Here is a 224,892-nt window from a genome sequence, read left to right as displayed (position 1 = left end):
ATCGCGGCGGGCGTCAAGGGCATCCTGATCACCGCGTCCGACACCAAGGCCATCACCGAATCGCTGGGCCAGGCCCGCGAGGCGGGGATCCTGGTCATCGCGCTGGACACGCCGCTGGACCCGATCGATGCAGCCGACGCGACATTTGCCACCGACAACCGCGAGGCGGGCCGCCTGATCGGCGCCTGGGCCGCGGGCCAGATGGGCGATGCTGCGGCGGATGCCAAGATCGCCATGCTGGACCTGTCGGCCAGCGCGCCGTCGGTCGACGTGCTGCGCGATCAGGGCTTCATGGCGGGCTTTGGCATCGACGTGAAGGACGAGAACGTCATCGGTGACGAGGACGATGCCCGCATTGTCGGCCACGAGGTCACCTCGGGCAACGAGGAAGGCGGTCAGCAGGCCATGGAGGCGTTGATGCAGCGCGATCCGGCGATCAACCTGGTCTACACGATCAACGAACCGGCCGCGGCCGGCGCCTATGAGGCGCTGAAGTCCTTCGGCATGGAAGAGAACGCCCTGATCGTGTCGATCGACGGCGGCTGCCCCGGTGTCCAGAACGTCGAGGCGGGCGTGATCGGCGCCACCGCCCAGCAGTATCCGCTGCTGATGGCGTCGATGGGCATCGAGGCCATCGCGGCCTTTGCCGCCGACGGCACCAAGCCGGAAACCAGCGAAGGGTTGGATTTCACCAACACCGGCGTGAACCTGGTCACGGACAAGCCGGTCGAGGGCGTGCCGTCGATCAGCGTGGCCGAAGGCCTGGAGCAGTGCTGGGGCTGATGCCCCCCGCCGCATGACGTTGCGACGGCGGGTTGGCCGCCGTCGCCTTCCGTGACACGCCACGAGGTCCCCGATGTCCGACACCCCCGATCCCGTGGTCGAGCGCGTTGCCGGTGAGAAGGTCGCGCAGTTCGACCATCGTCACCGCAGCACGCTGGACCGGGTGCAGCATTTCCTGCACCAGTATCCCACCATGGTTCCGGTCATCGTGCTGGTCCTGTCGCTGATCGCCTTCGGGCTGATCTCTCCCAACTTCTTCTCGGCGTTCAACCTGTCGCTGATCCTGCAGCAGGTGGCCGTCGTCGGCACGCTGGCGGCGGCGCAGTCGCTGGTCATCCTGACCGCGGGCATCGACCTGTCAGTCGGCGCGGTCATGGTGCTGATCTCGGTCGTGATGGGGCAGCTGGCGGTCAACTTCGGCATCCCGGTCCCGATCGCCATCCTGGTCGGCCTGGCCTGCGGGGCGGGAACCGGCGCGCTGAACGGTTTTCTGGTCACGCGGCTGAAGCTGCCGCCCTTCATCACCACGCTTGGGACCTGGAACGTGTTCCTGGCGCTGAACTACTACCTGTCGGGTCGAGAGACGATCCGCAGCCAGACCCTGGACATGGACGCGCCGCTGTTGAAGTTCTTCGGCACCCGGTTCAACCTGGGCGGCGCCGTGCTGACCTATGGCGTGGTGCTGATGCTGGTCGTGTTCGCGGTGCTGTTCTATGCGCTGTACTATACCGCCTGGGGGCGGCGGGTCTATGCGGTCGGCGACGACCCGGAATCGGCCGCGCTGGCCGGCATTCAGACCAAGCGCGTGCTGCTGTCGGTCTATGTCGTGGCGGGCCTGATCTGCGGCCTGGCGGCATGGTCGTCCATCGGTCGCGTGGGGTCGATCAGCCCGACGTCGTTCTTCGAGGCGAACCTGGAATCGATCACGGCCGTGGTCATCGGGGGCATCTCGCTGTTCGGGGGGCGCGGGTCGATCGTGGGGCCGCTGATCGGGGCGCTGATCGTGGGCGTGTTCAACTCGGGCCTGCGGCTGGCGGGTGTGGACGTGCTGTGGCAGCTGTTTGCGACCGGCTGGCTGATCATCTTCGCCGTCGCCATCGACCAATGGATCAGAAAGGTGTCGTCATGACCGAGCCGCTGCTTACCGCCCGCAACCTGGTCAAGCGCTATGGCCGCGTGACTGCCATGGATCATGCCGACTTCGATTTGTATCCCGGCGAGATCCTGGCCGTGATCGGCGACAACGGCGCCGGCAAGTCCAGCCTGATCAAGGCCATCTCGGGCGCGGTCAAGCCCGACGAGGGCGAGATCCGGCTGAACGGTCAGGTGGTCAGCTTTGACAGCCCGCTGGATGCCCGCAAGATGGGGATCGAGACGGTCTATCAGACGCTGGCCCTGTCGCCCGCGCTGTCGATCTCGGACAACATGTTCATGGGGCGCGAGATCCGCAAGAAGGGCATCATGGGCCAGTGGTTCGGGATGCTGGACAAACAGGCGATGGACGATTTCGCCCGCGCCAAGCTGTCCGAACTGGGCCTGATGACGATCCAGAACATCGCCCAGCCCGTCGAGACCCTGTCCGGCGGTCAGCGCCAGGGCGTCGCCGTGGCGCGGGCGGCGGCCTTCGGCAGCCGGGTGATCATCCTGGACGAGCCGACCGCCGCCCTGGGCGTCAAGGAAAGCCGCCGGGTGCTGGACCTGATCCAGGACGTGCGGTCGCGGGGCATCCCGATCGTGCTGATCAGCCACAACATGCCGCACGTGTTCGAGGTGGCGGACCGCGTCCACATCCATCGCCTGGGCAAGCGGCTGTGCGTGATCGACCCCAAGCAACATTCGATGTCGGATGCCGTGGCCTACATGACCGGCGCGCGCGCACCCGAAGGGATTGCCGCCTGAGCCTTGCGTCCCGCGGCGGCCGGGGGGCCAGCCCCCCGGACCCCCCGCGGGCGGTTCCATGACGAACGGGCGGGACCGCAAGGCCCCCGCCCGTCTTCAGTCGTTCAGCCGCCGCATCAGCGCCCAGGCCAGGCCCGAGCAGATCAGCGTCGCCGTGATCGCCGGGATCGCCGTGCCGTTGTAGAGCAGTCCCACCGGTGCTGCGATCAGCACCGCCGCCAGCGTCGAGATCGCCGCGACGATGGATGCAGCCATGCCGGCGATATGGCCCATGCGCTGCAGCGCCAGCGCGTTCAGGTTGCCGAAGGTCACCCCGGCCATGAAGAACACGCTGACCGCCCAGAAGAAGAAAACCGGGAATTCCAATCCCTGCGGCAGCACGCCGGACAGGATCAGCGTCAGCGCCAGTCCCGACACGATGGTCTGCATCACATAGGCCCATTTCGCGATCCGCCGCATGCCGAAGCGCATCACGAAGGTCGCGTTCAGCACTGTTCCCGACCCCGACAGCAGCGCCATGGCGGCGAACCAAAGGTGGAAGTTCTCTCCCTTGCCGTAGGTTTCGCCGAAGAGCTGCTGGGCCGAGGACAGCAGGCCGAACATCTGCCCGAAGCCGAGCGTCAGGATCAGCGTCGCCAGCATCACCTGGCGGTCGGACAGGACCTCGCGCGCGGCGGCATAGAGGGTGCCGATGCGCAGGGGACGGCGGGCGGCGGGGGGCAACGTCTCTGCCTGGCGGATGTTCAGCCACAATGCGCCGATCAAAGCGAAGGCGATAAAGGCCAGGAACACCCCGTGCCAGTCCGAGATCGCGATGATCCCCGCACCAAGCGTCGGCGCCACAGCCGGGATCATGATGAAGATCATCATGACGAAGCTGCTGATCCGGGCCATCTCGCGCCCTTCATAGAGGTCGCGGACCAGGGCCAGGCCCACGATGCGCGGACCCGCGGCGCCCAGGCCCTGCACGAAGCGCGCGACCAGCAGCAGCTCCAGCGAATCGGCATAGATCGCGGCGATGGTCGCGGCGATGTAGATGCCAAAGCCGATGGTGATCGTGCGCTTGCGGCCAAGCGCGTCGGATAGCGGGCCCGCGAACAGCGTGCCAAGTCCCATCCCGGCCACGAAGGTGGTCAGGATCAGCTGGGCGCGGTTCACGTTGTCGGGCGTCAGGTCCGCCGCGATGTCAGGCAATGCAGGCAGCATCGCGTCGATGGAAAAGGCGATGGTGGCGAAAAGGAATGCCAGCATCGCGATGAATTCGGGCAGGGGCAGGCGCTGCTGTTGCGCAAGCCCGGGGTGGGAAACGTCTGTCATGGGGTCACCGGTTGGGTCAGACCCTCAGATAGGCCCATCTTGCAGAGTCTGCAAGTTGACGCTAACGGGATGCTGCCATGATCTCGTCGATGACGCTCTGCCACAATTCAGCGGGCTGGGCGCCGCTGACCGCATGGGCATCCGCGACGATGAAGGTCGGGACCGACGAGATCCCGCGCTGTCGGGCGTGCGATTCGCGACGGGCGACCTCGTCGCGGTCGGCGTCGCTGGCCAGCAGGCGCGCGGTCAGGGCAGGGTCCATGCCGGCCGCCCCGGCGATCGCCGACAGGACGGACGCATCGCCGATGTCCTGGGCATCCTGCCAATGCGCCCGCAGCAGGCCGGCCATCACCCGGCCTTGTGCACCTTCCAGCCCGGCCCAGTGCATCAGGCGATGCGCATCGGTCGTGTCGGGTTCGCGCGGCGAGGGGTTCAGCGTCAGGCCGAGGGCCGCGGCGCGTTCCGCCAGCGCGCGCGCGGCGGCATCGACCTGATCGCCCAGCTTGGCCCGCAGATAGGCCACGCGGTCCATCCCTTCGGGCGGCATGGCGGGGTTCAGGCGGAACGGGTGCCAGGTGATCGCGAAGGGATGATCGGGGCGGCTTTCCAGGGCGCGATCCAGTTCGACCTTGCCGATCAGGCACCAGGGGCAGACGGGATCGGCGAAGATGTCCAGGCGGGTCATGGTCGGTCCTTGCGATGCGCCTCGCGCAGGGCGCGGCGGTTGATCTTGCCGGTGGGCGTGCGCGGCAGCGCGTCCAACGGGATCCACGCGCGGGGCTGCTTGTAGCGGGCAAGGCCGGCCTCGGCCAGAGCCTGCATCTGGTCAGGCGTCGCGGCACCGGTCCAGAAGGCCGCGACGATGCTGACCCCCGGCGCGGTGGGCAGTTCCGCCACCGCCACGTCACCCGCATGGGGATGGCTGGCCAGGTGATCCTCGATCTCGGGCGGGGCGACGCGAAAGCCGCCGGCATTCATGATGTCGTCGGCCCGCCCCAGCAGCGTGATCGCGCCGCGATCATCGGCCTGCGCCATGTCGCCGGTCACGAACCAGTCGCCGCGAAAGCAGGCGCGCGTCGCGTCGGGATCGTCCAGATAGCCCAGGAACAGGCCCGGATCGTCGCGCCGGACCGCCAGCGCGCCCGGCTGTCCCGGCGGCAGGGGGCCATCGTCGCCCAGGATCGCGACATGACGGCCGGGCTGCGGAAAGCCCGCCGTGCCGTGGGGCGCGGGCCGGGACGGGCTGCCCGAAAGGAAGGTCGAGATTTCGGAGGCGCCCATCGCCTCGTGCAGGTCGGTGCCGGTGCGGGCGGTCCAGGCGGTGCGCAGGCCGGGGTCCAACCGCTCTCCGGCGGCCAGGGCGTGGCGGAGGGTGGCAATCGGCGGCCAGTCCGCGCGCAGCATCCGGCGAAAGACACCGGGCGCCCCGGCCAGGATCGTCGCGCCGTGACGCGCGGCCAGCAGGGGGATGCGTTCGATCGGGCTGCCGTCGGCGGGGATCAATGCCGTCGCCCCCAGGGTTCACGGGTCCAGCAGCCCGGTGCCAAGGGTGAATGTCCAGTTGAACGCCCCGGCATGCAGCAGGCGATCGTCGGCGCGCAGCCCGTACCAGCCCGCCATCATCGCCTGCCGCGCCAGGATCGCGCGATGCGCGTGTATGACGGCCCGGGGCTGGCCAGAACTGCCCGAGGTGAAGACGATATAGGCCAAGCGATCCGCGGACCCTTGGGCGAAATCGGCCGGGGGAAGCGTGGCAATGCCGTCAAGGTCGCCCTCGGTCAGGACGGGGGCGGGATGGTCGGGCAGGGGCACGCCCGCGCCGGCCACGATCATCGCGGGTGCGATGCGGGCAGCGATGCGCGTGATCTCGGCCCCGGTCAGCTGGGCCGAGGTCGGCACCGGGATCACCCCCGCAGCGATGGCCCCCAGATAGGCGATGGGAAAGGCCGGGCGGTTCGCCAGCCGCATCAGCAGCCGGTCGCCCGGGCGCAGGCCCGCGCGTGTCAGGCCCGTGGCCGTGCCCAGCACTGCGCGGCGCAGATCGCCGTGGGTCCAGACCTGCGCGTCGTCAGGGCCCATGACGACCAAGGCCTGGTGGTCCGGGACAGCCTGCCCTGCCCGCAGCACATGTTCGGCCAGGTTCATTCCTGCGTCCTGCCTGTCGCCCAATAAAAAACGGCCCGCGCGAACGGGCCGTCCGGATCACGCGCGATGGCGGATCAGAGCAGTTTCAGATCGCTGGCCGAGGCGCGGCCATCACGGCCGGACTGCAGCTCGAATGCGATCTTCTGGTTGTCCTGAAGGCCCGTCAGCCCGGCACGCTCCACGGCCGAGATGTGCACGAACACGTCCTTGCCGCCGTCATCGGGCGCGATGAAGCCGAAGCCCTTGGTCGAGTTGAACCATTTTACCGTTCCGGTCGCCATAACCGTATTCTCCTTCAAGTCATCCCGACGCAGGATTGCGCCAGGCCGTGCAGCCCGCTTTCGGTCTTCCGGCTGCCCAAGAGGGAGGCGGTAGAAAGTCTTCGCTCACGCGACTGAGAGGATGCCCGAATCGTTGCAAAACGCAAGAGTCAAACGCGGCCCCGTGGTGCCGCGTTTGACGCAGGCGGGGTTCAGCGCAGGTCCGGGGGCGTGGCCTCGGCCGCCAGATCGGCCACGACCTGGTCCAAGGTCACGGTGCGACTGCCCTGCGCGTCCAGGCGGCGCAGCGAGACGGTGCGGTCCTCGACCTCCTTCATGCCGATGGCCAGGATCGCCGGAACGCGGCCGACCGAATGTTCGCGGACCTTGTAGTTGATCTTTTCGTTACGGATGTCGGCCTCGGCGCGGATGCCCTGCGCACGCAGCGCGGCCACGACCTCGTGCACATAGGCGTCCGCATCCGACACGATCGAGGCCACGACCACCTGACGCGGCGCCAGCCAGAAGGGCAGCTTGCCCGCGCTGTTCTCGATCAGGATGCCGATGAAGCGCTCGAAGCTGCCCAGCACCGCGCGGTGCAGCATGATGGGCCGGTGCTTGTGCCCGTCGGCACCGACATATTCAGCATCCAGACGTTCCGGCAGGTTGGGGTCCACCTGCAGCGTGCCGCATTGCCAGTCGCGACCGATGGCATCGGTCAGCACGAATTCCAGCTTCGGCCCGTAGAACGCGCCCTCGCCGGGGAACACGGTATAGTCATGGCCCGCGGCCTTGCAGGCGTTGCCCAGGGCGGCCTCGGCCCGGTCCCAGCTTTCCTCGGTGCCGATGCGCTTTTCGGGGCGCGTCGACAGCTTGATCCGCCAGCCCTCGAAGCCCAGATCGGCATAGATCCCGGCCAGGAAGTCGATGAACTTCTTGGTCTCGGCTTCGATCTGGTCCTCGGTGCAGAAGATGTGGGCGTCGTCCTGGGTGAAGCCGCGCACGCGCATAATGCCGTGCAGCGCGCCCGAGGGTTCATAGCGGTTGCAGGACCCGAACTCGGCCATGCGCAGCGGCAGGTCGCGATAGGATTTCAGGCCGTGGTTGAAGATCTGAACGTGGCACGGGCAGTTCATCGGCTTCAGGGCGTTGATCGTCTTGGTCTTGGCATGCTCCTCGTCAACCTCGACGATGAACATGTTTTCCTGATAGTTCTCCCAGTGCCCTGATTCTTCCCACAATTTCCGGCTGACGACCTGGGGCGTGTTGACCTCGACATAGCCGTCGGCGCGCTGCTTGCGGCGCATGTAGTCCTGCAGCGTGGTATAGATGTTCCAGCCGTTCGGGTGCCAGAACACCTGGCCCGGCGCCTCCTCCTGCATGTGATACAGGTCCATCTCGCGGCCCAGCTTGCGGTGGTCGCGCTTGGCGGCCTCCTCCAGCATCGTCATGTGCGCCTTAAGGTCGTCGCGGTTGCGGAAGGCCACGCCATAGATGCGCTGCAGCATGGGTCGCGTCGCGTCGCCCAACCAGTAGGCCCCGGCGATATGGGTCAGCTTGAAGGCATCGGCAGGCAGCTGGCCGGTATTCTGCAGGTGCGGACCGCGGCACAGGTCCTGCCAGTCGCCGTGCCAGTACATGCGCAGGTCCTGGCCCTCGGGGATGCGGTCGATCAGCTCCAGCTTGAAGGGCTCGTTCGCCGCCTTGTAATGGGCAATCGCGCGGTCGCGGTCCCAGATCTCGGTGCGGACGGGTTCGCGGGCGTTGATGATCTCCTTCATCTTGGCCTCGATCGCGCCCAGGTCGTCGGGAGTGAAGGGTTCGGCCCGGTCGAAATCATAGAACCAGCCGTGGTCGCGGACCGGGCCGATGGTGACCTTGACGTCGGGCCAGATCGCCTGGACCGCACGGGCCATCACATGGGCGAAATCGTGGCGGATCAGCTCCAGCGCCTGCGCCTCGTCCTTCATCGAATGAATGGCGATCTGGCCGCTGGCGGTGATCGGCCAAGCCAGGTCGATGTGGCTGCCGTCCAGGCTGGCGGAAATGGCGCGCTTGGCAAGGCTGGGCGCGATGCTCTCGGCGACCTCGGCGGCGGTCACGCCGGCGGGATAGTCGCGCGCATTGCCATCGGGAAAGGTGAGGGTGATCTGGGACATGTTGTCCTCCTCGTCGGTTTGGCGCCCACGGAACGCCCGGTTGCGGGTTATGGTCGGGCAGGCATGGACGTGCCCGCGCGATTAGTCAAGATTACGGCAACACACGGGAAGCCAGCATGAGCCACCACAGCGATTTCGAGGAGCAACTGTTCGAGCGTCTGGTCGAGGACGCCGACAGTGACGGCGGCCTGTCCGACGCCCAGAGCCGGGTCGAGCCGCGCAACTTCCTGCGCCACATCCTTTCCTTGGCGGCGTCGAAACTGGCCGACGGGCTGGTCGACGCGAAACTGGTTCTGTCCTGGCTGCTGACCCATTTGGGTGCGGGGGCGGGCGTGATCGGCCTGCTGGTGCCCGTCCGAGAGGCTGGGTCGCTGCTGCCGCAACTGTTCACCGCAGGGGCCATCGGCGCTTTGCCGCGACGCAAATGGGCCTGGGCCGTGGGCAGCGTCGTGCAGGGTCTGGCGGCGCTGGCCATCGCGGGCATCGCCCTGACGATGGAGGGGCCGGCCGCGGGCGGGGCCATCATCGCAGCCCTGGCGGTGCTGGCCTTGGCGCGGTCGGTCTGTTCGGCCAGCTACAAGGATGTCTTGGGCAAGACGGTGGGCAAGTCGCGGCGCGGCGCGGCTACGGGTTTCGCCAGCAGCGTGGGCGCCGCGGGGGTCATCGTCTTTGCGGGCCTGCTGCTGTGGCAGCCGCTGGACCGGGCGGTGCTGGTCATCGGCGCGGTGGCGCTGGCGGGCGTCGCCTGGATCCTGGGCGGCGCGATCTTTGCGACCTTGGACGAGGAGGCGCAGCCGCGTGAGGAGGTGCTGAGCCTGTCGCAGTCCATCGGCCAGCTGCGTCTGGTCCGCGAGGATGGACAGCTGGCTCGGTTCATCGTCGCGCGGTCGCTGCTGGTGGGGTCGGCCTTGGCACCGCCCTATCTGCTGGTGCTGGCCGCGGCGGGGCAAGGAGACCGTCAGCTGGGCCTTCTGGTGCTGGCATCGGCGCTGGCATCCCTGCTGTCGTCCTGGGTCTGGGGGCGGATGTCGGACCGGTCGGCCCGCCGGGTGCTGATCTGGTCGGGCGTCGCGGGGGCAATCGCCCTGGGTGCGGCCCTGGTTCTGGCGGCGATGGGGCTGGCACAGGTGACGGGCGCGATCGCGGTGGTTCTGTTCGGCCTGATGATCGCCTATCACGGCGTGCGGCAGGGGCGGACGACTTATCTGGTCGACATGGCGCCCGATGATCAGCGCGCCGCCTATACCGCGGTGTCGAACCTGGTGGTCGGTGTCGTCCTGCTGGTGGCCGGCGCCGCCTCTGCGGGGCTGGCGGTGCTGGGCGCACAATGGGCGGTGGCCGCCTTTGCTGCGGCGTCGGCCCTTGGGGCCTGGGTCGCATGGGGATTGGACGAGGTGAGCGAATGACGGATTATCTGACGACGGATACGGGACGGCGCATCGCCTACGATCGCCTGGAAGGGCAGGGCCCCGGCATCGTGTTCCTGGGCGGGTTCCGGTCCGACATGCAGGGGTCGAAGGCGGTCCATCTGCGGGACTGGGCGGCGGCGCAGGGGCGTGCCTTTTTGCGGTTCGACTATTCCGGGCACGGCGCCAGCGACGGCGCGTTCGAGGAGGGCTGCATCGGGGATTGGGCCGCCGATGCCCGTGCAGCGATCGAGGCGCTGACACAGGGCCCGCAGGTTCTGGTCGGATCGTCGATGGGCGGGTGGATCAGCCTGCTGATGGCACGAACGATCCCGGACCGCGTTGCCGGGCTTGTCACGATTGCCGCGGCCCCGGATTTCACCGAACGCGGGTTCTGGGCCGGGTTTTCACCCGGCCAACGCGAGGCGCTGACGCGCGACGGCCGCATTGCCCTGCCAAGCGAGTACGGAGAGCCGCTGGTCCTGACGCGCCGGTTGATCGAGGATGGCCGCGACCAATTGGTGCTGAACCAGCTGCTTTCGCTGCCTTTTCCGGCGCGGATGCTGCAGGGGACAGCGGATGCGGATGTGCCGGTGTCCTGGGCGATGGACCTGCTGGATCACGCGTCGGGCGAGGATCTGCGGCTGACCCTGGTCAAGGGGGCCGATCACCGGTTCTCCTCGCCCGACTGTCTGGACCTGATCGTCGCGACGATCGAGGAGGTCGTTCAGAACGTCAGGGAATAGTGGTCGCCCATGTCGGGCTTGTCGCCGGTGATCTTGGATTTGGCGATCTGGTACAGGAAGGCCATGCTGCCGCCGGTGGCCCAGACTTCCGCCTCGGTCAGGTCCAGACGCAGCAGCTGGACGTCGGGGTCCTGCTTGCCATCCTCGAACCAGCTGGAGGCGACCGCATTCCAAAGCTCGTCCAGCTTGGCGCGGTTGTCGGACAGGGACAGGGTGCCGTGGATGCGGGCGTAAAGGCCTTGGCCGCCATCGCTGACCACATGCATCGCATCCTGCGGACCCGATGCCACGCTGCGGGCCAGGTCGGTGTCCTTGGCGGTGATGAACCACAGCACGCCGACCTTGCGGTCGGTATAATGCGACATCGGAACAAGCCGCGAATCCTGGGTCACACCCAGCATGCCGCTGTTGATGTCGTCCAGACGGCTCCAGAACTGGTGATTGTGGTCGGTCATCCTGCGATCCTTTCGTGCCGCATCAGGCGGCGATCGCGGGATAAACAACGATCCGCGGGACCGGGTTCCCCCGTCCCGCGGGACTGGCGTCAGACCGCGACGTTGTCCGAATGGACCGGATCGTTGACGCCGCAATCGGCGGCCGCGCCGCCGGCCCGACGCTTGCGCCGTGGCTTGACGCTGTCCGGAAGGGCTGCGTTTTCGTCAATGAAGTCAAGAACCAGCGGGCGGATGTTCAGGCGCCACGACTTGCCTGCAAAGATGCCGTAATGGCCGGCGCCCGGTTCAAGATGCTGAACCTTCCTGGCATCGGGCACGCCGGTGCACAGTTCCAGCGCCGCGACGCATTGGCCCGGCGCCGAGATGTCGTCATTCGCCCCCTCGACCGTCATCACGGCGACGTCGGTGATCTTGCCGATATCGACGGGACGGCCGTCGACGGTGAAACGGTTCTGCGCGATCTCGAGGTTCTTGAAGATGCGTTCGACGGTCGACAGGTAGAATTCAGCCGTCATGTCCATGACCGCCAGGTATTCGTCATAGAACTTGTTGTGCTTGTCGCCTTCACTGGCGGTGCCGCGCGCCTCGGCATAGATCTGTTCGATGAAGGCGCGGGTATGGGTCTGCATGTTCATGGTGATGAACGACGACAGCTGCGCCAGCCCAGGATAGACCATGCGCCCGGCACCGCGATACTTGAAGCCCACGGACTGGATCGCCAGATGCTCCAACTCACCCATGGTGATGCGGTTGCCGAAATCGGTGACCTCGGTCGCGGCCGCATCGGGGTCGACGGGGCCGCCGATCAGGGTCAGGGTGCGCGGCTGCGCGGCCGGCTCCTCCTCCGCCAGGATGGCTGTCGCGACCAGGGCCAGGGGCGCCGGCTGACACACCGCAATGACATTCACGTCGGGGCCCAGGTGACGAATGAAGTCGACCAGGTAGCGGGTATAATCCTCGACGTCGAACTTGCCCTCGCTGACCGGAATGTCGCGGGCATTGTGCCAATCGGTCACGTAGAGTTCGCAATCGTTCAGAAGCGACAGCACGGTCGAGCGCATCAGGGTCGCGTAGTGACCCGACATCGGCGCGACCAGCAAGACCTTGCGGGGCAGGGGGTCGCGACGGGCGACGCGGAAATGGATCAGGTCGCCGAAGGCCCGGCGCAAGACCGGCTCGACATAGACGACGTGGTCCTGCCCGTCCTCTCCGGCGATAGGGGGGATCTCCCAGTCGGGCTTGATCACCATGCGTGCGAAGCTGCGTTCGGTGACACGGCCCCAGGCCCCCAGCATCCGGAACGCGGGATGCGGGACCAGCGCGAAGGCGGGATAGGCCCCGATCGCGCGGGCGGTCGCGCCCATCCATTCGTTCGTGTTCCGAATCGTCTCCATCGCGTCATAGGACACGATGCCGCGAAGACCTTTGACCGACATGTAACCCCACAATTGCTGCGCCGCGGCACATGATCTGCGCGCGACGGGGCGGCGGGAACGGGGTCAGAAGCCGGGTTTACGCCTTGCCTGCCCTGCGCATATCATGACCGTATAAGTAGGGGGGATTACGGATCATGGCAAGACAGCCGGACAAGACGGGTAAAAATGTTGCCAAATCACGTGGGAAACCGGCAACAACCGCAAAGGCGCGCGCGAAGCCCAAGCCCCAGGCCAAGACCCCGGAGGTCGAGGTGAAAACGCCCCAGGCCAAGGTGGAGGCCGCCGAATCCAAGATCGAGACGCCGCGGGTCGAGGTCACGTCGCCCGAGGCCGAAGCTAAGGTTGCGGCGCCCAAGCCCGCCCCCGCCGCCCACAAGCTGGCCGAGAATATCGAGCGGATCGAGACCCTGGGTCACCGCCTGATGGCCGCGCTGGCCGATCGCAACCTGCCCAATCCCGGCGTCGAGGGGCCGGGTGCCGAGCTGTACCTGACCGCCGCGAACGCGTTCCTGAAGACGCTGGCGGAACATCCTGCCAAGATGATCGAGACGCAGGTCACCTTCTGGGGACAGACCCTGTCGAACTATGCCCGCGCGCAGAAGGCGCTGGCCACTGGGCAGCTGACCGCCCCCGAGGATGACAGCCCCGCCGATCGCCGCTTCGCCAACCCGCTGTGGCAGACCCATCCCTATTTCAACCTGATCAAGAAGCAGTACCTGACCAATGCGCGCGCGCTGAAGGATGCGACGGCGACGCTGGACCTGCCCGACGACGTGACCCGCAAGCGTGTCCACTGGATGACCGCGCAGATCATCGACATGATGGCGCCCACCAACTTTCTTGCGACCAATCCCGACGCGCTGGAGAAGGCCGTCGAGACCGAGGGCGAAAGCCTGGTCAAGGGGCTAGAGAACCTGGTTCGCGATGTCGAGCAGCATGGCGGAGAGATGATCGTGTCCCTGGCCGATCGCCGCGCCTTCACGGTCGGAGAGAACATCGGCACCGCGCCCGGCACCGTCGTCTATCGCGCGCCGCTGTTCGAGCTGATCCAGTACGCGCCCACGACGCCCAAGGCGCATGCGCTGCCCTTGGTGATCTTTCCGCCCTGGATCAACAAGTTCTACATTCTGGACCTGAAGCCCCAGAACAGTCTGATCCGCTGGCTGGTGGATCAGGGTCAGACGCTGTTCGTCGTCAGTTGGAAGAACCCCGATGCCAGCCTGTCCGACACCGGCATGGAGGAGTACGTCCAGGCCTATCTGGACGCGATGGACCAGGTGCAGGCCCTGACGGGACAGGCGCGGCTGAACGCGGTCGGCTATTGCATCGCGGGCACCACGCTGTCGCTGACGCTGGCGCTGCTGAAGCAGAAGGGCGATCGCCGCGTGAACTCGGCCACGCTGCTGACCACGCTGACGGACTTTTCCGACCAGGGCGAATTCACCAGCTTCCTGCAGGACGATTTCGTCGGCGGCATCGAGGCCGAGGTCCAGCGCCACGGCCTGCTGCGGGCGCAGCTGATGTCGCGCACCATGAGCTTCCTGCGCGCCAACGACCTGGTCTGGGGCCCTGCCATCCGCAGCTACATGATGGGAGAGACGCCGCCGGCCTTCGATCTGCTGTTCTGGAACGGCGACAGCACCAACCTTCCTGGACGCATGGCGACACAGTACCTGCGCGGCCTGTGCCAGAAGAACGCCTTTGCCGAGGAGGGGTTCGAACTGCTGGGCCACCGCCTGCACCTGTCCGACGTCACGGTGCCCCTGTGTTCGGTCGCCTGCGAGGGTGACCACATCGCACCCTGGAAGGATTGCTGGCGCGGGGTGGCGCAGATGGGATCAAAGGACAAGACCTTCATCCTGTCGCAATCGGGGCATGTGGCGGGCATCGTGAACCCGCCCACGCGGCAGAAATACGGCCACTACCTCAGCGATCACGGCTTTGGCGGCACGCATCAGGACTGGAAGGACGCGGCCGCGTTCCAGCAGTCCAGCTGGTGGCCGACCTGGGGTGCATGGCTGGCCGAGCGGGCTGGTCCGATGGTGCCCGCCCGCGACCCCGGAGCGGGTCTTGATCCCGCCCCTGGCCGCTATGTCCACGAGCGCGCAGGCTGAAGCGGGGCTGGCGCACAGGACTTTCCAAGGGCTTGCGCCGGCCCGCCGGATTTTCGCCGCGCCGCAGAAAAAATACTTGAAATGCTGCGGTGCAGCATTCATATTGGTGGCATGGAATGGATCGCAGCGACCCGTTCCCTCTGTCTCTCGGTCGCTGCATCACAGGAGTGAACGACATGGCAAAGACCCCCGATATGACCAAGACGATGCAGGACATGATGGCGAACTTTCCCATCGATACCAGCTCGATGCAGGACGCGATGAAGTCGCAGTCGATGATGGGCGAGAAGCTGGCCCGCGTCGCGCTGAGCGCCGCCGAGCGTTCGACCGAGATCTCGGCCCGCTGGGCCAAGGACTCGATCTCGCGCATGGGCGAGCTGGCTGCCGTCAAGCAGGACCCGTCCGAATACGCCAAGGCCATGAGCGATTTCGCCTCGGCCGCAGCCGAAATGGCCGCCGAGCACATGGCTGCCTATGCCGAAGTCGCCAAGAAGGTCCAGATGGACACCGTCGACCTGATGCTGACCGCCGGCAAGGACATGGCGTCGGATGCGCAGAAGGTGGCTGAAAAGGCCGCCCGTGACACCCAGACCGCCGTCAAGAAGGCCGCCACGGCGACCGCCGACAAGTGATCGCCTGATCACCGGAAACGACCGGGCAGGGGCGACTTCGGTCGCCCCTGTTCGCATTTGCGCGCCGGGGCTTTTTCCTTTGCGTTTTGCGGGTGCAGAATTCATCATGGCGGCCAGGATGAATTCAAGGAACCCAGGATGGCCGCATCGACTGCGCCGCTGCTGATCAAGCGTTATGCCAGCCGCCGCCTCTATAACACGCAGACCAGCGACTATGTCACGCTGGAGGATATCGCGGGCTTCATCCGCGATGGCCGCGAGGTCAAGATCATCGACCTGAAGTCGGGCGACGATCTGACCCGCCAGTACCTGCTGCAGATCATCGCCGAACATGAAAGCCGGGGCGAGAGCGTCCTGCCGCTGGACGTTCTGACCGACCTGGTGCGCAGCTATACGACCAACGCGCAATCGGTCGTCCCGCAGTTCCTTGCCGCCAGCTTCGAAATGCTGCGCGAGGGACAGTCCAAGCTGATGGAGAACATGGCGGCGATGCCCAATCCCATGGCCACGATGCCGGGATTCGACGCGCTGCAGCGCCAGCAGCAGATGTTTCTCAAGGCGATGATGGGCGGCTGGCGCGGTGGCGCCTCGGGCCCCGAACGCGAGGATGGCACGCCTACGCCCCCCGCCGGCCCCGCAACCCCCGAAGACGAGCGCGACATGGCCGAGATCCGTCGCCAGCTTGCCGAACTGCAAAAGCGCGTTTCCAAGCTGTGATCCCCTTGCACCGCGCCGTGCGTCGGGCTAGACCCGCGTCACGGAGCGGTGGCCGAGTGGTCGAAGGCGCACGCCTGGAAAGTGTGTAGGCGGGAGACCGTCTCGAGGGTTCGAATCCCTCTCGCTCCGCCACTTGCACATTGCAAACCCGAAAATAGGTCCCTCGCGGGGCCTTTTTCTTTATGTGCCAAAGGGGTTTGTAGGAGCCATCCGTCCTTCGGAGACGGCCCAACCGCGCGAGATCGGTCTCCGAACGCCCACCGTCTCTTTCCACCCGCCCCTCGCTCTCGGCGAGACGGGTAATAAATCACCATATATTTCAGTAATCTGATGAGGTCGCGCTGCGCCCTTGTTTCACTGGTCCCGGCTTGTCTCAAAGCAGATGGCGACGCGACACGGGCGGCGTTGTAGTTGGTATGTCTTGGGAGTTTTGCGCGAAGTCTCTGATGACAAACGCAGTTTCGGCCCCTAGCCTGGCGCAATGTCGAACGAGCCTTGGACAGATCAAGAGAACGACCTGATCGTTGCGGATTACTTCGCGATGCTGGCCAACGACGTCTCTGGCCGCCCCTACAACAAGGCCGAGCACCGGCGCGGGCTTCTACCGTTGTTGAATGATCGGTCCGAGGGATCGGTCGAGTTCAAGCACCAGAACATCAGCGCCGTGATGAAGGGGCTGGGTGAGGACTGGATCCCGGGCTACAAGCCCGCCTTCAATTTCCAGATGACGCTGGTGGATGCCGTGACGCGTTGGCTGGCGCTGAACCCGGCTTGGCTCGGCCGCCATTCGGGTGCAGGAGCGCCGACTGGCCTCGCGGAGGCGCGGCCGATCTGGATCGGGCCGCCGCCCACGTTGTCGAACCAGCCGCCGCCACAGGAACTGGAGCAGATGCTGCACATCGCCCGCAAATTCGATGTCGCGGCGAGAGACGAACGAAACCGCGCCCTCGGCCGGGCCGGTGAGGAGCGCGTCCTGGCGCATGAACGTGCAGCCCTGAAATCAGCGGGCCGCGATGATCTTGCGCGCAAGGTCCGGTGGGTGTCAGAGGAGGATGGCGATGGTGCCGGCTACGATATCGCCAGCTTCGCGCCGGATGGCCGTCCGCGCCTGATCGAGGTGAAGACGACGAATGGCTGGGAACGCACCCCTTTCCACATCAGCCGCAACGAGCTGGACGTAGCCGAGGAGCGGCGTTCGGAATGGTCCCTGTTCCGGCTCTGGAACTTCGCGCGCGAGCCGAAAGCGTTTGAGCTGCACCCGCCGCTGGACGCGCATGTCTCGCTGACCGCGACGTCCTTTCAGGCGAGTTTTTGTTGAGTTGCGACCAAGATCAGAAGCTAATTAGTGCAATCCGAGCGTGAACTTTACCTTAACATCACTAAGCCAGCGTTCCTGGTAGTGTGCCTTGAGATTGGCGGCGCCGATATTCAGCCTTGAAAGCGCTTGCTCCAAGGAGACCAGTTTGTCTTTTTGACCTGCCTGACACCCGAACTTCATGCTGGCGCGATCAGGGCCGCAAAGAAACCAAACATCATTTCGCTGTAGAGCGTGTATCCAGAGATCAAGCTCTCCGGCATCAAGGGCAGGCATTTCACCATCGAAATTGGCAGCATGCATTGCTCTTTCCAGTTCTGTCACAGGGTAATCCTCCCCGTTTTAACGGGGTTTGGTCGTAGAACTCACGCAGCCATTTTCAGTTTCTGTGCGGGTGTTATGCCGCCGATGCCCATGTTGGGTCGCTCGTTGTTGTAAGTCCAGAGCCAGTCGGTTGCGATACTCTGTGCCTCCGCGATGGTTTCAAAAATGTAGAGGTCGAGCYATTCATGGCGGACGGTGCGGTTGTAGCGCTCGACGTAAGCGTTCTGCTGCGGTTTGCCGGGCTGGATGTGGGTCAGGACAATGCCCTGCTTTGCGGCCCAGATTGCCAAGGTTGCGCYGATGTATTCCGGGCCGTTGTCGACCCTGATGGCCATGGGCTTGCCGCGCCACTCGATGATCTGGTTCAGCGCCCGAACCACGCGCTCGGCCGGAAGCGAAAAGTCGACCTCAATGCCCAGACCCTCGCGGTTGAAGTCGTCGAGCACGTTCAGCAGCCGGAATTGGCGACCATCGGCCAGACGGTCGGCCATGAAGTCCATGGACCACACGAGGTTCGGCGCGTCTGGAACCGAGAGCACGTCCGGCTTGTGCCGCTTGATGCGCCGCCTTGGCTTGATCCGCAGGTTCAGTTCCAGTTCGCAGTAGATCCGGCGAACGCGCTTGTGGTTCCAGGCATGGCCACGGACATTGCGCAGATACAGGAAGCATAGGCCGAAGCCCCAGGTTCTGTGCGCCTTGGTCAGGCCCTCAAGAAGATCCGCGATGGTCTCGTTCTCGGCACAGCGCTTCGGGCTGTAACGAAAGCACGTCTCGCTGACCCCAAATGTGCGGCAGGCCAGCGCAATGCTGACCCCCTTCGTTGCCACCGCCCTCGCGGCCAACTCGCGGCGTTGAGCTGGCCGCGTCACTTTTTTCCCAAAGCTTCCTTGAGCAGGTCGGCCTGCATGCTCAGGTCCGCGAACATGCGCTTCAGCCGCCGGTTTTCATCCTCCAGCGCCTTCATCTGGCTCATCATGGACGCATCCATACCGCCATACTTCGCCCGCCATTTGTAAAAGCTCGCGCTGCTGATCCCATGCTCTCGGCACAGCTCCGGCACCGCAACACCGCCTTCGGCCTGGCGCAGCACAGCCATGATCTGCGGCTCGGTAAATCGGGTCTTTCTCATTCGAATCTCCTCAGCTCACGCTACGAGAAAATTCTACGAATAAACCCCCTTAACGATGGGGAGGATTACCATTTTTGTGCCCTTGGGATGAAGACAAGACGGCAGACGCCGCGCCGAAATCGGCGGCGCGGGTGACAGCCGGGTAAAGCTCTCTCCGCCCTTATCTCTGGCGTCTGGCCGTGATCTGCTGTTCGGGCCGGCAGCGCGTCCTGACCTAGCATCCGCACAACAAGACAGCATGTGCATGCAACCGTGCCATCAGTCCGCGTCCCTGCCTGGTCCCTGGAAACCCGGGGGCGGCACGGCGTCTTCGGCATCGGGGTCGCGGCCCTGTACGCGGTCCAGCATTCGCATGATCGGTGTGACCGACAGGCCGTGCATGATGATGGACATCAGCACGACCAGTCCGACGATCGCCCAAAGACGCGCCGCGTGCTGCAGATCATCGATGTGGTTCAGGCCATAGGCCAGGTAGTAGAACGACCCGATGCCCCGGATGCCGAAGAAGGCGATCGTCGTTTTTTCATGCCAAGGAGCGCTGATGCCCGTCATGCCTATCAGGGCGGTGATCGGGCGGATCACCAGCAGGATCACCAGGGCCGCCGCAATATCCATGGGGACCAGGGGCGACAGCAGCCCATTGACGATCGCGCCTCCGAACAGGAGCAGAAGCACCATCATCGAGATCCGTTCGATCTGTTCGATCAGGTCATGCATGGATTTATGGAAGTCGTGATCCCTGTGGGCCTGTCTGAAGGTCAGGGCGGTGACGAAGACCGACAGGAAGCCATAGGCGTGGAACACCTCGGTCAGGCCATAGGACACGAATATCGCCGACAGCGCGATCAGGCCGTCACCGGTCCTTACCAGACGGCTTTCCGCGGGGATGTGGAACGTGATCCATCCAAACAGCCGCCCGACCAGATAGCCGCCCAGGATGCCGACGCCGATCTCCCAAACGACATTGTAGGTCAGCCAGTCCAGGGCCCAAGGTTCGTGCGTCACGGACGCGGACGCCAAGGCTATGGCCAGATGGACGAAGGGGAAAGCGGCGCCGTCGTTCACGCCAACCTCGGATGTCAGGGCGAACCGGACCTCGTCCTCCTCGCCGGTCTTCGGGGGGCCGACCTGCACATCCGAGGCCAGGACCGGATCCGTCGGTGCCAGAACCGCCCCGAGAAGCAGCGCCATGGCCCATGGCAGGGCCAGCCATGTCCCCGCAAGGACAGCAATCAGCGCGATCCCCAAGGGTAGGGTCAGAAAGATCAGTCGCCAGGTGATCAGCCATGAACGCAGGGCCAGCACGCGATCGATCTTGAGGCCCGCGCCCATCAGCGCGATGATGACCACGAATTCGGCAAACCGTTCGGTGATTTCAGGGTGCTCCAGGGGCGATGGAGCGAACCGCAATCCGGGAATGGCACCCAGACCCATGCCAAGGCCGATACAGACGATCGGGAGGGACAGTGGAACACGGCGGAGAGCCAGGGGAAGCCAGGCGACGAGTGCAATCAGCAACCCCAGTCCCATCATCAGAAGGATGTACGGATCGGGTGGCCGGGTCAGGGTTTCGAACATGTCATGCCTTTCGAAACCGCGTCGAAGGCAGGGTTCGATTGAGGGAGGTGAAGGGGAAAGGAAAGTCCGTTGGTCGGACGACGTATGGTGGTAAGACACCGCGATGTGTCCGGGCAGCCTACCGTGATGCTGCCGAAAGGTTCCTGAGTTACATATGCGGCTGAAGAGTTTGACGGATGACGGAACGGCTCCGACCTGGACGTCGACGACCCCGGACCCTGTGGGATCGCCCATCGACTGGGCAAGCGGCTGATGAGAAGTGGATGACGATGGATAGGGTTTTTTGTTAGGACGTCCGAGACAAGCCGCGCGCCTTCATGCGGTGCGTCGATCAGTTTCACTTTTGAACGCGAAGGATCTCCCATGGCCAGACTGTCCGGAAAGACGGCGCTCGTGACAGGCGCGGCGCGCGGCATCGGTGCGGCCATCGCAACGGCCTTTGCCAACGAGGGCGCACATGTCGTTGTCACCGACATCGATAGGATCGGCGGCCATGCCGTGGCAGACGCGATTGGTGGGACATTCGGCCGGCTCGACGTCACCTCCGAAGCGGACTGGAGTACGATTGCCGAGCAGTTCCCGACGATGGATATCGTCGTCAACAACGCCGGGGTCACCGGGTTCGAGGGATCCGTCCCACCGGCGCATGATCCGGAAAATGCACGGCTTGCCGATTGGCGCGCCGTTCATGCCGTCAACCTGGACGGTACCTTCCTGGGCTGCCGCTACGCCATCCGCGCCATGAGGCCGAAAGGCGTGGGATCGATCATCAACATCTCCTCGCGCTCGGGGCTTGTCGGTATCCCGATGGCGGCGGCCTACGCGTCCTCCAAGGCCGCCGTTCGCAATCACACGAAAAGCGTGGCGCTGTACTGCGCGGGGCAGGGCCTGAACATCCGGTGCAACTCGATCCATCCCGCGGCGGTGATGACGCCGATGTGGGAGCTGATGCTGGGCAATGGCCCCGACCGCAGCAAGCGGGAGGCGGCAATGGTGGCCGACACGCCCCTGCGCCGCTTTGGCAGGCCCGAGGAGGTGGCTGCGCTGGCGGTCATGCTGGCATCGGACGAGGCGGCCTACATGACCGGGGCTGAACTGACGATCGATGGGGGTATCCTGGCAGGTTCGGCCGCCGCGCCCGGACGTTAGGCCACAAGGGGGCGCGAGCGCTGTAGGTTCACCGGCACTACCGACTGCAGGCAGTGGCGACCATACCCACGGTCACTCCCGAATGGCCGGCAAAGTATCGGTGATGTCCCTACTTTTGGGATGTCAGGCTAAGCCAGACGCAGTGGTTGGGCCGAAGCGGCGCAGGGAAGGTATTGCGCTTTTACGGCCTCATGAAGATCATCGCTCAGGAGAGAGATTAAGGCCCGGCACATGACCCGATCGCACATGCCAAGCCGGCCACCACGGCTTGCAACCTTGCCTCTGGCGGCCTTCGCTCCCCCGGATGCCTGGATCATCGACGACGCGGATATGAGCAGTGCGGACCGTCTGCAACTGTATGTCGGAGCCGAAGAAATCGGTGACGCCCACACAGACTTCGTCAGGGACCCGGCTTCGGCCATTGTGCTGCCCTTCAGCCAACGCTCAGACGTGCTGTTTTTCCTGATGAATGCGGTCGTCCTCGCGGTCTGCACGAAGTGCGGCGCACTGGCAGGCGGCGTCAGCAATTACCATCCCATAGTGTTTCCCGCGCATCGGGGACTTGGCATCGGCCGCGACTTTCACCTCGTGACGGATGAGAATGGCATGATCCTGTTCCAGCCTGAATACTTCTCAAGGGCAGGATACGCCGCCCGTTTGGCAGCCCATAAAGCGGCCGTCGTTCAGGCGATCAGAGAGGGTCGCGTTGTCCATCCGGAAAACCGCATGCGCTATCGCACTGCCTGGTAGCGGGCCGCTTCCCAAGGCATTGCCCTGTATCTTGTAAAACTGACCCTGCTACGAAAATAACGTTAGACAGAGCGCCCCGTTAACCTTAAGCAGAAAATAATAATAAGAACTACCTCAGTAGTTGAGCGCACTTCGGCGGCAGAGATCGAGGGCACGAGCAGTACGACAAAGACGCATTGTCGATGACATGCGTGGGCTCCCGGGTAAGCTCCGGGAGCTGCTTCTTTTCTACAAAGAGATTTGACGCGTTGAGCCGTCGGCTGACCGGCGCCCCCGTCATGCTGCATACCGTTATGATTCCTCAACAGGTCAAGGTGACCCTGTATTCAGGCCCATCATGGTGTAAGGCCGGTATCGTCGTGGTTTTTGCCCGGCAAATGTTCATAACGCGAAGAGTTCATGCGCCTTCAGTCGAAACTCGCCTTAGGGCTGTCATGTCTGGTCGCAACTGCGATTGCGGTCCTGACGCTGACGCCGGTACCAGCGCCGCCTTTGGGGTCAGTCGCGGAATCCGACAAGATCTACCATATGGTCGCGTTCGGGGTGCTTGCCTTTCCGATGGCCTATCTTCGGCCGCGTTGGCTGATGCTGGCTCTACCCGCCTATCTGGCGTTTGGCGGCTTGATTGAGATCCTTCAGCCATTCGTCGGGCGTGACCGCAGTCTTGGGGACTGGCTTGCGGACCTGATCGGTCTCGGGATTGGTGTCGTCATCGGCTTGGCTGCCGGGCGGTTTGTACCCTTTGCACGGCCGCGCATGCGCCGGTAACCCCGACGGGGGCTTGGCGGAAAAGCCACAGTGTCACGCTACGCCGACGCGCCAACAGATCAAGGCATTTGGGAACAATGGTGGTGCTGTCGTGCTTGCAACCATATGAACGATGATCTGCACAAGGCGCGCTTTGAACGGCTGGAACAGCTTTCCGGCAAACTGGATTGTGTGTTTCGAATCCCAGGCACACGGTTTCGGGTCGGATACGACGCGATCGCAGGTTTGGTGCCGGGGCTCGGTGACGCTGCGGCAATGCTGCCGGCGGCATGGATCGTCTTGGAAAGTTATCGCATGGGGCTGCCTAGGCACAAGCTTGTGAGGCAGGGGATCAACGTTGCCGTGGACACGACATTTGGCAGCATCCCTCTTGTCGGAAGCGTCTTTGATGCTTGGTTCAAGTCCAACCTGCGCAATGTCGACATTCTGCGCTCGCATCTCAATCGCGATAGGCTTGCTGGGGTTGGGGCACCTTATGGCGACGAAAGATCATCCTAGAATCTCTCATGGGGGATCTATCGCGAGCCTGCTTGGTCAAGTCACGGAGTAGAAGTCCGTCGCAATCAATGCGACCGGTTCCCGGGAACGCTTTTCCGAGGTCATGTTCACCGCAGCTGTTTTGTTTTGGCTCTGATACTGAATCAATCTGGAGCCTCATTGGGACGCACGTCGGGAATGGCCGGTCGTTTTTCTTTTCCGTTTTCATTCAGAAGCCATTGCCAGCCGCTTGATCCCCAACTGATACCTACTAATGCGCCAGCACCGTGACCTTGATCAGCATCCAGACCGCCATGGCGATCATCATCAGGTTCTCGGTCAGGGAGACAAACCCCAGGGGGACGTTGCTGTCGCCGCCGACGCAGGCGCATTTGATGTCTCGCTTGTCGACATAGACGGCCTTCCAGACCGACACGGCGCCGATCGTGCCGATGAACAGGGCGACCGGAATGGACAGCCACATCAGCGCACCCGCGACCATCAGGACGCCCGCCAGTCCCTCGGCGAAGGGATAGACGTAGCCGTAGCGGACCCACCGCTGCGCCAGGAGGTCATAGTTCAGGAACATCGTGGCAAAGCTGTCGACGTCCTTCAGCTTCTGCAGGGCCAGCAGACACATGGCGAAGGCCACGAACCACTCGGCCGCGGCGATGGTGATCAGCTGACCGAACGCGGCCCAGCTGGTCGCAAGGGCCATCGCGGCGGCCATCGCGAACAGCGCGATCACGGGGCGGTAGGTGGTCGCAGACTTGTCGCGGACGGTCTTGCCGAAATGCCGCCTCAGGTCGTCATAGCCGCCGATCCGCCGACCGTCGATGAAGGTTTGCGGCGTGGTCCGGACATCGTGTTGTTCCTTGAACGCGTCGACCTCGGCACGGGTGGTCAGGTGGTGGTCCTCGACGCGAAAGCCCTGGCGCCGCAGCAGGTCCAGCGATTTGAGGCCATAGGGGCACATGTGCTTGGCCATCACCATGCGGTGAAGGGTGGCGGTCTTGGGGGTCGTCAGGGTCATGGTCAACCTCGATGGTTTGCAAAGACGCGGGTTTCGGACCCGGTCCAAAGGATGACGTCATAGGGATCGCGCCGCCCGCCCACCTCCATGCCGGGCGATCCGGCGGGCATGCCGGGCACCGCCAGGCCTGCGGCCGGCGGACGCTGCGCGAGCAGGGCGCTGATGTCGGTGGCGGGCACATGCCCCTCGATCACATAACCGTCGATCAGGGCCGTATGGCAGGAGCGCAGCGGCGCAGGCACGGCATGGCGATCCTTGACGCCCTGCATGTCATCGGTCGTGACCACCTCCACGGCAAAACCGTGATCCTGCAGATGCGCAACCCACGCGCCGCAGCATCCGCAATCGGGCGCGCGAAAGACCCGCGTCCGGACCGGCGCCTGACCGGACCATGCCATCGCCGGGCCGGCCAGAATGCCCGCCGCCAGCGCCGTCATGAACATGCGTCGATCCGTCACCCGCCGATCCTTTCCTTGAATCCCCGTTCGGGCCGCCTGCGGGACAACGGTTCGTCATCCGTGTCCAAGGTCTCCAGCCGCTGCAGGATCGGACAGTTCGGACGCTCGTTTCCGGCGCAGGCATTCGCCAGTTCCTCCAGCGTGTCGGCCATGTCCTGCAGGTGCGCGATCTTGTGCCGCAGGTCCCGGACCCGCGCCTGCGCCAGCGCCTTGACGTCGGCGCTGCGCCGGTCCTTGTCGCGCCACAGGTCCAGCAGTTCGGTGATCTCGGCAACCGAGAAGCCCAGGTCGCGCGCGCGGGCGATAAAACGCAGCATATGGACGTCGCGCGGTTCGTATTCGCGATAGCCCGAGGCCGTCCGGCGGGCTGTCGGGATCAGGCCGATCCGTTCATAGTATCGGATCATCTTGGCCGATACGCCCGAGCGGTTGGCGGCGTCTCCGATGTTCATGGCAGGGCTCCGTCATTGCGATGACAGGGATATGGGGCTTCCCATCATGGGAAGGTCAAGGGCGTGATGATGCCGTCCGCGCGGCATTGACCTTGCAACGATGGGAAGGATTATCTGAGATCGGGAAGAAGGAGAGCACTGCCATGAAAACGTTCGTCCCCATCCTGCTGACCGCCCTTGCCGTCGCCGCGCCGGGTCTTGCCCAGCAGACGATGGACCATTCCGCCCATGGCGACATGGCGCAGATGGATCATTCCGCGCATGGCGACATGGCGATGTCCGGGGCACGACCCGACGACACGCCGGCAACGACGGCCTATCGCACAGCGATGGCCGAGATGCACGCGAACATGGACGTCGAATATACCAATGACGCGGACGTGGACTTCATGCGGGGGATGATCCCCCACCACCAGGGCGCCATCGACATGGCGCGCATCGTCCTTGAACACGGCCAGGACCCCCAGGTGCGCGCCTTGGCCGAGGAGGTCATCGCGGCGCAGGAGGCCGAGATCGAGATGATGGAGGCCTGGCTGGCTGAACACGACAGCTGAACGATGACAGACAGCGCCAAGCAGGTGGTGCATGGCGCTGCGTCAGGCGGGCATGGCGCCCGCCACGGGGCGCAGCAATCGCGCCGCGGGCCGGTCGAAGCTCTGGCGACCGGCCTTGAAGCCCATCAGTGGTGCCGCGATGGTGGCCAGTCCATCCTCGGCCGTCGCGGCATCCAGCACTATCAGGTTTGCGCGATCACCGACCGACAGTCCGTAATCGGCAAGCCGCAGAATGCGGGCCGGGCCCTCGGTGATCATCCGTAGGCAGGCCGCGAAATCGCCGGCGCCAAGGTGCATCACGTTGGCATAGAGATTGGCCATCCGCATCAGCGAGCAGTCGCCATAAGGCGTGAACGGGTTCATCACGTTGTTCGTCGCCACCGCGACCGTCACCCCTTCCAGCAGGTGCAGGGGCGCCACGCCGCGGGGCGCACGGTGACCCTGGTCCATGCCGTTCAGGTACAGGTCGGTGGCGGGCAGGGCGGTCACGGCGACCCGGGCCTGGGCCAGCATCGCGGCGTGATCGCGCAGGGCACCGTCGGTCATCACCGCCAGCTTGGTCACGTGGCCCAGATTCACGCGGCCCTGCCAACCATGGCGAATCGTCCGGTCGCAGATCGCCTTGATCTGGGACCCGTCAGGGTCCAGGTCGAAATCCAGATGAAAATCCAGATCGACGTCGTGCCGCACGGCCATCGCGAACAGGATGTCGATCTGCGCCAGTGGGTCGCTGTCGGTATAGGGGCAGCCGCCCAGAAGGTCGGCCCCCTGCGCCAGCGCCTGTTCCAAAAGCGCCTCGGTGCCGGGATCGTTGGTCAGGCCCTCTTGGGCAAAGGCGCAGACCTGCAGGTCCAGCGCAAAGGCATAATCGTCCTTCAGGGCCAGCACTGCCGCCAGGCTGCGCAATCCGGCGCGGGGGTCGACCTCGACATGGGTGCGCATGTGCATGGTGCCCTGCCGGATCGCGGCCTCGATCACCTGCGCGCCGCGGCTGCGAACATCGTCGACGGTAAAGTCGCGCTTCAGCGCGCTGACCGCGGCCACGGCGGCCTGCACGCTGTCCGCCTGACCGCAGCGGCACAGCAAGCCGGCCTTGTCCAGGTGGATATGCGCCTCGACCAGCCCCGGCAGGACGGCGCGGTGTTCGATGTCGCGGACCTCGCGCGACGGGCCAAGGTCACGGCCCAGGGCGGCGATGCGACCGCCGGCGATGCCGATATCTGTGGCACCCTGCGGCAGGCGGGCATTCTTCAGGATCAGATCCAGCATCGTTCTTGTGTCCCCGGCGACCTTCTGTATTCTTCTAGTGTATGCACTTTACCCCGCCACAGACAAGCAGAGAGCGCGATGAACCAGAACACCGAAAAAGACCTGCAGGCGGTCAAGGACTATCTTGCGGCGTCGATGGCGCCCGATCCGGTGCTGGCCGCGACCTTCGTCGCGCCGGGCTTTACCTGCCGGTTCACGGGCGGGCGCGTCTTCGACACGCCGTCGGGGCCGACCGGTTTCAACGCGGCCCGCTATGCCTGGGTCAAGAAGCGGATCGAGCGGTACGACGTCGTGCCGGCGGGCGAGCAGACGATCGTCTATAGCTTGGGCTATCTGCATGGCGCCTGGCCGGATGGCACGCCTTTCGACGGGAACCGCTATATCGACCGGTTCACGGTGCAGGATGGGCTGATCCTGGACACGGACGTCTGGAACGACAGCGCCGAATGGATCCTTGATCCCACCATCGCCAAGGGCTGATCAGCCCTTGACATAGGGCTGCAGGATGTTGACCAGATCGCGGCTGCGGCTGCGATCGCCCGACAGCAGGGCGCGGGCGGCCACGGCCTCCAGATGCTCGGCCATCAGGTCGGCGGCCTTGTCGGCGGGCCCCTTGGCGATCAGGTCGATCAGGGCCAGATGCTCGCTGATGGCGCAGTCCGACGAATGCGGGCGGGCCAGCGCAGACAGCGACAGGCCCGCGCGATAACAGATCTCAGTGACATAGCGGATTAGGATAGGCTTGCCGGTCATTTCGGCCAGGCGGATGTGGAACTCGGTTGCCAGCCGGATCGACGCGCCGTCGGGCCCGTGGCGCGCATCATGCTCCTGGCGGACGATCTCCTTCAGGGCGGCGACCTGGTCGGGCGACAGGTGACCGGCCAGATGCTGCACGACCTGACGTTCCAGGGCCACGCGGATGTCGAAGATGTCGCGCGCATCGGCCGGCGTGGGCGCGGTCACGGTCGCGATGCGGTTGCGGCGCAGATCGACCAGCCCTTCGGCGGCCAGCTGCCCCAGCGCATGGCGCGCGATGGTGCGGCTCACGCCGAAGCTTTCGCCAAGGGCATCCTCGGGCAGGCGGTCGCCGGGCATCAGCGCCCCTTCGATGATGGCCCGACGGATGCCCTGGCAGATTGCGGCCATGCGGTCGCCGCCGACGGAACGCGCCCCCGCCGTCATGCGACCGCCTGCTGATCGGGCATGTGGCCCGGAACTGAGGAAAGTTTCGGCATCGGCCATCCGGTCAGCATTTTCCAGCGCCCCGCGGTTTGCGTGGCTGGGCACCGGCGGGCTAAGGATTCGGTATAAAGTGTATGCACTTTTGTCATGCACCTTTGACAGGGGAACCTCATGAACCCGGATCTTGCACAGATCGCGCCGGAACGAAAGCGACCAGCGGTTCAGCTGTCGCGGGCATCGGTCGCCTTCGGACAGGGCGCAGAGCGCGTCCAGGCGCTGCAACCGACAGACCTGCACCTGGACGAGGGCGAATTCCTGGCGCTTGTCGGGCCGTCCGGCTGCGGCAAGTCGACGATCCTCAAGCTGGTCGGCGGCCTGACCCGCCCGTCCGGCGGAGAGATCATCGTGGGCGGACGCGAGGTCGCGGCCCGCGCCCTGCGCGTCGGAATGGCGTTCCAGAATCCGACCCTGCTGCCATGGCTGACGATCGAACAGAACGTCATGCTGCCGCTGAAGATCGTGCGCCCGTTCAGACAGGATTACGCCCGCAAGAAGCGGGGCGAGTACCGCGACAGGGTCCACGCGCTGCTGGCCGATGTGGGCCTGGAAAAGTTCGCCGGTCATTACCCCTGGCAGCTCTCGGGCGGCATGCTGCAGCGGGCCAACCTGTGCCGCGCGCTGATCCACGAACCCAGCCTGCTGCTGCTGGACGAGCCGTTCGGCGCGCTGGACCAGTTCACCCGAGAGGAGCTGTGGGGCACGATGCAGGATCTGTGGATCAAGCGTCGCCCCACCGTGATCCTGGTCACGCATGACCTTAAGGAAGCCGGCTTTCTGGGCACGCGGATCTGCGTGATGAGCGCGCGCCCCGGCCGCATCATCGACGACAGCCCCGTCACCTTTCCCCGCCCGCGCACGGTCGAGATGACCTTTCAGCCCGATTTCGTGGCCCTGAACCAGCGCCTGCGCGAACGCATCATCGATGCCCGCGGCGAATCCGCCCGAAAGGTCGCGTCATGAACTATGCCATCCGCCGCCGCATGTGGTCCGCCGCGCTGATCGTCGCCTTCTTCCTGGGGTGGGAGGTTCTGTGCCTGGCCCTGAACGTGTCCGACCTGGTCGTGCCGCGCCCGTCGCAGGTGATGGCAACGTTGGTCGCGCGCTTTCCGGTCCTGTGGCCGCACATCATCCAGACGCTGTGGACGACCATGATCGGCTTTGGCCTTGGCGTGGCGGTGGGCGTCGTAATCGGCGCGCTGATCGGCACGTCGCGGGTGGCCTATGACACGGCCTATCCGCTACTGATCGGGTTCTCGTCCATCCCGAAGGTCGCGGTCGTCCCGATCTTCGTGCTGTGGTTCGGGGCGGGGCCGGTGCCTGCGGTCCTGACCGCGCTGGCCATGTGCTTCTTTCCCATCGTGGTCAACATCGCCACCGGCCTTGCCACGACCGAGCCCGAGATGGAGGACGTGCTGAAATCCCTGGGCGCCGGCAAGATGGACCTGCTGCTGAACGTGGGCCTGCCGCGCACCATGCCGTTCTTCTTCGCCTCGCTGAAGATCGCGGCGACCTATGCCTTCGTCGGCACCGTGCTGGCCGAGACCGTCGCCTCGAACAAGGGCATCGGCAACGTGATGATGAGCGCATCGTCGAACTTCGACGTGCCGCTGGTCTTTGCCGGCCTGTTCATCCTGGCCTTCCTGGGGGTCGCCCTCTACGTCCTGTTCTCGGTCATCGAGGGCCGCGTCGTGGGCTGGGCGAACCGCCGCACCGACCTGTCCCCCTCCTGATCCGAAAGGTATCCCGATGCTGAAATCGCTGCTTGCCGCCGCATCCCTGATCGCGATGGCTGCCCCCGCGCTGGCCCAGACCGACATCCGCTTCACCCTGGGCTGGAAGACGCAGGGGTCGGATGCGCCCATCCTGCTGGCCCAGCAGAAGGGCTATTTCGAGGAGGAGGGCCTGAACGTCACCATCGACCAGGGCGAGGGGTCCGCCGCCACCGTCACCCGGATCATGTCGGGCACCTATGACGCGGGCTTCGGCGACATCAACGCCATCATCCAGAACGCCGCCGAACGCCCCGACCAGACCCCGGTCATGGTCTATCAGCTGTGGAACGATCCGCCCTTCACGGTCGTGACCCGCAAGGAAAGCGGCATCACGACCCCTGCCGATCTGGCGGGCAAGACCCTGGGCGGCGCGCCCGGGACGCCCACGACCAAGCTGCTTCCGGTCTTTGCGCGCATGAACGACGTCGACCTGGACAGCATCACCCTCGAAAGCCTGGCGCCGAACCTGACCGAACCCATGCTGATCCGCGGCGACATCGACGGGGCGATGGTGTTCAACATCACCGCCTGGTTCAACCTGATCAACAACCGCCAGGACCCTGCGGCCGATTTCAACTGGCTGAACTTCGGCGATCACGGCCTGGACCTCTATGCCAACGGGGTCATGGTCTCTCAGGCGATGATCGCCGACAACCCCGAGGCCGTGACCGGCCTGGTCCGAGCGATCAACCGCGCCGCGGTCGAGATCGCCCAGGACCACGAGGCGGGCGTCGATGCCGTCCTGGCCTTCGACAACCTGGCCAATCGCGACCTCGAGATGGCGCGGATGATGTTCTCGTACGAGAACCTGATCGCCTCGGACGAGGTAACGCGGATCGGTCTGGGCGATCTGGATGACGACCGCCTGTCGCGCGCCATCGACATCGTCGCCGAGGGCTATCAGCTTCAGACCACGCCCGAAGCCGGACAGGTCTTCGATCGCAGCTTCCTGCCGCCGCTGGACGACCGCCAGCTGGTCCTGGCCGACTGATGGCGGCCGCCGCGATGCAGCCGATGGCCACCAGCCCGCACCCGCTGGCGACACGGGCCGGGGCGGACGTCCTGCAGCGCGGCGGCACCGCGGCCGAGGCCGCCGTGGCGATGGGCGCGGTCCTGGCCGTGGTCATGCCGCATTTCTGCGGCTTGGGCGGCGACGCGGTCTGGCTTATGGCCGACCGCGACGGTTGGGCGACGTCGCTGATGGGCATCGGCCAAGCGCCGGGCGTCCTGCCGGACCTGCCCGACGCCTTGCCCCTGCGGGGGCCGGGATCGATGCTGACGACCGCCTGCGCCGTCGACAGCTGGGACCATGCCTTGCGCCTGTCTGCGTCCCGATGGGGCGGGGCGATGACGCCAGGGGCGCTGCTGGCGCCTGCGCTGACCCTTGCGCGCGACGGGTTTCGGCCCAGCGACAGCCAACGGTTCTGGCTGGATTTCCGCGCCGCGGACTGGCCGGCCTGGCCGGGCTTTGCTGCCCAGTTCGCCGCTGCCGGAAACGACCTGCTACGCCAGCCGCAATTGGCCGAGATCCTGTCCCTAATGGTCCGGGACGGGTTGCGCAGCTTCTATCAGGGACCGGCGGCGCAGCGGATCGCCCAGGGCCTGGCCCAGGCAGGCGCGCCGCTGACCGCCGCCGACCTTGCCGCGACGCACAGCCGGGCGGCGCAACCGCTGTCCCAGCCCTATCGCGACCTGATGCTGCTGGCGCCGCCGCCGCCCACGCAGGGGGTGACCACGCTGGCCATCATGGGCATCCTCGACCGGCTGCGGATCCCCCGCGACCCCGCAATGCGAACCCATCTGCTGGTCGAGGCGGTCAAGCAGGCCTTCCTGGACCGCGGGCGTATCGCCGACCCGGACCACGCGGGCGACGACATATCGGCGCTGCTGTCCCCGGATCGGCTGGACGCCAAGGCGGGCGCGATCCGCGCGGATCGTGCACTGGCCTGGCCGCACGGGGTCCGGCATGGAGATACGGTGTTCTTCGCCGCGACGGACGGGCAGGGGCGCTGCGCATCGGTCCTGCAGAGCACCTATTTCGACTGGGGCAGCGGCTGCGTCATCGGCGATACCGGGATCATCTGGCACAATCGTGGCGCAAGCTTTGCCACCGATCCGACCCACCCGAATGTCATCGCCCCCGGAAAGCGGCCCTTCTATACGCTGAACCCCGGCATCGCGCTGAAGGATGGCCGGCCGCATCTTCTCTATGGCACGCAGGGCGCGGATGGCCAGCCGCAGACACTGGCCGTCGTGCTGAGCGGCCTGATCGATCTGGGGCTGTCGCCCGAGGCAGCCTTGGCGCAGCCGCGCTTTCTTCTGGGGCGAACCTTTTCGGACAGCCGCGACAGCCTCAAGGTCGAGGCCTCCCTGGGCGACGCGGCGATCGCCTCTCTGGCCGCATTGGGGCATGAGACGGCCGAACTGCCGGCCCTGTCCCCGATCTTCGGCTGCGCAGGCGCGATCCGCATCGACGCGACGGGCTGTTCTGGCGCGCATGATCCCCGGGGCGAGGGGCTGGCCCTCTGACGCCGCCATCGGCCGCGTCGTGGGGGATCAGCCGCCGCCGATGTGGGGTGCCCGGTATCGGTAGAACGCCGTGCCGGTGCCGGCCTTGGGCCGTGCACCATGTCCGCGTGACGGATGACCCTCGCCAAGATGACGATGCTGTGCCAGCCTTGCCCGAATGAGACCTGCCTTCGCCCTTCTTGTCAGACGCACCCTGCGCCGATGGCGCCGCGACTTGTATCCCGTCCTGCGCATTGCGGCCGACAGGGCCCTGCGACAGGTGCAGTTCTGGGTGCTGGCGCTGCTGATCGGCATCGCGGCGGGATTTGCGGCGCTTGGGTTCAGGCTGGGTATCTCGGGGGTTCAGAGGGCCCTCTACGGCGCCGACGACCTGACCCTGGCCAGCGTCGCGCGCGACCTGCCTTGGGCCTGGGTGCTGGTGGTGCCGGTCCTGGGCGGACTTGTCGTCGGGCTGATCCTGGATCGCTTTACCCCAGACGGGCGCGTGCGCGCGGTGGCCGACGTGATCGAGGGCGCGGCGCTGGACGGGGGCCGGGTCGAGGTCCGCGAGGGTCTGGCATCGGCCGCGGCCTCGCTGATCACGCTGGGCACCGGCGGCAGTTCCGGGCGCGAGGGGCCTGTCGTGCATCTGGCCGGCGTCGTCTCGACCGCGGTCGCGCGGCGCATCAAGGCCAGCCCTATGACCGGCAGGGAGCTGTTGGGATGCGCCGTCGCGGGTGCGGTCGCCGCCAGCTTTAACGCGCCCATCGCCGGGGCGCTTTTCGCGCATGAGGTCGTGCTGCGGCATTTCGCGACGCGCGCCTTTGCCCCGATCGCGATCGCCGCGGTGGCGGGCACGGTCATCAACCGGCTGCAGTTCGGCGGCCTGACCGAATTCATGCTGCCGGTCGAGCCTGACCTGGCCTTCCATATCGAATTGCCCGCCTTCATGGTGCTGGGCCTTGTCTGCGCGCTGGTCGCGGCGGCGATGATGGGCGGGATCTTTCGCGCCGACAGTCTGGCGACGCGGGCGATGGCGCGGATCGGCTGGCCGCGCTGGTCCCGGCCCGCGCTGGCGGGGCTTGCCCTTGGTGTGATCGCCATTCCCTTTCCGCACATCATCGGCGTGGGCTATGAAACCACCGCCGCGGCGCTGTCCGGCCAGATCGGCCTGGGGCAGGCGGTCATGTTCGCGGTCGTCAAGGCGTTGGCGGTCGCGATCACGCTGGGCGGGCGCATGGGGGGCGGGGTGTTCTCGCCCGCGCTGGTCATGGGGTCGCTGACCGGCCTGGCCTTCGGGATCATCGCCACGACCCTTGCGCCCGGCTATTCCGGCAGCGTCAACGTCTATGCCTTTGCCGGCATGGCCGCGGTCGGCGCGGCCGTCCTGGGCGCCCCCATCTCGACCGCGCTGATCGTGTTCGAGATGACCGGAGACTGGCAGACGGGCATCGCGGTGATGACCTCGGTCTCGCTCAGTTCCGCCCTGGCATCGACCCTGGTCAGGCGGTCGTTCTTCCTGACCCAACTGGAGCGGCGGGGCATCCACCTGTCCGAAGGGCCGCAGGCCTGGCTGCCCCACCAGCTGCGCGTCACGCCGGTCATCCGCGCGCTGGACGCCCCGGATGCCCCGGCCGAGGATCTGGTCCGTGCCATGGCAGAACGCGGTCCGACCGTGGCCCCGACCACCACCCTGGCCGAGGCCCTGCCGCTGTTCGAACGAAGCGGCGCGGTGTTTCTGGCCGTGACGGCCTGCGACGGCCCGGACGACCCCCTGCGCCTGATCGGCAGCGTCCATCACGTCGACGTCCTGCGCGCCCTGAACCAGGCCCTGGAACAGACCGCCGCCGAAGAGCACGGCTGACACGGCGGCGGCCCCATGCCCACGGTGCCCGTCACCGTGGCCGGCGGGTCATTGACGCCGGTCCGGGACGGGCCCAGAAATGGACGCGAACCAGCGGAGGGCGGGGCGATCTGCAACCTTTACAACCACACGACGCCGCAGGAGGCGCTGGTCCGGTTGATCGACGGGCTGACGGACCGGTCGGGAAACCTGGCGCCGGGCAGCGTCTATCCCGACCAGATGGCACCGATCGTCCGGAACGGCGCAGACGGGCCGGAACTGGTCAAGGCGCGGTGGGGCATGCCGTCGCCGCGCTTTGCGCTGAAGACGGAGCGCGACCCGGGCGTCACGAATGTCCGCAACCTGGAGTCCCCCCATTGGCGGCGCTGGCTTGGCCGCGAGCATCGCTGTCTGGTGCCGCTGACCAGCTTTTCCGAACCGCGCGGCAAGGGCAAGGGCGTGCAGTGGTTCGCACCCGCCGACCCAGGCGCGACCCTGTTCTTTGCCGGGATCGAGACGCGCGGCTGGCGATCGGTCCGCAAGGTCAAGGACGGAGAGACGGTCGACGACCTCTATGCCTTTCTGACCTGCCCCCCGAACGCCGAGGTCGCGCCGATCCATCCCAAGGCGATGCCGGTGATCCTGACGCGCCCCCAGGAATGGCACGCCTGGCTGGACGGCATACCGGCGACTGAGCTGCAGCGGCCGCTGCCCGACGGGGCACTGACGCTGGTCGAGGCGCCGGTGTGATGCCCAGGGGCCATCCCGGGTCAGGCGTCGCGCGGGTCCGTCCGTGGCGCAACGGACCGCCAGCCTTGGAAAGCAGCGATGGGACATGCATGTGGACCTGACCCGCTGGTCACCGCCCCCGGCCCCCGCGCGGGCGCCGATCATCGGACGATACGTGCGGCTGGAACCGCTGCAGGCCGGTCATGCAGGGACGCTGTACGCGGCCGCATCCGCGGACGGGGCCGATGACCGTTTTCGCTGGCTTTTCGAGCATCCGCCCCAGGATCGTGGCGCCTTTGCGGATTGGGTCGACCATGCATCGACATCGCCAGACCCGATGTTCTTTGCGGTGGTCGATGCCGCCACGGGCCGCGCCGAGGGTCGTCAGGCGTTGATGCGGATCGACCGCACCCATGGCGTGATCGAGATCGGCAGCATCATGTGGGGCCCCGCCCTGCAGCGCAGCCGCATGGCGACCGAGGCGCTGTTCCTGTTCGCGGACCACGTCTTTGCGTTGGGCTATCGGCGGTTCGAATGGAAATGCAACGACCTGAACGCGCTCTCGAAACGGGCCGCCCTGCGTTTCGGTTTTCGGCCCGAGGGGGTCTTTCGGCAGCACATGGTCGTCAAGGGGACCAACCGCGACACGGCCTGGTTCGCGATGACCGATCAAGACTGGCAGGAACTGCGACCCGGCTATCTGGCGTGGCTGGCGCCCGACAATTTCGACGCCGATGGTGGGCAGCGGCGCACGCTTGGGGCCTGTCTGCGCGGCGGCGCATGACGGATGCATCCCGCGCCGCCGGGCGCGGGGTGCAAGAATCACCGGTCGGCGATCAGATCTTGTCGCGCCCCGTAGCCACGATGCAGATCAACGAGATCACGGCGGCGCCCAGCAGATAGTATCCGACCTGCGCCATGCCATAGTTCATCTGCAGCCAGGTTGCTGCATAAGGTGCCAGCGACGCGCCGAAGATGCCGGCAAAGTTGAACGTCAGCGACGACCCGGTATAGCGGACCTGGGCCGGGAAGGGCGCGGCCAGCGCCGCCCCGATGACCCCATAGGTCAGGCCCATCAGCATCAGGCTGATCGTGACGAACAGATAGACGCTGGCCTCGTTCTGGGCGCTGCCCTGCATCAGCGACCCGAAGGACAGGGCAAAGGCCCCGATCAGGATGGTCACGATGATCAGGAAGCCATAGCGCCCGGTGCGATCCGCGATCTTGCCGGCAAAGGGAATTGTCAGGCCGAAGACGACCGATCCATAGATCTGGATCAGCAATGCGTCCTTGAACGGGATCCCCAGGACCTTGACGTTGTAGGACAGCAGCCACGCCGTCGCCAGATAGAACAGCACGAAGGTCGCCAGCGCCGCGAAGGTGCCCAGGAACACGCTCAGCTTGTGATGGCGGAACAGTTCGGCCAGGGGGACGGACACGCGCTTGTCCTTCTTCACAGCCTCGGCGAATTCGGGGGTCTCGGTGATGGACAGGCGGATCCACAGGCCGATCCCGACCAGCAGGATCGACGACAGGAACGGCAGCCGCCAGCCCCAGGCCAGCAGCTCGTCTTGGGTGATGAAGTGCAGCAGCACCCAGAAGAACCCCGACGACAGCAGAAGACCGACGGGCGCGCCCAGCTGCGGGAACATCCCGTACCAGCTGCGCTTGCCCTCGGGTGCGTTTTCGGTCGCCAGCAGGACGGCCCCGCCCCATTCGCCGCCCAGGCCGAAGCCCTGTCCGAACCGGCACAGCGCCAGCAGCAGCGGCGCCCAGACGCCAATCTGGTCATAGGTCGGCAACAGGCCGATGGTGACGGTCGACACCCCCATCGTCAGAAGCGCGGCGACCAGCGTGGCCTTGCGGCCGATGCGGTCGCCGTAATGGCCAAAGACGATGGCCCCCAACGGCCGCGCAAAGAACGCGATCGAGAAGGTCGCAAAGGACGCCAGCAGCGCCGTGGTCGGGTCCGATCCCGGAAAGAACAGCGACGGAAAGATCAGCACCGCGGCCGTCGCATAGATGTAGAAGTCGAAGAATTCGATCGTCGTGCCGATGAGGCTGGCCGTCAGGACCTGGGCGGGCGAATTGGCGGGGGCCGCGCCGGCGGGCGGGGCGGGTGGTCGGGTGGATGTCATGGCGGGTCCATAGGGCGCATGATTTCAGAGGATCTCGGCCCGTGCGCTGCGACCGGCGCTGATGATGCAGCCCTGATGCGTCGGCCTGTACGGAGGAGGATCGTCGGATGGCCGTTCCGTCGTGAACGACCGGTGCCGACTTAACCGGACGACCGGCGGTGTCAAGTTTGCACATGTCGGGCGGCCCGCCCTTGCATGACGCCGCCCGACGCGCTCAGGTGGGGCGGGGCGTCCCCCCGCAGGCGATGTCGATCACGGAAGGCCAGGCCATGTCGAATTTCTCCAGAACGCAGCGCATCCGCAAGGAGGTCGTCTGGACCGATGGCGGCGTCGTCGCCGCGCAGCATCGCAAGGCGGCCGAGGTCGGCGCTGCGGTCCTGGCCGCCGGGGGCGACGCGATGGACGCGGCGGTCGCGACATCCTTTGCGGTGGGCGTGGTCGAGCCGTGGATGTCGGGTCCGATGGGTGGCGGCATGATGACCCTGTGGCGCGCGGGTGAACAGCGGGCCGAGACGATCGAGTTCGGGATGCGCGCACCTGCGGGCCTTGACGCAGCCGACTATCCGCTGGAGCCGGGGCGGCAGGCGGCGGACCTGTTTCCCTGGACGCGCGTCAGGGACGACCGCAACATCTATGGCGCGACCTCTGTCGCGGTGCCGGGAACGGTCGCCGGGATGGCGCTGGCCCATCGGCGGTACGGGACACGCGACTGGGGCGATCTGCTGGCCCCCGCCGTGGCCTTGGCAGAGGAGGGGATGCTGCTCGACTGGTATTCGTCGCTGTTGATCGCGTCCGCGGCGCGCCAGCTGGCGCAGGACCCCGATGCGGCGGCGCTGTTCATGGCGGACGGGCAATGGCCCGACATCGCCGGTTGGACCACGGCCTCGGCCGCGCGCCTGGATCAGCGCGTCCATGCGGCCACCCTGCGACGGCTGGCCGATCACGGTGCCCAGGATTTATATCACGGCGACATCGGCCAGATGCTGGTCGACGATGTGCGCGCCAAGGGCGGCTGCCTGTCGATGGAGGATCTGCGCAGCTATCAGGCAGAGGCCCGTGCGCCCCGGACGGTCCGCTATCGCGATGCCGTCATCCACGCGCCGTCGGGCCTGTCCGCGGGGGCCGAACTGGTCAAGGCCCTGCAGCAGATGCAGGTGGCCCTCGATCCCGGTGATGCGCCGTCGGCGGCCAGCTATGCCGCGCTGGCGTCAGGCCTGGGCGATGCCTATCGCGACCGGCTGACCCATGCGGGCGACACAGGCGAAAGCCCGCGCGCCCCGGCCTGCACCACCAGCTTCAGCGTCGTGGACCGGCACGGCAACATGGTGAACGTCACCCAGACCCTGCTGTCGATGTTCGGCAGCCATGTCGTGTCCGGGCAAACCGGGATGCTGCTGAACAACGGCATCATGTGGTTCGACCCCGAGCAAGGCCGACCGAATTCGCTGGCGCCGGGCAAGCGGTGCCTGATGAACGTCTGTCCCATCGTGGGGCAGGTGGGCGACCGGATGTTCGCCATCGGCGCGTCGGGCGGGCGCAAGATCCTGCCTGCGGTGGCCAACCTGGTCAGCTTCATGGTGGATTTCGGGATGGACCTGGAACAGGCGTTCCACACGCCGCGGATCGACGCCTCTGCCGCGACAGGCACGGTCATGGACGAGGATCTGCCGAAGGACGTGGCGCAGGCGCTGGCCGCCCTAGGCCCTGTGACGACGGCCAAGCGAACGGTCCATCCCTATGCCTTCGCCGTGCCCGCGGGCGTGATGCGCCAGGCGGGCCGGAACTGCGGCGCGACCGAAATCATGAGCCCGTGGGGCGACGCTGTCTGCGAAGCGGACATGTGATCGCCTAGCGTCATCCGCAGCATCTGCGGGTGACGTAACAACCCTGCGGCGCGGGATCTGGGTGCATCTGTGGATGAATGGTGCTGTGAGAGAGGATTGAACTCTCGACCTCACCCTTACCAAGGGTGTGCTCTACCACTGAGCTACCACAGCAACGTGAGGGGGCGTTTAGACAAAGGTTTCGACCCCTGCAAGGGGGTCCGAACGATTTTTCGGGATTTTGGCGATTGATCGCGCGCGGCGTGTGCGTTTGCTGGACGTGCGGCCCGCGCGGCGCTAACAGGACTGCCATGACCGACCGACGCAATGACAAGCCAAGCCCCGACAGCCGCGAGGAACGCCTGCGACAGGCGCTGCGCGCGAATCTGGCACGGCGCAAGGAACAGGCGCGGGCGCGGGCGGATCGGGACGACAACAAGACTGCCCCGGATGCGGGCGGCGAGACAGGCAAGGACAGCTGATGGACCAGATCATCGTCACGGGGAACGGCCCCCTTCACGGGGAAATCCCCATCGCGGGTGCCAAGAACGCCTGCCTGACGCTGATGCCCGCGACGCTGTTGACCGATCAGCCGCTGACGCTGACCAATGCGCCGCGCCTGTCCGACATCCGCACCATGACCGCGCTGCTGGGCTCGCTTGGGGCTGAGGTCGCCAGCCTGCAGGAGGGCCAGGTTCTGGCCCTGTCCAGCCATGCGATGACCAGCCACCGGGCGGAATACGACATCGTGCGCAAGATGCGTGCCTCGATCCTGGTTCTGGGGCCGATGCTGGCGCGGGACGGCGTGGCCGAGGTGTCGCTGCCCGGCGGCTGCGCGATCGGCGCGCGGCCCGTGGACCTGCACCTGCGCGCGCTGGAGGCGATGGGGGCAACGCTGGACCTGTGCGAGGGCTATGTCCACGCCAAGGCACCGGCGGGGGGCCTGAAGGGCGCGGTCTTCGAGTTCCCGGTCGTGTCGGTGGGCGCGACGGAAAACGCGCTGATGGCCGCCACGCTGGCGCGCGGCACGACCGTCTTGAAGAACGCCGCGCGCGAGCCCGAGATCGTCGATCTGGCCCGCTGCCTGCGCGCAATGGGCGCACAGATCGAGGGCGAGGGGACCGGGACCATCACCATCCAGGGTGTGCAGGCCCTGCATGGCGCGACGCATCCTGTGGTGACCGACCGGATCGAACTGGGCACCTATATGCTGGCGCCCGCCATGTGCGGCGGCGAGGTGGAGCTGCTGGGCGGCCGGATCGAACTGCTGGCGGCCTTCTGCGAGAAGCTGGACGAGGCCGGGATCAGCGTCGAGGAGACCGAGCGCGGGCTCAAGGTCGCGCGCAGGAACGGCCGCGTGCGCGCCGTCGATGTTCGGACCGAGCCCTTCCCCGGGTTCCCCACCGACCTGCAGGCGCAGTTCATGGCCCTGATGTGCCTGGCCGAGGGCACGTCGGTGCTGGAGGAGACGATCTTCGAGAACCGCTTCATGCACGCGCCCGAACTGGCCCGCATGGGCGCGCAGATCGAGGTTCACGGCGGCCATGCGACCGTCACCGGGGTCGAGAAGCTGCGCGGCGCGCCGGTGATGGCCACCGACCTGCGCGCTTCGGTCAGCCTGATCCTGGCGGGGATGGCCGCGCAGGGGCAGACGACCGTCAGCCGCGTCTATCACCTGGATCGGGGTTACGAACATGTCGTGCGCAAGCTGCGCGGCGTGGGTGCCCATATCGAACGCGTCAAGGAGGAGTGATCCATGGCAGAGGATGCCCGTTTCGCCGATGCCGACCCCCGGCCGCTGGCCCTGAGGGCCGAGGACGAGGCCGACCTGCGCATCCTGTCCTCGCTGGTCCAGGATGCGGTGCTGACAGGCGCCGACATCAGCCATGATGCCAAGGCGCGGCGGCTGTCGCTGCTGATCACACGCTTTCGGTGGGAGGATGCCGCGGACGCCCGGTTGCAGAACCGCGAATTCGAACGCGTGCGTTCGGTGCTGGTCATCAGCGACGTGATGCGCGTCGTCAGCGACGGCGTCGGGCACGACGGGGACACTGTCCTGTCGCTGCTGGCGATCCGCTGGCAGGCCGGAGAGGACGGGACAGGTCGCCTGTCGCTGGATTTCGCGGGGGACGGGACCATCCTGGCCGATGTGGAATGCATCAATCTGGACCTGCGCGACGTGACGCGCCCGCATCGGGCGGTGTCGGGCAAGGCACCGCGGCATCCGGACTAGGGCCGCTTCCGGGTCTTTGGGCAAGAACGAAGCCCGCGGCATCCTGTCCGCCCCCTGACGCTTGAGCCGGGCGGGGGCGCAGGATAGGGGCGCGCGGGAACACGAAGGGAATGATGATGCCGGTCTTTCTGAACAGCGCCGATGCCGATTTCGAACAGGGCTTCCGCGCGATGCTGGGTGCCAAGCGCGAGGATTCGTCGGACGTGAACGACGCGGTCACCGCCATCATCCGCGATGTCCGCGACCGCGGCGACGCGGCCCTGTGCGATCTGACGACCCGGTTCGACCGGCTGGACCTGACGCCCGCCACGCTGCGCTTCTCTCCCGAGGAGATCGCGGAGCAGGTGGCCTGCGTGACGCCCGAGGACCGCGCGGCCCTGGCCCTGGCGGCCGAGCGCATCCGCGCCTATCACGCCCGCCAGATGCCCGAGGATGCCAGTTGGACCGACCCCGAGGGCGCGACCCTGGGCTGGCGGTGGAGTGCCGTGTCGGCGGCGGGCCTGTATGTGCCGGGCGGGCAGGCGGCCTATCCCTCCAGCGTGCTGATGAACGCGATCCCGGCGCGTGTCGCGGGGGTGGAACGGCTGGTCATCTGCGTGCCGACGCCGGACGGGGTGATCAACCCGCTGGTCCTGCTGGCCGCGCAGCTATCGGGGGTCGACGAAATCTATCGCATCGGGGGCGCGCAGGCGGTGGCGGCGATGGCTTACGGCACGGACACCATCGCGCCGGTCGACAAGATCACCGGTCCCGGCAACGCCTATGTCGCGGCGGCCAAGCGGCAGGTGTTCGGCCGCGTGGGCATCGACATGATCGCGGGCCCGTCCGAGGTTTTGGTCATCGCGGACGCGGACCAGAACCCCGAATGGTTGGCCTGGGACCTGCTGGCGCAGGCCGAGCATGACGCGGATGCGCAGTCGATCCTGATCACCACCGACCCCGCCATGGCCCGCGCGGTCGCGGCCGAGGTCGAGCGGATCATACCGACGCTGGATCGCGCGGCCATCGCGGGGGCCAGCTGGCGTGATTACGGCACGCTGATCGTGGTGGACGACCTGGATCAGGCCGCAGCCCTGTCGAACCGCATCGCGCCCGAGCATCTGGAGCTCTGCGTGGCCGACCCCGAGGGGCTGGCGGCCAAATGCATCCATGCCGGCGCGATCTTTCTAGGCGCCCACACGCCCGAAGCGGTGGGCGACTATGTCAGCGGGCCGAATCACGTCCTTCCCACGGCGCGCTCGGCCCGGTTCAGTTCGGGCCTGTCGGTGATGGATTTCCTGAAACGCACCACCATGGCGCGGCTGACGCCGGGGGCATTGGCCGCGATCGGACCGGCCGCCGTGCGTCTGGCCGCATCGGAGGGCTTGCAGGCGCATGGCGCTTCGGTTCAGGCTCGGCTGGGGACCCTGAACGAAAGACCGCATGAATGACGCGCATCATCCGGATCGAGATCGACGACAGCGCCATCGCCCCGGCCACGCCGGAAATGGAGCAGGAGCGGCGCGTCGCCATCTTCGATCTGATCGAGGACAACAGCTTTGCTGTTCCCGGCCGCGACGGGGGCGCCGCGCCAGACGGGCCCTTCGTGCTGGAGCTGTGCATCCGCGAAGGGCGGCTGGTCTTCGACGTCACCGCCGAGGACGCGACCAAGGTGGCCGAGTTCCACCTGTCCCTTGGGCCGTTCCGGCAGGTGGTCAAGGACTACTTCCAGATCTGCCAAAGCTATTTCGACGCGGTCAAGCGCCTGCCCCCCGCCCAGATCGAGGCGATCGACATGGCCCGGCGCGGCATCCACAACGAAGGCGCGCGCACCCTGCAGGAGCGGCTGGAGGGCAAGGCCAGCCTGGACATCGACACCGCGCGCCGCCTGTTCACCCTGATCTGTGCGCTGATCCCGCAGGGCTGATCCATGACGCAGGACAAGATCCCCTCATCGGTTCTGTTCTGCTGCGACCACAATTCCATCCGCTCGCCCATGGCCGAGGGGATGATGAAGAAGTTCTATGGCCGCGCGGCCTATGTCCAGTCTGCGGGCGTGAAGAACGACATGGAGGTCGACGGCTTCGCCATCGCCGTCTGCGACGAGATCGGCGTGCCGCTGGCCAACCACCGCAGCCGTAGCTTCGAGGAGATGCAGGACTGGGGCGACGACCTTGGCCAGTTCGACCTGATCGTGGCCCTGTCGCCGGCCAGCCAGCGGATGGCGCTGGAGATGACGCGTCATGCGCATCTGGACGTGGAATACTGGCCGATCATGGACCCGACCGGCCTTGCCGAAGGGCGCGAGGCGCGGCTGGCGGCCTATCGCCAGACCCGCGACCAGATCGAGACGCGGATGCGCGCCCGCTTCGGCCCGCCGCACGACCTGGCCTAGCAGCGGACGTCCCGGTCCTGGCGCCAATGAGCGGGCACGTCCCAGATGGGGCGGGACATCTCGGCGATCACGTCGTCGCGGGTCAGCCCGATGTCGCGCAGCTGGTCGTCGGACAGGCGCGACAGGTCGATCCGGGTGCGGCGTACATCGAACATGGTCAATACGCGTTCCACCCACCAGGGGCGGGGCAGGATGCCATGGCCGGTCATCACGCGCAGCAGGGCGTTCTTCTGGGTCATCGTTCAGCCTCCTTGATTTAATGCATCATCAGAGATGATGGATACTGTCCTGATCATCTTTCCAGTTGATGAATATCGTCCGAAGGCGTATTTGTGAAACGAATGGTTTTGATGTGATCCATCAGGGAAAATGGATGATGCGCAATCTGGATATCGCGACGCTTCGGTCCTTGCAGGCGGTCGCCGAATACGGTGCCGTGACCCGGGCGGCCGAGGCGCTGAACATGACGCAAAGCGCCCTGTCGATGCAGATGAAGCGCCTGGAGGAGGTGTTCGGCCGACCCATGCTGGCCAAGGTCGGCCGCGGGGTCATCCTGTCGGATTTCGCGCAGGACCTGTTGGGCGAAAGCCGCAAGCTGGTGGCGCTGAACGATGCGATCCTGTCGCGCTATACCGGGCTGCAGCCCGAACAGAAGCTGCGCGTGGGTCTCAGCAGCGACTGGCTGTTCGCCAAGGTCGCCCAGACCGTGCGCGCCTTTCGCAAGGATTACCCGCGGGTCGAACTGGTCATGCGCGACGCCCGGACCAAGGACCTGCGGGCGCAGATGCGGCGGGGCGAGCATGACGTCATCCTGACCACCGAATTCGAGGCACCGGCGGGCGCGATCCATCTGGCTAAGGTCGATCTGGCATGGGTGGGCGCCGTGGGCGGCAGCGCATGGCAGGACCGGCCGCTGGCGCTGGCGACATCGTCGCATTGCGCCTATTATCCCGCGGCCATCGCCGCGCTGGATGCGGCAGGGATCGGCTGGACCCACCCTGCCGGAGAGGGCGGGGACGAGAACTGGCACATCCTGGCCGCCGCCGATCTGGGCGTCACCGTGCGCCCCCGCGGCATTCCGCAGGCGGGGCTAGAGGATGTGGAACATGGCGGCGGGCTGCCGCCGCTGCCGCCGACCTGGTTGAACGTCTACGTGGCGGACGGCCCGGCGCGGCGGACGGCCTCGGATTTCGCGGGCTATCTGCGCCGCGTCGTCTGCGAGGTCGCCGCCGCCGCCTGACGGATCAGACCACCACGCCCGCGCCTTCGGTCGCAGGCCCGGCATTGGCGCGGAAGGCCGCGAACAGCTCGCGTCCCAGGCCCTCGTGGCTGCCCTTGGGGTCGAAGACGGCGGCATCGCGGCTGTCGAAGTCGGCCTCCAGGCATTCCAGCGTGCCGTTCGCCGCATCCAGCCGCACCCGGTCGCCGTCGCGCAGCCGCGCCAGCGGGCCACCCATCGCCGCTTCGGGCGAGACGTGGATCGCGGCAGGCACCTTGCCCGATGCGCCCGACATGCGCCCGTCGGTGACCAGCGCGACCTTGAGGCCGCGGTCCTGCAGGACCGCCAGTGTCGGGGTCAGCGAATGCAGTTCCGGCATGCCGTTGGCGCGCGGCCCCTGAAAGCGGACGACGACGATCGTGTCCTCGGTGAACTCCCCGGCGCGGAAGGCGGTCTTGACCGATTCCTGGTCCTGGAACACGCGGGCGCGGGCCTCGATCAGGTGGCGTTCGGGGGCGACGGCGCTGATCTTGATGACGCCGCGGCCCAGGTTGCCCTGCAGCTGCTTCAGCCCGCCCGTGGCCGCGAACGGATCGCTGGCGGGGCGCAGGATGCGGTCGTTCAGTGTGGTGCGCGCGCCGTCCTCCCACCGGATGGTGTCGCCGTCCAGCTTGGGTTCGCGGACATAGCTGTCCAGCCCCGACCCGGTGATCGTCTTGACGTCCGGATGCAGCAGGCCCGCCTCCAGCAGCTGCCCGATCATGTAGCCCAGGCCCCCCGCCGCGTGGAAATGGTTCACGTCGGCCAGCCCGTTGGGATAGACCCGCGCCATCAGCGGCACATTCTCCGACAGGTCGTGGAAATCGGCGATGTCGATGATGACGCCCGCAGCCCGCGCCATGGCGGGCAGGTGCAGGACCAGGTTGGTGGACCCGCCCGTGGCCATCAGGCCGACGATGCCGTTCACGAAGGCGCGTTCGTCCAGCACCTGACCGGCTGGGGTGTATTCGTTGCCCAGATTGGTGATCTGCGCCGCGCGCTGGACCGCGGCCACGGTCAGCGCCTCGCGCAGCGGCGTGTTCGGGTTCACGAAGCTTGAGCCAGGCAGGTGCAGGCCCATGAACTCCATCAGCATCTGGTTGGTGTTCGCGGTGCCGTAGAAGGTGCAGGTGCCAGCCGAATGATAGCTGGCCATCTCGGCCTTCATCAGCTCGTCGCGGCCGACCTCTCCGGTGGCGAATTGCTGGCGGACCTTGGATTTCTCGTCATTGGGCAGGCCCGAGGGCATCGGACCCGCGGGGACGAAGACCGCCGGGATATGCCCGAAGGTCGCGGCCGAGATGATCAGCCCCGGCACGATCTTGTCGCAGACGCCCAGATACAGGGCCGAATCAAAGCAGTCATGCGATAGGGCCACCCCGGCGGCCAGGGCGATCACGTCGCGCGAGAACAGCGACAGCTCCATCCCCGGGCGGCCTTGCGTCACGCCGTCGCACATGGCCGGGACGCCGCCCGCGACCTGCACCGTGGCCCCCGCCGCGCGGCCCGCGGCGCGGATCACGTCGGGATAGCGTTCAAAGGGCTGATGCGCCGACAGCATGTCGTTATAGGCCGTCACGATCCCAATATTGGGCTTTCGCGTCGTCGCCATGTCGACCTTGTCGTCCATCGCGGCATAGGCATGGGCCTGGTTGCCGCAGGACAGGTGCGCACGGGCCGGGCCGTCCTGCGCCGCACGGGCGATCTTGGCCAGATAGGCGCTGCGGCTGTCATGGGACCGCTCGCGGATGCGGTCGGTGACGCGGTCGATCATGGCGTGAAGGGTCATGGGTGCCTCCTCTGGCTTTGCGGCACTATACGCCGTTAGCGTTAACGGTTCAACCATCGGCGGTGGCCAGCCTTGTGCGCGGGGGTGGGAAATGTCAGATCGACCGCAAAAGGAGTTTTGCCATGAGCGAACTGCACAGCGACGACCAGACCGCCGGCCATCCCAACGATCGCGCCGTGATCCGGTTGCGCCCGAAATCCAAGCCGCAGGCGATCCGCCATGGCTTCCCCTGGGTCTTTGCCGACGAGGCGGTGCTGGACCGCCGCACCAAGGCGCTGCCCCCCGGCGGCCTGGCCGTGCTGGAGGATGCCGAGCGTCAGCCGCTGGCTCTGGTGACCGTGAACCCGGTCAGCAAGATCATCGCCCGCGTGATGGACACCGACCCGGGCGCGGTGATCGACGGCGCCTGGCTGCGCGCGCGCCTGACCCGCGCCCTGCAGATGCGCGAGCGGATCTATGACGAGCCCTTCTATCGTCTGGTCCATGCCGAGGCCGACGGTCTGCCGGGCCTGGTCATCGACCGTTTCGGCGACGCGGCCGTAATCCAGCCCAACGCGGCCTGGGCCGACGGAATGGCGGAAGACATCGCCGATGCGCTGATCGAGGTCGCGCGCGTCTCCACGGTCGTCCTGAACGGGCAGGGCCGGTCGCGCAGCCTGGAGGGTCTGGCCGAGCGGCTGGAGGTCATCCGTGGCGCGGCCCCATCCGGCCCGGTCCAGGTGCGCATGAACGGCGCGACCTATCTGGCCGACCTTCTGGGCGGGCAGAAGACGGGCCTGTTCTTCGACCAGCGCCCGAACCACGCCTTTGCGCAGCGGCTGGTGGATGGCGGCTCGGTCCTGGACGTGTTCAGCCATGTGGGCGGTTTCGGCCTGGCGGCGCTGGCGGCGGGGGCCGACAGCGCGCTCTGCATCGACGGCAGCGCGCCTGCGCTGGAGCTGGCACGGGGCGGTGCGGCCGCCATGGGTGCCGCGGACCGGCTGGAGACGCAGCAGTCGGATGCCTTCGACGCGCTGGAGGCCCTGGCCGAACAGGGGCGGACCTTCGACGTGGTGGTCTGCGACCCGCCGGCCTTCGCACCGTCGAAGCCCGCGCTGGAAAAGGGCCTGCGCGCGTATGAGCGGATCGCCAAGATGGCCGCGCCGCTGGTCGCGCCGGGTGGCTATCTGGTCCTGTGCAGCTGTTCGCACGCGGCCGACCTGACCGCGTTCCGCAATGTCAGCGCGCGCGGCATCGGGCGCGGCGGGCGGCGCGGGGTGCTGATCCATACCGGTCAGGCCGGCCCCGACCATCCGACCCTGCCGCAGCTGGCCGAGACGGGCTATCTCAAGGCGCTGTTCTTCCGGCTGGACTGATGCGCGCCGTCCTGGACGCCAATGTGCTGTTCCCCACCATCCTGCGCGAGATCCTGACCGATCTGGCGCAGGCGGGGCTTTACCACGCGCTGTGGTCGGACCGCATCCTGGAGGAATGGCACCGCGCCGCCGCCCGCATCGGTCCCGATGCTGAAAGCGTCGCGGGGGCCCAGATCGCGCTGCTGCGCTTGCGCTTTCCACAGGCAGTGCAGCCCGATGACGGGCAGGCGGCGATCGACCTGGACTTTCCCGACCCCGCCGACCGCCATGTGGTCGAGGCCGCCCTGGCCGGGGACGCATCGCTGATCGTCACCGCGAACCTGCGCGATTTTCCACAGCGGATGATGGCCGGGCTGGGGCTGCGCGCCATCCATCCCGATGCGTTCCTGTTGGATCTACTGGCGCGCGACCGGCCCGCGGTCCTGTCCGCGCTGCAGGCCGCCCGCGACCGTGCGGAGGCCGCGGGCGGTGCCATGAGCACGGCCGAGATGCTGAAGCGCTGTCGGCTTCCGCGGCTGGCGCGCGCAGTGAAAGGTTGAACGGCATTGCTGTTATCGCTAACAAGGGGTAAGGCGAACGCCACCCAACAGGAGGACAGCATGGTCTCTCGTGTCATTCCGGTCGATGACTTCGACCTCGTGATCTTTGGCGCCACGGGCGATCTGGCCCATCGCAAGATCCTGCCCGGTCTCTACCGCCGCTTCAAGGCGGGACAGTTCCCGGCCACCAGCCAGATCATCGGTGCCGCGCGCACCGACCAGGACGACGACGCCTTCCGCGCCGAGGCGTCCAAGGCCATCTGCGAATTCGCGGGCGCCAAGGCGGACGACCCGCAGCTGGCCGAGTTTCTGGGCCTGCTGGGCTATGTCTCCATCGACGCCAAGGGCGAGGGCGGCTGGCAGGCGCTGAAGGACCGGATGCGCAAGGGCGCGGTCCATGCGTTCTATTTCTCGGTCGCGCCGGCGCTGTTCGGCGACATCGCCGAGCGTCTGGCGGGCCACGGCATCGCCGATGACGACAGCCGCATCGTGGTGGAAAAGCCGTTCGGCCGCGACCTGGCCAGCGCCAAGGCGCTGAACGCCACGCTGGCGCAGCATTTCAACGAACAGCAGATCTATCGGATCGACCATTACCTGGGCAAGGAGACCGTCCAGAACCTGATGGCGGTGCGCTTTGCCAACGTGCTGTTCGAACCGTTGTGGAACGCGCAATACGTGGACCACGTCCAGATCACCGTGGCCGAGACCGTGGGCGTGGCCGGACGCGGCAGCTATTACGACAAGTCCGGCGCGATCCGGGACATGGTCCAGAACCACATGATGCAGCTTCTGTGCCTGATCGCGATGGAGCCGCCCTATCACTTCGACCCCGACGCCGTGCGCGACGAAAAGCTGAAGGTGATCCGCGCGCTGGAGCCGCTGGAGCCCGCCGACATCGTCCGCGGTCAGTATCAGGGTGAGGGCAGCGACTATCTGACCGACGCCGAGGACCCCGATTCGCGCACCGAAAGCTATGTCGCGATGAAGGTGCGGATCTCGAACTGGCGCTGGCAGGGCACGCCCTTTTATCTGCGCACCGGCAAGAAACTGCGCGCGCGGACCAGCGAGATCGCGATCACCTTCAAGGAACCGCCGCATTCGATCTTTGACGACAGCGGCCATCCCAAGGCCAACGAGCTGGTCATCCGCCTGCAGCCGAACGAGGGCATGAACCTCAAGGTGATGATCAAGGAGCCGGGGCCGGGCGGCATGCGCCTGGTGCAGGTGCCGCTGGACATGTCCTTTGCCGATGCCCTGGGGCCGGAGGGCGCGGACATGCCCGACGCCTATGAACGCCTGATCATGGACGTGATCCGCGGCAACCAGACGCTGTTCATGCGCGGTGACGAGGTCGAGGCGGCCTGGGCCTGGACCGACCCGATCATCAAGTCCTGGGAGGAGGGCAAGCGCCGGCCCGAACCCTATGACAGCGGATCCTCGGGGCCCGAGGAGGCGTTGCGCCTGATGCACCGCGACAACCGTCGCTGGAGGGAGATCAGGGCATGAGCATGGATTTCAAGGAATACCCCGACCGCGAGATGCTGGCCCTGTCGGTCGCGGACCGCATCGCCTCGCAGCTGGCGCAGCATCTGCGTGGCAACGACCGCGCCACGCTGTGCGTGCCGGGCGGCACCTCTCCGGCGCCCGTGTTCGAGACGCTGTCGGGCACCGATCTGGACTGGTCCCGCGTCACCGTCGTCCTGGGCGACGAACGGTGGGTGGACGGGGATCACAAGCGGTCGAACTCTCGCCTACTGCGGCGCCACCTGCTCAAGGACAAGGCGGCCGCGGCCGAGTATATCGACCTCTATACCGGCGACGCCTCGCCCGACCTGGCGACCGATGGCCTGGCCGAGCGGCTGGCGCCGACGCTGCCGCTGACGGTGGTGCTGCTGGGCATGGGTAACGACATGCACACCGCCAGCCTGTTCCCCGGCGCCGATCACCTGGAGGCCGCGATGGCCGCAGGCGCGCCTCCCGTCATGGCCATCCGCGCCGATGGCGCCGAGGAGCCGCGCATCACCCTGACGCGACCGGTCCTGGCCGACGCGCTGAACATCCACGTCCTGATCATGGGCCCCGAAAAGCGCGAAGCGCTGGAGCGCGCGCAGAAGGCGGACCCGATGCAGGCGCCGATCCGCGCCTTTCTTGACCAGGCCACCGTCCACTGGGCCGAATGAGGAACTGACATGACCGCACTTTGGAACCGCCTCAAGGATCATCGCAAGGCCCAGGGGTCGGGCCGGATCGAGGCGCTGTTCGACGCCGACCGCGCCACCGATTACCGGGTGCAGGCGGACGGACTGACCTTCGACTATTCCAAGACGATGATCGACGCGGGCGCGCGTGATCTGCTGCTGGAACTGGCGGCCCCCGTGGCGGCCCGCCGCGACGCGATGTTCGCGGGCGAGAAGATCAACGAGACCGAAGGCCGCGCCGTCCTGCACACCGCGCTGCGGAACCTGCAGGGCAGCGTCACCGTCGACGGCCAGGACGTCATGCCCGCGGTGCGCGACACCCATGCCCGGATGTCGGACTTCGCGCGCCAAGTCCGCGACGGCGGCTTTGCGGGGCAGGGCGGGCGCATCACCGATGTGGTGAACATCGGCATCGGCGGGTCCGACCTCGGCCCGGCCATGGCGGTGCTGGCGCTGGCGCCCTATCACGACGGGCCGCGCACGCATTTCGTCAGCAACGTGGACGGTGCCGACATCGCCCACACGCTGAAGGGGCTGGATCCGGCCACGACGCTGGTGATCGTCGCCTCCAAGACCTTCACCACCATCGAGACGATGACCAACGCCCAGACCGCCCGCGACTGGATGGCCGCCTCGGTCACCGATCCGGGCGCGCAATTCGTGGCCTTGTCCACTGCCGCCGCCAAGGCCGCCGATTTCGGCATCGCCGAAGACCGTGTCTTCGGCTTCGAGGATTGGGTCGGCGGGCGCTATTCCGTCTGGGGCCCGATCGGACTGTCCCTGATGCTGGCCGTGGGGCCGCAGGCGTTCGACCAGTTCCTGGCCGGCGGCGCGGCGATGGACGCGCATTTCCGCACGGCCGAACCGGCGCAGAACCTGCCGGTGATGCTGGCCCTGACGGGCATCTGGCATCACCAGATCTGCGGCTATCCGACCCGCGCGGTGCTGCCTTATGACAACCGCCTGATGCGCCTGCCCGCCTATCTGCAACAGCTGGAGATGGAATCGAACGGCAAGCGCGTGGCCATGGACGGCAGCGATCTGGAGGTCGTGTCGGGCCCCGTCGTCTGGGGCGAACCCGGCACGAACGGCCAGCACGCCTTCTATCAGCTGATCCACCAAGGCACGATGCCCGTCCCCTGCGAGTTCATCCTGGCGGCGCGCGGGCACGAGCCCGATCTGGCTCATCACCACATCCTGCTGGCGGCGAACTGCCTGGCGCAGTCCGAGGCGCTGATGCGCGGACGGTCGCTGGACGAGGCGCGCGCCCTGATGCAGGCCAAGGGTCTTGAGGGTGCCGAACTGGACCGTCAGGCCCGCCATCGCGTGTTCCCCGGCAACCGGCCTTCGACCACGCTGCTGATGGAGCAGCTGACCCCGTTCGCCTTGGGCCAGATCGTCGCGCTGTATGAACAGCGTGTCTTCGTCGAGGGCGTGATCCTGGGCATCAACAGCTTTGACCAGTGGGGGGTCGAGCTGGGCAAGGAACTGGCCCTCAAGGTCGAACCGCTGCTGAAGGGAGAGGCCGCGCCCGGCCACGACCCCTCGACCGAGGCGCTGGCGGGGCTGATCCGGCAGATGCGCGGCTGACGCGCCCCCGAACCGTGGGACATCAAAGCCGCCCCGATCCGTCGGGGCGGCTTTTCCTTGGCGCCGCAAGCGGGTAGGGTCCGCCCGGCACAGCGAAAGGTCGGATCATGGCGTTCTTTACCAAACTGCGAGAGCGGCTGACGCGGTCCTCCTCCAAGATCGGGGCGGGGCTGGACGATATCGTCGGAGAGACCGCGACGGCTCCCGTCGCCCCCGCCGCGGCGCCCGAACCGTCGGGACTGGTCGGGCGTCTGTTCGGCCGTGCCGAGGCGCAGGTCGAGGAGCCCCGCCGCGCCCTGGACGACGAGATGCTGGAGGAGCTGGAGGACATGCTGGTCCAGGCCGACCTGGGCGTCGAGACGGCCCTGCGCGTCACCGCCAACATCGCCGAGGGGCGCATGGGCCGGCGCATCTCCTCGACCGAGCTCAAACAGCTTCTGGCGACCGAGATCGGGCGCATCATGACCCCGGTCGCGCGCCCCCTGCCGATCTATCCGAAAAAGCCTCAGGTGGTGCTGGTCGTGGGCGTCAACGGCGCGGGTAAGACGACCACCATCGGCAAGCTGGCCAGCCAGTTCCGCGCCGCGGGCAAGTCGGTGGTGATCGCCGCAGGTGACACGTTCCGCGCCGCGGCGGTCGAACAGCTGCAGGTCTGGGGCCAGCGGGCCGGCGTGCCGGTGATGGTCGCGCCGCAGGGCAGCGACCCGGCCAGCCTGGCATGGGACGCGATGGTCCGGGCCGAGGCCGATGGCGCCGATCTGCTGATGATCGACACTGCCGGCCGCCTGCAGAACCGCCAGGACCTGATGGAGGAGCTGGCCAAGATCGTCCGCGTGATCCGCAAGAAGGACCCCGGCGCGCCGCACAACACCCTGCTGGTGCTGGACGCCACCACCGGCCAGAACGCCCTGAGCCAGGTCGAGACCTTCCGCAAGCTGGCCAATATCTCGGGACTGGTGATGACCAAGCTGGACGGCACGGCGCGCGGCGGTGTGCTGGTGGCCTTGGCCGACCGCTTCGGCCTACCGATCCACGCGATCGGCGTGGGCGAACAGATCGACGACCTGGACGCTTTTGACGCGGACGAATTCGCCCGCGCCCTGGTCGGTCTCTAGGCGTCCAGCAGCGCCTTGCGGTTGCGGTCGTGCCGCTGCACCAGGCGCCGGGCATGGCGACCCGACAGCAACGGCCGCGCGGGCGTCAGCGCGCGTCCCGCCGTCAGCTGCCTGATCCGCCGGGCGTTCTGCGACCCAAGGGCGCGCAGGGCGACGGGACCGGGCAGCAGGCTTTCTGCCCATGCGCCCTCGGCCACCAGCACCTGATGATCGGCCAGCAGCACGTGCCAATAGGTGACGTCGCAACGCTCGCCCTGCACCGTGATGCCCGGCAGGCCCACCAGATGACGTGCCGCGACCAGAACCTCCGCCTCGCCGGTCATGCGCTCGGCGATGGGAGAGCGGATCATCAGCCGATGCTGGGGCGACACGACCAGATCGCGCCCGGGCTGGCCGGGGCCCAGGGCATGGGCCGCGATCAGGATCGGCCGCTGGTCGGGACGCTGGTCCAGATCGCGGGCCTGCATCCGGCGATGACCGATCCACAGGACCGGCTGATAGCCGTGGTCCATCGTCCGCAAAAGCGTGCCGGGACGCAGGTCCTGGACCCTGCACGGCCCGGATGCAGTCTGGATCAGCGTGTCCTGCGCAAAACAGGCCGAAGCCGTGGGGGCAGGCCAGGGCTGGGCGTCGTCACCTGGCCCGAAGCTGCGAACGCCTGCATAGGTATAGCGCGCCCCGGGGTCGAAGACCGGCTCGATCCCGTTGTCATCGGGAATGGGGAAGATCAGAAGCGATTGGCGGCCCCCGAATTCGGTGCCGGCGCCATAATGCTCGTAGCTGCGCGGATACATGACCACATAGCTGTCTTCCGCGTCAGAGGTGATGATCGAGGCGACGAAATTCGACATCTGCGTTCCCGCAGGGGTGATCTTTGCATTGTCCCCGTGACCAAAGACCGCGTCATGGACCAGAAGCTGGTCCGTCTCATCGTATGTATAGGTGCCGCTGCGGAACGCGTCGTCGTCATCGCTGATGACGATCGTGCTGAGGATCGGGTCATTCATCACGATCGGCGCGCCGTTCGACCACGGGGCATCGGCCAGCAAGCCGATGCCGCCTGCCGGGATGACATTGCTGATCGTCAGGACCGTGATCGTATGTTCCATGGAAAACCCTTGTGCTGCCGGTCGAACGGACCCGGCAGTCACATGTCACCGGGCAGTACCGGACCCTAGGGCGACAATGGTTAACGCTTGGTTAACCGATTCAGGAAAAGTTAACGATTCCCGCAGGTCAGGCCGGGATCGACGCCGAGGTGCCGCGTTCGCGATAGGGCGTGCTGCCATATTGCGCACGATAGCATTTCGAGAAATGCGACGGGCTGGAAAACCCGGACGCCAAGGCGATCTCGATGATCGACATCTCGGTCTGCATCAGCAGGTTGCGGGCGCGGGAAAGCCGGGTTTCCATGTAGTACCGCTTGGGGCTGCGGTTCAGATAGCGGCGGAACAGGCGTTCCAGCTGCCGGGTGGACATGCCCGCGTCCAGCGCCAGCTGGGCGGGGCTGACCGGGTCCTCCAGGTTCGCCTCCATCCGGGCGATGACGGCGGCGAGGCGCGGATGGCGCACGCCGATGCGGGTGGGGATCGACAGGCGCTGGCTGTCCTGGTCGGTTCGGATCGCGGTATGCAGCATCTGGTCGGCCACGTCTGCGGCCAGCGCGTCCCCCTGCGCCAGCGCGATCAGGTGCAGCATCAGGTCTATCGAACTGGTTCCGCCCGCCGCGGTCAGCCGGTTGCCGTCATGGACGAAGACCGACCGGAACAGGTCGACCTCGGGGAAGGCTTCGGCCAGGCCGTCGTGGTTCTCCCAGTGGATGGTGGCCTTGCGGCCGTCCAGCAACCCGGCCTCGGCCAGGATCCATGTGCCGGTGCAGACCGCCCCCATCGCCGCCCCGCCGCGCGCCTGCCGGCGCAGCCAGGCCAGCACCGGGCGCGTCGCCTCGCGCGCGATGTCGGTGCCGCCGCAGACGATCACGACCTCGTCCCGGCCGGGCGGGGGGGCGTCAAGGTCCAGCCCGCCGTCCAGCATCACGCGCGTCCCGTTCGAGCACGTTGCCACGTCGCCCCGCGGCCCGACCAGGCGCCAGTCGAACAGCGTCTGCCCCGACGCGCGGTTGGCCAGACGCAGGGGCTCGATCGCGGCCGTGAAGGGCAGCATGGTGAATCGATCCAGCAACAGGAAGGTGAAGCGTCGCGGTTTTTCGGATGGCATGGGGGCTATCTTTGCGTGCGGTTGCGCCCCGCACCCAAACAGCCTTTTGACGCCACGGCAAGGGGGCTTTCCGGAGGGCCGCGGCAGACCCTTTTCCTGCCGACTGTTAGCGTTTATACCGACGCGACATTTTCAAGGAGCGCAGGACATGACGCAGCAGACCCGCAAGACCGCCACCCAGGATTGGGACAAGGCCGGCTGGCGCGCCTATCCGCGCGTCCAGATGCCCGACTATACCGATCCCGCCGCGCTGGCGGGGGTGGAATCGCAGCTGCGCCGCTATCCTCCGCTGGTCTTTGCTGGAGAGGCGCGCCGCCTGCGCGCCCAGCTGGCGGACGCCGCCGCGGGCCGGGCCTTCCTGCTGCAGGGCGGGGACTGCGCCGAAAGCTTCAGCGAATTCAGCGCCGACAACCTGCGCGACACCTTCAAGGTGCTGCTGCAGATGGCCGTGGTGCTGACCTGGGGCGCGCAGATGCCCGTGATCAAGGTCGGGCGCATGGCGGGCCAGTTCGCCAAGCCGCGCAGCGCGCCGACCGAGGTGATGGACGGGGTGGAGCTGCCCAGCTATCGCGGCGACATCATCAACGGGTTCGACTTCACCCCCGAGGCCCGCATTCCCGATCCGACGCGGATGCTGGCGGCCTATACCCAGGCGGCGGCGTCGCTGAACCTGCTGCGCGCCTTCTCGACCGGCGGCTTCGCGGACATGCACCGCGTGCAGAGCTGGATCGCCGACTTCGTGGGCGGCCCCGAGGCCGCGCGGTACCGCGACATCGCCGGTCGCATCGGCGATGCGATGGCCTTCATGCAGGCGGCGGGCGTCAATTCCGACACCGCGCACCAGCTGTCCAAGGTCGATTTCTATACCAGCCACGAAGCGTTGCTGCTGGAGTACGAAGAGGCCCTGGCCCGCATCGACAGCACCACCGGCCTGCCGGTGGCGGGGTCGGGCCACATGATCTGGATCGGCGACCGGACGCGTCAGCCTGACGGCGCGCATGTCGAGTTCTGCCGCGGCGTGCAGAACCCGATCGGCCTGAAATGCGGCCCGACGACCACGGCGGACGACCTCAAGGTGCTGATGGCCAAGCTGAACCCCGCCAACGAGGCAGGGCGCCTGACGCTGATCGCACGCTTTGGTGCGGGCAAGGTGGGCGATCACCTGCCGCGCCTGATCCGCGCGGTGCAGGACGAGGGTGCGAACGTCGTCTGGTCCTGCGATCCGATGCACGGCAACGTCATCAAGTCGTCGACCGGCTATAAGACGCGTGCCTTCGATTCGATCCTGCGCGAGGTCCGCGAATTCTTCGGCGTCCACAAGGCCGAGGGCACGATCCCCGGCGGCGTGCATTTCGAGATGACCGGCAAGGACGTGACCGAATGCACCGGCGGCGTGCGCGCCGTCACGGACGAGGATCTGTCGGACCGCTATCACACTGCCTGCGATCCGCGCCTGAACGCCAGCCAGTCGCTGGAGCTGGCCTTCCTGGTCGCCGAGGAACTGCGCGCCCGGCGCGAGGACGCCGCGCCCATGCGGACCGCTGCTGCCATCTGATCACGACAGGGCCCCGCCGATGCGGGGCCTTTTCATTTCCAGCGGCGGTGGACCCAGAACCACTGGTCCATGTGGCGCCGCACCAGCATCTCCAGATCGTCGTTCAGCGCCTGCATCATCGCGCGGGAATCGCCATGCGCGATGGGCGCGCCGACATGGACCTTGAAGGACAGCCCGTCCGGCTGGCGGATGCCGCAGATCGGTACCAGCAGCGCGTCATAGCGGCGGGCCAGGTCCGCCGGCGTCAGCACCGTCCGCGTGGGCAGGTCGAAGAACCGCAGCTCCGCCCCCTCGCGGTCGAACTGATCGAAACCCAGGGCCAGCCAGCCGCCACCCTTGAGAAACCGCAGCATCGCCGCCAATCCGGCCCGGCCGCGCGGGAACAGCGGCTCGGCGATGGCGGTGATGGCGGGGACGTAATGGCGGTTGAACGCCTCGTTGTTCATGGGCCGGTACAGCGCGCCGACCGGCCAGCCGCGCGCGGCCAGCGCGGCCCGCATCGCGTCGTAATTGCCGAAATGCGCGCAGGCCAGGATCACCGGGCGATGGCTGTCCAGAGCCTCCTCCAGCGCGGCAAGGCCGGGGCCCTGCAGCGGATCGGCCGTGCGGATGCGGTCCGTGAATTCATCGGCGGAATAGATCTCTGCCACCGACCGGCCGGCATTGTCGGGAACGGCGCGCACCAGCGCCTCGACCTCTGCCGGGGACAGGTCGGGGCGCGCCAGCGCCAGGTTGTCGCGGATGCGCCTGCGCCAGCCGGCGATGGGCGCGATCATATGCGAAAACACCCAGCCCATCGCCGGGATGCGGCGCGAATAGGGCAGCAGGCGTGCCAGCCCCATGATTGCCACGAACGCCCCGTTGGCCAGCCGGTCGGTTATCGTGGATCGGTCATCGCGCATCACGCCCCCTTGGCGGCCCGCGCCTCGCGCGACCAGACATACAGCCCCGCGGCCACGATAATGACCGCGCCGGTGACGGTCCAGACATCCGGAAGCTGCCCGAAGAAGACGAACCCCCACAGCCCGGCCCATATCAGCCCCGTATAGCCGAAGGGCGCCAGCGTCCCCGCCTCGGCCGCGCTGAACGCCTTGACCAGCAGGTACTGGCTGACCGTGCCGAATACCGCCAGCGCGGCGAATGCCCACAGATCGCCCGCGGCGATCGGCTGCCAGAACATCGGCACCACGATGCTGGAGGCGATGGTGCCGACGACGGCCGACCACAGCACCGAGGTCGCCACCGAATCGGTCCGCACGATGCGCGTCAGCAACGCCCCCGCGGCATAGGTGAAGGCCCCGGCCAGTGGCAGCAGCGCCGCAGGCTGGAACACGCCCAGTCCGGGGCGGATGATCAGCAGCGCACCGACCAGTGCCACCGCGATCCCCGCCAGCCGTCGCGGGCCGACCTTCTCACCCAGGAACAAGGCCCCCCCAAGCGTGATCAGGACCGGGTTCAGGTCCATGATCGCCGTCGCCTCGGCCAAGCCGATGTATTGCAGCGAGGTGAAGAACAGCCCGACCGACCCAAGCTGCATCATCGCCCGCGCGAACTGCATGCCCGGCTGGCGCGTGCGCAGCAAAGGCAGCATGGCCCCGCGAAAGATCAGCGCAAAGATCAGCAAGTTTCCGATGAACCGCGCCCAGATGACCTGCGCCGGATGATAGGTCTGCGTCAGGTGCTTGGCCGTCGCATCCATCAGCGTAAAGCCCAGGATCGCTGCCAGCAGCAGCGCGATGCCCCGTGCCTGGTCCGATCCGGGCCGCCGCAATCCATCCCGCTCCCGACCCATCAGCGCGAATGCGCGCGCCAGGACGCGCATCAGAAGGCGCGGTCATGGGCGTCTGGGCAACGAAAACGCAGTTTCTCCTTTGCCCAAATACCCATCGCGACGGTCGGTCCGGGTATCACAGCAGCGCTTTCGCGCGCTCTGCGACAGCCTCGGCGGTGATGCCGAACTCCTTGTACAACTCGGGTGCAGGACCCGAGGCGCCGAACCCCTCCATGCCGACGAAGGCAGAGCGGTCCTCCTGGCCGCGCTCTCCCAGCAGCAGCCAGTCCCAAGGCTGGCGCACCGCGGCCTCGATCGCGATGCGCACGGTGTTCGCAGGCAGCACCTCGGCGCGATAGTCGCGCGGCTGGTCGCGGAACAGCTCCATCGAGGGGACGGACACGACGCGGGTCGCGATGCCCTGACCCTCCAGCGCATCGCGCGCGGCGACCGCGATCTCGACCTCCGATCCGGTGGCCATCAGTACGACCTTGGGCGTGGCCGAGGCCTCGCGCAGGACATAGGCGCCCTTGACGGTCAGGTTCTCTCCGGTCTCCTGGCGCAGCAGCGGCAGGTTCTGACGCGACAGGGCCAGGACCGACGGCGTGGCGTCCTGCGACAGGGCGATCTCCCAGGCTTCGGCGGTCTCGGTCTGATCGCAGGGGCGGAAGGTCAGCGTGTTGGGCGTGGCGCGGCAGATCGCCAGGTGTTCGACCGGCTGGTGGGTCGGGCCGTCTTCGCCCAGGCCGATGCTGTCATGGGTCATCACATAGACGACCGGCAGGCCCATCAGGGCCGACAGGCGCATCGCCCCGCGCGCATAGTCGGTGAAGGTCAGGAACGTCCCGCCATAGGGGCGGAACCCACCATGCAGCCAGATGCCGTTCATCGCCGCCGCCATGCCGTGTTCGCGGATGCCGTAATGCAGATAGCGGCCCATGCGGTTTTCGGCGCTGAAGACGCCCTGGCCGCCGGTCTTGGTGTTGTTCGATCCGGTCAGGTCGGCCGATCCGCCGAAATTCTCGGGCATTTCGGCATTCAGCACCTCCAGAACGTTCTCGGAGGCCTTGCGGGTGGCGACCTTCGGCTTGGCCTCCAGCGTCTGGACCTTGAAGGCGTCGATGATCGCGTTGAGGCGCGGATGGACCTCGTTGCCGATGCGGCGGGCAAAGTCGTTGCGCGCCTCGTCGGACAGCGCGTCCACGCGGTCGTTCCACGCCGCGCGCTGCGCCGCACCGCGCTGGCCGATGGCCCGCCAGTCCGCGACGATCTGGTTGGGCAGGTGGAAGGGCTCATGGCTCCAGCCATAGGCCGCGCGGGTGGCCGCGATCTCGTCCGCGCCAAGCGGGGAGCCGTGGGCCTTGCTGCTGTCGGCCTTGTTCGGCGCGCCAAAGCCGATGATCGTCTTGCAGTCGACCAGCGTCGGGCGGCCGTCATCCTGCGCGGCTTGGCTCAGCGCGCGGTCGATGTCGGCGGCGTCATGGCCGTCGCAGGACAGGACGCGCCAGCCTGCGGCGGCAAAGCGGGCATGCTGGTCGGTCGCGTCCGACAGGCTGACGCGGCCGTCGATGGTGATGTCGTTGTTGTCCCACAGCACGATCAGGCGGCCCAGCTTCTGGTGGCCGGCCAGGGCGATGGCCTCGTGGCTGATGCCCTCCATCAGGCAGCCGTCGCCGGCGATGACCCAGGTGCGGTGGTCGCACAGATCCGTGCCGAACTCGGCGCGCATCGCCTCCTCGGCGATGGCAAAGCCCACGGCCGTGGCGATGCCCTGGCCCAGGGGGCCGGTGGTCGTCTCGACCCCCTCGACATGGCTGTATTCCGGATGGCCCGCGGTGATCGCGCCCAGCTGGCGAAAGTTGCGCACCTGGTCCAGCGTCATCTGCTCATAGCCGGTCAGGTGCAGCAGGCTGTAGATCAGCATGGACCCGTGGCCCGCCGACAGGATGAACCGGTCGCGGTCGAACCAGTGCGGCGCGCTGGCGTCGAACTTCAGGTGGTTGCGGAACAGGACGGTGGCCACGTCCGCCATGCCCATCGGCATGCCGGGATGGCCGGAATTGGCGGCCTCGACCGCGTCCATGGACAGCACGCGGATGGCGCTGGCCAGGTTCCAATGGGCGGGGTCTGCGGTGCGGCGGGCGGCGATGTCCATGGGATGTTCCTTGCGGCACGTGGGGTTGGCGCGTTGTTATGGGTTGGCACAGGCGGTTGCAAGCCGCCCCCGGTCAGCCGTCGGTGGCCGTGGGCAGGGGGCGGATGCGCAGCCGGGTGATGCGGTTCTCGCGCCGCGTGACGACCTCGAAGCGATAGCCCGCGAAACTGAACACCTGTCCCTGTTCGGGGATCGACTGCGCCATGTGGATCACCAGGCCCGCGATTGTGTTGGCCTCGTCGTCGGGCAGGGTCCAGTCCAGCTGGCGGTTCAGGTCGCGGATGGTCATGCCGCCCTCGACCAGATAATCGCCCTGGGCGTTGGGCTTGAGGGTCTGGTCCTCCTCGGTGTCGTGCTCGTCGGCGATCTCTCCGACGATCTCCTCGATGATGTCCTCCAGCGTGATCAGGCCGCGCAGCGATCCGTATTCGTCCACGACCAGCGCGAAATGGGTGCGCCGTTTCAGGAACTCGCGCATCTGCTCGTCCAGGACGCTGGTCTCGGGGACGAAATAGGGGGGCATCATCACCGCGGCCAGATCGAACCGCCGCGCGGCGCTGGCATCGCCCGCATCGCCCACGGCCCGGTTCACCGCGCGCAGCAGGTCCTTGGCGTGGATCACGCCCACGATGTTCTCGCGCTCCTCGCGATAGACGGGCAGGCGGGTGTGCGGGCTGGCCAAAACCAGTTCCAGGATCTTCTCGGGCGGCAGGTCGCCGTCGATCATCTGGATCTCCGAGCGGTGGCGCATGATCTCCTCGACCGTGCGGTTGCCCAGGTCCAGCGCACCCAGCAGGCGGTCGCGGTCCTCCTTGTTCACCGCGCCCTGGGCGTGGCCCAGGGACAGCGCCCCCTCGATCTCCTCCTCCAGCGAAAACATGTGCTTGCCGGGATCGGTCTTCAGGCCGGCCACCGACAGCATGCCCCCCACGATCAGGCGCACGACGCTGACGATCGGGGACAGGATTACGGTCAGGATGCCGATGGGACGTGCCACCAGGCTTGCCACCTTTTCTGGGGCAGAGATGGCATAGGTCTTTGGCATCACCTCGGAGAAGATCAGCACCAGCACGGTCATCACCAGCGTGGCGATCGCCACGCCGCCCGCGCCCAGCAGGCGCGTGAACAGCGCGGTCGCAAGGCTGGCGGCCAGGATGTTGACGACGTTGTTGCCCAACAGGATCGCCCCGATCAGCTTCTCGCTGTCGGCGGTGACGCGGACGGCGGCTTCGGCGCCGCTGTCGCCCCGGTCGGCGCGGGCCCGCAGCTTGGCCTTGCTGGATGCGGTCAGCGCGGTCTCGGACCCCGAAAAGAAGGCCGACAGCATCAGGCAGATCAGGATCGCCGCGATGGTGACGACGGCCGCAAAGTCGAGCGCAGAGGTAAGTTGGTCCATGAGGTCCCGGTCAGTTGGTGTTGGCGGCATCGTCAGGCGACACGCCGCGCGCCAGAGGGTGGTGGTTCAGAACCAGATCGCGCATGCGATGGTTCAGCACATGAGTATAGATTTCCGTCGTGCCCAGATCGGCATGACCCAGCAGCATCTGGATGCTGCGCAGGTCGGCGCCGCCTTCCAGCAGGTGGGTGGCAAAGGCGTGGCGGATCACGTGCGGCGTCACGCGCGCGGGATCGATGCCCGCCGCCACCGCCATCTGGCCCAGCAGGCGCGAAAAGCTCTGCCGCGGCAGGTGGCCCGCCGCGCCCGGTGCGGGGAACAGCCAGCGCGCGCCGCGACCCGCCAGCAGGCGGTACAGCGGGCTGCCCTGGGGGGCGTTGTCGCGGATCTCCAGCCAGTCGCGCAGGGCGGTCCGCGCGGCCTGGCCCAGGGGGACCATCCGGTCCTTGCCGCCCTTGCCGCGGATCACCAGGACCGCCGGATCGCCCCGGCACCCGGCCACCGGCAGGCTGACCAGTTCGGTGACGCGCATGCCGGTCGCGTACAGCAGCTCGATCAGGCACATGTTGCGCGTGCGGTCGATCCGGCCCCGGCCGATGCCAGGGGCGGCGTCCAGCAGCGCCTGGATCTCGGCCCGGTCCAGCGTGCGCGGGATGCGTTTGGCACGGCCGGGGCCCGCGATGCGGATGGCGGGGTCGTCCTCGCGCCAGCCCTCCTCCAGCGCAAAGCGGGTGAACTGGCGGATGGCCGACAGGCGGCGGGCGCGGGTGGCCCGCGACAGGCCCTGCGCGTCGCAATGGGACAGGTAATCCTCGACCTGCTCGCGCGTCAGCCCGGCCAGCGACAGCGCCCGCGCGCCCAGCCAGTCCGACAGGTCGCGCAGGTCGCGGCCATAGGCCAGCAGCGTGTTCCGCGCGGCCCCGGCCTCGGCGGCCTGGGCGTCCAGAAAGGCGCCGATGGCGTTGTGGTCGGCGCTCATTGCGGGGCCTGCATCTGCGGCAGAAGGGTGATCTGCGCCTCGGCACGGTCGGCATCGGGGTCCAGACCCAGGGCGCGCAGCATGGCTATGCCACGCCCGGCGCGGGCCAGATCGCCCTCCAGCGCCGCGTCGATATCGGCCATCGCGGTCAGCAGCGCCTCTCCGCGACGGGTGTCGGGGGGCGTGGCGGGGGGTGCGGCCATCTCGGGCGCGGGATCGGGGATCACGCTGTCGGGCAGGCCCATCCAGGCGCGCATCAGGTCGGCCACCTCGGCGGCGCGGGGATCGGTGATGCCGGTGGGCAGGTCGGCCGCGACCATCGCCGCCAGCAGGTCGGCCATCCCGGCCGCGCGGAATTCGTCGAAGGCGCGGGGCAGCGCCTGCGCCAGATCGCCGCCCGCCAGCGCCGCCTCCAGCGTGCGCATGACGCCGGCGCGTTCCCAGACCCCGCCCGATGCCGCGGGCCGCTGTTCGCCATAGATCTGGCGCAGGGTCGCGGCGGGCAGGGCGCCGGTGCGCGCCAGACGCTCGGCCGCCTCCAGCCGGGCCTTGAAGCCGCTGTTCAGGCGCAGGTCGGATTGCGCGAAGGCCACCGGCAGGGGCTGCGTCGGCAGGGGCTGTCCCACGGCCTCGTGGATGCGGAACTCCAGCGGAGTCATGCGGTCGGCGGGGGCCAGCAGCTCTGCCGTGTCGACAAAGGCGTCGTCCAGAAAATGCGTCAGCAGGATCGCCTGGCGTTCGTCGATCAGGCCTAGCGCCTCGGCGCCGTGCAGGCCAATCGCCGCCGCAGCCCAATCCCCGGTCTGCGCCAGGCAAAAGATGCGTGCCGCAAAGCTGGGCGCGATGCCGGGGGTGCCGTTCATGATCGCGCAGGCGCGGCCTTCGTCGCCCTCCAGCAAGGCGATGTCGAACATGCGGCGAAAGATCTCGGGCTGGCCGGGGCCGGCGGCGACCAGCAGCGACTGCGCCTCGTCCAGCGCGCCCATGTCCAGCAGGCGGTCGGCGCGCGACAGGAACAGCTGTCCCCGCATCCCTTCTGGCGCGGCCGGGGGGGCCAACTGCGCGGTCAGCACGCGCTTCAGCAACGCCTGCATGGATTGCAGGCGGGCGGGCGTGGCCAGCACCATCTGCGACAGCTGTGCGGGGTCGCTGCCCGCCCACAGGTCGGCAGGCAGCCCGGCGCGGCGGGGGCTTTGCGTGCCGGTGTGGTCTGGGTTTCCCTGGTCCAGGCGGGTGACCTGCACCGGACCCACGGCGCCGCTGGTGGCCACCGGCTGCGGTCTGGCGCTTGGGCGGGGCGGCGGGGCGTCGCCGGGCCGCCAGGCCGAGCTTTCGCGCACCGGGCCGCGGACGCTTCCCGACAGCCAGTCGCTGGCCGACAGGGGCTGCTGCTGCGCCAGGGCAAGGCTGGGCAGCAGCGCCAGGACCAGTGCGCAGAGGGTGGTTCTGTCAGTCACCGGCAGCCTCGGCCGGCTGGTCGGCCGCGGGGGTGTCCAGCTGCAGAGGGGTGCGGACCTCTTGGCGGGTCGGGGCCATGTCGCCGAAATAGGCATAGCCCGCGAGACCGATCAGGCCCGCCAGAATCAGCACCACCAGCAGTTTCAACATCCGCATTGCATTCGCCTTTGCTCGACCGTGTTTTCTGTGTTCTTGCACCGGTCTTGGGCCGGCTCGGGGCGAATATATATGGCAATTTCCGAAAGATCACGTCATTCAGTCACCCGATTGACGGGGGGCCGGATGACACAGGTGCTGACGCGCCATATCGTGCTGATCGGAATGATGGGCGCGGGCAAGACCGCCATCGGGTCGGAACTGGCCCGCAGGCTGCGCGTGCCGTTCACCGATTCCGACGCCGAGATCGAGGCCGCGGCGGCCATGTCCATCAGCGAGATCTTCGCCCGCGATGGCGAGGCGTTCTTTCGCGCGCGCGAGGCGCAGGTGCTGTCGCGCCTGCTTGCGGGGGCGCCGGGCGTCGTCTCGACCGGGGGCGGCGCGTGGATGCGCCCCGAGAACCGGCAGATCATCGGGGAACGGGGCCTGTCCGTGTGGCTGAACTGTTCGCCCGAGACGCTGTGGGCGCGCGTGCGCCAGCGCCCGACACGCCCCCTGCTGCAGACCGCCGACCCAAAGGGCACGCTGCAGCGCCTGCTGGCGGAACGCAGCCCCGTCTATGCGCTGGCAGACCTGGAATTCGTGTCCCGCGCCGGCGACACGATCGAGGCGACCGCGACCCGCCTGATCGCCGAACTGACCGCCGCCCATCCCACCCTGACCCAGGAGAAGCCATGACCGATCCCGTCACCGTTCCCGTGCCCCTTGGAGCGCGCGCCTATGACGTGCGCATCGGGCAGGGCCTGCTGGGTCGCGCGGGTGCCGAGATCGCCCCGCTGCTTTCGCGGCCGCGCGTGGCGATCGTCACCGACGCGACGGTGGCAGGCCTGCATCTGGCACCGCTTCAGGCCGCGCTGCGCGACGCGGGGATCGCCAGCGAGGCGCTGGTCCTGCCGGCCGGGGAGGGGACGAAAAGCTGGCCGCATCTGACGGCCTGCGTCGACTGGCTGCTGGACCAGCAGGTCGAGCGGCGCGACGTCGTCCTGGCGCTTGGCGGCGGGGTGATCGGTGACCTGGTGGGTTTTGCGGCGGCGATCCTGCGGCGCGGGGTGCGGTTCGTGCAGCTGCCCACGACGCTGTTGGCGCAGGTCGACAGCAGCGTGGGCGGCAAGACCGGGATCAACAGCGCGCATGGCAAGAACCTGGTCGGCGCGTTCCACCAGCCCTCGCTGGTCCTGGCCGATATCGACGTGCTGGACACGCTGCGGCCGCGCGATTTCCTGTCGGGCTATGGCGAGGTCGCCAAGTACGGTCTGCTGGGGGATGCGGCTTTCTTTGCCTGGCTGGAGGAGAACGGGCCCGACCTGGCGCGGAATGCGGGCCTGCGCCAGCAGGCGGTCGCGCATTCGGTGGCGATGAAGGCGGGCATCGTCACCCGTGACGAGACCGAGCAGGGCGAACGCGCGCTGCTCAATCTGGGCCACACCTTCGGTCATGCGCTGGAGGCGGCGACGGGCTATTCCGACCGGTTGCTGCATGGTGAGGGGGTGGCGATCGGCTGTGCGCTGGCCTTCGATCTGTCGGCGCGGATGGGGTTGTGTTCACAGGAGGCGCCGAGCCGCGTCCTGGCGCATCTGCGCCAGATGGGCATGCCCGCACGGCTGTCCGAGATCCCCGGCGCCCTGCCAGACGACGGGGGCCTGATCGCGCTGATGGGGCAGGACAAGAAGGTCGTGGACGGCCAGCTGCGTTTCGTGCTGGCCCGCGGGATCGGCGAGGCCTTCGTCAGCGACGCGGTCGAAGGTAACATGCTGGCACGCGTCCTGCACGACGCGCGCTAGGCGTCCGTCCCGGCCCGCGAAGCCGCGACAGCCCCCATCGAGGGGGCCGCCACGGCTGGCTGTCGCCGAAGCCGCCTCAGGCGGCGCGACGGGTGGTCAGCATGTCGTGCACCATCTGATCGGCCACGGCCGAGGGCAGCTGGTCCGTGTCGCGCGCGCGGGTCAGCATCTGATCGACGCGGCCGGCGATGGCGGTCAGGCGGTCCAGGCGCCAGGCGTCGGGCTTGCCGTGGATCTCGCTTGCGACGCTGATGATGCCGCCGGCGTTCACGACATAGTCGGGCAGATAGGTGATGCCGCGTGCGGCCAGGATGTCCGCCACGCCGTCATCGGCCAGTTGGTTGTTCGCGGCGCCGCAGACCAGCGTCGCGGTCAGCGCCGTGGCGGTGTCCCGCGTCAGCACGCCGCCCAAGGCGCAGGGAGCCAGGATGTCCATCTGCTGATCGAAGACCGCGTCGGGCGCACACACAGTCGCGCCAAGGCGTGTCGCGGCGTCGTCCAGCGCCGCCTGATGGATGTCGGTCACCATCAGCCGTGCCCCTGCGGAGGCAAGCTTTTCGGCCAGCGACAGGCCGACATGGCCCAGCCCCTGCACCAGCACCCGCCGCCCGGTCAGATCGTCCGTGCCGAACGCATGGCGCGCGCCCACGCGCAGGCAGCGGAACACGCCTTCGGCGGTCCAGGGCGAGGGGTCGCCCGAGGCGCCCGACAGGCCCACGGCAAAGCGCGTCGCCTCGGCCGCATGGGCCATGTCCGCCGGAGAGATGCCGACATCTTCGGCCGTCCAGTAGGTGCCGCCAAGCGCGTCGACGGCCTCGCCGAAGGCACGCATCATCGCCGGGGTCTTGTCGGTGCGCGCGTCGCCGATGATGACCGCCTTGCCGCCGCCCAGGCCCAGGTCGGCCATCGCGTTCTTGTATGTCATGCCGCGGGCCAGGCGGGTCACGTCATGGATCGCGGCATCGTCGTCGGCATAGGCCCACATGCGGCACCCGCCCGCGGCAGGGCCGAGCGTGGTCGAATGCAGGCAGATCAGCGCGCGCAGCCCGGCCTGCGGGTCCTGTGCCAGAACCAGACGTTCGAACCCCTGGGGTGCGGTCAGATCGGTAAGTGTCAGTGCCATCTGCAAGCCTTCCTGTGGCAGGCGCGCGGGCCGTCCCGCGCAGGGATCAGCCCAGAAACCGCCAGCGCGGACGCATTGCAAGCGCAGGATCATTCGCAAAGCCCGGACCGCCCGCCGCGCAACTTGCGGCAAGGGCGGGGTGCGCGCCGGCAAGATCGCGTCGCGCGCCGGCAACGAAAAAGGGCGACCCCATGGCCACCCCTTTCCGGTGATTCGCCCTGATCGGATCAGAACGGGATCTCGTCGTCGTAATCGGCGCGTCCGCCGCCCTGGCCGCCGCCGCCGCCGCGCGACGACGACGATCCGCCGCCCTGGTTATAGTCGTCATAGCCGCCGCTGTCGCGACCACCGCCGCCCATGCCGCCACCACCCATGCCGCCGCCACCGCCGCTTGCGCCGTCCAGCATGGTCAGCGTGCCGCCGATGCCGCGCAGGACGATCTCGGTCGAGTAGCGGTCCTGGCCGGACTGGTCCTGCCACTTGCGGGTTTCCAGCTGGCCCTCGACATAGACCTTGCTGCCCTTCTTGAGATAGCGTTCGACGACGCCCACCAGGCCCTCGTTGAAGATGGCGACGGTGTGCCACTCGGTGCGCTCCTTGCGCTCTCCGGTGGTGCGGTCCTTCCAGTTCTCGGAGGTGGCGATGCGCAGGTTCGCGACCTTGCCGCCGTTCTGAAAGCTGCGGATTTCCGGGTCGCGGCCAAGATTGCCGACCAGAATGACCTTGTTGACGCTGCCTGCCATGATCAGGATCCTTGGATTATGTGCCTTTGCGTCGGGTCTAGCCCAGCCCGCCGGGTGAAGCCAAGCAGGAAGTCGCGTAGCGCCAAGGCCCGACTGGCAGCATGACCGATTTCGTGTATAGTCCGGGACAAAAGCGGCGACAGGCCGGTGCGACAAGGACGAGGGCGGAGATCATGCGGCTAGGCCATACCCTGAAGGCAACCTTCTGTGCAGCGGTGATCGGAAGCCTGGCACTGCCTGCCGACGCGCAGGGCCTGCGCCTGTCGGGCGCCTCCTCCAAGTCCCGCGCCGAACAGTTCGCGCGCCAGACCCGGCTGATGGATTCGCGCCTGTCGACCCAGTACCAGTCCTCTGCCCGGCTGCAGCCGAATGCGGGCCGCCAGGAGGTGCTGCTGGAAACGGCGCCGAACATTCCCCGCTATACGGGCCGGCGCAGCGAATATCTGCCCCATGCGCGCCAGGCAGCGCAGCGTCACGGCATTCCCGAAGACCTGTTCCTGCGGCTGGTCCAGCAGGAATCGGGCTGGAACCCGAACGCGCGCAGCCACAAGGGTGCGATGGGACTGGCGCAGCTGATGCCGGGAACGGCCGCCAAGCTGGGCGTGAACCCCAACGATCCGGTGCAGAACCTGAACGGCGGGGCGCGCTATCTGCGGATGATGTACAACCAGTTCGGCAACTGGACGCTGGCGCTGGCCGCCTATAACGCGGGGCCCGGCGCGGTGCAGAAGCACGGCGGCATCCCGCCCTATCGCGAGACGCGGAACTATGTCCGCATCATCGCGGGCGGCTGATCCTCAGCCGCTGAGGCCGGTCCGCTTCAGCAGGCCCTTGCGCTTGGCCTCGTAGTAGTAGCCGCGCGAATACCACATGACGGCACGGTCGGGATCGCCCTCGGCCACCATCCAGGCGCCGCGCAGGTACTTCACGCCATAGCGCAGGTTCGTGTCGGCATCCAGCAGACCACGATCCGGCCCGCGATAGCCCATCGTGCGCGCCGTCTGCGGCGCGATCTGCATCAGTCCGTGATACGGGCCGTTCCGCATGTCGGGACGGTGGCTGGATTCGCGCAGGATCACCCGTTGGACCAGCGAACTGGGCACGTCGTAATGGCGTGCCCAGAAGTTGATGCGCTGGCGCAGATAAGGCGTCTCGTTCGGGTAGAGGCCCGAACCGCCGATCCGCCCGTTGCTGCCTGACCGGACCCCGCCGCCGCCGCACGCGGCCAGCGCCAGGATCGAGATCAGCAGCCCGCGCCGACCCAGATGGGCCGCAGGCCGCGGGGGCAGGGCCCCCGCCACCATACGCGCGTCAGGCATGAATGGCGCCGCCGCCACAGGCCAGCGCCGCCTCGCGCACGGCTTCCGACACGGTCGGATGCGCGTGGCAGGTCAGTGCCAGATCCTCGGCCGAGGCGCCGAATTCCATCGCCACGCAGACCTCGTGGATCAGGTCGCCCGCAGACGGGCCGATGATGTGGCAGCCCAGGATGCGGTCGGTCTCGGCGTCGGCGATCAGCTTGACGAAACCCTCGCCCAGGAACTGCGCCTTGGCGCGGGCATTGCCCATGAAGGGGAACTTGCCGATCTTGACCTTGCGCCCGCCTTCCTTGGCCTGCTCCTCGGTCAGGCCGACATTGGCGACCTCGGGGGTGGTGTAGATCACGCCGGGGATGACGCCATAGTTCACATGGCCATGCTTGCCCGCGATGACCTCGGCCACCGCCATGCCCTCGTCCTCGGCCTTGTGGGCCAGCATCGGGCCGGGCACCGCGTCGCCGATGGCATAGACGCCCTTGATGCTGGTCGCCCAGTGGTCGTCGACCTTGACGAAGCCGCGATCGGTCATGGTCACGCCAAGCGCGTCGAGGCCCAGGCCCTCCACATGCGGACGGCGGCCCGTGGCGACCAGGACCACGTCGGCGGTCAGGCTGTGGGTGCTGTCATCCTTCTTCAGCGCATAGGTGACAGTGGCCTGGCCGTCCTTGGCCTCGGCCGACTGCACGGCGGCGCCCATGACGAAGGACAGTCCCTGCTTGGACAGCATCTTCTGGAACTGCTTCTGCACCTCGCCGTCCATGCCGGGAGTGATGACGTCCAGGTATTCGACCACCGTCACCTCGGCGCCGAGGCGGGCATAGACCGAACCCAGTTCCAGGCCGATGACGCCTGCGCCGATCACGACCATGGATTTCGGGATCTTGGGCAGGGCCAGCGCGCCGGTGGAATCGACGATCACGCCCGCGTCGTTGTCGACCGTCACGCCCTTCAGCGCGGCGGGGGACGATCCGGTGGCGATGACGATGTTTTTCGTCTCGTGGACTGTGTCGCCGACCTTGACCTTGCCGGCTTCGGGGATCGAGGCCCAGCCCTTGATCCAGTCGATCTTGTTCTTCTTGAACAGGAATTCGATGCCCTTGGTGTTCCCCTGGACTGTGTCGGCCTTGTAGGACTGCATCTTGGTCCAGTCGACGTCGACATGGGCGTTCATCAGGCCCATCTTGGCAAAGTTCTCATGCGCCTCGTGCAGCATGTGGCTGGCATGCAGCAGGGCCTTTGAGGGGATGCAGCCGACGTTCAGGCAGGTTCCGCCAAGAGCCTCGCGGCCCTCGACCACGCCGACCTTCAGGCCCAGCTGCGCCGCACGGATGGCGCAGACATAGCCGCCGGGACCGGCGCCGATCACGATGAGATCATACATGGCAGTTCCTTTTGTCAGACCGCGGCCGGGGGCTTCGCGCCCCCGGGCCCCGCGGGGTATTTTTACAAAGAAGAAATCAGGGCAAAGAGGATCATCAGCACCGTCGCCGCAAAGCCGACGACCCAAATGATCGAGCGGCCCGGCACCCAGCCCCGCACATAGGCGGGGATATAGAGGATGCGCGCGGCCACATAGGTCCAGGCGCAGATCGCGGTCAGCGTGCCGGATGCGTCGCCAAGCGTGACCACGACCACCGCCAGGCTGAACATGATCAGGCCTTCGAAATGGTTGTTGAAGGCACGTTGCAGGCGGCCGGCCGTCCCGGTCAGCTCGACCTTGCCGCCGTCGCGCGGACTCATGGCGGCGCGGCGGCCGACCTGGCGCTGCGCCATCACGGAATAGGTCGCGAACTGCGCGGTCTGGATCAGGCCTGCGACGGCCAGGGCTGCGACCTCGGGGGGCATCAGACGGTTTCCACGAAATGTGCGTCGGTGGCGGTGACGCCGGCCTGGGCCGCGAAGACCGCCGCCGCGCCTTTCAGGTAATCGCGGGCGGCCTTCGGGTTTCCGACCTGGAACAGCGCCCAGGAATGACCGTCATCCTCGCGCCACAGTTGCAGCAGCGTCAGGCCGTTGCGGCCCCGATCCTCGGCATCGGCGTCGAAGGCCGTGCGGAACGTGGCAGGGTCGGCATGGGTGTAGCGGACGATCAGTTGCATGGGTCAGGCTCCGGTTCGTGACGCCCCAGCTTTGGTCCTGCGCCGGTGGCAGCGCAAGCCCGTGGTGCGAGAGGGCCCCAAAGGGCCCCCGGCGGGATCAGAGATCCATCAGCAGGCGGCGCGGATCCTCCAGCGCTTCCTTGACGCGGACGAGGAAGGTCACGGCGCCCTTGCCGTCGACGATCCGGTGGTCATAGGACAGTGCCAGGTACATCATCGGACGGATGACGATCTGACCGCCGACGACCACGGGGCGCTCCTGGATCTTGTGCATGCCCAGGATGCCCGACTGCGGGGGGTTCAGGATCGGCGACGACATCAACGAGCCGTAGACGCCGCCGTTCGAGATGGTGAAGGTGCCGCCCTGCATCTCGGCCATGGACAGCTTGCCGTCGCGGCCCTTCAGGCCCAGCTCGCCGATCTCCTTCTCGATGGCGGCAAAGCCCTTCTGGTCGGCGTCGCGCACGACCGGCACGACCAGACCCGAAGGCGTGCCCACCGCGACACCCATGTTGACGTAGTTCTTGTAGACCACGTCGGTGCCGTCGATCTCGGCATTGACCTCGGGGACTTCCTTGAGCGCGTGGCAGCAAGCCTTCACGAAGAAGGACATGAAGCCCAGCTTGACCTTGTGCTTCTTCTCGAAGGCGTCCTTGTACTCGTTGCGCAGGCCCATGATCGCGGACATGTCGACCTCGTTGTAGGTCGTCAGCATCGCGGCGGTGTTCTGTGCGTCCTTCAGGCGGCGGGCGATGGTCTGGCGCAGGCGGGTCATCTTGACCCGCTCCTCACGCGCAGCATCCTCGGCCGGGCGGGGGGCGGCGGGGGCCTTCGCGGCGGGGGCGGGGGTCGCCTTGGCCTTGGCCACGTCCTCCTTCATCACGCGGCCGTCACGGCCCGAACCCTGGACCTGGTCGCGGCTGACGCCCTTCTCGGCCATGGCTTTCTTGGCCGAGGGTGCATCCTCGACGTCGCGCGGCTTGGTCTCCTCGGGGCCGGCATTCGGCAGGACGGTCTCCTGCGCATCCGACGCCTTGGGCGCCGCGGTGCCGGCGGCACCCTCGGTGATGATCGCCAGGCGCGCCTTGGCGTCGACGGTCGCGCCTTCCTCGGCCAGGATCTCGGCCAGGACACCCGCGGCAGGGGCCGGGACCTCGACCGAGACCTTGTCGGTCTCCAGCTCGCACAGCATCTCGTCGGCCTCGACGCGGTCGCCCGGCTTCTTGAACCAGGTGGCGACGGTCGCCTCGGTCACGCTTTCGCCCAGGGACGGGACCATCACGTCCACGGAATTGCCGCTCATTGTCTTCTGTTCCTCGGTCTTTTCGGCCGGTGCTTCGGCCTTGGCAGGTTTCGGGGCGGGGGCGGCGGCTTCGCCACCCTCGCTGATCTGGGCCAGCAGCGCGTCGGGCCCGACCGTCTCGCCCTCGGCGGCGACGATCTCGGCCAGGGTGCCGGCGGCGGGGCTGGGCACCTCGACGGTGACCTTGTCGGTCTCCAGCTCGCACAGCATCTCGTCGACCTCGACGCGGTCTCCGGGCTTCTTGAACCAGGTGGCGATGGTGGCCTCGGTGACGGATTCGCCCAGGGCGGGCACGCGGACTTCGGTGGTCATCGGATCATCCTTCAAGGTTCAGGGCGTTGGCGACCAGCGCCTCTTGTTCGGCCTTGTGGCGCGATGCCAGGCCCGTGGCGACCGAGGCCGCGGCGTTCCGGCCCGCATAGCGCGCGCGGGTGTGCTTGGCGCCAAGCCGCTCCAGCACCCATTCCAGATAGGGCTCGACGAAGCTCCAGCCGCCCTGGTTCTTGGGCTCCTCCTGGCACCACACGACCTCGGCCTGCTTGAAGCGACCCAGTTCCTTGACCATCGACTGTGCCGGGAACGGATAGAACTGCTCCAGGCGCAGCAGATAGGTGTCGGTGATGCCGGCCTCGTCGCGCGCCTTCAGCAGGTCGTAATAGACCTTGCCCGAACACACCACGACGCGCTTGATCTGGTCGTCGGCCACCAGCTTGGTGTCCGAACGGCCGCGCTGCGCGTCGTCCCACAGCACGCGGTGGAAGGTCGAACCCGACTGGAACTCCTCGGCGCGGCTGATGGCCAGCGGGTGGCGCAGCAGCGATTTCGGCGTCATCAGCACCAGCGGCTTGCGGAAGCCGCGGTGGATCTGCCGGCGCAGGATGTGGAAGTAGTTCGCGGGCGTGGTGCAGTTCGCGACGATCCAGTTGTCCTCGGCGCATTGCTGCAGGAACCGTTCCAGACGGGCCGAGCTGTGCTCGGGGCCCTGGCCCTCGAAGCCGTGCGGCAGCAGCATCACCAGGCCGGACATGCGCAGCCATTTCTTCTCGCCTGAGGAAATGAACTGATCGAACATGATCTGCGCGCCGTTGGCGAAATCGCCGAATTGCGCCTCCCACAGGGTCAGCGTGTTGGGTTCGGCCAGCGAATAGCCGTATTCGAAACCCAGCACCGCGTATTCCGACAGCATGCTGTCGATGACCTCATAGCGGGCCTGACCCTCGGCGATGTTGTTCAGCGGATAGTAACGGTCCTCGGACTTCTGGTCGATGAAGGCCGAATGCCGCTGGCTGAACGTGCCGCGGGTGCTGTCCTGACCGGACAGGCGCACGCCATGCCCCTCGGTCACCAGCGAACCGAAGGCCAGCGCCTCGGCCGTGGCCCAGTCAAAGCCTTCGCCCGTCTCGAACATCTGCTTCTTGGCTTCCAGCAGGCGGCCCACGGTCTTGTGCAGGGTCAGCCCATCCGGCGCGTTGGTCAGCGCACGGCCGACCTGGGTCATCACCTCGGGGGTGATGCCGGTCTCGCCGGCGATATAGTCCGTGCCCTCGCGGTTCAGGCCCGACCACTTGCCGTCCAGCCAGTCGGCCTTGTTCGGCTTGTAGTTCTTGCCGATCTCGAACTCTTCGTTCAGGTGCGCCTGGAAGGCGGCCTTCATGTCCTCGATCTCGCCCTCGGGGATCAGCCCGTCGGCGACCAGGCGTTCGGTGTACAGCTGCAGCGTGGTCTTTTGCGCCTTGATCTTGGTGTACATCGCCGGGTTCGTGAACATCGGCTCGTCGCCTTCGTTGTGACCGAAGCGGCGATAGCAGATGATGTCCAGAACCACGTCCTTGCGGAACTTCTGGCGGAACTCGATGGCCACGCGGGCGGCATGGACCACGGCCTCGGGGTCGTCGCCGTTCACGTGGAAGATCGGCGCCTCGACCATCAGTGCGATGTCGGTCGGATAGGGCGAGGTGCGGCTGAACGCCGGCGCGGTGGTAAAGCCGATCTGGTTGTTCACGACGATGTGGATGCAGCCGCCCGTGCGGTGACCGCGGATGCCCGACAGCTGCAGGCATTCGGCCACGACGCCCTGGCCCGCAAAGGCCGCGTCGCCGTGCAGCAGGATCGGCAGGACCGAGCTGCGGTCCGTCAGGTCGCCCAGCTGGTCGCCCTTGGCGCGCGCCTTGCCCAGCACGACCGGGTTCACGGCCTCCAGGTGGCTGGGGTTGGCGGTCAGCGACAGGTGGACATTGTTGCCGTCGAATTCACGGTCGGCGCTGGCGCCCAGGTGGTATTTCACGTCGCCCGAACCGTCCACATCCTCGGGCTTGAAGCTGCCGCCCTGGAACTCGTGGAAGATCGCGCGATAGGGCTTAGACAGCACGTTGGCCAGGACCGACAGGCGGCCGCGGTGCGGCATGCCGAACACGATCTCCTTCACGCCAAGCGCACCGCCGCGCTTGATGATCTGCTCCATCGCGGGGATCAGCGCCTCGCCGCCGTCCAGGCCAAAGCGCTTGGTGCCCATGTACTTGACGTGCAGGAACTTCTCAAAGCCCTCGGCTTCGACCAGCTTGTTCAGGATGGCGCGGCGGCCTTCGCGGGTGAAGGCGATCTCCTTGCCGTAACCCTCGATCCGCTCCTTCAGCCAGGCGGCTTCCTCGGGGTTCGAAATGTGCATGTACTGCAGCGCGAACGTGCCGCAATAGGTGCGGGTCATCAGGTCGGTGATCTGGCGGATCGACGCGATCTCCAGGCCCAGGACGTTGTCGATGAAGATCGGACGGTCCATGTCGCCGGGACCGAAGCCATAGGTCGAGGGCTTCAGCTCGCCATGATCGGGCACTTCGCGCAGGCCCAGGGGGTCCAGCTGCGCGTGCAGGTGTCCGCGGATGCGGAAGGCGCGGATCAGCATCAGCGCGCGGATGCTGTCCAGCACGGCCTGACGCATCTGGTCGGTCGACAGCTTCAGGCCCTTTTCCTCGGCCTTGGCGGCGATCTTCTTGATCGCGGCGTCGGCGTCGCCCTTGGACGCGGAGGGCCATTCGCCGGTCAGGGCGCTGGTGGTGTCATCCTGTGGGACCGGCGGCCAGTCGGCGCGCTTCCAGCTTGCACCCTCGGATTCGCGGACGGCCACGTCCTGATCGTCGCCAAGCGAGCGGAAGAAGCTGTCCCAGGCTTCGTCCACCGCGCCTGCGTCCTTGGCCCACTGGCCGTACAACTGCTCCACATAGGCCGCGTTATGGCCCTGCAGGAACGAGGAATCGTGGAAATCGGTGTTCTTTGGCTGGTCGGTCATGGCTGGTCCCCGTTCAGGGCAAATATGGGTTGAATCAGGCGCAGTAGATGTCGAAGATGCGGGCGCCGGGATCGGCGGTCGGGTCAAGCCGGGGCTGCTGCTGGATCCGCAGCGGGGCCCGACGTTCAAGGCCGCACAGCGCGACGGCGGTGCGGCTTTCGGCATTCGGCGGGGCATAGGCGGGGCGATAGATCACCCGCCACCCGAAATCCCGCCGTGATACGGTGCGCACCGATTCTGGCGGCAGGCCGCTGGCCTGGTGCAGGTTGGTGCGCGCCGGGATGCCGCCGGGCAGGATGTCGTTGGTCATCCTGTCCCCGCAGCCCGCAAGGCCCAGCAGCGCCACAAGCGACAGCCACCGGCCCGCGCGGGGTGCGGATGCTGTCATGTCGTGATGGCCTGCCTGCTGGTCCACGGTCTTTCCCTTTGCGTCAATCCGCCCCCCAACAGGTGGGTACCGGGGGGCGGACTGTCAAATCATCAACCCTTGATCGCCTTCAGCACGGCCTCGCCCAGGCCCGCGGGGCTGTCGGCGACGATGATGCCGGCCTTCTTCATGGCCTCGATCTTGGATTCCGCGTCGCCCTTGCCGCCCGACACGATCGCGCCGGCATGGCCCATGCGACGGCCCGGAGGCGCGGTGCGGCCCGCGATGAAGCCCGCGGTGGGCTTCCACTTGCCCTTGCGCTTCTGCTCGGCCAGGAACTCGGCGGCCTCTTCCTCGGCCGATCCGCCGATCTCGCCGATCATGATGATCGACTCGGTCTCGGGATCGTCCAGGAACATCTGCAGCACGTCGATATGCTCCATGCCCTTGATCGGGTCGCCGCCGATGCCGACCGCCGAGGACTGGCCCAGGCCCACGTCCGAGGTCTGCTTGACCGCCTCATAGGTCAGCGTGCCCGAACGCGACACGACGCCCACCGACCCGCGGCGGAAGATGCTGCCCGGCATGATGCCGATCTTGCATTCGTCGGGGGTCATGATGCCGGGGCAATTCGGCCCGATCAGGCGCGATTGCGATCCGGCCAGCGCGCGCTTGACGCGCATCATGTCCAGCACCGGGATGCCTTCGGTGATGCAGACGATCAGCGGGATCTGCGCGTCGATGGCTTCCAGGATCGAATCCGCCGCGAACGGGGGCGGGACATAGATCACGGACGCATTGGCGCCGGTCTTGGCCACGGCCTCGTGGACCGAGTTGAAGACGGGCATGCCCAGGTGATCCGTGCCGCCCTTGCCCGGCGTCACGCCACCGACCATCTGCGTGCCATAGGCGATCGCCTGTTCGGTGTGGAAGGTGCCCTGGGATCCGGTGATCCCCTGGCAGATGACTTTGGTATTCTTGTCGACGAGAACGGCCATCATGGCCTCCTTGCGTAAGCGGCGCCAGACGCACCGCGATGTTCCAGAGGAGGACGCGCGTGACCCGCGCGCCCGGATGGATCAGCCCTTGACCGCTTTCACGATCTTCTCGGCGCCGTCCTTGAGGTCGTCGGCGGCGATCACGTTCAGGCCGCTGTTGGCAATGATCTCCTTGCCCAGCTCGACGTTGGTGCCTTCCAGGCGGACGACCAGCGGGACCTGTAGACCGACTTCCTTCACGGCGGCGATGATGCCCTCCGCGATGATGTCGCAGCGCATGATGCCGCCGAAGATGTTGACCAGGATGCCCTTGACGTTCGGGTCGCTGGTGATGATCTTGAACGCCTCGGTGACCTTCTCGGTCGTGGCGCCTCCGCCGACGTCCAGGAAGTTGGCGGGCTCGGCGCCGAACAGCTTGATGATGTCCATCGTGGCCATCGCCAGGCCTGCGCCGTTCACCATGCAGCCGATCTCGCCGTCCAGCGCGATGTAGTTCAGGTCGAACTTGGAGGCGGCCAGCTCCTTGCTGTCCTCCTCGGTCTCGTCACGCAGCGCCATGATGTCGGGCTGGCGATAGAGCGCGTTGTTGTCAAAGCCCATCTTGGCGTCCAGGCACTTGATCTGGCCTTCGGGCGTGACGATCAGCGGGTTGATCTCCAGCATCTCCATGTCCTTCTCGATGAACATGCGATACAGGTTCTTGACCAGGGCCACGCACTGCTTGACCTGCGCGCCTTCCAGACCCAGGGCAAAGGCCACGCGGCGGCCGTGGAAGTCCGACAGGCCCGACGCCGGATCGACGCTGAAGCTGACGATCTTCTCGGGCGTGTGCTCGGCCACTTCCTCGATGTCCATGCCGCCCTCGGTCGAAGCGACGAAGCTGACGCGCGAGGTCTGGCGGTCCACCAGCAGGGCCAGATACAGCTCGCGCGCGATGTCGCTGCCGTCCTCGATATAGATGCGGTTGACCTGCTTGCCGGCCGGTCCGGTCTGGTGCGTGACCAGGGTGCGGCCCAGCATCTGGCGGGTCAGCTCCTCGGCTTCCTCGACCGACTTGGCCAGGCGGACGCCGCCCTTCTCACCGGCCGCAGCCTCGGTGAAATGGCCCTTGCCACGGCCACCGGCGTGGATCTGCGCCTTGACGACCCACAGCGGACCGTCCATCTCGCTGGCGCAGGTCTTGGCCTCGTCGGCCTTCATCACGATGCGGCCTTCGCTGACGGGCGCGCCGTATTGACGCAGCAGCGCCTTGGCCTGGTATTCGTGGATGTTCATCTCGACCCCCTCATTCGGTTCGACAGATTTGGGGCCTTGTGCCACGCATGAAGGGCACACAGAAACGAATTCCCCGTAAAATGCCGAAAACCGGCGGGAAGCCGCCGAATGTGATCACAGCCAGATTTGCCGTGATCACAAACATCCGCGCCGATAGCGCAAGCAGGTTGATTCGCGCGCCGCGGTCAGTTCAACAGCAGCATGTAAAGCCCCGCCCGGCCCTGAAAGCCGTTTAGGAACCGGTCCCAGTTGTCGCGCCCGACGGTCAGGCCGGGGCGGGCATAGGGCAGGGCGGCGTTGCCCTGGACCCAGTCCGCCACATCGACCGGGCGCGGATCGTCCAGCCACATCGCCAGGTCGACCCCATGTCCGGGGGCAAAGCGCCAGAAGGGGATCAGCATCCGTCCGGCCAGTGCCTGGTCGACCTCGTCCAGGATCGCCAGCCACATCGACCCCGTCTCCGGCGGCAGGGCAAAGCCAAGCGCCGCCTGCTGGGCATCGTTGGGAATCCATTCGCGGTCGTTGTCGGTCTCTTGCGCGACCTCGGTCCAGAAGACGCGGTTGGCGGCGACCATCGCCCGCAGATGATCCCCCGCGGCGCGGGTCAGCGCAGGGTCGGGCTGGCGGCGCAGCGTCTGGATCACCACCGCCACCCGGTCCACGATCGGACCGAAGGCGCGGGCCTGCATGTCGAAATTGGGCGCGCGGGCCATCTGGCCGGGCGGTTCGGCAAACTGTTCGGCCAGCGCCGCATCCAGCGCGATCCGCTGCGCCAGCGCGGGTTCGGGATCGAAGGCCAGGATCAGCGTCGCCACGCCGTCGATCAGGTGCGTATAGGCACGCAGCCAATGGATGTCGGCGGCGTCGAACCGCACCACAGCCGGGCCTTCGGGCAAGGGCAGGCTCGACAGCGCCGCCAGATCCTCGGTCGGACCGCGCGTGCCGTCGCCGTCGACGTCCAGCCACAGGTCGCGCAGGTCAAGGGTCAGCGTCGCGGGGCCGTCGGGCAGGGCGTCGCGGGTGTCCTGCATGGCCTGCGACAGGTCGCGCATCATCGCGGTGACGAAATCGGCCATCATCGGCTGCGGATCGGGGTTCGGCGGCAGCGTCGCCCCCAGCAACGGCAGGGGCACCAGCGGGTCCGTCGCGCCGATCCGGTGGCGGGCCTGGAACGCGGCCTCGACCCCGCCCAGGAACCGTGTCGCGGCGATGGCCAGGTCGCGATCGGCCGAGGGCGCCTGCGCTTGCAGCTGCGTCCGTGCCCCCGCCAGGCCCCGGTCCGCGATCAGGGCCGACGTCTCCTGCGCCAGGGCGGGCGCGGCAAGCAGCGACAGGACGGCAAGAAGACAGCGCATGGCATACCTGAAACGGGAAACGGCGCGCCGATCATGGCGCGCCGTTCCGGGATTTCGCAAGCGAAGATCAGGCCAGCGAGGAATCGATGCCCTTGCAGGCTTCGACCAAGCCCTTCACGGCCTCGATCGACTTGTCCATCATCGCCTGCTCGTCGCGGTCCAGCTTGATGTCGATGATCTTTTCCACGCCGCCGGCGCCGATCACGGTCGGCACGCCGACATACATGCCCTTCAGGCCATAGGCACCGTCCACATGCGCCGCGCAGGGCAGGACGCGCTTCTGATCCTTCAGATAGGCCTCGGCCATCTCGATGGCGCTGGTCGCGGGGGCATAGAACGCGCTGCCGGTCTTCAGCAGGCCCACGATCTCGGCGCCGCCGTCGCGGGTACGCTGAACGATGCCGTCCAGTTTCTCCTGCGTGGTCCAGCCCATCTTGACCAGGTCGGGCAGCGGGATGCCGGCCACGGTGGAATAGCGGGTCAGCGGCACCATCGTGTCGCCATGGCCGCCCAGCACGAAGGCCGTCACGTCACGCATCGACACGTTGAACTCCAGCGACAGGAAGTGACGGAAGCGCGCCGAATCCAGCACGCCGGCCATGCCGCAGACCTTGTTGTGGGGCAGGCCGCTGAACTCGCGCAGCGCCCAGACCATCGCGTCAAGCGGGTTGGTGATGCAGATCACGAAGGCGTCGGGGGCGTGCTTGGCGATGCCCTCGCCCACGGATTTCATGACCTTGAGGTTGATGCCCAAGAGGTCGTCGCGGCTCATGCCCGGCTTGCGCGGAACGCCCGCGGTCACGATGCAGACGTCGGCGCCGGCGATGTCGGCGTAATCGTTGGCGCCCTTCATGCGGGCGTCGAATCCCTCGGACGGGCCCGATTGCGCGATGTCCAGCGCCTTGCCCTGCGGCGTGCCTTCCGAGATGTCGAACAGGACGACGTCGCCCAGTTCCTTCATCGCGGCCAGATGCGCCAGCGTGCCGCCGATCTGCCCCGCACCGATCAGTGCGATTTTGGGTCGGGCCATGGATAACCTCCGATTGGGTGGTGAAAAGTTGCGGCAGGGGTAAGCGGTCGCGCAAGGAATCGCAAGACGGTCCCACGGCCGGGTGGCATGGTTGTGCTAACACTTGTCTTCATCCCCGCCACGGGCCACAGATTGCACGTCGTGCAGGGAGAGGCCCATGCTGGAATTGTCGGGCGCGGGCTGGGCGCTGGCCGTGATCGCGGCGATCGCGGTGGGCCTGTCCAAGGGCGGGCTGGCCATGGTCGGCATCATCAGCGTGCCCCTGATGTCGCTGGTCATGTCGCCGGTGCAGGCGGCGGGGCTGCTGCTGCCGATCTACGTGGTGTCCGACGTGGGCGGGCTGATCGCGTTCCGCCGCAACCTGGACCGTCGCGTGCTGCTGCTGGCGCTGCCCGGGGCGATGGCGGGAATCGCGGTGGGCTGGGCGACGGCCAGCGTCGTGCCTGTGCGGGGCGTCACGCTGATCGTGGGGGTCATCGGACTGGGATTCGCGCTGAACGCGCTGATCCGACCGGCACTGGACGCCGTGCCCCGGCCCGCGCGGGGCAGGGCGGCCACCATCTGGGGCGGGCTTGCGGGTTACACCAGCTTCGTCAGCCATGCGGGCGCGCCGCTGTGGCAGGTCTATGCCCAGCCCCTGCGTCTGTCGCCGCTGATCTATGCGGGCACGACGACCTGGTTCTTTGCCATCGGCAACTGGGTCAAGCTGATCCCCTATGCCGCCTTGGGCCAACTGTCGCCGGCGAACCTGGCCACGGCGGCAGTGCTGATGCCGGTGTCGCTGGCGGCGGTCTGGGTGGGGCTGCGGCTGGTGCGGATCATTCCGCCCGCGCTGTTCTATCGGCTGATCACCTGGGGTCTACTGGCGGTGTCGCTGCGGCTGATCTGGCAGGGGCTGGCGGGCTGATCGCCGCAGTGCGGCATTTATCGCTTGCCATATATGGCGCAAAGCGGCACCAAGGCGCAACATTGTTGCTCGGAGGTTTCTCATGGCTCGTCCCTACCGCTCGGTTCTGTACATCCCCGCCGCCAATGCCCGTGCGATGGAAAAGGCCCGTGGCCTTGCCGCCGACGCGATCATCTTTGACCTTGAGGATGCCGTGGCCCCCGATGCCAAGGCCGCCGCGCGCGACGCGCTGGCCCAGGCCCTGACCCAGGACTACGGCCCCCGTGCGCGGATCGTGCGCATCAATGCGCTGTCCACGGCATGGGGCGCGGACGATGCCAGCGCCTGCGCCGGGCTGGACATCGATGCGGTGCTGATCCCCAAGGTGGACGGCCCGGACGATCTGGACCGCGTGGCCGCGCTGATCCCCGACACGCCGCTCTGGGCGATGATGGAGACGCCCCTGGGCATGCTGAACGCCGCCGCCATCGCGACGCATCCGCGGCTGGCGGGGATGGTGATGGGCACGAACGACCTGGCCAAGGATCTGGGCAGCCGCTTTCGCGCCGACCGCCTGCCGATGATGGCCGGGCTGGGACTTTGTCTGCTGGCGGCCAAGGCGCATGGGGTGGTGATCGTCGACGGCGTCTTCAACGCCTTCAAGGACGACGACGGCCTGCGCGCGGAATGCGAACAGGGCCGCGACATGGGGTTCGACGGCAAGACCCTGATCCACCCCGCCCAGCTGGACATCGCCAACGCCGCCTTCGCGCCCACCGAGGAGGAGGTCGCCCTGGCCCGCCGCCAGATCGAGGCCTTTGATGCAGCCACCGCGCAGGGGCGGGGTGTCGCCGTCGTCGATGGCCGCATCGTCGAGAACCTGCACGTCGCCACCGCGCGCCAGACGCTGGACCGTGCGCAGGCGATTGCGGCCATGGCGCAATAAGGGCAGTCTGCGCGCCACAAGCTCCAGCAAGAGGAAAGCCAGATGCTGATCCTGATCCTAGGCGTGGCCCTGTGGTGGGCGGCGCATCTCTACAAGCGGGTGGCCCCCGCCAGCCGCGCCTCGATGGGCGAGCGGGGCAAGGGCATGGTCACGGGCCTGTTGGTCCTGTCGATCATCCTGATGGTCATCGGCTATCGCGGGGCCGAGGGCGCGTTCTTCTGGGGGCCGAACCCGGCACTGGTGGGAATCAACAACTTGCTGGTCCTGGTGGCCCTCTATCTGTTCGCGGCCAGCGGCATGAAGACCCGCGTGACCGCGATGACCCGCCACCCGATGCTGTGGGGCTTTGCCCTGTGGGCGGGCGCGCATCTGCTGGTGAACGGCGACACGCCGTCCTTCATCCTGTTCGGCGGCCTCTTGGCCTGGTCCTTCGTCGAGATGGTGGCGATCAACCGCGCCAGCCCCTGGGTCCGCCCGACCGGACCCTTCCCCGCCCGCAAGGAGGCGATGGCCGCCGTCGGCGCCGTCATCGTCATGATCGTGATCGGCCTGATCCACGGCTGGATCGGCCCCTGGCCCTTCGGAGGAGCCTGACATGCCCCTGATCTATCGCTGCATCACCGACGACGACACGTCCAAGTTCTGCCACCGCGTCAGCGAGGCCCTGTCCAAGGGCTGGTCGCTCCATGGCAGCCCGTCCATGGCCCATGACCCGATCAAGGGCGTGATGCGCATGGGGCAGGCCGTCACCAAGGAGATCGAGGCCGAATACCACCCCGACATGAAGCTGGGACAGCAATGACCAAGACCAATCCCGGCCGGTTCTTCGAGGATTACACCGTCGGCCAGACCATCCGCCACGCCGTGCCCCGCACCGTGGCGGAAGGCGAACGGGCGCTGTACCACGCGCTGTATCCGGCGCGGCATGCGCTGTATTCGTCGGACGAATTCGCGATCACCTGCGGGCTGGACGGCAGCCCGCTGGACGATCTGCTGGCCTTTCACACGGTCTTCGGCAAGACGGTGCCCGATGTCAGCCTGAACGCGGTGGCCAATCTGGGATACGCACAGGGGCGCTGGCTGCGGCCGGTCTGGCCGGGCGACACGCTGCGCGCCGAAAGCCAGGTCATCGGCCTGCGGCAGAACTCCAACGGTCAGTCGGGCGTGGTCTGGGTGCGGACCCAGGGGCTGAACCAGGTCGAGGAGGTCGTGCTGGACTATGTCCGGTGGGTCATGGTCCGCAAGCGCGACCCCCAGTCCCCCGCGCCCGAGGCGGTGGTTCCCGACCTGGCCGACAGCGTCGACGCGGCCGACCTGATCGTGCCGGAAGGGTTGAGCTTTGCCGACTACGACTTTGATCTGGCAGGGGAACCGCACCGGTGGGGCGATTATGCTGTGGGCGAGGTCATCGACCATGTCGACGCTGTCACCATCGAGGAGGCCGAGCACATGCTGGCCACCCGCCTGTGGCAGAACACGGCCAAGGTGCATTTCGACGCCACGCATCGTCCCGACGGGCGGCGGCTGATCTATGGCGGCCATGTCATCAGCCTGGCGCGCGCGCTGTCCTTCAACGGGTTGGCCAACGCGCAGATGATCGTGGCGCTGAATGCCGGCGCGCATGCCAATCCATGCTTTGCCGGCGATACGGTGCGCGCCTGGTCCCAGGTGCTGGACCGTGCGCCGACGGATGCGCCGGGCGTCGGCGCGATCCGCCTGCGGCTGGTCGCGACGCGGAACGGCGCGCCGGCTGGCATCCTGCGCGACGATCAGGGCAAGTACCTGCCGGACGTGCTGCTGGATCTGGACTATTGGGCGCTGATGCCGGTGTGACGGCGCGTCGAGTCGCAACGTTTCGATGTCCGCCGCTAACGGCGGGACACCTGTGATCACAGCCGCCGTGCCTGTGATCACAAAGCCCCATTTCCGCGTCATTTGCGCGCGCGGGGTGGTATCTGCGGATGACAGATGGCATCTGTAGCGTCAAGAACGGCACCAATCGCCAGCCCGCGCGGCCAGCCCGGTCCCTTCCGGGCCCCTGCGACGGGACAAGCTGAACCGACAAAGGAGGGCCGCCGATGGCCGACGTGAACCGGGGCAACCGGCCCCTTTCCCCCCATCTTCAGGTCTATCGCCTGCCGATCCCCGCGGTCACCTCGATCCTGACGCGCATCACCGGGCACGCGCTGTCAGCGGGCATCCTGCTGCTGGTCTGGTGGCTGGTCGCCGCGGTCAGCAGCCCCGGCGCCTTCGCCACGGCCGATTGGGTCCTGCGGTCCTGGCTGGGCTTCCTGATCATGACCGGCTCGACCTGGGCGCTGTGGTTCCACGCGCTGTCGGGTGTGCGTCACCTGTTCTACGACAATGGCCTGGGCCTCGAGATCGACGAGGCCAAGCGCGGCTCCTGGGCCATCATCATCGGTTCGGTCGCGCTGACCGTGCTGAGCCTGATCATCTTCTTCATCGGCTGAGGGCATCATGCGTTACATCACCCCCCGCAAGGCCGCCCAGGGTCTGGGCTCTGCCCGCGCCGGCACCGCGCATCACTGGAACATCACGATGAGCAGCTATGCATTGATCGTGCTGACGCCCTTGTTCCTGATCGCAGTGGGCGGCGCCATCGGCCTGCCCCAGGATCAGGTCGTGGCCCATTTCGGCCGACCCTTTCCCGGCATCATCACCGCGTTGTTCGTCATCGTAGGCATGATCCATTTCATCAAGGGCTCTCAGGGCGGGGCGATCGCGGACTATGTCCACGGCACCGCCCAGCAACTGACGATGGTCGCCATCGCGATCTTTGGCTGGGGCGTGATCGCCGCCGCCATCTTTGCGCTGGCCAAGATGGCCTTCACCCTTCCCGCGATCTGAGGACGACATGGCAGCTTACGAAACAATCGTTCATGACTATGACGTGGTCGTCGTCGGGGCCGGCGGCGCGGGTCTGCGCGCGACGCTCGGCATGGCCGAACAGGGGCTGCGCACGGCTTGCGTGACCAAGGTCTTTCCGACGCGCTCGCACACCGTCGCGGCCCAGGGCGGCATCGCCGCGTCGCTGTCCAACATGGGCCCCGACAGCTGGCAATGGCACATGTACGACACCGTCAAGGGGTCGGACTGGCTGGGCGACACCGACGCCATGGAATACCTGGCGCGCGAGGCCCCCAAGGCCGTCTACGAGCTGGAGCATTACGGCGTCCCGTTCAGCCGGACCGAGGACGGCCGCATCTATCAGCGTCCCTTCGGCGGTCACACCACCGAATACGGCGAAGGCCCCCCGGTCCAGCGCACCTGCGCCGCGGCCGACCGCACCGGCCACGCCATCCTGCATACCCTGTACGGCCAGTCGCTGAAGAACAACGCGGAGTTCTTCATCGAATATTTCGCGCTGGATCTGATCATCACCGATGGCCGCTGCACCGGCGTCGTCTGCTGGAAGCTGGACGACGGCACGATGCACGTCTTCAACGCCAAGATGGTGGTGCTGGCGACCGGCGGCTATGGCCGCGCCTATTTCAGTGCGACCAGCGCCCATACCTGCACCGGCGACGGTGGCGGCATGGTCGCCCGCGCGGGCCTGCCGCTGCAGGACATGGAATTCGTGCAGTTCCACCCGACCGGCATCTATGGCTCGGGCTGCCTGATCACGGAAGGCGCGCGGGGCGAGGGCGGTTACCTGACGAACTCGGAAGGTGAGCGGTTCATGGAGCGCTATGCGCCCACCTACAAGGACCTGGCCAGCCGCGACGTCGTCAGCCGCTGCATGACGATGGAGATCCGTGAGGGTCGCGGCGTCGGTCCCGACAAGGACCACATCTTCCTGAACCTGATGCACCTGCCGCCGGAGACGCTGGACCTGCGCCTGCCCGGCATCAGTGAAAGCGCCAAGATCTTTGCCGGTGTCGACCTGACCCGCGCGCCGATCCCGGTCCTGCCGACGGTTCACTACAACATGGGTGGAATTCCCACGAACTATTGGGGCGAAGTCCTTGCGCCGACGGAAGAAAATCCCGACGCGATCTTCCCCGGCCTGATGGCCGTGGGCGAGGCTGGCTGTGCGTCGGTGCATGGTGCGAACCGTCTTGGGTCGAACAGCCTGATCGACCTGGTGGTGTTCGGCCGCGCCGCCGCGATCCGCGCCGGCGAGGTCGTGGACCGTGCCGGTGCCGTTCCCGCGACCAACAAGGTTGAGGTCGACCGCGCGCTGGACCGTTTCGACGGGCTGCGCCATGCCAACGGCACGATGGCCACCGCGGAGCTGCGCGACCAGATGCAGCGCACGATGCAGCTGGATGCCGCCGTCTTCCGCACCGACAAGACCCTGGCCGAGGGCGTGGTCAAGATGGAGGGCATTGCGGGCAAGATGGATGACATCAAGGTCACCGATCGCGGATTGATCTGGAACACGGACCTGATGGAAACGTTGGAGCTGACCAACCTGATGCCCAACGCCCTGACAACGATCGTCGCGGCCGAGGCCCGCAAGGAGAGCCGCGGCGCCCATGCGCACGAGGATTACCCTGAGCGGGATGACGCCAACTGGCGCAAGCATTCGCTTGCCTGGGTCGATGGGAACAAGGTTAAACTGGCCTACCGCCCCGTCCACCTGGAGCCGTTGACCACGGCCGAGGAAGGCGGGATCGACCTGCAAAAGATCGCTCCGAAGAAAAGGGTTTACTGATGCGCTTCAATCTCATCGCCGCTTTCGGCATTGCCGCCGCCACCTTGGCGGGCTGCGTCGCCCCGGTCCCCATGACCGGCCCCGCCGTGCCGACCGCCCCCGGCGTCGCGCCCGCGCCGACCGTGCTGGACGCGGCGTCGCGCCAGATCGCCCGCAACGTCGTCGACAGCGAGATGCAGCGCCGCCTGCCTGGCGTCAACGTCACGCCCTATACCGACTGCGTGGTCAACAACGCCTCGACCGCCGAGCTGATCGACATCGCGCAAATGTCGCGTTCGGGCGTGACCGGCACTGCCGACAGCGTGGCCGCGATCGTGTCGCGTCCGGCGACGACGCAGTGCATCGCCGCCGCGGCGCGCACGGCGTGATCTGATGATCGCGCGGGCAATCTTCGTGGGTCTGCTGCCTGTGGTGGTGGCCTGCGGTCCGGTCCCGGTGGACCAGGCCGAACGAAGCTGCCTGCGCGACGCCGAAATGGCCGAACGCCCGCGCGGCAGCATCGCGATGGGCGTCGGCTCGGGGTCGGGGGGCACACGCGGTTTTGGCAGCGTCGAGCTGGAGATCAGCAGCGACTATATCCGCGGCCGCGATCCGTCCGACGTCTTCAACCGCTGCGTCCAGCGCCGGTCGGGCCAGATGCCCGAGCGTGCGCTGGTCGACCAGCCCGGCTGGCGGGGGACGCGGTGAGCCGTCCGCTGTTCCTGCATGTCGGCGTCCAGAAGACCGGCACCACCAGCCTGCAGCGGTTCCTGCGCCGTTCGGCCCCGGCGCTGGCGGACGCGGTCGTGATCCGCACGCCCGAAGAAGGGACGCCGATGCGTCCGCTTGGACGTGCGGCCATCGCATGCAGTCTTGCACCTGACGATGATCACCGCGCCACGCTGGTCGCGGCGTTTGAGACGGTTCTGGACGGTCTGCCGGACGACGACCGCCCGGTGATCCTGTCCCATGAGAATCTGGCCGGTGCGATGCCCGGCAACGGCGGAGAGACCCGTCTGTTCCCGGCACTGCCCGCGATGCTGGCGACGCTGGTGCAGGTCGCGGCCGATCGCGGCTTTGCTCCGCATGTCGTGATCTATACCCGTCGGATGACGGCGTGGCTTCCATCGGTCTGGGCGCAGGCCGTGCGCACCGACGGCTATGCCTTGACGCTGCCCGAATTCCGCGCGCAGACGTCCGAACTGCCCGGATGGGGCGACCTGCTGCGGCGGTTGGACGGCGCGCTGTCGCCGGTTCCCGTCACCCGGCTGCGTCTGGAGGACGAGGCGGACGCCGATCGTCCCGGCCTTCAGCTGCTGTCGCTGGTGGGCGTCCCTGACGCGCGTTTGGACGCATTGCCGCCGCTGGAATCCCGCGCGATGGAGCGTCTGACGCCCGGCGCCACCGAGTTCCTGCGCCGCCTGAACGGGCTGGCGCTGAACCCTCATGCCCGCGACCGGGTGGCCGATCTGGTGGCCCGGTCGCAACCCCTGTTTGCGGCCCATGTGCCGTCCGAAGGCACTCTCTGAAAGGAGCTACCCATGGTCCAGTTCACCCTGCCCAAGAACAGTCAGATCCGCGTCGGCAAGACCTGGCCCAAGCCCGAGGGCGCAACCAACGTCAAGAAGTTCAAGATCTATCGGTGGGACCCCGAGACCGGCGAGAACCCGCGTCTGGACACGTATTTCGTCGATCTGGACAAGTGCGGGCCGATGATGCTGGACGCCCTGATCAAGATCAAGGCAGAGATCGACCCGACCCTGTCCTTCCGTCGGTCCTGTCGCGAGGGGATCTGCGGGTCCTGCGCGATGGTGATCGACGGCGGCAACAAGCTGGCCTGCATCTTCGGCATCGACGAGGTCAAGGGCGACGTGGCGATCTATCCGTTGCCGCACATGCCGGTGGTCAAGGACCTGGTGCCGGACCTGACGCATTTCTATGCGCAGCACGCGTCGGTGAACCCCTATCTGCAGACCAAGACGCCGACCCCCGGCAAGGAGTGGAAGCAGTCGATCGAGGACCGCAAGAAGCTGGACGGTCTGTACGAATGCATCCTGTGCGCCTCTTGTTCGACGGCCTGCCCGTCCTACTGGTGGAACGGCGATCGGTACCTGGGGCCGGCCGCGCTGCTGCACGCCTATCGCTGGATCATCGACAGCCGCGACGAGGCCACGGGCGAGCGTCTGGACGAGCTGGAGGATCCCTTCAAGCTGTACCGCTGCCACACGATCATGAACTGCACCAACACCTGCCCCAAGGGGTTGAACCCCGCCAAGGCCATCGCGTCGATCAAGCACATGATGGTGGAACGCGCGGTCTGATCTGCGTCCCGCGACGGAGGGCGGGGGGCCAGCCCCCCGCACCCCCCGGTGTCGAGCGGTGCCGGTGTCTTAGCTGAGACCCAGGNCCCCCCCCGCCGAGGGGACGTACCGTCCCCTCGCGCTCCCCTGCGGCAGGGCGGACATGCAAAGACGGCCCGGAGAGCAATCTCCGGGCCGTTTTCGTTTGGTGGGGCTTTAGCCTTCGATGTGGGTGAAGTCGGCGATCTGGCGACCGGCTTCGCGGATGCGGCTGAGCAGGTTCAGGCGGTTGCGCCGGACGATCTGGCTGTCGGTGTTGACCTGCACGGCCTCGAAGAACGCGTCGATCGGCGTGCGCAGGGCTGCGATTGCGGTCATGGCTGCGGGGAAGTCCTGCCTGGCCGTCGCGTGGCGGATCGCCGGTTCGGCGGTGTCCAACGCAGTGAAGAGGGCGCGTTCCTGGTCCGTCTCGGCGAACTTGACGTCGGCGCCGAAGCTGTATTCGACGCCGTCCTTCTCCTCGGCCTGCGCCAGGATATTGCCCGCGCGCTTGAGGCCCTGGGTCAGGTTCCTGCCGTCGTCGGTTGCCAGCATGGCATTCAGCGCGGTGGCGCGTGCAGTCACGCGGACGAGGTCGTCATTGCCCTCCTGCGCCAGCACGGCTTCGATGATGTCGTGACGGATGCCTTGGTCGCGCAGGTATACCTTCAGTCGATCATGGAGGAAGGAGAGAAGATCTTTGGCAGTTTCACGATAGGGAAGCACCTTCACCTGATCTTGGAACGGCTGAATCTCATTGCTGCCGGTGAAGTAGAAGTCGCCTGCGTCTACAACGGCATCAACGTCATGCTCTGCCGCTTTGCTGGCCAGAACCATGTCTCCCGTTCGAATTGCCGCAGGAAAGATGAAATGCTGCTCCGCTGCAATAGACTGCCCGTCCGGTGCCGTGGTTTTTGCGAGCCCTTTTGTCCCTACCGCACTGTTAAGCAGAGCCGACTTGACCGAACGTTTCACGGCCTGTTCAGCGATTTGCATTAGCGGCGCCGCTATCGACCCTGCCTGCAAAAGGCGGATCACCCCCAAGGCAGCCCGCCGAAGTGCAAACGGATCCTTCGATCCCGTCGGCTTTTCGTCGATCGCCCAGAACCCCGTCAGCGTGTCGATCTTGTCGGCCAGCGCCACGGCGACCGAGACGGGCGCGGTCGGAACCGCGTCGGAGGGACCGAGGGGCGAATAGTGGTCGCGGGCAGCGTCGGCGACGGCCTCGGGTTCGCCGGCCTCCAGCGCGTAGTAGCGGCCCATCGTGCCCTGCAGTTCGGGGAACTCTCCGACCATGGCCGAGCGCAGGTCCAGCTTGGCCAGGCGCGCGGCGCGTTCGGCCTGATCGGGATCGGCGCCGACCAAGGGCGCGATCTCGCGGGCCAGGGCCGCGATGCGTTCGATCCGGTCGGCCTGCGAGCCCAGCTTGTTGTGGAAGGTGACCGACGCCAGGCCCGCGGCCCAGGTTGCCATGCCCGATGTCGCCTCGCGCAGGTCGTTTTCCCAGAAGAACGCCGCGTCCGACAGGCGGGCGGCCAGGACGCGCTGGTTGCCGGCCAGGATCGTCGCGCCGTCGTCGGGCGTCTGGATGTTGGCGACGGTCACGAACCCTTCGATCCGGCCCGTTGACGGATTGCGGGCGGAGAAGAACTTCTGGTGCTCCTTCATCGAGGTCTGCAGGACCTCGGGGGGCAGGGCCAGGAAGCGGTCCTCGATCACGCCCATCAGGGGCACGGGCCATTCGACCAGGCCCGCGACCTCGGCCAGCAGGGCGTCGTCGGGGACGATCTGCCAGCCGCGGGCAAAGGCCAGGTTGTCGGCCTGCGACCGGATCTCGGCGGCGCGTTCCTGGGTGTCCAGCATCACGCGGGCGCGGCGCAGATTGGCGGCATAGTCGTCAAAGCCGCTGACCGTGAACGCGTCTGGCGCCATGAAGCGGTGGCCGCGGGTGGTGTTGCCCGCCGCGATGCCGTCGACGGTCAGTGGCACGACGGTCGCGCCGGCCTCGTCCGACAGGATGCACAGGATCGAATGCAGCGGGCGCACCCACCGCAGGCTGCCCGACCCCCACCGCATGGATTTGGGCCAAGGGAAATTGCGGATCGTCGTCTCCAGCACTTCGGCCACGATATCGGCGGCGGGACGGCCGGGCTTGGTGACGGTGGCGTACCAGACCTGGCCCTTCTTGTCGTCGCGGGCCTGCAGCTGATCGCGGGTCAGGCCGGTGGAGCGCAAAAAGCCCTCCAGCGCGGCATCGGGGGCGTCGGTGCGGGGGCCCTTGCGGTCCTCATGCGTGGTGGGGCTGGCGGCGGTCAGGCCCTCGACCGCCAGGGCCAGGCGGCGCGGCGTGCTGAAGGCACCGGCGCTGGCATAGGTCAGGCCGGCCTGAACCAGGCCGTCGGTCACCAGGCGCTTGAGGTCCTCGCGCGCGCGGGCCTGCATGCGGGCGGGAATTTCCTCCGAGAAAAGCTCGATCAGCAGGTCGGGCATCAGTCCATCACTCCGCGTTCCGGGGTCTTGTCGTTGTATTGGTGCCAGCCGTAGACGCGGCCGTCGGGATAGACGGCCAGCACGCGGTCCACGTCGGGGCGGATCTCGCTGACCGACAGCACGGCGCGGGCGGCGCCGCTTTCCAGGTCGCCGCCGATCCGCGCCGCGTCGAAGCAGGCGAACCAGCCGGGCGCGTTCAGGGGCGTGGCGCCGTCAAAGGGCAGGGCATCGGCGGGAACCGTGTCCACGGTGGCACAGGCGCGCCAGCGCAGTGGGCTGCTGTCGGCGTCGATCCCCTCGAACCCGGTCAGGGTCAGGGGCCGTTCGCCGGCGGGGGTCGTCACCGCGATGGCGGCATCGGGGCCGTTCGGGTCGATCGGGTCATAGTACAGGTATTCCTGCGCATACCACATGCCCGCGCCCGCGGCGATGGTGCTGCCCAGCAGGGCCAGCGCCGCGACCTTGCCCCAGTTCACGCGGGCGACCCCGCCGCATCGGTGGTCAGGAACAGGTCCGCGCAGCCCTTGGCCAGCGCCCGAACCCGGCCGATATAGGCCTGGCGTTCCGTGACCGAGATCACACCGCGCGCATCCAGCAGGTTGAACAGGTGGCTGGCCTTGATCGCCTGGTCATAGGCGGGATGCGCCATCGGGATGGTGCGGCCCGCGCCGTCGGTGCGGTCGGCGGCCAAGATGCGGGCGCATTCGGCCTCGGCGTCCTTGAAATGCTGGAACAGCATGTCGGTGTCGGCCTGGTCGAAGTTCCAGCGCGAATATTCCTGTTCGGTCTGGCGGAAGATGTCGCCATAGGTCAGCGCGATCGGGCTGTCCGGGTCGTTGAAGGGCATGTCCATCACGTGTTCCGCGCCCAGCACGTACATGGCCAGGCGTTCCAGGCCATAGGTCAGCTCTCCGGAGACGGGGCGGCAGTCATGGCCGCCGACCTGCTGGAAGTAGGTGAACTGGCTGACCTCCATGCCGTCGCACCAGACCTCCCAGCCCAGGCCCCATGCGCCAAGCGTAGGCGATTCCCAGTCGTCCTCGACGAAGCGGACGTCATGGACCATCGGGTCAAGGCCGATGGCGCGCAGGCTGCCCAGATACAATTCCTGCAGGTCGGGGGGCGACGGTTTGATGATGACCTGGAACTGATAGTAATGCTGCAGGCGGTTGGGGTTCTCTCCGTACCGGCCATCGGTGGGGCGGCGCGACGGCTGGACATAGGCCGCGGCCCAGGCCCGCGATCCAAGAGAGCGCAGCGTGGTCCCGGGGTGGAACGTCCCGGCGCCCACCTCCATATCATAGGGCTGCAGGACGGCGCAGCCCTGGCCTGCCCAATAGGTCTGCAGCGCCAAGATGATCTCCTGGAAACTGCGGGGTCGGTTGGGGCTGGTCATCGGGCCATCCTTTTGCGTAGATCGGGCAAGGCGTCTTCTAGGCGCGCGATGCAACAGGGTCAATGAAGGCCCGACGGCGGGGGGACACCCGCGACAGGATGGACAGGATGACGACGCCTTTGCGCTTGGTGATGGGACTGGTCCTGGCGGGGGCGCTGCCCGGTGCGGTGCTGGCCCAGGGCGCGGTGATCCGGCTGGAGGCCAAGCGCGATCCCCAGGCGGCGGCGCAGGCGGCGCAGGGATGGGCCGACCGGTTCGACGGGGTCGTGACGCTGGCCCTGCCGGGTGGCTGGACGGGGATCGCCATCGGACCGCTGCCCGAGGATCGCGCCGGGCCCCTGTTGGAGCGGCTGAAGCAGGCCGGCAAGGTGCCCCAGGACGCGTTCGTCAGCACGCCCGCGCCGGGGACCGCGCTGATGCCGGTGGGCGATACCGCGGCGGCGGCCCCGGCTGTGGTGGCCCCACCGCCGGCCGACGCCTATCTGCGGCTGGAATCGGTTCAGGCCGAACCCGAGGCCCGCGCCGCGCTGACGCGGATCCGGGCCGATTTCCCCGAGGCCGGGCTGTGGCGTCTGCCCGACGGGTGGTTCGCGGTGGCGCTTGGCCCCGTCGCCGACGACGCGGCCGCGGCCTGGCTGCCGGTGCTAGCCAAGGCCGACATGATCCCGGACGACGCCATGCTGGCCCGCGCCGCCGATCTGGGCGAGGCGCTGGACGCCGGCCAGGCCCCGGACCTGCCCGCGCCTGGCGCGACCGAACCCCTGCCGCCGCTGGACCAGGTCCAGCGCGCCTTGCGGTGGGCGGGGCATTACGACGGCCAGATCGACGGCAAGGACGGTCCCCGCACCCGCGCCGCGATCCAGGCCGAGATCACCCAGACCCGCGCCTCGACCGATCCGGGCACGGCGCTGCGGCTGCTGGCGGAACGCCGTGCGGCCTGGACCGACGCGCAGGGGCTGGCACCGCTGGTCGACGCGGCGACTGGGCTGACGGTCACCGCCCCCCTGCGCGCGCTGACCTTCGACCGGGCCGAACGGGCGCTGTCGATCTATGGTCCGAAGGACGGATCGGGGGCGGCGCTGATCCTGTTCAGCCAGCCGGGTGGCCAGCAGGAGCTGCTGGATCTGGCCGGTCTGGTCACGGCGCTTGGCTGGGTGCCCCGGCCCGACCGCGTGGTCAAGCCGGGCCACGCGACCCTGCATGGCGCGAATGACGCCCATATCGGTGCCGCCGAAGGCTGGGTCCGCGATGGCCGGGCCGAAGGCTTCGTGCTGATCTGGCCGGCGTCGGACGCGGAAACCCAGACCCGCCTGCAGGCGGAACTGAGCGACAGCCTGACGCGCCACGGGCCCGGCGCGAATGCCGGCGCCGCGCCCACCGCACTGCCCTAGTCGCGCCAGAACCGCGGCAGCAGCAGGACCAGGACCGACACCAGCTCCAGCCGGCCCAGGAACATTCCCACGGTCATCAGCCACTTGGCCGAGGTCGGAAATTCCGCGATCGAGCCGTTGCGCGTCACCTCGGGGCCCCAGACCGGGCCGATATTCGCGATGGCGGTCCAGGCGGCGGTCAGCGCGGTGCGCGGGTGCAGGCCGGTCAGCGACAGCCCCACGATCAGCAGGCCGAAGGTCAGGAAGAACAGCGTAAAGAACGCCATGACCGAATCGACCACGTCCTGTTCCAGCGGCTGGCCGTCATAGCGCAGCGGATAGACGCGGTGGGGCGAATGCATCCGGCGGATCTGGGCTCGTACGGCCTCGAACAGGACCAGATAGCGGAAGACCTTGACCGAACAGCCGGTCGATCCGGTGCAGCCGCCGATCAGCCCGCAGATCACCAGGATCATCAGCGGCAGATGGCCCCACTGCGTCACGTCGGTGGAGGCGAAGCCGGTCCCCGAGAAGGTCGAGATGACGTTGAACACGGTCTCCCGCAGCATCTCCTCGGGGTGGCCGGTCTGGCCCAGCCACAGGACGCGGTACAGCAGGATGATCACGCAGGCATAGCCGATCCAGCGCAGATAGGCGCGCACCTGGATGTCGCGCCACAGCGGTTTCGCCTGGCCGCGCATCAGCTGCACCATGCGGATGAACGGGATCGAGGCCAGCACCATGAAGACCGACGACGCCCATTCCGCAGGCCCCAGGAACGCCCCGAAGCTGGCGTCGTAATTCGAGAAGCCCCCGGTCGAGATCGTGCTGAAGGCCTGCACGACGGCGTCGAACCCGGTCAGGCCCAGGATCAGATAGGTGATGATGCAGGCCCCGGTCAGGATCAGGTACAGCTGCGTCATCTCGGTCGCGATCTGGCCGGCGCGGGGCAGGACCTTGCCAAGCGTGTCAAAGCCTTCCGACCGGAAGAACTGCATGCCGCCGACCTTCATCACCGGCAGGAAGACCATCGCCACGACGACGATCCCCAGGCCCCCTGCCCAGTGCAGGATCGCGCGCCACAGGTGGATGCCGCGCGCCAGCGAATCCAGCTGCGGCAGGACCGTGGTGCCGGTGGTCGTGAAGCCTGACATCGATTCGAACATCGCGTCAGTGAAGGTCGCATTCGGCGCGCCCAGCATGAAGGGCAGGGCACCGAACAGGGGCAGGACCAGCCAGATCCCCGACGTCAGCAGGAACGCCTGATGCAGCGACAGGTGGTCATAGCGCCCGGCCGTCGCCACCGCGACGAAGACGCCCGCCGCCATGGTGATCACCGCCGATTGCAGGAACACCATCCAGTGCGGGTCGCCATGCCACCAGTCGACCATCATCGGCGCCAGCATCATGCCACCGATCGCGGTCAGGATCTTGCCGATCGGATGGGCAACGGGACGGATGTCGATCATCGCTTCTGGTTGCCGCGCCCCCGCGCGCCCGTCAAGTGGCCGCGGCGGTCGCGGCCCCTTGAATGGTCGCCGATGGCAGGTTACGTTTTGTTCAACTTGTCATCGGAGGGCGTGTGTTATGACGCCCAAGCGTCCTGCGGGTGCGGACGCGTTCCCGAGAAATACGGTCGAGCCGTCGGGCACCCGACAACCTGATGAAGGGGCGCTGTATGCTGCCCTGGATTTGGGAACGAATTCTTGCCGGATGCTGATTGCCCGACCGACGGGCAGTCAGTTCCAGGTCGTCGACAGCTTCTCCAAGCCGGTTCAGCTTGGTCAGGGGCTGGAAGCTTCGGGACGCCTGTCCCGCAGCTCGATGGCGCGTACCGTGCACGCGCTGCAGGTGTGCAAGCGCAAGCTTGATCAGCACAAGGTGCGCAACATGCGCCTTGTGGCGACCGAGGCGTGCCGGCGCGCGCGCAACAGCCGCGATTTCCTGCGCACGATCCGGCGCGAGACCGGCCTGCCCATCGAGATCATCGGCGCCGAGGAAGAAGCACGGCTGGCCGTCATCAGCTGCGCGCCGCTGGTCAGCCACAAGACCGAGACGCTGATGGTCGTCGACATCGGCGGCGGATCGACCGAGCTGGTCTGGATCGACCTGGAGGATGTGGAGCCCAAGGAGCGGCCGCGCGCGATCATGCGCCTGTCGGACGGCTTCGGGAACCCGCAGCCGGGCGGCGCCCGCGTGGTCGACTGGATCAGCGTGCCGTTGGGCGTCGCGACGTTGCGCGACCAGTTCGCTGATGTCGAGGACGACCAGGGCCGCTTCGCGCTGATGTCGTGGTTCTTCGAGGAGGCGCTGGCGAATTTCACCCCCTATGCGGACGGATCGCCCGACGAGGGATTCCAGATCATCGGCACATCAGGGACGGTCACCACGGTGGCGGCCAGTTTCCTGGGCCTGCGCCGCTATGACCGGACCAAGGTGGACGGGCTGGAGATGACCAGCGACCAGATCGACCGGGTGATCCATTCCTATCTGCAGCTGGGCCCCGAGGGGCGGCGCACGGACCCGCGCATCGGGCGCGAACGGCATGCGCTGATCATGTCGGGCGCCGCGATCCTGCAGACGCTGATGCGGGTCTGGCCCACGAACAAGCTGTCGGTCGCGGATCGCGGCCTGCGCGAGGGGTTGCTTTATGCCCAGATGGTGCGCGATGGGGTGCTGGCGCCGGAAGGTTTGAACGGAGTGGCATGAGATGACGAAGACACCGACCAGCCGGGACGGCAAGACCAGCGGCCGCGGTGCGCGCGATCTACGCGTGCGGGTGAAATCGGCCAAGGGGCGCAAGCTGTCCTCCACCCTGTGGCTGGAGCGGCAGCTGAACGACCCCTATGTGGCCCGCGCCAAGCGCGAGGGCTACCGCGGGCGCGCGGCCTACAAGATCCTGGAGCTGGACGACAAGTACCGCTTTCTGGTGCCCGGCGCGCGGGTGCTTGACCTGGGCTGCGCGCCCGGCGGCTGGTGCCAGGTGGCGGTGGCCCGTGTGAACGCCCTGGGCACGAAATCGGGCAAGAAGGTCGGGCGCGTGCTGGGTCTGGACCTGCAGGAGGTCGATCCGATCGCGGGGGCCGAGATCCACGTGCTGGACTTTCTGGAGGACGGGGCCGACGACAAGGTCAAGGCCTGGCTGGGCGGACCTGCGGACGTGGTGATGTCCGACATGGCGGCGGCGTCGTCGGGGCACAAGAACACCGACCACAACCGGATCGTGGCGCTGGTCGAGGCGGCGGCGCAGCTGGCCTTCGACGTGCTGGAGCCGGGCGGCACTTTCGTCGCCAAGGTCCTGGCGGGCGGTGCCGAGACCGACATGCAGACCATGCTGAAGAAGAACTTCACCAAGGTCGCGAACGTGAAACCCCCCGCCAGCCGCAGCGATTCGTCCGAGAAATTCGTGGTGGCCACCGGGTTCAGGGGCCGCGAGACCCCCGCCGAGGACTGAGCACCCCTTGCGTCCCGCGACGCCGGGGGACTGGCCGTCCCCCGGACCCCCTGCTGGGCGCCCGGCCTAGTCCTAGGGCGGGGCGTTTCGCATCTGGCTGCGGTACGCCTCGGGCGTGCGGCCGGTTGCGGCGGCAAAGGCGCGGGTGAAATGGGCGTGGCTGGCATAGCCAAGGTCCTGGGCCAGGCGCGGAACGGGTCGGTCGGTATGGCGCAGCAGTTCGGCCGCGCGGTCCACCCGCAATTCATGCAGCAGGTTGATGGCGCGATGGCCCCGCGCCTCGATGCAGGCGTGGTCCAGATGGGTCAGCGTGGTGCCCAAGTCCTGCGCCAGATCGGCCAGGGTCCGGCACGACCCCATCTCGACCGCGGCCAGGGCCAGGAAGCGGTCGACCAGCGGGCGATCCGTGTGGACCGCGCCGGGATCGGTCCGGTGATCCCGCTGCGGGTCCAGACGCGACAGGTGCAGCGACAGCATGTTCAGATAGCAGCCTAGGGTGCGGTGATCGGGGCTGCGGGCGGCCTCGGCCATCAGTTCGGCCAAGGTGGCCGACAGCAGCGCGGAACCGCTGCCTGCGCATCCCGCGACCACCGAACGGGGCAGGGGCGGATCGACCTGCGCGGTCAGTTCGGGCGCGATCAGCAGCACCTGACCCTCTGCCCCGTCCAGCGGGCGGGCGGCGAAGGCGGTTCCGGCGGGGACGAAGCGGACGTCGCCTGCGGCCAGAATGCCGCCGCTGCGCGGAAAGTCGATGCGCATGCGGCCGTCGGATACCCAGATGAGCACATGGTCGGGGCGCGTGCGCGGCTGGACGGGCACAGCACGCCCGCCCCAGGTGAAGGCGCCTGCAGGCAGCAGGCGAAGGCTGGCCTGCCGCGGCCCGAACCGGTGCGAGGCGGGCGCCACGCGGACGGACAGCGCCTGCGGAACGGCCACGCGGTCCGCGGCCCTTGCCCGCTGCATGGGCATGGGGGCGGTGCCTTCGGTCTGCAGGTGGGGACCATTGACGTCGATCTGGCCGCCTTGCCCGCGGATGCCCCGACCAAGCGGCGCCAGCCGGGTCGGCGTGAACGGAAATCCCTTGGTCCAGTCAGAGCGATCCCATACCGACATGACACCCTCCCACATCACGGATCCTATCGGCGGATTATCGCCGATCTGTGGGAAAACTCAATGAACGCCGTATGGGTTTCCGGGAATTAAACCGTGATCAGCCCGGCGTTGCCCGCCTGCCACATCTGCCAGTCGCCCATCCGGCCGCGGAACCAGACCCGCTGCGCCTTGGCATATTGCCGTGAGGCGATGATGGCGCGTTCGGTGGCCTCCGCCAGGGTCGCATGACCCTGCAGGTGGGCGACCAAGTCGGGCGCGCCGATGGCCTTGGCCCATTGCACGGCCGGGTCCCACAGGGGCAGCATCGCGCGCACCTCCTCCAGAGCGCCCTGGTCCAGCATCGCGTGAAAGCGCGCGGCGATCCGGTCCGCCAGCCAGTCGCGGTCACTGGTGATCAGCACGCGCTGACAGTCGTCGGGCGCCAGCAGGGGTGGGGGCGTGTCGTCCTGCCAATCGGCGATGCCGCGGCCGGTGGCGGTCAGAACCTCCCACGCGCGCTGGACGCGGACCGGGTTCGCAAGATCGATCTGCGCGCGGGTGCGGGGGTCCAGTTCGGCCACCATCGCGGCCAGACCGCCGCTTGCGATGCGCGCATCGGCCGTGGCGCGGATTTCGGGGGGCGTCGGCGGGATCTGCGCCAGCCCGCGGGTCAGCGCGGTCAGGTACAGCCCCGTGCCGCCCACCACGATCAGCCGCCCCCGCAGCGCCGCGACCTGGCGCAGCCAGTCGCCGACCGACCAGGCGGTGCCCGGCGCGACATGGCCGTAAAGGGCGTGCGGCGCCTGTGCCAGGTCGGCGGCGGACGGGCGGGCGGTCAGCACCTGCCAGCAGGACCAGACCTGCAGGGCATCCGCATTGACCACCGTGCCACCCTGTGCCCGCGCGACCGCCAGTGCCAGCGCAGATTTGCCGCTGGCGGTGGGTCCGGCGATCAGCAGGTGGCGGGCGGCGTCGATCTGTGTCAGGTCAGGGTCACGCATGGCCGATCCGGGCAGTTGATCCGGCAGCCCTTTTGCGACATTTAACGGCGCGATGAAAGCAGCCGGCGACAGGAGCCCCCGATGACCACCGAAGTCCCCAAGCAATATGGCCGCGTGATGCTGAAAATCTCGGGCGAGGCGCTGATGGGCGATCAGGGATACGGCCTGCATCCCCCCACCGTCGCCCGCATCGCAAGCGAGGTCGAGGCCGTCCAGGCGATGGGCGTCGAGGTCTGCATGGTCATCGGCGGCGGCAACATCTTCCGCGGTCTGCAGGGCAGCGCCCAAGGGATGGAGCGGACCACCGCCGACTATATGGGCATGCTGGCCACGGTCATGAACGCGCTGGCCATGCAGTCGTCGCTGGAAAGCCGCGGCCTGCATTGCCGCGTCATCAGCGCGATCCGCATGGACGAGGTCTGCGAACCCTACATCCGTCGCCGCGCCATCCGCCACCTGGAAAAGAAGCGGATCGTGATCTTTGCCGCCGGCACCGGCAACCCGTATTTCACCACCGACACCGCAGCCACCCTGCGCGCGTCGGAGATGAACTGCGAGGCGATCTTCAAGGGCACCAAGGTCGACGGCGTCTATGACAAGGACCCGGTCAAGCATGCCGACGCCAAGCGTTATGGCAATGTCAGCTATGACGAGGTGCTGCAGAAGCATCTGGGCGTGATGGACGCATCGGCCATCGCGCTGGCCCGCGACAACAAGCTGCCGATCATCGTCTTCTCGCTGGACGCGCCGGGCGGGTTCCGGTCGATCCTGGAAGGCCGCGGCACCTATACGCGGGTCCACAACTGACATGACCACCAGCCTGCGGGGCCGCGTCGACGGCTTCATCCACGGACCCCGGGCCCAAGGCGTGATCACGGCCGTGATCCTGTTCAACGCGCTGATCCTGGGGCTGGAGACCTGGCCGCGGGTGATGGCGGCGGCCGGCCCGCTGCTGATCGCGCTGGACCGGGTGTGCCTGGCGATCTTCGTGATCGAGATCGGGCTGAAGCTCTATGCCCGCGGGCTGCGGTTCTTCCGTGACGGCTGGAACGTGTTCGACTTTATCGTCGTGGGAATCGCCGTGCTGCCGGCGACCGAGGGTCTGTCGGTCCTGCGCGCCATGCGCATCCTGCGGCTGCTGCGCATCGTGTCGGTCACGCCCCGCCTGCGCCGCGTGGTCGAGGGATTCCTGTCCGCGCTGCCCGGCATGGCGTCGGTCTTCCTGCTGATGGGTATCATTTTCTACATTTTCTCGGTCATGGCGACCAAGCTGTTCGGGCCGACCTTTCCGGACTGGTTCGGGGACATGGGCAATTCGGCCTACTCGCTGTTCCAGATCATGACGCTGGAAAGCTGGTCGATGGGCATCGTGCGCCCGGTGATGGAGGTTCACCCGAATGCCTGGCTGTTTTTCCTGCCTTTTATCCTGGTCACCACCTTTGCGGTGATGAACCTGGTGGTGGGTCTGATCGTGAATTCGATGCAGGAGGCCCACCAGGAGGAAGGCACCGCCGCGACCGAGGCCTATCGCGACGAGGTCCTGGCCCGGCTGGCCCAGATCGAGGCGCGGCTGTCCGCGGGCGAACCCCCGCGGAACGATCCCTGACGGGGCCGAAAAGCGGGCAAAGGCTTTGCCAAGCTGCGGCATTCCCGTTACAAGCGAAAAAAATTCAAAGCAGAGGCAGTCCGACAATGGCTGAGGACATCGAGATCGATATTGACGACCTGGAGCGCCGCATGAAGGGCGCGATGGAAAGCCTGCGGGGCGAATTCGCCAGCCTGCGGACCGGCCGGGCCTCGGCCTCGATGATCGAGCCGGTGCAGGTCGAGGCCTATGGCCAGATGACCCCGATCAACCAGCTGGGCACCGTCAACGTGCCCGAACCGCGCATGGTCACGATCAACATCTGGGACAAGGGCATGGTCAACAAGGTCGAGAAGGCCTTGCGTGAAAGCGGTCTGGGGATCAATCCGCAGACCAACGGCACGATCATCATGCTGCCGATCCCGGAACTGAACGAGGAGCGTCGCCGCGAGCTGACCAAGGTCGCCGCGCAATACGCCGAGAGCGCCCGCGTCTCGATCCGTAACGTCCGCCGCGACGGCATGGACCAGGTCAAGAAGGGCAAGGCCAACGGCATGCCCGAAGACGACCAGAAGCTGTACGAGACGGAAATCCAGTCCCTGACCGACCGCATGATCGCATCGGTCGACGAGGCGCTGACGGCCAAGCAGGCCGAAATCATGCAGGTCTGATCCGACGATGGCGTGGGGCTTGTCGAGAGCTGCCGAAACTGGGGGGACGACCCGTCCCCGCCATGTCGCGGTCATCATGGATGGCAATGGCCGGTGGGCCACCGAACGCGGCTGGCCGCGTCTGGTCGGTCACCGTCGCGGGGCCGAGCGGGTCAAGCAGATCGTCCGCGCCTGCCCCGACCTGGGGGTGGACTGGCTGACCATCTATGCCTTCTCGACCGAGAACTGGAAGCGCTCGACCGAAGAGGTCCTGGGCCTGATGAAGATCTTTCGCCGCTATATCCAGCGCGAGGCCGAGGACATGTCGGCCGAGGGCGTGCGGATGCGCTTCATCGGTGAACGCGGCCGTCTGGACCGCAAGCTGCAGGACCTGATGGCCTCGATCGAGGCGCGGACGGCGGGCAACACGCGGCTGAACCTGACGGTCGCCATCAACTATGGCGGCCGGGACGAGCTGGTCCGCGCCACCGGGCGTCTGGCCGAACGCATCGCCCGCGGCGACGTGATCAACCCGACCGAGGCCGACCTGGCCGATTGCATGGACACCGCCGGGCATCCCGATCCCGACCTGGTGATCCGCACCTCCGGTGAGACGCGGACCTCGAACTTCCTGCCCTGGCAGGCGGCCTATTCGGAATACGAATTCACGCCGACCCTGTGGCCCGACTTCACCCCCGATCACCTGGCGACGATCCTGGACCGCTTCGGCCTGCGCGACCGGCGCTTTGGGGGCGCATGACCTCAGCACGGCATTCCGCCGGGTCCGTGCCCGGCGCTGGCGGTCCCGGCAAGTCGGGCGGCAAATGGGGCGACCTGTCGCGTCGCGTGGCCTCGACCCTGGTCCTTCTGGGCATCGGCGTGATGCTGGCGGTGGCGCAGGGACCGTGGCTGCGCCTGGGCATGGCGGTCATCTCCGCGATCACCTTCTGGGAGCTGGCGGCCATGACCGGCTGGCGCAACCCGGCGCGGCACGTGACGCTGTTCGGACGGTCGCGCCCCATCGCGCTGGCCGCGATTGCGGGCGTGTCGCAGGCCTTTGCGCTGACCGGCATGCCCTGGGCGTGGGTGGCGCTGGCCGTCCCGATCCTGCTGGGCCTGCCGGGCGCGGCACGGCGCGACCGCGCGACCTATACCCTCTTCGGCATCGCGATCCTGATCGTAGCCTTCGGCCTTGTTGGGTTTCGTGAGAATTACGGCCTGAACTTTGTCCTGTGGCTGATGGGGGTCATCATCATCTCGGACACGGCGGGGTATTTCTTCGGCCGCATCTTGGGCGGGCCAAAGTTCTGGCCCGCGCTCAGCCCCAAGAAGACCTGGTCGGGCACCATCGCGGGCTGGATCGGGACCTGCCTGTTCGGCGCGATCCTGTGGATGGCGGGGCAGGGCGACGCGACGCTGATCTGGGTGTCGCCCATCGTCTGCCTTGCCGGGCAGATGGGCGATCTGGCCGAAAGCTGGCTGAAACGGCGCGCGGGGGTCAAGGACAGCTCGAATCTGATACCGGGGCATGGCGGGTTCATGGATCGTTTTGACGCAGTGACCGGGGCGGTCCTGGCGACCATGCTGATCGGGTTTCTGACGAAACTGCCCGTGGTGAACTGACCGATGCGACGCATTTCCATCTTCGGCGCGACCGGGTCGGTCGGCGCGAACGGCGTCGATCTGATCCGCCGCGATCCGCAATCCTATCAGGTCGTGGCCCTGACCGGCGGGCGCAACATCGCGCGGCTGGCGCAGATGGCGCGCGATCTGCGCGCCCAGATCGCGGTCACCGCGCATCCCGAACTGCTGGAGGACCTGCGGACCGCTCTTGCCGGCACCTACGTTCAGGCCGCCGCCGGCGAGGCCGCGCTGATCGAGGCTGCGCACCGGCCCGCCGACTGGATCCTGTCTTCCATCGTCGGCGCCGCGGGCCTGGCGCCGGGTCTGGCGGCGCTGTCGCAGGGCGGTGTGCTGGCCTTGGCCAACAAGGAATCGCTGGTCTGCGCGGGCGCGCTGCTGCGGGATACCGGCGCGCGGTCGGGCGCCACGATCCTGCCCGTCGACAGTGAACATTCCGCTTTGTTTCAGGCGCTTGGGGCCGATAAGCTGGAATCCGTCAAGGATGTGACCATCACCGCATCGGGTGGCGCGTTCCGCGATTGGCCGCTGGAGCGGCTGGCGGCCGCGACAGTGGCCGAGGCATCGACCCATCCGAACTGGGCAATGGGTCAGCGGATCACCATCGACAGTGCCTCGATGTTCAACAAGGCGATGGAGGTGATCGAGGCCAAGGAGTTCTTCGGCCTGACCACCGATCGCATCAAGGTTCTGGTCCATCCGGAATCGATCATTCACGCAATGGTCACCCATCATGACGGCGGCACCATAGCCCATCTGGGCTCCCCCGACATGCGCCACGCGATCGGCTATGCGCTGCACTGGCCAGAACGGCGGCCGCTGCCCGTGGCCGCGCTGGATCTGGCCGCGCTTGGCAGCCTGACCTTCCGCGCCCCCGACGAGACGCGCTGGCCCGCCCTGCGCCTGGCGCGCGAGGTGATGGCCGCGGGCGGGGCCGCTGGCGCGGTCTTCAACGCCGCCAAGGAACAGGCCCTGGACGATTTCATCGCCGGTCGCATCCGCTTTACCGACATGGCCCCCCGGGTCGAGGCCACGCTGGAGGCGCTGTCCGCCCAGCCCGGCTTTGCCCGCGACCCCGAAGACCTGCCCGCCGTCCTGCATTGGGACGGCCTGGCCCGACGAAAGGCCGCCCAGTGATCGACGCCTTTGCCCAGACCGCCGGCACGCTGCTGGCCTTCGTCACCGCCCTGGCGGTCATCGTGACCGTCCACGAATACGGCCATTACATCGTCGGCCGCTGGTCGGGCATCCGGGCCGAGGTGTTCAGCGTGGGCTTTGGCCCGCGCCTTTTCTCTCGCCGTGATCGTCGCGGGACGCTGTGGCAGGTCGCGGCGCTGCCGCTTGGCGGCTATGTGCGGTTCCTGGGCGACGACAACGCGGCCAGTGCCGGTCCGGGGCGCGCCGTCGATCCCGCCCTGCGCCGCCAGACCTTGCAGGGCGCGCCGCTGTGGGCGCGGTTCGCGACGCTGCTGGCCGGGCCGGTGTTCAATTTCGTGCTGTCGATCCTGGTGTTTGCGGGCTTCGCGATCGTTCAGGGCCTGCCCGTGGACGAGGTGCGCGTGGGCGCCGTCAGCGAGGCGCCGCCCGCCATCGTCAACGACCTGCAGCCCGGCGACCGCATCCTGGCCCTTGGCGGCCAGCCGGTCGCCACCTGGCGCGACATCGGCGCGCTGACCGAAACGCTGCCGGTGGCCGGGCAACAGGACTGGCAGGTCGAACGTGACGGCCGGACACTGACCGTGACCGGCCCCGACCCGATGCCGGCGCGCATCGGCGGCGTGGCGCCGCGCAGTGCCGCGGCCGATGCCGGCATGCGCGCGGGCGACGTGGTGCTTGCCATCGACGGCCAGCCGGTCACCCGCTTTACCCAGATGCGCGAGGCGGTCGAGGCTGCCGAGGGCCGGCCCCTGGCCCTGCACCTGTGGCGCCCCGGCACCGGAGAGCTGGACGTGACCCTGTCGCCCAAGCTGTCGGACCTGCCCGCCGATGGCGGCGGGTTCGAGCAGCGCTGGCTGATCGGGGTGACGGGCGGCGAAAGCTTCTTCTCGCCCCAGACGCGCAGTGCCGGGCCGCTGGAGGCGCTTGGCCTGGGCGTCGGGCAGACCTGGGGGATCATAACGTCGTCGCTGACGGGGATGTGGGCGATGATCTCGGGGCAGATCGGTACCTGCAACCTGGGCGGCGCGATCAGCATCGCGGAAAGCACCGGCCAGGCGGCCAGCGCGGGCGGCGCGAACTTCCTGTGGTGGATTGCGGTCCTGTCGGCGGCGATCGGGTTCCTGAACCTGCTGCCGATCCCCGTGCTGGATGGCGGCCACCTGATGTTCTACGCCTACGAGGCCGTCCGCGGACGCCCGCCCTCGGACAAGGCGCTGAACCTGCTGACCGCGATCGGCATGGCGGCGGTCCTGTCACTGATGATTTTCGGGCTCACGAACGATCTTTTCTGCCCTTGATGCGCTTGCGGTTTTGACAGCCCCGCCCCGATGGGGCTACAGACCATAGGCAAAACGACAGCCCGAACCGGGCGCGTGCAGGCGGATACAAGAGGGGCCATCATGGAACGGAAACTGGGCAAGGGCGCATTGGCGCTGGTGACGTCCCTGGCGATCGCGGCGCCAATCGGAATGATCCCGCAGCAGGCCGCCGCCGTGGTCTTCGGCAGCATCCAGGTTCAGGGCAACCAGCAGATCGAGACGGGCGCCGTGCTGTCCACGCTGGCCCTGCCGCAGGGCCAGGACCTGAGCCCCGGCCAGATCAACGACGGTCTGCAGCGCCTGCAGAATTCCGGCCTGTTCGAGACGGTCGAACTGATCCCGCAGGGGTCCACCCTGGTCGTGCGCGTCAGCGAGTATCCGATCGTCAACCAGATCACCTTCGAGGGCAACCGCCGCCTGAACGACGAGCGTCTGGCCGAGATCGTCCGCAGCCAGTCGCGCCGCGTCTATCAGCCCAGCCAGGCCATCCAGGATGCCCAGGCCATCGCCCAGACCTATGCCGCCGAGGGACGCCTGGCCGCCCGCGTCGATCCGCGCATCATCCGCCGCAGCGGCAACCGCGTCGATCTGGTCTTCGAGATCCGCGAAGGCAACGTCACCGAGATCGAGCGCGTCAGCTTTGTCGGCAACCGCGCCTATTCGGACCGCCGCCTGCGCAACGTGCTGGAGACCAAGCAGGCAGGCCTGCTGCGGACCTTCATCCGCCGCGACACCTTCGCGCCCGAGCGCATCCCGCTGGACGAACAGCTGCTGACCGATTTCTATCGTTCGCAGGGTTACGCCGATTTCCGCGTGCAGGGCGTGGCGCCCGAAATCGCGCGTGAACGCGACGCGTTCTTCATCACCTTCAACATCTCCGAAGGGCCGCGCTATCGCTTTGGCCGGGTCGAGACCATCTCGGAGATCCCGGGCGTCGATGCGTCGCTGTTCGCCGAGCAGAGCCGTGTCCGGCGCGGGTCGTTCTACAACCCGTCGGTCATCGACACGTCGATCCGCCGGATGGAGACGATCGCCATCCAGCAGGGGCTTAACTTCGTCAACATCGAGCCCCGCGTCACCCGCAACCCGGAAAACCAGACGCTGGACCTGACCTTCGCGCTGACCCGCGGCCAGCGCGTCTTCGTCGAGCGCATCGACATCGAGGGCAACACCACGACGCTGGATCAGGTGATCCGCCGCCAGTTCACCACCGTCGAGGGCGACCCCTTCAACCCGCGCGAGATCCGCAATTCGGCCGAACGCGTGCGCGCGCTTGGCTATTTCGCGGATGCGCAGGTCCAGACCCGCGAGGGCAGCAGCCCCGACCAGGTCATCGTCGGCGTCAATGTCGAGGAACAGCCGACCGGGTCGCTGTCCCTGGGCGCCAGCTATGGCGTCAATTCGGGCGTGGGCTTCAACATCGGCCTGACCGAGCAGAACTTCCTGGGCCGCGGCCAGACCCTGGGCCTGCAGTTGCAGACCGCGACCGACGACCGCGCCGCCGGGGTCACCTTCATCGAGCCGTTCTTCCTGGGCCGCGACCTGCGCTTTGGCTTCTCGGCCAACTATACCGAGACCGAGGGCCTGAATTCGGACTTCGACACCCGTCAGATCCGCATCCAGCCGTCGCTGGAATTCCCGATCTCGGCCAATGCGCGGATCGAGCTGCGCTACCGTATCTCGGAGGACAAGCTGTCCAACGTGACCGAGGACAGCTCGGCCCTGCTGATCGCCGAGGAGGGCACGCGCCTGACTTCGTCGCTTGGCTATACCTACAACTGGGATTCGCGCCGCACCGGGCTGGACCCGCTGACCGCGTACCGGTTCCGCTTCTCGCAGGATTTCGCGGGTGCGGGGGGTGACACCAAGACGATCACCACGACCGCGCTGGCCGGCGTCGAAAGCACCGCCTGGCGCGAGAGCGTGACCCTGCGCGGCGAGGTCGAGGCCGGCGCGATCTATACCTACGGCGATTATTCGACCTGGATCCTGGACCGCTTCCGCACCGGCAACCGAGTCCGCGGGTTCGAGCCGAACGGCATCGGCCCGCGCGACCTGGCCGCGGTGAACGAGGACGGCCTGGGCGGCAACTTCTACTGGGCGGCGCGCGGCGAGGCGCAGTTCCCCATCGGCCTGCCCGAGGAATACGGCATCCAGGGCGGTCTTTTCGTCGATGTCGGCTCGCTGTGGGGTCTGGACCGGACCATCGGCACCGGTGGCGTCCCGGTCGATGACGACATGTACACGCGCGCCGCGGTCGGCGCGTCGATCTTCTGGACCACGCCCATCGGTCCGCTGCGCTTCAACTTCTCGCAGGCGCTGCAGAAGGAAGACTATGACCTGGAACAGAATTTCGACCTGACGATCCAGACGAACTTCTGATGCCGGTCCTTCGGACGGGACTGGGGCTGGTGGCGGCGGCGCTGATGGCGCTGCCCGCCGCCGCGCAGGATGCGACGGTGCCCGACATCCCGGCGCCCGAGATCCCGCCGATCGCTACGCCGCCCGTCCTGCCCAACAGCACGATCCCCAGCCCCGAGGAGGCGGCCGAAAGCGCGCCGATCCTGACGCTGGACCAGGAGGTTCTGTACCTGTCCTCGGCTTGGGGTCTGCGCGCGCAGGCCCGGCTTGAGGCAAAGGGCGAGGAGGTCACCGCCGAGAACGACCGCCTGACGCAGCTGCTGTCGTCGGAGGAGGCGCGCCTGACCGAACAGCGCAGCACGCTGCCCGCGGCCGAATTCCGTGAGCTGGCCGAAAGCTTCGACATCCGCGCGACGCGCATCCGCCGGGAGCGCGCGCAGGCGGTCCAGGACCTGAATGCCTGGGCCGAGGCCGACCGGGCGGCCTTCTTTCGGGCGGCGCTGCCGGTGATGGGTCAGGTGATGCAGGACCGGGGCGCCGTGGCGGTTCTGGACCGGCGCACGATCTTCGTGTCGCTGGACGCGATCGACGTCACCGAACAGCTGGTCGCGGCGCTTGACGATCGCATCGGCGACGGAGAGGGGGTCGTGCCGCTGCCCGAACCGCCCCCGTCCGAGGATGCGCCCTAGGGCAGCCGCGCGATGCGGTCGTGGATCATGTCGAACAGCGCGTCGCGGTCCACGTCCTTGAGGAACAGCGCGTTGGGCGTCCGCCCGCTGACGCGCCACCAGTCAGCTATGGTCATGCCGGTGGTCCAGCGGCCCTCGATCTCGATCTCGACGTTGATGTGGCGGCCCTGGAACAGGTCGGGGTCCAGCAGCCAGGCGATGGTGCAGGGATCATGCAGCGGCGCGCCGAGGCTGCCGTATTTCGCGGTGTCGAAGCGTTCGAAGAAGTCGGTCCAGCCCGCGACGGCCGGGCCGCAGCGGCCGGGCAGGGCGCGCATCGCCTCGACCCAGGCCCGGTCAGTCAGCGCCTTGTGCGTCACGTCCAGCGGCATGACGACCAGCGGCACGCCCGCGGCGAACACCTCGGCCGCGGCCTCGGGATCGACATAGATGTTGAATTCGGCCGCGGGGGTGATGTTGCCCACCTCGAAATAGGCGCCGCCCATCAGCACGATCTGCTGCACGCGTCCGATGATGTCAGGGGCGCGGCGGAATGCCTCGGCGATGTTGGTCAGCGGGCCGATGGGCACCAGCGTCACGGTGCCCGCATCATGGGTGCGCAGGGTCTCGACGATTAAATCGACGCCGTCCTGCGCCTGCAGGGGCAGGGTGGGCACGGGCAGCTCGATCCCGTCCAGCCCGGTCTTGCCATGCACGTGTTCGGCCGTCACCAGATCGCGCGACAGGGGCCGGTCGCGGCCCGCAAAGACCGGCACGTCGGTCCGGCCCGACAGTTCGACCACCTTGCGGGCGTTCACCTCCGTCAGGGCCAGCGGCACGTTGCCGGCCACCGCGACGATGCCCAGGACCTGCAGTTCCGGAGAGGCCAGCGCCAGCAGGATGGCCACCGCGTCGTCCTGACCGGGGTCCGTGTCGATGATGATCTTCTGTGCCAAACCGCGTCTCCAAGGCTCACAAGCGGCGATGATTGCGTCAGCAACGAAAAAGGCGCAAGCCCGCGCCTGCGCCTTTTGCGGACATCTGTAAGTTTCCTTGCGTCGGGGGTTGGGGCCCCGACGCAAGAAGCCGTCACCCGTCGAAGTTGACGCGCTCGATCAGGTCCAGCGCCTGCGGGCGCAGGTCCGAGATCTCGGTCAGCGTCAGGTCGTCGGCGGTGAAGTCGCCCCAGCTGGCCACCAGCTCGGACCGCTCGACACCTTCGGTCACGGGGAACTCGTTGTTGGTTTCGGCATAGATGCGCTGTGCCTCTTCGCCGGCCAGGAACTGCATCAGCTGCAGGGCCGCGTCGCGGTTCGGCGCGGACTTGGTCATCGCCACGCCGGACACGTTCACATGCGTGCCGCCATCCTCGAAGGTCGGGAAGACGATACGGACCGATTCGGCCCATTCCTTCTGCTCGTCATCCTTCAGCATCGCGCCCATGTAGTAGGTGTTGCCCAGGCTGATGTCGCATTCGCCGGCCCAGATCGCCTTGACCTGGTCGCGGTCGCCGCCCTCGGGACGCTTGGCCAGGTTCGACTTGACGCCCTCCAGCCAGGCGACGGTCTCCTCCTCGCCATGATGGGCCAGATAGGCCGCGGTCAGCGCGACGTTATAGTCGTTGGTGAAGCTGCGGGTGCAGATGCGGCCTTCCCATTTCGGATCGGCGAGGTCCTCGTAGGTGGTGACCTCTCCGTCGGCCACGCGCTCCTTGCTGGCATAGACGATGCGGGCGCGGGTGGTCAGGGCGAACCACTGGTTCTCGTCGTCGCGCAGGCCGGCGGGGATCGCCTCCAGCGCCGGGTCCTCGACCGGCTGCAGGACGCCCGCGTCCTTGACCTCGCCCAGGCGGGCCACGTCGACGGTCAGCACCAGGTCGGCGGGCGAACGGTCGCCCTCGGCCTGAAGGCGCTCGACCATGCCCTTGTCGACGAAAGCCACGTTGACCGGAATGCCCGTCTCGGCGGTGAAGGCGTCGATCAGCGGCTGGATCAGCTCGGGCTGGCGGTGCGAATAGACGTTCACTTCCTGCGCCAGGGCCGGCATGGCGGTGGCACCCAGCAGCGTGGCGATGATCAGGGGACGCATGTTGACTCCTTTGGTCAGAATTCCCGCGTCTTGTGGCAATTCCGACCGAACCTGTCAAGCAATGCGGTGGATTGACCCCGACGCGGCGCCGGGCTAGGGCGCGGTCATGGCACGCGCACCCCTTTTGCAACTCTCCGAGATCTCGCTGACCTATGGCGGCGATCCCATTTTCGAGGGCCTGTCCCTGAACGTCCAGCCGGGCGACCGCGTCGCGCTGGTCGGCCGGAACGGATCGGGCAAGTCCACCCTGATGAAGGTGATGGCCGGTTTCGTCGAACCCGACCGGGGCGAGGTGGTCCTGGCGGCCGGCGTCTCGACCGGCTATATGGAGCAGGACCCGGACCTGTCGGGCTTCGAGACGCTTGGCGAGTTTGCCCGCGACGGGTTGGAGCCGGGCGAGGATTACCGCGTCGACATGGCCGCCGAGGGGCTGAAGTTCGACCCCGACCGCCCCGTGGCCACCGCATCGGGCGGCGAGCGTCGCCGCGCCGCGCTGGCCCGCCTGCTGGCGCAGGCGCCCGAACTGATGCTGCTGGACGAGCCGACCAACCACCTGGACGTCGAGGCCATCGGCTGGCTGGAGGATCATCTGTCCCAGACCCGTGCGGGCTTCGTGCTGATCAGCCACGACCGCGCCTTTCTGCGCCGCCTGACCAAGGCGACGCTGTGGATCGACCGCGGCCAGGTCCGCCGGCAGGAACGGGGCTTCGAAGGCTTCGAGGATTGGCGCGAGGCGACCTGGGCCGCCGAGGATGACGCCCGCCACAAGCTGGACCGCAAGATCAAGGCCGAGGCCCGGTGGGCCGTCGAGGGCATCAGCGCGCGCAGAAAGCGCAACCAGGGCCGCGTCCGCGCCCTGGCCGCCCTGCGGGCCGAGCGCAGCAGCCAGATCCGCCGTCAGGGCACCGCCGCGATGGCGTTCGACAGCGGCACCACCAGCGGCAAGAAGGTGGTCGAGGCCACCGGCATCGCCAAGGCCTTCGGCGACAAGACCATCCTGCGGCCCTTCGACTTGCGCATCCAGCGCGGCGATCGCATCGCCTTTGTCGGGCCGAACGGCGCGGGCAAGACCACGCTGATCAAGATGCTGACCGGAGAGATCGCTCCCGACCAGGGCACGGTCACGATGGGCACCAACCTGGAGATCGCGGTCTTCGACCAGGCCCGCGCTGCGTTGAACCCCGACCAGACGCTGTGGGAATCGCTGACTGGCGACCCCGAGATGCGCGTGTCGGGCCGCGCCGATCAGGTGATGGTGCGGGGCCAGCCCAAGCATGTCGTGGCCTATCTGAAGGATTTCCTGTTCGACGACGCCCAGGCCCGTGCACCCGTGCGCAGTCTGTCGGGTGGCGAGAAGGCGCGTCTGCTGTTGGCGCGGCTGATGGCGCGGCCGTCGAACCTGCTGGTCATGGACGAACCGACCAACGATCTGGACGTCGAGACGCTGGACCTGCTGCAGGACCTGCTGGGCGAATATGACGGCACCGTGCTGCTGGTCAGCCACGATCGCGATTTCATCGACCGGGTGGCCGACACCACGGTGGCGATGGAGGGTGACGGCCGCGCCACCGTCTATGCCGGCGGGTGGAGCGATTATCAGGCGCAGCGCGGAGAGACCGTGGTCGAGGAGCCCGTCGCGGTCGCCAAGGCCGCGCCGGTGACGGAAAAGCCCAAGGCCGCGCGCGATGGCCTGAGCTTCACCGAACGGCACCGGCTGGACGCGCTGCCCGGCATCATCGCCAAGCTGGAGGCGGAGATCGCCAAGCTGTCGGAATTCATGTCCGACCCGACGCTGTTCCAGACCGCTCCGGCCAAGTTCGAAAAGGCCAGCCTGGCCCTGTCCGAACGCCAGGCTGCCCTGGCCGATGCCGAGGAGGAATGGATGTCGCTGGAGGAAAAGGCCGCCGTCTAGGCGGCCTTCCCCTCGCCGCGGGCAAGGTGGTTCTGCAGCCAGCCATGGGCGAAGGCGATCTTGTGCCGGACCGGCACGGTCAGCACGAACGGGTAGAGGTCGCTGTTGTCCAGCGCGCGGTTGATGTCGTTGACCGCGATGGTGATCTCGGCCGCGATGTTCAGCAGGCGGTAGGGATCGGTCTCGGAGTAGGGGTGATAGTCCGGCGGCACCCCCGGCATGTCCAGATGCGTGCTGCAGAAGCTGTCGGCCACGTCCGTCAGGTGCAGCAGGTGGGCGACCGTCTCGGCCCAATCCTCGTGTGGGTGCGAGGTGGCATAACTGGTGATGAAATCGCCTGCCGGGTCGCGCGGATCGGCATAGTGGTTCTTGAGGGCCTGGGCGTAATCGGCCCGCTCGTCGCCGAAGACGGCGCGGAAGGCGGGCAGGAAATCGGGCAGGACCTTCAGGCGGTCGAACAGGAAATGCGCGATCTCGTGGCGGAAATGGCCGACCATCGAGCGGTACTGCTCTCCCAGCTTCAGCTGGCGTTTCAGGCGGATCAGCTCGTCCGCCTCGGTCACGTTGATGGTGATCTCTCCGTTGGCATGGCCCATGATGATCTGCTGATCGCGCCCGCCGGTATGTTCCGACAGCATCAGGAACCGCGGACGCCGCCCGGGATCGGCCGGCGTGAACCAGTCCCATTCCGCAAGGTTGGCCAGAACCCACCGCTTGGCGCGTTCAGCGCTGGCCAGCAGGCGCTGGTTGTCGCCGATGTTCATCACCGGCACGACATGCGACATGGCGCAGGACGCGCAGAAGCCGCCCGGAACCTCGGCCGCCCAGTTGCAGGCGATGCGCGGGCGGTTGGCACAATGGGGGGCGTCCGCCACCATCCGCCGCAAGACCGGCGCATAGACCAGCGGCTCTCCGCACAGACAGATCAGGTTGTGGAAATAAGCGCGCGTGCCGCAATGCGGGCAGGAGAAGCGTTGCATCAGCTGGGGTCCGGTCCTGTCAGTGGCAGGGTACAAGCCCCGCGGTGCCGCAGGGTTCCGCACCATCGCACCGGCCTTGACAGGCGGGCCCAGATCGGGCAAATGCAGCGCACCGGCAGGGCATCCGCCCTTGGCCGGTCGATTGTTTTTAACGACACCCGCACAAGGGTGCGCCGTCCGAAGGCGGGGTTCGCCCCCCAACGCCGACATTGTCGGGGCCGCAGGACGCGGTGATGAAGGAAGAAAGCGATGTTCGCGGTTCTGAAAACTGGCGGCAAGCAGTACAAGGTGCAGGCGGGCGACGTCCTGCGCGTTGAAAAGCTGAATGCCGCGGCTGGCGATACGGTCCAGTTCAACGATGTGCTGATGGTCGGTTCGACCCTGGGTGCGCCCCTGGTCGCCGGTGCCTGCGTGCAGGCCACCGTGATCGAGCAGATCAAGGCCGACAAGGTCATCACCTATGTCAAGCGCCGCCGCAAGCACAGCTCGCAGCGGACCCGCGGTCACCGCCAGCAGCTGACGCTGCTGCGCGTCACCGACGTGCTGGAGAAGGGTGCGGACAAGACCGGCGTCAAGACCGCCGTCGGCGCCCGCACGAAGGTCGAGGCCGCCGATGCGCCCGCCAAGACCAAGAAACCGGCCAAAGACGCCGCTGAAGCCTAAGGAGAACGACCCATGGCACATAAGAAAGCAGGCGGTTCTTCCCGCAACGGCCGCGACAGCGCGGGACGCCGTCTTGGCGTCAAGCTGTTCGGTGGCCAGGCCGCCATCGCGGGCAACATCATCGCACGTCAGCGCGGCACCACCTGGTGGCCGGGCGTGAACGTCGGCATGGGCAAGGATCACACCCTGTTCGCGCTGACCGACGGCCATGTGAGCTTCAAGAAGGGCCTGAAGGGCCGGACGTTCATTTCGATCGTCCCCGCCGAGCTGGAAGCAGCCGAGTAACCTTAGCGTAATATTCTGATGCTAAGGGGGGATCGGCGAGAGCCGGTCCCCCGAACCGTTTTATCGTCACATTTATTGATCGGTCTCTTGGGGAGGAAACATGGTGATGTCTGCACCCATGCGCGAGGGGAGTCGTCTGGACGACCTTGCGCCCGTCTTGGCCGATGGCCCGGCCCAGCCCGTGATCGCGACAGAGCGCTTCACGCTGCGACCGCTGCGCGCCTCTGATGCCGGCCTGATCGAACATTACACCGCCGACCGACGCGTGGCCGAAGGCACGCGCGCCATCCCCCATCCCTTGCCCCGCGGCGCCGCCGAGAGTTTCGTCGCCCGCTCCCTAGCCGCGGATCGGTCCGAGGATGTCTGGGCCATCGACGGGTCGGACCACAAGCTGGCCGAACTGCTGGGCGTCGTGTCGCTGACCCGCATGGAGGGGTCGCAGTCGGAACTGGGCTTCTGGATCGGCGCGGGCTTCTGGAACACCGGCTTCGCGACCGAGGCCGTGGCGGCCCTTGTCGCGGCGAACCCGCACGGGGCACGGACCCTGTTCGCCGAGGCGTTTCAGGACAATCCGGGATCGGCCCGGGTGCTGACCAATTGCGGCTTCGTCTATCTGGGCGATGCCGAAAGCTGGTCCGTCGCGCGGGGCGGCCGGGTGCCGACCTGGACCTATCTGCGCAAGATGGCCTGAACGACTGCCTGATATGTCCTGTCCCGTCATTGCAAAGCGGGGCAGGCGGCCTAGATCAAGGGAATGACACAGCATCTTCCCTATTCCGTTCTCGACCTGTCGCCGGTTCCCGAAGGGTCCACGGCGCAGGACGCCATCCGCAACACGATCGACCTTGCCCAACATGCCGAGGGCTGGGGCTATCACCGCTTCTGGTTGGCCGAGCATCACAACATGCCCGGCATCGCCAGCGCCGCGACCGCGGTCCTGATCGGACTGGTCGCACAGGCGACCAGGACGATCCGCGTGGGGGCGGGCGGCATCATGCTGCCCAATCACGCGCCGCTGACCGTGGCCGAGGCCTTCGGGACCCTGGCCACGGCCTTTCCCGACCGCATCGACCTGGGCCTGGGCCGCGCGCCCGGGGGTGACGGCGCGGTGATCCGCGCCCTGCGCCGCGATCCGATGGCCGACAGCTTTCCGCAGGACGTGGTCGAGCTGCTGGACTATCTGGGCCCTGAACGCGCGGGCGCGGCCGTCCGCGCGCTGCCCGGAGAGGGGACGAACATCCCCGTCTGGATCCTGGGCAGCAGCCTGTTCGGCGCGCAGCTGGCGGCGCATCTGGGCCTGCCCTATGCGTTTGCCAGCCACTTCGCGCCCGAACAGCTGGAACAGGCGCTGAGCATCTATCGCGAACGGTTCCGACCCTCGCCCTGGGGGCAGAAGCCCTATGCGGTGCTGGCGGCGAACGTCTTTGCCGCCGACGATGCCGGAGAGGCCGCCTATCTGCGCACGACGATGCAGCTGGCCTTCGCGCGCCTGCGGACCGGCCAGCCCGGCAAGCTGCCGCGCCCGGTCCGCGACATCGACGCCGAGATCGGCGCGCAGATGCGCCAAGCCGTCGACGGTGCGCTGCGCGTCAGTGCCGTAGGCGACCGCGAGCGCGTCCGCGACCAGCTGTCGCGTCTGGTCGAGACCTATCGCCCCGACGAGGTGATCCTGACCGGCCAGATCCACGATCACACGGCCCGGCTGCGCAGCTTCGAGATCGCGGCCGAGGCGGCATCGTCCCTGCCGCCGGTCCGGCAGGCCGCCTGAGACCCCGCCATTCAAAAGCAAAAGGCCCCCGAAAGGGGGCCTTTTTTCATGTCGCAGGTGCGTTGGATTATTCGCGGTTGCCCATGAAGGACAGCAGGAACATAAACAGGTTCAGGAAGTCCAGGTACAGCTTCAGCGCGCCCATGATGGCGGACTTGCCCAGGAAATCCGCACCCGACCCCTGCATCTGCAGGTAGGTGTTCTTGATGTTCTGCGTGTCATAAGCGGTCAGGCCCGCAAAGATCAGCACGCCGATGACCGAGATCGCGAACTGCATGGCCGAGGAGGCGATGAAGATGTTCACGATCGACGCGACGATCAGGCCGATCAGGCCCATCAGCAGGAACGTGCCCCAGCCCGACAGGTCCTTCTTGGTAGTATAGCCCCACAGGGACAGGCCCGCGAAGGCGATGGCCGTGACCAGGAAGGTCTGGACGATCGACACCCCGGTATACACCAGGAAGATCGAGCTGATCGAGACGCCCATCAGCGCCGCGAAGGCGTAGAAGACCCCGGTCGCCGCCGAGACGGACAGCCGGTTCAGGGCCGCGCCGAAGGCGAACACCATCAGCAGCGGCGCGAACATGATCACCCACCGCAGAGGCGAGTTGTACAGCGTGTTGGCCACGGCCGGGTTGGTCATGGCGGCGGTCGCTGTGCCATAGGCGGTCGCGGCGGTTACACCCATGCCGACCGCCATCAGCCCATAAACCTTGTTCATGTAGGCCCGCAGGCCCTGGTCGACCGCCGCCGTGCGGTGGCCTACGCCCTGCGCGGTACGGTACGTGTTGTAATCTGCCATCGATGTCTCCCTTGGAAGGCATGCCGACGCAGTGCCGGCTTGGGTCCAATATCGGTGGAAAGGCGGGATTTTTCAATGCCGCGCTTGGCTCAAATGCGTCGGGATCACAGCGTGATGACCACTTTGCCGATGCTGCGCCGCTCTCTCAGCATGACGTAGCCCTGGGCCAGATCGTCCAGGGGCAGGGTGGCGCCCGCGACAGGGTCCAGCCGGCCCGCGCGGAACAGGTCGAACAGCGCGTCGATGCTGTCCCGCAGCGCCTGCGGGTCCAGCCCGCGATAGCCGCCCCAGTAGAAGCCGTGGATGGCGATGTTCTTGACCAGCGCGTGGTTCAGCGGCAGCACCGGGGGGCGGCCGCCGGCAAAACCGATGACCAGGAACCGCCCGCCGGGACGCAGGGCGCGGAACGCCGCCTCGCCCGGTTCGGCGCCCACGGGGTCATAGACCACGTCCGCGCTGCCAAGATCGCGCAGCGCCGCGCGCAGATCGGGGCAGGTGGCGCTGTCGATCACGTCGGATGCGCCCGCCTGGCGGACCACATTGACCTTGTCGGCGCCGCGCGCGATGCCGATCACCCGCGCGCCCATCGCCGCGCCGATCTGCACCGCGGTCAGCCCGACCCCGCCCGCGGCCCCCAGAACGACCAGCGTCTGTCCCGCCTGCAGCGCGCCGCGCCCGGCCAAGGCCAGGTGACTTGTCCCATAAGCCACCTGAAAGCCCGCCGCCTGCTCCAGCGTCATGGCGTCCGGAATGGCCTGGACGGCCCCCGGATCGACCGCCATCACCTGCGACATCGTGCCCGGTGCCGAAACGACCACGCGTGTGCCGGCAACCAGGCCCGATCCGGCAGGCGCTGAGAGGACGGTGCCCGCCCCCTCCAGCCCCGGCACGAAGGGCGGATCGGCCGGTTCCTGGTACTGTCCCTTGGCCTTGAGCAGGTCGGCAAAATTCAATGCCGCCGCGCCCATGCGCAAAAGCACCTGATCGGGACGGGCCACGGGGGGCGGAACATCCCGGATCACCGGGTCCTGACCCAAGGCCGAGATGAAGGCTGCGCGAATCATTTGTGACATGTATTGTGGCCCTCGGATGTTGTCTGCACGTTCGCATCCCCGCTGGCCAAGTCAACGCGATGCCGATATGGCCGCAAGGACACCCCTGGACCTGTCTTTATGGTCAGGAAAGCCCCGATTAACCAAGTTGACACTCGAAAATTGTGCCTTTCCGGGCTAGAGCATCCTGAGATTGCAAAAGGTTGGGGCAATGAAGCATAGTGTAGATGTTCACGTTGGTAAGCGTATCCGCCATCGTCGCTGGATGATTGGCATGACTCAACAGCAACTCGCCGACAAGGTCGGCATCAAGTTCCAGCAGATCCAGAAGTACGAGACCGGCATGAACCGCGTCTCGGCCTCGCGTCTGTGGGACATTGCGCGGGCGGTCGACGTTCCGGTCAGCTTCTTTTTCGAGGGCCTGTCCGAGGGCGAGGTTCCCGGCGTGGTCGAAGGCGACATCTTCGCCGACAAGGAAGCGCTGCAGCTGGTGCGCGCCTATTACGCCATGCCCGAGGCGCAGCGTCGCCAGATCTTCGAGCTGGCCCGCGTCCTGTCCGACGCGGCCTGAAAGGCCTGACCGCCAGAAGGCGGATGACCCTGCCGCCGTCCCGCGCCGCTTGACCGCCGGACGACGGCCCCCTTTGACCGCTGGTCCCCCGGCGCATGACAGGCTACACCCGGCGTGACGACACGCAGGGGGCCGCATGCAGGACGCAGACCAGATCACCCGCACCGCGCATCTGATGGCAGACGCTGCCCGTCGGGCGATCCTGCCGTGGTTCCGCCACGCGGATCTGGCGGCCGACAACAAACGGCCGGCCGATTTCGACCCGGTGACCCAGGCCGACCGCGATGCCGAACGCGCGATGCGCGACGTGCTGGCGCGCGAGCGGCCCGATGACGCCATCCTGGGCGAGGAATATGGCGCGACCCCCGGCACCAGCGGGCTGACCTGGATCCTGGATCCGATTGACGGCACGCGCGCGTTCCTGTGCGGGGCGGCCAGCTGGGGCGTGCTGATCGGCCTGTCCGACGGGCGGGACGTCATCTATGGCCTGATCGACCAGCCCTATGTCGGCGAGCGGTTCGAGGGCGGGCTTGGCCATGCCCGGCTGATCTCGGCCGCGGGCGAACGGGCGCTGGGCGTGCGCGGCGGCACGCCGCTGGAGCGCGCGACGCTGCTGACGACCTTTCCCGAAATCGGCACGGCGGCCGAGGCCACGGCCTTTCGCCGTGTGGCCGACCGGGCGCGGCTGACGCGATACGGGCTGGACTGCTACGCCTATGGCCTGCTGGCCTTGGGCCAGGTCGATCTGGTGATCGAGGCGGGGCTGCAATCCTATGACATCGCGGGTCCGCTGGCGGTGGTGCAGGCCGCGGGCGGCATCGTGACCGACTGGCAGGGCGGGTCCGCCGCCCAGGGCGGTCAGGTGATCGCCGCCGCGTCCGAGGCGCTGCACCGCGCGGCGCTGGATCTGCTGAACGGCTGACACGACAAGAACGCAGGGGGCAGCATGGCCGACGAAAACCGCGCGACCGAAACCGACGATCTGCTGGACCGCGTCGACGCGGCGGTCGAGGCCGGCGACCGCGCCGCACTGGACGCGGCCCTGGAGCCGATGCACCCGGCCGACATCGCCGACCTGATCGAGCGGCTGACCCCCGGCGACCGCCGCGCCTTCCTGACGCTTTATGCCGACGGCATCGACGGCGATGTCCTGTCCGAGATCGACGAATCCATCCGCGAGGAGGTGCTGGAGCAGCTGCCCCGCGCGGTCCTGGACGATGCCGTCCGCGAGATGGACAGCGACGACGTCGTCGACCTGGTCGAGGACCTGGACGACGCCGAGCGGGCGCTGATCCTGGCCGCGCTGGATGCGGGCGACCGCGCGGCGGTCCAGCAGTCGCTGGCCTATCCCGAATATTCCGCCGGCCGCCTGATGCAGTCCGAGGTCGTCACCGCGCCCGAGCATTGGACCGTGGCCCGCGCCATCCAGTTCCTGCGCGCCGAGGAATGGCTGCCCGAACAGTTCTATCACATCGTCCTGGTCGATCCCCGCCGCCATCCGGTGGGCTATGTCACGCTGGGTCGCCTGCTGGCATCGCGCAGCGACGCCACGCTGCGCGAGCTGGCCGAGGACAGCTTTCGCACCATCAGCGCCTTTGCCGAAGAGGCCGAGGTCGCCTATGTCTTCAACCAGTATCACCTGATCTCTGCCCCCGTCGTGGACCGCGATGACCGCCTGGTGGGCGTCATCACCATCGACGACGCGATGCAGGTCCTGGACGAGGAGCACGAGGAGGACATCCTGCGCCTGGCCGGGGTGGGCGACGAATCCAGCATCTCGGACAGCGTGATGCAGACGGTGCGCCAGCGCGTGCCGTGGCTTGCCACCAACATCGTCACCGCCCTGGCCGCCGCCAGCGTCATCGCCTTCTTCGAGGACGCCATCGCCCAGCTGGTGGCTTTGGCCGTGCTGATGCCGATCGTGGCGTCGATGGGGGGCAATGCGGGGACGCAGACGCTGACCGTTGCGGTGCGCGGCCTTGCGACGCGCGACCTCAGCCGGGCCAACGCCCTGCGCGTCGTCCGGCGCGAGGTCATCGTGGGGCTGACCAACGGGGTGTTCTTCGGGGTCATCATGGCTGCGATCACCTGGGTCTGGTTCCGCGATCCGGGTCTGGCGGCAGTGATCGGGTCGGCGATGATCATCAATCTGCTGGTGGCCGCGCTGGCTGGCATCCTGATCCCGCTTGGCCTGAACAAGCTGGGCGCGGACCCCGCGCTGGCGTCTGGAACCTTCGTGACCATGATGACCGACGTCATCGGTTTCCTGGCCTTCCTGGGGCTGGCCACGGCGGTGCTGCTGTGACCGCGGACAAGGCCCGCCTGCGCGCGCAGGCGCTGGCGGCCCGTGCGGCGGGCGGCGACGGGCAGGCCCTGTCGCGCAACCTGATCGCGACGCTGGCACCACACGCGGGCACGGTTCTGGCCGGATACTGGCCCATGCGCGACGAGGCCGATCCCCGCGCCGCGATGGCCGCGCATGACGGGCCGCTGGTGCTGCCGGTGGTGACCTGCAAGGCGCGCCCGCTGGTCTTTCGCCGCTGGCGCGGCGAAGCGCTGGTGCCCGGACCCTTCGGCACGGCGCACCCGGCCGATTCGGCCGAGGTGCTGACGCCCCGCGTGCTGATCGTTCCGCTGGCGGGGTTCGACCGGCAGGGAAACCGCCTTGGCTATGGCGGCGGTTTCTATGACAGGACGTTGGAATCATTGCGAAAATCTGGCCCGGTGACGGCGATCGGGCTGGCCTATGCCTGCCAGCAGCTGGACCTGATCCCGGCCGAGCCGACGGACCAGCCGCTGGACCTGATCGTGACCGATGATGGTGTCCTGACGCCCATGCGCTGATTTCCGCCGGGCGTGGCAGATCTGCATCGGCTGTGCGCAACCGGGGGATGAATTGCAGATAAGCCTGTGGACAAGTCGTGGAATGCGGTCGGCAAGGGACTGTTCGGACGTGGTTTTTGACACCTTATGCCACGTGCACCGGCTGTTCCTGCACGTCTCTGTGCGCGAATCCCGCACGCAGCCAAGGGGCGGTCTGTCAACGGCCTTCGCGGGGCCGATCGCTAAAAAATTCGGTTGAAACAGTATCGAAGCGGCGGCAGTTTGTGGGCAATCGCCAGTGTGGCACAAGATGTGGTGGTCCTATCGGGGGCGACCACAGGAACGTCGCAGCAGTCCTGATCTGACGGCCGTCCCCTGGGCGGACGCGCCCTGCACGGGCGGATCGCGGCTGCGCGCAGGGGACCGGAAGGACAAGCAGGATGAAGTTCGAGCGGCGCTTTACCACGGAAACCGGCGGGGCCTATGGCGGCATCGCGTTCACCACCACCCTCAGCGAGATCCGCAATCCGGACGGCACGGTGGTCTTTCGCAACGACGCGGTCGAGGTCCCCGAGGGCTGGAGCCAGGTCGCAAGCGACGTCATCGCCCAGAAATACTTTCGCCGCGCCGGCGTTCCCGCGCGGCTGAAGCCCGTCCGCGAAAAGGGCGTGCCCGAATTCCTGTGGCGCCACGTTCCCGACCATGCCGCAATGGCCGACCTGCCCGAGGACGCCCGGTTCGGCGGAGAGACCAGCGCCGCGCAGGTCTTTGACCGCCTGGCGGGGGCCTGGACCTATTGGGGCTGGAAGGGCGGCTATTTCACCACCGAGGCCGATGCCCGCGCCTATCTGGACGAGATGCGCCACATGCTGGCCCGCCAGATGGGTGCGCCCAACAGCCCGCAATGGTTCAACACCGGCCTGCATTGGGCCTATGGCATCGACGGGCCGGGGCAGGGACATTTCTATGTCGATCACAAGACGGCCACGCTGACTGCATCGACCAGCGCCTATGAGCATCCCCAGCCGCATGCCTGCTTCATCCAGTCGGTCAGCGACGACCTGGTGAACGAGGGCGGCATCATGGACCTGTGGGTCCGCGAGGCGCGCCTGTTCAAGTACGGCAGCGGCACCGGCACCAACTTCTCGTCGCTGCGCGGCGAGGGTGAGCGGCTGTCCGGCGGCGGCAAGTCGTCGGGCCTGATGGGATTCCTGAAGATCGGCGACCGGGCCGCGGGTGCGATCAAGTCGGGCGGCACGACGCGCCGCGCGGCCAAGATGGTCATCTGCGACATGGACCATCCCGACATCGAGGCCTTTGTGAACTGGAAGGTGATCGAGGAGCAGAAGGTCGCGTCCCTGGTTGCCGGCTCCAAGCTGCACGAGCGTGAGCTGAACGGCATCTTCGCGGCGATCCGCACCGGCGGCGGAGAAGTCGATCCGGCCCGCAACGACGCCCTGAAGGCCGCGATCCGCAGCGCCAAGCGCGCGATGATCCCCGAGACCTATGTGAACCGCGTGCTGCAATACGCGCGCCAGGGCTTCGACAGCATCGAGTTCCCGACCTATGACACGGACTGGGATTCCGAGGCCTATGTGTCGGTCTCGGGCCAGAACTCGAACAACTCGGTCCGGGTGACGGATGCCTTCCTGCGCGCGGTGCGCGAGGATGCGCCGTGGGAGCTGATCCGCCGCACCGACGGCACGGTCGCCAAGACCGTGTCTGCGCGCGATCTGTGGGACCAGATCGGCCATGCGGCCTGGGCCTGCGCCGATCCGGGCATCCAGTTCCACGACACGGTCAACGCCTGGCACACCTGCCCCGAGGACGGGCCGATCCGCGGGTCGAACCCGTGCAGCGAATACATGTTCCTGGACGACACCGCCTGCAACCTGGCGTCCATGAATCTGCTGACCTTCTGGACCGACGGCCGGTTCGACGCCGACGCCTATGTCCATGCCAGCCGGCTGTGGACCGTCACGCTGGAGATCAGCGTGCTGATGGCGCAGTTCCCCTCGCGCGAGATCGCGCAGCGCAGCTATGACTTCCGCACGCTGGGGCTGGGCTATGCCAATATAGGCGGTCTGCTGATGAACATGGGCCTGGGCTATGACAGCGACCAGGGCCGAGCGATCTGCGGGGCGCTGTCGGCGATCATGACCGGCACGGCCTATGCGACCAGCGCGCGGATGGCGGCGGAACTGGGCGCGTTCCCGGGCCATGCCCGCAACGCCGACCACATGCTGCGCGTGATCCGCAACCACCGCGCCGCGGCGCATGGTACGGCGTGTGAGGGCGTGAACGTCGCCCCCGTGGCGCTGGACGCCGCGAACTGCCCGGATGCCGGCCTGGTCGATCTGGCCCGCGCAGCTTGGGACGAGGCACTGGCCCTGGGCCAGGCGCACGGCTTCCGGAACGCCCAGACCACCGTCATCGCGCCCACCGGCACGATCGGCCTGGTGATGGATTGCGACACGACCGGGATCGAGCCGGACTTTGCCCTGGTCAAGTTCAAGAAGCTGGCGGGCGGCGGCTATTTCAAGATCATCAACCAGTCGGTCCCGGCGGCGCTGGAAAAGCTGGGCTATGCGGCCGCGCAGATCGAGGAGATCGTGGGCCACGCGGTGGGCCACGCCACCTTGGGCAACTGCCCCGCCATCAACCATGCATCGCTGGCCGGTCACGGCTTCGGCGCGGCCGAGATCGCCAAGGTCGAGGCGGCCCTGCCGTCGGCCTTCGACATCCGCTTCGTCTTCAACCAGTGGACGCTGGGAGAGGATTTCTGCCGCGGCACCCTGGGCATCCCGGCGGACAAGCTGTCGGACCCCAGCTTCGACCTGCTGCGCCATCTGGGCTTCAGCCGGGCGCAGATCGACGCGGCCAACGACCATGTCTGCGGGACGATGACGCTGGAAGGCGCGCCGCATCTGCGGGCCGAGCATCTGCCCGTATTCGACTGCGCCAATCCCTGCGGCAAGACCGGCACGCGCTATCTGTCGGTGGAAAGCCACATCCACATGATGGCCGCCGCGCAAAGCTTCATTTCCGGGGCAATCAGCAAGACGATCAATATGCCCTCCAGCGCGACCATCGCGGACACGCTGGCGGCGTACGAGCTGTCGCACAGCCTGGGGATCAAGGCCAACGCCCTCTATCGCGACGGCTCCAAGCTGAGCCAGCCGCTGGCCAGCGCCCTGATCGACGACGACGAGGAGGCCGAGGAGATCCTGGCCCACGGGTCCACCCACGACAAGGCCCGCGTCCTGGCCGAGAAGATCGTCGAGCGCGTCATCGTCAAGGAGATCATCCGGTCGAACCGCGAGAAGCTGCCGCAGCGCCGCAAGGGGTACACCCAGAAGGCCATCGTCGGCGGTCACAAGGTCTATCTGCGCACCGGCGAATATGACGACGGCAAGCTGGGCGAGATCTTCATCGACATGCACAAGGAAGGCGCAGGCTTCCGGGCGATGATGAACAACTTTGCCATCGCCGTGTCGGTGGGCCTGCAATACGGCGTGCCGCTGGAGGAGTTCGTGGACGCCTTCACCTTCACCCGGTTCGAGCCGGCGGGCATGGTGCAGGGCAATGACAGCATCAAGAACGCGACCTCGATCCTGGACTATGTGTTCCGCGAGCTGGCGGTCAGCTATCTGGACCGCACCGACCTGGCCCATGTTGCCCCCGAGGGCGCGCGTTTCGACGAGATGGGCGGCGGCGAGGACGAGGGGCGCCCCAGCCAGCCGTCCGAGCTGAAATCGCTGACCATGCTGAAGCAGATCAGCAGCGCGGGCTATCTGCGCAAGCGGATGCCGCAGGACCTGATGGCGCTGCAGGCCGGCGTATCGGTGACGGCGGTCACGACGGGCATGGCCACGGGGCTGGACCTGCGCGCCAAGGCCCGGATGCAGGGATACGAAGGCGATCCCTGCGGCGAATGTGGCAACTACACGCTGGTCCGCAACGGCACCTGCATGAAATGCAACACCTGCGGCGGCACCAGCGGCTGCAGCTGAGCATGGGTGGGGAATAAGGCGGCCCCATGCGCCGTTTCCCCACCGACAGGCCCGGCCCGTCGCAGCAGCAAGCGCGCACAGACGCGCGACGACTGACCCCCGTGCGCGGCCCCGTGCACGGGAGTCTTTTTCACGGCGATTTCAGGGCGTGACTTGACGCTGACGGCGCTTGGCCCTTGACTGCGGGAACGACCGGCTGCAACCGGCAGGAATGATGACAGGGCGGGGTTCGCCCAAGGGGTTTGCGATGACGATGATTACACCGGTGCTGATGGCGGGCGGTTCGGGCACGCGGCTGTGGCCCGTGTCGCGCAAGAGCTTTCCCAAGCAGTTCGCCGCCCTGACCGGGGACGAGACGCTGTTCCAGGCCTCGGCCCGGCGGCTGTCGGGCGCGGGATTCGCGGCGCCTGTGGTGATGACCAATTCCGACTTCCGCTTCATCGTGGCCGAACAGCTGGAACAGGCGGGCATCGCGCCGGGCCGCATCGTGATCGAACCCGCGGGCCGCAACACGGCGCCGGCGATCCTGGCGGCGGCGCTGATGGTGGCGGCGGACGATCCCGACGGGCTGGTGCTGGTCGCGCCGTCCGATCACGTGATCCCCGATGCCGCGGCCTTTGCCGCGACCGTGGCCCAGGGCGCCCAGGCCGCGGCGCAGGGGCGCATCGTGACCTTCGGCATCACCCCCGACCGCCCGGAAACGGGTTACGGCTATCTGGAACTGGCCGGTGCCGGAGAGGGGCCGCAGCCCCTGGCGCGGTTTGTCGAGAAGCCTGACGCCGATCGGGCGGGCCAGATGCTGGCGGCGGGCAACTATCTGTGGAACGCGGGCATCTTCCTGTTCAGCGCCCGCACCATGATCGAGGCGTTCCGCGCCCACGCCCCCGCCTATCTGGAGCCGGTCCAGCAGGCGCTGGACCAGGCGCATCTGGACCTGGGTTTCTTGCGGCTGGCCAAGGCGCCCTGGGCCGGGGTCGAGGATCAGTCGATCGACTATGCCGTGATGGAAAAGGCCGACAACCTGACCGTGGTGCGGTTTTCGGGTCGCTGGTCGGACCTGGGCGGCTGGGACGCGGTCTGGCGCGAGGCGCTGGACCATGCGCCGTCGGATCACGGCGTGGTCACCGACGGCAATTCCACCGCGATCGACTGTCAGGACGTGCTGCTGCGGTCGGACAGCGACGATCTCAAGGTCGTGGGTATCGGGCTGCGCGACGTCATGGTGGTGGCGACCTCGGACGCGGTGCTGGTCGCCGACCGGGGCCGGGCGCAGGACGTGCGGCTGGCCGTGTCCGCGCTGAAGGCCAAGCGCGCCAAGCAGGCCGAGGCGTTCCCCCGCGACCACCGCCCCTGGGGCTGGTTCGAGACGCTGGCCCTGGCCGACCGCTTTCAGGTCAAGCGCATCGTGGTGAAACCCGGTGCGGCCCTATCGCTGCAAAGCCATGTCCACCGGTCGGAACACTGGATCGTGGTGTCGGGCACCGCGCGGGTCACCGTCGACGACAGCGTGACCCTGGTGACCGAGAACCAGTCGATCTATGTGCCCCTTGGCGCCGTCCACCGGATGGAGAACCCCGGCAAGGTGCCGATGGTCCTGATCGAGGTGCAGACCGGCAGCTATCTGGGCGAGGACGACATCATCCGCTACGAGGATGTCTATTCGCGCAGCAGCGCCGACTGATCACATGCTTTCGCGGATCTGGGCGATGGTCTGGGCCACGCCCGCCCGCGGAACGCCGCGCAGCATCTGGTCGCCGATCACGAAGGTCGGCGTCCCCTGGATCGCCATCGTCTGGCCCAGCTCGTGGTTCTTCTGCAGGACCGTGTTCACCGCATCCGTGTCCATATGCGCCATGATCGCGTCGGCATCGACGCCGATCTCTTCGGCTATGCCGCGCAGCGATTCATCCGTCGCAGGCGCGCGCAGGGCCATCAGCGCGTCATGGGCCTTTTCATAGGCCTCGTCCCCGGCGATCTGATGGACCGAGATGGCAAAGCGGCTGGACAGCACACTTTCCTCTCCAAGAATCGGAAATTCTTTCAGGATCAAACGGATGTTGCCATCTTCCTCGACCGCGTCATGGACCTCGGCGTTGAACTGGCGGCAGACGCCACAGCGATAGTCGATGAACTCGACCATGGTCAGGTCGCCGTCCGGGTTGCCGCCCACCCAGCTGTGCCCATCGTCGAACAGCGCGTCGCTGTTGGCTTCGACCAGCTGCAGGTCGGTCTGCGCCGCATCCTGGGCCTGGCGGTTCTCCAGCACGTTGATCGATTCGATCAGCACCTGCGGGTTCTCCATCAGATAGTCGCGCACCGCCTCGCCGAAGGCGGCCTTTTCATCGTCGGTCATGGCCGAGATGTCGAAGGCCATCGCGGGCGCGGACAGGGCCAGGCTGGTCCCCAGGAAAAAGGCGGCGGTCAGGCGTGTCATGGGGCATCCCTTGGTCTGATGTGGGCGACAGCTTGGACCGCCGCGTCCGCGATGGCAAGAACGCCGCCGACACGGCTGCGTGACGGCACGCTCCTGCCTAAAGGCTGGAGCGTGCCGCCGTCCCGCGCTATCACAGGGCAAAAATGAGGCCGAGCGAATGCGACACTCCCTGCGCGGACAGGTTGACCCGTTCATCGTGATGGACGTGATGGAGGCGGCCGCCCGGGCCGAGGCGGCAGGTCGCCATGTCATCCACATGGAGGTCGGCCAGCCCGGCACCCCCGCACCTCTGGGCGCGCGACAGGCGCTGGCGCAGGCGCTGGAACAGCCTTTGGGCTATACCGTGGCCCTGGGCCTGCCGGCGCTGCGGCAGGGGATCGCGGACCTGTACGGCCGCTGGTACGGGGTCGATCTGGACCCCGCGCGGGTGGTGGTCACGCCCGGCAGCAGCGGGGCCTTCATCCTGGCCTTTTCGGCGCTGTTCGATGCGGGCGACAGGGTGGCGATGGGCTATCCGGGCTATCCCAGCTATCGTCAGATCCTGCGCGCGATGTCGCTGACCCCGGTCGGCATCCCGACCCGCCCCGAGGACCGCTATCAGCCCCGACCACAGGATCTGCCCGACGACGTGCAGGGGCTTATCCTGGCCTCTCCGGGCAATCCGTCGGGGACGGTGCTGACCGTGCCGGAGCTGGCGGGCCTGACCCAGGCCGCTGCCGCGCGGGGCATGGCAGTGATATCGGACGAGATCTATCACGGGCTGTCCTATGCCGACCGTTGCCATTCCGCGCTTGAGGTGACGGATGAGGTTCTGGTCGTAAACTCCTTCAGCAAATACTTTTCCATGACGGGGTGGCGGGTCGGATGGATGGTCGTGCCGCCCGATATGGTGCGCACGGTCGAGCGTCTGGCCCAGAACCTGTTCATCTGTCCGCCCCATGCCAGCCAGGTCGCGGCCCTGGCCGCGCTGGACTGCATCCCCGAGGCCGAGGCCAACCGCGCCGTCTATGCCGAGAACCGCCGCCTGATGCTGGAGGGGCTGCCGCGCGCGGGCTTTGACCGCATCGCCCCGCCCGAGGGCGCGTTCTACATCTATGCCGACGTGTCGCACCTGACCGACGATTCCGTGGCCTTCGCGGCCGAGATCCTGGACAAGGCGGGCGTCGCGGTCACGCCGGGGCTAGATTTCGACCCCGACCGCGGCGCACGCACGCTGCGCTTTTCCTATGCCCGCGCGACGGCGGACATCGCCGAGGGCCTGGCCCGCCTGACGGCCTTCATGGCGGCCAGATGAGGCTTCTGCTGCTGATCCTGCTGCTGCTGGCGGGGCCGGTCCAGGCCCAGGAACCGGCACGGCTGATCCTGGGCGGGTCGTCCCTGACGCAGGCGCCGCAAGGCTGGTGGCACCGCGCCTTTGGCCCTCAGCCGCTGGAGCTGTCGCTGGCGTTGGACCGCCCGGTGCCGTGGCGGACATTCCTGGTCGGCGATCCCGCGCGCCTGGTCGTCGATCTGCAGGGCGTCGACCTGAGCGGCCGCAGCCCTGCCGACCTGTTCGGACAGGACCTGGCGCCTGCGATCCGGTGGGGCAGCTTTCGGCGCGGCTGGTCGCGGATGGTGATCGAACTGCCGGGGCCGTTCCGCGTGGCCGAGGCCGGGATGCGCACCCAGGGGGCCGAGGCGCGGCTGCGCATCGCCCTGAACCCCGTCGCGCCCGAGGATTTCGCGCCGCGCCCGTCGGCCGCGGCGGCGCTGCGCAACCTGCCCGATCCGGCGGACCTGCCGCCGCCCGCCACCGCGACGGGGCTGGCGGTGACGCTGGACCCCGGCCACGGCGGCTTTGACCCCGGCGCGCAGGCGGGCCCCGATACCGAGGCCGCGCTGGTCCTGACATTCGCGCAGGAGCTGCGCACCGCCCTGCAGGCGCGGGGCGTGACGGTCACGATGACCCGCGACAGCGACGTCTATGTCAAGCTGGAGGACCGGATGACCGCGGCGCGGCAGTCGGGGTCCCACCTGCTGCTGTCGCTGCATGCCGATGCGCTGCCGCAGGGGCAGGCGGCGGGGGCCACGGTCTATGTCTGGAACAGTTCGTCCGACACGCGGGCGGGCCAGCAGCTGACGATGCGCCATCAGCGCGACGACCTGCTGGCGGGGATGGACCTGCGCGGCCAGGACGACGCGCTGGCCACGGTGCTGATGGATTTCGCCCGCACCGACACCCAGCCCCGGTCCGAGGCCTTCGCACGGCTGCTGACCTCGCGCATGGCGCTGCGGGGGATCGGACTGCACGGGCGGCCGGTGCAGGGGGCGGCGTTCTCGGTGCTGAAATCGCCCGACATCGCGTCTGTCCTGCTGGAGCTGGGGTTCATCTCGGACCAGACGGACCTTGCGAACCTGACCGACCCCGAATGGCGCGCCCGCATGGTCGAGGCCGTGGCCGAAGCCACGACCGGCTGGTGGCGCGACGAACAGGCGCGCGCCGGGCTGCTTCGTCACTGACACACCCAGTGTTGCTTTGACCGGGGCACCCGTGGCCGCTATAGACGCGGCGAAACCCCGACAAAGGCTGACCCCGTGCTGCGACCCATCCTGTCTTTCTTCGGTGCGATCTTTTCCTGGGTGGTCACCGGGGTGTTCTTTGCGGCCCTGACCGTCGGCGGCATCTTCTGGATCTATTCGCGCGACCTGCCCAGCCACGAGACGCTGGCCCAGTATTCGCCCAAGACCATCAGCCGCATCTATTCCGCCGAAGGCCAGCTGATCGACGAGTTCGCCGAGGAGCGCCGCATCTTCGTGCCCATCGACGAGGTGCCCGACCTGATCAAGCAGGCCTTCGTCAGCGCCGAGGACAAGAACTTCTACAGCCATCCGGGCTATGACCTGCGCGGCATTCTGTCCGCCGCTTTCGAGGCCGCGGTCTCGGGCGGGTCCAGTGTGCGCGGCGCGTCCACGATCACCCAGCAGGTGATGAAGAACTTCCTTCTGTCCAGCGACCGCAGCGTGGAACGCAAGGTCAAGGAGCTGATCCTGGCCGCGCGGCTGGAGCGCAGCCTGTCCAAGGACCAGATCCTGGAGCTGTACCTGAACGAGATCTTCCTGGGTCAGAACAGCTTTGGCGTGGCCGCCGCGGCCCAGACCTATTTCAACAAGTCGCTGTCCGAACTGGCGCCGCACGAGGCCGCGATGCTGGCCGCCATGCCGCAGGCGCCCGGCCGCTATCACCCCGTGACCGCCAAGGAGCGCGTGACCGAACGGCGCAACTATGTCCTGCGCGAGATGTGGCAGAACGGCTTCATCGACGAGGCCACCTATGAGGCCGAGGCCAAGCTGCCGCTGCGGTCGGTGCAGAACGGGGACTATCCGTCGTTCCGCCGTGCGCTGCCGCCGCGCGACTATTTCACCGACGAGATCCGCCGCCAGCTGAGCCTGGAGTTCGGCCAGGAGGAATTCTTTGGCGGGGGGCTGACCATCCGCGCGACCGTCGATCCCGACCTGCAGTCGGAGGCGGCGAGCGCGCTGCAGACCGCGCTGGAGGATTACGACCGCAACCGCGGCGTCTGGCGCGGCACCGGAGAGGTGATCGAGGCCGGACTGCTGACCGACGAGGCCAGCTGGCGCGGCGCGCTGTGGGACCTGCGCCTGCCGCGCGACATTCCGGGCTGGCACCCGGCCGTGGTGCTGGAGGTCGGGGCATCCGACGCCCGCATCGGCATCGAGGGGATCGAGGAGGACGCCGACGGTCACTGGATCCCCGCATCCGACGTGCAATGGGCCCGGCCCCTGGACCGCGAGACGCGCACGCTGGGTCCGCGCGCGCAGGTGGCGGGCGATCTGGTGCGGGTGGGCGACGTGGTCCTGGTCCGCGCCATGATGGATGGTGCCGATTTCAACCGCTGGAGCCTGCGCCAGGTGCCGGAGGTGCAGGGCGGTTTCATGGCGATGGACGTCAATACCGGCCGCGTCCTGGCGATGCAGGGCGGGTTCTCGTACGAGAGCAGCGTCTTCAACCGCGCCACGCAGGCGCAGCGCCAGCCGGGATCGTCCTTCAAGCCCTTCGTCTATGCCGCGGCGCTGGACAACAACTATACCCCTGCGACCATCGTCGTGGACGAGCCGATCCGCATCAACACGCCACAGGGCCTGTGGGAACCGCAGAACTCGTCGGGGCGCCATTACGGGCCGACGCCGCTGCGGACGGGAATCGAGCAGTCGCGCAACCTGATGACCATCCGCATTGCCGACGACATCGGCATGAATCGGGTCGCCAAGTATGCCGAGGATTTCGGCGTCTATGACACGCTGGCGCCGTTCCTGGCCAACGCCCTGGGCGCGCAGGAGACGACGCTGTTCAAGATGGTCGCCGCCTATGCGATGTTTGCCAATGGCGGCGAGCGGGTCGAGCCCACGCTGGTCGACCGCGTCCAGGACCGCCGCGGGCGCACCGTCTATCGCCACGACCAGCGCGTCTGCGAGACCTGCGCGATGCAGGCCATGCCCGCCGGGCAGGCGCCGGTGATCGACACCAACCGCGAACGCGTGATGGACGCGGTCACGGCGTATCAGCTGACCTCGATGCTGGAGGGCGCGGTCGAGCGCGGTTCGGGGTCGGGCGTTGATCTGCCCGTGCCGATCGCGGGCAAGACCGGCACGACCAACGATGCCAAGGACGTGTGGTTCATCGGCTATTCCAGCAACATCGTGGCGGGCTGCTATCTGGGCTATGACCAGCCGCGTTCGCTGGGCGAACGGGCCTATGGGGGGACGCTGTGCGTTCCGGTCTTCAACGCCTTCATGCGCGAGGCCGTGGCCGAGTATGGCGGGACGGAGTTCACCGTCCCGCCGGGCGGCTATTGGGTCAAGATCGACCGCATCACCGGCCAGCGCCTGCCGGACGACGCCACCGGTCCGAACGTCATCGCCGAGTATTTCCGCGACGGCACCGATCCCGACTGGCTGACGCCCTATGTCGTGTCGGGCTTTGGCGACGAGGTGGTGATCCTGCCCTGGGAAGCCGGGGCCAGCGGTGGGGGGCAGGCGATCACGACCTCGACCGGCGAGAGGCGGGTCATTCCGGGGCGGACCGATTTCGGCACCATGTCGTCGGGCGGGCTGTACTGAGGCCGCGCGCCCGTTTGCGTCCCGCGACGGGCGGGGGGCCTGCTGCCCCCCGCACCCCCCGCCCATCGCGGTGTCGATGGGGTGTCCGGGGGCGTCCGGAGCGGGACCGGCGGGCGCATGGCGCAGCGCGCGTGGCGTAAGGCGTGCCGGTCTTGCCCAAGGGCGGCCTTCGCGGTATCACCCCGGACCTGACGCCTGACCGAAGGAATCCGCCCATGCGCGCCGAGACGCAGTCCACCATCGAGGCCATCCGCCGTTCCCTGACCCTGCTGGGCCAGCGCCTGGACTGGACCACCGCGCCGCATCGCCTGGAAGAGATGAACGCCATGATCGAGGATGGCGACCTGTGGTCGGACCCGGCCCGCGCGCAGAAGCTGATGCGCGAGCGGCAGTCGCTGTCGGATGCCATCGAGACCTATCGCCGGATCGAGGGCGACCTGTCGGCCAATGCCGAGATGATCGAGCTGGCCGAGGAGGAGGGCGACGCCGAACTGGTGTCCGAGGCCGAAGGCAACCTCAAGGCGCTGGCCAAGATGGCCGCCCAGAAGGAGCTGGAGGCGCTTCTGAACGGCGAGGCTGATGGCAACGACACCTTCCTGGAGATCAACGCGGGCGCGGGCGGCACGGAAAGCTGCGACTGGGCGTCGATGCTGGCGCGCATGTACGTGCGTTGGGCCGAGAAGAAGGGATACGAGGTCGAGCTGCTGTCCGAGACGCAGGGCGAGGAGACCGGTATCCGCAGCGCCGCCTACAAGGTCAGCGGGCACAACGCCTATGGCTGGCTGAAATCGGAATCGGGCGTGCACCGGCTGGTGCGCATCAGCCCCTATGACAGCGCGGCGCGGCGGCACACCTCGTTCAGCAGCGTCTGGGTCTATCCGGTGGTCGACGACAATATCGAGATCGACATTCCCGACCGCGACATCCGCATCGACACCTATCGGTCGTCGGGCGCCGGCGGTCAGCACGTGAACACCACGGATTCCGCCGTGCGGATCACCCACCTGCCCACCAACATCGTCGTCACGTCGTCGGAAAAATCGCAGCACCAGAACCGCGCCAACGCCATGGCCGCGCTGAAGGCGCGCCTGTACCAGATGGAGCTGGACCGCCGCAACGCGGAGGTGAACGCCCAGCATGCCGCCAAGGGCGATGCGGGCTGGGGCAACCAGATCCGCAGCTATGTCCTGCACCCCTATCAGATGGTCAAGGACCTGCGCACCAGCGAGGAGACCAGCGACACCCAGGGCGTGCTGGACGGCGACCTGGACCGCTTCATGGCCGCGACGCTGGCGCTGGACGTGGCCGGGAAAAGCCGCGCCGAGGCCAACGCCGAGTGATCCCGCGGCGCCAGCTGGTGCAGGGCGGTCCCCAAGTCGGGGCCGTGGCCTTGGGGACGATGAACTTCAGGGCACCTATGGCGCGGCGGATGCGGCGGACAGCCAGCGGGTGATCGACGCCTGCATCGACATGGGGATCGACCATATCGACACCTCCGACGTCTATGGCGCAGGCGGGGCCGAGGAGATGCTGGCCCCGGTCCTGGCGCGCCACCGGGGCCGCGTGACCATCGCCAGCAAGGCGGGCATCACCCGTAATCCGGACCATCCCTTCGACAATTCGCCCGTTTATCTGCGCGCCGCGCTGGAGCGGTCGCTGCGCCGCATGGGGGTCGAGCGGATCGACCTCTATTATCTGCACCGCCGCGAGGCCGCACGCCCGGTCGAGGAGGCGATGGAGACGCTGATGCGCCTGCGCGACGAGGGCAAGATCGGCGCCATCGGCCTGTCCGAGGTGGCGCCGTCCACGCTGGAACGCGCCTGCGCCATCGGTCCGGTGGCCGCCGTGCAGTCGGAATATTCGCTGTGGTCGCGCCAGGTCGAACTGGGCATGGTCGATGCCTGCGCGCGTCACGGGGCGGCGCTGGTCGCGTTCTCTCCGGTCGGGCGGGGGGTCTTTGCCGATGTGCCGCCGGACCCGGCGGGCTTTGCGCCGGGCGATCTGCGCGCCGGCATGCCGCGGTTTCAGGCCGATACCTGGGCGCGCAACCTGCCGCGTTTGCGGGCCTTTGCGGACTGGGCGCGCGATCAGGGCGAAAGCCCGGCGGCCGTGGCGATCGCATGGGTGCTGTCGCGCGCGCCGCATGTCATCGCGCTGCCCGGATCGCGCAGCCTGGATCATTGGCGTCAGATCGCCCGCGGCGCGGGCCTGTCGCTGAGCGCCGATCAGCTGGCCCGGATCGACGCGATCCTGCCCGCCGGGTGGGCGCATGGCGCGCGCTATGGGACCGCGATGGCGCAGGGGCCCGAAGGCTGGGCGTGATGCCGCAGCGCGGCATCGGCGCGGAACTTGCCATGATATCGGACCTTTGTATGATGCTGCGACTGCATCATGAACAAGGGGCGGGCCATGGAGATCAAACGCATCAATCTGGCCCTGCAGGGCGGCGGCGCGCATGGGGCCTTTACATGGGGCGTCCTCGACCGCCTGCTGGAGGAGGAGTGGCTGGAATTTGCGGCGATCAGCGGCACCTCGGCCGGGGCGCTGAACGGGGCGGCGCTGAAGGCGGGGCTGGCGGCGGGCAAGGGCCTGGCCGGGCGGCGTGCCGCGCGCGAGAACCTGGATGCCCTGTGGATGCAGGTCGGATCGAAAAGCGACAACCGCGTGGTGCGCTGGACGCAGTCGGTGATGCCCATGTCCCGCGGCATGCAGCGCTGGACCGAGATGGTGTCCCCGGCCGCCTGGATGGACAACCTGACGCGGCTGTTCAGCCCCTATGATTATGGTCCGTTCTACGTCAACCCGCTGGAATCGCTGCTGCGCGACCTGCCTTGGGCGGATTTCACCTGTGATCGGGGGCCGGACCTGTATGTCGCTGCCACGAACGTCCGCACGGGTCGCATCAAGGTCTTCACCGGCGGCCAAGCGACGGTCGATGCGGTGATGGCCTCGGCCTGCCTGCCGACGCTGTTCCGCGCGGTCGAGATCCACGACAGCGACACCGGGCGCATCGAGGCCTATTGGGACGGCGGCTATGCGGGCAACCCGGCGCTGTTTCCGCTGTATCGCGCCAGCCTGCCCCGCGACATCCTGATCGTGGCGATCAACCCGCTGATGCGCGAGGTGCTGCCCCGCACGCCGGTGGAAATATCGGATCGCGTGAACGAGGTCAGCTTCAACAGCAGCCTGATGAACCAGCTGCGCGCCATCAATTTCGTCAAGCGCCTGTTCGCGCAGGGCAAGATGGACGGCGACGCGATGAAGAACGTGCTGATCCACCTGATCGACGACGACAAGCTGATGACCGACCTGTCGGCGCGGTCCAAGCTGATGCCGCGCCCGGGCCTGCTGGCCGCGATGAAGGCGGCGGGCCAGCAGGCCGCCGACACCTTCCTGTCCGACCATGCGGACAAGCTGAACAGGGCCGACAGCTTCGATCTGGCGGCCCTGTTCCCGGCACAGCGCGTGGTTTAGGCCATCGCGGCGGCGATGCGCGCCGCCAGCCGCGCGTTGTTCAGCACCAGTTCGATGTTGCTTTCCAGCGAGCGACCTTGGGTCAGTTCGAAGATGCGCGACAACAGGAAGGGCGTCACGGCCTTGGCGGCGATGCCCTGGGCCGCGGCCTCGGACAGGGCCTGTTCGATCACGGGCATGATCTGGTCCTGCGGGATCTCGGCCTCGACCGGGATCGGGTTCGCGACCAGCTGGCCGCCCTTGAGGCCCAGGGCCGCGCGCATTGCGGCGGCGGCGGCGATCTCCTCGGGGCTGTCCATGCGCAGCGGCGCGCGGATGCCCGAGGCGCGCGACCAGAAGGCCGGCAGCTCGTCCTGGCCATAGGCGATGACCGGCACGCCCAGGGTCTCCAGCACTTCCCAGGTCTTGGGCAGGTCCAGGATGGCCTTGGCGCCCGCGGCCACGACCGTCACGGCGGTCTGCGCCAGCTCCTGCAGGTCGGCCGAGATGTCGAAGCTGTCCTCGGCCCCGCGATGGACGCCGCCGATGCCGCCGGTGGCGAAGACCTTGATGCCCGCCAGCTGCGCGCAGATCATGGTGGCCGCGACCGTGGTGGCGCCGGTCCGGCCGTTCGCGATGCAGACGGCCAGGTCGGCGCGGCTCAGCTTCATCGCGTCCGCCGGCGGGGTCTGCGCCAGGGCGCGCAGGGCCTCAGGCGTCAGGCCGATATGGATCTGGCCGCCCATGACGGCGATGGTCGCGGGAACGGCGCCGCCCTCGCGGATGGTGGCCTCGACCTTCTCGGCCATCTCCAGGTTCTGGGGCCAGGGCATGCCATGGGTGATGATCGTCGATTCCAGCGCCACCACGGGCAGGCCGCGATCCAGCGCGTCGCGAACCTCGGGGGCGAAGGTGAGGGGGGCAGTATGGGTCACGGGACATCCTTTCCGGAGACATGCGCGGCCGAGGCCCTGACGGCCTGCCGCAGCGCCGCGTCGCGCGGCATTTCCTTGAGTTCGGCGGCCAGATGGGCCGCAAGAAAGCAGTCGCCCGCACCGGTTACGCGTTCCACGGTGACGGTGGGGGGCTGATAGGTCAGCGTGGGGCCTCCGGCGATCGCCTCGGCCGCGGGATTCGGGCCGTCGGTGACCAGCACGCGGGCGGCGCCGCGCGCCACGACCGCTTCGGCGGCCAGGGCCGCGTTGGCGCAGGCGCGTCCGGCCAGGATCTCGGCCTCCAGCCGGTTCAGATAGAAGCAGCCGCGCCGCGCGGCGATCAGCGGCTCCAGGCGTTCGGCCTTGCCGGGGCTGGCGGGTACCACGCGCAGGTCGGCACGCATCAGGCGCGGATCGCGGGCGATGGCCGACAGCAGCTCCTCGGTCAGGTTGCCGTCCAAGACCACGGGGCCGGTCCAGGCGGGCAGGGTGTCCAGCGGCGCCAGGATCGCGGCGCCAGCCAGTTCCAGGCTCAACGCGTCGGCCACGGCGGCGATCAGCCCCTCGCTGTCCTCGATCGCCATGTAGCAGTCGGTGGGCAGGCCCGCGTCGCGCGTCAGGTGGTCGGTCATCACGCCAAGACGCTGCGCCTCGGCGATCAGGCCCTCGCCCTCGGAATCGCGGCCCACGGCGGACAGGACCGACGGTGTCATGCCCCACCGCGCCAATGCGACCGCCACGTTCAGCGCCACGCCGCCCGGCAGGTGGCGGATGCGTCCCGGCACGTCGGCACCCGGCGCCATGCGGCGCGGCGCGCGGCCGATCACGTCCCACAGCATCGCGCCGATGCACAGCACGTCAGGCGTCTTGGTCATCGTCATCCCCCAGCTGGGCGTTCAGAAAACGTTCGAAATCATCCAGGTCCACCGGGTCGAACTGCCCGAACCCCTGCATCCAGACCGAGGCCTGGCGCATCCCGTCCGGGTCCAGCTTGCACCAGGTGATCCGGCCGCGCCTCTCCTGCCGGATCAGGCCGGCGGCCGCAAGCACCGCCAGATGCTTGGAGATCGCCGCAAGGCTGACCTGGAACGGATCGGCCACGTCGCTGACCGCCATGTCATCCTCCAGCAGCATCGACAACACCCGACGCCGCGTCGGGTCCGACAGGGCCGCAAAGATCAGATCCAGCCGGTCCGGCGGGGTGGGCGGAGTCATGGCGGGGCTTTCTGCGGAGGGCGATGGTCAACCGGGCGGTTGAATGATGGCGCGGCGCGATCGGGATTGCAAGATTGCCGTTACCGAAGAAAGACAATGTAGATCAATGCGTTGCAGGCAGGTCTCAGTTGCTTGACTTGGGGGGCGTCTGCCCCTAGACAGCGCCCAACGACGTCAGGGGCGTGACAGATGGCCGAAAGACCCCAGGGCGATGCGGACAGGGCGGCGGATGCCGACCGGCTGCGCGCACTGGAGGCCAAGCTGGCCGCCCTGACGCCAAAACCCGAGGGCCCCGGCCCGATGGGAAAGTACGAACAGGCAAACCTTGCCTGGCGGATGGTGATCGAACTGGTGACCGGCCTGGGGCTGGGCTTCGTGTTCGGTTACGGGCTGGACTATCTGATGGGCACGACGCCCTTCCTGATGGTCCTGTTCATCTTCCTCGGCCTTGCGGCTGGCGTCAAATCCATGATGCGCACCGCGTCCGAGCTTGACAGGAAATCCGGCCCCGCGCCGGAAGGCGAAAAATCCGGCGAACGGCCGGACCGTGACGAAAGGGACTGATCGTGGCGACGGAAGCGACTGGCGGCGGCCTTGAATTCCACCCGATGGACCAGTTCGTGGTCTCGCCGCTGTTCGGTGACGGGCCCGTGGCGTGGTACACGCCCACCAACGTGACGCTGTGGCTGGCGCTGACGGCGCTGGCGTCCATCGCGCTGCTGGTGCTGGGCACCCGCGGCCGCGCCATCGTGCCGAACCGTGCCCAGTCCATCGCCGAGATGGCATACGGCCTGGTCCACAAGATGATCGAGGACATCGCCGGCAAGGATGGCCTGCGGTATTTCCCCTACATCCTGACGCTGTTCATGTTCGTGGTCTTCGCGAACCTGCTGGGTCTTCTGCCGCTGGCCTTCACCACGACCTCGCACATCGCCGTCACCGGCGTACTGGCGCTGGCGGTGTTCTTCGGCGTCACCATCATCGGCTTCGTCAAGAACGGCGCGCATTTCCTGGATCTGTTCTGGGTGCGCTCGGCGCCGCTGGCCGTGCGCCCGGTCCTGGCCGTGATCGAGGTCATCAGCTACTTCGTGCGTCCGCTGTCGCTGTCCATTCGTCTTGCGGGCAACATGATCGCCGGCCACGCCGTCATCAAGGTTTTCGCGGGCTTCGCGGCCATCGCCGCCGTCGCCCCTGTCGCCATCATCGCGGTCATCGGGATGTACGCCTTCGAGGTGCTGGTCGCCATCGTCCAGGCCTATGTGTTCACCATCCTGACCTGCGTTTACCTCAAGGACGCGCTGCACCCGTCGCACTGACGCGACGGTCCTCGCAGCCCCTGCGCGGTCCCGCATCGGGTCCGCATCCACCAAGATCGACCAACTTCCAACCGCAAGGAGAAATACCATGGAAGGCAATATCGCAGAACTGGGCCAGTACATCGGCGTCGGCCTGACCGCGTTCGGCATGGGCTTTGCCGCCCTGGGCGTCGGCAACGTCGCCGGCAACTTCCTGGCCGGTGCCCTGCGCAACCCGTCGGCCGCTGCCGGCCAGACCGCCACGCTGTTCATCGGCATGGCATTCGCCGAAGCACTGGGGATCTTCTCGTTCCTCGTCGCGCTTCTGCTGATGTTCGCGGTCTGATCCACGGCCATCCTTGCGGCGGGGTGGGGGCCTGTCCCCCGCCCCTTCGTTCGTTCCAAGGCCATGGGGTAGGATATGTTCAGCCTGTTGCAAGAGGCCGCCACCACCGCGGTCGAAACCACTGAGGGCGCGATCGTCATCGACGATGCCGCGACCCACGGCGCCGATGCCGCGACCCACGGGGTCGATGCAGCCGGACACGCCGCCGAAGCCGCGGGCCTGCCGCAGCTGGATATCGCCACGTTCGGCAACCAGATCTTCTGGCTGGTCGTCACGCTGGTGGTCCTTTATCTGGTCCTGTCGCGCGTGGCCCTGCCGCGGATCGCGGCCGTTCTGTCCGACCGTCAGGGTGCCGTCACCGGCGATCTGATGGCCGCCGAAGAATTCAAGCTGAAGGCCCGCGAGGCCGAGGCTGCCTATGACAAGGCGCTGGCCGATGCCCGCACCGAGGCACAGGCCATCGTCGCCCGCAACCGTGCCGAGATCCAGGCGCAGCTGGACCAGGCGATCGCCAAGGCCGATGCCGAAATCGCCGCCCGCACCGCCGAATCCGAGGCGCGCATCCGCGAGGTCCGCGCATCCGCCGATGTCAGCGCGCGCGAGGTGGCACAGGATGTCACCGCCGAACTGGTCCGCACCTTCGGCGGCCAGGCCGACGACGCCACCGTGGGCGCAGCCCTGGACGGGCGCATGAAAGGGGCCGTGCAATGAACCGCATGATCGCAACGCTGATCCTGTTCAGCGCCGGGCCCGCCATGGCCGCATCGGGCGACTACGGCTTCTTCTCGCTGCGCAACACCGACTTCATCGTGCTGCTGTCCTTCCTGGGCTTCATCGGGGTGCTGGTCTATTTCAAGGTCCCCGGCCTGATCGGCGGCCTGCTGGACAAGCGCGCCGAGGGCATCCGCAACGACCTGGACGAGGCCCGTCGCCTGCGCGAGGAAGCGCAGGAGATCTATGCCAGCTACGAGCGTCGCTCGCGCGAGGTCAAGACGCAGGCCGACCAGATCGTGGCCAACGCCAAGCGCGAGGCCGAGGCCCAGGCCGCCACGGCACGCGAGGATCTGTCCCGGTCGATCGACCGTCGCCTGCAGGCGGCCCAGGACCAGATCGCCAGCGCCGAGAACGACGCCGTGCGTGCGGTCCGCGACCGTGCGGTCGCCGCGTCCATCGCCGCCGCCGCCGAGATCCTGGCAGGCCAGGTGCGCGCCGGACAGCGTTCGGCCGGCATCGACGATGCCATCGAGGACGTGGCGCGTCGCCTGAACTGAGATCGCCCGGCCCGACATCCGGCCAAGACTGATCGAAAGGGCCCCTTCGGGGGCCCTTTTGCTATGGCGCGCGGCGGTTCTGCAGGCGCAGCCGTGCGACGGCCGCGTGATCGTCGGCGCGACGCTGCGCGGTCAGGGTGCGGGCGACCAAGTCCAGATGATCCTCCAGCACGGCACGGGCGCGGGGGCCGTCGCGGGCCTGCAGCGCATCGTTGATCGCGATATGCTGGTCCAGCAGGCGGTCGCGCAGTTCCGGGCTGGCGAAGATGCGTGGGCGGTTGAACAGCATGCCCTGGCGCAGCAGATCCTGCATCGCGCGCATCAGGTGCAGCGCGATCAGGTTGTGGCTGGATTCCACGATGGCCATGTGGAAATCGGCGTCCAGCGCGGCCTCGATCTGCGGATCGGGGCTGGCATGGGCATGGCGCATGGCTTGGACGATGCGGTCCAGCACGGCCAAGTCGGTCTCTCCGGCGGCCATGGCGGCGCGTTCGGCGGCCAGCCCCTCCAGGTCCTTGCGGAAAGTCAGATAGTCGTCGGCCGCCTGCGGATGGCGCGCGATCAGGCGGACCAGGGCAGGAGAGAACGCGCTGCCCAGCACGTCCGCCACGAAGACGCCCGCGCCCGGCCGGGTGACCAGCAGCCCGTCGGCCTGCATTGCGGCCAGCGCCTCGCGCAGGGAAGGACGGCTGACGCCCATGCGTTCGGCCAGTTCGCGCTCGCCCGGCAGGCGTTCGCCCGGGCGCAGCACGCCCTGCAGGATCAGGGCCTCGATCTGGGCCACGACGGCGTCGGACAGTCGAGCGGCGTCGATGGGCTGGAAGGGGCTGTCGGCGTCGGACATGGCGGTATCCCGGGGTTCTGGAAGGTCATCCTAGAACCGGACCCCGCCAATGCAAAGAGGCCGGGCAATGGCCCGGCCTCTGGTCGCGATGCGGCAGGATTACTGCGTCGGACGGATCAGGATCTCGACGCGACGGTTCTGCGCGCGGCCCGCGGCGGTGTCGTTCGATGCGATCGGCTGGTTGTAGCTGGCGCCAAGCGCCGACAGGCGACCCGATGCCACGCCGGCGGCGGCCAGGATGCCCGCGACCGATTGTGCGCGGCGCTGCGACAGGTCCTGGTTCAGGGCGGCGCTGCCGGTGTTGTCGGTGTGCCCCACGACCTCGACCCGGCTGTTCGGGTACTGGTTCAGGTTGCGCGCGACGGCATAGAGGTCGGTCTGCGCCGGGCCGGACACGGCGGCCGATCCGGTGGCGAACAGGATGCCCTCGGGCAGGATGACCTGCAGGTAGCTGCCGCGGTTGATGATCTGCACGTTGGGGTTGCTGATCGACTGCTCCAGCGCCGCCGCCTGGCGGTCCAGGATGTTGCCGGCCACGGCACCTGCGGCGGCACCGATGATCGCGGCGCGCGCGGCGTCGCGGCCCTGGTTGTTGCTGTCGCTGTCACGCGTGCCGCCATAAAGCGCGCCCACGGCGGCGCCGGCCAGCGCGCCCTGCTGGGTGCGGCTGAGGCCGGTGGCACCGGTGCCGGTATCGGTCATCGCGGGCGCGCAGGCGCCCAGCAGGGTCAGGCCACAAACGGCCAGGATCGAAGTTTTGCGGAGGTTCATCGGGCTCCCTTTCCTTGGGTCGCGGGCGGGCCTTGGTGCCGCACCCGGTGCGTTCGTGGCTGCCCCGGCGGTTCGGTGGAACCGATTCCGAGATCTGCCGTCAACGCGTGGCAAGCTGTCGCAGTTCCGCGCCAAAGGAAAGTCACTGTTTCGTGGAGGCCACTGGAAACGCGGCAGAAACCCGCCCGTGGCCCGCCGGGACGGGGCGCGCTTGCAAACGGGCGCGGCGGCGGTCACAAGCAGGCATGGCCATCCAGCGTCGCATTCCGCCCCCGTTGCCCTTTGCCGATCAGGTCGCGATATTTTCGCGCCTGGCCGAGGCGAACCCGGCGCCCGAGACCGAACTGCTGTTCGTGAACCCCTTCACCCTGGTCGTGGCGGTCGCGCTGTCGGCGCAGGCGACGGATGTGGGCGTGAACCGCGCGACGCGCGGCCTGTTCGCGGTGGCCGACACGCCCGAGAAGATGCTGGAACTGGGCCTGGAAGGCGTGACCGAGCATATCAGGACCATCGGGCTTTATCGTCAGAAGGCCAAGAACGTCATTGCCCTGTCGCGCATCCTGGTCGACGATTACGCCGGGGAGGTGCCCGACAGCCGCGCCGCCCTGACCAGCCTGCCGGGTGTCGGGCGCAAGACGGCCAATGTCGTGCTGTCCTGTGCCTTCGGCCATCCGGCGCAGGCGGTCGACACGCATATCTTTCGGGTGGGCAACCGCACCCGCATCGCCCCGGGTCGCGACGTCGACGAGGTCGAGCGCGCGATCGAGGACAACGTCCCCGCCCGGTTCCAGACGCACGCGCATCACTGGCTGATCCTGCACGGGCGCTATGTCTGCCAGGCGCGCAAACCCCGCTGCGGCATCTGCCCGATCCGCGACCTGTGCCCCTATGAGGAGAAGACCGCATGACCACCCCGGACCGGACTGGGCCCTATATCATCGGCATCGGCAATGCCGTGATGGACATCATCGCGCCGACCGAGGAAGCGCGGCTGGAGGCCCTGGGCATCACCAAGGGCATCATGCAGCTGGTCGACCGAGAGCGGTCGGAATACCTGATGGCCGCCCAGGCCGACGACCATTCGTCGCGCCGCGATCAGGCGCGCATGGTCGCGGGCGGCAGCGTGGCGAACACGCTGGCGGGCATCGGCGGGCTGGGCCTGCGCACGGCCTTCATCGGCAGTGTCGCCGATGACGAGATCGGGCGGCTTTATGCCCGGCAGACCGAGGCCGCGGGCACGCGCTTTGTGAACGCGCCGGTGGCGGGGGCGGGGCTTCCCAGTTCGCGCACGATCATCTTCGTCACGCCCGACGGAGAGCGGTCGATGAACACCTATCTGGGCATCTCGGCCGAGCTGGGGCCGGAGGATGTCGCGCCCGAGGTGTTCGACGGCGCGGGCTGGCTGTTCCTGGAGGGCTATCTGTTCGACAAGGACAAGGGAAAGGCCGCGTTCCTGAAGGCCGCCGACTGCTGTCACGCGGCGGGGGGTCAGGCGGGCATCGCGCTGTCGGACCCGTTCTGCGTGGACCGTCACCGCGACGATTTCCGCCGCCTGGTTGCGGGTCCGATGGATTACGTGATCGGTAACGTCCACGAATGGCAGTCGCTGTACCAGGTCGAGGACCTGGAGGAGGCGCTGCGCCTGGCGCAGGCGGATTGCGGCACGGTGATCTGCACGCGGTCGGGCGACGACGCGATCCTGATCCGGGGTGGCGAGCGCGTGACGGTGCCGGTCCGGCGCGTCGTGCCGGTGGATGCGACCGGGGCGGGCGATCAGTTCGCGGCGGGGCTGATCTATGGCCTTGCCTCGGGGTATCCGCTGGAGGTCGCGGGACGCATGGGCATCATCGCGGCCTCCGAGGTGATCGGCCATGTGGGCGCGCGCCCGCAATCCGACATCCGGGCCCGGTTCCGGGCCGCGGGCCTGGGCTGATCTGCGTCCCGCGACGTGCCGGGGGGCCAGCCCCCCGGACCCCCCGGCGGCGCGCCGCCATGGCCTGCCCATCGCAATTTCGTGGCGTTGCGCGGCAGGGGGGGCGCGTGTATCAGGGCTGAAATTGCGAGCAGCTGAAGGAATTGCCGATGCGCAGGGTTGTTGTCACCGGGCTTGGGATGGTCACGCCACTGGCGTCCGGCGTCGAGGCGACGTGGGAACGTCTGCTGGCCGGGAAATCCGGCGCGGGGCCGATCACGCGCTTTGACGCGTCCGACGTCGTGACGAAATACGCCTGCGAGATCCCCCTGGGCGACGGCAGCGACGGCACCTTCAACGCGAACGACTGGATGGAGCCCAAGGACCGCCGCAAGGTGGACGACTTCATCCTGTACGGGATCGCCGCCGCGCATCAGGCGGTGACCGACGCGGGCTGGATGCCCGAGGACGAGGAAAGCCGCCTGCGCACGGGCGTGATGATCGGCTCTGGGATCGGCGGGCTGTCGTCCATCGCGGACACGGCGGTGCTGATCAAGGAGCGCGGGCCCAAGCGGGTGTCGCCCTTCTTCATTCCCGGCGCGCTGATCAACCTGATCTCGGGGCAGGTGTCGATCCGCTACGGCTTCAAGGGGCCGAACCACGCGGTGGTCACGGCCTGTTCGACCGGCGCCCATGCCATCGGCGATGCGTCGCGGATGATCCGCTATGGCGATGCCGACGTGATGATTGCGGGTGGCGCGGAAAGCCCGATCAGCGAGATCGGCATCGCGGGCTTCAACGCCTGCAAGGCGCTGTCGACCAAGCGCGAGGACGACCCGCAGGCGGCCAGCCGCCCTTATGATGCGGATCGCGACGGGTTCGTGATGGGCGAGGGCGCGGGCGTCGTCGTGCTGGAGGAATACGAGCACGCCAAGGCACGGGGCGCCAAGATCTATGCCGAGGTGCTGGGCTACGGCATGTCGGGCGATGCCTACCACATCACCGCGCCAAGCGAGGACGGCGATGGCGGATACCGCGCGATGGAGGCGGCGCTGCGCAGCGCGAACCTGACGCCGGATCGCATCGATTACATCAATGCGCATGGCACCTCGACCATGGCCGATACGATCGAACTGGGCGCGGTCGAACGCCTGATGGGCGATGCCGCGTCGGGTGCGGTCATGTCGTCCACGAAATCCAGCATCGGTCACCTGCTGGGCGCGGCCGGCGCGGTCGAGGCGATCTTCTGCGTGCTGGCGATCCGCGACCAGATCTGCCCGCCGACGATCAACCTGGACAACCCCGCCGTGACGCCGAAGCTGGATCTGGCGGCCAACGCCGCGGTGCGCCGCAAGGTCGACGTGGCGCTGTCCAACAGCTTCGGCTTTGGCGGGACCAATGCCAGCCTGGTGCTGGGGAAGGTCGCCGGATGATCTGGCGCAACATCGCCTCGAACTTCCTGACGCTGGCCATCGTGCTGCTGATCGCGGCGGCGGCGGCGGTGGCCTGGGCCAAGCGCGAATTCAGCGGGCCGGGTCCGAGCGCCATCGCGCAATGCGTCCAGATCTCTCCGGGCGCCAGCCTGAACGCGGTCAGCAACCAGCTGGCGGCGCAGGGGGCGATCTCGAACGCCTACATCTTTCGCGCCGGGGCCGACTACATGGACAAGGCGCGCGACCTGAAGTTCGGCAGCTTCCTGATGCCGCCGCAGGCCAGCATGGAGCAGATCGTCGAGACGGTGACCGCGGGCGGCCCCTCGACCTGCGGGACCGAGGTCGTGGTGCGCGTCGGCGTGCGCGAGAACACCGTCCTGCTGCGCGACACCAACCCCGAGACCGGCGCCTATGAGGAAATGGCGCGCTGGACCCCCGGCAGCGGCGACCGTCCGGCGCCTCTGGTCCAGGCCCAGGACCGCGCCGACGTGCGCCTGTCGCTGGTCATGGCCGAGGGCGTCACCAGCTGGCAGGTGGTCGAGGCACTGCGCGCCGCCGATTTCCTGACCGGAGAGGTGGCCGAGATCCCGGCCGAGGGAAGCCTGGCGCCCGACACCTACCTGCTGGAGAAGGGCGGCGACAGGAACGCGATCCTGGCCCAGATGGCCAGCCGCCAGGCCGCCATCCTGGCGCAGGAATGGGAGGCGCGTCCCTTCGGCATGCCCTATGAGACGCCCGAGGAGGCGCTGATCATGGCCTCGATTGTCGAGAAGGAGACGGGGCAGGCGGACGAACGCCCGCAGGTCGCCAGCGTCTTCGTGAACCGCCTGCGCCAGGGGATGCGCCTGCAGACCGACCCCACGGTGATCTATGGCGTCACGAACGGGCAGGCGGTGCTGGACCGCGGCCTGCGCCGGTCGGAGCTGGACACGCCCACGCCCTTCAACACCTACCGGATCGACGGGCTGCCGCCCACGCCCATCGCCAATCCGGGCCGGGCCGCGATCCGCGCGGCGCTGAACCCCGACGAGACGGACTATCTGTACTTTGTCGCGGACGGCACCGGCGGGCACGCCTTCAGCCGCACGCTGGAGGAACACAACGCCGCCGTCGCCCGCTGGCGCGAGATCGAACGGCAGCAGGGCCTGCCCGCGGACAGCCCGGTCCAGACCGCGGATTGATCGCGCAGGTTTGACAAACACGGCCCCCGGACGCAGGCTTGCATCCGGGGGCCTTTCTCATGGCCCCATAGCCTTGGGAGGAGCCGTGATGATACTGCCCGACATGCTGAAGACGCTGACCGACAATGCCCGCCAGTTCCAGGAACGCCTGACCGAATGGCAGGCCGCGATGGCCAAGGGCCAGGAGGAGGCGATGGAGCAGGCCCGCCAGTGGCAGGCTCAGGCCATGCAGCAGCAGCAGGAGGTCAACGCCCGCGTCATGGCCCAGATGGAAGGCGCCAGCGAGGCCATGCAGAGCCAGTGGCAGCAGATGCAGAAGGCTTGGGAGGACCAGTTCGCCACCATGCAGAAGCAGGGCGAGGAGATGCGCGCCAAGGCCATGTCCGCCGCAGGCGGCACCGGCGGCAGCGCATTCGCCGATTGGGCCGAGACCTATGCCGCGCAGATGGTCGCCTTCACCCAGAAGATGCAGGGCGAATCCGCCAAGGCGATCGCCACCGCGACCAAGGCGCGGGGCAAGGGCGGCAAGAAGGCTTGAGTTGCGCGGAGGGCCTGTAAGCCGGATTTTGTCCACCGCTTGCGCGGCTGGATGACCATTCCTCTGGTCCGTCCGTTACCGGACGGATCTAGCTGCCTACCCGGATCTGCTGGGGCAAGGCGGCCCTGCGGATTGCTCCGCGCGCGATCCCTATTCGGCATTGCTCCTGGTGGGGCTTGCCATGCGGGCGCTGTTGCCAGCCCCCCGGTGGGCTCTTACCCCACCGTTTCACCCTTACCCATCCGGGGATGGGCGGTCTGTTCTCTGTGGCGCTATCCCTGGGGTTGCCCCCGCCGGGCGTTACCCGGCACCATCGCCTCATGGAGTCCGGACTTTCCTCGACAGGTCGCCCTGCCGCGGTCATCCAGCCCTCCGCGCGCCGCCCGTATGGGACGCGGCGCGGGGGGCGTCAAGGGGCCGCCGCCCCAAGAAGCCGCGCGACGGTGCGGCGGTCGTCGGCCGTCTCCGGGCCCGCGGCCCAGGGACGGTGGCGCAGGCGGAACGCGTTCAGGCGCGCCGGCACGTCGGGATAGCCCAGGGCGGACAGGCCCTCCGCCAGCACCGGATCAGGGTCTGTCGGCGCGGGGCGGGCGAATGTCGCCAGACCCTCGGCCGCAAGGGCCTCCCAGTCAAAGCGCGGGCCGGGGTCGATCTTGCGGCCCGGCGCCAGGTCGGAATGGCCGATCACGGCGGCGGGCCCGATGGACCAGCGGTTCATGATGTCGCGCAGCAGGCGGCGCAGCGCGGCCATCTGCGGCGCAGGATAGGGGCGGTCGCCGGGATTGGCCAGCTCGATCCCGATGGACCGGCTGTTGACGTCGTCCAGCCCCTGCCACCGTCCAGCCCCCGCATGCCACGCCCGGCGGGTTTCGCAGACCAGCTGTTCCGTTGCGCCGTCCGTATCGACCAGCCAATGGGCGCTGACCTCGGCCGCGGCATCGCACAGCCGCGCGCGTGCAGACGGGCTGTCCGCCATGCCGGTATAGTGGATCACGATCAGCGACGGCACCTGCCCGCGGCGGTCGCCGTGATTCGGGCTGGGAAAGGCGGTCACGGTCGCACTATGGCGCGGGGCGCCGGACGCGCAGGCCCATCGTGGGCGGGATCGGCACCGGGTCCGAGCCCGCGATCTGCGCGCCGGTGGGCGCCTGGACCGGCAGGGCGATGGGGATCGTCGCGGCCGGGGTCGTGCCGGTGACCAGCGCCGCCTCGCGTGCGGTGCGGTACTGGCCGTACCGGTCGGCCTCGAACTGATAGTTCGGGTTCCAGCCCCGATGTTCCCCGCATCCGGCCAGCGCCAGCACCCCGATCATCCACCAGCCGCGCATGACGCCTCCATCGGTCCGTTTCGCGGACGTTACCACCAGCGATCCGGCTTGGCCACAAATCCCGCAGCGCGTTCCAGCACCTGCGCCTGGTTCAAGAGATCGCCCTCCTCGAAGGGGCGGCCGATCAGCTGCAGGCCCAGGGGCAGGCCCTGGGCGTCCTGTCCCACCGGCACCGCGATGCCGGGCAGGCCCGCCAGGTTCAGCGTCACCGTGAAGACGTCGTTCAGATACATCTGCACCGGATCGCCCTTGTCGCCCGAGCCAAGCGGGAAGGCCGCCGAGGGCGTCGCGGGCGCCAGGATCGAATCGACGCCGGCCGCAAAGGCCTGGTCGAAATCGCGCTTGATCAACGCGCGCACGCGGCGGGCGCGGTTGTAATAGGCGTCATAGAAGCCCGCTGACAGCACATAGGTGCCGATCATCACCCGGCGCTGAACCTCGGGGCCGAAGCCCTGGGCGCGGGTCTTCTCGTACATCTCGGTGATGCCGTCGCCCTTGCCCAGGGTCGCGCGGTGGCCGTAACGCACGCCGTCATAGCGGGCCAGGTTCGACGATGCCTCGGCGGGCGCGATCACGTAATAGGCGGGCAGGGCGTATTTCGTATGCGGCAGGCTGATGTCGACGATCTCGGCGCCCGCGTCGCGCAGCATCTCGGCCCCCTGACGCCACAGGGCGTCGATGGCGTCGGGCATGCCGTCCACGCGGTATTCACGCGGGATGCCGATGCGCTTGCCACGGATGTCGCCAGTCAGCGCGGCCTCGAAATCGGGGACCGGCAGGTCGGCGCAGGTGCTGTCCTGGGGATCGGCAGAGGCCATCGCGCCCAGCATGATCGCGGCGTCCCGCACCGTGCGCGTCATCGGCCCCGCCTGGTCCAGGCTGGAGGCGTAGGCGATGACGCCCCACCGGCTGACCCGGCCATAGGTCGGCTTCAGCCCCACCGTGCCGGTGAAGGCCGCGGGCTGGCGGATCGATCCGCCCGTATCGGTACCGGTCGCGCCCAGGCACAGATCGGCCGCGACGGCTGCGGCCGAACCGCCGGAACTGCCGCCCGGGGTCAGCTGCGCGCCGTCAGGCCCGCGCCACGGGTTCACCGTCGGACCATAGCAACTGGATTCGTTGGTCGAACCCATCGCGAATTCGTCCTGGTTCAGCTTGCCCAGCATCACTGCGCCCGCATTCCACAGGTTCTGCGTCACGGTCGATTCGTATTCCGGGGTGAAGCCCTGCAGGATGCGGCTGCCGGCCTGCGACGGCACGCCCTTGACGCAGAAGACGTCCTTGACGCCCACCGGGATGCCGGTCATCGGCGCGGCGTCGCCTGCCTTGATGCGCTGATCGGCGGCGCGGGCCATGTCGCGCGCCATGTCGGGGGTGTGATGCACGAAGGCGTTCAGCGCGCCCGCGGCGTCGATCGCGCCCAGGCAGGCATCGGTCAGTTCGACCGAGGTCAGATCTCCTGCGCGCAGCGCGTCGCGCGCGTCGGCAATGGTCAGTCGGTTCGCGTTCGTCATTCCACCACCTTCGGCACGGCAAAGAACCCCTCGCGGGCGTCGGGGGCGTTGGACAGGATCTTGTCGGCCATGCCGCCCGAGGTCACGACATCCTCGCGCCGCTTCAGGCGCATGGGGGTGACGCCGGTCATGGGCTCCACGCCCTCGACATCGACCTCGTTCAGCTGGTCCATGAAATGCAGGATGCCGGACAGATCGCGCGCCAGGGCGGGCAGGGCGGCATCATCGACCGCGATGCGCGCCAGATGGGCGACCTTGCGGGCCTGATCCTCGGTGATCGACATGACGTTTCCTTTCGTTGGCCGCGGGTCTACAACCCCGCGCGAAAGGCCGCAAGACGCACGGCCGAAAGGTCCCCATGCAAGCAGCCCTGGCCGTCATCCCCGTCATAGCCCTTGTCCTGCTGGGCCATCTGGCGCGGCGGGGCGGGCTGATTCCCGCCGCCAGCTGGCCGGGAATCGAGCAGTTGGGATACCGCGTGCTGTTCCCCGCGATCCTGCTGACGTCGATCTATCGGTCAGAGCTGTCCCTGGGGCGGCTTGGCCCCTATCTGGGCGCGATGGCGCTGGCCTTTGCGGCGACCGGGGCGCTGGCGCTGATCTGGGCCGCGCGCCGGGATCAGACCGGGCCGCGCAGCAGTTCGCTGTTCCAGGGCGCGTTGCGGTTCAATTCGCTGCTGATCCTGGCGGTCGCAGCCCAGGGCTTGGGCGGGCAGGCGCTTGGCGACCTGGCGGTGGCCTTTGCGTTCCTGATCCCGGCGTTCAACATTTCGGCCATCGTGGCGCTGACGCTGCTGTCGGACGGGCCGCGCCCCGCGGGGGCCACGGCCCGCATCGGCGCCGAGATCGGCCGCAACCCGATGGTGCTTTCCTGCGCGGCGGGGCTGGCGCTGAACCTGTCGGGTGTCGTCCTGCCCGCGGTCGTGCTGTCGCCGCTGGACTGGCTGGGGCAGGGGGCGCTGGCCGTGGGCCTTCTGGCGGTGGGGGCGGGGATCGATCCCGCGCGCCTGTGGCAGCGCGACCCGGCGCTGTGGCTGGGGGTGTGGTTGCGGCTGGCGCTGTGCCCGGTGATCTTTTTGGCCGCCGCGCTGGTCATCGGCCTGCCTGCAGGGCAGGTCGCGTCGGGCGTGCTGGCCACGGCCGCACCGGGGGCGCCCGTCGGCTATATCCTGGCGCGCCAGATGGGCGGGGACGCCGATTTCTATGCCGCGATCTTCACCTGGCAGACTGTCCTTGCGGCACTGACCTTGCCCTTGTGGCTTATTTTCGCAGGATTTCTTGGGGCCTGAGGGCCGCGTGCGATTTTTTTCAGGCAGGTCCGTTTTTTTGGCTTGCAGCCTCTCGCGGCTTTGCCTAAACACCGCCTCACGCCGCCAGGGAAGACTGGCAGCGGACAGAAAGTGGCCCGTTCGTCTATCGGTTAGGACGTCAGGTTTTCAACCTGAAAAGAGGGGTTCGACTCCCCTACGGGCTGCCACTTCTTTCCCCACATCGACGGACTGACCAGCGCCTCGGCTCCGTGCCAGGGGCGTTTCGCATGGTGCAGGGCGTTTATCGTCGGCGCGCCGTTTTCTGCGACCAATGCCCATGTTTTCGTGCCAATCCGCGGCTTTGGCGGTTGACTCCGCCACCTGCGGGGCTAAAAGGCGGCTTCGATAAGAATTCCACGGGGTTTGCGGCGCGCGATTGCCCCGAAGCAGGAGCAACAACCATGGCGAAGCCGACCACCATCAAGATCCGGCTGAACTCGACCGCCGGCACCGGCCACTTCTATGTGACCAAGAAGAATGCCCGCACGATGACCGAAAAGATGTCCGTCCGGAAATACGACCCGGTCGTGCGTCAGCACGTCGAATACAAGGAAGGCAAGATCAAGTAAGATCTTCCCGTCCGACTGTGCAAGGGCCGCCATCCGCAAGGACTGGCGGCCTTTTGCCATGGATGCGCCCGCTTGCGCGACGCCGCGGGCTGCGGCAGATTGCGTCCATGCGACTGATCGTCAACGGAAACACCCATGACCTGGACGCCGACCCGCAGATGCCGCTGCTGTGGGCGCTGCGCGATCTGCTGGGCCTGACCGGCACGAAATACGGTTGCGGCATCGCGCAATGCGGGGCCTGCACGGTGCACATGGACGGCATGGCGGTGCGCGCCTGCCAGATACGCCTGGCCGACGTGGCCGGAGAGATCACCACGATCGAGGGGCTGGGCACGCCCGACGACCCGCACCCGGTCCAGGCCGCCTGGATCGAACAGCAGGTCGCCCAATGCGGCTATTGCCAGTCCGGCCAGATCATGCAGGCCGCGTCCCTGCTGGCGCTGAACACCGACCCGTCCGACGCGGACATCGACCGCGCGATGTCGGGCAACCTGTGCCGCTGCGCGACCTATCCTCGCATCCGCGCGGCGATCCGGTCGGCGGCGATCCGCATCGGGTCTGCCTGATGTCACGCGCGGGGCGGATCGCGCGGCGGGGTTTCCTGATCGGATCGGTCGCCGTGGCCGGGGGCGTGGCCTTCGGCGCCTGGCGCTATGCGCGCCCGCTGCCGGATCCCTTTGCAGGGACGGATGCAGGCGCGCTGAACCCCTATGTCTTGATCGACGCGGATGGCGTCACGCTGGTCGCGCCGCGCGCCGACAAGGGGCAGGGCGCCCGCTGGCTGCAGGCCGCCCTGATCGCCGAGGAATTGGACATCGACCCCGCCACCGCCCGCATCGTGCCCGGCCCGGTCAGCGCCACGTACTATAACCGCGCGTTGATCGCGGATTTCATGCCCTTTGCGCCGACTGATACCAGTTGGCTGGCCGAAACCGCGCGGGGCGCCGCCGACATTCCCGCGCGCCTGCTGGGCTGGCAGATGACCGGCGGGTCCAGTTCGACCACCGACGGCTTCGACAAGCTGCGCCAGGCGGGCGCCGTCGCGCGCGAGACGCTGAAGCAGGCCGCCGCCTTGCGCCACGGGCTGGACCGCGCCGATCTGGACACCGCAGAGGGCGCGGTGATCCTGCCCGACGGCACGCGCATCCCCTATCCCGATTTGGCCCGCGACGCCGCCGCGATGCCCCCCGTGACCCAGGTCGTGCTGCGCGACCGGTCGCAGTGGCGCTGGCTGGGCAAGCCGATGGCGCGCGCCGACGTGGTCGCGAAATCGACCGGCACGCAGGTCTATGGGATCGATCTGGTCCTGCCCGACATGCTGCACGCAACGGTGCGGATGGCGCCCTGGGGCGGGACGGTCGCACGGCTGGACCCCGTCGCGGCCGAAGGCCTGCCCGGCGTCCTGCGCGTGCTGCCGATCACCGGGGGCGTCGCGGTTCTGGCGCGCGACACCTGGTCCGCGATGCGGGCCGCGCAGGCGCTGGACGTCGAATTTGCGGCCCCCGATACGGCGGGCGGTCAGCAGGCGATCTGGGCCGCGCTGCAGGCCGCCCATGACGCGGGCGACATCGACAGCCGCAAGCGGGACGATGGCGACGTGGATGCGGCTGTCGGCCCCGGCGATTTCACCGCCGAATACCGCGTGCCCTTCCTGGCCCATGCGCCGTTGGAGCCGATGAACGCCATCGTGCTGGTGACGGACGATGCCTGCACCATCTGGGCCGGCACGCAGGTCCCCGATTTCGCGGTCGCCCGCGCCGCCGCCCTGACCGGCCTGCCCAAGACCGCGATCCGGCTGGAGAACCAGATGATCGGCGGCAGCTTCGGCCGCCGGCTGGAGATCGACTTCATCGCCCAGGCTGTCCAGATCGCGATGGCCGTCCCCGGTCGCCCGGTCAAGCTGACCTGGTCGCGCGAGGAGGATTTCGCCCATGACCAGCCCCGCCCCGCGCAGATCGCCCGCGTCCGGGGCCGCGTGACCGCCGATGGCGTGCACGCGCTGGACCTGGCGGTGGCCAGCCCGTCGGTCATCGCCTCCTGGTTCGGGCGCGTGGCCAGCGCGCCGCCCGGTCCCGACCTCAGCATCACCACCGGCGCATGGGACCAGCCCTTTGCGATCCCGCATTTCCGCGTGACGGGCCTGCGCGCGCCCGAATCGGTGCCGGTCAGCAGCTGGCGGTCGGTGGGCGCATCGTCGAACGGCTTCTTCCTGGGCACCGCCCTGGACGAAATGTTCGCGCAGGCCGGCATCGACCCGCTGGAGGGGCTGTTGCGCCTGTGCGACCACGCCCCCTCGCGCGCGGTGCTGGAGGGGGTCCGCGACCTGTCGGGCTGGACCGGCCGCGACGTGGGGCAGGGGCGCGGGCGGGGGGTGGCGTTCTGCCTGTCCTTCGGCGTGCCCTGCGCCCAGGTGGTCGAGGTTCAGGACACACCGCAGGGCATCCGCCTGACCCAGGCCTTTGCCGTGGCCGATGTGGGCATCGTGCTGGACCCGGTGAATGCCGATGCGCAGCTGTCTGGCGGCATGCTGTTCGGGCTGGGCCATGCGATGAACTGCCAACTGACCTATCGCGATCACCGTCCCGATCAGACCAATTTCCATGCCTACGAGGGGTTGCGCATGCACCAGGCCCCCGCCGTTCAGGTCCGCCTGCTGGAGAACGGCCCCCTGCGGGGCCTGGGCGAACCCGGCGTTCCGCCCGCCGCCGCGGCCTTGGGCAATGCGATCTTCGCCGCGACGGGCCTGCGCCTGCGCGACCTGCCCTTTGCCCGGGGGGTGCGGTTCGCATGATGCGTCTGCTGACCCTGCTGCTGATGACCGGACCGGCCTGGGCCGAAGGTGTCATGCCCTCGATCGTTGCTCCGCCTGCGGCGGGATCGGTCAGCACCGCCGACGGTCTGGCGGCATGGGACCGCGTTCAGCAGGTCGTGTCGCATCCGCGCTGCGCCAACTGCCATGTCGGGCCCGATCACCTGCCCATGTGGTCCGGTCCCGAATATCCCGAACCCCGCCCGCACGGCATGCATGTCAGCGGCGGCGACAGCCGCATGGGTGTCGAGACGCTGCCCTGCGCCACCTGCCACGTCACCGCTTCGACGCTGGAGTCGGATCCGCATCAGGCACCGAACGCGATGATCCCCTGGCAGCTGCCCCCGGTCGAGATGGCGTGGTTCGGCCTGGACGGTCCCGCCCTGTGCCGCCAGCTGCGCGACCCGCAGCGGAACGGCGGGCGCGACTGGGTCGAACTGGCCGAACACCTGCGCGACGATGCCAGCCACGGTGGCTTTGTCGCCTGGGGTTTCGCGCCCGGCGGTGGCCGCGAACCCGCGCCCTTCGGCCTGCAGGCGCATATCGACGACGTGCTGAAATGGGGGGCAGCCGGACAACCCTGTCCGGAATGACCATCCTGGTCGCTTTTTCGGCATCCAAATCGGGCCGACTGCGTTAGGCTGCCAGCACCGATTGCCGAAAGCCTGCGCCATGTCGATTTCCGCCCCCATCACCGCCACCGCCGACTGTCCCGTCAAGGCGCTGCTGCGCCGTCCCGGCGGGTCGCTGGCCATGCTGACCGATGCCAAGGGTGGCTTTCCCCGCCGCCCCGGCGCGATGATGGCGCTGTGGCCCGATGGCGGTCGCGTGGGCCGTCTTGGCGCGGGGTGCATCGATGCGGACATCGCGGCGCATCTGAACGCGCCCGGCCCGGTGACGCGGCTGACCTATGGCGTGGGTGGCCCTGTCGATCTGCCGCTGCCCTGCGGCGGCACGGTGCAGATCGCGCTGATCCATAAGCCCGACCCCGACTGGCTGGGCGCCATCTGGGACGACCGCATCCGCCGGCGGACCGGCAGATGGTGCCTGAACCTGCGCACCGGTGCGCCCTGCCGCGCGGGCGATCCCGACCCCGACGACTTTTCCCTGGTCCTGCCGCCGCCTCCCGCGTTCCAGATCCACGGAGAGGGGGACGAGGCGCAGGCCCTGACCACCCTCGTCGCGGCGATGGACATGCCCGTGATGGGACAGGACGCGACGCCTGATGCCCATACCGCCGTGGTGACGCTGTTTCACGACCACGACCGTGAACTGCCCGCGCTGGCCCGCGCACTGCGGTCAGAGGCGTTCTACATCGGCGCGCTGGGGTCGCGGCGGGCGCAGGCGGCACGGCTGGCGGCACTGACCGAACAGGGGTTCGACCTGGCGGCGCTGGACCGGATCACCGGCCCCATCGGCGTCGTCAGCCCGGCCCGCGATCCGCGCCTGATCGCGGCCTCGGCCCTGACCCAGATCCTGGCCGCCTACGAGGTGCTGACAGCGTGACCTGCACCGGTCTGCTGCTGGCGGCTGGCGCCTCGCGCCGTTTCGGTCCGTCGGACAAGCTGCTGGCGACGGTTTCGGGGATGCCGCTTGTGGCGCATGCCGCGCAGGCGATGCGGGCCACTCCCTTGGACGACCGCATCGCCGTCATCGCCAATCCCGCACTGGCACCGTTGCTGGATGGCTTCCGCATCGTCCTGATCGCGCAGGGTCAGCAGTCCGACAGCCTGCGCGCGGGCCTGTCCGCTGCCGGCACTCCTGACCGCCTGCTGATCGCGCTGGGCGACATGCCCGATGTCACTGCGGCGCATCTGACGCAGATCGTCAGCCTGGCCGCGGATGGTCTGCCGTCCTGCAGCTATGACGGCATCGCGCCCCTGCCCCCCGCCTGCTTTCCGCGCGACTGGCTGCCCCGGCTGGCGCAGCTCACCGGGGATCAGGGCGCGGGTCGGCTGCTGCGCGATCTGGCGCCGTCCAGACAGGTTCCCGCGCCGGGCCTTTTGCGCGACATCGACCTGCCCGAACAGATCAGCCCTCCGCCACCGACGCGGCCGCACGACGCCACAGGGGGGTGCGGGGGGATGTGAAATCCCCCCGCCGTCGCGGGACGCAATTCAGCCCAACACTTCGCCGACCGCCTCGGTCGTGACGGCGACGATCCGGTCGGCCTCCTCGCGCGTCAGGCACAGGGGCGGGGCAAAGCCCAGGATGTCGCCCTGCGGCATCGCCCGCGCGATTACGCCGCGCTTCAGCATCGCTGCCACGACCTTGGCGCCCTTGCCCTCGGACGCGTCGAAAAAGCGCCGGGCATCGCGGTCCGCGACCAGTTCCACCGCGCACAGCATCCCTTCGCCGCGCACCTCTCCGACATGGGGGTGATCGCCCAGGGCCGCCTGCATCCGGTCGTTCAGATAGGCGCCGACGGTGCCCGCATTCCCGACCAGCCCCAGGCTGTCGATCAGCTTCAGGTTCGCCACCCCGGCCGCCGCGCCGATGGGATGGGCGGAATAGGTCCAGCCATGCCCCATCACGCCGTTCTCGTCCGTGCCGCGCGCCAGCACGTCCCAGACGCGCTGCCCCACGATGCTGGCCGACAGGGGCGCATAGGCGCTGGTCAGGCCCTTGGCGCTGGTGATCAGGTCGGGGCGCATGCCGTAATGGTCCGACCCGAACATCGTTCCCAACCGGCCAAAACCCGTCACCACCTCATCCGCGATCAGCAGGATGTCGTGGCGGTCCAGAACCTCCTGGATGGCGGGCCAGTAACCCGCGGGCGGCGGCACGATGCCCCCCGTGCCCAGCACCGGCTCTCCAATGAAGGCCGCGATGGTGTCGGCGCCGTGTTCCGCGATCAGCGCCTCCAGCTGTGCCACGCAATGGCCGACGAAGTCCGATTCCGACATGGCCGCATCGGGGCGGCGGAAATAGTACGGCGCCTCGGTATGGATCACCTGGTCCAGCGGCAGGTCGAACTTGGCGTGAAACAGCTGCAACCCTGTCAGCGATCCGGTCATCAGGCCCGACCCGTGATAACCCCGCCACCGGCTGATGATCTTCTTTTTCTTCGGACGGCCCAGGATGTTGTTGTAATACCAGACCAGCTTGATGTTCGTCTCGTTCGCATCCGACCCCGACAGGCCGAAATAGACCCGCGCCATGCCCTGTGGCGCGCGGTCCATGACCATCTGCGCTAGCGTGATCGCGGCCTCTGACCCGTGGCCGGCATAGGCGTGGTAATAGGCCAGCTGATGCGCCTGATCGGCGATGGCCTGCGCGATTTCGGGGCGGCCATAGCCCACGTTCACGCAATAGAGGCCCGCGAAGGCGTCCAGCAGGCGGTTGCCGTCGCGGTCGGTGATGTGGCAGCCCTCGCCGCCGGTGACGATGCGCTGCGGCGCCTCGCCCCGCGCGAATTGCCCCAGATGGGTCGATGGGTGGAAAAAGCTCTCGCGGTCCCAACGGGCCAGTTCGTCATTCGTCAGCATCATCGCTCCTGTTCCTGCTGGGGGCAGGATAGGGCGGTGGGGCCCGAAGATTTCTCTGATCCGATGGGTTCTGCCCGAGGAAATCCCTGAACTTCAGCCCTCAAGCCGATGATGTTCCAGCATGGCGCCCAGGGCGGGCTGATCCTTGACCGGCTTGGTCACGATATAGCTGAAATAGCGCCGCACCCCTGCGCCGCTGTCCAGCAGCCCGTCCATGACCCCCTGGAACGCGGCCACGTCGGGGGCGATCACCGACATCAGATAGTCGAACCCCCCGCCGATCGCCCAGCAGCCGGTGACGGCGTCCATGCGCGCGATCACCGCCTCGAACCGCTGAAAGCTTTCGCTGCGGTGCTGGTCCAGCTCGACCGTGACGAAGACCTGCACATGCGGCCCCAGGGCGGCAAGGTCGATCTGGGCGCGGTATCCCCGGATCAGGCCCGCCTGTTCCAGCCGCCGCATCCGGTCCCAGCAGGGGGTGGGCGACAGGTTCACGCGGGCGGCCAGGTCGGTCTTGGTGATGCGCCCCTCGCGCGACAGCACCGCCAGGATGGCGATGTCGCGGTCGTCCAGGCGCAGGCTGCGGGGCGGGATCATGGCGCGCATGTTCCCGCGCGCGGCCCGCTTGTCAATCCGCGCGCGGCGGGCGATCCTGCATCCCATGTCCCACTGGCCCCTGAGACGCACCGACATCACCCGCCCCGCCTATCGCAGCCTGGCCCAGGGTATCGCCGCGGCGATCGACGCGGGCAGCCTGCCGCCCGGCACGCGCCTGCCGCCGCATCGCGACCTGGCCTGGCAGTTGGGCGTCAGCGTCCAGACCGTCAGCCGCGCGTACGAGGAGCTGATCCGCGCCGACCTGATCTCGGGAGAGGTCGGGCGCGGCAGCTTCGTGCGATCCGGCCCGCGCGAGACGATCGAGGTGCCGTGGTTCCGCGCGCCCACCGACCGCCCGCCGATCGACCTGTCGATGATGACCCCCGTAGCGCTGCCCCAGATCCGCACGGCCTGGAGCGAGACGTTGCTGCGCCTGTCGGACCGTCTGCCCGATCCGGCGATGCTGTCCTTTCGCCCGCGCCAGACGATGTCGCTGTATGGCGGCATGGCCGCGGCGTGGCTGGCGCGCTGCGGGATGGTGGTCCCGGCGCAGCGGATCCTGATCACCAACGGGACCACGCCTGCGATGTTCGTGGCGCTGCAATGCGTGGCGTTGCCGGGTGACATCATCGCGACCGAATCCGCCACCTGCCACACGCTGCGGCCCGCGGCCCAGCATCTGCACCTGCGCCTGCAGGGCATCCCCGACGACGAACACGGCATGGACCCCGACGCGCTGATCCGGGCCGCGCGGGCGGCGGGCGGGCGGATGAAGGCGGTGTTCCTGCTGCCCTCGGGCGGGGGGCCGCGGGCGCGGGTGATGGACCGAGACCGGCGCGAGGCCCTGGCCCGCGCCGCGACCCAGGCCGGGCTGATGATCCTGGAAAGCGACCCCACGGGGCCGATGCCGCCGCGCCGCCCGCCCGCCCTGTCGGGATTCGCGCCGGAGCGCAGCTTCTATTTCACGGGCCTGTCGAAATGCCTGTCGCCTGGCCTGCGCCTGGGTTTTCTGGCGATGCCCGAAAAAATGGCAGAGGCCGCGCTGAACCGGCACCTGTCGATGGCCTGGATGGCCACGCCCCTGATGGCCGAGATCGCGCATGACTGGATCACCGGCGGCACGGCCGACGCGCTGCTGGCGGCGCAGCGCAGCGAACTGGCCGCAAGGAACCGGCTGGCGGTGCGCGTCCTGGGCCAGCGTGCGCAGGGGTTCCTGCACGGTTTGCACCGCTGGATGCCGCTGGACCCCGGCACCGACGAAGGCGCGGCCCTGGCCACCGCGCTGTCCCACCAGGTCGCGCTGGCGCCCGGCGCGGGCTTTGCGATCCTGCCCCAGGGGCCGGCGCTGCGCGTGTCGCTGGGCGGGGCCACGACGCGCGATCTTGAACAGGCGCTGCGCATCGTCTCGGCAGTCCTTCCGGGCTGAGGGCAGGACAATCGGGCGACCTGTTTGACTCTCGCGGTCAGAATTGTCATGATTTAATACATCAATTGACTTGGATTCCGCTTGTCCCGAACCATCGGGTCCAATCGGAACGGTCCGAAAGGTCCGAATCCTGCCGCAGAAGGGCCCGTGCGATCCGCGCGCAGGGCCCGCCCCAACAGGAGGTATCATGACCATCACCACCCGCCCCGCATTCCGCCTTGCCACCGCCAGCCTGACCGCCCTGATCCTGGGACCGGGGGCCGCCATGGCCGACACCTGGCGCTATGCCTTCGAGGAGGCGCTGGACGAGGTTCAGGGCGTCTATGCCCAGAAATTCAAGGAGGAGGTCGAGGCCAATTCCGACCACGAGGTCCAGCTGTTCCCCTTCGGCACGCTAGGCGAATCCGACAACATCATGGAACAGACCCAGTCGGGCATCCTGCAGTTCGTGAACCAGTCGCCCGGCTTCACCGGATCGCTGATCCCCGAGGCGCAGGTGTTCTTCGTGCCCTATCTGCTGCCCGAGGATGACGACCAGCTGTTCGCCTTCTTCCGCAATTCCGAGGCGATCAACACGATCTTCCCCGAGCTGTACGCCCAGCAGGGGCTGGAACTGCTGAGCATGTACCCCGAGGGCGAGGTGATGGTCACCTCGAACCGGCCCATCGCGGCGCCGGCCGATTTCGACGAAGTCAAGGTGCGGGTGATGACCAACCCGCTACTGGTCAGCAGCTATCAGGCCTTCGGCGCCACGCCGACGCCGCTGCCTTGGGGCGAGGTTTATGGCGGCCTGCAGACCGGAATCGTCGATGCGCAGGAGAACCCGGCCTTCTTCATCGAATCCACCCGGATGTACGAGGTCCAGGACCACATCACGCGGCTGGGCCACAACAACTTCACCACCGCGCTGATGGCCAACCAGGAGTTCTTCGATGGCCTGTCCCCCGAGGACCAGCAGGTGGTCCGCGACGCGGCCAAGGCGGCGTTCGACCACATCATCGAATATCAGCAGGGCCTGACCGAGGCGTCGCTGGAGAAGATCACCGCCGACCGCCCCGAGGTCACCGTGACCACCCTGACCGAGGAGCAGCGCGCGCCCTTCCGCGACACCGCCGCCCAGGTCGAGGAGACCTTCCTGGAGATCGGCGGTCCCCGCGCACAGGAGGTTCTGGACCAGATGAAGGCGGACCTGTCCGCCGCGGCCCAGGGCTGATCCCGGTGCCCCGTCCCGGCCTGCGGGGCGGGGCGCCTAAGCGAACGATGATGGACAGGTGGCCATGACGCCAGAGACCAAAGGTGACCGGCCCCCAGGCCCGGCGGACGACCCGGACATCCTTGCCGCGGCCGAGGCGACGCAGGCGCAGGACGACATCGACGATGCGCTGTACGAATCCGGTCTGCCCGGCGTCCTGGGCGTGGCCGACCGCGCCATCGCCCGGCTGGAGGCCGTGGCCCTGGCGATCGGCGTGCTGGCGATGGCGTTCAACACCGTCGCCAATGTCGTCGGCCGCTTCGTCTTTGGCCGCTCGCTCTATTTCGCCGAGGAGGTCAACCAGGCCCTGATCGTCATGGTGACCTTCGCAGGCATGTCCTATGCCGCGCGGCACGGGCGCCATATCCGCATGTCGGCCATCACCGACGCGCTGCCGCCCAAGGCGCGCAAGGCGATGCTGGTGGCGATTTCGGCGCTGACGGCGGTGCTGCTGCTGGTGCTGGCGTGGTTCGCGCTGTCCTATGTCATGAGCCAGGCGGGCCGGGGCAGGGTTCTGCCCGCGCTGCGCATCCCGCAATGGTGGATCATCGTCTGGGTTCCCGCCGGCTTCTTCCTGACCGGCCTGCAATACGCGCTGACCGCGCTGAAGAACCTCAGGGACCCCGAGATCTGGCTGTCGACCGCCGTGCGCGACGGGTACGACCTGCCGCAGAAGGACGCCGACGCATGACCACCGCCATCCTGGGCACGATGATCGTGCTGCTGCTGCTGGGCTTTCCGATGATGGTTCCGCTGATCGTCGCGTCGGTCGTGGGCTTCGTCGCGATCTTCGGCGGCATCGGCCACCTTGAGACGCTGGTCCAGCAGGTCATCGCGGGCATCCAGCCCGCCAGCCTGATCGCGGTGCCGATGTTCATCTTCGCGGCCGAGATCATGACCCGCGGCCAGTCCGCGGGCCGCCTGATCGACGTGGTCATGGCCTTTCTGGGCCACGTCAAGGGCGGGCTGGCCATCTCGACCGCGGGGGCCTGCACCATGTTCGGCGCGGTGTCGGGGTCGACGCAGGCTACGGTCGTTGCGGTGGGCGGCCCGATGCGGCCGCGCCTGCTGAAGGCGGGCTACAGCGATTCCTTTACGCTTGCGCTGATCGTGAACGCATCCGACATCGCCTTCCTGATCCCTCCGTCGATCGGCATGATCATCTATGGCGTCGTGTCGGGCACGTCGATTGCGGAACTGTTCCTGGCGGGGATCGGGCCGGGGTTGCTGATCCTGGTGATGTTCTCGATCTACTCCTATGTCTATGCGGTGCGCCACGACGTGCCGACGGAACCGCGCATGCCCTGGCCCGACCGGCTGCGCGCCGTGCGCCGGGCCATCTGGCCGATGGGCTTTCCGGTGCTGATCATCGGCGGCATCTATGGCGGGGTCTTCTCTCCGACCGAGGCGGCGGCCGCCTGCGTCCTCTATGCCCTGGTGCTGGAGATGCTGGTCTTTCGAGAGGTGTCGCCCCGCCAGCTGTTCGCGACCGCCAAATCGACCGGGCTGATCACCGCGGTGGTGTTTATCCTGGTCGGCGCCGGCGCGGCCTTCAGCTATGTCATCAGCTTCGCCCAGATCCCGCAGGAGATCCTGGCCGGCATCGGCATCGACGGCATGGGCCCTTATGGCGTGCTGTTCACCATCTCCATCGCGTTCTTCATCGGCTGCATGTTCGTGGACCCGATCGTGGTGATCCTGGTGCTGGTGCCGATCTTTGCGCCGGTGGTGCAGGCGACGGGGCTGGACCCGGTGCTGGTCGGCACGATCATCACCCTGCAGGTCGCCATCGGCAGCGCCACGCCGCCCTTCGGCTGCGATATCTTCACGGCCATCGCGGTGTTCCGCCGGCCCTACTGGGAGGTCATCCGCGGCACGCCGCCCTTCGTGATCATGCTGCTGACGGTATCGGTCCTGCTGATCTTTTTCCCGCAGATCGCGTTGTTCCTGCGCGACCTGTCTATCGACGGGTAAGGGGAGCCGCATGCAGGACAATCTGAACCGGTTCGGGCTGGTGGCCCTGGCCACCGACCTTACGATCGAGGGTGACGCGGCCAGCCTGATGCCGCCCGGAACCCGGCTGCACGTCACGCGCATCGCCTTCGACAACCCCACGACCGAGGACAACCTGCGCGCCACCGGCCCGCGCCTGCGCGCCGCGGTGGATCTGCTGGTGCCGGGCGTGGCGCTGTCGGGCATCGGCTTCGGCTGCACCTCCGCCGCGGCGGTGCTGGGCGACACGATGGATGCGCTGGCCGGGGGGCGCGCGCCGGTGACCACGCCTGCGGGCGCGGCGCTGCGGGCGTTCGCGGCGCTGGGGGTGGCGCGGGTCGCGCTGATGACGCCCTATCTGGCGGCGACGACCGACCTGGTCGGCAATCATTTCGCGTCGCATGGCATCGACGTCGTCCGCCGGTCGTCGATGGGTCATGCCGACGACCGCGACATGGCCATGCTGAACCCGACCGAGATCACCGAGATGGCGCTGGCCAGCGACCACCCCGATGCGCAGGCGCTGTTCATGTCCTGCACCGCGCTGCCCGCGCTGGACCTGATCGACACGCTGGAGGGGCTGCTGGGCAAACCGGTCGTCACCTCGAACCAGGCGCTGTTCTGGGCGATGCTGGACCGCGCGCGCATCCCGGGTCGCGGGCCGGGCGCGCTGTTTCGCACCCGCAGCTGGTAATTCACCCCCCGACGCAAGGTCCGTCCCATGCCCGAACTGCAACGCACGCCCGAACGTTTCGCGACCGAGGAATACGAGGCCCGGCTGGCCGGTACCCGCGCCCGCATGGCGCGCCAGGGCCTGGACGCGCTGATCGTCAGCGACCCGTCCAACATGGCCTGGCTGACCGGCTATGACGGCTGGTCGTTCTATGTCCATCAATGCGTGATCGTCGGGCCGTCGGGCCCGCCCGTCTGGTTCGGGCGCGGGCAGGACGCGCAGGGCGCGCTGCGCACCGTCTGGATGCCCGAGGACGCGATCATCGGCTATCCCGATCATTACGTCCAATCGACCGAGCGTCACCCGATGGAATACCTGGCCGCGCGGTTGACCGATCTGGGCTGGAACCGCGGCACCATCGGGGTCGAGATGGACAACTACTGGTATTCGGCCAAGGCCCATGCCTGCCTGGCGGCGGGCCTGCCAGATGCGCGGCTGACGGATGCCGCGTCGCTGGTCAACTGGCAGCGCGCCGTCAAGACCGAGAAGGAGCTGGAATACATGCGCAAGGCCGCGCGCATCGTCGAACGCATGCACCGCCGCATCGCCGACAAGGTCGAGGTCGGCATGCGCAAATGCGACCTGGTGGCCGAGATCTATGATGCGGGCCTGCGCTATGACGAATGGTCGGGGCATGGCGGCGATTATCCGGCCATCGTGCCGCTGCTGCCGTCGGGGCCGGATGCGGGCGCGCCGCACCTGACCTGGGACGACCAGCCGATGAAGCCCGAGGAGGGCACGTTCTTCGAGATTGCCGGCTGTTATCAGCGCTATCACGTGCCGCTGTCGCGCACGATCTTTCTGGGCACGCCCCCCGACGCCATGCTGGAGGCCGAGAAGGCCGTCCTGGAGGGCATGGACGAAGGGCTGGAGGCCGCCCGCGCCGGCAACACCTGCGAGGATGTCGCCAACGCCTTCTTCCGGGTGCTGGACCGCCACGGCATCGTCAAGGACAACCGCACCGGATATCCGATCGGCCTGTCCTATCCGCCCGACTGGGGCGAACGCACCATGTCGCTGCGCCGGGGCGACAAGACCGTGCTGAAGCCGGGCATGACGTTTCATTTCATGACAGGGCTGTGGATGGACGACTGGGGGTACGAGACGACGGAATCGATCATCATCACCGATGGCGCGCCCGACCTGTTCTGCACCCTGCCGCGCCGGATGCTGGTGAAGGGATGACCGCGATCACGCCCACCATCCCGCTGGACGCGCCGGGCAAGCATCACGGCTTTCTGCGCCTGCCCTACAGCCGCAACGACAGCGCCTGGGGCAGCGTGATGATCCCGCTGACGGTGATCCGCGGCGGCGACGGGCCGACCGCGCTGCTGACCGGGGGCAATCACGGCGACGAATACGAAGGCCCCCTGGCGCTGCAGCAGCTGGCATGGGAACTGGAGCCCGCGCAGGTGATGGGCCGCGTGATCATCCTGCCCGCGATGAACGCGCCCGCGGTCGCGGCGGGCACGCGGGTCAGCCCCATCGACGGGGTGAACATGAACCGCGCCTTTCCGGGGCGCCCCGACGGTTCGGTCACACAGAAGATCGCGGATTACCTTGCGACGGTCCTGGTGCCCGCCGCCGACCTGGTGCTGGATTACCATTCGGGGGGCAAGACGCTGGACTTCCTTCCCTATGCCGCGGCGCATTACCTGGACGACGCGGATCAGCAGGCGGCCTGCGTGGCCGCGATGCGGGCCTTCGGTACGCCTTGGTCGATGATGATGCGGGAAATCGACGCGGTTGGCATGTTCGACACGACCGTGGAACAGCAGGGCAAGGTCTTCGTCACCACGGAACTGGGCGGCGGTGGCACGGCCACTGCGGCGACCGTGTCCATCGCGCTGCGCGGGGCGCGCAACGTACTGCGCCACGCGGGCATCCTGTCCGGCCCGGTCGAGGGGGTGGACGACAGCCGCATGCTGGACATGCCCGACGATGCCTGCTTCCACTTCGCGCCCCAGGGCGGGCTGCTGCATCCCCTGGTCGATCTGGGTCAGGACGTGGCCGAGGGGCAGCCGCTGGCCTGCATCTGGCCCGTGGACCGCACCGGCGTCGCGCCCGTGACGGTCTGCGCGAACCGCCCCGGCCTGCTGGCTGCGCGGCACTTTCCGGGGCTGGTGCAGACCGGCGACTGCCTGGCGGTGGTGGCCGTTCCCGCACCCTAGCGCGCGATCGTATCGATCAGGTCGGCCAGAGCCTGCGGGTCGGACTGGAAGGGCGAATGCCCCCAGGGCCGGTGGTGCAGGTGATCGACCGGCGCGCGGTCCAGCATCGCGCGCTGCGCGGCAGGCAGGATGGCGCGGTCCCGGTCGCACAGGACATAGTGGCGGGTGGTCTGCTTGCGCGGTCCGGGCAGCCGGTCGCGCAGCGGGCCGACCGGCTGGGCCCGCAGGCGGGACAGATCGGCGTCGCGGCAATCGTCATACAGCATCGCCCGCGCGGCGTCCGGCGGCAGAACCAGCCGCCCCAGGTCGTCGCGCGGCCAGTTCCGGGGCGGCGCGGGGATCAGCCGGTCCAGCGACGCCACGCTGTCGCCCGGCAGCGGTAGATAGGAACACAGGTGGATCAGCACCCGCGGTGCCGGGTCCATCGCCTCGGCCAGCATGCCGCCCAGGGAATGACCCACGACCACGGGCGCCCAGGGCAGGGCCGCGGCGCAGGCGGCCAGGGTGTCGCCCGCCACATCGGGACAGGCCACGCGCCAGCCTTGCGCCCGCAGCAGGGCCGCGGTCCGGTCCCAGCACCAGCCGCCGTGCCATGCCCCGTGGATCAGTAAGATATCTGTCATGCCCCGACCCTGACCCGCGACGGCCCGCGCGGCAAGTCCTTGACCGCGCCCACACGGAGGCGCCTGATGGCAGCCAAAGGGGGACCGCGCATGATCGACAAGCTGGAGATGTTCCTGGCCGTGGCCAAGGAGGGCCATTTTGGCCGCGCCGCCGCGACCATCGGCGTGACCCAGCCCACGCTGTCCGCCGGGATCAAGCAGCTGGAGGAGAGCCTGGGCGTCCTGCTGATCTTTCGCGGATCGCGCTATGGCGGGCTGACGCCCGAGGGGCAGCAGGCCCTGGTCTGGGCGCGGCGCATCGTGGGCGACACCCGCCAGCTGCGCGACGAGATGCGGGCCGTCCGCCACGGCCTGTCGGGCCGGCTGCGCATCGCGGTCATCCCCACCGCGCTGACCTGGGCCGCGCGGATCAGCGCCCGGTTCGGGGCGGCGCATCCGAACGTGGGCTTCACCATCCTGTCGCGCACCTCGGCCGAAATCCTGCAGATGATCGACGACCTGGAGGTGGATGCCGGCATCTCGTATCTGGACAACGAACCGCTGGGCCGGGTCAGCAGTGTACCGCTGTACGACGAACGCTATCTGCTGGTCGCACATCAGGATCATCCGCTGGCGGCGCAGGCGCAGGTCGCGTGGTCTGATCTGGACGGTCAGCGGCTGTGCCTTCTGTCCCAGGACATGCAGAACCGCCGCATCATCAACCGCACCTTGACTGCCGCAGGCGTGGTGCCGCAGGCCACGGTGGAATCGAATTCGACCGTGGTGCTGGTGTCGCATGTGATGGCGGGTGGCTGGCTGACCATCCTGCCCGAGGATATCGCCGGTTTCCTGACGCAGGGCAAACCCTTGCGCCTGATTGCGCTGGAGGGATCGGCACCGGGCCACGCCGTGGGCCTGATCGCCCCTTGGAGAGAGCCGCACACGCCGGTTCTGGAGGCGCTGCTGAGCGAGGCGCGGCGCATGGTTTGATAGAAACTCTCTATCGTTCAACGGAACTGCGATATTGATTTCAGATGATCCCCGCTGTCTTCTGGGGAACGGATATCTGAAAGGCCAGCCATGCTGAACGACGCGCCAGCCCCGACCGCGGACGAGATCCGCGATGTCGTCACCCCCCTGACTGCGCTGGAGGGGCCGCTGCTGCCGATGCTGCATGCGATCCAGGCGGAATGGGGGCATGTGCCGCAGGCCGCCGTGCCGGTGCTGGCCGACGTGCTGAACCTGGGCCGGGCCGAGGTGCATGGCGTCATCAGCTTCTATCACGATTTCCGCGACCATCCCGCCGGGCGTCACATCCTGAAGATCTGCCGCGCCGAGGCCTGCCAGTCGATGGGCGGCGCCGCGATGGCCGCGGGCGTTCTGGACCGGCTGGGCGTGGACTGGCACGGGACCACCGCCGATGGGGCCGTGACGGTCGAGCCGGTCTATTGCCTGGGCCTGTGCGCCTGCGGTCCGGCCGCGATGCTGGACGGGCAGCTGATGGGGCGGGTCGACGGCGACCGGCTGGTCACCGCGCTGGAGGCCGCACGATGAGGATCTTTGTTCCCCTGGACAGTGCCGCCAAGGCGCTGGGTGCCGATGCCGTCGCCGACGCCCTGTCGCAGCAGATCGCCGCGCGGGGTCTGGATGCCCAGGTCGTGCGCAACGGGTCGCGCGGCATGGTCTGGCTGGAGCCCCTGGTCGAGATCGAGGCCGACGGCCGGCGTCTGGCCTATGGCCCGGTGACGCCCGCCGATGTGGGCGCGCTGCTGGATGGCACGTTGCCCTGCCTTGGCCGGGTCGAGGACATTCCCTTCTTCGCGCGCCAGACGCGGCTGACATTCGCGCGCTGCGGGCTGATCGACCCGCTGGACCTGGACGACTACGAACGCCATGGCGGTCTGGCGGGGCTGCGCCGCGCGATCGGCATGGAGGGCGCGGCCATCGTGGCCGAGGTCACGGCCAGCGGGCTGCGCGGGCGCGGCGGCGCGGGCTTTCCGACCGGTATCAAGTGGAAGACCGTGGCCGATGCGGTCGCCGATCAGAAATATATCGTCTGCAATGCCGACGAGGGCGACAGCGGCACCTTCGCCGACCGGATGATCATGGAGGGTGATCCCTTCACCCTGATCGAGGGGATGGCGATCGCCGCCCTGGGGGTCGGGGCGACGCGCGGCTATGTCTACATGCGGTCGGAATACCCCGTGGCGATTGACGTGCTGGAACGCGCGGTCGTCATCGCCCGCCAGCGCGGCATGCTGGGTGCGGATGTGCTGGGCTCGGGGCGGGCCTTCGACATGCAGGTGCGGGTCGGCGCCGGCGCCTATGTCTGCGGAGAGGAGACCAGCCTGCTGAACAGCCTGGAGGGCAAGCGCGGCACGGTGCGCGCCAAGCCCCCGCTGCCCGCGCTGGAAGGGTTCCTGGGCAAGCCCACGGTCGTCAACAACGTCATCAGCCTGGCCACCGTCCCGGTGATCTTCGAACGGGGCGCGCAGGCCTATGCCGATTTCGGGCTGGGGCGGTCGCGGGGCACCGTGACCCTGCAGATCGCCGGCAACGTCGCGCGCGGCGGCCTGTTCGAGACCGCCTTCGGGATGTCGCTGGGCGAGGTCGTCAACGACATCGGCGGCGGCACCGCGACCGGGCGTCCGGTCAAGGCCGTGCAGGTCGGCGGGCCGCTGGGCGCCTATATGCCCGTCAGCAAGTTCGACACGCCGATGGGATACGAGGATTTCGATGCCGCGGGCGGGCTGATCGGCCATGCCGGTCTGGTCGTGTTCGACGACAGCGCCGACATGCTGCAGATGGCGCGTTTCGCGATGGAGTTCTGCGCCGTCGAATCCTGCGGCAAGTGCACGCCCTGCCGGATCGGCGCCGTGCGCGGGGTCGAGACGATCGACCGCATCGCCGCGGGCGATCCGGGTGCTGCCGCCCTGCTGACCGATCTGTGCGAGACGATGAAGGACGGGTCGCTGTGCGCCCTGGGCGGCTTCACGCCCTATCCGGTCATGTCCGCGCTGACGCAATTTCCCGACGATTTCGCCACCCATAAGGAGGCCGCGGAATGAAAGACTTCATCATCCCGGAATTCGCGCCCGGCGACGACCGCGACATGGGCACGCCTGCGCGCAGCGGCGCCCCGGTCGCCCTGACCATCGACGGCATCGCGGTGATCGTGCCCGAGGGAACGTCGGTGATGCGCGCTGCCATGATGGCCGACGTGCAGATCCCCAAGCTGTGCGCCAGCGACAACATGGAGGCCTTCGGGTCGTGCCGCCTGTGCGTGGTCGAGATCGAGGGGCGGCGCGGCACGCCCGCATCCTGCACGACCCCCGTGGCGGAGGGGATGGTGGTTCACACGCAGTCGGCCAAGATCCGCAAGCTGCGCAAGGGCGTGATGGAGCTGTATATCAGCGACCACCCACTGGATTGCCTGACCTGTTCGGCCAATGGCGCTTGCGAGTTGCAGGACACGGCCGGGCAGGTGGGCCTGCGCGACGTCCGCTATGCGCCGGGCGACAACCATTTCGATCCGTCGGGAACGGGCGCGCGGTCGCAGGCCGAGGCCCGGCTGCGCGGGGGGCATGACAACCCGCAGTTCATTCCCAAGGACAACTCCAACCCCTATTTCACCTATGATCCCAGCAAGTGCATCGTCTGTTCGCGCTGCGTGCGGGCCTGCGACGAGGTGCAGGGGACGTTCGCCCTGACCATCGAGGGCCGGGGCTTTGACAGCCGCGTCAGCGCCGGGACCAGCGCCGACGATTTCTTCTCCAGCGATTGCGTCAGCTGCGGTGCCTGCGTGCAGGCCTGCCCGACCGCGACCCTGCAGGAGAAGTCGGTGGCCGAACTGGGCACGCCCACGCGGTCGGTCATCACCACCTGCGCCTATTGCGGCGTCGGCTGCAGCTTCAAGGCCGAGATGAACGGCGACCAGCTGGTGCGCATGGTGCCCTACAAGCACGGCAAGGCGAACCGCGGGCACAGCTGCGTCAAGGGGCGGTTCGCCTATGGCTATGCCGCCCACCAGGACCGCATCCTTAAACCGATGATCCGCGAGCGGATCGAGGACCCGTGGCGCGAGGTCGCCTGGGACGAGGCGCTGGCCTTTGCCGCCGACCGGATGCGCGGGATCCAAGAACGGCATGGGCGGCGGTCGGTGGGGGTCATCACCTCCAGCCGCTGCACCAACGAGGAGACCTATCTGGTCCAGAAGCTGACCCGTGCTGTGTTCCTGAACAACAACACCGACACCTGCGCGCGGGTGTGCCATTCGCCCACGGGGTATGGGCTAGGCAAGACCTTCGGCACCTCGGCCGGGACACAGGATTTCGATTCTGTGGAACAGACCGACGTGGTGCTGATCATCGGGGCCAACCCGACGGACGGCCATCCGGTCTTTGCCAGCCGCCTGAAGAAGCGCCTGCGCCAGGGGGCCAAGCTGATCGTCGTCGATCCGCGCCGCACCGACATCGTGCGGTCCGCGCATGTCGAGGCATTCCATCACCTGCCGCTGCGCCCCGGAACCAACGTCGCCGTCATCAGCGCCATGGCACATGTGATCGTGACCGAGGGGCTGATGGACGAGGCCTATATCCGCGACCGCTGTGATTGGGACGAGTTCCAGCATTACGCCGAGTTCATCACCGATCCCCGCCACGCCCCCGAGGCGACCGAAACGCTGACCGGCGTGCCCGCCGCAGAGCTGCGCGCCGCCGCGCGGCTGTTCGCGACGGGTGGCAATGGCGCGATCTATTACGGGCTGGGCGTAACCGAGCACAGCCAGGGGTCGACGACCGTGATGGCGATCGCGAACCTTGCGATGCTGACCGGCAATATCGGGCGGCCCGGCGTGGGCGTGAACCCGCTGCGCGGTCAGAACAACGTGCAGGGCGCCTGCGACATGGGGTCGTTCCCGCACGAGCTGCCGGGATACCGCCACGTCAAGATGCCCGACGTGCGCGCGATCTTCGAGAACGCCTGGGGGGTCCAGATCGACCCCGAGCCGGGCCTGCGCATTCCCAACATGCTGGATGCCGCGGTCGAGGGGACCTTCAAGGGTCTCTACTGCCAGGGGGAGGACATCCTGCAATCCGATCCCGACACGCATCACGTGGCGGCGGGCCTTGCCGCGATGGAATGCGTGATCGTCCACGACCTGTTCCTGAACGAGACGGCGAACTATGCCCATGTCTTTCTGCCCGGGTCGTCCTTCCTGGAGAAGGACGGGACCTTCACCAATGCCGAACGCCGCATCAACCGCGTGCGCAAGGTCATGGCGCCCCGCAACGGCTATGAGGACTGGGAGATTACCCAGATGCTGGCCAACGCGATGGGGGCGGGCTGGCATTACACCCACCCGTCCCAGATCATGGACGAGATCGCCGCGACCACGCCCAGCTTTGCGGGCGTCAGCTATGAGCGGCTGGAGGAGCTGGGCTCGGTGCAGTGGCCCTGTAACGAGGCCGCGCCCACGGGCACGCCGCTGATGCATGTCGACGGGTTCCAGTCGGGGCGCGGGCATTTCGTGATCACCGAATACATCCCGACCGACGAACGCACCGGACCGCGGTTCCCGCTGTTGCTGACCACCGGTCGCATCCTGTCGCAGTACAATGTGGGCGCGCAGACCCGGCGGACCGAGAACACCGCCTGGCACGGCCAGGACGTGCTGGAGATCCATCCGCATGACGCCGAAACCCGCGGCATCCGCGACGGCGACTGGGTCCGGCTGGCCAGCCGGGCGGGGGAAACCACGCTGATGGTGACGCTGACCGAACGGGTGTCGCCGGGGGTGGTCTATACGACCTTCCACCATCCGGCGACGCAGGCTAACGTGGTGACGACCGATTTTTCGGACTGGGCGACGAATTGCCCGGAATACAAGGTCACCGCGGTGCAGGTCAGCCCCTCGAACGGTCCGTCGGACTGGCAGGAGCGCTATACTGCACAGGCCGAAAGGTCGCGGCGGATCCTGTCAGCCGCGGAGTGACGATGAACCTGCCCGACCCCACGACCCAAGCCCCCGCCACCCATGTCCGCGCGGCCAGCCGCGCGGATGTCACCCGGACCCTGCCGGAGGAGACGGCCGTGGCGATGGTCTATGGCGGATCGACCCAGGCCGTCATGATGGCGACGCCCGCGGATCTGGAGGATTTCGCGGTGGGCTTTTCCCTGACCGAGGGGATCGTGACCGACCCGGCCCAGATCGAGCGGCTGGAGGTTCTGGCCCATCCCCGCGGCGTCGAGGCGCAGATGTGGATCGCGGATGACCGCACCGACGCGCTGGCGGCGCGGCGCCGCTTCATGGCGGGGCCGGTGGGCTGCGGGCTGTGCGGGATCGACAGCCTTGAGGAGGCGGTGCGCGCGCTGCCCGACCTGTCGGGCGCTGGGCCGGTGCTGGATGCGAGCCAGATTGCGCGGGCGACTGACGATCTGCGCGGCTGGCAGCCATTGCATGACCGGACCCGTGCGGTCCATGCGGCGGGCTTCATGATCCCCGGACGGGGGATCGTGCTGGCGCGCGAGGATGTGGGCCGCCACAACGCCTTGGACAAGCTGATCGGCGCGATGGCGCGGCAGGGCATGGATGCGGGGCAGGGCGCCTTTGTGCTGACCAGCCGCGTGTCCGTCGAGATGGTGCAGAAATGCGCCTTGGCCGGGGGCGCGGTGCTGATCGCCGTGTCCGCCCCTACCGCCCATGCGCTGCGGCTGGCGCAGGGCGCGGGCATCACCCTGGCGGCCTTTGCCCGCGGCGAGGGCTTTGATCTGTTTTCCCACCCCGAACGGCTGCGCGCCGAGGTGTCCGATGTCGCCTGACAAGATGGTCCTGATGGTCAACCAAATCGCCGGTTTCTTTGACACCCAGCCCGGCGGCGCAGCACCCGAAAAGATCGCCGCCCATCTGCGCGATTTCTGGGAGCCGCGGATGCGCGAACAGCTGATCGCCTTTGTCGGCGGCGGCGGGCAGGGGCTGAAACCGTCGGCCGAGGCGGCGGCCCGGCTGCTGTAGATGCAACCCTGCGGCGGGGTCGCGTGTTCGGTGCCCAGCAGATGACAATCACGGCCGGGGACAGTCCAACGATGCAGCACAAGACCGATGGGTTCGACCTGGCCGGTGCCAAGGTCTGTGTCGTGATGAACCGCGGATCGGGCAAGAAGAAGCATGTCGAACTGCGCGACATGCTGAACGAACGGCTCGCTCCGGCCTGCGGCAGTTTCGCGCTGCGCGAGAGCCGGAAGGGGAGCGACCTGCCCGCGCTGGCGCGCAAGGTCGCGACCGAGGGGTTCGATCTGGTGATCGCCGCGGGTGGCGACGGCACGCAATCGGCGGTGGCCGGTGCGCTGGTTGATCGTGACGTCGTGATGGGCGTCCTGCCGGGCGGGACGTTCAATTATTTTGCCCGCGACCTGGGCGTCGGAGAGACCGTCGAGGAGGCGCTGGACACGATTTTGGACGCCCGGGTCGAGGCGGTCGATGTCGGCGACGTCAACGGGCTGATCTTTCTGAACAATGTCAGTCTGGGCGCCTATCCGCAGATCCTGAAGACGCGCGAGGGGATCTACAAGCGGTGGGGGCGGTCGCGGATGGCGGCCTATTGGTCGGTGCTGGTGGCGCTGCGGCGCCTGCGGCGCCCGATGCAGCTTGTCGCCCGCGTCGACGGGCAGGAGAGCCGCTATACCAGTGCCTTGGTCTTTGTCGCGCGCAGCGCCTATCAGTTGGACAGCTTTGGGCTGGAGGGGGCGGAGGAGATCCGGCGCGGCGAATTCGCGGTGCTGATCGCCAAGGCGAAGCACCCCCTGCCGTTGATGCGGTCCGCCCTGCGCATGGCGATGGGCAAGAGCGCCAAGAACGACGACTTCGACCTGATCCTGACGGACGAGCTGACCATCGAGACGCCCAAGCGGCGCCAGCTGATCGCCCATGACGGCGAGAAGACCGCGTTGGAGAGCCCCTTCCGGCTGAAGGTGCGCCATGACGGGCTCAAGGTTCTGCTGCCCCGCGACGGGGTCAGCAAGACCGAGCAGCCGAAGGGCTGACCACCGGTGACGCGCATCCTTCATCTGACCGACCTGCATTTCGGATTTCACCGTGCCGCGTTGGAGGAGCCGCTGCTGGCGCGGATCGCGGCGCTGCGCCCCGACCTGGTGGTCATCGGCGGCGACATCACGCACCGCGCGCTGCCCCCGCAGATGCGGCAGGCACGCGCCTTTCTTGACCGCATCGAGGCGCCCTTGATGTGCATGCCGGGCAATCACGACGTACCGGCATGGAACCTTGTGGCGCGGATGTTCTGGCCCTTTGCGGGGTTCCGGCGGCATTTCGGTCCCGTGCTGACACCGGTGGGGCGGGCGGGCGACGTGCGGGTCATGGCGCTGAACAGCGCCGATCCCTATGCCTGGCAGCGCGGCAAGATCCGCGAGGGCGAGATCGGCCGCGTCATCGGCAATGTCGACGCGATGGGCACCAATATCGTGGCGCTGCATCACCCGCTGCAACAGCTGCCGCGCGTCGACAAGGCGCTGGCACGGCGCGCGTCCGAGGCGCTGTACCGGCTTGAGGCGTCGGGGGTGCAGGTGGTCCTGTCGGGGCATCTGCACCGTTGGGCGACGGACGCGTTGCTGGCGACGGGCCGCCATCCGCGCGTGCTGCAGATCCAGACCGGCACGGCGCTGTGTGCGCGCATCACCGACGGGCAGAACGAGTTCGTGCTGCTGGAGATCGACGGCCCGGACCTGCGGCTGGAGCGGCATGTCGCGCCGATGGACGCGGGCGATTTCGGCGCCCCCGAGATCGCGGATTACAGCCGCGCGTCGGGCGTGTGGAGACGCGTTTAGGCGTTGAAATTGGCGTCAAACACGGGTATTGGGGCCGCAGTCACACGGGCGACATGGTCAGAACAGACCGCATTCCAACGGGTCGGGCGTCATGCCGCGACCCTTTGGCGTTGCCCCAACGGCACCATAAAGACCGGCGGAGCCAACCGTCAGGCCGGAAAACAGACACAAAGGATACTGAATACGTATGTGCGCTAAAGCGACCATGGAGGAGTTCGAGGCCCTTCTGAATGAAAGCCTCGAGATTGACACCCCCGACGAGGGCAGCGTTGTCAAAGGCCGCGTCATTGCCATCGAGGCAGGCCAGGCCATCATCGACGTCGGCTACAAGATGGAAGGCCGCGTCGATCTGAAGGAATTTGCCAATCCCGGCGAAGAGCCCAGCATCAAGGTCGGCGACGAGGTCGAGGTCTATCTGGACCGCGTCGAGAACGCCCGCGGCGAAGCGTCGATCAGCCGTGAGAAGGCCCGCCGCGAGGAAGCCTGGGATCGTCTGGAGAAGGCCTACGAAAGCGAAGAGCGCGTCGAAGGCGCCATCTTCGGTCGCGTCAAGGGCGGCTTCACGGTCGACCTGGGCGGTGCCGTCGCCTTCCTGCCCGGTTCGCAGGTCGATGTGCGCCCCGTGCGCGATGCCGGCCCGCTGATGGGTCTGAAGCAGCCGTTCCAGATCCTGAAGATGGACCGTCGCCGCGGCAACATCGTCGTGTCGCGCCGCGCCATCCTGGAAGAGAGCCGCGCCGAACAGCGCGCCGAAGTCATCGCGAACCTGACCGAAGGTCAGTCGATCGACGGCGTGGTCAAGAACATCACCGAATACGGTGCCTTCGTTGACCTGGGCGGCGTCGACGGCCTGCTGCACGTCACCGACATGGCCTGGCGTCGCGTCAACCACCCGTCCGAGATCCTGGCGATCGGCGAGACCGTCAAGGTCCAGGTCATCAAGATCAACAAGGACAGCCACCGCATCAGCCTGGGCATGAAGCAGCTGCAGGCCGATCCGTGGGATACGGTCGCCGACAAGTTCCCGATCGAGTCGGTCCACCAGGGCCGCGTGACCAACATCACCGATTACGGCGCCTTCGTGGAGCTGGAAGCCGGTGTCGAGGGTCTGGTCCACGTTTCGGAAATGAGCTGGACCAAGAAGAACGTCCACCCGGGCAAGATCGTCTCGACCTCGCAGGAAGTCGAAGTGATGGTTCTGGAGATCGACGAGGCCAAGCGCCGCGTGTCCCTGGGCCTGAAGCAGACGATGCGCAACCCGTGGGAAGTGTTCGCCGAAACCCATCCGACCGGCACCGTCATCGAGGGCGAGGTCAAGAACATCACCGAGTTCGGTCTGTTCATCGGCCTGGAAGGCGACATCGACGGCATGGTCCACCTGTCGGACATCAGCTGGGATGCCCGCGGCGAAGACGCGATCCAGGACTTCCGCAAGGGTGACGTCGTCAAGGCGGTCGTCCAGGACGTGGACGTCGAGAAGGAGCGCATCAGCCTGTCCATCAAGTCGTTGGAAAACGAGAACATGGCCGAGGCCGTTGATGGCGTGAAGCGTGGCACCATCGTCACCGCCGAAGTCACCGCGATCGAAGAGGGTGGCATCGAGGTCGAGTACAACGGCGTCAAGTCGTTCATCCGCCGCAGCGACCTAGCCCGCGACCGTGCCGACCAGCGCCCCGAGCGTTTCAGCGTCGGCGACAAGGTCGATGCCCGCGTGACCAACGTCGACACCAAGACCCGCCGTCTTGGCCTGTCGATCAAGGCCCGCGAGATTGCCGAGGAAAAGGAAGCCATCGACACCTATGGCAGCTCGGATTCGGGCGCGTCCCTGGGCGACATCCTGGGTGCGGCACTGAACCGCAACAGCTGATCGGCCCGACCCGATCGATCCTTGCCCGCCCCGGTTCGTCCGGGGCGGGCCTTTTCTTGCCCACGGCCGAGCGGATGCGCGCCATCCCGCTTGCGCGTTTGGGGCAAAGCTGGCAACGCTATGAAACCAGTGACTTCTGTCGGGCGTTGAACGGAAACATGAAGGGCGGTATTGCACCGGCCTTGCGGTTTGACGTGCTGACTTTGACGGCAGGAAGACCCGTCCAATTGGGGGAACATATGATCCGGTCCGAACTGATCCAGAAGATCTCAGATGAAAACCCCCACCTGTTCCGCCGCGACGTCGAGAGGATCGTGAACACGATCTTCGAGGAGGTCATCGACGCGATGGCGCGGGGCGACCGGGTCGAGTTGCGCGGCTTCGGCGCCTTCTCTGTCAAGAAGCGCGATTCCCGGACGGGGCGCAACCCGCGCACCGGTGAATCGGTCGAGGTTGACGAAAAGCACGTTCCGTTCTTCAAGACCGGCAAGCTGCTGCGCGACCGCCTGAACGGCGACGCCTGAGGCCCCTGTTTACCGGGCATCCCGCCCGTCTGCGATATCGAGGAAATTCAATGCGCTTCATCCGTCTGATCTTTGTCGCAGCACTGGCGCTTGTGCTGGTGGCGGTCGCCTTGGCCAACCGTGACATGGTCACCCTTTCGGCGTTCCCGGCCAATTTCGGACAGTACTTGGGCGGCACGTGGTCGCTGACGGTGCCGATGTTCCTGGTGATCTTCGTGGCCTTTGCCTTGGGCATGCTGGCCGGTCTGGTCTGGGAGTGGCTGCGCGAGGCGCATTTCCGCCGCGAGGCGCGTCAGCGCAATGCCGAGGTCGTGCGTCTTGAGAGCGAGGTCGGGCATCTGCGCGACCGCCACGCCGCCCCGCGCGACGAGGTGCTGGCGATCTTGGACGAGCCTGCCCCCGCCAAAGGCGCGGCCCTGCCTGCGGTTCGCTGAAGCGTGGCCGAGGTCAAGATCTGCGGGCTGTCCGAGGAACGCCATGTCGCGGCGGCCGTCGATGCCGGTGCGCGCTTTCTGGGGTTCGTGTTCTTTCCCAAGTCGCCGCGTGCAGTGACCGCGACCCAAGCCGCAGCGCTGACGGCGGAGGTTCCCGTTGGGGTCGCCCGCGTGGGACTGTTCGTCGACCCGTCGGACGATTTGCTGCGAGAGGTACTGGACCAAACGGCGCTGGACGTGATCCAGCTGCACGGCCATGAGAGCACCGCGCGGGTGGCCGAGGTCAAGGCGTTGACGGGGCTGCCTGTGATGAAGGCGGTCGGTCTGTCGGGTCCGGCGGACCTGCCGCAGCTGATGGATTACGGCGTGGCGGCGGACATGCTGCTGGTGGATGCCAAGCCGCCGGCGGGGGCCGATCTGCCGGGCGGGAACGGGCTGGCCTTTGATTGGCGGCTGCTGGTTGGGCGGCATTGGTTGCGCCCCTGGATGCTGGCCGGGGGACTGACACCCGACAACGTCGCCGAGGCCGTGCGCCTGACGGGGGCGCCTGTAGTGGACGTCAGTTCGGGCGTGGAACGTGCACCGGGCGTCAAGGATGTTGCGCTGATCCGCGCGTTCGTCGAGGCCGCGCGAAGCTGATTCAGGGGCGTGTTGCATAGTGTATCGCATTGTAATCGCAAGGTTTATGCGCCATATTATGCACGTATGGGTTTATCCATTGACTTGGCGAACGCCCTAAGGTAGAACTTTTACATGCTGGAAGAGGTGGGCAAGCGGCCGGGGGAAACCCTTGGGCCGCTTTTTTCGTCTCTTGGCTCGTGCGGACAGGAACACGAGGCGGGGCAGAGTGCATGAACGATATGGAATGGGGCGGGGCCGGGAAAACCGACGGACCTTTCGTGACCGGAACCCAGCCTGAGAAGGCCGGGTTCGCGATGCCCGAGATCGCCGAGGGCGAGGACGAGATCGACGTCCTGCGCTGGCTGTTCTGGGATTACGTCAAGGACCTGCGGGGGCACCAGGCCGAGCTTGAAGCGCTCAAGTCCGGGGAGCTTGACCCGGCCAAGCTGAAAAAGGCCATGGAGACGGCGAAGACGGTCCGCGAGGCCGTCCAGCTGCTGATGGCGGAAAGGATCAAGGTTGACAAACTTCGCAAAGACATCGCGGGCGGCGTCGGAGGGGGCAGCCTTGACCTCGGCGCCGCACGAGACGAGATCGGGCGCCGCCTGGCTTGCCTCCGCCGGGCCGGAGGAGGTTGAGGAATTTCTGGGCGGGCTGTCGCAGAACGCGCTGATGAGCCTGCCCTGGCTGTTCGAGTTCTGGGCGCTGCCCCATCAGTTGCCCCCCGAGGGCGACTGGAAGTCCTGGGTGATCATGGGCGGGCGCGGCGCGGGCAAGACCCGCGCCGGGTCGGAATGGGTGCGCAGCCTGGTCGAGGGGCCCACGGCTGCTGCACCCGGGAAATGCCATCGCGTGGCCCTGGTCGGCGAGACCTTCGACCAGGTGCGCGAGGTGATGGTGTTCGGCGAGAGCGGCATCCTGGCCTGTTCGCCCCCCGACCGGCGTCCGGTCTGGGAGGCGGGCCGCAAGCGGCTGGTCTGGGCGAACGGGGCGACCGCCACGGTCTATTCCGCGCATGAGCCGGAGGCTTTGCGCGGGCCCCAGTTCGACGCGGCCTGGGTCGATGAGCTGGCCAAGTGGAAGAAGGCCGAGGATGTCTGGGACATGCTGCAGTTCGCGCTGCGGCTTGGCGAGCATCCCCAGCAGGTCGTCACCACCACGCCGCGCAATGTGGGCGTGCTGAAGCGCATCCTGGGCAATGCCAGCACTGTGGTGACCCATGCGCCGACAGATGCGAACCGCGCCTATCTGGCGGAGAGTTTTCTGGCGGAGGTCGAGAGCCGCTATGGCGGGACGCGGTTGGGGCGCCAGGAGCTGGACGGCTTGCTGCTGGACGATGTCGAGGGGGCGCTGTGGACGACCGCGATGCTGGAAGACGCGCGGGTGGCCGAGGCGCCCAAGCTGGACCGGATCGTCGTCGCGGTCGACCCGTCGGTTACCGGCGGGCGGGCCAGCGACGAATGCGGGATCGTGGTCGCGGGCGTCGTTACGCAGGGCGAGCCAAAGGATTGGCGCGCTTATGTGCTGGAGGATGCCAGCGTCCGGGGCGGGCCCACAGATTGGGCCCGCGCCGCGATTGCCGCGATGGACCGCTACGGTGCCGAGAAGCTGGTGGCCGAGGTGAACCAGGGCGGCGATCTGGTCGAGAGCGTTGTGCGCCAGATCGACCCGCTGGTCCCGTTCAAGGCGCTGCGGGCGTCGCGGGGCAAGGGGTTGCGAGCAGAGCCCGTCGCCGCGCTGTACGAGCAGGGGCGCGTCAAGCATCTGAAGGGCGCCCTTGGCGCCTTGGAGGATCAGATGTGCCAGATGACGGTGCGCGGGTTCGAGGGGCGGGGCAGTCCCGACCGGCTGGATGCCCTGGTCTGGGCGGTCCATGAGCTGATGATCGAGCCCGCCGCAGGCTGGCGCAGGCCGCAGATGCGGCGATTGTAACCGGGTCCGAGAGGTCGGACCGACGAAGGGCCGTCCCGCAGGGGGCGGCCCTTTCGCATGGCTGAGGCATGGAGGCGAGCATGGCGTTTCGATTGTTTTCGCGGGAGGAGAAATCATCCCCCCCGCCAGAGAGGAAGGCCAGTGCGACGGGCCGGGTCGTGGCATTCGCCAGCGGGTCCGGGCGCCCTGTCTGGTCGGCCAGGGATACGGGCACGCTGACGCGCGGCGGGTTCATGGGGAACCCGGTGGGCTTTCGCAGCGTGCGCCTGATCGCCGAGGCCGCGGCGGCCGTGCCGATGATCTGCGCGGATCGCGACCATCGCTATGAGGTGCATCCGGTTTTGGATCTGCTGCGCAGGCCCAATCCGGGCCAGGGTCGGGCCGAGCTGTTCGAGGCGCTGTTCGGGCAGATCCTGCTGTCGGGCAACGGCTATCTGGAGGCTGTGGGCGCGGACGCCACGGGCATCCCGGAGGAGCTGCACGTGCTGCGCTCCGACCGCATGAGCGTGGTGCCCGGTGCGGATGGATGGCCCGTGGCCTATGAATATGCGGTGGGCGGGCGCAAGCACCGGTTCGACATGACCGGCAGCCCCGATCCGATCTGCCACGTCAAGGCGTTCCACCCGCAGGACGACCATTACGGTCTGTCGCCGATGCAGGCGGCTGCCGTCGCGCTGGACGTGCACAACAGCGCCAGTGCCTGGTCCAAGGCGCTGCTGGACAATGCGGCGCGGCCCAGTGGAGCGATCATCTACAAGGGGATCGACGGGCAGGGGGTGCTGAGCCCCGAGCAGTACGACCGCCTGGTGGGCGAGATCGAGATGAACCATCAGGGCGCGCGCAATGCGGGCCGTCCGATGCTGCTGGAAGGCGGGCTGGACTGGCGTCCGATGGGTTTCAGCCCGTCCGACATGGAGTTCCACGAGACCAAGCTGTCGGCGGCGCGCGAGATCGCGTTGGCTTTTGGCGTGCCGCCCATGCTGCTGGGGATTCCAGGGGACGCGACCTATGCGAACTATGCCGAGGCGCACCGGGCGTTCTTCCGCCTGACGGTGCTGCCGCTGGCGACACGGGTGTCGGCGGCGGTCGCCTGGTGGCTGTCCGAGCATCTGGGTGCCGAGATCGAGCTGCGCCCCGATCTGGATCAGATCCCTGCCCTGGCCGAGGAGCGCAACCAGCAATGGGCCCGCATCAGCGGTGCGAGCTTCCTGACGGATGCGGAAAAGCGCGCCCTGCTGGGCCTGCCGCCCCTGGACGGGGCGTGAGGCATGGAAGGGTCGCGTTTCGTCAAGGACGGGCTGTGGCACGACACGCGTCTTGAGGCGCAGGAACGGATCATGGCGCTGCAGTTCGGCCAGGTCGAGAAGCGCCTGGAGCGGATCGAGGCGATGATCGAAGGGCTGGAGCGGCGGCTGTGGATGACGGTCTACGGCGTGGTCGCTGTGATCCTGACGCAGGCCGTCCAGGGTATTCTAGATTATGCGCCGAAAGGAGGCTGAGGGATGGTTCCGGGTCTGGAGATGAAGTTCGCGGGCGGTCCGCCCGTGCTAACCGACGGTCAGGTGATCGAAGGCTATGCCAGCCTGTTCGGTTTGACCGATCAGGGCGGCGATGCGGTGCTGCCCGGCGCGTTTGCCGCGTCGCTGGCGCGGATCGCGGCGCGCGGCGACAAGGTGCGCATGCTGTGGCAGCACGACCCGACCCGACCCATCGGGGTCTGGGACGAGGTCCAAGAGGACGGCAAGGGCCTATGGGTCAAGGGCCGCCTGTTGCCCGACGTGGCGCAGGCCCGCGAGGCGGCGGCGCTGATCCAGGCGGGTGCGATCGACGGGCTGTCCATCGGCTATCGCACCCTGCGGGCCGAACGCGACAAGGCCGGGCGGCGCGTGCTGGCCGAGGTCGAGCTGTGGGAGGTGTCGCTGGTGACCTTCCCGATGCTGGCCGAGGCCAAGGTGGATCGCAAGGACAGCGACGAGCTGCGCGACGTCGCGGCGCTGTTCGTGCAGGCGGCACAGGCCCTGCGCGGCGCATGAGATTTCGGACCGGGCGCATCCCGGTCCGTCAACCAGGTTCGGACCAGTCCCGTGCGGGAGGTCCGACGACAGGGGCGCGGCCCCGATCACCGTGACGAGGAGAAGACCATGACCGAGGTGAAGGCCGCGGGCGGCGGCGACATGCCCGCCGACCTGAAGGGGGCCATGATGGGGTTCGTTAGCGAACTCAAAGGCTTTCGTGAAGATATTCAATCCAAGCTCAACGCACAGGAACAGCGTATGACCATGATCGACCGCAAGACCGCCCTGCGGGGCCGCGCGCCCCTGTCCGCCACCGCAGAGGTCGAGGTGCCCCACCAGAAGGCGTTCAACGCCTATCTGCGCAGCGGCGACGATGACGGCCTGCGCGGTCTGGCCATCGAGGAGAAGGCGCTGTCGGTGGCCAGCGACGGCGGTTTTCTGGCCGCACCCAAGGTTGCCGAGACCGTGCAGAACACGCTGCATTCGACCTCGTCGCTGCGCCGTCTGGCCAACGTGGTGACCATCGAGGGCAGCGTCTATGAGGCGCTGGTCGAGCGTGGCGACATGGGCGCCGGTTGGGCCACCGAGGCCGCCACGGTCGAGACCGCGAACTCGGCCCTGGACCGCATCGCCATCCCGGTGCACGAGCTGTCCGCGATGCCGCGTGCCAGCCAGCGCCTGCTGGACGATGCGGCCTTTGATGTCGAGGGCTGGCTGGCCGAGCGCATCGCCGAGAAGTTCGCTCGGTCCGAAGCCAACGCCTTTCTGCGCGGCGACGGCGTTGACAAGCCGCGCGGCCTGCTGAGCTATCCGACCGCGCCTGCCGCGACCGCGACCACGGCCCAGATCGGCTTCGTCGCCACCACCGCGGCTGGCGATTTCCCGGCCGCCGCGCCGATGGATTGCCTGATCGACCTGATCTACTCTCTGGGCGCGGAGTATCGCTCGAACGCCTCGTTCCTGATGAACTCGAAGACGGCGGCGCGGGTGCGCAAGATGAAGGATGCCGACGGCCGCTTCCTTTGGACCGATGCGCTGAGCGTGGGCCAGGTGCCCCAGCTGCTGGGCTATCCGGTGATGATCAGCGAGGACATGCCCGACATGACGACGAGCTCGTTCTCGATCGCGTTCGGTGATTTCCGCGCGGCCTATACGATCGTCGAGCGTCCCGACCTGCGCGTGCTGCGCGACCCGTTCAGCGCCAAGCCGCACGTGCTGTTCTATGCCACCAAGCGTGTCGGCGGCGGGATCACCGATTTCCGCGCCGTCAGGCTGCTGCGCTTCATCTGATCCCCCGGGGGATCGGATGAGGGAGGGGCGCGCCTGGTGCCGGGCATTCCGGTTTAGCAACTGTCCGCGCGCGCTGATGGCCGGCGTGCGGCGCGCCCCGCTTCCCTTTTGCCTGCAAGACAGCCGGGGCCCCGTTCGGGGGCCCCGCCTTTGGTGGAACATGCGGACGGCACGACGGGAGGTTCGCAACATGATGCTGATAGAGGAAACGGCGCCCGCGGCGGAGGCGCTGCCGGTGGCCGCCCTGCGCGCGCATTTGCGTCTGGCCCAAGGTTTCGAAGGGCCCGACGACGCCGCCGAGACGGCGGCACTGGCGGGCTTTCTGCGTGCAGCGATCGCCACGATCGAGGGGCGCACCGGGAAGGTGCTGCTGAAGCGGCGGTTCCGCATGCAGCTGGACGATTGGCGCGACCGGCTTGGCCAGTCGCTGCCGCTGGCGCCCGTGCATTCGGTCGAGCGCATCGAGATCGACGACGGGAACGGCACGCTGACCCAACTGCCCCCCGAGGGGTGGCGGCTGGTCCCGGACGGACAGCGCCCCGTGATCCTGCCGACCGGGGTCGTGCTGCCGTCGATTCCACGGCGGGGGACGGTGACGATCACGTTTCTGGCGGGCTTCGGGGATGCCTGGTCCCAGGTTCCGGCGGATCTGGCGCAGGCGGTCATCCTGTTGGCCGCGCGGTATTACGACGATCGCAGCCAGGATGGTTTGCGTCATGCACTGCCTTTCGGTGTCAGCGCGCTGATCGAGCGATGGCGCGCGGTCCGCACCCTGGCCGGGCGCGGCAGCCGGGAGTGGCGCTGATGGCCGCCCTGAACCTGTCGACGCGGCTGGCGCTGGAGACATCCGACCGGATCGCGGACGGCCTGGGCGGCTATGAGACGCGGTGGCGTCAACTGGGCTGGCTGTGGGCGCAGATGGAGGCGCGGTCGGGTCGCGAACAGGGGACCGGCGCGGGAATGATCAGCGTGGTCCAATGGCGCATCACGCTGCGCGCCGCGCCTGTGGGTGATGCGCGACGCCCGCGGCCCGGGCAGCGGCTGCGCCAGGGAACACGGTTGTTTCAGATCGAGGCGGTCGCGGAGAGCGATCCGTCCGGTCGGTATCTGGACTGCTTTGCGCGCGAGGAGGATCTGACATGAGCTATGGGGCAGGGGTCGCCTTGCAGGCGGCCGTCTATCAGCAGTTGCGCACGAACGAGGCGCTGGCGGATCTGGTGGGCGATGCGATCTTCGACGCGATGCCGGTGACGGCGCCGAGCGGGATCTATGTCTCGCTTGGTCCCGAGGAAGTGCGTGACGCCAGCGATTCCACGGCACGCGGATCGCGGCATGATTTCGTGATCTCGGTCATGGCGGGCAGCGACAGTGGGGCGGGCTTCGGCGCGGTCAAGGCCGCAGCGGTCGCCGTGGCCGATGCGCTGGAGGCGGGCGGACTGGTGCTGTCGCGCGGACAGCTGGCGGGTTTGTGGTTCCTGCGCGCAACCGCGCGGCGGGTGAAAAGCGGCGCGGCTCGTCAGGTCGACCTGACCTTTCGCGCGCGCATCGATCTGAACTGAGGAGATGGGACAATGGCAGTGCAAAGCGGACGTGATCTGCTGATCAAGATGGATATGTCGGGCAACGGCACGTTCGAGACCGTGGCGGGCCTGCGTGCGACGCGCCTGTCCTTCAATGCCGACACCGTCGACGTGACCAGCATGGACAGCGCCGGTGGCTGGCGCGAGCTGTTGGGCGGTGCCGGCGTGCGCAGCGCGTCGATCGCCGGTTCCGGCGTGTTCCGCGACGCGGCCACCGACGGGCGCGCCCGCCAGGCGTTCTTTGACAGCGAAATCCCGTTGTTCCAGGTCATCATCCCTGATTTCGGCACCGTGGAGGGCCGGTTCCAGATCACCGGCCTGGAGTACGCGGGCAGCCACGACGGAGAGGCGACCTATGAGATGTCGCTGGCTTCGGCAGGGGCGCTGACCTTCGTGGCGCTGTGATGGCCAACCCGATGCGAGGCGAGGTGTCGCTGATGCTGGATGGTCGGCCGCATGTCGCGCGCCTGACCCTCGGCGCCCTGGCCGAACTGGAGGCGCAGCTTGAGGCGGACGGGTTGACCGGGCTGGTCGCTCGTCTTGACGCCGGGCGTTTTTCCAGCCGCGAGATCCTGGCCGTGCTGGTGGCCGGGCTGCGCGGCGGCGGCTGGACGGGGCAGGCGGGTGATCTGACGGCGGTGCAGATCGACGGGGGTCCGCTGGAGGCCGCCCGCGTTGCCGCCCGCCTGCTGGCCCTGGCGTTTCGGGCGCCTGCATGACCGGGCGCGCCGGGGGGTTGGACTGGGCGGGCCTGATGCGGGCGGGCCTGCAAGGGCTGCGTCTGCATCCCGATCAGTTCTGGGTACTGACCCCTGCCGAGTTGGGCCTGATGCTGGGCATGGGTCCGACGACACCCCGCATGACCCGTGACCGGCTGGCCGATCTGGCAGCCCGATATCCCGACGCGCCCGCACCGGCGGGCGTGGTCTTGGCTGAAACGACGGGGGATCATCAAGATGACCACACGTGACGGGACCGGCACTGCGCTGGACCAACTGGACGACGACCTGGGCCGCAATTCCCGCATGACGCAGGAGTTCCAGGCGGAACTGGGTCGGCTGCGCCAGGCTATGATGTTCACCACGCGCGAGGTCGGTACCCTGTCCTCGGGGCTTGAGCGTGGCTTGGGCCGCGCCATCGACGGCCTGGTCCTGGACGGCGGCAAGCTGTCGGACGCGTTGAAATCCATCGGACAGTCGCTGGCAGATACCGTCTATAGCATCGCCATGAAGCCCGTCGAGAACGCTTTGGCAGGGTCGATCGCGGGCGGCATCGGCGGGATGCTGGGCGGGGTGATGCCCTTTGCCAAGGGCGGGGCATTCGCCAACGGCCGCACCATGGCCGGAGATGTCGTCTCCGGACCCACGGCATTTCCGATGCGCGGCGGTCAGGGGCTGATGGGCGAGGCCGGGCCCGAGGCGATCATGCCGCTTCGGCGCGGTCCCGACGGCAAGCTGGGCGTCGCCGCATCCGGGGGAGGGGGATCGGTGAACGTGACGTTCAACATCCAGACCCCCGACGTGGCGGGGTTCCAGCGCAGCCAGTCGCAGATTGCGGCGCAGATGTCGCGCGTGCTGGCCCGCGGCGAGCGAAACAGCTGAGAGGAGGCAAAAGATGGCGTTTCATGACGTAAGATTTCCGACGAACCTGTCCTTTGGCGCCATCGGCGGTCCCGAGCGGCACACCGAGATCGTGGCGCTGGCCAGCGGGTTCGAGGAGCGCAACACCCCCTGGACGCATGCGCTTCGCCGCTTTGACGCGGGCATGGGCCTGAGGTCGTTGGACGACCTGTCGGAGGTCATCGCCTTTTTCGAGGCGCGTGCGGGGCAGCTGCACGGGTTTCGGTGGAAGGATTGGTCCGACTACAAGAGTTGTCTGCCGTCAGCGGCCCCGGCATTCGGCGATCAAATGATCGCGGTCGGGGACGGGCAAACGCGAGTCTTTCCGTTGTCGAAGGCCTATCGATCCGGGGCGACGGTCTATCGTCGGCCCGTGACCAAGCCGGTCCAGGGTTCCGTGCGCGCCGGGATCGGGGGTGCCGAGGTGTTCGTGGGCATCAACTATGCCGTGGACCATGTTGCCGGGCGCATCATCTTTGACGAGGCCCCGGAGGCAGGCGCGGACATCTCTGCCGGGTTCGAATTCGACGTTCCGGTGCGCTTCGACACGGACCGGATCGCAGTGTCCGTCGCGTCATTCCAGGCCGGGCAGGTTCCCGACATTCCGGTCGTGGAGGTTCGGGTATGACGACGACGACAGTTGCACGCGCTTGGTCGGTGAGCCGAGCGGATGGTCTGACGCTTGGCTTTACGGATCATGACCAGCGGCTGGTCTTTGGCGGGGTGACCTTTCGCCCTGACCGCGGACTGACCGCGCGGGCGCTGGTTCAGGGAACCGGCCTTTCGGTCGACAACTCCGAGGCGGTCGGCGCGCTCAACGATGATGCGATCACCGAGCGCGATCTGATGGCCGGTCGGTGGGACCAGGCGGAACTGCGCATGTGGGAGGTCGACTGGAGCGATGTCGCCCTTCGCAAACTGGTGTTTCGCGGGTCTTTGGGCGAGGTCTCGCGTGCGAACGGGGCCTTCCGCGCCGAGCTTCGCGGCCTATCAGAGGCGCTGAACGCGCCGCAGGGGCGCGTCTATCATCCCCGGTGCAGCGCGCGCCTTGGCGATGGGGCGTGCAGGGTCGACCTGAGCGCGGAAAGCCTGAGCGTGCTGCGCCAAGTGCAGGTTATGGACGAGGGACGCGTCTTCACGTTCACCGCATTTCCGGCCTTTGACGCGGCGTGGTTCGATCATGGTCGGCTGGAGGTTCTGTCCGGAGCGGCGCAAGGTCTGCATGGTGCGATCAAGAACGACACCGCACGCCCCGGTGGCCAAAGGATTATCGAGCTGTGGTCCAGTCTGGGCATCCTGCCCGCCACCGGCGACCAGATCCGACTGACGGCAGGATGCGACAAGGCTGCAGACACGTGCCGGCTGAAGTTTCGCAATCATCTGAACTTCCGCGGGTTTCCTCACCTGCCGTCCGAGGATTGGGTGATGGCGCCTCAGGCAGGACGCCGGAATGGATAGCCCGGTCGTCGATGCCGCCCGGCTGTGGCTGGGCACGCCTTATGTCCATCAGGCCAGCGTCCGGGGCAGTGGTGCCGATTGCCTTGGGCTGATCCGCGGCGTTTGGCGCGACCTGTATGGGGCGGAGCCCGAGGCGCCCCCGGCCTATACCGCCGATTGGGCCGAATGCGGCAGCACCGAAGTGCTGCTGTCCGCGGCCATGCGGCACCTGCGTCCAGTCGATGATGCGGACTGGCAGCCAGGGCAGGTGCTGTTGTTTCGGATGCGGCAGGGCGCCATCGCCAAGCACCTGGGCATCCTGTCGGCCGCGGGTGATGCCCCGCGGTTTCTGCATGCCTATACCGGCCACGGTGTCATCGACAGTCCACTGACCCCTCCGTGGCAATCCAGGATCGTGGCGCGGTTCCGCTTTCCCTGACCAATTCGAACGAAGGAGGCCCTTATGGCCACGATTGTCCTGTCTGCCGTGGGTGCGTCGCTTGGCGGAGGTTTCGGGGGGGCGGTCCTTGGACTGTCGGGTGCCGTTCTGGGCCGTGCTGCAGGAGCCGTCCTGGGTCGTGCCATCGATCAGCGGCTGCTGGGCGGTGGGGCGAAGGCCGTCGAGACGGGCCGGATCGACCGCCTTCGCATCCAGACAGCCGGAGAGGGCATGGCCATCCCCCGGATCTGGGGACAGATGCGCCTGCCCGGGCATGTCATCTGGGCATCCGACCTTGCAGAGGTCACGCGGTCCGAAAGTGCGGGTGGTGGCAAGGGCGCACCCAGTACCCAGGTGACCCAGATCAGCTATCGCCTGTCTGTCGCATTGGCGTTGGCCGAAGGTCCGATCCTGTCGGTGGGCCGGGTCTGGGCCGATGGCGAGGAGATTGCACAGGCGGATCTGAACATGCGGATCTATCGTGGTGGCGAGGCGCAGATGCCGGACCCCGTGATCGCCGCCATCGAAGGCGACGCGGCCCCTGCCTATCGCGGGACAGCCTATGTCGTTTTGGAGAACCTGAGCCTGGAGCGGTGGGGCAACCGCATGCCGCAGCTGAGCTTTGAGGTAACATGCCCGGCGCGTGACGGCAGCGGCCTGTCGGGCGACGTCCGGGCCGTCGCCCTGATCCCCGGCACGGGGGAGTATTCTCTGGCCACGACGCCTGTGACCGAAAGTGGTGACCTGGGCGAAAGCCGCAGCTTCAACACGAACACGCCGATGGGCGGGACCGACTTTCGCGCATCGCTGGATGTCCTGGGGCGCGAACTGCCGAATGTGGGTTCGGTGTCGTTGATCGTGTCCTGGTTCGGCAGCGATCTGCGCATCGGTCAGTGCCGCGTGCAGCCCAAGGTCGAATACCGTCAGGTCGACGGGGCAGAAATGCCGTGGCGCGCGGGTGGCATCGGCCGTGCGGACGCGGCCGAGGTCGCGCGCAAGGATGGACGACCGATCTATGGCGGCACGCCGTCGGACCGCTCGGTGATCGAGGGGCTCAGGGCGCTGTCGGCGTCGGGGCGCAGGGCGATCTTCTATCCGTTCATCCTGATGGAGCAACTGGGCGGCAACGGATTGACCGACCCTTACGGCGCGACCGAGCAGCCTGCCATGCCCTGGCGCGGCCGCATCACGACCAGCGTCGCCCCCGGCCGGACCGGCACCACCGACGGCACGTCGGCCGCCGTCGATCAGGTGGCCGCGTTCTTCGGATCGGCTGCTCCGACCGATTTCGCGCGCATCGGTGAGACCGTCACCTATTCCGGTCCGGCCGAATGGTCGTACCGGCGGTTCATTCTGCACTATGCCCATGTCTGCGCGGCGGCGGGCGGCATCGATGCCTTTCTGATCGGGTCCGAGATGGTCGCGATGACCCAGATTCGCGGTCCGGGAAACACCTATCCCGCCGTGGCGGCCCTGCGCCGCCTGGCTGCGGACGTCCGCGGCATCCTTGGGCCGAACGTCAAGATCGGCTATGCCAGCGACTGGTCGGAATATTTCGGCCATCACCCCGGAAACGGAGAGCTGTTCTTTCATCTGGACCCGCTGTGGGCTGATCCGAACATCGATTTCATCGGCATCGACAACTATATGCCGCTGTCCGACTGGCGCGATGGCGACGACCATCTGGATGCGTCCTGGGGTCGGATCGACAATATCGACTATCTGCGCGCCAATGTCGCAGGAGGAGAGGGGTACGATTGGTTCTATGCCAGCGACGCCGACCGTCTGGCGCAGAACCGCACGCCCATCACCGACGGTGCCTATGACGAGGCCTGGGTCTGGCGTTACAAGGACCTGACGGGCTGGTGGCAGAACCTGCACTACAACCGCCCCGGTGGTGTGCGGCAGAGAGAAGCGACCGCATGGGTGCCCGGGTCGAAGCCGATCTGGTTCACCGAGTTCGGCTGCGCCGCCCTAGACAAGGCGACGAACCAGCCGAACAAGTTCCTGGACGCGATGTCGTCCGAGAGCATGCTGCCGCATTTCTCCAACGGTACACGGAACGATGCGATTCAGGCCGCCTATGTCGAGGCGACGATGGCGCATTGGCGCGACCCGGCCAACAACCCGGTCAATGCCGATGGCATGCGGATGCTGGACGTGGACCGCGCGCACGTCTGGTGTTGGGACGCGCGGCCCTATCCGGCCTTTCCGGGGCGTGGTGATCTGTGGTCGGACGGTCCTGCGTGGGATCGCGGACACTGGCTGAACGGGCGTGCGGGCGCCGTCACGCTGCGCGCGGTGGTCACGGACATCTGCAAGGGTGCGGGTGTGACGGCCGTTGATGTGTCGAGAATATCAGGCGTGGTGCGGGGCTATGCCCTGCAGGGTTCCGAATCCGGGCGGGCGGCATTGCAGCCCCTGATGCTGGCACATGGGTTTGACGCGGTAGAGCGCGACGGCGTGCTGAAGTTCGTCTCGCGTGACGGACTGGCACGCGCGCAGATCGGACCTGATGACCTGGCCATCACCGGCGACGTGACCGGGTTCGAGACCGTCCGTCAGATGGAATCCGCGAACATCGGTCAGCTACGCCTGAGCCATGTCGCGGCAGGGGGCGACTATGCGGTCGCGACGGCCGAGGCCAGCCTGACGGATATCGACCGTCGCGCCGTGTCCGAAAGCGAACTGGCCATGGTGCTGACCCGCCCGGAAGGGCGCGCCATCACCGACCGCTGGATCGCCGAGGCCGAGGTGGCGCGCGATACCGCACGGTTCGCGCTGCCGCCATCACGTGCGGATCTTGGCCCTGGCGACGTTGTCGTGACGCATATGCCGGGGCAGGAGAGCCGCCGCTGGCGGATCGACCGGGTCGAGCGGGCGGGCGCCGTCACGGTCGATGCCGTCAGGGTCGATCCCGGCCTCTACACGCCGCGTCTTGCGCATCAGGATCAGGGCGGTATCGGCCGCTATCTGCCGCCGATGCCCGTGTTCCCGGTGTTCATGGACCTGCCCCTGCTGCGGGGGGACGAGGTTCCGCATGCCCCGTGGATGGCCGCCGCGGCCCATCCCTGGCCGGGATCGGTCGCGCTCTATGGCTCCGCCGAGGCCGAGGGCGGGTTCGACCTGAACCTGATGCTGCAACGCCGCGCCCTGATCGGTCGGACGCTGACGCCATTGGGGCGTGCAAGCCCGGGTCTGATCGACCGGGGCGAACCGCTGCAGCTGCGGATGCTTCGCGATCCGTTGCGGTCCGTGAATGAACGCGCGTTGCTGTCGGGTGCGAACGCGATGGCGATCGGGGACGGCAGCCTGACCCGATGGGAGATCATCCAGTTCGCAAACGCAGAGCTGGTGGCCCCGGACACCTGGCAGATCAGCCGCCGCCTGCGTGGGCAGGCCGGCACGGATGCGATCATGCCGGATGTCTGGCCCGCTGGCAGTCTGGTCGTGCTGCTGGATGGCGGCCCCCGCCAGGTCGACCTGCCACCCTCCACTCGCGGCCAGGAGCGGTTCTGGCGGGTGGGTCCGGCCCTGCGGGCGCCGGACGATGCCAGCTACCGCAGCCGTACGACGGTCGCGCCGGGGATCGGGCTGCGGCCCTATGCGCCCTGCCACCTGCGCAAGCAGGGCAACGACATCACCTGGATCAGGCGTAGCCGGATCGACGGTGATGGCTGGGACGGCGCCGACGTTCCGCTTGGCGAGGAATCGGAACGCTATCTGTTGCGCCTGATCCAGGCGGGGCAAATCGTCGCCGAGACGCAGACGCAGACCCCGTCATGGACCATCCCCGCGGCGGTCCGCGACCAGTTGCAGCCCGGACAGGTCACGATCGAGGTGGCTCAATTGTCGCAGACCTTCGGGCGCGGCCCCTTTGCAAGGAGAGACTTCAATGCCCAGTGAAACCGCGCGCCTTCAGATGGCCCTGTTGCAGCCGGCGCAGGCCCAGAAGCACGTCACCGTCAACGAGGCGCTGATGCGGCTGGACGGCATGGTGAACCTTGTATTGCAGAGCGTGTCGACGCAGACGCCCCCGGCAACGGTTCTGGATGGCCAGTGCTGGGGCGTTCCCGCGGCGCCCACGGGGGCATGGGTGGGGCAGACGGGGCGCATCGCCGTGGGATCGAACGGCGGGTGGGTCTTTCTGCCGCCGTCCCGCGGCATGCGCTGTTTCGTCGCCGACAGGGGGGTGGAGGCCATCCATGACGGCACTGCCTGGATCGTCGGCGCGATGAGCATGGGAAGCCGCGGGTCGGGCCTGGTCACCGGGATGGCCGAGGGCGAGGTCATTCTGGGCACGGGCAGCAGCACGGTGACCGGGGTCTTCATCCCGGCGGGTGCGCTGGTGATCGGAGCTGTCGGACGGGTCACGGCCACTCTGACCGGTTCGCTGACCGGCTGGCGTCTTGGTACGGCGGGGGCGTTGAACCGCTTCGGTCAGGGCCTTGGCAAGCAGCAGGATTCATGGGCAAGGGGGATGCTTGGTTCGCCCATGGCCTATTACCAGGCCGATCCGCTGATCGTCACGGCCGAGGGCGGCACGTTCACGGGCGGGCGCATCTCTCTGGCGGTGCATTGGCTGGAAATGCGGCTGCCGAACTGATCGACCGGGCCCGCCCGTCTTTTCCCGGACCGCATTCTGTCCTATGTAGGAGGTCTGACAGACCGGGCGGGCCCAAGATGAACATGCTGCACACCGAAAAGACACCGCTGTCCCTGGACCGTGATGCGATCTGGGCGCAGCTGCGCGACGAGGGGCGGGCGGCAGCCGCTGCCGAGCCGCTGTTGGGCGCGCTGATCCATGCGGGGCTTTTGCATCACAAGAGCCTTGAGGCAGCACTGGCCTATCGTCTTTCGCTGAAGCTGGCATCGGGAGAGATGAGCGAACAGATCCTGCGCGAGATCGCCGATCACGCCTATGCCAATGCCCCCGAACTGGGAGACGCCGCGCGGGCCGACTTGATGGCGGTCTATGACCGCGATCCGGCGACGCATCGGCTGATCCAGCCGCTGCTGTTCTTCAAGGGGTTCCAGGCGCTTCAGGCCTATCGGATGGCGCATTGGCTGTGGCAGCAGGATCGCAAGGATCTGTCGTACTTCGTCCAGATGCGGTGTTCGGAATGCTTTGGGGTGGACATCCATCCCGCAGCGCGCATCGGCACGGGCATCATGATGGATCACGCCCATTCCATCGTCATCGGTGAGACGGCGACCGTCGGCAACGACGTGTCGATGCTGCATTCTGTGACGCTTGGAGGGACCGGCAAGGAGGATGGCGACCGTCATCCCAAGATCGGCGACGGCGTGCTGATCGGCGCGGGCGCCAAGGTTCTGGGTAACATCCGCGTCGGGCACCATTCGCGGATTGCGGCCGGGTCGGTCGTGCTGCACGAGGTTCCGTCCTGTAAGACCGTCGCGGGCGTCCCCGCCCGCGTCATTGGCGACGCAGGTTGCCCTGAACCGTCGCACAGCATGAACCAGTTGCTGGGCGCCGACGACTACGGCTAAGGTCAGTCGGCGCTGGCACTGCCTCTCAGCTCGTCGAGGGTGATGCGCTGGCGGGCCAGCCGGTCATCCAGCGCCTCTGCCAGGCGGGGCGCAATCGACAGTCCCTGATAGATCATGGCCGAATAGATCTGCACCGCCGTGGCGCCGGCCCGCAGCTTCTCCCACACATCGTCCACGCTGGTGATACCGCCGACGCCGACAAGCGGCACAGCGCCTTTCGTTTCGCGATACAGCAGGGCAAGGACGCGGGTAGACCGGGCGAACAGGGGTCGGCCGGAAAGCCCGCCTGCCTGTCCGGCATGCGGTCCGGTGATGCCGTCACGCGACAGCGTCGTGTTCGTGGCGATGATGCCGTCCAGCTTGGCATTCATGGCGACCGAGGCGACCTGCGCGATTTCAGTGTCGGTCAGATCCGGGGCGATCTTGACGAACACCGGCACTCGCCTCGCCAGTCCGTCCCGTGCTGTCAGCACTCGCTCCAGCAGGGCAGACAGTGCCTCTGCCCCCTGCAGGTCGCGCAGTCGTTCCGTGTTCGGCGACGAGACGTTGACGGTCACGAAATCCGCTGATTGTCCCGCGACGCGCAGGACCTGGGCAAAATCCTCGGCCCGGTCCGTGCTGTCCTTGTTGGCGCCCAGGTTCAATCCGACCGGCACGCCCGTGGGACGTGCCGCCAGGCGCCGGCCGATCACGTCCGCACCTTCGTTGTTGAAGCCGAACCGGTTGATGATGGCTTGTTGTTCCGTCAGTCGGAACAGGCGCGGTTTGGGATTGCCCGGTTGTGGGCGCGGGGTGGCGGCCCCGACCTCCAGAAAGCCGAAGCCGGACCGCATCAGAGGGGCAATGACGCGCGCGTTCTTGTCGTATCCCGCAGCAAGGCCAATCGGGTTGGGCAACGTCATTCCCGCCAGAGACACCTGCAACCTGTCGGATGTCACGGCTCGCCCGTGCAGCGGCACCACACCGCGTGCCAGCGCCGCGATCGATAGGTCGTGCGCCCGTTCGGGGTTAATGCGGTGCAGCGCGGCAAGTCCCAGCTTTTCGACCACGCTCATGGCGCGATCCCCGTGTCGTGACCCGCGTCGGTCAGGCCAATGGGTCGCGACCATTGCACATCCGCCAGCGTCAATGCCCGGTACAGATGCGGGAACAGCGCCCCGCCGCGCGACGGCTCCCACCGTAGATCGGGCGCCAGGGCGTCCGGATCGCATGACAGCAGGATCAGCCCGTCCTCATTCGCAAAATGCTTGGACAATGTCACCGACAGCTGCTGGGCCGTCGAGAAGTGGATGTAGCCGTCGGCCAGATCGATGGGCGCCCCGAGGGTGCGGCCGTCCTGCTGCATCTGGGCCCATTCGGCCGCGCGAAATACCTTGAAGATCTGCATGGCGGCATTTGCCTCCGCCCGGGGCTGCGGGTCAAGACGTCATCGGCCTCCATGCTGCCTAGGGACCTGAAGGTTTGACCCGCCCCGTCGGCTGCGCCAAGCTGCCGGGGCCAACCAACAGGGCCACATAGGGAATCAGGGATGACACGACGCCTTCTTGCCGCCGCATCCGCCATCGCGCTGTTCGCAGGAACCGCGCAGGCCGAAACCGTTCTGCACATTCTTCACACCAATGACGTCCACAGCCGGATCGAGCCGATCAGTGACCGCGACAGCACATGCGATGCGGAACAGACCGCCGCGGGCGAATGCTTTGGCGGGATGGCCCGCATCGCCACCAAGATCAAGGAACTGCGCGACCGGATCACGGCCGAGGGCGGGAACGTCATCGTGCTGGATGCGGGCGATCAGTATCAGGGATCGCTGTTCTACACGACCTACAAGGGCACCGAGGTGGTCGAGTTCATGAACGCCATCGGCTATGACGCGATGGCGGTCGGCAACCATGAGTTCGACGATGGACCCGAGGGTCTGGCGGTACTGACCGACGGCGTCGACTTTCCGGTCCTGTCCAGCAACATCGACGTTTCCCAGTCGAACGTGCTGGCCGACAAGGTCGCCAAGCACACCATTCTGGAGGTCGGCGACCACAAGATCGGCATCGTCTCGGCCCTGGCCATGGACACGCCTGAAACGGCGTCGCCCGGGCCCAATGTCATCTTTCAGGATGACGCCGACAGCCTTGCTGCGGCAGCGGCGGAACTGGCCGATCAGGGCGTCGACAAGGTCATCGCCCTGACTCATGTCGGCTATCTGCGCGATCTGGAACTGGCAGCCGAGGTGCCGGGGATCGATGCGGTCATCGGTGGCCACTCTCACACCCTGCTGGGTGACATGGAGGGCGCGACGGCGGCCTATCCCACCATGGTGGACGGGGCGGACGGCGCACAGGTGCCGGTGGCGCAGGTCTATGCCTATGGCAAGTATCTGGGCCATCTCACGCTGACCTTCGATGATGCGGGCGTTCTGACGTCGGTCGAGGGCGAGCCCATTCTGCTGGACGCCTCGGTTCCCGAGGACGAGGCGATTGCCGCCCGCGTGGCCGAGATGGCCGAACCCATTGCCGCACTGCGCGAGGAGGTGGTGGCCAGCACCTCGGCGCCGATCAACGGCGACCGGGACGTCTGTCGTGCGCGCGAATGCGAGATGGGCAACCTGGTGGCCGACGCCATGCTGGACCGCGTAGCGGATCAGGGCGTGACCATTGCCATCCAGAACGGTGGTGGACTGCGCGCGTCGATCGACGAAGGCGAGGTGACGATGGGCGAGGTCTATACCGTCCTGCCGTTCCAGAACGTCCTGGCGACCTTTCAGCTGACCGGTGCCGATGTCATCGCCGCGCTGGAGAACGGCGCCAGCCAGTACGAGGAGGCCGCAGGTCGTTTCGCGCAGGTGGCGGGACTGAAATACACCGTCGATCCTGCCGCTGAATCGGGCGCGCGCATCAGCGAGGTGATGGTCCAGCAGGATGGCGAATGGGTGCCCATCGATCCTGCGGCGACCTATGGCGTGGCCACCAACAACTACATGCGCGGGGGCGGCGACGGGTACGAGGTCTTCGCGACGGGCGGCCAGAACGCCTATGATTTCGGACCCGATCTGGCCGAAGTGGTGGCGGATTATCTGGGCGCGCGTCAGGAGGGCTATGCCCCCTATGTCGACGGCCGCATCACCGTGAAATGACGCCAAGGGGTGTCGGGCCGTGGGTCCGGCACCCGCTTTTTGCGGTCCGCGTGCTTGGCGCGGGCGCCGCCTTGCGCTAATCGAGCCGGATGCGAACGGGCTTTCCCCTCGCGCGGCCAGGCCAGCGCATCGGCATTCTGGGCGGGTCCTTCGATCCGGCCCATCAGGGGCACCTGCTGATCAGCCAGGTCGCCCTGCGCAGGCTGGGTCTTGACCGGGTCTGGTGGCTGGTCTCTCCCGGAAACCCGCTCAAGGCGCACGGCCCCGCGCCGTTGGCGACGCGCATGGCCGCCGCCCGTGCCACCGCCCGCGATCCTCGCATCCTTGTCACCGACATCGAGGCCAGGCTTGGCCTGCGCAAGACGGCGGATACCCTGCACGCGCTTGCGCGGCTTTATCCGGAGGTGCGGTTCGTCTGGCTGATGGGGTCCGACAACATGGTGCAGTTTCACCAATGGGACCGCTGGCGCGCGATCGCCGACCAGGTGCCGATCGCCGTGATGGCCCGGCCCGGATCGCGGCTGGCAGCGCGTCATGCCGTTGCGGCCACCATCCTGCGCCGCGCGCGCCTGCCGGAAGCGCGGGCCGCTTTGCTGGCGCAGGCAAGGCCGCCGGCCTGGGTGCTTTTGAACCTGCCGATGTCGGGCCTGTCCTCCACCGAACTGCGGAAAGGGCTGCGATGACGCTGAACCGACGCCGGATGCTGACCATGATGGCGGCCGCGACCCTGGCCCCCGGTGTCCTATCCGCGCAGGGGCTGGACCTGCGCCCTCGGCCGCGACCCGTTCCGGAACCCGGCGATCTTGTCGCGCGGTCCGGCCTGCCCGGGCGGGTGGCCTTTGCGTTGACCGACGGGACCGAACCGCTGGCCCTGCGCCAGGCAGGGGCGTTGCTGACGCCGGCCAGCACGATGAAGGCGATCACCGCGCTTTATGCGCTGGACCGGCTTGGCCCGGCCCATCGGTTCCGCACGCGGGTGATCAGGGCAGGGGACACGCTGATCCTGGCGGGCGGCGGCGACCCTGTGCTGACCACCGATGACCTGGCGCGTCTGGCCGACGATCTTGTCGGGCTGAAGACCCCAAGCCCCGCGCGCTTTGCGGTCTGGGGCGGCGCCTTGCCCGGCATCGCCGAAATCGCCCCCGAACAGGACGATCATCTGCCTTACAACCCCGCCATCTCGGGGCTGATGCTGAACTTCAACCGTGTCCATCTGGGCTGGACCCGCGTGGGCGTCGACCATCAGATCAGTGTCGAGGCGCGGGCGGCCGACAATTCCCCCCGCGCCTATACCGTCACCGCGATGCCGGGCGACCAGGCCGACCTGTTCACCTATCGCCACGATCTGGAACGCGAATATTGGACCGTATCCCGCGCCGCGATGGGTCGAACGGGCAGCCGGTGGCTGCCGGTGCGCCTGCCCGAACTTTATACGGCGGACGTGTTCCAGACGTTGTGCCGCGCCCGCGGGCTGGTCCTGCCCGCGCCCGACGTCATCGACCGCCTGCCAGCGGGCCAGGACATCGCGCATCATGACAGTCCCCCGGTCGAGGCGCTGGTCCGCGACATGCTGGAATATTCCACGAACCTGACGGCCGAGGCGCTTGGGCTGCATGCCAGCGGTGCGCCCGATCTGGTGCGGTCGGGACAGGCGATGCGCGGCTGGCTGGACGGGCTGGGGCAGGGGATGCGGCTGGCCGATCATTCGGGCCTGTCGGATGCCAGCCGGATCAGCCCCTATGCGATGACGCGCGTGCTGGCGGGGCCGGGGCGCGATCTGCTGTTGTCGCGCCTGATGCGGCGCAATCCGCTGGCCGACGACGACCACCCGGTCAACGCGCCGGTCGCGGCCAAGACCGGGACGCTGAACTTCGTGTCGAACCTGGCCGGATACGTCACCGGGCCGTCGGGAACCGAAGGCGTGTTCACCATCTTCTGCGCCGATGCCGAGCGTCGCCGAGCCGCCATCGGAGAGGAGCTGCCCGCAGGGGTCAGCACCTGGACCCGGCAGGCCAAGGCGCTGCAGGCCGATCTGCTGAACAGTTTCGCGGGTCGCCTGGCCTAGACGGTCATGTGGCGCACGCGGGCCGACAGCTCGATCGCGGCGGCGTGCAGGCGGCTGATGTTCAACTGGTCGCGGATCTCGGCCAGCATCATGACCTCGCCCTCGTACAGGCGGCCGTCGGCGGCGCCCACGTCGCAGGCCAGCGCATAGGCCGTCTCATAGAGCTTTTCGGGCAGCGCGTCGCGGATCAAGCCGAACAGCGCGTCCACGCCGTCCTCTTCGTCGAACAGCGTCATCACGGTCTGGCTGATCGGCCGGATGCGGTCGTCGTCATAGGCCGCAAAGACCGGCGCATGGTCGACCATCCGCTGGATCGCCACCAGTTCGGACGTGCGGATGGTGCTGTCCGAGCAGGACACCGCCACCATCACCGCGACAAGCGCATCGCAGGGGGACAGGGAAGGCAGGTCGATGGTCATGGCACACTCCGCTTCGTTCGGGTGCAAATTATTGACGATCTGCGGCGCTTTCAATAAGCGTTCCGGACCTCAACAGGAGATCCGACCATGACCACCCTGCGCGACGCCGCGATGCAATCGAAGGCTTGGCCGTTCGAAGAAGCGCGCCGGGTGCTGAAACGGTACGAGAAGCAGCCCCCCGAAAAGGGCTATGTCCTGTTCGAGACGGGCTATGGCCCCTCGGGCCTGCCCCATATCGGCACCTTCGGAGAGGTCGCGCGCACGACGATGATCCGCCGCGCCTTTCAGGAGATCAGCGACATCCCGACGCGGCTGATCTGTTTCTCGGACGATCTGGACGGCATGCGCAAGGTCCCCGAGAACGTCCCCGACCAGGAGATGCTGAAGGAGCACCTGCAGCTTCCCCTGACCTCGGTCCCCGATCCGTTCGGCGAATACGACAGCTTTGGCGGTCACAACAACGCCATGCTGCGCCGCTTTCTGGACACGTTCGGCTTCGACTACGAATTCGTCAGCGCGACCGAGTTCTACAAGTCCGGCCAGTTCGATGCGGTGCTGCTGCGCGCCGCCGAACGCTATGACGACATCATGGCGGTGATGCTGGCATCCCTGCGCGAAGAGCGTCAGCAGACCTATTCCTGCTTCCTGCCGATCAGCCCCAAGACGGGCCGCGTGCTGTATGTGCCGATCAAGCATGTCGACGCCAAGGCCGGGACCATCACGTTTGACGAGGACGGCGAGGAGATCACCCTGCCGGTCACCGGCGGCAATGTGAAGCTGCAGTGGAAGCCCGATTTCGGTGCGCGTTGGGCCGCGCTGGACGTCGACTTCGAGATGTATGGCAAGGATCACAGCACAAACACGCCGATCTATGACCGCATCTGCGAGATCCTGGGCGGCAAAAAGCCCGAGCATTTCACCTATGAGCTGTTCCTGGACCAGGACGGCCAGAAGATCAGCAAATCCAAGGGCAACGGCCTGTCGATCGACGACTGGCTGACCTATGCGTCCACGGAAAGCCTGTCCTATTTCATGTATCTCAAGCCCAAGACGGCCAAGCGGATGCATCTGGACGTGATCCCCAAGGCGGTGGACGAATACCACCAGCAGCTGCGCGCCTTTCCCGACCAGACCCCCGAACAGCAGCTGGCGAACCCTGTCTGGCACATCCACGGCGGCAACGTGCCGGCGTCCGACATGGCGATCCCGTTCCAGATGCTGCTGAACCTGGCATCCGTCGCGGGCGCCGCGGACAAGGAGGGGCTGTGGGGGTTCATCCGCCGCTATGCCCCCGAGGCCAGCCCCGAGACGCATCCCGGTCTGGATCAGGCTGCGGGCTTTGCGCTGCGCTATTTCACCGATTTCGTGGCCCCCTCGCGGCAGTTCCGCGAACCCACCGAAGTCGAGCGTGCCGCGATGCAGGACCTGGCCGATCGGCTGGCCGCATGGGACCAGCCCGCCGACCCCGAAACGCTGCAGTCGATGGTCTTCGCCGTCGGCAAGGAGCACGGGTTCGAGCCGCTGCGCGACTGGTTCGCGGCCCTGTACCAGGTGCTGCTGGGCGCGGACCAGGGGCCCCGGTTCGGCGGCTTCATCGCGCTTTACGGCGTGGATGAGACCCGTGACCTGATCCGGGACGCGCTTGACGGCAAGCTGGTCCTGAACCAAGGCTGACGTTGCGGACGGGGCCGTTGCGGCGCACGCTGCGTTCAGGCCCCGTTAACCTTTCATCAACTATTTCTGTCCGCATCACGGCGGGTCTTCCCGGACCCGCCCGCCATGCCGATACGGAAGGGATAGCCGATGAACATAGCGATCACGAACGGGCTTTTGCTGACCCCACCCGCCTTCAGGGCGGGCATGGGCGTTTGGTCGCGCAGCGACGGCACATCGGGCAGTCCCACCTGGGCCGATGCGGGCAATGCCGGCATCGTTCCCGCCGACCAGGATTTCGGTCCCTGCTTCGAGGTCGTCAAGCAGCAGACCACGACCAGCCTGCGCTTCATGGGAGAGACGCCGATGATCCCCGGCGTCTATCTGCGCGTGTCGGCGCGGGTCAAGATCGTCGCCGGGCCGCTGGCGAGCGTGCGCATCGCGGGCTGGGCGGGCGACGGGTCGCGCAATGCGGTCGCGGGCCTGGTCACCGCGGGGACGACCGTGGCGCTGCGCAACTACGGCGAGGTGGTCGAGGTCAGCGCCATCGTCGGCGTCGGCAACCGGCCGGGCGTCGATCTGCCGTGGGGCACGCGCGCGGTCTATGGGCATTTCGGTCTGGACCTGGTGGGCGCCAATGGCGGGGCGTTCCGGGTCGAATCGATCCGTATCGACGACATCACCGCGGCGTTCGTGCCGTCGCTGCTGGACTGGGTGGACGTGCGCGATTTCGGCGCGGTCGGCGATGGCGTCACGAACGACCGGGCCGCGTTCCTGGCAGCGGACCAAGCGGCGGCGGGCGGATCGATCGTGGTGCCCGCAGGGACGTTCTTCATCTCGGGCGACCTGTCGATCAACAGCCGCATCCGTTTCAAGGGCCGCCTCATCACCCCGCCCTCAACACGCGTGTCGCTGCTGCGCAGCTTTGATTTTCCGACCTATGCGGATGCCTTCGGCGACGAGACGCTTGGCATGAAAAAGGCGCTTCAGGCGCTGCTGGGCTATACCGACCACATCTCTCTGGACCTTGGCGGGCGCCGCGTGGACTTGGACGAACCGCTGATGCTGGCCGAACTGGCGCCCACGCTGGAGGGGTTTGCGAACCGCCGGGTGATCCAGAACGGCTCGATCCAGGCAAAGCCCGGCCCCGCATGGCAGACCGGCCGCGCGACCAGCCCCGGCACCTACAACCCGGCCCAGCCCTATCTCCTGAGCAACGTCGCCAATGTCGCGGCCATCGAGGTCGGCAGCCGCATCATCGGCAGCGGCGTCGGCCGCGAGGTCTATGTGAACGCCAAGAACGTCGCGCAGGGCACGCTGACCCTCTCACAGCCGCTTTATGGCGGCGCGGGAACGCGGCAGTACAGTTTTGAACGCTATCGCTATCTGTTCGACTTTTCGGGCGTGCGCGAACTGAGCCGCCTGAACTTCTCCAAGGTCGATTTCGGCTGCGACCGCATCGCCAGTGGCGTGATGCTGCCCCAGCAGGGAGAGATGATCCAGTTCGCCGATTGCTACTTCACCCGTCCGATGGACCGGGCGATCACCTCGATCGGGCGCGGCTGCCAGGACCTGCTGGTCGACAACTGCCAGTTCATCTCGAACGACCTCGACCTGCCGGCGCAACAGCGCACCACGGTCGCGATCAACGTGAACGCCAACGACATCAAGATCCGCAACAACCGCTTCGTGCGGTTCGCGCATTTCATGGTGGCGAACGGCGGCGGCCACATCATCAGCGGCAACCACTGGTTCCAGGGCGACGGGTCGGGGCAGGGGCTGCGCTATGCGGGCCTGGTGCTGACCCAGCCCAACGTGCAGACGACGGTGTCGGGCAACTATATCGACAACGCCTCGATCGAATGGACCAACGAACACAGCGCCATCCCGAACTTCACCGGGTCCGAGTTCAGCTTTGGCGGCCTGACCCTGACGGGCAACACCTTCCTGTGTTCGAACACCGTTGCGTGGTTCACCTGGATCACCGTCAAGCCCTATGGCTCGGGGCATTTCATCCAGGGGCTTAACGTCGTGGGGAACGTCTTCAAGGCGCTTTACGGCAACGTGGAGCGGATCGACCGGGTCGACACCTCGATCGCCGACCTGAACTACAACAGCATGCGCAACCTGCAGTTCGAGGCCAACACCTTCAACGGCATCAACACCTATGTGTCGAACCCGCTGATGATCCAGCTGACCCAGAACACCGCCACGGCGACCTGGACCACGCCGGTCCTGACCGGCCTGCCATTCCAGGGCTGGGCGCGGTCCGTCCAGTCCGTCGTGACCGAAGTCGCGCTGCAGTCGACCAGCGGCGCCCGTGTCGATGCGACACCGACGGTCGTGCCGGATTCGGGCACGTCAAAACGCCAGATCCGGCTGACCTGGTCACAGCCCCTGCGCGGCCGGGTCTGCATCTATGCGCGGATGGATCGCCCGCAATAGCACGATCATGCTGTTGACAGGCGCCTTGGGCCGGGGGCAACCTCGGCCCAAGGCCATGTGCGGAGGGTCCATGGGCTATCGCCCCGCCTTTCTGGATCTTTCACTCGATCTCAAGGACCTGCAGGCAGGACTTACGGTCGCCATCGTGGCGCTGCCGCTGTCTCTGGCGATCGCCATCGCCAGTGGCGTCGGTCCCGACCGCGGGCTGGTCACGGCCATCGTGGGCGGGTTACTGGTCAGCGCCATGGGCGGGTCACGCCACCAGATCGGCGGCCCGGCAGGCGCGTTCATCGTGCTGGTCGCGGGCTGCGTCGCGGCGATCGGCATCGACGGCCTGATCCTGGCCACGATGCTGTCCGGTGCAATGCTGGCGGTGCTGGGCCTGCTGCGTCTTGGCGGCACGATCCGGCTGGTGCCCTATCCGGTGATCTTGGGGTTCACTGCCGGGATTGCGGTGATCATCGCCGCAAGCCAGCTGCGCGACCTGTTGGGCCTAACGCTGTCCGTGCCCGAACCTGCCGCGCTGCTGCCCAAGCTGTCCGCCCTGTGGCAGGCCCGTGCCACGGCTGATCCGCAGGTCATCGGCGTCGCACTGACCGCGGTCGCGGTTATCGTGATCGCACAGCGCCTGGCGCCCCGCCTGCCGGCGCTGCTGCTGGGGATCGTCGCCGCCACCCTTGCCGCACAGGTGCTGGACGCGCCATCGGTCTTTGATCGCTTCGGCGCGCTGCCGGCCGGTCTGCCGATGCCGATGCTGCCCGCGCTTGACTGGGCGTCCGTTCAGGCGGCGCTGCCCTTCGCGGTGGGCTTCACCTTGCTGGGGGCGATCGAATCGCTTCTGTCGGCGATGGTCGCCGACCAGATGGCCGGCACCCGCATGCGTCCCGATGACGAGTTGATCGGGCAGGGGCTTGCCAATATCGGGGCGGGTCTGTTCGGCGGCTTTTGCGTCACCGGCACCATCGCGCGGACGGCGACCAACGTGAAGGCCGGAAGTCGCGGCCCGGCATCGGGGATGATCCACGCCGCGCTGCTGCTGGCCTTCCTGATCGTCGCGGCGCCGCTGGTCGGGGCCATTCCCCTGGCCGGCCTGGCGGGGCTTCTGATGGTTGTTGCTTGGAAGATGATCGAATGGCACGCGATGATCAGCCTGACCCGCATCGACCGGGCCGAGGCGGGGGTGATGGCCGCGACCTTCCTGGGCGTGATCCTGCATGATCTGACGACCGGCATCCTGATCGGCATGGCGCTGACCGGGATGCTGTTCATCGCGCGGATGTCGCGCGAGGGGACCGCCCATGCCCCCGCAGCCGACCCCGATGGCCCGGCGGACCGGATGGTGATCCATCTGTCCGGGCCGGTCTTCTTCGGCTCGGTCGCGCGGATCGAGGGGGCGCTGGCCCGGATCGACGCGCATCCCCGCCTGCTGCTTCTGGACATGTCACAGGTCACGCTGATCGATCGAAGCGGTGCCCAGATGATCCGCGACCTGTCCGACCGGCTGGCGCGCCGCGGAACCCGGGTCGTGGCGGTCCATGCGCGGCCGGTGCTTCGGGCGGGACTGCACGGCAGCGTCACGGTTGCCGAGGACTCTGCCCGTTTGTGAAGCATTGACAGGATCGGTGATCCTCAAGTCAATTCATTTACAAAATTTCCGTTTGTAAAAAACAAGTTAACTTGTTCCCTCATCTGTGATTAACATGGTGGCGACGCAGCGTTGCGCCCACACCCTGACAAGGGTCGTCGCGGCCGGGCTGCAGCATGGCGACGACGAGGGGGAAAGTCATGACCGCTGAAAACATTCGCAAACACGCCATTCCGGCCGGTCTGGAGGACGCTCATGCCGGCCCCGAGGATTATGCGCGGCTGTATGACGAATCGATCCGCGACCCGCAGGGCTTCTGGTCCCGCGAGGGGCAGCGGCTGGACTGGATGACGCCCTATACCAAGGTCAAGAACACCGACTTCACCCTGGGGCAGGTCAGCATCAAGTGGTTCGAGGACGGGGTCCTGAACGCCTCGGTCAACTGCATCGACCGCCACCTGCCGACCCGTGCCAACCAGACCGCGATCATCTTCGAACCCGACGATCCGCAGACGCCCGCCCAGCACATCACCTATGCCCAGCTGTCCGAAAAGGTGAACCGGTTCGCCAACGTCCTGCTGAGCCAGGGCGTGATGCGCGGCGACCGCGTGGTGATCTATCTGCCGATGATCCCCGAGGCCGCCTATGCGATGCTGGCCTGTGCGCGCATCGGGGCGATCCATTCGATCGTCTTCGCGGGCTTTTCGCCCGATGCGCTGGCCAACCGGATCAACGACAGCGGCGCCAAGGTTCTGGTCACCGCGGACACCGCGCCGCGTGGCGGCCGGCGCACGAACCTGAAATCGAACGCCGACGCGGCACTGCTGCATTGTTCGGACAAGGTGCGCTGCCTTGTGGTCAAGCATACCGGCGACCAGACCACCTGGGTCGAGGGGCGCGACATCGACGTCAAGGCGCAGATGGAGCAGGTCGCCCCCGACTGTCCGCCCCGCCCCATGGGCGCCGAGGATCCGCTGTTCATCCTGTACACGTCGGGATCGACCGGCAAGCCGAAGGGCGTCGTGCATACGACCGGCGGCTATCTGGTCTATGCCGCGATGACGCATCAGTACACGTTCGACTACAAGGATGGCGACGTCTTCTGGTGCACGGCGGATGTGGGCTGGGTCACCGGCCACAGCTATATCGTCTATGGCCCGCTGGCCAACGGTGCCACGACCGTGATGTTCGAGGGCGTCCCGACCTGGCCCGATGCCGGACGCTTCTGGCAGGTTTGCGCCAAGCACAAGGTCACCCAGTTCTATACCGCACCGACCGCCATCCGCGCGCTGATGGCCAAGGGGCCCGAGCCGGTCGAGGCGCATGACCTGTCGTCGCTGCGCATCCTGGGTACCGTCGGAGAGCCGATCAACCCCGAGGCCTGGAACTGGTACAACGAACATGTTGGCAAGGGCCGCTGCCCCATCGTCGACACCTGGTGGCAGACCGAGACCGGAGGCCACCTGATCACGCCGCTGCCCGGCGCGATCGAGACAAAGCCCGGATCGGCCACGGTGCCGTTCTTCGGCGTGGTCCCGGTGATCCTGGACGCGGCCTCGGCCGAGGTGCAGCAGGGCGACCCGGCCGAGGGCGTGCTGTGCATCGGCGACAGCTGGCCCGGCCAGATGCGGACCCTGTGGGGCGATCACGGCCGTTTCGAGGAGGCGTATTTCCAGCAGTATCCCGGCTATTACTTCACCGGCGATGGCTGCCGACGGGACGAGGACGGCTATTACTGGATCACCGGCCGCGTCGATGACGTCATCAACGTCAGCGGCCACCGCATGGGCACGGCCGAGGTCGAATCCGCCCTGGTCGCCCATGAGAAGGTCGCCGAGGCCGCGGTCGTGGGCTATCCGCACCCCATGAAGGGGCAGGGCATCTATGCCTATGTCACGCTGATGAACGGCGTGGACCCCTCGGAGGAGCTGCGCGCCGACCTGGAGAAATGGGTCCGCACCGAGATCGGCCCGATCGCCAAGCCGGACCTGATCCAGTGGGCGCCGGGCCTGCCCAAGACGCGGTCGGGCAAGATCATGCGCCGCATCCTGCGCAAGATCGCGGAAAACGACCACGGCACCCTGGGCGACACCTCGACCCTGGCCGAACCCGAGGTCGTGGACGATCTGATCGCCAACCGCATGAACCGCGGCTGACGACCGGCCGGGGGCCTTGGCGCCCCCGCAAACCTGCCCGCGCCCATCGCCGGGGACGGGCTTGGAAGAACACTAGGGCGGAGTGACAGACATGTCTGAACAGGGAGGGACCTAGGGACATGAGTGACAGACAATCCTCGAATGCCTATTGGCAGGCCAATCTACGCATCATCTACATTTGCCTCGCGATCTGGGCGCTGGTGTCCTACGGCTTCGGCATCATCCTGCGGCCGCTGCTGTCGGGCATTTCGGTGGGCGGAACGGATCTGGGATTCTGGTTCGCGCAGCAGGGGTCGATCCTGTGCTTCATCGCGCTGATCTTCTTCTACACCTGGCGCATGAACCGCCTGGACGCCGAACACGGCGTGGACGAGTGAGGACCCAGCCATGAGCCAATTCACCCTGAACCTGCTGGTCATCTGCGCCTCGTTCGCGCTGTATATCGGCATCGCCATCTATTGCCGGGCGAAATCCACGGCCGAATTCTATGCCGCCAACCGCGGCGTCGGACCGGTCATGAACGGCATGGCGACAGCCGCCGACTGGATGTCGGCCGCGTCCTTCATCTCGATGGCGGGCCTGATCGCCTTCACGGGTTATGACAACTCGACCTACCTGATGGGCTGGACGGGCGGTTACGTGCTGCTGGCCCTGCTGCTGGCGCCCTATCTGCGCAAATTCGGCAAGTTCACCGTGCCGGAATTCATCGGCGACCGCTTCTATTCGCGCACCGCGCGGATCATCGGCGTGATCTGCCTGCTGATCGTATCGATCACTTACGTGATCGGCCAGATGACCGGCGTGGGCGTCACCTTTTCGCGCTATCTTGAGGTGTCGAACGCGACCGGCCTGTGGATCGGCGCGGCGCTGGTGTTCTGCTATGCCGTTCTTGGCGGCATGAAGGGCATCACCTACACGCAGGTCGCGCAGTATGTCGTGCTGATCATCGCCTATACGATCCCGGCGGTGTTCATCTCGCTGCAGCTGACGGGCAACTTCCTGCCGCCCCTGGGCCTGTTCGGCACGCATGAGGGATCGGGCGTGGCGTTCCTGGCGCAGCTGGACGGTCTGGTTACCGACCTGGGCTTCCGCGCCTATACCGAACACCACAACTCGACCCTGGACATGGTCCTGTTCACGATGGCGCTGATGATCGGCACCGCGGGTCTGCCGCACGTGATCATCCGCTTCTTCACCGTGCCCAAGGTGTCCGATGCCCGCAAGTCGGCAGGCTGGGCGCTGGTCTTCATCGCGCTGCTCTATACCGTCGCTCCGGCGGTAGGTTCGATGGCGCGCTTCAACCTGACCGCGACCATGTGGCCGGGCGCCGCGCAGGGCGAGACCTTCAGCCAGCCCGCCGTGTCGCTGGCCGACATCGAGACCAGCGAGGATCTGGCCTGGATGCGCAACTGGCAGACCACCGGCCTGCTGAACTGGGAGGACAAGAACGGCGACGGCCTGATCCAGTACTACAACGACGGAGCCGCCGCACAGGCGACCGCGCTGGCCGCGGCCCGCACCAGCGGCGACCAGGCGGCGATCGACGCGGCCCAGGCCGCCTATGACGCCCGTCTGGCCGAGACCCATGCCGCCCTGCCGGGCGCCCCCGCGGTCGAGCAGAACTGGGTCGGGAACGAGCTGACCACCGTGAACAACGACATCATGGTGCTGGCCAACCCCGAAATCGCCAACCTGCCGGGCTGGGTCATCGCCATCGTCGCCGCCGGCGGCCTGGCCGCCGCCCTGTCGACCGCGGCGGGTCTGCTGCTGGCGATCTCGGGCGCCGTGTCCCACGACCTGATCAAGGGCACGCTGCGCCCGAACATCAGCGAAAAGGGCGAACTGATGGCCGCGCGCGTCTCGATGGCGCTGTCGATCCTGGTCGCGACCCTGCTGGGCCTGAACCCGCCGGGCTTTGCGGCCCAGACCGTGGCGCTGGCCTTCGGCCTTGCCGCCAGCTCAATCTTCCCGGTGCTGATGATGGGGATCTTCTCCAAGCGCGTCGGCAAGGAAGGCGCGATCGCCGGCATGATCGCGGGCATGCTGTCCACGATCCTCTACATCTTCGCCTACAAGGGCTGGTTCTTCATCGCGGGCACCAACATGTTCCCCGATACGCCCGACGCCTGGCTATTCGGCATCTCGCCGGCCTCCTTCGGCACCGTGGGCGCGGTGATCAACTTTGCGGTCGCCTTCGGCGTCTCGGCCGTCAGCAAGCGTCCCCCCGCCCATGTGCAGGAACTGGTCGAATCGATCCGTGTCCCGCGCGGTGCGGGTGGTGCCGTCGCGCACTGATCATCCTGCCGCGTCCCCGACCGGGGGCGCGGCACCCTCCTTCCCACAAGGTCACCCCGGATGCCCGACAGCATTGTCGATTTCATCGCCACCGTGCATCCCTATGACAGCCTGAAGCGGGACGAGCTGGCGCGCGTCGCCACCTCCTTAAGCCGCAGGACCTTCGCCCCCGGCGACCTGATCTATCAGTTCGGAGACCGCCTGCCGGGCCTGTACTTGATCGAAAGCGGCCAGGTCGCGGTCACCGACCGCAACGGCGACAGCGTATCGCAGCTGGGACCACGCAATTCCTTCGGCGAACGCGGCCTGCTGCGCGACGGGGTGGCGGTCACGTCGGCGCGGGTCATGGACCGGCCGGCGGTGATCCTGATGTTGCGCCGGGCAGAGGTGACGCGCCTGATCGCCGACCATCGCGCGGTCGCCCGGTTCTTCGACCGGGGAAGGGGACCCTCCGACCGCGGGGGCGACCTGGCCCGGCTCAAGGTGGGGGAACTGCTGGCGGGCAAACCGGTCAGTTGCACCCCCGACACCCCGATCATCGAAGCCGCCCGCCAGATGCGCGACGCCCGCGTCAGCAGCCTGGGCATCACCCAAGGCGGCCGCCTGATCGGGCTGGTCACCATCCGCGACATGTCGAACCGCGTCGTGGCCGAAGGGCGTGACATGCGTCAGCCGGTCAGCGCCGTGATGACGCCCGACCCGGTGACCTTGGCCCCCACGGCCCTGGGATATGACGTGCTTAACATCATGCTGGAACGGCGCATCGGGCATCTGCCGGTGGTCGATGACGGCCGTTTCGTCGGCATGATCAGCCAGACCGACCTGACGCGGGTCCAGGCGATTTCCGCCGCGGGGCTGATCCGGCAGGTCGCCAAGGCGCGCGACACCGCACAGATGGCCGCCATCACGGCCCGCATCCCCGAACTGCTGACGCAGCTGGTTCAGGCCCGCCAGCGGCACGAGATCATCACCCGCATGATCACCGACATCGCCGACGCGGTCACGCGCCGCCTGCTGGATCTGACGGCCGCCGACCTAGGGCCTGCGCCCGCCGCCTGGTGCTGGGCCGCCTGCGGCAGCCAAGGCCGCCAGGAACAGACCGGCACCAGCGATCAGGACAACTGCCTGATCCTGGCGCCCGGCGCCGATCCGAAGGACCCGTGGTTCACCACCTTGGCGCGGCGGGTCAGCGACGGGCTGCATGCCTGCGGCTATGTGCATTGCCCGGGCGACATGATGGCGACCAACCCGCGCTGGTGTCAGCCGCTGGACATCTGGCAGGGCTATTTCCGCGACTGGATCACCCATCCCAGCCCCGAGGCGCAGATGCTGGCCTCGGTCATGTTCGACCTGCGCGCCATCGGCGGCGACGGCGCGTTGCTGGGTGACCTGCAGGACGGGACCCTGGACGCGGCCTCGAAGAATTCGATTTTCATCGCGCATATGGTTGGAAATTCACTGAAACATCGGCCTCCGCTTGGCCTGATCGGCGGCTTTGCCACGATCCGGTCCGGAGAGCATCGCCACCATATCGACATGAAGCACAATGGCGTGGTCCCGGTGACCGACCTGGCGCGGGTCTATGCCCTGCAGGGACGCATCGGCACGGTCAACACACGTGTCCGGCTGGAGGAGGCCGAGGCGCGGGGCGTGATCTCGGCCACGGGCGGGCGCGACCTGATCGCGGCCTATGACATGATCCAGACAGTGCGGCTTGAAAATCAGGCGCATCTGGTCAGGGCGGGGCGCAGGCCCGACAATTACCTCTCACCGGCGGATCTGTCGGATTTCGAACGCAGCCACCTGCGCGACGCCTTCGTCGTCGTGCGCGGAATGCAGTCGGCGGTGGGACATGGCAAGGGGATGCTGGGATGACAGGGATCGGAAGCGATCTGATCGGGGTGATCGCCGCGGCGGTCGGGGCGGCGGCGGTGCTGTATGCCGGGATGCATCTGGCGCGCAAGCTGGGCCTGTCGCCCGCCGCCTGGCTGCTGCCGGCGGGTATCGGGCTGTCGATGGTCGCCTATTCGGTGTGGAACGACTATGCGTGGTTCGACCGCGCGCAGGCCAGCCTGCCTGCCGGTTCGCAGGTGCTGGTCGTGGGACATGACAGCCAGCCCTGGGCGCCCTGGACCTATCTGTTCCCGGTCGAGACGCGGTTTGCCGCGCTGGACCCCGCGCAGATCACGCAGGGGGCGGACGGCACGCGCCGTGCGCCGATCATGCTGGTGGAACGCCGCGGCCAGACCGTGATCGTGCCGCAGGACTTCGACTGCGCAGGCGCGCGGATCCGTCCGGGACGCGCCGACTGGATGCCCGCGGGCGATGACGCGGCCTTTGCCACCGTCTGCCCGGAGGGAGGGACCAATGGCTGACATCCTGGTCATCGAGGATGAGGACAACATCGCCACCGCGCTGGATTTCCTGCTGACCCGCGATGGCCATCGCCATGACCGCATCGCCACGGGCCGCGGCGCCGTGGACCGCATCCGCCAGACGCGGCCGGACCTGGTCCTGCTGGACGTGATGCTGCCCGAGGTATCGGGGTATCAGATCGTCCAGGACGTGCGCGCCGATCCCGACCTGGCGGGGGTGCGGGTGCTGATGATGACGGCGCGCGGTTCCGTGGTCGAACGGCGCAAGGGGCTGGCGCTTGGCGCCGACGGCTTTATCGCAAAGCCCTTCGAACTGGCCGAGTTGCGGGCCGAGATGGCCCGCCTGCTGTCCTGATGCGCCGGCGCATCCTGATGCTGTTCCTGGCCGCGCTGGTCGCGGCGCTGGTCCTGGCGGGGTTGGCGCTGTGGCGGGTGGTGCAGGGCGGGCAGGATGCGGTGATCCAGGCCGCGATGATCGCGGGCCTTGGCCTGCTGGGGCTGATGACAGCGCTGTGGTTCCTGTTCGACCGGCACCTGGCCCGGCCGCTGGAATCGCTGGCCGGGGCGTTGCGGACCGGGCGCGTTCCCGACCTGGCGCAGACCCGTCACCTTGCCGATCTGGGCCCGGCCGCCCGCGACGCGGCCCTGGCGCGCGAACGGTCCGACCACGCGCTGGCGCAGGCGCTGCAGGATCACGCCGCCGAAACCCTGCGCGAAAAGGCCAGCCTGGAGGCGATCCTGGCCGATTTCGGCGCGGGCGCGGTCATGGCCGACGCACGGGGGCGGGTGGTGTTCTATAACGCCAGCGCGGCGCGGCTGCTGCCGGGGCTGGCGTTGGACCGGGCGCTGGACACGCTTTTGACATCGGGCGCGTTGCGGGCGGCACAGATGCGGCTGTCGGCGGGGGCCGCGGCGACGGACCTGACCTGCCTGACGGTCGGTGGTGTCCGCCTGTCGGGTCGGTTGCGCGCGATCGACGACGGGCTGCTGCTGATCCTGCGCGATGGCGTGGTCCAGCGCCCCGCACCCCGCGACACGCTTGAGGCGCTGCGCCGCCATGCCTCCACCCTGGTCCCGATGCTGGACGCGCTGGACGGGCCGATCCCTCCCGCGCTGGCTCAGGCGATCCGCGCCGAGGGGCAGGGCTTGGCCAACGCCACCCGCAGCCTGTCCCGGATCATGGCCAGCGATGCGCCCGGCACGGTGGCTGCGCTGACGGAACTGGCCGCGGGGCTGGAGGCCGCGGATCTGCCGCCCWTGGCGTTCCGCGCAGAGGCGGCCAGCCTGAACGCGCTGCTGCTGCTGCTGGATGCCCGGTTGCGCGCCGTAGGGCACACCCCAGTGCTGTCGGTCCGGCCGGACCCCGACGACCAGATGCGGCTGGTGCTGGACTGGCGCGGGTCGCCGGTGCCTATCGACCTGCTGGAGGGTTGGCTGACCGCCGCCCCCGATCCCGGCCAGCCCGATGTGACGGGGGCGGAGATCCTGGCCCGCCACGGCACCGGCATCTGGCCGGAAACCGATGGCGCAAGGGCGCGGCTGGTCATGCCGCTGGCCTTGGCGCAGGGCGTCGCGGACGGGTCGGGGGTGACCTATGATTTCGCCTTGGCGACGCGGGGGGCGGCGTCGTCGCGGCTGGCGGACCTGACCTGCGTGGTCTTCGACACCGAAACCACGGGGCTGACCGATCGCGACCGGATCGTCCAGATCGCCGGTCTGCGCCTGGCGCGCGGCCGCCTGACCGGGGAACGGTTCGAGACGCTGGTGAACCCCGGCTGTCCCATTCCTCCGTCCTCGACCGCGATCCATCACATCACCGACGCGATGGTTGCCGACGCCCCGGATTTGACCGCGGCGCTGACGGCTTTCCGGCATTTCTGCGACGACAGCGTGCTGATCGCACATAACGCGCCCTTCGACATGGGCTTTCTGCGGCGCGCCGAGGCACAGACCGGCACGCGGTTCGACAACCGGGTGCTGGACACGGTGCTGCTGTCGGCGATGGTCTGGGGTCAGTCGGAGGTCCATACGCTGGACGCGCTGACCGAGCGTCTTGGCATCGCCATCCCCCCCGAGGCCCGGCACACCGCGATGGGCGACACCATCGCCACCGCGCAGGCCTATCTTGCGCTGATCCCCGCGCTGGAGGCCAAGGGCATCACCCGGTTCGAGGAGGTCGTGGCCAAGGCCCGCGACCACCGCGCACTGATCGCCGACGCCAACCGCTAAAGCGCGATCTGCGGCTGGTCCGGGGCGGGGTCTTCGTCGGGGCGCAGCGTGTCGCCCAAGGGGGGCGGCGCGGGCGCGTCCTCGCGGCGTCGGATCAGGATGTCGCCGTTGGGCAGACGTTCCGGCGCCTGATAGTTGCGGATGTCGTCGACCTGCGCCGCCAGATCCTGCAGGACGGGGCCCATCTGGCGCAGCGCACCGGCCAGGTCCTGTGCCAGGGGCGACGTGGCGCCGGGCTCCTCCTCGCCCCACAATTGTCCCATGATCGCGCCCAGGCCGCGTTCCAGGAACCCCGGTTCCTCCGGCGCCTCCTGCGCAAAGGCGGGGGCGGACATCAGGGCAAGGCACAGGGAAGCGGGGGTCAGGATGCGTGTCATGGGCCAAAGATGGGCAATGCCGGCCCGCCGCGCAAGGTTCAGGCGGCCCCGGCCTGCAGATTGCCGCGATAGAGGTTGCGATAGCTGTCCCAGGCCTCGTTCAGGCGACGGGTGCGGGCCTCGGCCAGGCGGATGGCTTCGGGGGGCAGGCCGCGGCCGATGGCGTGGTCAGGGTGGTTCTCGCGCAGCAGCTGGCGCCAGCGGCGCTTGACCTCAGGCAGGGGGGTGTCGGGGGCCACGCCCAGAACCTCGCAGGGCGGGCAGCCGGCGCCCTTGTCATGCCGCCGCCGGATCGCGGCGATCTGCGCGGGCGCCAGCCCGAAGATGCGACCGACCTCGTCCAGGAACGCGATCTCGGCGGGCTGCAGCGCACCGTCGGCCACGGCGATGACGAACAGCCCCTCCATCACGTCCAGAAGGACCGGATCGCCGGGCTGGAACATCGACGCCATCTTGCGCGCCCAGGCATCGAAGCCGGCCACGTCCTTGCGGGCCAGATCAAAGACGCGGGCGGCGTTCTTCTCCTCGGACCGGGGGATGATGAACACCCGGCGAAAGGCCGCGACCTCGGAACGTTCGACGGTGCCGTCGACCTTGGCCAGCTTCGCCCCAAGCGCGATCACCGCAATGGTGAAGGCGACCGACCGTTCCGGCGGCGTCGCCGGACGATTCGTCCACAGGAACACGGTGATGCGGTCGGCCATCCGCTGCCAGAAGCTGCGGGGCCTTGGCAGGTCAGGGCAGGGGCCCGTGCAAGTCTCGGGGGTGGTGCAGCAATCCATGCCCCAAGGTTAGCGCCGAAACCGGCCAAGCGATAGGGGCGCATTGCCGCCGTGGCGGCATGCTAGGCCGAAAGATCGCGCCCCATCAGCACAAGGTCGTGAAACTGCCCAAATTTCCATCCCGCCGCCGGGATGCGGCCCCATTCGGCATAGCCCATGGCCCGGTGGAAGGCGATCGAGCCGTCGTTCGACCCGGTGATCCCGCCGATCAGGATGCGGTGGCCGCGCTGGCGGGCGTGGTCTTGGACGGCGGTCAGCATGGCCCGGCCGACCCCGCGTCCCCGCGCATCCGGAGCCGCGTGGATCGTGTGTTCCATGCTGCGGGCATAGCCCGCCCCGCCGCGAAACTGGGAATAGGTGGAAAAGCCCAGAAGCCGGTCGCCATCGGCCGCCACGATGAAGGCCTGTCCGACCGCCTGCCGCTCTGCGATCAGGGCCGCGATCTGGTCATGGCTGCGTTCATCGGGCCAGAAGGTGATGGCGGTGTCGCGGACGATGGGGTTCCAGATGGCCGCGATGGCGGGCACATCGGCGGCGGTCGCGTCGCGCAGGATCACAGCGTCACCTCTCCGTCCGGGGTTGCCAGGGTCGCGGTCAGGGGCGTACCCGCCCCGGTCAGCATCAACCGGCGGTCGTCCAGCTCAAGCCGGTCCAGCGGCAGGGTCAGCCGCGTCAGGCGCACCCCGCGATCGGGCAGGCGGTCGGACGGGTGCGGCCCGTCACCCCAGTCGATCAGCATGGGCTGCGCCCCGTCGCGCGGCATCTGGCCGGCCAGCGGCAGGGTGATCTGCCAGGACAGGTTGCCGCGCCGGGCCTGCACGACGCGCGTGCCGGCGGGTGCGCGCAGCGGCGTCGCGCGCATCACCCAGCCCGCCACCCGCGGCGGGCTGTCGAACCCGTCCAGCCCGAACCAGCAGGGCCGGACATCGGCCTCCGGATCGGGCGCGATCAATTCAAGGTATTCCCCCGGCCCAAGCGACATCAGGCGGTTGTGCGTGCCCATGCCCGGATGGCGCCCGCCCGGTTCCAGCGTCAGGCCGTGGCCGGCCAGCCACGCGGCCCCTTCGTCCAGGGTGCGGGCGGCGATGGCCACGTGATCGAAGGCCAGGCTCACCCGCGATGGGCGCCCGCGGCCAGGTCGCGGACGAAGGCCAGGATTTCCGGGACGGGGCGCCCCTCGCCGATCTGCTTGACGATGGCGCTGCCGACGACGCAGCCGTCGGCGACGGACGCGATCGCCTCGGCGGCCTCCGGGGTCGAGATGCCAAAGCCCACGACGACCGGCAGGCCGGCGGCGGCTCGGATGCGCGCGACCTCGGGGGCGACGTCGGCGGCATTGGCTGCGGCCGCGCCGGTGATCCCCGTGACGCTGACGTAATAGACGAAGCCCGTGATGTTCCTGACCACCGCAGGCAGACGGCGGTCGTCGGTCGTCGGCGTCGCCAGGCGGATGAAGTTCAGCCCCGCGGCCGTGGCGGGCACGCAGAGTTCGGAATCCTCCTCGGGGGGCAGGTCGACGACGATCAGGCCGTCGATCCCCGCCTCGACCGCATCCGTCAGGAACTGGGTCACGCCGCCCTTTCGGGCATAGATCGGATTGTAATAGCCCATCAGCACGATGGGCGTCGTGGTGTCGTCGCGCCGGAATTCGCGCACGATGTCCAGCGTGCGGCTGACGCTGCCGCCCTGGGCCAGGGCGCGCTGGCCCGCCGCCTGGATCGTGCTGCCATCGGCCATCGGGTCGGTGAAGGGCATGCCCAGTTCGATGATGTCCACCCCCGCGTCGGGCAGGCCGCGCATGATCTGCAGCGCGGTCGCATCGTCGGGGTCTGATGCCATCATGTAGGCCACGAAGGCCTTCTTGCCCTGGGCCTTGAGCGCCGCAAACCTGTCGTCGATTCTGGTCATGTCCGTCCCTGCATTCTTTGGCACAATCCCTAGCGCGCATGGGGGGTGGGTGCAATCTCCGGGCGCGGGTCGGGCGCGGGCCGGGCCGAGGCTGGACTTGGCCGCGCGGGGCGCGTAACAGGCGCGGGATATTCAGACGGGAAAGGGTGCTGTCATGGGCTTTCGCATGGGGATCGTGGGCTTGCCGAACGTGGGCAAGTCGACGCTGTTCAACGCATTGACGAAAACCGCCGCCGCACAGGCCGCGAACTTCCCGTTCTGCACCATCGAGCCAAACGTGGGCGAGGTCGCGGTCCCCGACCCGCGGCTGGACACCCTGGCCGCCATCGCGGGCAGCAAGCAGATCATCCCGACGCGCATCACCTTCGTGGACATCGCGGGCCTGGTGAAGGGCGCCAGCAAGGGCGAAGGCCTGGGCAACCAGTTCCTGGCCAACATCCGCGAGACGGACGCCATCGCCCATGTGCTGCGCTGCTTCGAGGATGGCGACATCACCCATGTCGAGGGCCGGGTCGACCCGCTGGCCGATGCCGACGTGATCGAGACTGAGCTGATGATCGCCGACATGGAATCGATCGAGCGTCGCCTGGCCAACCTGTCGCGCAAGCTGAAGGGCGGGGACAAGGACGCGCTGGATCAGGACCGCCTGCTGCGCCAGGCTCTGGCCGTGCTGAACGAGGGCCGCCCGGCGCGCACCATCGCCGTGTCCGACGACGACCGCCGCGCGTGGGACATGCTGCAGCTGCTGACAGCAAAGCCCGTGCTGTTCGTCTGCAACGTGGCCGAGGACGAGGCCGCCAACGGCAATGCCCTGTCCGAGAAGGTCCGCGAGATGGCCGAGGCGCAGGGCGCGGGCCATGTCGTGATCTCGGCCCGGATCGAGGAGGAGATCAGCCAGCTGGACGCCGAGGAGGCGCAGATGTTCCTGGGCGAGATGGGCCTGGAGGAGCCGGGCCTGGATCGTCTGATCCGCGCCGGATACAGCCTGCTGGGCCTGCAGACCTATTTCACCGTGGGCCCCAAGGAGGCCCGCGCCTGGACCATCACCAAGGGCACCCTGGCCCCGCAGGCGGCGGGCGTGATCCATGGCGATTTCGAAAAGGGCTTCATCCGGTCGGAAACCATCGCCTATGACGACTATGTCGCCGGCAAGGGCGAGGCCGGGGCACGTGAGGCGGGCAAGCTGCGCGTCGAGGGCAAGACGTATGAGGTCAAGGACGGCGACGTCCTGCACTTCCTGTTCAGCGGCTGATGAGGAAAGGCGGGCCAGGCGGCCCGCCTTGTTCGTTCAGGAATAGGTCAGTTCGGTCGCCTTGCCGCGGAAGACCGTGTAGGCCAGCACCGAATAGGCGATGATGACCGGCAGGACGATCAGCGCGCCCACCAGGATGATGATCAGCGCCTCGGGCGCGGCGGCGGCCTGATAGATCGTCATCTGTTCGGGGACGACATAGGGGTAGAAGCTGTAGGCCAGCCCCCCGAAGGCCAGGACGAACAGCGCCGTGGTCAGGGCGAAGGGCGTCCAGGCCATGCGATCGTTCTCCATCGGCAGCACGTGCAGCACCCGCCACAGGGTCGCGATCAGCACCACCGACAGGATCGGCAGGGGGGCCAGGATCGCGAATTCGGGCCAGCTGAACCACTTGTCCCAGATGCGGGCACTGACCAGGGGCGATGCGGCCGAGATCGCGGCGATGCCCGCCACCAGCCCCCAGATGCCGCGCCGTGCCCACAGGATCGCCTTGGCCTGCAGGACGCCCTCGGCCTTGCCGATCAGCCAGGTCGCACCGATGACGCTGAACCCCACCGTCAGGAACACCGCCGTCAGCAGCGCAAACGCGATGTTGGTCCAGCTGAGCTGCAGCCCGGTGACATAGAGGCCCAGCATGAACCCCTGCGCCAGGGTCGAGGCCAGGCTGCCCGCGAAGAACGCCCGGTTCCACGCGGCGCGGTGACGGGTCGGGGCCTTGGCGCGGAACTCGAACGCGACGCCGCGCAGGATCAGGCCGATCAGCATGACCGTCACCGGCAGGTAAAGCGCGGTCAGGATCACCCCGTGCGCCACCGGGAAGGCCACCAAGAGCAGGCCGATGGCCAGGACCAGCCAGGTCTCGTTCGCGTCCCAGAAGGGACCGATCGAGGCGACCATGCGGTCGCGTTCGGACGGGGTGGCAAAGGGGAACAGCAGTCCCACCCCCAGGTCGAAGCCGTCCAGGACGACATAGACCAGGATGGAAATGCCCATCAGCATCGCGAAGACGAAGGGCAGCCAGATGAACGGATCACCAAAGAGGTGCGTGATCTACTCCGCAGGTTGCAGGGCGCGCACGCCCGCGTCGGGGGTGGGCAGGTCGGGGGTCAGCGGGTCGTGGCGCGCGGCGCGGCGCGCCAGATAGGTCAGCGTGCCCAGATAGGCCGCCATCAGGACCGCATAGACCAGAAGGTAGGCGACCAGGCTGGAGGCGACCATGCCGCCGGTGACCGGGCCGACCGCCTCCTTGGTGGTCAGGACGCCCGTGACCAGCCAGGGCTGACGCCCGATCTCGGTCACGTACCAGCCCGCCAGCGTGGCGATCCAGCCCGAAAAACCCATCGCGGCAAAGGCATAGATCCAGGGGCGCGGCAGGCCTTCGACCCCGCGGCCGCGGCGCATGAACCACAAGGCA

At 67.7% G+C, this 224,892-nt stretch carries 223 protein-coding genes, 3 tRNA genes, 1 other RNA gene and 2 pseudogenes (2 of these 229 running past the window's edge); 152 read left to right on the top strand and 77 right to left on the bottom strand.

Annotated features, from left to right (window positions below):
- The 3 genes from SY26_RS05065 to SY26_RS05055 all read left to right on the top strand — a co-directional run.
- A protein-coding gene (locus SY26_RS05065; protein WP_369799399.1) for a sugar ABC transporter substrate-binding protein crosses the window boundary here: on the top strand, window positions 1–783 show its 3' portion. Its footprint begins 240 nt before the window's first position; only the last 783 of its 1,023 coding nucleotides appear in the window; its start codon lies off the left edge, out of view; its stop codon occupies window positions 781–783.
- Between the two features lie 73 nt (window positions 784–856).
- Window positions 857–1,912: an ABC transporter permease gene (locus tag SY26_RS05060; RefSeq protein ID WP_045999488.1), complete on the top strand. Its 1,056-nt coding sequence runs from the start codon at window positions 857–859 to the stop codon at window positions 1,910–1,912.
- Window positions 1,909–2,682: an ATP-binding cassette domain-containing protein gene (locus tag SY26_RS05055; RefSeq protein WP_045999487.1), complete on the top strand. Its 774-nt coding sequence runs from the start codon at window positions 1,909–1,911 to the stop codon at window positions 2,680–2,682. Before SY26_RS05060 ends, SY26_RS05055 begins: the two co-directional genes overlap by 4 nt.
- A gap of 96 nt (window positions 2,683–2,778) precedes the next feature.
- Here the strand turns inward: SY26_RS05055 and SY26_RS05050 are convergent, their stop codons facing one another.
- The 6 genes and pseudogenes from SY26_RS05050 to thrS form a co-directional block, all read right to left on the bottom strand.
- A complete protein-coding gene (locus SY26_RS05050) occupies window positions 2,779–3,999 on the bottom strand; it encodes a multidrug effflux MFS transporter (RefSeq protein WP_045999486.1) in 1,221 nt (406 codons plus the stop codon).
- Between the two features lie 61 nt (window positions 4,000–4,060).
- Complete coding sequence (locus tag SY26_RS05045) at window positions 4,061–4,684, bottom strand: DsbA family oxidoreductase (protein ID WP_045999485.1); 624 nt, start codon at window positions 4,682–4,684, stop codon at window positions 4,061–4,063.
- Window positions 4,681–4,977 (bottom strand): hypothetical protein, encoded by a 297-nt coding sequence (locus SY26_RS22135; protein ID WP_369799398.1) that lies wholly within the window; start codon window positions 4,975–4,977, stop codon window positions 4,681–4,683. The genes SY26_RS05045 and SY26_RS22135 overlap by 4 nt, the downstream gene beginning before the upstream one ends.
- A gap of 126 nt (window positions 4,978–5,103) precedes the next feature.
- Window positions 5,104–6,144: pseudogene (locus SY26_RS05040) on the bottom strand (AMP-binding protein); the annotation flags it as partial.
- Window positions 6,145–6,218: 74 nt separating this feature from the next.
- On the bottom strand, window positions 6,219–6,425 hold the full coding sequence (locus SY26_RS05035; RefSeq protein ID WP_042244736.1) for a cold-shock protein: 207 nt from the start codon (window positions 6,423–6,425) through the stop codon (window positions 6,219–6,221).
- Between the two features lie 191 nt (window positions 6,426–6,616).
- Window positions 6,617–8,563, bottom strand: coding sequence for a threonine--tRNA ligase (gene thrS, locus SY26_RS05030; RefSeq protein WP_045999484.1), 1,947 nt, complete (start codon window positions 8,561–8,563; stop codon window positions 6,617–6,619).
- A 116-nt stretch (window positions 8,564–8,679) separates the two neighbouring features.
- Here thrS and SY26_RS05025 point away from each other — a divergent pair, with 116 nt between their 5' ends.
- Entirely contained in the window at window positions 8,680–9,969 is a 1,290-nt protein-coding gene (locus SY26_RS05025) for an MFS transporter (RefSeq protein ID WP_045999483.1), read from the top strand.
- The gene (locus SY26_RS05020; RefSeq protein WP_045999482.1) at window positions 9,966–10,715 is read left to right on the top strand and encodes a carboxylesterase; all 750 of its coding nucleotides are present in this window, start codon (window positions 9,966–9,968) and stop codon (window positions 10,713–10,715) included. The genes SY26_RS05025 and SY26_RS05020 overlap by 4 nt, the downstream gene beginning before the upstream one ends.
- Here SY26_RS05020 and SY26_RS05015 read toward each other — a convergent pair.
- Entirely contained in the window at window positions 10,697–11,170 is a 474-nt protein-coding gene (locus SY26_RS05015; RefSeq protein ID WP_045999481.1) for a pyridoxamine 5'-phosphate oxidase family protein, read from the bottom strand. The two genes, SY26_RS05020 and SY26_RS05015, sit on opposite strands and share 19 nt — an antisense overlap.
- Window positions 11,171–11,259: 89 nt before the next feature.
- Window positions 11,260–12,606, bottom strand: a complete 1,347-nt coding sequence (gene phaZ, locus SY26_RS05010; protein WP_045999480.1) for a polyhydroxyalkanoate depolymerase — start codon at window positions 12,604–12,606, stop codon at window positions 11,260–11,262.
- A gap of 377 nt (window positions 12,607–12,983) precedes the next feature.
- On the opposite strand from phaZ, the gene phaC reads away from it, so the two are divergent.
- The 5 genes from phaC (at window position 12,984) to SY26_RS04985 (ending at window position 17,387) form a co-directional block, all read left to right on the top strand.
- The gene (gene phaC / locus SY26_RS05005) at window positions 12,984–14,720 is read left to right on the top strand and encodes a class I poly(R)-hydroxyalkanoic acid synthase (protein WP_369799397.1); all 1,737 of its coding nucleotides are present in this window, start codon (window positions 12,984–12,986) and stop codon (window positions 14,718–14,720) included.
- 176 nt (window positions 14,721–14,896) lie between these two features.
- Window positions 14,897–15,352 (top strand): hypothetical protein, encoded by a 456-nt coding sequence (locus SY26_RS05000; RefSeq protein ID WP_045981193.1) that lies wholly within the window; start codon window positions 14,897–14,899, stop codon window positions 15,350–15,352.
- 138 nt (window positions 15,353–15,490) lie between these two features.
- Complete coding sequence (gene phaR / locus SY26_RS04995) at window positions 15,491–16,069, top strand: polyhydroxyalkanoate synthesis repressor PhaR (RefSeq protein WP_045981194.1); 579 nt, start codon at window positions 15,491–15,493, stop codon at window positions 16,067–16,069.
- 42 nt (window positions 16,070–16,111) lie between these two features.
- A tRNA-Ser gene (locus SY26_RS04990) sits at window positions 16,112–16,201 on the top strand.
- Window positions 16,202–16,550: 349 nt separating this feature from the next.
- Complete coding sequence (locus SY26_RS04985; protein WP_045999479.1) at window positions 16,551–17,387, top strand: DUF3883 domain-containing protein; 837 nt, start codon at window positions 16,551–16,553, stop codon at window positions 17,385–17,387.
- A gap of 24 nt (window positions 17,388–17,411) precedes the next feature.
- On the opposite strand, the gene SY26_RS20965 is transcribed toward SY26_RS04985, so the two are convergent.
- The 3 genes from SY26_RS20965 to SY26_RS04970 form a co-directional block, all read right to left on the bottom strand.
- On the bottom strand, window positions 17,412–17,708 hold the full coding sequence (locus SY26_RS20965; RefSeq protein WP_139597755.1) for a hypothetical protein: 297 nt from the start codon (window positions 17,706–17,708) through the stop codon (window positions 17,412–17,414).
- A 41-nt stretch (window positions 17,709–17,749) separates the two neighbouring features.
- A protein-coding gene (locus SY26_RS04980) for an IS3 family transposase (RefSeq protein WP_157020399.1) occupies window positions 17,750–18,837 on the bottom strand; the annotation gives its coding sequence in 2 pieces (ribosomal slippage) (window positions 17,750–18,588 and window positions 18,588–18,837; 1,089 coding nt in all).
- A gap of 258 nt (window positions 18,838–19,095) precedes the next feature.
- Entirely contained in the window at window positions 19,096–20,415 is a 1,320-nt protein-coding gene (locus SY26_RS04970; RefSeq protein ID WP_045999478.1) for a sodium:proton antiporter, read from the bottom strand.
- A gap of 363 nt (window positions 20,416–20,778) precedes the next feature.
- On the opposite strand from SY26_RS04970, the gene SY26_RS04965 reads away from it, so the two are divergent.
- The 4 genes from SY26_RS04965 to SY26_RS04950 all read left to right on the top strand — a co-directional run bounded on the left by SY26_RS04965 (window position 20,779) and on the right by SY26_RS04950 (window position 23,580).
- A complete protein-coding gene (locus tag SY26_RS04965) occupies window positions 20,779–21,564 on the top strand; it encodes an SDR family oxidoreductase (protein WP_045999477.1) in 786 nt (261 codons plus the stop codon).
- 231 nt (window positions 21,565–21,795) lie between these two features.
- Window positions 21,796–22,314 (top strand): hypothetical protein, encoded by a 519-nt coding sequence (locus SY26_RS04960; RefSeq protein WP_139597413.1) that lies wholly within the window; start codon window positions 21,796–21,798, stop codon window positions 22,312–22,314.
- Between the two features lie 399 nt (window positions 22,315–22,713).
- Window positions 22,714–23,082 carry a VanZ family protein gene (locus SY26_RS04955; RefSeq protein WP_064503537.1) on the top strand — a complete coding sequence of 123 codons (369 nt, stop codon included), beginning with the start codon at window positions 22,714–22,716 and terminating at the stop codon, window positions 23,080–23,082.
- A 105-nt stretch (window positions 23,083–23,187) separates the two neighbouring features.
- Window positions 23,188–23,580, top strand: coding sequence for a DUF4112 domain-containing protein (locus SY26_RS04950; RefSeq protein WP_045999475.1), 393 nt, complete (start codon window positions 23,188–23,190; stop codon window positions 23,578–23,580).
- 250 nt (window positions 23,581–23,830) lie between these two features.
- Here the strand turns inward: SY26_RS04950 and SY26_RS04945 are convergent, their stop codons facing one another.
- The 3 genes from SY26_RS04945 to cueR are packed head-to-tail and all read right to left on the bottom strand — an operon-like array spanning window position 23,831 to window position 25,502.
- A complete protein-coding gene (locus SY26_RS04945) occupies window positions 23,831–24,592 on the bottom strand; it encodes a MauE/DoxX family redox-associated membrane protein (RefSeq protein ID WP_045999474.1) in 762 nt (253 codons plus the stop codon).
- A 2-nt stretch (window positions 24,593–24,594) separates the two neighbouring features.
- Window positions 24,595–25,050 (bottom strand): DUF411 domain-containing protein, encoded by a 456-nt coding sequence (locus SY26_RS04940; protein WP_232303262.1) that lies wholly within the window; start codon window positions 25,048–25,050, stop codon window positions 24,595–24,597.
- Complete coding sequence (cueR, locus tag SY26_RS04935; RefSeq protein ID WP_045999473.1) at window positions 25,047–25,502, bottom strand: Cu(I)-responsive transcriptional regulator; 456 nt, start codon at window positions 25,500–25,502, stop codon at window positions 25,047–25,049. Before cueR ends, SY26_RS04940 begins: the two co-directional genes overlap by 4 nt.
- A gap of 143 nt (window positions 25,503–25,645) precedes the next feature.
- Here cueR and SY26_RS04930 point away from each other — a divergent pair, with 143 nt between their 5' ends.
- Window positions 25,646–26,056, top strand: a complete 411-nt coding sequence (locus SY26_RS04930) for a DUF305 domain-containing protein (protein WP_045999472.1) — start codon at window positions 25,646–25,648, stop codon at window positions 26,054–26,056.
- A 42-nt stretch (window positions 26,057–26,098) separates the two neighbouring features.
- On the opposite strand, the gene SY26_RS04925 is transcribed toward SY26_RS04930, so the two are convergent.
- A complete protein-coding gene (locus tag SY26_RS04925) occupies window positions 26,099–27,325 on the bottom strand; it encodes an amidohydrolase family protein (RefSeq protein WP_045999471.1) in 1,227 nt (408 codons plus the stop codon).
- Window positions 27,326–27,403: 78 nt separating this feature from the next.
- On the opposite strand from SY26_RS04925, the gene SY26_RS04920 reads away from it, so the two are divergent.
- Entirely contained in the window at window positions 27,404–27,805 is a 402-nt protein-coding gene (locus SY26_RS04920) for a membrane protein (protein WP_045999470.1), read from the top strand.
- On the opposite strand, the gene SY26_RS04915 is transcribed toward SY26_RS04920, so the two are convergent.
- On the bottom strand, window positions 27,806–28,507 hold the full coding sequence (locus SY26_RS04915; RefSeq protein WP_045999469.1) for a GntR family transcriptional regulator: 702 nt from the start codon (window positions 28,505–28,507) through the stop codon (window positions 27,806–27,808).
- A 171-nt stretch (window positions 28,508–28,678) separates the two neighbouring features.
- Here SY26_RS04915 and SY26_RS04910 point away from each other — a divergent pair, with 171 nt between their 5' ends.
- From SY26_RS04910 to SY26_RS04880, 7 genes are all read left to right on the top strand, one after another.
- On the top strand, window positions 28,679–29,527 hold the full coding sequence (locus SY26_RS04910; RefSeq protein ID WP_045999468.1) for an ABC transporter ATP-binding protein: 849 nt from the start codon (window positions 28,679–28,681) through the stop codon (window positions 29,525–29,527).
- Window positions 29,524–30,297, top strand: coding sequence for an ABC transporter permease (locus tag SY26_RS04905; protein ID WP_045999467.1), 774 nt, complete (start codon window positions 29,524–29,526; stop codon window positions 30,295–30,297). The genes SY26_RS04910 and SY26_RS04905 overlap by 4 nt, the downstream gene beginning before the upstream one ends.
- 16 nt (window positions 30,298–30,313) lie before the next feature.
- The gene (locus SY26_RS04900; protein WP_045999466.1) at window positions 30,314–31,330 is read left to right on the top strand and encodes an ABC transporter substrate-binding protein; all 1,017 of its coding nucleotides are present in this window, start codon (window positions 30,314–30,316) and stop codon (window positions 31,328–31,330) included.
- Window positions 31,330–32,868 carry a gamma-glutamyltransferase family protein gene (locus SY26_RS04895; protein WP_232303261.1) on the top strand — a complete coding sequence of 513 codons (1,539 nt, stop codon included), beginning with the start codon at window positions 31,330–31,332 and terminating at the stop codon, window positions 32,866–32,868. The genes SY26_RS04900 and SY26_RS04895 overlap by 1 nt, the downstream gene beginning before the upstream one ends.
- 157 nt (window positions 32,869–33,025) lie before the next feature.
- Window positions 33,026–34,711 (top strand): chloride channel protein, encoded by a 1,686-nt coding sequence (locus tag SY26_RS04890; RefSeq protein ID WP_045999465.1) that lies wholly within the window; start codon window positions 33,026–33,028, stop codon window positions 34,709–34,711.
- A 15-nt stretch (window positions 34,712–34,726) separates the two neighbouring features.
- Window positions 34,727–35,440: an SOS response-associated peptidase gene (locus tag SY26_RS04885; RefSeq protein ID WP_084693677.1), complete on the top strand. Its 714-nt coding sequence runs from the start codon at window positions 34,727–34,729 to the stop codon at window positions 35,438–35,440.
- A gap of 43 nt (window positions 35,441–35,483) precedes the next feature.
- On the top strand, window positions 35,484–36,203 hold the full coding sequence (locus tag SY26_RS04880; protein ID WP_232303260.1) for a GNAT family N-acetyltransferase: 720 nt from the start codon (window positions 35,484–35,486) through the stop codon (window positions 36,201–36,203).
- Window positions 36,204–36,255: 52 nt separating this feature from the next.
- Here the strand turns inward: SY26_RS04880 and SY26_RS04875 are convergent, their stop codons facing one another.
- A complete protein-coding gene (locus tag SY26_RS04875; protein ID WP_045999464.1) occupies window positions 36,256–37,557 on the bottom strand; it encodes an MFS transporter in 1,302 nt (433 codons plus the stop codon).
- 269 nt (window positions 37,558–37,826) lie between these two features.
- On the opposite strand from SY26_RS04875, the gene SY26_RS04870 reads away from it, so the two are divergent.
- Window positions 37,827–39,401 carry a gamma-glutamyltransferase gene (locus SY26_RS04870; RefSeq protein ID WP_045999694.1) on the top strand — a complete coding sequence of 525 codons (1,575 nt, stop codon included), beginning with the start codon at window positions 37,827–37,829 and terminating at the stop codon, window positions 39,399–39,401.
- A 78-nt stretch (window positions 39,402–39,479) separates the two neighbouring features.
- Here SY26_RS04870 and SY26_RS04865 read toward each other — a convergent pair.
- Window positions 39,480–39,554, bottom strand: a tRNA-Thr gene (locus tag SY26_RS04865).
- A 137-nt stretch (window positions 39,555–39,691) separates the two neighbouring features.
- Here SY26_RS04865 and SY26_RS21510 point away from each other — a divergent pair.
- The 6 genes from SY26_RS21510 (at window position 39,692) to SY26_RS04840 (ending at window position 43,987) form a co-directional block, all read left to right on the top strand.
- The gene (locus tag SY26_RS21510) at window positions 39,692–39,862 is read left to right on the top strand and encodes a hypothetical protein (protein WP_187427361.1); all 171 of its coding nucleotides are present in this window, start codon (window positions 39,692–39,694) and stop codon (window positions 39,860–39,862) included.
- Window positions 39,862–41,133, top strand: coding sequence for a UDP-N-acetylglucosamine 1-carboxyvinyltransferase (gene murA, locus SY26_RS04860; protein ID WP_045999463.1), 1,272 nt, complete (start codon window positions 39,862–39,864; stop codon window positions 41,131–41,133). The genes SY26_RS21510 and murA overlap by 1 nt, the downstream gene beginning before the upstream one ends.
- A 3-nt stretch (window positions 41,134–41,136) precedes the next feature.
- Window positions 41,137–41,613, top strand: a complete 477-nt coding sequence (locus SY26_RS04855; RefSeq protein ID WP_045999462.1) for a DUF2948 family protein — start codon at window positions 41,137–41,139, stop codon at window positions 41,611–41,613.
- A gap of 116 nt (window positions 41,614–41,729) precedes the next feature.
- Window positions 41,730–43,043: a histidinol dehydrogenase gene (gene hisD, locus SY26_RS04850; RefSeq protein WP_045999693.1), complete on the top strand. Its 1,314-nt coding sequence runs from the start codon at window positions 41,730–41,732 to the stop codon at window positions 43,041–43,043.
- Complete coding sequence (locus SY26_RS04845) at window positions 43,040–43,519, top strand: UPF0262 family protein (RefSeq protein WP_045999461.1); 480 nt, start codon at window positions 43,040–43,042, stop codon at window positions 43,517–43,519. The genes hisD and SY26_RS04845 overlap by 4 nt, the downstream gene beginning before the upstream one ends.
- A gap of 3 nt (window positions 43,520–43,522) precedes the next feature.
- Window positions 43,523–43,987 carry a low molecular weight phosphatase family protein gene (locus SY26_RS04840; protein ID WP_045999460.1) on the top strand — a complete coding sequence of 155 codons (465 nt, stop codon included), beginning with the start codon at window positions 43,523–43,525 and terminating at the stop codon, window positions 43,985–43,987.
- Here SY26_RS04840 and SY26_RS04835 read toward each other — a convergent pair.
- Complete coding sequence (locus SY26_RS04835) at window positions 43,984–44,226, bottom strand: DUF1127 domain-containing protein (RefSeq protein WP_232303259.1); 243 nt, start codon at window positions 44,224–44,226, stop codon at window positions 43,984–43,986. The two genes, SY26_RS04840 and SY26_RS04835, sit on opposite strands and share 4 nt — an antisense overlap.
- Window positions 44,227–44,360: 134 nt before the next feature.
- Between SY26_RS04835 and SY26_RS04830 the strand changes: the two genes are divergently transcribed.
- On the top strand, window positions 44,361–45,227 hold the full coding sequence (locus tag SY26_RS04830) for a LysR family transcriptional regulator (RefSeq protein WP_045999691.1): 867 nt from the start codon (window positions 44,361–44,363) through the stop codon (window positions 45,225–45,227).
- Window positions 45,228–45,231: 4 nt separating this feature from the next.
- Here the strand turns inward: SY26_RS04830 and edd are convergent, their stop codons facing one another.
- Complete coding sequence (gene edd / locus SY26_RS04825) at window positions 45,232–47,034, bottom strand: phosphogluconate dehydratase (RefSeq protein ID WP_045999459.1); 1,803 nt, start codon at window positions 47,032–47,034, stop codon at window positions 45,232–45,234.
- A gap of 122 nt (window positions 47,035–47,156) precedes the next feature.
- Between edd and SY26_RS04820 the strand changes: the two genes are divergently transcribed.
- The 6 genes from SY26_RS04820 to ftsY all read left to right on the top strand — a co-directional run bounded on the left by SY26_RS04820 (window position 47,157) and on the right by ftsY (window position 53,831).
- The gene (locus tag SY26_RS04820; protein WP_045999458.1) at window positions 47,157–48,389 is read left to right on the top strand and encodes an RSP_2647 family RNA methyltransferase; all 1,233 of its coding nucleotides are present in this window, start codon (window positions 47,157–47,159) and stop codon (window positions 48,387–48,389) included.
- Window positions 48,389–48,928: an RSP_2648 family PIN domain-containing protein gene (locus SY26_RS04815; RefSeq protein WP_045999457.1), complete on the top strand. Its 540-nt coding sequence runs from the start codon at window positions 48,389–48,391 to the stop codon at window positions 48,926–48,928. Before SY26_RS04820 ends, SY26_RS04815 begins: the two co-directional genes overlap by 1 nt.
- 60 nt (window positions 48,929–48,988) lie before the next feature.
- Complete coding sequence (gene zwf / locus SY26_RS04810) at window positions 48,989–50,434, top strand: glucose-6-phosphate dehydrogenase (RefSeq protein ID WP_045999456.1); 1,446 nt, start codon at window positions 48,989–48,991, stop codon at window positions 50,432–50,434.
- A 2-nt stretch (window positions 50,435–50,436) separates the two neighbouring features.
- On the top strand, window positions 50,437–51,108 hold the full coding sequence (pgl, locus tag SY26_RS04805; RefSeq protein ID WP_198143089.1) for a 6-phosphogluconolactonase: 672 nt from the start codon (window positions 50,437–50,439) through the stop codon (window positions 51,106–51,108).
- Window positions 51,109–51,117: 9 nt separating this feature from the next.
- Window positions 51,118–52,716, top strand: coding sequence for a glucose-6-phosphate isomerase (pgi, locus tag SY26_RS04800; RefSeq protein WP_045999454.1), 1,599 nt, complete (start codon window positions 51,118–51,120; stop codon window positions 52,714–52,716).
- A gap of 107 nt (window positions 52,717–52,823) precedes the next feature.
- Window positions 52,824–53,831: a signal recognition particle-docking protein FtsY gene (gene ftsY / locus SY26_RS04795; protein WP_045999453.1), complete on the top strand. Its 1,008-nt coding sequence runs from the start codon at window positions 52,824–52,826 to the stop codon at window positions 53,829–53,831.
- Here the strand turns inward: ftsY and SY26_RS20285 are convergent.
- The gene (locus tag SY26_RS20285; protein WP_052715126.1) at window positions 53,828–54,940 is read right to left on the bottom strand and encodes a Hint domain-containing protein; all 1,113 of its coding nucleotides are present in this window, start codon (window positions 54,938–54,940) and stop codon (window positions 53,828–53,830) included. The genes ftsY and SY26_RS20285 overlap by 4 nt on opposite strands.
- 127 nt (window positions 54,941–55,067) lie before the next feature.
- Window positions 55,068–56,048 (bottom strand): GlxA family transcriptional regulator, encoded by a 981-nt coding sequence (locus SY26_RS04785; RefSeq protein WP_045999452.1) that lies wholly within the window; start codon window positions 56,046–56,048, stop codon window positions 55,068–55,070.
- Between the two features lie 148 nt (window positions 56,049–56,196).
- Here SY26_RS04785 and SY26_RS04780 point away from each other — a divergent pair, with 148 nt between their 5' ends.
- On the top strand, window positions 56,197–57,603 hold the full coding sequence (locus SY26_RS04780) for a class II 3-deoxy-7-phosphoheptulonate synthase (protein ID WP_045999451.1): 1,407 nt from the start codon (window positions 56,197–56,199) through the stop codon (window positions 57,601–57,603).
- 32 nt (window positions 57,604–57,635) lie between these two features.
- Here SY26_RS04780 and SY26_RS04775 read toward each other — a convergent pair whose 3' ends face one another.
- The 7 genes from SY26_RS04775 to SY26_RS21505 all read right to left on the bottom strand — a co-directional run bounded on the left by SY26_RS04775 (window position 57,636) and on the right by SY26_RS21505 (window position 65,518).
- Entirely contained in the window at window positions 57,636–58,505 is an 870-nt protein-coding gene (locus SY26_RS04775) for a lysophospholipid acyltransferase family protein (RefSeq protein WP_045999450.1), read from the bottom strand.
- Window positions 58,505–59,425 (bottom strand): DMT family transporter, encoded by a 921-nt coding sequence (locus SY26_RS04770; RefSeq protein ID WP_139597435.1) that lies wholly within the window; start codon window positions 59,423–59,425, stop codon window positions 58,505–58,507. Before SY26_RS04770 ends, SY26_RS04775 begins: the two co-directional genes overlap by 1 nt.
- An 85-nt stretch (window positions 59,426–59,510) precedes the next feature.
- Complete coding sequence (tkt, locus tag SY26_RS04765) at window positions 59,511–61,529, bottom strand: transketolase (RefSeq protein WP_045999449.1); 2,019 nt, start codon at window positions 61,527–61,529, stop codon at window positions 59,511–59,513.
- Window positions 61,530–61,602: 73 nt separating this feature from the next.
- Window positions 61,603–62,925 (bottom strand): HlyC/CorC family transporter, encoded by a 1,323-nt coding sequence (locus SY26_RS04760; protein ID WP_045999448.1) that lies wholly within the window; start codon window positions 62,923–62,925, stop codon window positions 61,603–61,605.
- A gap of 10 nt (window positions 62,926–62,935) precedes the next feature.
- On the bottom strand, window positions 62,936–63,904 hold the full coding sequence (locus SY26_RS04755; protein ID WP_045999447.1) for a tyrosine recombinase: 969 nt from the start codon (window positions 63,902–63,904) through the stop codon (window positions 62,936–62,938).
- A complete protein-coding gene (locus SY26_RS04750) occupies window positions 63,901–65,361 on the bottom strand; it encodes a hypothetical protein (protein WP_052715125.1) in 1,461 nt (486 codons plus the stop codon). Before SY26_RS04750 ends, SY26_RS04755 begins: the two co-directional genes overlap by 4 nt.
- Window positions 65,354–65,518, bottom strand: a complete 165-nt coding sequence (locus SY26_RS21505; protein WP_187427360.1) for a hypothetical protein — start codon at window positions 65,516–65,518, stop codon at window positions 65,354–65,356. The genes SY26_RS04750 and SY26_RS21505 overlap by 8 nt, the downstream gene beginning before the upstream one ends.
- Before the next feature lie 126 nt (window positions 65,519–65,644).
- Between SY26_RS21505 and SY26_RS04745 the strand changes: the two genes are divergently transcribed.
- Both SY26_RS04745 and aroB read left to right on the top strand, forming a co-directional pair.
- Window positions 65,645–66,196 (top strand): shikimate kinase, encoded by a 552-nt coding sequence (locus tag SY26_RS04745; RefSeq protein WP_232303258.1) that lies wholly within the window; start codon window positions 65,645–65,647, stop codon window positions 66,194–66,196.
- The gene (gene aroB / locus SY26_RS04740; protein WP_045999446.1) at window positions 66,193–67,299 is read left to right on the top strand and encodes a 3-dehydroquinate synthase; all 1,107 of its coding nucleotides are present in this window, start codon (window positions 66,193–66,195) and stop codon (window positions 67,297–67,299) included. The genes SY26_RS04745 and aroB overlap by 4 nt, the downstream gene beginning before the upstream one ends.
- Window positions 67,300–67,375: 76 nt before the next feature.
- Here aroB and SY26_RS04735 read toward each other — a convergent pair whose 3' ends face one another.
- Together SY26_RS04735 and ssb are read right to left on the bottom strand one after the other, a co-directional pair.
- Window positions 67,376–68,422 (bottom strand): Glu/Leu/Phe/Val dehydrogenase dimerization domain-containing protein, encoded by a 1,047-nt coding sequence (locus SY26_RS04735; RefSeq protein ID WP_052715124.1) that lies wholly within the window; start codon window positions 68,420–68,422, stop codon window positions 67,376–67,378.
- A gap of 227 nt (window positions 68,423–68,649) precedes the next feature.
- Entirely contained in the window at window positions 68,650–69,165 is a 516-nt protein-coding gene (gene ssb, locus SY26_RS04730; RefSeq protein WP_045999445.1) for a single-stranded DNA-binding protein, read from the bottom strand.
- Window positions 69,166–69,338: 173 nt separating this feature from the next.
- On the opposite strand from ssb, the gene SY26_RS04725 reads away from it, so the two are divergent.
- A complete protein-coding gene (locus tag SY26_RS04725; RefSeq protein WP_045999444.1) occupies window positions 69,339–69,959 on the top strand; it encodes a lytic transglycosylase domain-containing protein in 621 nt (206 codons plus the stop codon).
- Window positions 69,960–69,962: 3 nt separating this feature from the next.
- Here the strand turns inward: SY26_RS04725 and SY26_RS04720 are convergent, their stop codons facing one another.
- From SY26_RS04720 to mdh, 11 genes are all read right to left on the bottom strand, one after another.
- Window positions 69,963–70,484, bottom strand: coding sequence for a lytic transglycosylase domain-containing protein (locus SY26_RS04720; RefSeq protein WP_232303257.1), 522 nt, complete (start codon window positions 70,482–70,484; stop codon window positions 69,963–69,965).
- On the bottom strand, window positions 70,477–71,865 hold the full coding sequence (lpdA, locus tag SY26_RS04715; RefSeq protein ID WP_045999443.1) for a dihydrolipoyl dehydrogenase: 1,389 nt from the start codon (window positions 71,863–71,865) through the stop codon (window positions 70,477–70,479). The genes SY26_RS04720 and lpdA overlap by 8 nt, the downstream gene beginning before the upstream one ends.
- 62 nt (window positions 71,866–71,927) lie before the next feature.
- Window positions 71,928–72,329 carry an MAPEG family protein gene (locus SY26_RS04710; protein ID WP_045999442.1) on the bottom strand — a complete coding sequence of 134 codons (402 nt, stop codon included), beginning with the start codon at window positions 72,327–72,329 and terminating at the stop codon, window positions 71,928–71,930.
- Window positions 72,329–72,583 (bottom strand): hypothetical protein, encoded by a 255-nt coding sequence (locus SY26_RS04705; protein WP_045999441.1) that lies wholly within the window; start codon window positions 72,581–72,583, stop codon window positions 72,329–72,331. Before SY26_RS04705 ends, SY26_RS04710 begins: the two co-directional genes overlap by 1 nt.
- Window positions 72,584–72,680: 97 nt before the next feature.
- Complete coding sequence (gene odhB / locus SY26_RS04700; RefSeq protein ID WP_045999440.1) at window positions 72,681–74,198, bottom strand: 2-oxoglutarate dehydrogenase complex dihydrolipoyllysine-residue succinyltransferase; 1,518 nt, start codon at window positions 74,196–74,198, stop codon at window positions 72,681–72,683.
- Between the two features lie 4 nt (window positions 74,199–74,202).
- Window positions 74,203–77,169, bottom strand: a complete 2,967-nt coding sequence (locus SY26_RS04695; protein ID WP_045999439.1) for a 2-oxoglutarate dehydrogenase E1 component — start codon at window positions 77,167–77,169, stop codon at window positions 74,203–74,205.
- Window positions 77,170–77,203: 34 nt separating this feature from the next.
- Window positions 77,204–77,584, bottom strand: a complete 381-nt coding sequence (locus tag SY26_RS04690; RefSeq protein ID WP_045999438.1) for a hypothetical protein — start codon at window positions 77,582–77,584, stop codon at window positions 77,204–77,206.
- A 65-nt stretch (window positions 77,585–77,649) separates the two neighbouring features.
- On the bottom strand, window positions 77,650–78,534 hold the full coding sequence (gene sucD / locus SY26_RS04685) for a succinate--CoA ligase subunit alpha (RefSeq protein WP_045999684.1): 885 nt from the start codon (window positions 78,532–78,534) through the stop codon (window positions 77,650–77,652).
- An 81-nt stretch (window positions 78,535–78,615) separates the two neighbouring features.
- Window positions 78,616–79,809, bottom strand: a complete 1,194-nt coding sequence (sucC, locus tag SY26_RS04680; protein ID WP_045999437.1) for an ADP-forming succinate--CoA ligase subunit beta — start codon at window positions 79,807–79,809, stop codon at window positions 78,616–78,618.
- Window positions 79,810–79,994: 185 nt separating this feature from the next.
- Window positions 79,995–81,164: a hypothetical protein gene (locus SY26_RS04675; protein WP_052715123.1), complete on the bottom strand. Its 1,170-nt coding sequence runs from the start codon at window positions 81,162–81,164 to the stop codon at window positions 79,995–79,997.
- 67 nt (window positions 81,165–81,231) lie between these two features.
- Window positions 81,232–82,194, bottom strand: coding sequence for a malate dehydrogenase (gene mdh / locus SY26_RS04670; protein WP_045999436.1), 963 nt, complete (start codon window positions 82,192–82,194; stop codon window positions 81,232–81,234).
- Between the two features lie 166 nt (window positions 82,195–82,360).
- Between mdh and SY26_RS04665 the strand changes: the two genes are divergently transcribed.
- The 12 genes from SY26_RS04665 to SY26_RS04610 all read left to right on the top strand — a co-directional run bounded on the left by SY26_RS04665 (window position 82,361) and on the right by SY26_RS04610 (window position 91,004).
- A complete protein-coding gene (locus tag SY26_RS04665) occupies window positions 82,361–83,101 on the top strand; it encodes a sulfite exporter TauE/SafE family protein (RefSeq protein WP_084693706.1) in 741 nt (246 codons plus the stop codon).
- Window positions 83,102–83,183: 82 nt separating this feature from the next.
- Complete coding sequence (locus SY26_RS04660; RefSeq protein ID WP_045999434.1) at window positions 83,184–84,026, top strand: CoA ester lyase; 843 nt, start codon at window positions 83,184–83,186, stop codon at window positions 84,024–84,026.
- Between the two features lie 42 nt (window positions 84,027–84,068).
- Entirely contained in the window at window positions 84,069–84,620 is a 552-nt protein-coding gene (locus tag SY26_RS04655) for an NnrU family protein (RefSeq protein ID WP_045999433.1), read from the top strand.
- 1 nt (window position 84,621) lies between these two features.
- Window positions 84,622–84,828 carry a DUF1737 domain-containing protein gene (locus SY26_RS04650; protein ID WP_045999432.1) on the top strand — a complete coding sequence of 69 codons (207 nt, stop codon included), beginning with the start codon at window positions 84,622–84,624 and terminating at the stop codon, window positions 84,826–84,828.
- Complete coding sequence (locus SY26_RS04645; protein WP_045999431.1) at window positions 84,825–85,859, top strand: MaoC family dehydratase; 1,035 nt, start codon at window positions 84,825–84,827, stop codon at window positions 85,857–85,859. The genes SY26_RS04650 and SY26_RS04645 overlap by 4 nt, the downstream gene beginning before the upstream one ends.
- A gap of 245 nt (window positions 85,860–86,104) precedes the next feature.
- Window positions 86,105–86,497, top strand: a complete 393-nt coding sequence (gene sdhC / locus SY26_RS04640) for a succinate dehydrogenase, cytochrome b556 subunit (protein WP_045999430.1) — start codon at window positions 86,105–86,107, stop codon at window positions 86,495–86,497.
- A 7-nt stretch (window positions 86,498–86,504) separates the two neighbouring features.
- Entirely contained in the window at window positions 86,505–86,894 is a 390-nt protein-coding gene (locus SY26_RS04635) for a succinate dehydrogenase, hydrophobic membrane anchor protein (protein ID WP_045999429.1), read from the top strand.
- Window positions 86,895–86,901: 7 nt separating this feature from the next.
- On the top strand, window positions 86,902–88,704 hold the full coding sequence (sdhA, locus tag SY26_RS04630) for a succinate dehydrogenase flavoprotein subunit (RefSeq protein WP_045999428.1): 1,803 nt from the start codon (window positions 86,902–86,904) through the stop codon (window positions 88,702–88,704).
- Window positions 88,704–89,072 (top strand): hypothetical protein, encoded by a 369-nt coding sequence (locus tag SY26_RS04625; RefSeq protein ID WP_052715122.1) that lies wholly within the window; start codon window positions 88,704–88,706, stop codon window positions 89,070–89,072. Before sdhA ends, SY26_RS04625 begins: the two co-directional genes overlap by 1 nt.
- 4 nt (window positions 89,073–89,076) lie before the next feature.
- Window positions 89,077–89,391, top strand: coding sequence for a hypothetical protein (locus SY26_RS04620; RefSeq protein WP_045999427.1), 315 nt, complete (start codon window positions 89,077–89,079; stop codon window positions 89,389–89,391).
- The gene (locus SY26_RS04615; protein ID WP_045999426.1) at window positions 89,388–90,212 is read left to right on the top strand and encodes a hypothetical protein; all 825 of its coding nucleotides are present in this window, start codon (window positions 89,388–89,390) and stop codon (window positions 90,210–90,212) included. Before SY26_RS04620 ends, SY26_RS04615 begins: the two co-directional genes overlap by 4 nt.
- Window positions 90,213–90,224: 12 nt before the next feature.
- The gene (locus tag SY26_RS04610; RefSeq protein ID WP_045999425.1) at window positions 90,225–91,004 is read left to right on the top strand and encodes a succinate dehydrogenase iron-sulfur subunit; all 780 of its coding nucleotides are present in this window, start codon (window positions 90,225–90,227) and stop codon (window positions 91,002–91,004) included.
- Between the two features lie 195 nt (window positions 91,005–91,199).
- On the opposite strand, the gene glyS is transcribed toward SY26_RS04610, so the two are convergent.
- From glyS to SY26_RS04595, 3 genes are read right to left on the bottom strand one after another with little or no spacing between them, the layout of a single operon-like run.
- The gene (gene glyS / locus SY26_RS04605) at window positions 91,200–93,512 is read right to left on the bottom strand and encodes a glycine--tRNA ligase subunit beta (RefSeq protein WP_045999424.1); all 2,313 of its coding nucleotides are present in this window, start codon (window positions 93,510–93,512) and stop codon (window positions 91,200–91,202) included.
- Entirely contained in the window at window positions 93,512–93,988 is a 477-nt protein-coding gene (locus SY26_RS04600; RefSeq protein WP_045999423.1) for a DUF6446 family protein, read from the bottom strand. Before SY26_RS04600 ends, glyS begins: the two co-directional genes overlap by 1 nt.
- Window positions 93,985–94,908 carry a glycine--tRNA ligase subunit alpha gene (locus tag SY26_RS04595; protein WP_045999422.1) on the bottom strand — a complete coding sequence of 308 codons (924 nt, stop codon included), beginning with the start codon at window positions 94,906–94,908 and terminating at the stop codon, window positions 93,985–93,987. Before SY26_RS04595 ends, SY26_RS04600 begins: the two co-directional genes overlap by 4 nt.
- Before the next feature lie 107 nt (window positions 94,909–95,015).
- On the opposite strand from SY26_RS04595, the gene SY26_RS04590 reads away from it, so the two are divergent.
- Entirely contained in the window at window positions 95,016–96,299 is a 1,284-nt protein-coding gene (locus tag SY26_RS04590) for a peptidoglycan-binding protein (RefSeq protein ID WP_052715120.1), read from the top strand.
- Here the strand turns inward: SY26_RS04590 and SY26_RS04585 are convergent.
- Entirely contained in the window at window positions 96,296–97,747 is a 1,452-nt protein-coding gene (locus SY26_RS04585; protein WP_045999421.1) for a TrkH family potassium uptake protein, read from the bottom strand. The two genes, SY26_RS04590 and SY26_RS04585, sit on opposite strands and share 4 nt — an antisense overlap.
- Window positions 97,748–97,865: 118 nt before the next feature.
- On the opposite strand from SY26_RS04585, the gene SY26_RS04580 reads away from it, so the two are divergent.
- Together SY26_RS04580 and SY26_RS04575 are read left to right on the top strand one after the other, a co-directional pair.
- The gene (locus SY26_RS04580; protein ID WP_042245371.1) at window positions 97,866–98,987 is read left to right on the top strand and encodes a Ppx/GppA phosphatase family protein; all 1,122 of its coding nucleotides are present in this window, start codon (window positions 97,866–97,868) and stop codon (window positions 98,985–98,987) included.
- A gap of 1 nt (window position 98,988) precedes the next feature.
- Window positions 98,989–99,732 (top strand): RlmE family RNA methyltransferase, encoded by a 744-nt coding sequence (locus tag SY26_RS04575; protein ID WP_045999420.1) that lies wholly within the window; start codon window positions 98,989–98,991, stop codon window positions 99,730–99,732.
- Window positions 99,733–99,804: 72 nt separating this feature from the next.
- Here SY26_RS04575 and SY26_RS19795 read toward each other — a convergent pair whose 3' ends face one another.
- Both SY26_RS19795 and miaA read right to left on the bottom strand, forming a co-directional pair.
- The gene (locus tag SY26_RS19795) at window positions 99,805–100,845 is read right to left on the bottom strand and encodes an AraC family transcriptional regulator (RefSeq protein ID WP_198143082.1); all 1,041 of its coding nucleotides are present in this window, start codon (window positions 100,843–100,845) and stop codon (window positions 99,805–99,807) included.
- A gap of 86 nt (window positions 100,846–100,931) precedes the next feature.
- On the bottom strand, window positions 100,932–101,825 hold the full coding sequence (gene miaA, locus SY26_RS04565) for a tRNA (adenosine(37)-N6)-dimethylallyltransferase MiaA (RefSeq protein WP_045999419.1): 894 nt from the start codon (window positions 101,823–101,825) through the stop codon (window positions 100,932–100,934).
- Window positions 101,826–101,906: 81 nt separating this feature from the next.
- Here miaA and pyrH point away from each other — a divergent pair, with 81 nt between their 5' ends.
- The 9 genes from pyrH (at window position 101,907) to SY26_RS04520 (ending at window position 111,228) form a co-directional block, all read left to right on the top strand.
- The gene (gene pyrH / locus SY26_RS04560; protein WP_045999418.1) at window positions 101,907–102,632 is read left to right on the top strand and encodes a UMP kinase; all 726 of its coding nucleotides are present in this window, start codon (window positions 101,907–101,909) and stop codon (window positions 102,630–102,632) included.
- Between the two features lies 1 nt (window position 102,633).
- Window positions 102,634–103,431 (top strand): ion transporter, encoded by a 798-nt coding sequence (locus tag SY26_RS04555; RefSeq protein ID WP_045999417.1) that lies wholly within the window; start codon window positions 102,634–102,636, stop codon window positions 103,429–103,431.
- A gap of 86 nt (window positions 103,432–103,517) precedes the next feature.
- Complete coding sequence (gene frr, locus SY26_RS04550; protein WP_045999416.1) at window positions 103,518–104,081, top strand: ribosome recycling factor; 564 nt, start codon at window positions 103,518–103,520, stop codon at window positions 104,079–104,081.
- 7 nt (window positions 104,082–104,088) lie between these two features.
- The gene (gene uppS, locus SY26_RS04545) at window positions 104,089–104,820 is read left to right on the top strand and encodes a polyprenyl diphosphate synthase (protein WP_045999415.1); all 732 of its coding nucleotides are present in this window, start codon (window positions 104,089–104,091) and stop codon (window positions 104,818–104,820) included.
- Window positions 104,817–105,683 carry a phosphatidate cytidylyltransferase gene (locus SY26_RS04540; protein WP_045999414.1) on the top strand — a complete coding sequence of 289 codons (867 nt, stop codon included), beginning with the start codon at window positions 104,817–104,819 and terminating at the stop codon, window positions 105,681–105,683. Before uppS ends, SY26_RS04540 begins: the two co-directional genes overlap by 4 nt.
- A gap of 3 nt (window positions 105,684–105,686) precedes the next feature.
- On the top strand, window positions 105,687–106,838 hold the full coding sequence (gene dxr, locus SY26_RS04535) for a 1-deoxy-D-xylulose-5-phosphate reductoisomerase (RefSeq protein ID WP_045999413.1): 1,152 nt from the start codon (window positions 105,687–105,689) through the stop codon (window positions 106,836–106,838).
- Window positions 106,835–108,157 (top strand): RIP metalloprotease RseP, encoded by a 1,323-nt coding sequence (gene rseP, locus SY26_RS04530; RefSeq protein WP_045999412.1) that lies wholly within the window; start codon window positions 106,835–106,837, stop codon window positions 108,155–108,157. Before dxr ends, rseP begins: the two co-directional genes overlap by 4 nt.
- A gap of 102 nt (window positions 108,158–108,259) precedes the next feature.
- Complete coding sequence (gene bamA, locus SY26_RS04525) at window positions 108,260–110,560, top strand: outer membrane protein assembly factor BamA (RefSeq protein ID WP_052715117.1); 2,301 nt, start codon at window positions 108,260–108,262, stop codon at window positions 110,558–110,560.
- Window positions 110,560–111,228, top strand: coding sequence for an OmpH family outer membrane protein (locus SY26_RS04520; protein ID WP_045999411.1), 669 nt, complete (start codon window positions 110,560–110,562; stop codon window positions 111,226–111,228). Before bamA ends, SY26_RS04520 begins: the two co-directional genes overlap by 1 nt.
- Here the strand turns inward: SY26_RS04520 and SY26_RS04515 are convergent.
- Window positions 111,225–112,163 carry a nucleoside hydrolase gene (locus SY26_RS04515; protein ID WP_045999410.1) on the bottom strand — a complete coding sequence of 313 codons (939 nt, stop codon included), beginning with the start codon at window positions 112,161–112,163 and terminating at the stop codon, window positions 111,225–111,227. The two genes, SY26_RS04520 and SY26_RS04515, sit on opposite strands and share 4 nt — an antisense overlap.
- Window positions 112,164–112,296: 133 nt before the next feature.
- Window positions 112,297–113,295 (bottom strand): Fe(3+) ABC transporter substrate-binding protein, encoded by a 999-nt coding sequence (locus SY26_RS04510; protein ID WP_045999409.1) that lies wholly within the window; start codon window positions 113,293–113,295, stop codon window positions 112,297–112,299.
- Window positions 113,296–113,401: 106 nt separating this feature from the next.
- Between SY26_RS04510 and SY26_RS04505 the strand changes: the two genes are divergently transcribed.
- Window positions 113,402–115,207, top strand: a complete 1,806-nt coding sequence (locus SY26_RS04505) for an ABC-F family ATP-binding cassette domain-containing protein (protein WP_045999408.1) — start codon at window positions 113,402–113,404, stop codon at window positions 115,205–115,207.
- On the opposite strand, the gene SY26_RS04500 is transcribed toward SY26_RS04505, so the two are convergent.
- Entirely contained in the window at window positions 115,204–116,187 is a 984-nt protein-coding gene (locus SY26_RS04500; RefSeq protein ID WP_045999407.1) for a putative zinc-binding metallopeptidase, read from the bottom strand. The genes SY26_RS04505 and SY26_RS04500 overlap by 4 nt on opposite strands.
- Window positions 116,188–116,436: 249 nt before the next feature.
- Here SY26_RS04500 and rplU point away from each other — a divergent pair, with 249 nt between their 5' ends.
- The 4 genes from rplU to SY26_RS04480 all read left to right on the top strand — a co-directional run bounded on the left by rplU (window position 116,437) and on the right by SY26_RS04480 (window position 118,903).
- A complete protein-coding gene (rplU, locus tag SY26_RS04495; RefSeq protein ID WP_045999406.1) occupies window positions 116,437–116,850 on the top strand; it encodes a 50S ribosomal protein L21 in 414 nt (137 codons plus the stop codon).
- A gap of 12 nt (window positions 116,851–116,862) precedes the next feature.
- Window positions 116,863–117,135, top strand: coding sequence for a 50S ribosomal protein L27 (gene rpmA, locus SY26_RS04490; RefSeq protein ID WP_045999405.1), 273 nt, complete (start codon window positions 116,863–116,865; stop codon window positions 117,133–117,135).
- A 106-nt stretch (window positions 117,136–117,241) separates the two neighbouring features.
- The gene (locus tag SY26_RS04485; RefSeq protein ID WP_232303256.1) at window positions 117,242–117,826 is read left to right on the top strand and encodes a GNAT family N-acetyltransferase; all 585 of its coding nucleotides are present in this window, start codon (window positions 117,242–117,244) and stop codon (window positions 117,824–117,826) included.
- Window positions 117,827–117,889: 63 nt separating this feature from the next.
- Window positions 117,890–118,903, top strand: coding sequence for an LLM class flavin-dependent oxidoreductase (locus SY26_RS04480; RefSeq protein WP_045999404.1), 1,014 nt, complete (start codon window positions 117,890–117,892; stop codon window positions 118,901–118,903).
- Window positions 118,904–118,970: 67 nt separating this feature from the next.
- On the opposite strand, the gene SY26_RS04475 is transcribed toward SY26_RS04480, so the two are convergent.
- A complete protein-coding gene (locus SY26_RS04475) occupies window positions 118,971–119,705 on the bottom strand; it encodes a Bax inhibitor-1/YccA family protein (RefSeq protein WP_045999403.1) in 735 nt (244 codons plus the stop codon).
- A gap of 104 nt (window positions 119,706–119,809) precedes the next feature.
- Window positions 119,810–120,778 (bottom strand): NADPH:quinone oxidoreductase family protein, encoded by a 969-nt coding sequence (locus tag SY26_RS04470; RefSeq protein ID WP_084693673.1) that lies wholly within the window; start codon window positions 120,776–120,778, stop codon window positions 119,810–119,812.
- A 190-nt stretch (window positions 120,779–120,968) separates the two neighbouring features.
- On the opposite strand from SY26_RS04470, the gene SY26_RS04465 reads away from it, so the two are divergent.
- The 6 genes from SY26_RS04465 (at window position 120,969) to SY26_RS04440 (ending at window position 129,845) form a co-directional block, all read left to right on the top strand.
- The gene (locus SY26_RS04465; RefSeq protein ID WP_042244532.1) at window positions 120,969–121,328 is read left to right on the top strand and encodes a helix-turn-helix domain-containing protein; all 360 of its coding nucleotides are present in this window, start codon (window positions 120,969–120,971) and stop codon (window positions 121,326–121,328) included.
- Window positions 121,329–121,464: 136 nt separating this feature from the next.
- Window positions 121,465–122,250 (top strand): inositol monophosphatase family protein, encoded by a 786-nt coding sequence (locus SY26_RS04460; protein ID WP_045999402.1) that lies wholly within the window; start codon window positions 121,465–121,467, stop codon window positions 122,248–122,250.
- A gap of 24 nt (window positions 122,251–122,274) precedes the next feature.
- Window positions 122,275–123,633 carry a magnesium transporter gene (gene mgtE, locus SY26_RS04455; protein ID WP_045999401.1) on the top strand — a complete coding sequence of 453 codons (1,359 nt, stop codon included), beginning with the start codon at window positions 122,275–122,277 and terminating at the stop codon, window positions 123,631–123,633.
- Window positions 123,630–124,172: a 5-formyltetrahydrofolate cyclo-ligase gene (locus tag SY26_RS04450; protein ID WP_045999400.1), complete on the top strand. Its 543-nt coding sequence runs from the start codon at window positions 123,630–123,632 to the stop codon at window positions 124,170–124,172. Before mgtE ends, SY26_RS04450 begins: the two co-directional genes overlap by 4 nt.
- Before the next feature lie 419 nt (window positions 124,173–124,591).
- Window positions 124,592–128,164, top strand: a complete 3,573-nt coding sequence (locus tag SY26_RS04445) for a vitamin B12-dependent ribonucleotide reductase (RefSeq protein ID WP_045999399.1) — start codon at window positions 124,592–124,594, stop codon at window positions 128,162–128,164.
- A 247-nt stretch (window positions 128,165–128,411) separates the two neighbouring features.
- A complete protein-coding gene (locus SY26_RS04440) occupies window positions 128,412–129,845 on the top strand; it encodes a mannose-1-phosphate guanylyltransferase/mannose-6-phosphate isomerase (RefSeq protein WP_045999676.1) in 1,434 nt (477 codons plus the stop codon).
- Here the strand turns inward: SY26_RS04440 and SY26_RS04435 are convergent, their stop codons facing one another.
- Window positions 129,846–130,598: a DsbA family protein gene (locus tag SY26_RS04435; protein ID WP_045999398.1), complete on the bottom strand. Its 753-nt coding sequence runs from the start codon at window positions 130,596–130,598 to the stop codon at window positions 129,846–129,848.
- A gap of 157 nt (window positions 130,599–130,755) precedes the next feature.
- On the opposite strand from SY26_RS04435, the gene SY26_RS04430 reads away from it, so the two are divergent.
- The 6 genes and pseudogenes from SY26_RS04430 to SY26_RS04405 all read left to right on the top strand — a co-directional run bounded on the left by SY26_RS04430 (window position 130,756) and on the right by SY26_RS04405 (window position 139,190).
- Window positions 130,756–131,892: a pyridoxal phosphate-dependent aminotransferase gene (locus tag SY26_RS04430; protein WP_045999397.1), complete on the top strand. Its 1,137-nt coding sequence runs from the start codon at window positions 130,756–130,758 to the stop codon at window positions 131,890–131,892.
- Window positions 131,889–133,097 carry an N-acetylmuramoyl-L-alanine amidase gene (locus tag SY26_RS04425; RefSeq protein WP_045999396.1) on the top strand — a complete coding sequence of 403 codons (1,209 nt, stop codon included), beginning with the start codon at window positions 131,889–131,891 and terminating at the stop codon, window positions 133,095–133,097. Before SY26_RS04430 ends, SY26_RS04425 begins: the two co-directional genes overlap by 4 nt.
- 75 nt (window positions 133,098–133,172) lie before the next feature.
- On the top strand, window positions 133,173–135,716 hold the full coding sequence (locus SY26_RS04420) for a penicillin-binding protein 1A (protein WP_045999395.1): 2,544 nt from the start codon (window positions 133,173–133,175) through the stop codon (window positions 135,714–135,716).
- Window positions 135,717–135,931: 215 nt separating this feature from the next.
- Window positions 135,932–137,056 carry a peptide chain release factor 2 gene (gene prfB, locus SY26_RS21795; RefSeq protein ID WP_045999394.1) on the top strand — a complete coding sequence of 375 codons (1,125 nt, stop codon included), beginning with the start codon at window positions 135,932–135,934 and terminating at the stop codon, window positions 137,054–137,056.
- A gap of 106 nt (window positions 137,057–137,162) precedes the next feature.
- Window positions 137,163–138,038 (top strand): annotated as a pseudogene (locus SY26_RS04410) (aldo/keto reductase); the annotation flags it as partial.
- 87 nt (window positions 138,039–138,125) lie between these two features.
- A complete protein-coding gene (locus tag SY26_RS04405) occupies window positions 138,126–139,190 on the top strand; it encodes a patatin-like phospholipase family protein (RefSeq protein ID WP_045999393.1) in 1,065 nt (354 codons plus the stop codon).
- On the opposite strand, the gene SY26_RS04400 is transcribed toward SY26_RS04405, so the two are convergent.
- Genes SY26_RS04400 through SY26_RS04390 form a run of 3 tightly spaced genes read right to left on the bottom strand, consistent with a single transcriptional unit; the run spans window position 139,187 to window position 141,319 of the window.
- Entirely contained in the window at window positions 139,187–140,104 is a 918-nt protein-coding gene (locus SY26_RS04400) for a pseudouridine-5'-phosphate glycosidase (protein ID WP_045999392.1), read from the bottom strand. The genes SY26_RS04405 and SY26_RS04400 overlap by 4 nt on opposite strands.
- Window positions 140,101–140,979: a PfkB family carbohydrate kinase gene (locus SY26_RS04395; protein ID WP_045999675.1), complete on the bottom strand. Its 879-nt coding sequence runs from the start codon at window positions 140,977–140,979 to the stop codon at window positions 140,101–140,103. The genes SY26_RS04400 and SY26_RS04395 overlap by 4 nt, the downstream gene beginning before the upstream one ends.
- Window positions 140,963–141,319 carry a helix-turn-helix transcriptional regulator gene (locus tag SY26_RS04390; protein WP_045999391.1) on the bottom strand — a complete coding sequence of 119 codons (357 nt, stop codon included), beginning with the start codon at window positions 141,317–141,319 and terminating at the stop codon, window positions 140,963–140,965. Before SY26_RS04390 ends, SY26_RS04395 begins: the two co-directional genes overlap by 17 nt.
- 189 nt (window positions 141,320–141,508) lie before the next feature.
- On the opposite strand from SY26_RS04390, the gene SY26_RS04385 reads away from it, so the two are divergent.
- From SY26_RS04385 to SY26_RS04365, 5 genes are all read left to right on the top strand, one after another.
- On the top strand, window positions 141,509–141,883 hold the full coding sequence (locus SY26_RS04385; RefSeq protein WP_045999390.1) for an AtpZ/AtpI family protein: 375 nt from the start codon (window positions 141,509–141,511) through the stop codon (window positions 141,881–141,883).
- A 2-nt stretch (window positions 141,884–141,885) separates the two neighbouring features.
- Window positions 141,886–142,635 carry a F0F1 ATP synthase subunit A gene (locus SY26_RS04380; protein WP_045999389.1) on the top strand — a complete coding sequence of 250 codons (750 nt, stop codon included), beginning with the start codon at window positions 141,886–141,888 and terminating at the stop codon, window positions 142,633–142,635.
- A gap of 88 nt (window positions 142,636–142,723) precedes the next feature.
- The gene (locus SY26_RS04375) at window positions 142,724–142,960 is read left to right on the top strand and encodes a F0F1 ATP synthase subunit C (protein WP_022707390.1); all 237 of its coding nucleotides are present in this window, start codon (window positions 142,724–142,726) and stop codon (window positions 142,958–142,960) included.
- Window positions 142,961–143,035: 75 nt separating this feature from the next.
- On the top strand, window positions 143,036–143,671 hold the full coding sequence (locus tag SY26_RS04370; RefSeq protein WP_084693672.1) for a F0F1 ATP synthase subunit B': 636 nt from the start codon (window positions 143,036–143,038) through the stop codon (window positions 143,669–143,671).
- The gene (locus SY26_RS04365; RefSeq protein ID WP_045999388.1) at window positions 143,668–144,231 is read left to right on the top strand and encodes a F0F1 ATP synthase subunit B; all 564 of its coding nucleotides are present in this window, start codon (window positions 143,668–143,670) and stop codon (window positions 144,229–144,231) included. Before SY26_RS04370 ends, SY26_RS04365 begins: the two co-directional genes overlap by 4 nt.
- A gap of 61 nt (window positions 144,232–144,292) precedes the next feature.
- On the opposite strand, the gene SY26_RS04360 is transcribed toward SY26_RS04365, so the two are convergent.
- Together SY26_RS04360 and SY26_RS04355 are read right to left on the bottom strand one after the other, a co-directional pair.
- Window positions 144,293–145,075 (bottom strand): FadR/GntR family transcriptional regulator, encoded by a 783-nt coding sequence (locus SY26_RS04360; RefSeq protein ID WP_045999387.1) that lies wholly within the window; start codon window positions 145,073–145,075, stop codon window positions 144,293–144,295.
- 99 nt (window positions 145,076–145,174) lie between these two features.
- Window positions 145,175–145,846 carry an OmpA family protein gene (locus SY26_RS04355; RefSeq protein ID WP_045999386.1) on the bottom strand — a complete coding sequence of 224 codons (672 nt, stop codon included), beginning with the start codon at window positions 145,844–145,846 and terminating at the stop codon, window positions 145,175–145,177.
- Between the two features lie 245 nt (window positions 145,847–146,091).
- On the opposite strand from SY26_RS04355, the gene nth reads away from it, so the two are divergent.
- The 5 genes from nth to SY26_RS04330 all read left to right on the top strand — a co-directional run bounded on the left by nth (window position 146,092) and on the right by SY26_RS04330 (window position 150,910).
- Window positions 146,092–146,754, top strand: a complete 663-nt coding sequence (nth, locus tag SY26_RS04350) for an endonuclease III (RefSeq protein ID WP_045999385.1) — start codon at window positions 146,092–146,094, stop codon at window positions 146,752–146,754.
- Window positions 146,751–147,779 carry an adenosine kinase gene (locus SY26_RS04345; protein ID WP_045999384.1) on the top strand — a complete coding sequence of 343 codons (1,029 nt, stop codon included), beginning with the start codon at window positions 146,751–146,753 and terminating at the stop codon, window positions 147,777–147,779. The genes nth and SY26_RS04345 overlap by 4 nt, the downstream gene beginning before the upstream one ends.
- 149 nt (window positions 147,780–147,928) lie before the next feature.
- Window positions 147,929–149,191, top strand: coding sequence for a beta-ketoacyl-ACP synthase II (gene fabF, locus SY26_RS04340; protein ID WP_045999383.1), 1,263 nt, complete (start codon window positions 147,929–147,931; stop codon window positions 149,189–149,191).
- Window positions 149,191–150,372 (top strand): endolytic transglycosylase MltG, encoded by a 1,182-nt coding sequence (mltG, locus tag SY26_RS04335; RefSeq protein ID WP_176695014.1) that lies wholly within the window; start codon window positions 149,191–149,193, stop codon window positions 150,370–150,372. The genes fabF and mltG overlap by 1 nt, the downstream gene beginning before the upstream one ends.
- Before the next feature lie 88 nt (window positions 150,373–150,460).
- On the top strand, window positions 150,461–150,910 hold the full coding sequence (locus tag SY26_RS04330) for a hypothetical protein (RefSeq protein WP_045999381.1): 450 nt from the start codon (window positions 150,461–150,463) through the stop codon (window positions 150,908–150,910).
- Between the two features lies 1 nt (window position 150,911).
- Here the strand turns inward: SY26_RS04330 and rnpB are convergent.
- From rnpB to gatC, 5 genes are all read right to left on the bottom strand, one after another.
- Window positions 150,912–151,286: RNase P RNA component class A (rnpB, locus tag SY26_RS19810), an RNA gene on the bottom strand.
- 33 nt (window positions 151,287–151,319) lie between these two features.
- Complete coding sequence (locus tag SY26_RS04325; RefSeq protein WP_045999380.1) at window positions 151,320–151,964, bottom strand: N-acetylmuramoyl-L-alanine amidase; 645 nt, start codon at window positions 151,962–151,964, stop codon at window positions 151,320–151,322.
- A gap of 7 nt (window positions 151,965–151,971) precedes the next feature.
- Window positions 151,972–152,238, bottom strand: a complete 267-nt coding sequence (locus tag SY26_RS04320) for a hypothetical protein (RefSeq protein WP_052715115.1) — start codon at window positions 152,236–152,238, stop codon at window positions 151,972–151,974.
- 29 nt (window positions 152,239–152,267) lie between these two features.
- The gene (gene gatA, locus SY26_RS04315; RefSeq protein WP_045999379.1) at window positions 152,268–153,752 is read right to left on the bottom strand and encodes an Asp-tRNA(Asn)/Glu-tRNA(Gln) amidotransferase subunit GatA; all 1,485 of its coding nucleotides are present in this window, start codon (window positions 153,750–153,752) and stop codon (window positions 152,268–152,270) included.
- Window positions 153,749–154,036 (bottom strand): Asp-tRNA(Asn)/Glu-tRNA(Gln) amidotransferase subunit GatC, encoded by a 288-nt coding sequence (gene gatC / locus SY26_RS04310; protein ID WP_042244485.1) that lies wholly within the window; start codon window positions 154,034–154,036, stop codon window positions 153,749–153,751. The genes gatA and gatC overlap by 4 nt, the downstream gene beginning before the upstream one ends.
- Window positions 154,037–154,110: 74 nt before the next feature.
- Here gatC and SY26_RS04305 point away from each other — a divergent pair, with 74 nt between their 5' ends.
- The 8 genes from SY26_RS04305 (at window position 154,111) to SY26_RS04270 (ending at window position 160,529) form a co-directional block, all read left to right on the top strand.
- Window positions 154,111–155,040 (top strand): AEC family transporter, encoded by a 930-nt coding sequence (locus SY26_RS04305; protein WP_045999378.1) that lies wholly within the window; start codon window positions 154,111–154,113, stop codon window positions 155,038–155,040.
- Window positions 155,041–155,153: 113 nt separating this feature from the next.
- Window positions 155,154–155,228 (top strand) — tRNA-Glu (locus SY26_RS04300).
- Between the two features lie 234 nt (window positions 155,229–155,462).
- Complete coding sequence (rpmG, locus tag SY26_RS04295; RefSeq protein WP_042244479.1) at window positions 155,463–155,630, top strand: 50S ribosomal protein L33; 168 nt, start codon at window positions 155,463–155,465, stop codon at window positions 155,628–155,630.
- Window positions 155,631–155,737: 107 nt separating this feature from the next.
- Entirely contained in the window at window positions 155,738–156,196 is a 459-nt protein-coding gene (locus SY26_RS04290; RefSeq protein WP_045999672.1) for a (2Fe-2S)-binding protein, read from the top strand.
- Window positions 156,196–158,421, top strand: coding sequence for a molybdopterin cofactor-binding domain-containing protein (locus SY26_RS04285; protein WP_045999671.1), 2,226 nt, complete (start codon window positions 156,196–156,198; stop codon window positions 158,419–158,421). Before SY26_RS04290 ends, SY26_RS04285 begins: the two co-directional genes overlap by 1 nt.
- Complete coding sequence (locus tag SY26_RS04280; protein WP_045999377.1) at window positions 158,418–159,032, top strand: hypothetical protein; 615 nt, start codon at window positions 158,418–158,420, stop codon at window positions 159,030–159,032. Before SY26_RS04285 ends, SY26_RS04280 begins: the two co-directional genes overlap by 4 nt.
- Before the next feature lie 79 nt (window positions 159,033–159,111).
- Window positions 159,112–159,945 (top strand): XdhC family protein, encoded by an 834-nt coding sequence (locus tag SY26_RS04275; protein WP_045999376.1) that lies wholly within the window; start codon window positions 159,112–159,114, stop codon window positions 159,943–159,945.
- Window positions 159,942–160,529, top strand: coding sequence for an NTP transferase domain-containing protein (locus SY26_RS04270; protein WP_052715114.1), 588 nt, complete (start codon window positions 159,942–159,944; stop codon window positions 160,527–160,529). Before SY26_RS04275 ends, SY26_RS04270 begins: the two co-directional genes overlap by 4 nt.
- 27 nt (window positions 160,530–160,556) lie before the next feature.
- Here the strand turns inward: SY26_RS04270 and SY26_RS04265 are convergent, their stop codons facing one another.
- Window positions 160,557–161,927, bottom strand: coding sequence for an aspartate aminotransferase family protein (locus SY26_RS04265; protein ID WP_045999669.1), 1,371 nt, complete (start codon window positions 161,925–161,927; stop codon window positions 160,557–160,559).
- Window positions 161,928–162,020: 93 nt separating this feature from the next.
- The gene (locus SY26_RS04260) at window positions 162,021–162,524 is read right to left on the bottom strand and encodes an Lrp/AsnC family transcriptional regulator (RefSeq protein WP_045999375.1); all 504 of its coding nucleotides are present in this window, start codon (window positions 162,522–162,524) and stop codon (window positions 162,021–162,023) included.
- Here SY26_RS04260 and SY26_RS04255 point away from each other — a divergent pair.
- From SY26_RS04255 to doeB, 7 genes are all read left to right on the top strand, one after another.
- The gene (locus tag SY26_RS04255; RefSeq protein WP_176695007.1) at window positions 162,523–163,950 is read left to right on the top strand and encodes a PLP-dependent aminotransferase family protein; all 1,428 of its coding nucleotides are present in this window, start codon (window positions 162,523–162,525) and stop codon (window positions 163,948–163,950) included. The genes SY26_RS04260 and SY26_RS04255 overlap by 2 nt on opposite strands.
- A gap of 187 nt (window positions 163,951–164,137) precedes the next feature.
- Entirely contained in the window at window positions 164,138–165,163 is a 1,026-nt protein-coding gene (gene dctP, locus SY26_RS04250) for a TRAP transporter substrate-binding protein DctP (protein WP_045999374.1), read from the top strand.
- Between the two features lie 64 nt (window positions 165,164–165,227).
- On the top strand, window positions 165,228–165,893 hold the full coding sequence (locus SY26_RS04245) for a TRAP transporter small permease (RefSeq protein ID WP_084693704.1): 666 nt from the start codon (window positions 165,228–165,230) through the stop codon (window positions 165,891–165,893).
- On the top strand, window positions 165,890–167,176 hold the full coding sequence (locus tag SY26_RS04240; RefSeq protein ID WP_045999373.1) for a TRAP transporter large permease: 1,287 nt from the start codon (window positions 165,890–165,892) through the stop codon (window positions 167,174–167,176). The genes SY26_RS04245 and SY26_RS04240 overlap by 4 nt, the downstream gene beginning before the upstream one ends.
- A gap of 10 nt (window positions 167,177–167,186) precedes the next feature.
- Window positions 167,187–167,888 (top strand): aspartate/glutamate racemase family protein, encoded by a 702-nt coding sequence (locus SY26_RS04235; RefSeq protein ID WP_045999372.1) that lies wholly within the window; start codon window positions 167,187–167,189, stop codon window positions 167,886–167,888.
- A gap of 27 nt (window positions 167,889–167,915) precedes the next feature.
- On the top strand, window positions 167,916–169,112 hold the full coding sequence (doeA, locus tag SY26_RS04230) for an ectoine hydrolase DoeA (RefSeq protein WP_045999371.1): 1,197 nt from the start codon (window positions 167,916–167,918) through the stop codon (window positions 169,110–169,112).
- Window positions 169,109–170,098, top strand: coding sequence for a N(2)-acetyl-L-2,4-diaminobutanoate deacetylase DoeB (doeB, locus tag SY26_RS04225; protein WP_045999370.1), 990 nt, complete (start codon window positions 169,109–169,111; stop codon window positions 170,096–170,098). The genes doeA and doeB overlap by 4 nt, the downstream gene beginning before the upstream one ends.
- Here doeB and SY26_RS04220 read toward each other — a convergent pair.
- The gene (locus SY26_RS04220; RefSeq protein WP_045999369.1) at window positions 170,095–170,721 is read right to left on the bottom strand and encodes an alpha/beta hydrolase; all 627 of its coding nucleotides are present in this window, start codon (window positions 170,719–170,721) and stop codon (window positions 170,095–170,097) included. The two genes, doeB and SY26_RS04220, sit on opposite strands and share 4 nt — an antisense overlap.
- A gap of 90 nt (window positions 170,722–170,811) precedes the next feature.
- On the opposite strand from SY26_RS04220, the gene SY26_RS04215 reads away from it, so the two are divergent.
- From SY26_RS04215 to cysE, 31 genes are all read left to right on the top strand, one after another.
- Entirely contained in the window at window positions 170,812–171,690 is an 879-nt protein-coding gene (locus SY26_RS04215) for a LysR family transcriptional regulator (RefSeq protein ID WP_045999368.1), read from the top strand.
- A 90-nt stretch (window positions 171,691–171,780) separates the two neighbouring features.
- Window positions 171,781–172,254 carry a formate dehydrogenase subunit gamma gene (locus tag SY26_RS04210; protein ID WP_045999367.1) on the top strand — a complete coding sequence of 158 codons (474 nt, stop codon included), beginning with the start codon at window positions 171,781–171,783 and terminating at the stop codon, window positions 172,252–172,254.
- On the top strand, window positions 172,251–173,768 hold the full coding sequence (locus SY26_RS04205; protein WP_045999366.1) for an NADH-quinone oxidoreductase subunit NuoF: 1,518 nt from the start codon (window positions 172,251–172,253) through the stop codon (window positions 173,766–173,768). Before SY26_RS04210 ends, SY26_RS04205 begins: the two co-directional genes overlap by 4 nt.
- On the top strand, window positions 173,765–176,692 hold the full coding sequence (fdhF, locus tag SY26_RS04200; protein WP_045999365.1) for a formate dehydrogenase subunit alpha: 2,928 nt from the start codon (window positions 173,765–173,767) through the stop codon (window positions 176,690–176,692). The genes SY26_RS04205 and fdhF overlap by 4 nt, the downstream gene beginning before the upstream one ends.
- 2 nt (window positions 176,693–176,694) lie before the next feature.
- Window positions 176,695–177,519, top strand: a complete 825-nt coding sequence (gene fdhD, locus SY26_RS04195; RefSeq protein WP_084693669.1) for a formate dehydrogenase accessory sulfurtransferase FdhD — start codon at window positions 176,695–176,697, stop codon at window positions 177,517–177,519.
- The gene (locus tag SY26_RS04190; protein WP_045999364.1) at window positions 177,509–177,712 is read left to right on the top strand and encodes a formate dehydrogenase subunit delta; all 204 of its coding nucleotides are present in this window, start codon (window positions 177,509–177,511) and stop codon (window positions 177,710–177,712) included. The genes fdhD and SY26_RS04190 overlap by 11 nt, the downstream gene beginning before the upstream one ends.
- Window positions 177,713–177,783: 71 nt before the next feature.
- Window positions 177,784–178,740, top strand: a complete 957-nt coding sequence (locus tag SY26_RS04185; RefSeq protein ID WP_045999363.1) for a diacylglycerol kinase family protein — start codon at window positions 177,784–177,786, stop codon at window positions 178,738–178,740.
- 6 nt (window positions 178,741–178,746) lie between these two features.
- Window positions 178,747–179,538, top strand: coding sequence for a metallophosphoesterase (locus SY26_RS04180; RefSeq protein ID WP_045999362.1), 792 nt, complete (start codon window positions 178,747–178,749; stop codon window positions 179,536–179,538).
- A 187-nt stretch (window positions 179,539–179,725) separates the two neighbouring features.
- Window positions 179,726–181,405, top strand: coding sequence for a 30S ribosomal protein S1 (gene rpsA, locus SY26_RS04175; RefSeq protein ID WP_084693668.1), 1,680 nt, complete (start codon window positions 179,726–179,728; stop codon window positions 181,403–181,405).
- 239 nt (window positions 181,406–181,644) lie between these two features.
- Window positions 181,645–181,929 carry an integration host factor subunit beta gene (gene ihfB / locus SY26_RS04170; RefSeq protein WP_045999360.1) on the top strand — a complete coding sequence of 95 codons (285 nt, stop codon included), beginning with the start codon at window positions 181,645–181,647 and terminating at the stop codon, window positions 181,927–181,929.
- A 50-nt stretch (window positions 181,930–181,979) separates the two neighbouring features.
- Window positions 181,980–182,363, top strand: a complete 384-nt coding sequence (locus tag SY26_RS20960; RefSeq protein ID WP_045999359.1) for a LapA family protein — start codon at window positions 181,980–181,982, stop codon at window positions 182,361–182,363.
- 3 nt (window positions 182,364–182,366) lie between these two features.
- Window positions 182,367–183,002 carry a phosphoribosylanthranilate isomerase gene (locus SY26_RS20955; RefSeq protein ID WP_045999358.1) on the top strand — a complete coding sequence of 212 codons (636 nt, stop codon included), beginning with the start codon at window positions 182,367–182,369 and terminating at the stop codon, window positions 183,000–183,002.
- 212 nt (window positions 183,003–183,214) lie between these two features.
- Window positions 183,215–183,622 (top strand): hypothetical protein, encoded by a 408-nt coding sequence (locus tag SY26_RS04155; RefSeq protein WP_045999357.1) that lies wholly within the window; start codon window positions 183,215–183,217, stop codon window positions 183,620–183,622.
- A gap of 34 nt (window positions 183,623–183,656) precedes the next feature.
- Window positions 183,657–184,916, top strand: coding sequence for a DNA-packaging protein (locus SY26_RS04150; RefSeq protein WP_045999665.1), 1,260 nt, complete (start codon window positions 183,657–183,659; stop codon window positions 184,914–184,916).
- An 80-nt stretch (window positions 184,917–184,996) separates the two neighbouring features.
- Window positions 184,997–186,181 (top strand): phage portal protein, encoded by a 1,185-nt coding sequence (locus SY26_RS04145; RefSeq protein ID WP_045999664.1) that lies wholly within the window; start codon window positions 184,997–184,999, stop codon window positions 186,179–186,181.
- 3 nt (window positions 186,182–186,184) lie between these two features.
- Window positions 186,185–186,415, top strand: coding sequence for a hypothetical protein (locus SY26_RS04140; protein WP_045999356.1), 231 nt, complete (start codon window positions 186,185–186,187; stop codon window positions 186,413–186,415).
- A 3-nt stretch (window positions 186,416–186,418) separates the two neighbouring features.
- The gene (locus tag SY26_RS04135) at window positions 186,419–186,949 is read left to right on the top strand and encodes an HK97 family phage prohead protease (RefSeq protein ID WP_045999355.1); all 531 of its coding nucleotides are present in this window, start codon (window positions 186,419–186,421) and stop codon (window positions 186,947–186,949) included.
- A 108-nt stretch (window positions 186,950–187,057) separates the two neighbouring features.
- Window positions 187,058–188,221 carry a phage major capsid protein gene (locus SY26_RS04130; protein ID WP_045999354.1) on the top strand — a complete coding sequence of 388 codons (1,164 nt, stop codon included), beginning with the start codon at window positions 187,058–187,060 and terminating at the stop codon, window positions 188,219–188,221.
- Window positions 188,222–188,411: 190 nt separating this feature from the next.
- Window positions 188,412–189,026: a hypothetical protein gene (locus SY26_RS04125; RefSeq protein WP_045999353.1), complete on the top strand. Its 615-nt coding sequence runs from the start codon at window positions 188,412–188,414 to the stop codon at window positions 189,024–189,026.
- Entirely contained in the window at window positions 189,026–189,364 is a 339-nt protein-coding gene (locus tag SY26_RS04120; protein ID WP_045999663.1) for a head-tail adaptor protein, read from the top strand. The genes SY26_RS04125 and SY26_RS04120 overlap by 1 nt, the downstream gene beginning before the upstream one ends.
- Window positions 189,361–189,780 carry a DUF3168 domain-containing protein gene (locus SY26_RS04115; RefSeq protein ID WP_045999352.1) on the top strand — a complete coding sequence of 140 codons (420 nt, stop codon included), beginning with the start codon at window positions 189,361–189,363 and terminating at the stop codon, window positions 189,778–189,780. The genes SY26_RS04120 and SY26_RS04115 overlap by 4 nt, the downstream gene beginning before the upstream one ends.
- 12 nt (window positions 189,781–189,792) lie before the next feature.
- A complete protein-coding gene (locus SY26_RS04110; RefSeq protein WP_045999351.1) occupies window positions 189,793–190,206 on the top strand; it encodes a phage major tail protein, TP901-1 family in 414 nt (137 codons plus the stop codon).
- Window positions 190,206–190,520 (top strand): gene transfer agent family protein, encoded by a 315-nt coding sequence (locus tag SY26_RS04105; RefSeq protein WP_045999350.1) that lies wholly within the window; start codon window positions 190,206–190,208, stop codon window positions 190,518–190,520. The genes SY26_RS04110 and SY26_RS04105 overlap by 1 nt, the downstream gene beginning before the upstream one ends.
- A complete protein-coding gene (locus tag SY26_RS04100; RefSeq protein WP_045999349.1) occupies window positions 190,517–190,771 on the top strand; it encodes a rcc01693 family protein in 255 nt (84 codons plus the stop codon). The genes SY26_RS04105 and SY26_RS04100 overlap by 4 nt, the downstream gene beginning before the upstream one ends.
- A complete protein-coding gene (locus SY26_RS04095) occupies window positions 190,758–191,402 on the top strand; it encodes a phage tail tape measure protein (RefSeq protein ID WP_045999348.1) in 645 nt (214 codons plus the stop codon). The genes SY26_RS04100 and SY26_RS04095 overlap by 14 nt, the downstream gene beginning before the upstream one ends.
- Window positions 191,403–191,415: 13 nt before the next feature.
- Window positions 191,416–192,048, top strand: a complete 633-nt coding sequence (locus SY26_RS04090; RefSeq protein WP_045999347.1) for a DUF2460 domain-containing protein — start codon at window positions 191,416–191,418, stop codon at window positions 192,046–192,048.
- Window positions 192,045–192,878, top strand: coding sequence for a DUF2163 domain-containing protein (locus tag SY26_RS04085; protein WP_045999346.1), 834 nt, complete (start codon window positions 192,045–192,047; stop codon window positions 192,876–192,878). The genes SY26_RS04090 and SY26_RS04085 overlap by 4 nt, the downstream gene beginning before the upstream one ends.
- The gene (locus SY26_RS04080) at window positions 192,871–193,296 is read left to right on the top strand and encodes an NlpC/P60 family protein (RefSeq protein WP_045999345.1); all 426 of its coding nucleotides are present in this window, start codon (window positions 192,871–192,873) and stop codon (window positions 193,294–193,296) included. Before SY26_RS04085 ends, SY26_RS04080 begins: the two co-directional genes overlap by 8 nt.
- A 24-nt stretch (window positions 193,297–193,320) precedes the next feature.
- On the top strand, window positions 193,321–197,202 hold the full coding sequence (locus SY26_RS04075) for a glycoside hydrolase/phage tail family protein (RefSeq protein ID WP_045999344.1): 3,882 nt from the start codon (window positions 193,321–193,323) through the stop codon (window positions 197,200–197,202).
- On the top strand, window positions 197,192–197,902 hold the full coding sequence (locus SY26_RS04070; RefSeq protein WP_045999343.1) for a DUF2793 domain-containing protein: 711 nt from the start codon (window positions 197,192–197,194) through the stop codon (window positions 197,900–197,902). The genes SY26_RS04075 and SY26_RS04070 overlap by 11 nt, the downstream gene beginning before the upstream one ends.
- A 77-nt stretch (window positions 197,903–197,979) precedes the next feature.
- Window positions 197,980–198,807: a serine O-acetyltransferase gene (gene cysE / locus SY26_RS04065; RefSeq protein WP_045999342.1), complete on the top strand. Its 828-nt coding sequence runs from the start codon at window positions 197,980–197,982 to the stop codon at window positions 198,805–198,807.
- Between the two features lie 2 nt (window positions 198,808–198,809).
- Here the strand turns inward: cysE and SY26_RS04060 are convergent, their stop codons facing one another.
- Both SY26_RS04060 and SY26_RS04055 read right to left on the bottom strand, forming a co-directional pair.
- The gene (locus SY26_RS04060) at window positions 198,810–199,862 is read right to left on the bottom strand and encodes a quinone-dependent dihydroorotate dehydrogenase (RefSeq protein ID WP_045999341.1); all 1,053 of its coding nucleotides are present in this window, start codon (window positions 199,860–199,862) and stop codon (window positions 198,810–198,812) included.
- Window positions 199,859–200,194 carry a DUF952 domain-containing protein gene (locus tag SY26_RS04055; RefSeq protein WP_045999340.1) on the bottom strand — a complete coding sequence of 112 codons (336 nt, stop codon included), beginning with the start codon at window positions 200,192–200,194 and terminating at the stop codon, window positions 199,859–199,861. The genes SY26_RS04060 and SY26_RS04055 overlap by 4 nt, the downstream gene beginning before the upstream one ends.
- Before the next feature lie 141 nt (window positions 200,195–200,335).
- Between SY26_RS04055 and SY26_RS04050 the strand changes: the two genes are divergently transcribed.
- The 3 genes from SY26_RS04050 (at window position 200,336) to SY26_RS04040 (ending at window position 204,002) form a co-directional block, all read left to right on the top strand.
- The gene (locus tag SY26_RS04050) at window positions 200,336–201,937 is read left to right on the top strand and encodes a bifunctional UDP-sugar hydrolase/5'-nucleotidase (protein WP_045999339.1); all 1,602 of its coding nucleotides are present in this window, start codon (window positions 200,336–200,338) and stop codon (window positions 201,935–201,937) included.
- Window positions 201,938–202,026: 89 nt separating this feature from the next.
- Complete coding sequence (locus SY26_RS04045; RefSeq protein WP_045999338.1) at window positions 202,027–202,620, top strand: nicotinate-nucleotide adenylyltransferase; 594 nt, start codon at window positions 202,027–202,029, stop codon at window positions 202,618–202,620.
- The gene (locus tag SY26_RS04040) at window positions 202,617–204,002 is read left to right on the top strand and encodes a D-alanyl-D-alanine carboxypeptidase/D-alanyl-D-alanine-endopeptidase (RefSeq protein WP_045999337.1); all 1,386 of its coding nucleotides are present in this window, start codon (window positions 202,617–202,619) and stop codon (window positions 204,000–204,002) included. The genes SY26_RS04045 and SY26_RS04040 overlap by 4 nt, the downstream gene beginning before the upstream one ends.
- Here the strand turns inward: SY26_RS04040 and SY26_RS04035 are convergent.
- Entirely contained in the window at window positions 203,999–204,421 is a 423-nt protein-coding gene (locus tag SY26_RS04035; RefSeq protein WP_045999336.1) for a tellurite resistance TerB family protein, read from the bottom strand. The genes SY26_RS04040 and SY26_RS04035 overlap by 4 nt on opposite strands.
- Window positions 204,422–204,508: 87 nt before the next feature.
- On the opposite strand from SY26_RS04035, the gene SY26_RS04030 reads away from it, so the two are divergent.
- From SY26_RS04030 to SY26_RS03985, 10 genes are all read left to right on the top strand, one after another.
- The gene (locus SY26_RS04030) at window positions 204,509–206,095 is read left to right on the top strand and encodes a lysine--tRNA ligase (protein ID WP_045999335.1); all 1,587 of its coding nucleotides are present in this window, start codon (window positions 204,509–204,511) and stop codon (window positions 206,093–206,095) included.
- A 129-nt stretch (window positions 206,096–206,224) separates the two neighbouring features.
- On the top strand, window positions 206,225–208,519 hold the full coding sequence (locus SY26_RS04025) for a glycosyl hydrolase family 28-related protein (RefSeq protein ID WP_045999334.1): 2,295 nt from the start codon (window positions 206,225–206,227) through the stop codon (window positions 208,517–208,519).
- A 70-nt stretch (window positions 208,520–208,589) separates the two neighbouring features.
- Entirely contained in the window at window positions 208,590–210,125 is a 1,536-nt protein-coding gene (locus SY26_RS04020) for a SulP family inorganic anion transporter (RefSeq protein WP_052715113.1), read from the top strand.
- 179 nt (window positions 210,126–210,304) lie between these two features.
- A complete protein-coding gene (acs, locus tag SY26_RS04015) occupies window positions 210,305–212,260 on the top strand; it encodes an acetate--CoA ligase (protein WP_045999332.1) in 1,956 nt (651 codons plus the stop codon).
- 119 nt (window positions 212,261–212,379) lie between these two features.
- Entirely contained in the window at window positions 212,380–212,637 is a 258-nt protein-coding gene (locus tag SY26_RS04010) for a DUF4212 domain-containing protein (RefSeq protein WP_042244402.1), read from the top strand.
- A 10-nt stretch (window positions 212,638–212,647) separates the two neighbouring features.
- Window positions 212,648–214,555: a sodium:solute symporter family protein gene (locus SY26_RS04005; protein ID WP_045999331.1), complete on the top strand. Its 1,908-nt coding sequence runs from the start codon at window positions 212,648–212,650 to the stop codon at window positions 214,553–214,555.
- 60 nt (window positions 214,556–214,615) lie between these two features.
- Entirely contained in the window at window positions 214,616–216,430 is a 1,815-nt protein-coding gene (locus SY26_RS04000; RefSeq protein WP_045999330.1) for a DUF294 nucleotidyltransferase-like domain-containing protein, read from the top strand.
- Window positions 216,427–216,930: a hypothetical protein gene (locus SY26_RS03995; RefSeq protein ID WP_045999329.1), complete on the top strand. Its 504-nt coding sequence runs from the start codon at window positions 216,427–216,429 to the stop codon at window positions 216,928–216,930. The genes SY26_RS04000 and SY26_RS03995 overlap by 4 nt, the downstream gene beginning before the upstream one ends.
- Window positions 216,923–217,285, top strand: a complete 363-nt coding sequence (locus tag SY26_RS03990; protein WP_042244394.1) for a response regulator transcription factor — start codon at window positions 216,923–216,925, stop codon at window positions 217,283–217,285. Before SY26_RS03995 ends, SY26_RS03990 begins: the two co-directional genes overlap by 8 nt.
- Entirely contained in the window at window positions 217,285–219,159 is a 1,875-nt protein-coding gene (locus SY26_RS03985; protein ID WP_045999328.1) for a 3'-5' exonuclease, read from the top strand. Before SY26_RS03990 ends, SY26_RS03985 begins: the two co-directional genes overlap by 1 nt.
- Here the strand turns inward: SY26_RS03985 and SY26_RS03980 are convergent.
- From SY26_RS03980 to trpA, 5 genes are all read right to left on the bottom strand, one after another.
- The gene (locus SY26_RS03980; protein ID WP_045999327.1) at window positions 219,156–219,536 is read right to left on the bottom strand and encodes a hypothetical protein; all 381 of its coding nucleotides are present in this window, start codon (window positions 219,534–219,536) and stop codon (window positions 219,156–219,158) included. The genes SY26_RS03985 and SY26_RS03980 overlap by 4 nt on opposite strands.
- Before the next feature lie 38 nt (window positions 219,537–219,574).
- On the bottom strand, window positions 219,575–220,240 hold the full coding sequence (locus SY26_RS03975; protein WP_045999326.1) for a molecular chaperone DjiA: 666 nt from the start codon (window positions 220,238–220,240) through the stop codon (window positions 219,575–219,577).
- A 140-nt stretch (window positions 220,241–220,380) separates the two neighbouring features.
- Entirely contained in the window at window positions 220,381–220,875 is a 495-nt protein-coding gene (locus tag SY26_RS03970) for a GNAT family N-acetyltransferase (RefSeq protein WP_232303254.1), read from the bottom strand.
- A complete protein-coding gene (locus SY26_RS03965; RefSeq protein ID WP_045999325.1) occupies window positions 220,872–221,432 on the bottom strand; it encodes a VOC family protein in 561 nt (186 codons plus the stop codon). The genes SY26_RS03970 and SY26_RS03965 overlap by 4 nt, the downstream gene beginning before the upstream one ends.
- Window positions 221,429–222,226, bottom strand: coding sequence for a tryptophan synthase subunit alpha (gene trpA / locus SY26_RS03960; RefSeq protein ID WP_045983790.1), 798 nt, complete (start codon window positions 222,224–222,226; stop codon window positions 221,429–221,431). Before trpA ends, SY26_RS03965 begins: the two co-directional genes overlap by 4 nt.
- 154 nt (window positions 222,227–222,380) lie before the next feature.
- Here trpA and ychF point away from each other — a divergent pair, with 154 nt between their 5' ends.
- Window positions 222,381–223,478, top strand: coding sequence for a redox-regulated ATPase YchF (gene ychF, locus SY26_RS03955; RefSeq protein WP_045999324.1), 1,098 nt, complete (start codon window positions 222,381–222,383; stop codon window positions 223,476–223,478).
- A 36-nt stretch (window positions 223,479–223,514) separates the two neighbouring features.
- Here ychF and SY26_RS03950 read toward each other — a convergent pair whose 3' ends face one another.
- Window positions 223,515–224,495: a cytochrome d ubiquinol oxidase subunit II gene (locus SY26_RS03950; RefSeq protein ID WP_369799396.1), complete on the bottom strand. Its 981-nt coding sequence runs from the start codon at window positions 224,493–224,495 to the stop codon at window positions 223,515–223,517.
- 33 nt (window positions 224,496–224,528) lie between these two features.
- Window positions 224,529–224,892, bottom strand: the final stretch of a protein-coding gene (locus SY26_RS03945) for a cytochrome ubiquinol oxidase subunit I (RefSeq protein ID WP_045999322.1). Its footprint extends 1,022 nt past the window's final position; 364 of the gene's 1,386 nt are visible here — the last part of the coding sequence; its start codon lies off the right edge, out of view — the gene reads right to left on this strand; the stop codon is at window positions 224,529–224,531.

Source organism: Paracoccus sp. 228 (assembly GCF_000967825.1).
In the GTDB taxonomy this organism is placed as follows: domain Bacteria; phylum Pseudomonadota; class Alphaproteobacteria; order Rhodobacterales; family Rhodobacteraceae; genus Paracoccus; species Paracoccus marcusii.
This window is presented reverse-complemented; position numbering and strand designations above follow the sequence as displayed.

Bases quoted from the DNA above. Each gene is read 5' to 3' on its own strand.
- SY26_RS05060 (WP_045999488.1), top strand. From the start codon at position 857: ATGTCCGACACCCCCGATCCCGTGGTCGAGCGCGTTGCCGGTGAGAAG.
- SY26_RS05055 (WP_045999487.1), top strand. From the start codon at position 1,909: ATGACCGAGCCGCTGCTTACCGCCCGCAACCTGGTCAAGCGCTATGGC.
- SY26_RS05050 (WP_045999486.1), bottom strand. From the start codon at position 3,999: ATGACAGACGTTTCCCACCCCGGGCTTGCGCAACAGCAGCGCCTGCCC.
- SY26_RS05045 (WP_045999485.1), bottom strand. From the start codon at position 4,684: ATGACCCGCCTGGACATCTTCGCCGATCCCGTCTGCCCCTGGTGCCTG.
- SY26_RS22135 (WP_369799398.1), bottom strand. From the start codon at position 4,977: ATGAATGCCGGCGGCTTTCGCGTCGCCCCGCCCGAGATCGAGGATCAC.
- SY26_RS05035 (WP_042244736.1), bottom strand. From the start codon at position 6,425: ATGGCGACCGGAACGGTAAAATGGTTCAACTCGACCAAGGGCTTCGGC.
- thrS (WP_045999484.1), bottom strand. From the start codon at position 8,563: ATGTCCCAGATCACCCTCACCTTTCCCGATGGCAATGCGCGCGACTAT.
- SY26_RS05025 (WP_045999483.1), top strand. From the start codon at position 8,680: ATGAGCCACCACAGCGATTTCGAGGAGCAACTGTTCGAGCGTCTGGTC.
- SY26_RS05020 (WP_045999482.1), top strand. From the start codon at position 9,966: ATGACGGATTATCTGACGACGGATACGGGACGGCGCATCGCCTACGAT.
- SY26_RS05015 (WP_045999481.1), bottom strand. From the start codon at position 11,170: ATGACCGACCACAATCACCAGTTCTGGAGCCGTCTGGACGACATCAAC.
- phaZ (WP_045999480.1), bottom strand. From the start codon at position 12,606: ATGTCGGTCAAAGGTCTTCGCGGCATCGTGTCCTATGACGCGATGGAG.
- SY26_RS05000 (WP_045981193.1), top strand. From the start codon at position 14,897: ATGGCAAAGACCCCCGATATGACCAAGACGATGCAGGACATGATGGCG.
- phaR (WP_045981194.1), top strand. From the start codon at position 15,491: ATGGCCGCATCGACTGCGCCGCTGCTGATCAAGCGTTATGCCAGCCGC.
- SY26_RS04985 (WP_045999479.1), top strand. From the start codon at position 16,551: ATGTCGAACGAGCCTTGGACAGATCAAGAGAACGACCTGATCGTTGCG.
- SY26_RS04970 (WP_045999478.1), bottom strand. From the start codon at position 20,415: ATGTTCGAAACCCTGACCCGGCCACCCGATCCGTACATCCTTCTGATG.
- SY26_RS04965 (WP_045999477.1), top strand. From the start codon at position 20,779: ATGGCCAGACTGTCCGGAAAGACGGCGCTCGTGACAGGCGCGGCGCGC.
- SY26_RS04960 (WP_139597413.1), top strand. From the start codon at position 21,796: ATGACCCGATCGCACATGCCAAGCCGGCCACCACGGCTTGCAACCTTG.
- SY26_RS04955 (WP_064503537.1), top strand. From the start codon at position 22,714: ATGCGCCTTCAGTCGAAACTCGCCTTAGGGCTGTCATGTCTGGTCGCA.
- SY26_RS04950 (WP_045999475.1), top strand. From the start codon at position 23,188: ATGAACGATGATCTGCACAAGGCGCGCTTTGAACGGCTGGAACAGCTT.
- SY26_RS04945 (WP_045999474.1), bottom strand. From the start codon at position 24,592: ATGACCCTGACGACCCCCAAGACCGCCACCCTTCACCGCATGGTGATG.
- cueR (WP_045999473.1), bottom strand. From the start codon at position 25,502: ATGAACATCGGAGACGCCGCCAACCGCTCGGGCGTATCGGCCAAGATG.
- SY26_RS04930 (WP_045999472.1), top strand. From the start codon at position 25,646: ATGAAAACGTTCGTCCCCATCCTGCTGACCGCCCTTGCCGTCGCCGCG.
- SY26_RS04925 (WP_045999471.1), bottom strand. From the start codon at position 27,325: ATGCTGGATCTGATCCTGAAGAATGCCCGCCTGCCGCAGGGTGCCACA.
- SY26_RS04920 (WP_045999470.1), top strand. From the start codon at position 27,404: ATGAACCAGAACACCGAAAAAGACCTGCAGGCGGTCAAGGACTATCTT.
- SY26_RS04915 (WP_045999469.1), bottom strand. From the start codon at position 28,507: ATGACGGCGGGGGCGCGTTCCGTCGGCGGCGACCGCATGGCCGCAATC.
- SY26_RS04910 (WP_045999468.1), top strand. From the start codon at position 28,679: ATGAACCCGGATCTTGCACAGATCGCGCCGGAACGAAAGCGACCAGCG.
- SY26_RS04905 (WP_045999467.1), top strand. From the start codon at position 29,524: ATGAACTATGCCATCCGCCGCCGCATGTGGTCCGCCGCGCTGATCGTC.
- SY26_RS04900 (WP_045999466.1), top strand. From the start codon at position 30,314: ATGCTGAAATCGCTGCTTGCCGCCGCATCCCTGATCGCGATGGCTGCC.
- SY26_RS04895 (WP_232303261.1), top strand. From the start codon at position 31,330: ATGGCGGCCGCCGCGATGCAGCCGATGGCCACCAGCCCGCACCCGCTG.
- SY26_RS04890 (WP_045999465.1), top strand. From the start codon at position 33,026: ATGAGACCTGCCTTCGCCCTTCTTGTCAGACGCACCCTGCGCCGATGG.
- SY26_RS04885 (WP_084693677.1), top strand. From the start codon at position 34,727: ATGCCCACGGTGCCCGTCACCGTGGCCGGCGGGTCATTGACGCCGGTC.
- SY26_RS04875 (WP_045999464.1), bottom strand. From the start codon at position 37,557: ATGACATCCACCCGACCACCCGCCCCGCCCGCCGGCGCGGCCCCCGCC.
- SY26_RS04870 (WP_045999694.1), top strand. From the start codon at position 37,827: ATGTCGAATTTCTCCAGAACGCAGCGCATCCGCAAGGAGGTCGTCTGG.
- SY26_RS21510 (WP_187427361.1), top strand. From the start codon at position 39,692: ATGACCGACCGACGCAATGACAAGCCAAGCCCCGACAGCCGCGAGGAA.
- murA (WP_045999463.1), top strand. From the start codon at position 39,862: ATGGACCAGATCATCGTCACGGGGAACGGCCCCCTTCACGGGGAAATC.
- SY26_RS04855 (WP_045999462.1), top strand. From the start codon at position 41,137: ATGGCAGAGGATGCCCGTTTCGCCGATGCCGACCCCCGGCCGCTGGCC.
- hisD (WP_045999693.1), top strand. From the start codon at position 41,730: ATGCCGGTCTTTCTGAACAGCGCCGATGCCGATTTCGAACAGGGCTTC.
- SY26_RS04845 (WP_045999461.1), top strand. From the start codon at position 43,040: ATGACGCGCATCATCCGGATCGAGATCGACGACAGCGCCATCGCCCCG.
- SY26_RS04840 (WP_045999460.1), top strand. From the start codon at position 43,523: ATGACGCAGGACAAGATCCCCTCATCGGTTCTGTTCTGCTGCGACCAC.
- SY26_RS04835 (WP_232303259.1), bottom strand. From the start codon at position 44,226: ATGACCCAGAAGAACGCCCTGCTGCGCGTGATGACCGGCCATGGCATC.
- SY26_RS04830 (WP_045999691.1), top strand. From the start codon at position 44,361: ATGATGCGCAATCTGGATATCGCGACGCTTCGGTCCTTGCAGGCGGTC.
- edd (WP_045999459.1), bottom strand. From the start codon at position 47,034: ATGACCCTTCACGCCATGATCGACCGCGTCACCGACCGCATCCGCGAG.
- SY26_RS04820 (WP_045999458.1), top strand. From the start codon at position 47,157: ATGAGCGAACTGCACAGCGACGACCAGACCGCCGGCCATCCCAACGAT.
- SY26_RS04815 (WP_045999457.1), top strand. From the start codon at position 48,389: ATGCGCGCCGTCCTGGACGCCAATGTGCTGTTCCCCACCATCCTGCGC.
- zwf (WP_045999456.1), top strand. From the start codon at position 48,989: ATGGTCTCTCGTGTCATTCCGGTCGATGACTTCGACCTCGTGATCTTT.
- pgl (WP_198143089.1), top strand. From the start codon at position 50,437: ATGGATTTCAAGGAATACCCCGACCGCGAGATGCTGGCCCTGTCGGTC.
- pgi (WP_045999454.1), top strand. From the start codon at position 51,118: ATGACCGCACTTTGGAACCGCCTCAAGGATCATCGCAAGGCCCAGGGG.
- ftsY (WP_045999453.1), top strand. From the start codon at position 52,824: ATGGCGTTCTTTACCAAACTGCGAGAGCGGCTGACGCGGTCCTCCTCC.
- SY26_RS20285 (WP_052715126.1), bottom strand. From the start codon at position 54,940: ATGGAACATACGATCACGGTCCTGACGATCAGCAATGTCATCCCGGCA.
- SY26_RS04785 (WP_045999452.1), bottom strand. From the start codon at position 56,048: ATGCCATCCGAAAAACCGCGACGCTTCACCTTCCTGTTGCTGGATCGA.
- SY26_RS04780 (WP_045999451.1), top strand. From the start codon at position 56,197: ATGACGCAGCAGACCCGCAAGACCGCCACCCAGGATTGGGACAAGGCC.
- SY26_RS04775 (WP_045999450.1), bottom strand. From the start codon at position 58,505: ATGCGCGATGACCGATCCACGATAACCGACCGGCTGGCCAACGGGGCG.
- SY26_RS04770 (WP_139597435.1), bottom strand. From the start codon at position 59,425: ATGCGCGTCCTGGCGCGCGCATTCGCGCTGATGGGTCGGGAGCGGGAT.
- tkt (WP_045999449.1), bottom strand. From the start codon at position 61,529: ATGGACATCGCCGCCCGCCGCACCGCAGACCCCGCCCATTGGAACCTG.
- SY26_RS04760 (WP_045999448.1), bottom strand. From the start codon at position 62,925: ATGGACCAACTTACCTCTGCGCTCGACTTTGCGGCCGTCGTCACCATC.
- SY26_RS04755 (WP_045999447.1), bottom strand. From the start codon at position 63,904: ATGAGCGCCGACCACAACGCCATCGGCGCCTTTCTGGACGCCCAGGCC.
- SY26_RS21505 (WP_187427360.1), bottom strand. From the start codon at position 65,518: ATGCGGATGTTGAAACTGCTGGTGGTGCTGATTCTGGCGGGCCTGATC.
- SY26_RS04745 (WP_232303258.1), top strand. From the start codon at position 65,645: ATGACACAGGTGCTGACGCGCCATATCGTGCTGATCGGAATGATGGGC.
- aroB (WP_045999446.1), top strand. From the start codon at position 66,193: ATGACCGATCCCGTCACCGTTCCCGTGCCCCTTGGAGCGCGCGCCTAT.
- SY26_RS04735 (WP_052715124.1), bottom strand. From the start codon at position 68,422: ATGGCACTGACACTTACCGATCTGACCGCACCCCAGGGGTTCGAACGT.
- ssb (WP_045999445.1), bottom strand. From the start codon at position 69,165: ATGGCAGGCAGCGTCAACAAGGTCATTCTGGTCGGCAATCTTGGCCGC.
- SY26_RS04725 (WP_045999444.1), top strand. From the start codon at position 69,339: ATGCGGCTAGGCCATACCCTGAAGGCAACCTTCTGTGCAGCGGTGATC.
- SY26_RS04720 (WP_232303257.1), bottom strand. From the start codon at position 70,484: ATGCCTGACGCGCGTATGGTGGCGGGGGCCCTGCCCCCGCGGCCTGCG.
- lpdA (WP_045999443.1), bottom strand. From the start codon at position 71,865: ATGTATGATCTCATCGTGATCGGCGCCGGTCCCGGCGGCTATGTCTGC.
- SY26_RS04710 (WP_045999442.1), bottom strand. From the start codon at position 72,329: ATGCCCCCCGAGGTCGCAGCCCTGGCCGTCGCAGGCCTGATCCAGACC.
- SY26_RS04705 (WP_045999441.1), bottom strand. From the start codon at position 72,583: ATGCAACTGATCGTCCGCTACACCCATGCCGACCCTGCCACGTTCCGC.
- odhB (WP_045999440.1), bottom strand. From the start codon at position 74,198: ATGACCACCGAAGTCCGCGTGCCCGCCCTGGGCGAATCCGTCACCGAG.
- SY26_RS04695 (WP_045999439.1), bottom strand. From the start codon at position 77,169: ATGACCGACCAGCCAAAGAACACCGATTTCCACGATTCCTCGTTCCTG.
- sucD (WP_045999684.1), bottom strand. From the start codon at position 78,534: ATGGCCGTTCTCGTCGACAAGAATACCAAAGTCATCTGCCAGGGGATC.
- sucC (WP_045999437.1), bottom strand. From the start codon at position 79,809: ATGAACATCCACGAATACCAGGCCAAGGCGCTGCTGCGTCAATACGGC.
- SY26_RS04675 (WP_052715123.1), bottom strand. From the start codon at position 81,164: ATGCGCTGTCTTCTTGCCGTCCTGTCGCTGCTTGCCGCGCCCGCCCTG.
- mdh (WP_045999436.1), bottom strand. From the start codon at position 82,194: ATGGCCCGACCCAAAATCGCACTGATCGGTGCGGGGCAGATCGGCGGC.
- SY26_RS04660 (WP_045999434.1), top strand. From the start codon at position 83,184: ATGGCTCGTCCCTACCGCTCGGTTCTGTACATCCCCGCCGCCAATGCC.
- SY26_RS04655 (WP_045999433.1), top strand. From the start codon at position 84,069: ATGCTGATCCTGATCCTAGGCGTGGCCCTGTGGTGGGCGGCGCATCTC.
- SY26_RS04650 (WP_045999432.1), top strand. From the start codon at position 84,622: ATGCCCCTGATCTATCGCTGCATCACCGACGACGACACGTCCAAGTTC.
- SY26_RS04645 (WP_045999431.1), top strand. From the start codon at position 84,825: ATGACCAAGACCAATCCCGGCCGGTTCTTCGAGGATTACACCGTCGGC.
- sdhC (WP_045999430.1), top strand. From the start codon at position 86,105: ATGGCCGACGTGAACCGGGGCAACCGGCCCCTTTCCCCCCATCTTCAG.
- SY26_RS04635 (WP_045999429.1), top strand. From the start codon at position 86,505: ATGCGTTACATCACCCCCCGCAAGGCCGCCCAGGGTCTGGGCTCTGCC.
- sdhA (WP_045999428.1), top strand. From the start codon at position 86,902: ATGGCAGCTTACGAAACAATCGTTCATGACTATGACGTGGTCGTCGTC.
- SY26_RS04625 (WP_052715122.1), top strand. From the start codon at position 88,704: ATGCGCTTCAATCTCATCGCCGCTTTCGGCATTGCCGCCGCCACCTTG.
- SY26_RS04620 (WP_045999427.1), top strand. From the start codon at position 89,077: ATGATCGCGCGGGCAATCTTCGTGGGTCTGCTGCCTGTGGTGGTGGCC.
- SY26_RS04610 (WP_045999425.1), top strand. From the start codon at position 90,225: ATGGTCCAGTTCACCCTGCCCAAGAACAGTCAGATCCGCGTCGGCAAG.
- glyS (WP_045999424.1), bottom strand. From the start codon at position 93,512: ATGCCCGACCTGCTGATCGAGCTTTTCTCGGAGGAAATTCCCGCCCGC.
- SY26_RS04595 (WP_045999422.1), bottom strand. From the start codon at position 94,908: ATGACCAGCCCCAACCGACCCCGCAGTTTCCAGGAGATCATCTTGGCG.
- SY26_RS04590 (WP_052715120.1), top strand. From the start codon at position 95,016: ATGACGACGCCTTTGCGCTTGGTGATGGGACTGGTCCTGGCGGGGGCG.
- SY26_RS04585 (WP_045999421.1), bottom strand. From the start codon at position 97,747: ATGATCGACATCCGTCCCGTTGCCCATCCGATCGGCAAGATCCTGACC.
- SY26_RS04580 (WP_042245371.1), top strand. From the start codon at position 97,866: ATGACGCCCAAGCGTCCTGCGGGTGCGGACGCGTTCCCGAGAAATACG.
- SY26_RS04575 (WP_045999420.1), top strand. From the start codon at position 98,989: ATGACGAAGACACCGACCAGCCGGGACGGCAAGACCAGCGGCCGCGGT.
- SY26_RS19795 (WP_198143082.1), bottom strand. From the start codon at position 100,845: ATGTCGGTATGGGATCGCTCTGACTGGACCAAGGGATTTCCGTTCACG.
- miaA (WP_045999419.1), bottom strand. From the start codon at position 101,825: ATGCGTGACCCTGACCTGACACAGATCGACGCCGCCCGCCACCTGCTG.
- pyrH (WP_045999418.1), top strand. From the start codon at position 101,907: ATGACCACCGAAGTCCCCAAGCAATATGGCCGCGTGATGCTGAAAATC.
- SY26_RS04555 (WP_045999417.1), top strand. From the start codon at position 102,634: ATGACCACCAGCCTGCGGGGCCGCGTCGACGGCTTCATCCACGGACCC.
- frr (WP_045999416.1), top strand. From the start codon at position 103,518: ATGGCTGAGGACATCGAGATCGATATTGACGACCTGGAGCGCCGCATG.
- uppS (WP_045999415.1), top strand. From the start codon at position 104,089: ATGGCGTGGGGCTTGTCGAGAGCTGCCGAAACTGGGGGGACGACCCGT.
- SY26_RS04540 (WP_045999414.1), top strand. From the start codon at position 104,817: ATGACCTCAGCACGGCATTCCGCCGGGTCCGTGCCCGGCGCTGGCGGT.
- dxr (WP_045999413.1), top strand. From the start codon at position 105,687: ATGCGACGCATTTCCATCTTCGGCGCGACCGGGTCGGTCGGCGCGAAC.
- bamA (WP_052715117.1), top strand. From the start codon at position 108,260: ATGGAACGGAAACTGGGCAAGGGCGCATTGGCGCTGGTGACGTCCCTG.
- SY26_RS04520 (WP_045999411.1), top strand. From the start codon at position 110,560: ATGCCGGTCCTTCGGACGGGACTGGGGCTGGTGGCGGCGGCGCTGATG.
- SY26_RS04510 (WP_045999409.1), bottom strand. From the start codon at position 113,295: ATGCGTCCCCTGATCATCGCCACGCTGCTGGGTGCCACCGCCATGCCG.
- SY26_RS04505 (WP_045999408.1), top strand. From the start codon at position 113,402: ATGGCACGCGCACCCCTTTTGCAACTCTCCGAGATCTCGCTGACCTAT.
- SY26_RS04500 (WP_045999407.1), bottom strand. From the start codon at position 116,187: ATGCAACGCTTCTCCTGCCCGCATTGCGGCACGCGCGCTTATTTCCAC.
- rplU (WP_045999406.1), top strand. From the start codon at position 116,437: ATGTTCGCGGTTCTGAAAACTGGCGGCAAGCAGTACAAGGTGCAGGCG.
- rpmA (WP_045999405.1), top strand. From the start codon at position 116,863: ATGGCACATAAGAAAGCAGGCGGTTCTTCCCGCAACGGCCGCGACAGC.
- SY26_RS04485 (WP_232303256.1), top strand. From the start codon at position 117,242: ATGTCTGCACCCATGCGCGAGGGGAGTCGTCTGGACGACCTTGCGCCC.
- SY26_RS04480 (WP_045999404.1), top strand. From the start codon at position 117,890: ATGACACAGCATCTTCCCTATTCCGTTCTCGACCTGTCGCCGGTTCCC.
- SY26_RS04475 (WP_045999403.1), bottom strand. From the start codon at position 119,705: ATGGCAGATTACAACACGTACCGTACCGCGCAGGGCGTAGGCCACCGC.
- SY26_RS04470 (WP_084693673.1), bottom strand. From the start codon at position 120,778: ATGTCACAAATGATTCGCGCAGCCTTCATCTCGGCCTTGGGTCAGGAC.
- SY26_RS04465 (WP_042244532.1), top strand. From the start codon at position 120,969: ATGAAGCATAGTGTAGATGTTCACGTTGGTAAGCGTATCCGCCATCGT.
- SY26_RS04460 (WP_045999402.1), top strand. From the start codon at position 121,465: ATGCAGGACGCAGACCAGATCACCCGCACCGCGCATCTGATGGCAGAC.
- mgtE (WP_045999401.1), top strand. From the start codon at position 122,275: ATGGCCGACGAAAACCGCGCGACCGAAACCGACGATCTGCTGGACCGC.
- SY26_RS04445 (WP_045999399.1), top strand. From the start codon at position 124,592: ATGAAGTTCGAGCGGCGCTTTACCACGGAAACCGGCGGGGCCTATGGC.
- SY26_RS04440 (WP_045999676.1), top strand. From the start codon at position 128,412: ATGACGATGATTACACCGGTGCTGATGGCGGGCGGTTCGGGCACGCGG.
- SY26_RS04435 (WP_045999398.1), bottom strand. From the start codon at position 130,598: ATGACACGCCTGACCGCCGCCTTTTTCCTGGGGACCAGCCTGGCCCTG.
- SY26_RS04430 (WP_045999397.1), top strand. From the start codon at position 130,756: ATGCGACACTCCCTGCGCGGACAGGTTGACCCGTTCATCGTGATGGAC.
- SY26_RS04425 (WP_045999396.1), top strand. From the start codon at position 131,889: ATGAGGCTTCTGCTGCTGATCCTGCTGCTGCTGGCGGGGCCGGTCCAG.
- prfB (WP_045999394.1), top strand. From the start codon at position 135,932: ATGCGCGCCGAGACGCAGTCCACCATCGAGGCCATCCGCCGTTCCCTG.
- SY26_RS04405 (WP_045999393.1), top strand. From the start codon at position 138,126: ATGGAGATCAAACGCATCAATCTGGCCCTGCAGGGCGGCGGCGCGCAT.
- SY26_RS04395 (WP_045999675.1), bottom strand. From the start codon at position 140,979: ATGACCAAGACGCCTGACGTGCTGTGCATCGGCGCGATGCTGTGGGAC.
- SY26_RS04390 (WP_045999391.1), bottom strand. From the start codon at position 141,319: ATGACTCCGCCCACCCCGCCGGACCGGCTGGATCTGATCTTTGCGGCC.
- SY26_RS04385 (WP_045999390.1), top strand. From the start codon at position 141,509: ATGGCCGAAAGACCCCAGGGCGATGCGGACAGGGCGGCGGATGCCGAC.
- SY26_RS04375 (WP_022707390.1), top strand. From the start codon at position 142,724: ATGGAAGGCAATATCGCAGAACTGGGCCAGTACATCGGCGTCGGCCTG.
- SY26_RS04370 (WP_084693672.1), top strand. From the start codon at position 143,036: ATGTTCAGCCTGTTGCAAGAGGCCGCCACCACCGCGGTCGAAACCACT.
- SY26_RS04365 (WP_045999388.1), top strand. From the start codon at position 143,668: ATGAACCGCATGATCGCAACGCTGATCCTGTTCAGCGCCGGGCCCGCC.
- SY26_RS04360 (WP_045999387.1), bottom strand. From the start codon at position 145,075: ATGTCCGACGCCGACAGCCCCTTCCAGCCCATCGACGCCGCTCGACTG.
- SY26_RS04355 (WP_045999386.1), bottom strand. From the start codon at position 145,846: ATGAACCTCCGCAAAACTTCGATCCTGGCCGTTTGTGGCCTGACCCTG.
- nth (WP_045999385.1), top strand. From the start codon at position 146,092: ATGGCCATCCAGCGTCGCATTCCGCCCCCGTTGCCCTTTGCCGATCAG.
- SY26_RS04345 (WP_045999384.1), top strand. From the start codon at position 146,751: ATGACCACCCCGGACCGGACTGGGCCCTATATCATCGGCATCGGCAAT.
- fabF (WP_045999383.1), top strand. From the start codon at position 147,929: ATGCGCAGGGTTGTTGTCACCGGGCTTGGGATGGTCACGCCACTGGCG.
- SY26_RS04330 (WP_045999381.1), top strand. From the start codon at position 150,461: ATGATACTGCCCGACATGCTGAAGACGCTGACCGACAATGCCCGCCAG.
- SY26_RS04320 (WP_052715115.1), bottom strand. From the start codon at position 152,238: ATGCGCGGCTGGTGGATGATCGGGGTGCTGGCGCTGGCCGGATGCGGG.
- gatA (WP_045999379.1), bottom strand. From the start codon at position 153,752: ATGACGAACGCGAACCGACTGACCATTGCCGACGCGCGCGACGCGCTG.
- gatC (WP_042244485.1), bottom strand. From the start codon at position 154,036: ATGTCGATCACCGAGGATCAGGCCCGCAAGGTCGCCCATCTGGCGCGC.
- SY26_RS04305 (WP_045999378.1), top strand. From the start codon at position 154,111: ATGCAAGCAGCCCTGGCCGTCATCCCCGTCATAGCCCTTGTCCTGCTG.
- rpmG (WP_042244479.1), top strand. From the start codon at position 155,463: ATGGCGAAGCCGACCACCATCAAGATCCGGCTGAACTCGACCGCCGGC.
- SY26_RS04290 (WP_045999672.1), top strand. From the start codon at position 155,738: ATGCGACTGATCGTCAACGGAAACACCCATGACCTGGACGCCGACCCG.
- SY26_RS04285 (WP_045999671.1), top strand. From the start codon at position 156,196: ATGTCACGCGCGGGGCGGATCGCGCGGCGGGGTTTCCTGATCGGATCG.
- SY26_RS04280 (WP_045999377.1), top strand. From the start codon at position 158,418: ATGATGCGTCTGCTGACCCTGCTGCTGATGACCGGACCGGCCTGGGCC.
- SY26_RS04275 (WP_045999376.1), top strand. From the start codon at position 159,112: ATGTCGATTTCCGCCCCCATCACCGCCACCGCCGACTGTCCCGTCAAG.
- SY26_RS04265 (WP_045999669.1), bottom strand. From the start codon at position 161,927: ATGCTGACGAATGACGAACTGGCCCGTTGGGACCGCGAGAGCTTTTTC.
- SY26_RS04255 (WP_176695007.1), top strand. From the start codon at position 162,523: ATGGCGCGCATGTTCCCGCGCGCGGCCCGCTTGTCAATCCGCGCGCGG.
- SY26_RS04260 (WP_045999375.1), bottom strand. From the start codon at position 162,524: ATGATCCCGCCCCGCAGCCTGCGCCTGGACGACCGCGACATCGCCATC.
- dctP (WP_045999374.1), top strand. From the start codon at position 164,138: ATGACCATCACCACCCGCCCCGCATTCCGCCTTGCCACCGCCAGCCTG.
- SY26_RS04245 (WP_084693704.1), top strand. From the start codon at position 165,228: ATGACGCCAGAGACCAAAGGTGACCGGCCCCCAGGCCCGGCGGACGAC.
- SY26_RS04240 (WP_045999373.1), top strand. From the start codon at position 165,890: ATGACCACCGCCATCCTGGGCACGATGATCGTGCTGCTGCTGCTGGGC.
- SY26_RS04235 (WP_045999372.1), top strand. From the start codon at position 167,187: ATGCAGGACAATCTGAACCGGTTCGGGCTGGTGGCCCTGGCCACCGAC.
- doeA (WP_045999371.1), top strand. From the start codon at position 167,916: ATGCCCGAACTGCAACGCACGCCCGAACGTTTCGCGACCGAGGAATAC.
- doeB (WP_045999370.1), top strand. From the start codon at position 169,109: ATGACCGCGATCACGCCCACCATCCCGCTGGACGCGCCGGGCAAGCAT.
- SY26_RS04220 (WP_045999369.1), bottom strand. From the start codon at position 170,721: ATGACAGATATCTTACTGATCCACGGGGCATGGCACGGCGGCTGGTGC.
- SY26_RS04215 (WP_045999368.1), top strand. From the start codon at position 170,812: ATGATCGACAAGCTGGAGATGTTCCTGGCCGTGGCCAAGGAGGGCCAT.
- SY26_RS04210 (WP_045999367.1), top strand. From the start codon at position 171,781: ATGCTGAACGACGCGCCAGCCCCGACCGCGGACGAGATCCGCGATGTC.
- SY26_RS04205 (WP_045999366.1), top strand. From the start codon at position 172,251: ATGAGGATCTTTGTTCCCCTGGACAGTGCCGCCAAGGCGCTGGGTGCC.
- fdhF (WP_045999365.1), top strand. From the start codon at position 173,765: ATGAAAGACTTCATCATCCCGGAATTCGCGCCCGGCGACGACCGCGAC.
- fdhD (WP_084693669.1), top strand. From the start codon at position 176,695: ATGAACCTGCCCGACCCCACGACCCAAGCCCCCGCCACCCATGTCCGC.
- SY26_RS04190 (WP_045999364.1), top strand. From the start codon at position 177,509: ATGTCGCCTGACAAGATGGTCCTGATGGTCAACCAAATCGCCGGTTTC.
- SY26_RS04185 (WP_045999363.1), top strand. From the start codon at position 177,784: ATGCAGCACAAGACCGATGGGTTCGACCTGGCCGGTGCCAAGGTCTGT.
- rpsA (WP_084693668.1), top strand. From the start codon at position 179,726: ATGTGCGCTAAAGCGACCATGGAGGAGTTCGAGGCCCTTCTGAATGAA.
- ihfB (WP_045999360.1), top strand. From the start codon at position 181,645: ATGATCCGGTCCGAACTGATCCAGAAGATCTCAGATGAAAACCCCCAC.
- SY26_RS20960 (WP_045999359.1), top strand. From the start codon at position 181,980: ATGCGCTTCATCCGTCTGATCTTTGTCGCAGCACTGGCGCTTGTGCTG.
- SY26_RS04155 (WP_045999357.1), top strand. From the start codon at position 183,215: ATGAACGATATGGAATGGGGCGGGGCCGGGAAAACCGACGGACCTTTC.
- SY26_RS04150 (WP_045999665.1), top strand. From the start codon at position 183,657: ATGAGCCTGCCCTGGCTGTTCGAGTTCTGGGCGCTGCCCCATCAGTTG.
- SY26_RS04145 (WP_045999664.1), top strand. From the start codon at position 184,997: ATGGCGTTTCGATTGTTTTCGCGGGAGGAGAAATCATCCCCCCCGCCA.
- SY26_RS04140 (WP_045999356.1), top strand. From the start codon at position 186,185: ATGGAAGGGTCGCGTTTCGTCAAGGACGGGCTGTGGCACGACACGCGT.
- SY26_RS04135 (WP_045999355.1), top strand. From the start codon at position 186,419: ATGGTTCCGGGTCTGGAGATGAAGTTCGCGGGCGGTCCGCCCGTGCTA.
- SY26_RS04130 (WP_045999354.1), top strand. From the start codon at position 187,058: ATGACCGAGGTGAAGGCCGCGGGCGGCGGCGACATGCCCGCCGACCTG.
- SY26_RS04125 (WP_045999353.1), top strand. From the start codon at position 188,412: ATGATGCTGATAGAGGAAACGGCGCCCGCGGCGGAGGCGCTGCCGGTG.
- SY26_RS04120 (WP_045999663.1), top strand. From the start codon at position 189,026: ATGGCCGCCCTGAACCTGTCGACGCGGCTGGCGCTGGAGACATCCGAC.
- SY26_RS04115 (WP_045999352.1), top strand. From the start codon at position 189,361: ATGAGCTATGGGGCAGGGGTCGCCTTGCAGGCGGCCGTCTATCAGCAG.
- SY26_RS04110 (WP_045999351.1), top strand. From the start codon at position 189,793: ATGGCAGTGCAAAGCGGACGTGATCTGCTGATCAAGATGGATATGTCG.
- SY26_RS04105 (WP_045999350.1), top strand. From the start codon at position 190,206: ATGGCCAACCCGATGCGAGGCGAGGTGTCGCTGATGCTGGATGGTCGG.
- SY26_RS04100 (WP_045999349.1), top strand. From the start codon at position 190,517: ATGACCGGGCGCGCCGGGGGGTTGGACTGGGCGGGCCTGATGCGGGCG.
- SY26_RS04095 (WP_045999348.1), top strand. From the start codon at position 190,758: ATGACCACACGTGACGGGACCGGCACTGCGCTGGACCAACTGGACGAC.
- SY26_RS04090 (WP_045999347.1), top strand. From the start codon at position 191,416: ATGGCGTTTCATGACGTAAGATTTCCGACGAACCTGTCCTTTGGCGCC.
- SY26_RS04085 (WP_045999346.1), top strand. From the start codon at position 192,045: ATGACGACGACGACAGTTGCACGCGCTTGGTCGGTGAGCCGAGCGGAT.
- SY26_RS04080 (WP_045999345.1), top strand. From the start codon at position 192,871: ATGGATAGCCCGGTCGTCGATGCCGCCCGGCTGTGGCTGGGCACGCCT.
- SY26_RS04075 (WP_045999344.1), top strand. From the start codon at position 193,321: ATGGCCACGATTGTCCTGTCTGCCGTGGGTGCGTCGCTTGGCGGAGGT.
- SY26_RS04070 (WP_045999343.1), top strand. From the start codon at position 197,192: ATGCCCAGTGAAACCGCGCGCCTTCAGATGGCCCTGTTGCAGCCGGCG.
- cysE (WP_045999342.1), top strand. From the start codon at position 197,980: ATGAACATGCTGCACACCGAAAAGACACCGCTGTCCCTGGACCGTGAT.
- SY26_RS04060 (WP_045999341.1), bottom strand. From the start codon at position 199,862: ATGAGCGTGGTCGAAAAGCTGGGACTTGCCGCGCTGCACCGCATTAAC.
- SY26_RS04055 (WP_045999340.1), bottom strand. From the start codon at position 200,194: ATGCAGATCTTCAAGGTATTTCGCGCGGCCGAATGGGCCCAGATGCAG.
- SY26_RS04050 (WP_045999339.1), top strand. From the start codon at position 200,336: ATGACACGACGCCTTCTTGCCGCCGCATCCGCCATCGCGCTGTTCGCA.
- SY26_RS04045 (WP_045999338.1), top strand. From the start codon at position 202,027: ATGCGAACGGGCTTTCCCCTCGCGCGGCCAGGCCAGCGCATCGGCATT.
- SY26_RS04040 (WP_045999337.1), top strand. From the start codon at position 202,617: ATGACGCTGAACCGACGCCGGATGCTGACCATGATGGCGGCCGCGACC.
- SY26_RS04035 (WP_045999336.1), bottom strand. From the start codon at position 204,421: ATGACCATCGACCTGCCTTCCCTGTCCCCCTGCGATGCGCTTGTCGCG.
- SY26_RS04030 (WP_045999335.1), top strand. From the start codon at position 204,509: ATGACCACCCTGCGCGACGCCGCGATGCAATCGAAGGCTTGGCCGTTC.
- SY26_RS04025 (WP_045999334.1), top strand. From the start codon at position 206,225: ATGAACATAGCGATCACGAACGGGCTTTTGCTGACCCCACCCGCCTTC.
- SY26_RS04020 (WP_052715113.1), top strand. From the start codon at position 208,590: ATGGGCTATCGCCCCGCCTTTCTGGATCTTTCACTCGATCTCAAGGAC.
- acs (WP_045999332.1), top strand. From the start codon at position 210,305: ATGACCGCTGAAAACATTCGCAAACACGCCATTCCGGCCGGTCTGGAG.
- SY26_RS04010 (WP_042244402.1), top strand. From the start codon at position 212,380: ATGAGTGACAGACAATCCTCGAATGCCTATTGGCAGGCCAATCTACGC.
- SY26_RS04005 (WP_045999331.1), top strand. From the start codon at position 212,648: ATGAGCCAATTCACCCTGAACCTGCTGGTCATCTGCGCCTCGTTCGCG.
- SY26_RS04000 (WP_045999330.1), top strand. From the start codon at position 214,616: ATGCCCGACAGCATTGTCGATTTCATCGCCACCGTGCATCCCTATGAC.
- SY26_RS03995 (WP_045999329.1), top strand. From the start codon at position 216,427: ATGACAGGGATCGGAAGCGATCTGATCGGGGTGATCGCCGCGGCGGTC.
- SY26_RS03990 (WP_042244394.1), top strand. From the start codon at position 216,923: ATGGCTGACATCCTGGTCATCGAGGATGAGGACAACATCGCCACCGCG.
- SY26_RS03980 (WP_045999327.1), bottom strand. From the start codon at position 219,536: ATGACACGCATCCTGACCCCCGCTTCCCTGTGCCTTGCCCTGATGTCC.
- SY26_RS03975 (WP_045999326.1), bottom strand. From the start codon at position 220,240: ATGGCCGACCGCATCACCGTGTTCCTGTGGACGAATCGTCCGGCGACG.
- trpA (WP_045983790.1), bottom strand. From the start codon at position 222,226: ATGACCAGAATCGACGACAGGTTTGCGGCGCTCAAGGCCCAGGGCAAG.
- ychF (WP_045999324.1), top strand. From the start codon at position 222,381: ATGGGCTTTCGCATGGGGATCGTGGGCTTGCCGAACGTGGGCAAGTCG.